Annotated in this window: 191 protein-coding genes and 1 tRNA gene (1 of these 192 running past the window's edge); 102 read left to right on the forward strand and 90 right to left on the reverse strand. The window is 41.9% G+C overall.

From position 1 onward, the window contains the following. Nucleotides 1-31 precede the first annotated feature (31 nt). The 6 genes from ACSBL2_RS00270 to ruvX form a co-directional block, all read right to left on the reverse strand. On the reverse strand, nucleotides 32-355 hold the full coding sequence (locus tag ACSBL2_RS00270) for a hypothetical protein (RefSeq protein ID WP_442589672.1): 324 nt from the start codon (nucleotides 353-355) through the stop codon (nucleotides 32-34). Continuing rightward, nucleotides 352-1101 carry a hypothetical protein gene (locus ACSBL2_RS00275; RefSeq protein ID WP_442589673.1) on the reverse strand — a complete coding sequence of 250 codons (750 nt, stop codon included), beginning with the start codon at nucleotides 1099-1101 and terminating at the stop codon, nucleotides 352-354. The genes ACSBL2_RS00270 and ACSBL2_RS00275 overlap by 4 nt, the downstream gene beginning before the upstream one ends. A 48-nt stretch (nucleotides 1102-1149) precedes the next feature. After that, on the reverse strand, nucleotides 1150-1989 hold the full coding sequence (locus ACSBL2_RS00280; RefSeq protein WP_442589674.1) for a glucosaminidase domain-containing protein: 840 nt from the start codon (nucleotides 1987-1989) through the stop codon (nucleotides 1150-1152). Continuing rightward, nucleotides 1989-2720, reverse strand: coding sequence for a glucosaminidase domain-containing protein (locus tag ACSBL2_RS00285; RefSeq protein WP_442589675.1), 732 nt, complete (start codon nucleotides 2718-2720; stop codon nucleotides 1989-1991). The genes ACSBL2_RS00280 and ACSBL2_RS00285 overlap by 1 nt, the downstream gene beginning before the upstream one ends. A gap of 83 nt (nucleotides 2721-2803) precedes the next feature. Beyond that, complete coding sequence (locus tag ACSBL2_RS00290) at nucleotides 2804-3439, reverse strand: O-methyltransferase (RefSeq protein WP_442589676.1); 636 nt, start codon at nucleotides 3437-3439, stop codon at nucleotides 2804-2806. 8 nt (nucleotides 3440-3447) lie between these two features. Then, nucleotides 3448-3864 (reverse strand): Holliday junction resolvase RuvX, encoded by a 417-nt coding sequence (gene ruvX / locus ACSBL2_RS00295; RefSeq protein ID WP_442589677.1) that lies wholly within the window; start codon nucleotides 3862-3864, stop codon nucleotides 3448-3450. A gap of 39 nt (nucleotides 3865-3903) precedes the next feature. Here ruvX and ACSBL2_RS00300 point away from each other — a divergent pair, with 39 nt between their 5' ends. From ACSBL2_RS00300 to ACSBL2_RS00310, 3 genes are read left to right on the forward strand one after another with little or no spacing between them, the layout of a single operon-like run. Further along, entirely contained in the window at nucleotides 3904-5052 is a 1149-nt protein-coding gene (locus tag ACSBL2_RS00300) for a DNA polymerase III subunit (RefSeq protein WP_442589678.1), read from the forward strand. A gap of 2 nt (nucleotides 5053-5054) precedes the next feature. Beyond that, entirely contained in the window at nucleotides 5055-6668 is a 1614-nt protein-coding gene (ricT, locus tag ACSBL2_RS00305) for a regulatory iron-sulfur-containing complex subunit RicT (protein WP_442589679.1), read from the forward strand. Continuing rightward, entirely contained in the window at nucleotides 6655-7140 is a 486-nt protein-coding gene (locus ACSBL2_RS00310) for a gliding motility lipoprotein GldH (RefSeq protein ID WP_442589680.1), read from the forward strand. Before ricT ends, ACSBL2_RS00310 begins: the two co-directional genes overlap by 14 nt. A 216-nt stretch (nucleotides 7141-7356) precedes the next feature. Here ACSBL2_RS00310 and ACSBL2_RS00315 read toward each other — a convergent pair whose 3' ends face one another. Next, the gene (locus ACSBL2_RS00315) at nucleotides 7357-8658 is read right to left on the reverse strand and encodes a UDP-N-acetylmuramoyl-tripeptide--D-alanyl-D-alanine ligase (RefSeq protein WP_442589681.1); all 1302 of its coding nucleotides are present in this window, start codon (nucleotides 8656-8658) and stop codon (nucleotides 7357-7359) included. Between the two features lie 206 nt (nucleotides 8659-8864). Between ACSBL2_RS00315 and ACSBL2_RS00320 the strand changes: the two genes are divergently transcribed. From ACSBL2_RS00320 to ACSBL2_RS00330, 3 genes are all read left to right on the forward strand, one after another. After that, nucleotides 8865-11354: a M14 metallopeptidase family protein gene (locus ACSBL2_RS00320; RefSeq protein ID WP_442589682.1), complete on the forward strand. Its 2490-nt coding sequence runs from the start codon at nucleotides 8865-8867 to the stop codon at nucleotides 11352-11354. A gap of 175 nt (nucleotides 11355-11529) precedes the next feature. Beyond that, complete coding sequence (locus ACSBL2_RS00325; protein WP_442589683.1) at nucleotides 11530-14679, forward strand: SusC/RagA family TonB-linked outer membrane protein; 3150 nt, start codon at nucleotides 11530-11532, stop codon at nucleotides 14677-14679. 17 nt (nucleotides 14680-14696) lie between these two features. After that, the gene (locus ACSBL2_RS00330) at nucleotides 14697-16301 is read left to right on the forward strand and encodes a RagB/SusD family nutrient uptake outer membrane protein (protein ID WP_442589684.1); all 1605 of its coding nucleotides are present in this window, start codon (nucleotides 14697-14699) and stop codon (nucleotides 16299-16301) included. A gap of 148 nt (nucleotides 16302-16449) precedes the next feature. Here the strand turns inward: ACSBL2_RS00330 and ACSBL2_RS00335 are convergent, their stop codons facing one another. After that, nucleotides 16450-17364, reverse strand: a complete 915-nt coding sequence (locus ACSBL2_RS00335; protein WP_442589685.1) for a S66 peptidase family protein — start codon at nucleotides 17362-17364, stop codon at nucleotides 16450-16452. Here ACSBL2_RS00335 and metG point away from each other — a divergent pair. From metG to ACSBL2_RS00350, 3 genes are all read left to right on the forward strand, one after another. Beyond that, nucleotides 17363-19513, forward strand: a complete 2151-nt coding sequence (metG, locus tag ACSBL2_RS00340) for a methionine--tRNA ligase (RefSeq protein WP_442589686.1) — start codon at nucleotides 17363-17365, stop codon at nucleotides 19511-19513. The two genes, ACSBL2_RS00335 and metG, sit on opposite strands and share 2 nt — an antisense overlap. 8 nt (nucleotides 19514-19521) lie before the next feature. Then, nucleotides 19522-19593, forward strand: a tRNA-Arg gene (locus ACSBL2_RS00345). 336 nt (nucleotides 19594-19929) lie between these two features. Then, entirely contained in the window at nucleotides 19930-20181 is a 252-nt protein-coding gene (locus tag ACSBL2_RS00350) for a hypothetical protein (protein WP_442589687.1), read from the forward strand. Nucleotides 20182-20350: 169 nt separating this feature from the next. On the opposite strand, the gene ACSBL2_RS00355 is transcribed toward ACSBL2_RS00350, so the two are convergent. From ACSBL2_RS00355 to ACSBL2_RS00370, 4 genes are read right to left on the reverse strand one after another with little or no spacing between them, the layout of a single operon-like run. Further along, nucleotides 20351-22204 carry an HsdM family class I SAM-dependent methyltransferase gene (locus ACSBL2_RS00355; protein ID WP_442589688.1) on the reverse strand — a complete coding sequence of 618 codons (1854 nt, stop codon included), beginning with the start codon at nucleotides 22202-22204 and terminating at the stop codon, nucleotides 20351-20353. 34 nt (nucleotides 22205-22238) lie between these two features. Further along, nucleotides 22239-22871, reverse strand: coding sequence for an HNH endonuclease (locus ACSBL2_RS00360; RefSeq protein WP_442589689.1), 633 nt, complete (start codon nucleotides 22869-22871; stop codon nucleotides 22239-22241). Next, entirely contained in the window at nucleotides 22858-23499 is a 642-nt protein-coding gene (locus tag ACSBL2_RS00365; protein ID WP_442589690.1) for a hypothetical protein, read from the reverse strand. Before ACSBL2_RS00365 ends, ACSBL2_RS00360 begins: the two co-directional genes overlap by 14 nt. Next, nucleotides 23492-26038, reverse strand: coding sequence for an ATP-binding protein (locus tag ACSBL2_RS00370; protein ID WP_442589691.1), 2547 nt, complete (start codon nucleotides 26036-26038; stop codon nucleotides 23492-23494). Before ACSBL2_RS00370 ends, ACSBL2_RS00365 begins: the two co-directional genes overlap by 8 nt. Nucleotides 26039-26592: 554 nt before the next feature. Here ACSBL2_RS00370 and ACSBL2_RS00375 point away from each other — a divergent pair. Together ACSBL2_RS00375 and ACSBL2_RS00380 are read left to right on the forward strand one after the other, a co-directional pair. Continuing rightward, nucleotides 26593-26850, forward strand: a complete 258-nt coding sequence (locus ACSBL2_RS00375) for a hypothetical protein (protein WP_442589692.1) — start codon at nucleotides 26593-26595, stop codon at nucleotides 26848-26850. A 583-nt stretch (nucleotides 26851-27433) separates the two neighbouring features. Beyond that, on the forward strand, nucleotides 27434-27607 hold the full coding sequence (locus ACSBL2_RS00380) for a hypothetical protein (RefSeq protein WP_442592260.1): 174 nt from the start codon (nucleotides 27434-27436) through the stop codon (nucleotides 27605-27607). Here the strand turns inward: ACSBL2_RS00380 and ACSBL2_RS00385 are convergent. After that, complete coding sequence (locus ACSBL2_RS00385; RefSeq protein ID WP_442589693.1) at nucleotides 27599-28021, reverse strand: winged helix-turn-helix transcriptional regulator; 423 nt, start codon at nucleotides 28019-28021, stop codon at nucleotides 27599-27601. The genes ACSBL2_RS00380 and ACSBL2_RS00385 overlap by 9 nt on opposite strands. 126 nt (nucleotides 28022-28147) lie before the next feature. On the opposite strand from ACSBL2_RS00385, the gene ACSBL2_RS00390 reads away from it, so the two are divergent. Next, the gene (locus tag ACSBL2_RS00390) at nucleotides 28148-28942 is read left to right on the forward strand and encodes an SDR family oxidoreductase (protein ID WP_442589694.1); all 795 of its coding nucleotides are present in this window, start codon (nucleotides 28148-28150) and stop codon (nucleotides 28940-28942) included. Nucleotides 28943-28960: 18 nt separating this feature from the next. Then, a complete protein-coding gene (locus tag ACSBL2_RS00395; protein WP_442589695.1) occupies nucleotides 28961-29284 on the forward strand; it encodes a nuclear transport factor 2 family protein in 324 nt (107 codons plus the stop codon). A gap of 247 nt (nucleotides 29285-29531) precedes the next feature. On the opposite strand, the gene ACSBL2_RS00400 is transcribed toward ACSBL2_RS00395, so the two are convergent. The 3 genes from ACSBL2_RS00400 to ACSBL2_RS00410 form a co-directional block, all read right to left on the reverse strand. Beyond that, nucleotides 29532-30173, reverse strand: a complete 642-nt coding sequence (locus tag ACSBL2_RS00400; RefSeq protein ID WP_442589696.1) for a DUF6266 family protein — start codon at nucleotides 30171-30173, stop codon at nucleotides 29532-29534. Nucleotides 30174-30878: 705 nt separating this feature from the next. Beyond that, nucleotides 30879-31118: a hypothetical protein gene (locus ACSBL2_RS00405; RefSeq protein WP_442589697.1), complete on the reverse strand. Its 240-nt coding sequence runs from the start codon at nucleotides 31116-31118 to the stop codon at nucleotides 30879-30881. A gap of 229 nt (nucleotides 31119-31347) precedes the next feature. Continuing rightward, nucleotides 31348-31719 carry a SnoaL-like domain-containing protein gene (locus ACSBL2_RS00410; protein WP_442589698.1) on the reverse strand — a complete coding sequence of 124 codons (372 nt, stop codon included), beginning with the start codon at nucleotides 31717-31719 and terminating at the stop codon, nucleotides 31348-31350. Between the two features lie 199 nt (nucleotides 31720-31918). On the opposite strand from ACSBL2_RS00410, the gene ACSBL2_RS00415 reads away from it, so the two are divergent. After that, a complete protein-coding gene (locus tag ACSBL2_RS00415; RefSeq protein WP_442589699.1) occupies nucleotides 31919-32608 on the forward strand; it encodes a hypothetical protein in 690 nt (229 codons plus the stop codon). A 354-nt stretch (nucleotides 32609-32962) separates the two neighbouring features. Here ACSBL2_RS00415 and ACSBL2_RS00420 read toward each other — a convergent pair whose 3' ends face one another. The 8 genes from ACSBL2_RS00420 to ACSBL2_RS00455 form a co-directional block, all read right to left on the reverse strand. Continuing rightward, complete coding sequence (locus ACSBL2_RS00420) at nucleotides 32963-34102, reverse strand: redoxin domain-containing protein (RefSeq protein ID WP_442589700.1); 1140 nt, start codon at nucleotides 34100-34102, stop codon at nucleotides 32963-32965. An 80-nt stretch (nucleotides 34103-34182) separates the two neighbouring features. Beyond that, nucleotides 34183-35799 (reverse strand): S41 family peptidase, encoded by a 1617-nt coding sequence (locus ACSBL2_RS00425; protein WP_442589701.1) that lies wholly within the window; start codon nucleotides 35797-35799, stop codon nucleotides 34183-34185. A 5-nt stretch (nucleotides 35800-35804) separates the two neighbouring features. Continuing rightward, nucleotides 35805-37796: a TlpA family protein disulfide reductase gene (locus tag ACSBL2_RS00430; protein WP_442589702.1), complete on the reverse strand. Its 1992-nt coding sequence runs from the start codon at nucleotides 37794-37796 to the stop codon at nucleotides 35805-35807. After that, nucleotides 37796-39148 (reverse strand): RagB/SusD family nutrient uptake outer membrane protein, encoded by a 1353-nt coding sequence (locus tag ACSBL2_RS00435; RefSeq protein ID WP_442589703.1) that lies wholly within the window; start codon nucleotides 39146-39148, stop codon nucleotides 37796-37798. Before ACSBL2_RS00435 ends, ACSBL2_RS00430 begins: the two co-directional genes overlap by 1 nt. 59 nt (nucleotides 39149-39207) lie before the next feature. Then, the gene (locus ACSBL2_RS00440) at nucleotides 39208-42774 is read right to left on the reverse strand and encodes a SusC/RagA family TonB-linked outer membrane protein (RefSeq protein WP_442589704.1); all 3567 of its coding nucleotides are present in this window, start codon (nucleotides 42772-42774) and stop codon (nucleotides 39208-39210) included. Then, nucleotides 42775-43821, reverse strand: coding sequence for a FecR family protein (locus ACSBL2_RS00445; protein ID WP_442589705.1), 1047 nt, complete (start codon nucleotides 43819-43821; stop codon nucleotides 42775-42777). 202 nt (nucleotides 43822-44023) lie between these two features. Next, nucleotides 44024-44614 carry an RNA polymerase sigma factor gene (locus ACSBL2_RS00450; RefSeq protein WP_442589706.1) on the reverse strand — a complete coding sequence of 197 codons (591 nt, stop codon included), beginning with the start codon at nucleotides 44612-44614 and terminating at the stop codon, nucleotides 44024-44026. A gap of 354 nt (nucleotides 44615-44968) precedes the next feature. Continuing rightward, a complete protein-coding gene (locus ACSBL2_RS00455) occupies nucleotides 44969-46018 on the reverse strand; it encodes a helix-turn-helix transcriptional regulator (RefSeq protein ID WP_442589707.1) in 1050 nt (349 codons plus the stop codon). Between the two features lie 102 nt (nucleotides 46019-46120). Here ACSBL2_RS00455 and ACSBL2_RS00460 point away from each other — a divergent pair, with 102 nt between their 5' ends. After that, nucleotides 46121-47575 (forward strand): RtcB family protein, encoded by a 1455-nt coding sequence (locus ACSBL2_RS00460; RefSeq protein ID WP_442589708.1) that lies wholly within the window; start codon nucleotides 46121-46123, stop codon nucleotides 47573-47575. A gap of 55 nt (nucleotides 47576-47630) precedes the next feature. Here ACSBL2_RS00460 and ACSBL2_RS00465 read toward each other — a convergent pair whose 3' ends face one another. Continuing rightward, nucleotides 47631-48173: a DUF4199 domain-containing protein gene (locus ACSBL2_RS00465; RefSeq protein ID WP_442589709.1), complete on the reverse strand. Its 543-nt coding sequence runs from the start codon at nucleotides 48171-48173 to the stop codon at nucleotides 47631-47633. 587 nt (nucleotides 48174-48760) lie between these two features. Between ACSBL2_RS00465 and ACSBL2_RS00470 the strand changes: the two genes are divergently transcribed. Next, on the forward strand, nucleotides 48761-49396 hold the full coding sequence (locus tag ACSBL2_RS00470) for an outer membrane protein (RefSeq protein ID WP_442589710.1): 636 nt from the start codon (nucleotides 48761-48763) through the stop codon (nucleotides 49394-49396). Between the two features lie 206 nt (nucleotides 49397-49602). Continuing rightward, nucleotides 49603-50796: a multiheme c-type cytochrome gene (locus ACSBL2_RS00475; protein WP_442589711.1), complete on the forward strand. Its 1194-nt coding sequence runs from the start codon at nucleotides 49603-49605 to the stop codon at nucleotides 50794-50796. 194 nt (nucleotides 50797-50990) lie between these two features. Here ACSBL2_RS00475 and ACSBL2_RS00480 read toward each other — a convergent pair whose 3' ends face one another. Both ACSBL2_RS00480 and ACSBL2_RS00485 read right to left on the reverse strand, forming a co-directional pair. Then, the gene (locus ACSBL2_RS00480) at nucleotides 50991-53591 is read right to left on the reverse strand and encodes a family 20 glycosylhydrolase (protein ID WP_442589712.1); all 2601 of its coding nucleotides are present in this window, start codon (nucleotides 53589-53591) and stop codon (nucleotides 50991-50993) included. Between the two features lie 61 nt (nucleotides 53592-53652). Continuing rightward, nucleotides 53653-57969 (reverse strand): hybrid sensor histidine kinase/response regulator transcription factor, encoded by a 4317-nt coding sequence (locus ACSBL2_RS00485; RefSeq protein ID WP_442589713.1) that lies wholly within the window; start codon nucleotides 57967-57969, stop codon nucleotides 53653-53655. 163 nt (nucleotides 57970-58132) lie between these two features. On the opposite strand from ACSBL2_RS00485, the gene ACSBL2_RS00490 reads away from it, so the two are divergent. From ACSBL2_RS00490 to cysQ, 7 genes are all read left to right on the forward strand, one after another. Next, nucleotides 58133-58933 carry a glycoside hydrolase family 16 protein gene (locus ACSBL2_RS00490; protein ID WP_442589714.1) on the forward strand — a complete coding sequence of 267 codons (801 nt, stop codon included), beginning with the start codon at nucleotides 58133-58135 and terminating at the stop codon, nucleotides 58931-58933. A gap of 32 nt (nucleotides 58934-58965) precedes the next feature. Next, nucleotides 58966-62052: a SusC/RagA family TonB-linked outer membrane protein gene (locus ACSBL2_RS00495; RefSeq protein WP_442589715.1), complete on the forward strand. Its 3087-nt coding sequence runs from the start codon at nucleotides 58966-58968 to the stop codon at nucleotides 62050-62052. A gap of 19 nt (nucleotides 62053-62071) precedes the next feature. Further along, nucleotides 62072-63631, forward strand: a complete 1560-nt coding sequence (locus ACSBL2_RS00500) for a RagB/SusD family nutrient uptake outer membrane protein (protein WP_442589716.1) — start codon at nucleotides 62072-62074, stop codon at nucleotides 63629-63631. Next, nucleotides 63631-65052 carry an aryl-sulfate sulfotransferase gene (locus ACSBL2_RS00505; RefSeq protein ID WP_442589717.1) on the forward strand — a complete coding sequence of 474 codons (1422 nt, stop codon included), beginning with the start codon at nucleotides 63631-63633 and terminating at the stop codon, nucleotides 65050-65052. Before ACSBL2_RS00500 ends, ACSBL2_RS00505 begins: the two co-directional genes overlap by 1 nt. Before the next feature lie 82 nt (nucleotides 65053-65134). Next, nucleotides 65135-66364 (forward strand): chromate efflux transporter, encoded by a 1230-nt coding sequence (gene chrA / locus ACSBL2_RS00510; protein ID WP_442589718.1) that lies wholly within the window; start codon nucleotides 65135-65137, stop codon nucleotides 66362-66364. 9 nt (nucleotides 66365-66373) lie between these two features. After that, entirely contained in the window at nucleotides 66374-67381 is a 1008-nt protein-coding gene (locus ACSBL2_RS00515) for a sulfotransferase family protein (RefSeq protein ID WP_442589719.1), read from the forward strand. Nucleotides 67382-67480: 99 nt separating this feature from the next. Next, nucleotides 67481-68245 (forward strand): 3'(2'),5'-bisphosphate nucleotidase CysQ, encoded by a 765-nt coding sequence (cysQ, locus tag ACSBL2_RS00520; protein ID WP_442589720.1) that lies wholly within the window; start codon nucleotides 67481-67483, stop codon nucleotides 68243-68245. A 27-nt stretch (nucleotides 68246-68272) separates the two neighbouring features. Here cysQ and cysC read toward each other — a convergent pair whose 3' ends face one another. The 3 genes from cysC to ACSBL2_RS00535 form a co-directional block, all read right to left on the reverse strand. After that, nucleotides 68273-68863, reverse strand: a complete 591-nt coding sequence (gene cysC / locus ACSBL2_RS00525; protein WP_442589721.1) for an adenylyl-sulfate kinase — start codon at nucleotides 68861-68863, stop codon at nucleotides 68273-68275. A 17-nt stretch (nucleotides 68864-68880) separates the two neighbouring features. Beyond that, nucleotides 68881-69666, reverse strand: coding sequence for a glycoside hydrolase family 16 protein (locus ACSBL2_RS00530; RefSeq protein WP_442589722.1), 786 nt, complete (start codon nucleotides 69664-69666; stop codon nucleotides 68881-68883). A gap of 137 nt (nucleotides 69667-69803) precedes the next feature. Continuing rightward, nucleotides 69804-70274, reverse strand: coding sequence for a hypothetical protein (locus ACSBL2_RS00535; RefSeq protein WP_442589723.1), 471 nt, complete (start codon nucleotides 70272-70274; stop codon nucleotides 69804-69806). 227 nt (nucleotides 70275-70501) lie between these two features. Between ACSBL2_RS00535 and ACSBL2_RS00540 the strand changes: the two genes are divergently transcribed. The 8 genes from ACSBL2_RS00540 (at nucleotide 70502) to ACSBL2_RS00575 (ending at nucleotide 83995) form a co-directional block, all read left to right on the forward strand. Then, nucleotides 70502-72646: a glycoside hydrolase family 97 protein gene (locus ACSBL2_RS00540; RefSeq protein WP_442589724.1), complete on the forward strand. Its 2145-nt coding sequence runs from the start codon at nucleotides 70502-70504 to the stop codon at nucleotides 72644-72646. Between the two features lie 418 nt (nucleotides 72647-73064). After that, entirely contained in the window at nucleotides 73065-74486 is a 1422-nt protein-coding gene (locus ACSBL2_RS00545; protein WP_442589725.1) for a glycoside hydrolase family 125 protein, read from the forward strand. Between the two features lie 385 nt (nucleotides 74487-74871). Then, on the forward strand, nucleotides 74872-77841 hold the full coding sequence (locus ACSBL2_RS00550; RefSeq protein ID WP_442589726.1) for a SusC/RagA family TonB-linked outer membrane protein: 2970 nt from the start codon (nucleotides 74872-74874) through the stop codon (nucleotides 77839-77841). A gap of 23 nt (nucleotides 77842-77864) precedes the next feature. After that, on the forward strand, nucleotides 77865-79499 hold the full coding sequence (locus ACSBL2_RS00555) for a RagB/SusD family nutrient uptake outer membrane protein (protein WP_442589727.1): 1635 nt from the start codon (nucleotides 77865-77867) through the stop codon (nucleotides 79497-79499). A gap of 85 nt (nucleotides 79500-79584) precedes the next feature. Then, the gene (locus tag ACSBL2_RS00560) at nucleotides 79585-80883 is read left to right on the forward strand and encodes a BNR repeat-containing protein (protein ID WP_442589728.1); all 1299 of its coding nucleotides are present in this window, start codon (nucleotides 79585-79587) and stop codon (nucleotides 80881-80883) included. An 11-nt stretch (nucleotides 80884-80894) separates the two neighbouring features. Then, nucleotides 80895-82754: a glycoside hydrolase family 2 protein gene (locus ACSBL2_RS00565; protein WP_442589729.1), complete on the forward strand. Its 1860-nt coding sequence runs from the start codon at nucleotides 80895-80897 to the stop codon at nucleotides 82752-82754. A gap of 118 nt (nucleotides 82755-82872) precedes the next feature. Then, nucleotides 82873-83436, forward strand: coding sequence for a thiamine pyrophosphokinase (locus tag ACSBL2_RS00570; RefSeq protein WP_442589730.1), 564 nt, complete (start codon nucleotides 82873-82875; stop codon nucleotides 83434-83436). A gap of 64 nt (nucleotides 83437-83500) precedes the next feature. Then, nucleotides 83501-83995, forward strand: a complete 495-nt coding sequence (locus tag ACSBL2_RS00575) for a GNAT family N-acetyltransferase (RefSeq protein WP_442589731.1) — start codon at nucleotides 83501-83503, stop codon at nucleotides 83993-83995. A gap of 30 nt (nucleotides 83996-84025) precedes the next feature. Here ACSBL2_RS00575 and ACSBL2_RS00580 read toward each other — a convergent pair whose 3' ends face one another. Continuing rightward, nucleotides 84026-85342 carry a M20/M25/M40 family metallo-hydrolase gene (locus ACSBL2_RS00580; protein WP_442589732.1) on the reverse strand — a complete coding sequence of 439 codons (1317 nt, stop codon included), beginning with the start codon at nucleotides 85340-85342 and terminating at the stop codon, nucleotides 84026-84028. Nucleotides 85343-85512: 170 nt separating this feature from the next. Beyond that, nucleotides 85513-86640: a DUF4407 domain-containing protein gene (locus ACSBL2_RS00585; protein ID WP_442589733.1), complete on the reverse strand. Its 1128-nt coding sequence runs from the start codon at nucleotides 86638-86640 to the stop codon at nucleotides 85513-85515. 191 nt (nucleotides 86641-86831) lie between these two features. Here ACSBL2_RS00585 and ACSBL2_RS00590 point away from each other — a divergent pair, with 191 nt between their 5' ends. Both ACSBL2_RS00590 and ACSBL2_RS00595 read left to right on the forward strand, forming a co-directional pair. Next, nucleotides 86832-87146 (forward strand): rhodanese-like domain-containing protein, encoded by a 315-nt coding sequence (locus ACSBL2_RS00590; protein WP_442589734.1) that lies wholly within the window; start codon nucleotides 86832-86834, stop codon nucleotides 87144-87146. 1 nt (nucleotide 87147) lies between these two features. Then, nucleotides 87148-87414 (forward strand): DUF6358 family protein, encoded by a 267-nt coding sequence (locus ACSBL2_RS00595; protein WP_442589735.1) that lies wholly within the window; start codon nucleotides 87148-87150, stop codon nucleotides 87412-87414. Nucleotides 87415-87424: 10 nt separating this feature from the next. Here the strand turns inward: ACSBL2_RS00595 and ACSBL2_RS00600 are convergent, their stop codons facing one another. After that, nucleotides 87425-88471, reverse strand: coding sequence for a dipeptide epimerase (locus tag ACSBL2_RS00600; RefSeq protein ID WP_442589736.1), 1047 nt, complete (start codon nucleotides 88469-88471; stop codon nucleotides 87425-87427). A 127-nt stretch (nucleotides 88472-88598) separates the two neighbouring features. Here ACSBL2_RS00600 and ACSBL2_RS00605 point away from each other — a divergent pair, with 127 nt between their 5' ends. Beyond that, nucleotides 88599-89567, forward strand: a complete 969-nt coding sequence (locus ACSBL2_RS00605) for a hypothetical protein (protein WP_442589737.1) — start codon at nucleotides 88599-88601, stop codon at nucleotides 89565-89567. Here ACSBL2_RS00605 and ACSBL2_RS00610 read toward each other — a convergent pair. Both ACSBL2_RS00610 and ACSBL2_RS00615 read right to left on the reverse strand, forming a co-directional pair. After that, entirely contained in the window at nucleotides 89564-90187 is a 624-nt protein-coding gene (locus ACSBL2_RS00610; RefSeq protein WP_442589738.1) for a rhomboid family intramembrane serine protease, read from the reverse strand. The two genes, ACSBL2_RS00605 and ACSBL2_RS00610, sit on opposite strands and share 4 nt — an antisense overlap. 94 nt (nucleotides 90188-90281) lie before the next feature. Then, nucleotides 90282-90992 carry a hypothetical protein gene (locus tag ACSBL2_RS00615; RefSeq protein ID WP_442589739.1) on the reverse strand — a complete coding sequence of 237 codons (711 nt, stop codon included), beginning with the start codon at nucleotides 90990-90992 and terminating at the stop codon, nucleotides 90282-90284. Nucleotides 90993-91058: 66 nt separating this feature from the next. Here ACSBL2_RS00615 and pepT point away from each other — a divergent pair, with 66 nt between their 5' ends. Next, a complete protein-coding gene (pepT, locus tag ACSBL2_RS00620) occupies nucleotides 91059-92315 on the forward strand; it encodes a peptidase T (protein ID WP_442589740.1) in 1257 nt (418 codons plus the stop codon). Between the two features lie 74 nt (nucleotides 92316-92389). Here the strand turns inward: pepT and ACSBL2_RS00625 are convergent, their stop codons facing one another. Genes ACSBL2_RS00625 through ACSBL2_RS00640 form a run of 4 tightly spaced genes read right to left on the reverse strand, consistent with a single transcriptional unit; the run spans nucleotide 92390 to nucleotide 95871 of the window. Then, nucleotides 92390-93088 (reverse strand): class I SAM-dependent methyltransferase, encoded by a 699-nt coding sequence (locus ACSBL2_RS00625; RefSeq protein WP_442589741.1) that lies wholly within the window; start codon nucleotides 93086-93088, stop codon nucleotides 92390-92392. A 25-nt stretch (nucleotides 93089-93113) separates the two neighbouring features. Beyond that, the gene (locus ACSBL2_RS00630; protein WP_442589742.1) at nucleotides 93114-94208 is read right to left on the reverse strand and encodes a mechanosensitive ion channel family protein; all 1095 of its coding nucleotides are present in this window, start codon (nucleotides 94206-94208) and stop codon (nucleotides 93114-93116) included. Further along, nucleotides 94196-95617, reverse strand: coding sequence for an MBL fold metallo-hydrolase RNA specificity domain-containing protein (locus tag ACSBL2_RS00635; RefSeq protein WP_442589743.1), 1422 nt, complete (start codon nucleotides 95615-95617; stop codon nucleotides 94196-94198). The genes ACSBL2_RS00630 and ACSBL2_RS00635 overlap by 13 nt, the downstream gene beginning before the upstream one ends. Before the next feature lie 47 nt (nucleotides 95618-95664). Next, nucleotides 95665-95871, reverse strand: a complete 207-nt coding sequence (locus tag ACSBL2_RS00640; RefSeq protein WP_442589744.1) for a YtxH domain-containing protein — start codon at nucleotides 95869-95871, stop codon at nucleotides 95665-95667. 225 nt (nucleotides 95872-96096) lie between these two features. On the opposite strand from ACSBL2_RS00640, the gene ACSBL2_RS00645 reads away from it, so the two are divergent. From ACSBL2_RS00645 to ACSBL2_RS00685, 9 genes are all read left to right on the forward strand, one after another. Next, complete coding sequence (locus ACSBL2_RS00645) at nucleotides 96097-96468, forward strand: hypothetical protein (protein WP_442589745.1); 372 nt, start codon at nucleotides 96097-96099, stop codon at nucleotides 96466-96468. Nucleotides 96469-96558: 90 nt separating this feature from the next. Continuing rightward, nucleotides 96559-97002 (forward strand): 50S ribosomal protein L13, encoded by a 444-nt coding sequence (rplM, locus tag ACSBL2_RS00650; protein ID WP_442589746.1) that lies wholly within the window; start codon nucleotides 96559-96561, stop codon nucleotides 97000-97002. Nucleotides 97003-97018: 16 nt separating this feature from the next. After that, nucleotides 97019-97405 (forward strand): 30S ribosomal protein S9, encoded by a 387-nt coding sequence (rpsI, locus tag ACSBL2_RS00655; RefSeq protein WP_442589747.1) that lies wholly within the window; start codon nucleotides 97019-97021, stop codon nucleotides 97403-97405. A 20-nt stretch (nucleotides 97406-97425) separates the two neighbouring features. Beyond that, the gene (gene rpsB, locus ACSBL2_RS00660) at nucleotides 97426-98250 is read left to right on the forward strand and encodes a 30S ribosomal protein S2 (RefSeq protein ID WP_442589748.1); all 825 of its coding nucleotides are present in this window, start codon (nucleotides 97426-97428) and stop codon (nucleotides 98248-98250) included. 103 nt (nucleotides 98251-98353) lie between these two features. Beyond that, nucleotides 98354-99190, forward strand: a complete 837-nt coding sequence (gene tsf, locus ACSBL2_RS00665; protein WP_442589749.1) for a translation elongation factor Ts — start codon at nucleotides 98354-98356, stop codon at nucleotides 99188-99190. Between the two features lie 78 nt (nucleotides 99191-99268). Beyond that, a complete protein-coding gene (gene nagA, locus ACSBL2_RS00670; RefSeq protein ID WP_442589750.1) occupies nucleotides 99269-100390 on the forward strand; it encodes an N-acetylglucosamine-6-phosphate deacetylase in 1122 nt (373 codons plus the stop codon). 23 nt (nucleotides 100391-100413) lie between these two features. Beyond that, complete coding sequence (gene pyrH / locus ACSBL2_RS00675) at nucleotides 100414-101121, forward strand: UMP kinase (protein WP_442589751.1); 708 nt, start codon at nucleotides 100414-100416, stop codon at nucleotides 101119-101121. 31 nt (nucleotides 101122-101152) lie between these two features. Continuing rightward, nucleotides 101153-101716: a ribosome recycling factor gene (frr, locus tag ACSBL2_RS00680; protein ID WP_442589752.1), complete on the forward strand. Its 564-nt coding sequence runs from the start codon at nucleotides 101153-101155 to the stop codon at nucleotides 101714-101716. A gap of 86 nt (nucleotides 101717-101802) precedes the next feature. Further along, nucleotides 101803-103542, forward strand: coding sequence for an ABC transporter ATP-binding protein (locus ACSBL2_RS00685; RefSeq protein ID WP_442589753.1), 1740 nt, complete (start codon nucleotides 101803-101805; stop codon nucleotides 103540-103542). A 41-nt stretch (nucleotides 103543-103583) separates the two neighbouring features. Here the strand turns inward: ACSBL2_RS00685 and ACSBL2_RS00690 are convergent, their stop codons facing one another. Next, nucleotides 103584-105503 (reverse strand): glycoside hydrolase family 97 catalytic domain-containing protein, encoded by a 1920-nt coding sequence (locus ACSBL2_RS00690; RefSeq protein WP_442589754.1) that lies wholly within the window; start codon nucleotides 105501-105503, stop codon nucleotides 103584-103586. Nucleotides 105504-106203: 700 nt separating this feature from the next. On the opposite strand from ACSBL2_RS00690, the gene ACSBL2_RS00695 reads away from it, so the two are divergent. From ACSBL2_RS00695 to ACSBL2_RS00725, 7 genes are all read left to right on the forward strand, one after another. Beyond that, a complete protein-coding gene (locus ACSBL2_RS00695) occupies nucleotides 106204-107688 on the forward strand; it encodes an arabinan endo-1,5-alpha-L-arabinosidase (protein ID WP_442589755.1) in 1485 nt (494 codons plus the stop codon). Between the two features lie 65 nt (nucleotides 107689-107753). After that, nucleotides 107754-110819 carry a SusC/RagA family TonB-linked outer membrane protein gene (locus ACSBL2_RS00700; protein WP_442589756.1) on the forward strand — a complete coding sequence of 1022 codons (3066 nt, stop codon included), beginning with the start codon at nucleotides 107754-107756 and terminating at the stop codon, nucleotides 110817-110819. 62 nt (nucleotides 110820-110881) lie between these two features. Further along, nucleotides 110882-112435, forward strand: coding sequence for a RagB/SusD family nutrient uptake outer membrane protein (locus tag ACSBL2_RS00705; protein WP_442589757.1), 1554 nt, complete (start codon nucleotides 110882-110884; stop codon nucleotides 112433-112435). A 66-nt stretch (nucleotides 112436-112501) separates the two neighbouring features. Next, nucleotides 112502-114046, forward strand: coding sequence for an alpha-N-arabinofuranosidase (locus ACSBL2_RS00710; RefSeq protein WP_442589758.1), 1545 nt, complete (start codon nucleotides 112502-112504; stop codon nucleotides 114044-114046). A gap of 46 nt (nucleotides 114047-114092) precedes the next feature. Next, nucleotides 114093-115082 carry a glycoside hydrolase family 43 protein gene (locus tag ACSBL2_RS00715; protein WP_442589759.1) on the forward strand — a complete coding sequence of 330 codons (990 nt, stop codon included), beginning with the start codon at nucleotides 114093-114095 and terminating at the stop codon, nucleotides 115080-115082. A 132-nt stretch (nucleotides 115083-115214) separates the two neighbouring features. After that, nucleotides 115215-117197: an alpha-L-arabinofuranosidase C-terminal domain-containing protein gene (locus ACSBL2_RS00720; protein WP_442589760.1), complete on the forward strand. Its 1983-nt coding sequence runs from the start codon at nucleotides 115215-115217 to the stop codon at nucleotides 117195-117197. 37 nt (nucleotides 117198-117234) lie between these two features. Further along, on the forward strand, nucleotides 117235-118242 hold the full coding sequence (locus tag ACSBL2_RS00725) for an arabinan endo-1,5-alpha-L-arabinosidase (RefSeq protein WP_442589761.1): 1008 nt from the start codon (nucleotides 117235-117237) through the stop codon (nucleotides 118240-118242). Between the two features lie 66 nt (nucleotides 118243-118308). Here the strand turns inward: ACSBL2_RS00725 and ACSBL2_RS00730 are convergent, their stop codons facing one another. The 5 genes from ACSBL2_RS00730 to pnuC all read right to left on the reverse strand — a co-directional run bounded on the left by ACSBL2_RS00730 (nucleotide 118309) and on the right by pnuC (nucleotide 124382). Next, entirely contained in the window at nucleotides 118309-119583 is a 1275-nt protein-coding gene (locus ACSBL2_RS00730; protein WP_442589762.1) for an MFS transporter, read from the reverse strand. A 290-nt stretch (nucleotides 119584-119873) separates the two neighbouring features. After that, entirely contained in the window at nucleotides 119874-120506 is a 633-nt protein-coding gene (locus ACSBL2_RS00735) for a thiamine phosphate synthase (RefSeq protein ID WP_442589763.1), read from the reverse strand. Between the two features lie 36 nt (nucleotides 120507-120542). Further along, entirely contained in the window at nucleotides 120543-122981 is a 2439-nt protein-coding gene (locus tag ACSBL2_RS00740; RefSeq protein ID WP_442589764.1) for a TonB-dependent receptor, read from the reverse strand. Between the two features lie 261 nt (nucleotides 122982-123242). Beyond that, complete coding sequence (locus ACSBL2_RS00745; RefSeq protein ID WP_442589765.1) at nucleotides 123243-123764, reverse strand: AAA family ATPase; 522 nt, start codon at nucleotides 123762-123764, stop codon at nucleotides 123243-123245. A 6-nt stretch (nucleotides 123765-123770) separates the two neighbouring features. Further along, a complete protein-coding gene (pnuC, locus tag ACSBL2_RS00750) occupies nucleotides 123771-124382 on the reverse strand; it encodes a nicotinamide riboside transporter PnuC (RefSeq protein ID WP_442589766.1) in 612 nt (203 codons plus the stop codon). Between the two features lie 583 nt (nucleotides 124383-124965). On the opposite strand from pnuC, the gene carB reads away from it, so the two are divergent. After that, nucleotides 124966-127782, forward strand: a complete 2817-nt coding sequence (carB, locus tag ACSBL2_RS00755) for a carbamoyl-phosphate synthase large subunit (protein ID WP_442589767.1) — start codon at nucleotides 124966-124968, stop codon at nucleotides 127780-127782. 180 nt (nucleotides 127783-127962) lie between these two features. On the opposite strand, the gene ACSBL2_RS00760 is transcribed toward carB, so the two are convergent. From ACSBL2_RS00760 to ACSBL2_RS00785, 6 genes are all read right to left on the reverse strand, one after another. Then, entirely contained in the window at nucleotides 127963-128925 is a 963-nt protein-coding gene (locus tag ACSBL2_RS00760; protein WP_442589768.1) for a DUF3137 domain-containing protein, read from the reverse strand. Continuing rightward, entirely contained in the window at nucleotides 128925-129482 is a 558-nt protein-coding gene (locus ACSBL2_RS00765) for a LemA family protein (protein WP_442589769.1), read from the reverse strand. The genes ACSBL2_RS00760 and ACSBL2_RS00765 overlap by 1 nt, the downstream gene beginning before the upstream one ends. Before the next feature lie 99 nt (nucleotides 129483-129581). Further along, nucleotides 129582-130958 carry a DNA repair protein RadA gene (radA, locus tag ACSBL2_RS00770; protein WP_442589770.1) on the reverse strand — a complete coding sequence of 459 codons (1377 nt, stop codon included), beginning with the start codon at nucleotides 130956-130958 and terminating at the stop codon, nucleotides 129582-129584. Between the two features lie 182 nt (nucleotides 130959-131140). Beyond that, nucleotides 131141-132691: an Rne/Rng family ribonuclease gene (locus ACSBL2_RS00775; RefSeq protein WP_442589771.1), complete on the reverse strand. Its 1551-nt coding sequence runs from the start codon at nucleotides 132689-132691 to the stop codon at nucleotides 131141-131143. A gap of 259 nt (nucleotides 132692-132950) precedes the next feature. After that, entirely contained in the window at nucleotides 132951-133814 is an 864-nt protein-coding gene (locus tag ACSBL2_RS00780; protein WP_442589772.1) for a tetratricopeptide repeat protein, read from the reverse strand. Nucleotides 133815-133821: 7 nt separating this feature from the next. Continuing rightward, complete coding sequence (locus tag ACSBL2_RS00785; protein ID WP_041883022.1) at nucleotides 133822-134124, reverse strand: HU family DNA-binding protein; 303 nt, start codon at nucleotides 134122-134124, stop codon at nucleotides 133822-133824. A 214-nt stretch (nucleotides 134125-134338) separates the two neighbouring features. Here ACSBL2_RS00785 and mutY point away from each other — a divergent pair, with 214 nt between their 5' ends. Further along, a complete protein-coding gene (mutY, locus tag ACSBL2_RS00790; RefSeq protein WP_442589773.1) occupies nucleotides 134339-135388 on the forward strand; it encodes an A/G-specific adenine glycosylase in 1050 nt (349 codons plus the stop codon). Nucleotides 135389-135402: 14 nt separating this feature from the next. After that, a complete protein-coding gene (locus ACSBL2_RS00795) occupies nucleotides 135403-135825 on the forward strand; it encodes a single-stranded DNA-binding protein (protein WP_442589774.1) in 423 nt (140 codons plus the stop codon). Between the two features lie 69 nt (nucleotides 135826-135894). Here ACSBL2_RS00795 and ACSBL2_RS00800 read toward each other — a convergent pair whose 3' ends face one another. Then, nucleotides 135895-137364: a DUF4270 domain-containing protein gene (locus ACSBL2_RS00800; RefSeq protein ID WP_442589775.1), complete on the reverse strand. Its 1470-nt coding sequence runs from the start codon at nucleotides 137362-137364 to the stop codon at nucleotides 135895-135897. Nucleotides 137365-137387: 23 nt separating this feature from the next. Continuing rightward, a complete protein-coding gene (locus tag ACSBL2_RS00805; protein ID WP_442592261.1) occupies nucleotides 137388-138212 on the reverse strand; it encodes a glycogen/starch synthase in 825 nt (274 codons plus the stop codon). Between the two features lie 151 nt (nucleotides 138213-138363). On the opposite strand from ACSBL2_RS00805, the gene panC reads away from it, so the two are divergent. The 3 genes from panC (at nucleotide 138364) to ACSBL2_RS00820 (ending at nucleotide 140871) form a co-directional block, all read left to right on the forward strand. Beyond that, complete coding sequence (panC, locus tag ACSBL2_RS00810; RefSeq protein WP_442589776.1) at nucleotides 138364-139203, forward strand: pantoate--beta-alanine ligase; 840 nt, start codon at nucleotides 138364-138366, stop codon at nucleotides 139201-139203. Nucleotides 139204-139247: 44 nt separating this feature from the next. Beyond that, nucleotides 139248-139598, forward strand: a complete 351-nt coding sequence (gene panD, locus ACSBL2_RS00815) for an aspartate 1-decarboxylase (protein ID WP_442589777.1) — start codon at nucleotides 139248-139250, stop codon at nucleotides 139596-139598. A gap of 133 nt (nucleotides 139599-139731) precedes the next feature. Further along, nucleotides 139732-140871 carry an acyl-CoA dehydrogenase gene (locus ACSBL2_RS00820; protein WP_442589778.1) on the forward strand — a complete coding sequence of 380 codons (1140 nt, stop codon included), beginning with the start codon at nucleotides 139732-139734 and terminating at the stop codon, nucleotides 140869-140871. 81 nt (nucleotides 140872-140952) lie between these two features. On the opposite strand, the gene ACSBL2_RS00825 is transcribed toward ACSBL2_RS00820, so the two are convergent. Continuing rightward, complete coding sequence (locus ACSBL2_RS00825) at nucleotides 140953-141297, reverse strand: phage holin family protein (protein WP_442589779.1); 345 nt, start codon at nucleotides 141295-141297, stop codon at nucleotides 140953-140955. Nucleotides 141298-141315: 18 nt separating this feature from the next. On the opposite strand from ACSBL2_RS00825, the gene ACSBL2_RS00830 reads away from it, so the two are divergent. From ACSBL2_RS00830 to infB, 4 genes are all read left to right on the forward strand, one after another. Continuing rightward, nucleotides 141316-141744, forward strand: a complete 429-nt coding sequence (locus ACSBL2_RS00830) for a hypothetical protein (protein WP_442589780.1) — start codon at nucleotides 141316-141318, stop codon at nucleotides 141742-141744. Between the two features lie 368 nt (nucleotides 141745-142112). Next, nucleotides 142113-142577, forward strand: coding sequence for a ribosome assembly cofactor RimP (rimP, locus tag ACSBL2_RS00835; protein WP_442589781.1), 465 nt, complete (start codon nucleotides 142113-142115; stop codon nucleotides 142575-142577). A gap of 2 nt (nucleotides 142578-142579) precedes the next feature. Beyond that, nucleotides 142580-143815, forward strand: coding sequence for a transcription termination factor NusA (gene nusA / locus ACSBL2_RS00840; protein ID WP_442589782.1), 1236 nt, complete (start codon nucleotides 142580-142582; stop codon nucleotides 143813-143815). A 107-nt stretch (nucleotides 143816-143922) separates the two neighbouring features. Next, on the forward strand, nucleotides 143923-147006 hold the full coding sequence (gene infB, locus ACSBL2_RS00845; protein ID WP_442589783.1) for a translation initiation factor IF-2: 3084 nt from the start codon (nucleotides 143923-143925) through the stop codon (nucleotides 147004-147006). Between the two features lie 76 nt (nucleotides 147007-147082). On the opposite strand, the gene ACSBL2_RS00850 is transcribed toward infB, so the two are convergent. Both ACSBL2_RS00850 and ACSBL2_RS00855 read right to left on the reverse strand, forming a co-directional pair. Further along, nucleotides 147083-148099: a glycosyltransferase family 2 protein gene (locus ACSBL2_RS00850; protein ID WP_442592262.1), complete on the reverse strand. Its 1017-nt coding sequence runs from the start codon at nucleotides 148097-148099 to the stop codon at nucleotides 147083-147085. Next, the gene (locus ACSBL2_RS00855) at nucleotides 148087-148944 is read right to left on the reverse strand and encodes an alpha-1,2-fucosyltransferase (protein ID WP_442589784.1); all 858 of its coding nucleotides are present in this window, start codon (nucleotides 148942-148944) and stop codon (nucleotides 148087-148089) included. Before ACSBL2_RS00855 ends, ACSBL2_RS00850 begins: the two co-directional genes overlap by 13 nt. A gap of 155 nt (nucleotides 148945-149099) precedes the next feature. On the opposite strand from ACSBL2_RS00855, the gene ACSBL2_RS00860 reads away from it, so the two are divergent. Both ACSBL2_RS00860 and ACSBL2_RS00865 read left to right on the forward strand, forming a co-directional pair. Next, entirely contained in the window at nucleotides 149100-150212 is a 1113-nt protein-coding gene (locus ACSBL2_RS00860; protein WP_442589785.1) for a glycosyltransferase family 4 protein, read from the forward strand. A 193-nt stretch (nucleotides 150213-150405) separates the two neighbouring features. After that, nucleotides 150406-151308, forward strand: coding sequence for a glycosyltransferase (locus ACSBL2_RS00865; protein WP_442589786.1), 903 nt, complete (start codon nucleotides 150406-150408; stop codon nucleotides 151306-151308). On the opposite strand, the gene ACSBL2_RS00870 is transcribed toward ACSBL2_RS00865, so the two are convergent. From ACSBL2_RS00870 to ACSBL2_RS00895, 6 genes are all read right to left on the reverse strand, one after another. Next, complete coding sequence (locus ACSBL2_RS00870) at nucleotides 151295-152224, reverse strand: glycosyltransferase (RefSeq protein ID WP_442589787.1); 930 nt, start codon at nucleotides 152222-152224, stop codon at nucleotides 151295-151297. The two genes, ACSBL2_RS00865 and ACSBL2_RS00870, sit on opposite strands and share 14 nt — an antisense overlap. After that, nucleotides 152224-153321 (reverse strand): glycosyltransferase WbsX family protein, encoded by a 1098-nt coding sequence (locus tag ACSBL2_RS00875; protein ID WP_442589788.1) that lies wholly within the window; start codon nucleotides 153319-153321, stop codon nucleotides 152224-152226. The genes ACSBL2_RS00870 and ACSBL2_RS00875 overlap by 1 nt, the downstream gene beginning before the upstream one ends. 6 nt (nucleotides 153322-153327) lie before the next feature. Further along, complete coding sequence (locus tag ACSBL2_RS00880; RefSeq protein WP_442589789.1) at nucleotides 153328-155154, reverse strand: ABC transporter ATP-binding protein; 1827 nt, start codon at nucleotides 155152-155154, stop codon at nucleotides 153328-153330. Between the two features lie 51 nt (nucleotides 155155-155205). Continuing rightward, the gene (locus ACSBL2_RS00885) at nucleotides 155206-156003 is read right to left on the reverse strand and encodes a glycosyltransferase family 2 protein (RefSeq protein ID WP_442589790.1); all 798 of its coding nucleotides are present in this window, start codon (nucleotides 156001-156003) and stop codon (nucleotides 155206-155208) included. A gap of 202 nt (nucleotides 156004-156205) precedes the next feature. Continuing rightward, entirely contained in the window at nucleotides 156206-157081 is an 876-nt protein-coding gene (locus tag ACSBL2_RS00890; protein ID WP_442589791.1) for a glycosyltransferase family 2 protein, read from the reverse strand. A 44-nt stretch (nucleotides 157082-157125) separates the two neighbouring features. Further along, on the reverse strand, nucleotides 157126-157779 hold the full coding sequence (locus ACSBL2_RS00895) for a glycosyltransferase family 32 protein (RefSeq protein WP_442589792.1): 654 nt from the start codon (nucleotides 157777-157779) through the stop codon (nucleotides 157126-157128). Between the two features lie 637 nt (nucleotides 157780-158416). Here ACSBL2_RS00895 and ACSBL2_RS00900 point away from each other — a divergent pair. The 5 genes from ACSBL2_RS00900 (at nucleotide 158417) to recG (ending at nucleotide 163475) form a co-directional block, all read left to right on the forward strand. Then, nucleotides 158417-159751 carry an OmpA family protein gene (locus ACSBL2_RS00900; protein ID WP_442589793.1) on the forward strand — a complete coding sequence of 445 codons (1335 nt, stop codon included), beginning with the start codon at nucleotides 158417-158419 and terminating at the stop codon, nucleotides 159749-159751. Nucleotides 159752-159869: 118 nt separating this feature from the next. Then, nucleotides 159870-160001: a DUF6728 family protein gene (locus ACSBL2_RS00905; RefSeq protein ID WP_442589794.1), complete on the forward strand. Its 132-nt coding sequence runs from the start codon at nucleotides 159870-159872 to the stop codon at nucleotides 159999-160001. 69 nt (nucleotides 160002-160070) lie between these two features. Continuing rightward, nucleotides 160071-160451 (forward strand): RidA family protein, encoded by a 381-nt coding sequence (locus tag ACSBL2_RS00910; RefSeq protein WP_442589795.1) that lies wholly within the window; start codon nucleotides 160071-160073, stop codon nucleotides 160449-160451. Beyond that, a complete protein-coding gene (locus ACSBL2_RS00915) occupies nucleotides 160451-161365 on the forward strand; it encodes an EamA family transporter (RefSeq protein WP_442589796.1) in 915 nt (304 codons plus the stop codon). The genes ACSBL2_RS00910 and ACSBL2_RS00915 overlap by 1 nt, the downstream gene beginning before the upstream one ends. Before the next feature lie 4 nt (nucleotides 161366-161369). Further along, complete coding sequence (gene recG, locus ACSBL2_RS00920) at nucleotides 161370-163475, forward strand: ATP-dependent DNA helicase RecG (protein WP_442589797.1); 2106 nt, start codon at nucleotides 161370-161372, stop codon at nucleotides 163473-163475. Between the two features lie 24 nt (nucleotides 163476-163499). Here recG and ACSBL2_RS00925 read toward each other — a convergent pair whose 3' ends face one another. Beyond that, the gene (locus ACSBL2_RS00925; protein ID WP_442589798.1) at nucleotides 163500-164708 is read right to left on the reverse strand and encodes a serine hydrolase domain-containing protein; all 1209 of its coding nucleotides are present in this window, start codon (nucleotides 164706-164708) and stop codon (nucleotides 163500-163502) included. Nucleotides 164709-164926: 218 nt separating this feature from the next. Here ACSBL2_RS00925 and fumC point away from each other — a divergent pair, with 218 nt between their 5' ends. From fumC to ACSBL2_RS00950, 5 genes are all read left to right on the forward strand, one after another. After that, a complete protein-coding gene (gene fumC, locus ACSBL2_RS00930) occupies nucleotides 164927-166324 on the forward strand; it encodes a class II fumarate hydratase (RefSeq protein WP_442589799.1) in 1398 nt (465 codons plus the stop codon). A gap of 1 nt (nucleotide 166325) precedes the next feature. Further along, complete coding sequence (locus tag ACSBL2_RS00935; protein ID WP_442589800.1) at nucleotides 166326-166823, forward strand: fumarate hydratase; 498 nt, start codon at nucleotides 166326-166328, stop codon at nucleotides 166821-166823. A gap of 11 nt (nucleotides 166824-166834) precedes the next feature. Then, entirely contained in the window at nucleotides 166835-167626 is a 792-nt protein-coding gene (locus ACSBL2_RS00940) for a S1/P1 nuclease (RefSeq protein WP_442589801.1), read from the forward strand. An 11-nt stretch (nucleotides 167627-167637) separates the two neighbouring features. Beyond that, nucleotides 167638-168078, forward strand: a complete 441-nt coding sequence (locus tag ACSBL2_RS00945) for a low molecular weight protein-tyrosine-phosphatase (protein ID WP_442589802.1) — start codon at nucleotides 167638-167640, stop codon at nucleotides 168076-168078. Between the two features lie 127 nt (nucleotides 168079-168205). Beyond that, nucleotides 168206-168661 carry a ferritin-like domain-containing protein gene (locus ACSBL2_RS00950; RefSeq protein WP_442589803.1) on the forward strand — a complete coding sequence of 152 codons (456 nt, stop codon included), beginning with the start codon at nucleotides 168206-168208 and terminating at the stop codon, nucleotides 168659-168661. A gap of 86 nt (nucleotides 168662-168747) precedes the next feature. Here the strand turns inward: ACSBL2_RS00950 and cphA are convergent, their stop codons facing one another. Then, on the reverse strand, nucleotides 168748-171363 hold the full coding sequence (gene cphA / locus ACSBL2_RS00955) for a cyanophycin synthetase (RefSeq protein ID WP_442589804.1): 2616 nt from the start codon (nucleotides 171361-171363) through the stop codon (nucleotides 168748-168750). Between the two features lie 669 nt (nucleotides 171364-172032). Here cphA and ACSBL2_RS00960 point away from each other — a divergent pair. The 4 genes from ACSBL2_RS00960 (at nucleotide 172033) to ACSBL2_RS00975 (ending at nucleotide 176733) form a co-directional block, all read left to right on the forward strand. Beyond that, the gene (locus ACSBL2_RS00960) at nucleotides 172033-172908 is read left to right on the forward strand and encodes a cyanophycinase (RefSeq protein WP_442589805.1); all 876 of its coding nucleotides are present in this window, start codon (nucleotides 172033-172035) and stop codon (nucleotides 172906-172908) included. Nucleotides 172909-172914: 6 nt separating this feature from the next. Then, nucleotides 172915-173757, forward strand: coding sequence for an isoaspartyl peptidase/L-asparaginase (locus ACSBL2_RS00965; RefSeq protein WP_442589806.1), 843 nt, complete (start codon nucleotides 172915-172917; stop codon nucleotides 173755-173757). A gap of 20 nt (nucleotides 173758-173777) precedes the next feature. Next, a complete protein-coding gene (locus tag ACSBL2_RS00970; protein ID WP_442589807.1) occupies nucleotides 173778-174458 on the forward strand; it encodes a hypothetical protein in 681 nt (226 codons plus the stop codon). A gap of 127 nt (nucleotides 174459-174585) precedes the next feature. Continuing rightward, nucleotides 174586-176733, forward strand: a complete 2148-nt coding sequence (locus tag ACSBL2_RS00975) for a carboxy terminal-processing peptidase (RefSeq protein WP_442589808.1) — start codon at nucleotides 174586-174588, stop codon at nucleotides 176731-176733. Between the two features lie 91 nt (nucleotides 176734-176824). On the opposite strand, the gene ACSBL2_RS00980 is transcribed toward ACSBL2_RS00975, so the two are convergent. Then, the gene (locus tag ACSBL2_RS00980) at nucleotides 176825-177748 is read right to left on the reverse strand and encodes an SPFH domain-containing protein (protein ID WP_442589809.1); all 924 of its coding nucleotides are present in this window, start codon (nucleotides 177746-177748) and stop codon (nucleotides 176825-176827) included. A gap of 636 nt (nucleotides 177749-178384) precedes the next feature. Between ACSBL2_RS00980 and ACSBL2_RS00985 the strand changes: the two genes are divergently transcribed. Continuing rightward, on the forward strand, nucleotides 178385-178570 hold the full coding sequence (locus ACSBL2_RS00985; RefSeq protein ID WP_442589810.1) for a hypothetical protein: 186 nt from the start codon (nucleotides 178385-178387) through the stop codon (nucleotides 178568-178570). On the opposite strand, the gene ACSBL2_RS00990 is transcribed toward ACSBL2_RS00985, so the two are convergent. Next, on the reverse strand, nucleotides 178567-179724 hold the full coding sequence (locus ACSBL2_RS00990) for a CapA family protein (RefSeq protein WP_442589811.1): 1158 nt from the start codon (nucleotides 179722-179724) through the stop codon (nucleotides 178567-178569). The genes ACSBL2_RS00985 and ACSBL2_RS00990 overlap by 4 nt on opposite strands. Nucleotides 179725-179781: 57 nt before the next feature. After that, a complete protein-coding gene (locus ACSBL2_RS00995) occupies nucleotides 179782-180336 on the reverse strand; it encodes a C40 family peptidase (protein ID WP_442589812.1) in 555 nt (184 codons plus the stop codon). 236 nt (nucleotides 180337-180572) lie between these two features. Here ACSBL2_RS00995 and pdhA point away from each other — a divergent pair, with 236 nt between their 5' ends. The 3 genes from pdhA (at nucleotide 180573) to hisS (ending at nucleotide 184712) form a co-directional block, all read left to right on the forward strand. Continuing rightward, nucleotides 180573-181568, forward strand: a complete 996-nt coding sequence (pdhA, locus tag ACSBL2_RS01000; protein ID WP_442589813.1) for a pyruvate dehydrogenase (acetyl-transferring) E1 component subunit alpha — start codon at nucleotides 180573-180575, stop codon at nucleotides 181566-181568. Between the two features lie 27 nt (nucleotides 181569-181595). Then, complete coding sequence (locus ACSBL2_RS01005; protein WP_442589814.1) at nucleotides 181596-183248, forward strand: pyruvate dehydrogenase complex dihydrolipoamide acetyltransferase; 1653 nt, start codon at nucleotides 181596-181598, stop codon at nucleotides 183246-183248. Between the two features lie 72 nt (nucleotides 183249-183320). Continuing rightward, a complete protein-coding gene (gene hisS / locus ACSBL2_RS01010) occupies nucleotides 183321-184712 on the forward strand; it encodes a histidine--tRNA ligase (protein WP_442589815.1) in 1392 nt (463 codons plus the stop codon). 169 nt (nucleotides 184713-184881) lie between these two features. Here hisS and ACSBL2_RS01015 read toward each other — a convergent pair whose 3' ends face one another. Beyond that, on the reverse strand, nucleotides 184882-185649 hold the full coding sequence (locus ACSBL2_RS01015; RefSeq protein WP_442589816.1) for a dienelactone hydrolase family protein: 768 nt from the start codon (nucleotides 185647-185649) through the stop codon (nucleotides 184882-184884). Nucleotides 185650-185781: 132 nt separating this feature from the next. Between ACSBL2_RS01015 and ku the strand changes: the two genes are divergently transcribed. After that, nucleotides 185782-186552, forward strand: coding sequence for a non-homologous end joining protein Ku (ku, locus tag ACSBL2_RS01020; RefSeq protein WP_442589817.1), 771 nt, complete (start codon nucleotides 185782-185784; stop codon nucleotides 186550-186552). A 12-nt stretch (nucleotides 186553-186564) separates the two neighbouring features. Here ku and ACSBL2_RS01025 read toward each other — a convergent pair whose 3' ends face one another. The 3 genes from ACSBL2_RS01025 to ACSBL2_RS01035 form a co-directional block, all read right to left on the reverse strand. Further along, nucleotides 186565-186957 carry a response regulator transcription factor gene (locus tag ACSBL2_RS01025; RefSeq protein ID WP_442589818.1) on the reverse strand — a complete coding sequence of 131 codons (393 nt, stop codon included), beginning with the start codon at nucleotides 186955-186957 and terminating at the stop codon, nucleotides 186565-186567. A 349-nt stretch (nucleotides 186958-187306) separates the two neighbouring features. Further along, entirely contained in the window at nucleotides 187307-188608 is a 1302-nt protein-coding gene (locus tag ACSBL2_RS01030; protein WP_442589819.1) for an ABC1 kinase family protein, read from the reverse strand. A 2-nt stretch (nucleotides 188609-188610) separates the two neighbouring features. Continuing rightward, entirely contained in the window at nucleotides 188611-189267 is a 657-nt protein-coding gene (locus ACSBL2_RS01035) for a TetR family transcriptional regulator C-terminal domain-containing protein (protein ID WP_442589820.1), read from the reverse strand. 125 nt (nucleotides 189268-189392) lie between these two features. Between ACSBL2_RS01035 and ACSBL2_RS01040 the strand changes: the two genes are divergently transcribed. From ACSBL2_RS01040 to ACSBL2_RS01050, 3 genes are all read left to right on the forward strand, one after another. After that, complete coding sequence (locus tag ACSBL2_RS01040) at nucleotides 189393-189761, forward strand: hypothetical protein (RefSeq protein WP_442589821.1); 369 nt, start codon at nucleotides 189393-189395, stop codon at nucleotides 189759-189761. A 207-nt stretch (nucleotides 189762-189968) separates the two neighbouring features. Then, a complete protein-coding gene (locus ACSBL2_RS01045; protein WP_442589822.1) occupies nucleotides 189969-192287 on the forward strand; it encodes a TonB-dependent receptor in 2319 nt (772 codons plus the stop codon). A gap of 284 nt (nucleotides 192288-192571) precedes the next feature. Further along, nucleotides 192572-193561 carry an alpha/beta fold hydrolase gene (locus ACSBL2_RS01050; protein ID WP_442589823.1) on the forward strand — a complete coding sequence of 330 codons (990 nt, stop codon included), beginning with the start codon at nucleotides 192572-192574 and terminating at the stop codon, nucleotides 193559-193561. Between the two features lie 123 nt (nucleotides 193562-193684). Here the strand turns inward: ACSBL2_RS01050 and ACSBL2_RS01055 are convergent, their stop codons facing one another. Beyond that, a complete protein-coding gene (locus ACSBL2_RS01055; RefSeq protein ID WP_442589824.1) occupies nucleotides 193685-194704 on the reverse strand; it encodes a Gfo/Idh/MocA family oxidoreductase in 1020 nt (339 codons plus the stop codon). Nucleotides 194705-194810: 106 nt separating this feature from the next. On the opposite strand from ACSBL2_RS01055, the gene ACSBL2_RS01060 reads away from it, so the two are divergent. Next, on the forward strand, nucleotides 194811-195167 hold the full coding sequence (locus ACSBL2_RS01060; RefSeq protein ID WP_442589825.1) for a hypothetical protein: 357 nt from the start codon (nucleotides 194811-194813) through the stop codon (nucleotides 195165-195167). 142 nt (nucleotides 195168-195309) lie between these two features. Here the strand turns inward: ACSBL2_RS01060 and ACSBL2_RS01065 are convergent, their stop codons facing one another. The 6 genes from ACSBL2_RS01065 to ACSBL2_RS01090 all read right to left on the reverse strand — a co-directional run bounded on the left by ACSBL2_RS01065 (nucleotide 195310) and on the right by ACSBL2_RS01090 (nucleotide 201843). Beyond that, nucleotides 195310-195990 (reverse strand): OmpA family protein, encoded by a 681-nt coding sequence (locus tag ACSBL2_RS01065; RefSeq protein ID WP_442589826.1) that lies wholly within the window; start codon nucleotides 195988-195990, stop codon nucleotides 195310-195312. Nucleotides 195991-196191: 201 nt separating this feature from the next. Next, complete coding sequence (locus ACSBL2_RS01070) at nucleotides 196192-196887, reverse strand: ABC transporter ATP-binding protein (RefSeq protein WP_442589827.1); 696 nt, start codon at nucleotides 196885-196887, stop codon at nucleotides 196192-196194. Next, nucleotides 196884-198365: a DUF5687 family protein gene (locus ACSBL2_RS01075; protein ID WP_442589828.1), complete on the reverse strand. Its 1482-nt coding sequence runs from the start codon at nucleotides 198363-198365 to the stop codon at nucleotides 196884-196886. Before ACSBL2_RS01075 ends, ACSBL2_RS01070 begins: the two co-directional genes overlap by 4 nt. Before the next feature lie 6 nt (nucleotides 198366-198371). Beyond that, nucleotides 198372-199652 carry a replication-associated recombination protein A gene (locus ACSBL2_RS01080; RefSeq protein WP_442589829.1) on the reverse strand — a complete coding sequence of 427 codons (1281 nt, stop codon included), beginning with the start codon at nucleotides 199650-199652 and terminating at the stop codon, nucleotides 198372-198374. Between the two features lie 93 nt (nucleotides 199653-199745). After that, nucleotides 199746-200999 (reverse strand): DEAD/DEAH box helicase, encoded by a 1254-nt coding sequence (locus tag ACSBL2_RS01085; protein ID WP_442589830.1) that lies wholly within the window; start codon nucleotides 200997-200999, stop codon nucleotides 199746-199748. A gap of 109 nt (nucleotides 201000-201108) precedes the next feature. Beyond that, nucleotides 201109-201843 carry a DUF4197 domain-containing protein gene (locus ACSBL2_RS01090; protein ID WP_442589831.1) on the reverse strand — a complete coding sequence of 245 codons (735 nt, stop codon included), beginning with the start codon at nucleotides 201841-201843 and terminating at the stop codon, nucleotides 201109-201111. Nucleotides 201844-202052: 209 nt separating this feature from the next. Here ACSBL2_RS01090 and ACSBL2_RS01095 point away from each other — a divergent pair, with 209 nt between their 5' ends. Then, nucleotides 202053-202631 carry an RNA polymerase sigma factor gene (locus tag ACSBL2_RS01095; RefSeq protein ID WP_442589832.1) on the forward strand — a complete coding sequence of 193 codons (579 nt, stop codon included), beginning with the start codon at nucleotides 202053-202055 and terminating at the stop codon, nucleotides 202629-202631. Beyond that, nucleotides 202624-203508: an energy transducer TonB gene (locus tag ACSBL2_RS01100; protein WP_442589833.1), complete on the forward strand. Its 885-nt coding sequence runs from the start codon at nucleotides 202624-202626 to the stop codon at nucleotides 203506-203508. The genes ACSBL2_RS01095 and ACSBL2_RS01100 overlap by 8 nt, the downstream gene beginning before the upstream one ends. Nucleotides 203509-203632: 124 nt before the next feature. Here the strand turns inward: ACSBL2_RS01100 and ACSBL2_RS01105 are convergent, their stop codons facing one another. The 7 genes from ACSBL2_RS01105 to ACSBL2_RS01135 form a co-directional block, all read right to left on the reverse strand. Beyond that, nucleotides 203633-204643 carry an anion permease gene (locus ACSBL2_RS01105; protein ID WP_442589834.1) on the reverse strand — a complete coding sequence of 337 codons (1011 nt, stop codon included), beginning with the start codon at nucleotides 204641-204643 and terminating at the stop codon, nucleotides 203633-203635. 11 nt (nucleotides 204644-204654) lie between these two features. Next, nucleotides 204655-205296 carry a DUF47 domain-containing protein gene (locus ACSBL2_RS01110; protein ID WP_442589835.1) on the reverse strand — a complete coding sequence of 214 codons (642 nt, stop codon included), beginning with the start codon at nucleotides 205294-205296 and terminating at the stop codon, nucleotides 204655-204657. Between the two features lie 85 nt (nucleotides 205297-205381). Continuing rightward, nucleotides 205382-206407, reverse strand: coding sequence for a sensor histidine kinase (locus tag ACSBL2_RS01115; RefSeq protein ID WP_442589836.1), 1026 nt, complete (start codon nucleotides 206405-206407; stop codon nucleotides 205382-205384). Nucleotides 206408-206570: 163 nt separating this feature from the next. Further along, nucleotides 206571-207347 (reverse strand): TIGR03915 family putative DNA repair protein, encoded by a 777-nt coding sequence (locus ACSBL2_RS01120; RefSeq protein WP_442589837.1) that lies wholly within the window; start codon nucleotides 207345-207347, stop codon nucleotides 206571-206573. 22 nt (nucleotides 207348-207369) lie between these two features. After that, nucleotides 207370-208626, reverse strand: coding sequence for a putative DNA modification/repair radical SAM protein (locus tag ACSBL2_RS01125; RefSeq protein ID WP_442589838.1), 1257 nt, complete (start codon nucleotides 208624-208626; stop codon nucleotides 207370-207372). Nucleotides 208627-208716: 90 nt separating this feature from the next. Next, nucleotides 208717-209376 (reverse strand): HD domain-containing protein, encoded by a 660-nt coding sequence (locus tag ACSBL2_RS01130; RefSeq protein ID WP_442589839.1) that lies wholly within the window; start codon nucleotides 209374-209376, stop codon nucleotides 208717-208719. 22 nt (nucleotides 209377-209398) lie between these two features. Beyond that, the gene (locus tag ACSBL2_RS01135) at nucleotides 209399-209680 is read right to left on the reverse strand and encodes a helix-turn-helix domain-containing protein (protein ID WP_442589840.1); all 282 of its coding nucleotides are present in this window, start codon (nucleotides 209678-209680) and stop codon (nucleotides 209399-209401) included. 289 nt (nucleotides 209681-209969) lie between these two features. On the opposite strand from ACSBL2_RS01135, the gene ACSBL2_RS01140 reads away from it, so the two are divergent. From ACSBL2_RS01140 to ACSBL2_RS01155, 4 genes are all read left to right on the forward strand, one after another. Next, the gene (locus ACSBL2_RS01140) at nucleotides 209970-210230 is read left to right on the forward strand and encodes a hypothetical protein (RefSeq protein WP_442589841.1); all 261 of its coding nucleotides are present in this window, start codon (nucleotides 209970-209972) and stop codon (nucleotides 210228-210230) included. Nucleotides 210231-210589: 359 nt separating this feature from the next. Beyond that, the gene (locus ACSBL2_RS01145) at nucleotides 210590-210823 is read left to right on the forward strand and encodes a hypothetical protein (RefSeq protein WP_442589842.1); all 234 of its coding nucleotides are present in this window, start codon (nucleotides 210590-210592) and stop codon (nucleotides 210821-210823) included. A 123-nt stretch (nucleotides 210824-210946) separates the two neighbouring features. Next, the gene (locus ACSBL2_RS01150; protein ID WP_442589843.1) at nucleotides 210947-212146 is read left to right on the forward strand and encodes an HlyD family secretion protein; all 1200 of its coding nucleotides are present in this window, start codon (nucleotides 210947-210949) and stop codon (nucleotides 212144-212146) included. After that, nucleotides 212143-214371: a peptidase domain-containing ABC transporter gene (locus ACSBL2_RS01155; protein WP_442589844.1), complete on the forward strand. Its 2229-nt coding sequence runs from the start codon at nucleotides 212143-212145 to the stop codon at nucleotides 214369-214371. Before ACSBL2_RS01150 ends, ACSBL2_RS01155 begins: the two co-directional genes overlap by 4 nt. 23 nt (nucleotides 214372-214394) lie before the next feature. On the opposite strand, the gene ACSBL2_RS01160 is transcribed toward ACSBL2_RS01155, so the two are convergent. After that, nucleotides 214395-215600 (reverse strand): THUMP domain-containing class I SAM-dependent RNA methyltransferase, encoded by a 1206-nt coding sequence (locus ACSBL2_RS01160; RefSeq protein ID WP_442589845.1) that lies wholly within the window; start codon nucleotides 215598-215600, stop codon nucleotides 214395-214397. A 71-nt stretch (nucleotides 215601-215671) separates the two neighbouring features. On the opposite strand from ACSBL2_RS01160, the gene ACSBL2_RS01165 reads away from it, so the two are divergent. The 4 genes from ACSBL2_RS01165 to ACSBL2_RS01180 all read left to right on the forward strand — a co-directional run bounded on the left by ACSBL2_RS01165 (nucleotide 215672) and on the right by ACSBL2_RS01180 (nucleotide 221188). Next, entirely contained in the window at nucleotides 215672-216040 is a 369-nt protein-coding gene (locus ACSBL2_RS01165; protein ID WP_442589846.1) for a DUF3127 domain-containing protein, read from the forward strand. A 237-nt stretch (nucleotides 216041-216277) separates the two neighbouring features. Continuing rightward, nucleotides 216278-218101 carry a sensor histidine kinase gene (locus ACSBL2_RS01170; RefSeq protein ID WP_442589847.1) on the forward strand — a complete coding sequence of 608 codons (1824 nt, stop codon included), beginning with the start codon at nucleotides 216278-216280 and terminating at the stop codon, nucleotides 218099-218101. Nucleotide 218102: 1 nt separating this feature from the next. Further along, complete coding sequence (locus ACSBL2_RS01175; protein ID WP_442589848.1) at nucleotides 218103-218798, forward strand: response regulator transcription factor; 696 nt, start codon at nucleotides 218103-218105, stop codon at nucleotides 218796-218798. A 131-nt stretch (nucleotides 218799-218929) separates the two neighbouring features. Beyond that, nucleotides 218930-221188 (forward strand): helix-turn-helix domain-containing protein, encoded by a 2259-nt coding sequence (locus tag ACSBL2_RS01180; RefSeq protein WP_442589849.1) that lies wholly within the window; start codon nucleotides 218930-218932, stop codon nucleotides 221186-221188. Here ACSBL2_RS01180 and dapF read toward each other — a convergent pair. Beyond that, nucleotides 221185-222000 (reverse strand): diaminopimelate epimerase, encoded by an 816-nt coding sequence (gene dapF / locus ACSBL2_RS01185; RefSeq protein ID WP_442589850.1) that lies wholly within the window; start codon nucleotides 221998-222000, stop codon nucleotides 221185-221187. The genes ACSBL2_RS01180 and dapF overlap by 4 nt on opposite strands. Before the next feature lie 150 nt (nucleotides 222001-222150). On the opposite strand from dapF, the gene ACSBL2_RS01190 reads away from it, so the two are divergent. From ACSBL2_RS01190 to ACSBL2_RS01205, 4 genes are all read left to right on the forward strand, one after another. Continuing rightward, nucleotides 222151-223683 carry a trypsin-like peptidase domain-containing protein gene (locus ACSBL2_RS01190; protein ID WP_442589851.1) on the forward strand — a complete coding sequence of 511 codons (1533 nt, stop codon included), beginning with the start codon at nucleotides 222151-222153 and terminating at the stop codon, nucleotides 223681-223683. Between the two features lie 439 nt (nucleotides 223684-224122). Next, nucleotides 224123-224752, forward strand: coding sequence for a succinate dehydrogenase cytochrome b subunit (locus ACSBL2_RS01195; RefSeq protein WP_442589852.1), 630 nt, complete (start codon nucleotides 224123-224125; stop codon nucleotides 224750-224752). A 27-nt stretch (nucleotides 224753-224779) separates the two neighbouring features. Next, the gene (locus tag ACSBL2_RS01200; RefSeq protein ID WP_442589853.1) at nucleotides 224780-226759 is read left to right on the forward strand and encodes a fumarate reductase/succinate dehydrogenase flavoprotein subunit; all 1980 of its coding nucleotides are present in this window, start codon (nucleotides 224780-224782) and stop codon (nucleotides 226757-226759) included. A 23-nt stretch (nucleotides 226760-226782) separates the two neighbouring features. Further along, the gene (locus ACSBL2_RS01205) at nucleotides 226783-227553 is read left to right on the forward strand and encodes a succinate dehydrogenase/fumarate reductase iron-sulfur subunit (RefSeq protein WP_442589854.1); all 771 of its coding nucleotides are present in this window, start codon (nucleotides 226783-226785) and stop codon (nucleotides 227551-227553) included. Between the two features lie 87 nt (nucleotides 227554-227640). Here the strand turns inward: ACSBL2_RS01205 and ACSBL2_RS01210 are convergent, their stop codons facing one another. From ACSBL2_RS01210 to ACSBL2_RS01220, 3 genes are all read right to left on the reverse strand, one after another. Beyond that, nucleotides 227641-228909 (reverse strand): M56 family metallopeptidase, encoded by a 1269-nt coding sequence (locus tag ACSBL2_RS01210; protein WP_442589855.1) that lies wholly within the window; start codon nucleotides 228907-228909, stop codon nucleotides 227641-227643. Between the two features lie 2 nt (nucleotides 228910-228911). Beyond that, on the reverse strand, nucleotides 228912-229283 hold the full coding sequence (locus ACSBL2_RS01215) for a BlaI/MecI/CopY family transcriptional regulator (protein ID WP_442589856.1): 372 nt from the start codon (nucleotides 229281-229283) through the stop codon (nucleotides 228912-228914). Nucleotides 229284-229739: 456 nt separating this feature from the next. Then, entirely contained in the window at nucleotides 229740-230021 is a 282-nt protein-coding gene (locus ACSBL2_RS01220; protein ID WP_442589857.1) for a hypothetical protein, read from the reverse strand. A 210-nt stretch (nucleotides 230022-230231) separates the two neighbouring features. On the opposite strand from ACSBL2_RS01220, the gene ACSBL2_RS01225 reads away from it, so the two are divergent. Next, nucleotides 230232-230686: the 5' end (the start) of a sensor histidine kinase gene (locus tag ACSBL2_RS01225; RefSeq protein ID WP_442589858.1), read on the forward strand. Its footprint extends 574 nt past the window's final position; the window shows 455 of its 1029 coding nt (coding positions 1-455); the start codon lies at nucleotides 230232-230234; its stop codon lies beyond the right edge, outside the window.

Raw genomic sequence — 230686 nt, forward strand, 5'->3', positions numbered from 1 at the left:
AAAATAAAAGTAAAAAGAACGCTTTGCATTTTTACACAAAATTTATCCATGAATATAGCTTTCTGTGGTCCAGATAATCGAGGTCATGGTCGTTGGAATAAGCTTCCCTCTCGAAACAGATATGACAATAGGATTCAAAATGATTTTTAAACCTTAAGCGGTTAATGAGGTAATTTAAAACGTATAGCACATAAAAAGGAATGATCAGCAATTCCAGTTGCTGATAGAAATGAATTTTCTCATGGTTGACCAGTTCCTTATTTTCTTTCAGCGAATGGTCCTTAAATAAAAGGAATGGATAGAGGGCCATTGCATTTGCCGGCAGCCAGGGGCATACGACTGCAAAGTACCTCATAACTGTTCAATCTTAATTTTCGGGAGACTTTTCAGTCTGAAAGTATTCGGGTTGCGCTGATAGGTGGCATAATTGTTTTTAAGGAACACAATAAAAGCATAATCTGAAGCGACCAGCACAAAGTCATAACTGGGGCGGTATTGCTGCATAAAATCTTCCAGCTCAAATCCTTTGATCCTTAAAGCCCTGCCGACAAAAGTGGGATTGAAGCGGAAATCAATAATCTGTTCTTTATAGTCCCTTTCCAGAATATCCTGCAGGTGTCTTGCGTTCCGGCCTTTTCTGCTGAGGAGGTTGTATATCGCGTCAATGCCCAAACCTACGCCAGAAGGCCCCAGGTTCAACAGGTCTCTTGAGCTCCCCCGTTCTGTAGCATATTTATATTCCTTCAGCGTTTTATCGTAACGCTCCCTGGGGGTCAGGGAGCTGCCAACAATAGCCACTTCCCTCAGCTGTACCGCCAGTGGCCTCAACTGAAAATAGATGGCATTATTTCCTTTGTAGACGACCGTATCCAGTCCATAACCCTGTAACATGGCAAACAGGGTATCACCAACAGAAGCAACGGTAGAAAATTCACCTTTACTATTGTTGTATAACCCCTCGTCAGAACGGGAATTGTAGATGTAAACTTTAGCCAGCCTTTGTTTTGATGTTTTGTCTATCACAAACCCTTTCACATTGACCTTCTGGGCATAAGAAAAACTACAGCACAAAAAACATAAGAATATTACAAATAATTTCATTGACCGGCAAAATTACTAATAAGCTTTTTCAGGCACGCTTTATTAACATTATTTAACTACCACAAGCGTTTGCCCAATTTTTATGCCGTTATCTGCCAGATTGTTCAGCTCTTTTAATTCGTCTACAGTCATGTTGTACCTTTTCGCAATGTTGAACAGGGTGTCTCCCTTTTGCACAACATAATTCGGAGAGGTGGTATTGATCGTCTGACGTGAAGGTGGAGTTTCTACAGGAGTAAATTTCTTTTTCTCTTTAGGGATATTGGCATTGATCTCTGTAAATACACGGTCTTCACGTTTAATTTTTTCGGGTTCTGATTCAGACTGATCATACTGGTAAAGCTGGTATTTCTCAATCGTATTGATCAGCAGGTCGGGGTAACGCGGATTTGTCGCATATCCAGCCTGTTTTAATCCTTTTGCCCAATTTTTATAATCGTTTTTATCCAGTTCAAAAAGGGCACTGTATCGTTTTCTTTTCAGGAATTCCGAGTGGTCTTTGTAAGACTCCCTTGCATCTTTATATACCCTGAAGCAATCGTTACTCTTATCATCGTCTTTGTAATAAGCTTTACCGCGGTAATCTGAGGTACATTTAATCCCAAAATGGTTGTTTGCGTACTTCGCCAGGCTGCTGTTGCCGCTACCGGACTCAATGATTCCCTGTGCCAGGGTAATACTTGCAGGGATACCATAGGCATTCATCTCTTCAATAGCCACACCCTTAAAGGCATCGATATAGGTCAGCGTGGTATAATCCTTAAAATTCGGATTTGCTTTGTTCGCTGCCCTTTCAATCTGTTGATTGTTGCGGTGGTATTGTCTGCTTTTGCAGCTGGAAAAACAAAGCGCTGCAATGAGCACTATAGGGATGAATAGTTGTCTCATTAAAGTCTGATTTTCTGTCCGGGTTGTAATGCCGATTTTTTAAGTCCGTTTTTGCGCATTAATTCTTTAGCCGTGGTACCGCGTGATTCGGCGATCCTGTTGAGGTTGTCCCCTTTCCTTACGGTATATGTTTTCTTCGATGAAGCATAACCTTTCTTTTTGGAAGAGGAGCGGTATTTACTTCCTGCACTGTAATGGCGTTTCTTTCTCCCTACAGGTGCCGGTGGTGTCGGGGCTATATAATCATCAGGGCGGTCGTCATACTGGTACAATTCATATTTCTTGATAATCGCGATCACCTGGGATGCCCAGGTTCTGCTGCTGGCATACCCATTGCGCTGTATTCCCCTGGCCCAGCCATTGTAATCGTATTGATCGTATTTATCAAAAAGCTTATTAAATGAGGAATTGTGAAGGACTTCTACAAAACTGTCATAAGAATCTTCCACGGCATCATATCCGCGGTAAGAGGAGTTGATTACTGTACTGTTATTCGGACCTTTAATCCCGAAATGGTTATTCAGGTGGCGGGCTATTTTACTTTTTCCGGCGGCTGATTCATGGATGGCAACAGCTAAGATTACACTTGCCGGCACTTCGTTTTCTCTCATCAGCTCCTGGGCATGTTCTGTATGCTCTTCCACATAGTCCTGGATGGTTTGGCCATGGGCGATAGTCGTTGTGCCCAGTAAAGTAATGCTCAGCCAAATAAGCAATAGGTTTTTCATCATTTTTTTAATTTTTAATAGGCGATAAAGCGATCAAAAGCTGTTTTATTGCTGGCATTGTGCTTTTGGTGTACTCATCATTTTATTTATTTTTTTCTGATGATAAATAAGCCGTCCCGGACGGGCAGGATCAATTTTTCCACCCTGTCGTCTGCTGCTACTTTATCATTAAATGTACTGATATTCTTCGTGTCTTTGTCTTGCTGTTGCGTCAGTACTTTTCCGCTCCATAACACATTGTCTACTATAATGATCCCTCCGGGCCTCACGCGGTCGAATACAAGGTCATAATAAGTTCCGTTATTCTTCTTATCTGCATCGATAAAAACGAGGTCAAAACACTCGTCCAGATCATTTACAGTATGTGTGGCATCGCCAAGGATGTATTTAATTTTTGAATTGAAGGGTGATTCGGAGAAATAACCCCGGACGCGGTCTTCCAGTTCCACGTTGATATCAAGGGTAAAAAGTATACCGTCATCTGCCAGTCCTTCCGCAAGGCATAAAGTGGCGTAACCGGTAAAAGTACCGATTTCAAGAATTCGTTTCGGGCTGACCATTTTGCTTAACAGACTTAATACGCGACCCTGGTAGTGACCGGACAGCATTCTTGGCATCAATACCTTTAAATGTGTTTCCCTGTCAATACGCTGTAGCAACCTGCTCTCCGGTTCGCAGAATTTAAGTAATAAATCTTGTAAGTCTTCTTTAATCAGGCTCATGTAATTCTTTATAAACGGTGTTCTTCCATAAAATATTGCAAAATGATTGTTGCCGCAATCGTATCGACCCGTTCCTTATTCCTTCGGTCTTGTTTTTTCAGTCCGCTTTGCAGAATTGCCTGATGGGCAAGTTTTGAGGTAAACCGTTCGTCTACCCAATGCAAGGGGATCTCTGGAAAGTTCTTTTTCAGTATAGTCGCGAAGCCTTTCACATGCTGGGCTGATTCCGATGGACTGCCATCCATTTGCTTTGGGTCGCCCAGGACAAAGGATTCTACCTGTTCTGTTAAAAGATATTTTTTTAAATAATCGACGATATCTTTTGGGTGTACGGTATCCATGCCTGTAGCAATAATTTGCAGGGGATCTGTGACGGCAATGCCGATACGTTTGGTGCCAAAATCAAATGCGATAATACGGGCCATAGCTGCAAAGATTGTTATAAATTTACTATTTTGCACCAAATGCAGTTTAAAGACATCATCGGACAAGAGGAAATAAAGCAGCAGCTGATACAGACAGTAGTTGAAAACAGGGTGAGTCATGCCCAGTTGTTTCTCTCTGCTGAAGGTACAGGTGCTTTGCCTTTGGCGATTGCTTATGCGCAGTATATCAATTGTTTGGATAGAAATCCCGCAGATAGTTGCGGCGTTTGTTCCTCCTGCCGGAAGTACGAACGGTACATTCATCCTGATCTTCATTTCTCGTATCCTTTTTTTGCTTCTAAAGATGTTAAAATTGCCGTGGATGTATTGGATGAGTGGCGGTTAATGCTGCTGAACGATCCTTATGTGGATCTGGATATCTGGCGTTCACGGTTAAGTGCAGACAATAAGCAGGCAAATATTAATATTGCGGAATGCCATGATATCATAAAGAAATTAAGTTATAAAGCATTTGAGGCTGAAACCAAAGTGCTGATCATGTGGCTTCCCGAATATCTGGAAAAGGAAGGGAATTCTTTGCTGAAAATCATTGAAGAACCACCGGCAAATACACTGTTCTTATTGGTTGCGAATAATCAGGAACATATTTTATCGACACTGCTGTCCAGGACACAGATTGTAAAAATCCCAAAGCTGTCTGATCAGACGATTGAGCAATACCTGATTCAACATGACCGGCTTTCTGTTGAAATAGCGTCAAATTATAGTTTTCTGGCAGATGGCAATTTAATTGAAGCAAAATCACTCTCTGCACAGGCACACAATGACAATGCAGAAATCTTTGCGGAGTGGTTGCGCCGCGGTTATGGCAACAGGGTGCCCGATCTGATCGCATTCGTGGATCAGGCTGCCGGCTGGGGCAGAGAGAACCAGAAGAATTTTCTGCGTTACGGAATTAATTTTTTACGGGAGTGCAGTTTAATCATCAGCGGTGCAGAAAGTCTGGTGAAATTGCCCGTCAGGGCACTGGAGACCGCACAAAAGCTCAGTAAACATGTACTTGACCTGAACATGGCTTCGGCAATAATTACGGAGCTGGAGCAGGCACATTACCACATCGAACGGAATGCAAACCCTAAAATTCTGTTTTTAGATGTATCTTTACAACTGGTTAAAATAATAAAGTTTAAAACGTTCCCGAAAGGGACTCAATATATATACAATTAGTTATGGGATGTGGAAGTTGTTCTACAGGAGGTGGCTGTGCCCCCTCAGGCTGCAAAAGTAATGGCTCTTGCCTTACCGGAGGCTGCCAGAAAATGGAAGTACACGATTGGCTGTCTAATTTAGATATGCCTTCCAATTATATACCTTTCCAGGTCATAGAAGTCAAATTTAAAGGTGCCAGGAAAGAATTTTATCTCAATTCAGACAATATATACCTTGAAATCGGGGAATTAATTGCTGTTGAAGGGTCTACCGGAGGTTATGATATCGGACATGTTTCCCTGACCGGGGAACTGGTACGTATGCAGATGAAACGCCGTAAAACGGCGTTGGATCAGGTTACCCGTAAAATTTACAGGAAAGCAACTGAAGCAGACGTAGATAAGTGGAAACTGGCTAAAGGCCTGGAATGGGAAACTATGCATAAAGCCAGAACATTGGCTTTGGACCTTCGCTTATCGATGAAAATCAGTGATGTAGATTACCAGGGAGATAAAACCAAAGCCACTTTCTTTTATACTGCAGAAGGCAGGGTAGATTTCAGGGAGCTGATCAAGAAGATGGCGGAAACCTTCAGGATAAGAATCGAGATGCGCCAGATTGGAATGCGCCAGGAAGCCGGGAGACTCGGGGGAATTGGTTCATGCGGACGCGAACTGTGCTGTTCTACCTGGCTGACCAATTTTAAAACAGTGTCTACCGCTGCGGCGAGGTATCAGAACCTTTCTTTAAATACGCTGAAGCTTGCCGGACAATGCGGAAAGTTAAAGTGCTGCCTGAATTACGAGCTGGATACCTATCTGGATGCTTTAAAGGATATTCCGGACAGAGTGGATAACCTGATGACAGAAATAGGTGTTGCCCGCCATCAGAAAACAGATATTTTTAAAAAAATTATGTGGTTCAGTTACCCTAATCAGGAAGACTGGATTCCTTTGAAGGTGGACAGGGTGAAAGAAATCATGTCCATGAATAAGAAAGGCCAGAAGCCGAGTAACCTGAAAGATGAGGCCATAGAACTGGCTACAACGGTAGTGATCGAAAAAGTGCACGATTATGAAAATGTGGTTGGTCAGGATAGCCTGACACGTCTGGATGAACGTCCGAAAAACAGGAATAACCGGAACAACAAGAATAAAAATGCCAACCCGAATGGTAAAACCGAGCGGACAGCACGTCCGGCCCAACAGTCTCAGAAGGCCGGTCAACCTGCTCCGAAAACAGGTGCTGCAGTGCAAAAGGTAAATCAGCCTTCACAGAAAGCGAACCAGGGGCAGCAAAAACAGCAGGCACCGAAAACTGCCCAGCAAGGGAAGCCTGTGCAGCAGGGTAAAGCTAACCAACAGGGAGAGAAAACAGAACAACCTGTACAAAAGAACAGGCAGCCTGCACAAAAAAATAACCAGGGACCAAGACCTCAACCGAATCTGTCTAATCCACAGAAACAAACTGAACCAGGGAACAATGCAGCGTTGAAAAAAACTCCTGAAGTGCTGGGCCAGGGAGAGGGAGGAGAAGCTACAGGACCATCACCGGCAAAAAATAATAGGAACAGGAATAACAATAGAAGGCGTAATAAACCTTCTTCAGATAAACCTAAAAATGAAGGTGCTTAGAAGTCTACTATTGGGGTTCAGTTTATTTGTACCGCTTCTTTTTTTGAGTGGCTGTACGACCAATAACCTTGTAGATACCAATGAGTCGATGCCCAAGCGTAACTGGAGTTATGTGAATAGGGTGAAGGCAGAAGTTGAGATAAAAGACAGCAGTAAGGCTTACACGCTTAAATTCAAGCTGCGCCATACGGCAGATTACAGATATGCTAACATTTATATATTAATGTCTGTAAGTGGCGGTGGTAAAGCTAAAGTTACACGACGTTATGGCTATAAACTTGCCGAAGCCGACGGACAGTGGCTGGGGAGAGGATCTGGGAATTTATATACGTATGTTTTGCCGCTTTTATCTGACTACCATTTTCCTGCAGGAGGGAAATATACGATAGAAATTGAACAGAATATGCGTGACAATCCATTAAAAGAGATTAGTGATGCAGGCATAATGATCACTGAGGTGGTTGCAAAATAATTTTACTTTTTGAGCATATTCGAAGGTCGAATCAGCAAGATGGTGTCCCCTCAAAAAGTGGGCCTATGACCAAGGATTAAAAAGGAGCAGAAAGCATCGTTTTCTGCTCCTTTTTTTTAAGCCGCGTACAGGCAGAGGAATGGAGTATAGCACAGCTTTTTTTATACTGGTTTTACTTCACAAATGGTCTAATCTAGAGGATACGTCAATTGTACCTTATAATAATGGCAGTAACTGTTCCAGCGCCATTCCCCTTGAGCCTTTAAGTAAAACAAGGCTATTGATTATCGGATTGTTTTTCAACCATTCTTTTGCGGCTCCCGGAGTATCAAAAAAATGACCTTTAAAAGTGTCTTTCAAAGCGTAAAAGTCTTTTCCTATAAAGATGACGCTATCCACATCCAATGTTTCGCTCAGGCTGGCAATTTCATGGTGCTGTGCGGCGGATTCATCACCCAGCTCAAACATGTCGCCAATGATCGCTACCTTGTGCGCACTTTCCAGGGTGGCAATATTTGTTAGTGCCGCAGCCATACTGCTAGGATTAGCATTATAGAAATCGCAGATCACGGTATTGGTCATTGTCTTTTTTAACTGGGACCTGTTATTTATGGGGGTATATGCTTCCAAACCCTGGTTGATCTGAGCAGGGCTTAGGGAGAAAAAGTCGCCAATAGTTATCGCAGCCAGGATATTTTCGAAATTATAGGTCCCTGTCAGTTGGGTGCCCGTATTAAAAGTCTGGTCTCCTTTAGTCCAATCCAGCTGAATCACCGGGTCTGCTGCCACAAGGGTTCCAATAACGGCATTATTTCTATCCGTTCCATAATAAATGATATTTTCTGCGCTAAGCATTGTACTCATTTCCATAAGGGCGCTACTATCTCTGTTCACAAAAGCAAGCCCGTTTTCTTTTTTCAGATAGGCATAAAGTTCTGCTTTCCCTTTTTTGACGCCTTCAAATCCACCAAAACCTTCAAGGTGGGCTTTTCCTATATTGGTAATCATTCCATGGGTTGGCTGTGCGATGGTGCAAAGAAACTCAATCTCTTTCTGGTGGTTTGCCCCCATTTCAATGACCGCAATTTCGGTATCCTCCGTAATTGATAATACAGACAAGGGAACACCGATATGGTTGTTTAAATTTCCTTTGGTGGCGAATGTGTGGTATTTCTCCCTGAGAATGGCATTGATCAGTTCTTTTGTTGTGGTTTTTCCATTACTCCCTGTCAAGCCGATTACCGGAATATGGAGCTGCTCCCGGTGGTGCCTGGCCAGCTCTTGGAGTGTCTCCAGGACGTTTTCCACGAGAATGTACTGCTCATTCAACAGGTATGCGGAATTATCAATGATGGCAATAGCTGCGCCCTGTTCCATTGCGTGCTGCGCGAAAGTATTGGCATCAAAATTATCGCCTTTCAGTGCGAAAAACAGACAGCCGGGAATAATGTTCCTGGTATCTGTACAAATGATGCGCTGTGATAAATAATGCTGATAAATCAATGGAATATTGGACATGGCTTATTATTATTCTAAGTGTATTTGGTAAAATTACATTAAGCATTACAAACAAAAAATATTCTTTAGTATTTTGCAGCATAAACAAACCACTAAGCTTTCCTCAACCAACCTTATTCTAATGAAATTATCATGAACAGATTTATCGTATCACCACCTGAACTGCAGTCCATGATGGTTTCATCCGAATTACAACAAGCACTCAAATGAAAAAAACCAGTCTTTCCTTCCTGTTCTTATTTTTTGCTGTTACGACATTGCTGGCGCAAATAAAATCGCCTGATGAATTTCTGGGATATCCCCTCGGTAGCAGGTTTACGCCACATAGCCAGATTGTAGCTTATTATAGGTACCTGGCAGGATTAAACAAGAACATCCGTCTGATTGATTATGGAAAAACCTATGAAAATAGGGAACTTATGGTGGCTGTCGTTTCTTCAGGTGAGAATATGAACAATCTGGAGCAGATCAGAAAAACGAATATTGGATTAAGTAAGGCTGAAAGACAAGAGCAGAACCTCGCCACACAACCTGCAATATTGTGGTTAAGCTATAATGTACATGGAAATGAAGCCAGTTCTTCAGAAACCTCCATGCGGACACTGTACACTTTTGCCGGGGCACCAAGTCAGGATGTTACTTCATGGCTAAAAAATACAGTAGTGATTATAGATCCTTGCCTGAATCCTGATGGAAGGGAGCGGTATGTGAATTTTTTTAATTCGGTAAGCCGGAATGTCCCGGATGCCAATCCTGCTGCGAGAGAACATATCGAGCCATGGCCAAGGGGAAGGGTAAACCATTATTATTTCGATCTGAATAGGGATTGGGCCTGGCAGTCGCAGGTAGAAACCCAACAGCGTCTTGCCTTATATCATTTATGGATGCCAGAGGTACATGTGGATTTCCATGAGCAGGGATATAATGATCCTTATTATTTTGCTCCTGCCGCAGAGCCGGTCCACCAGGACATTACTGCTTTTCAAAAAGACTTTCAGGTCATCGTGGGGAAAAATAATGCGAAATACTTTGATCAGAATGGATGGCAGTACTTTACCAAGGAACGTTTTGACCTGTTGTATCCTTCTTATGGAGATACTTATCCTTTATATAATGGTGCTATAGGAATGACGTATGAACAAGGGGGGATAAATGCAGGGCTTGCCATAAAAACAGCAAGTGGGGATACATTAACGCTGAAAGATCGGATTGATCACCATTATGCGACCAGCCTGGCTACGCTGGAGACCGTATCTAAAAATGCAGGAAAGCTGGTGTCTGAATTCAAACGCTATTTCGAGCAGTCCATCACCGTATCGCCTGGAATCTATAAATCCTATGTGGTTAAAGCCGATAATATCGCACGATTAAAAAAGTTGGCAGAATTACTGTCAAAGAACCACATCGCTTATGCATTTGGTGGTGATAAAACATTAAATGGCTTCAGTTACGAGAGCAGGAAAACAGAGAACTTTAAAATCAACAGAAATGATCTCGTAATTAACCTGAAACAGCCTGCTTCCGTATTGGCCAATGTCCTTTTTGAGCCGGATACGAAGGTGACTGATTCCAATACCTACGATATTACTGCCTGGGCATTGCCCTATGCCTATGGATTGAGTGCGTACGCGCTTAAAGAATCAGTTAATGGAGTTTATGCAGCACTGGAAGAAAAAGCGGAAGTTGCCCCCTCGCTGGTTGCCAATCCATATGCCTGGATTTTCGAATGGAATTCAGTGGAAGATGCGCGGGTGTTAATTGCGCTGCAAAAGGCGAATGTAAAAGTGAGGATTGCAGAACAGGAGTTTACCATTTCCGGGAAGGTATATAAAACTGGAGCGTTATTGGTTTACAGGGCAGAGAATGAAAAGGTAAATACGAATCTGGCAGTCAGGATTGCGGATATATCTAAATCATTTAATAAGACATTTACGGCTATTGCGAGTGGTTTTGTCGAGAAGGGTAGAGATTTTGGTTCCTATGTTTACCCATTGCTGACTGCACCAAAAGTAGCTGTTGTCGCGGGTGCTGACGTATCTTCTCAGGGGGTAGGTGAGATTTGGCATTTCTTTGAGCGTGAGCTGAATTATCCGCTGAGCGTAATAGCGGAACAGGATTTAGGGAAACTGGATCTCGCAACTATAAATGTGCTGATCCTTCCGGATGGGGATTATATGCGAAAGCATCTGGAAACGTTAGACAGCTGGATAAGTGCAGGGGGAAAGGTTATCCTTATGGAAGAAGCGATTGCCAGCGTGGAAGGAATAAGACCTTTTACGATTAAAAAGAAAGAGTATCCGGTTGTTGCTGATAAAGAAAATACCTCACGCGCCTATTCTTCTAAAGATAAAGATGATTTTGAGGAGTCCATTCCAGGAGCTATCTATAAAGTTAATCTTGATCAAAGTCATCCGCTGTCCTTAGGTCTGGGCGACCTGTATTATACCTTAAAAGTAGATGGAAGAATATTTGAACCCCTGGAAAAAGGCTGGAATGTGGGCCTTATTAAGCCAGAAGCATTTGTTTCAGGTGTAGTAGGTAAAAAGATGAGGAAAAAGCTTGATAATGGGCTCTTATTTGGAGTTCAGCCTGTTGAAAAAGGAAATATTATTTACTTTTCTGATGATGTTTTGTTCCGATCATTTTGGGAGGGCGGAAAACAATTGTTTGTGAATGCATTGTTTCTTGTGAATTAGGGTTTGCTAAATCGTTTTGTAATATTATTGTTTGTTTTTTTATATTATTCTGTGTTTTTAGGGGCTTAAATACCATTTAGAGCATTAGTAGTAAATAAATCTTCACAGAATACTAGATTTTCCATAAAAGATCTAGTATATTGGGTCATTATTAACTATTAACCTAAATTTTTTTATGAAAAAACTTTTACAAAGTTTGTTCGTAATGTTGCTGTGTGCAAACTTTGCAATGGCACAGGACCGGACAGTTACTGGGACAGTAACAAGTAAGGAAGACGGGCTCCCACTTCCTGGAGTAAGTGTAAAAATTATTGGTGCTGCTGGTGGATCTACCACAGGTAGCAATGGTAAATTTACCGTAAGTATTCCCCGCGGTGCAACCGCATTACAATTCTCTTTTATCGGTTTTACGACTCAGACAAAGCCTATTACATCTTCAGCTGTAATTAATGTTGTACTGGATGCGGACAGTAAAGGATTAAGTGAAGTTGTTGTTGTTGGGTATGGTACTCAGGTGCGTAAAGACATCACCGGGTCTGTTGGATCTGTTAAAGGTGATGCTATTAGTAATCTTGCCAGTCCAAGTTTTGACAAGCAGTTAGCCGGCCAGGTTACAGGTGTTCAGGCACAAAGTAACAGTGGGATCTTAGGTGAGCCAGCTAAAATCCGTATTCGCGGTACGAACTCGATTTCTGGTAGCGGCGATCCATTGTATGTTGTCGATGGTGTGCCTTATCTTACTGGAGATCAGGGTGCTGTTACCCAATACAATCCATTGGGAGATATTAATCCAAACGATATCGAAAGTTATGACGTACTCAAAGACGGAGCTGCCACTGCAATTTATGGATCTAGAGCTGCAGGTGGTGTGGTCTTGATTACAACAAAACGTGGTAAGGCAGGAAAAGCAAAAATGAACTACAGTTCATGGGTAGCACTGGCTACACCTTCTAAACGTTATAAGCTTTTGAATGCAGAACAGTTCATTCAGGTTCAGAATGCAAAATTTTCATATTTTGAACCGGATGGTGCACCTGTAGCCGTTGCTGAATACAATGAGGATGGAAGTCTAGTAAATACGGATTGGCAGGATCAGGTTCTTCGTACCGGTTTCCAACAAAACCATGCTTTTTCAATAAGTGGTGCTACAGATCAGACGAACTATTACCTTTCCTTAGGATTCAGTGATCTTGAAGGAACTACAGTAGGTAACGATCAGCGTAAATACAGCTTCCGTACAAAGGTTGAGCAAAAAGCTTTTAATAACCGTGTTACTTTTGGTGTGAATACTGCTGTAACTTATACTAAAAATAACGGATTGAATGATGGGGCTGGATCAAATGGCCTTTCAGGAAATGTTGCTGCTGCATTAAGAGCTTTACCAAATGTGAGGGTAAAGAACCCGGATGGCAGTTATAACCTGACTTCTGACAACGTAGCTTTAGGTGCTGGTGCAAATACGCAGTCTATTGATGATAACTTCCCGAATATTGCTTACGTTCTAGCAAATAATGTATACAGATCCCAGGCCTTGAATGTTACGGGTAATGCTTTTGTTAAAGTGAATATTCTTGATGGATTGAATGCGACTTCTCAGATTGGTATCAACTATATCAATACAGAAGATTTCATGTACTGGAATCCTGTTCATGGAGATGGAAGAGGTTACAATGGATTAGTTGATCAATTCTACCAGCCATTGTTCAGATACAACTGGCAAAATACCTTAGACTATTCTAAAACGTTTGGAGATCACAAATTAGATGCTGTTGCAGGTCTTGAATACCAAAAAGAACGTCAAAGATTCATAGAAGCAAATGGTACAAACCTTTCTATTCCATATTTTGCTGAAAATGGAAATATTATCTCTAACTCCCTTGCTAATCAATTCTATGGTGGTGGTGCTTATCACTCTGCTTTGGCTTCGGTATTCGGAAGAGTAAGTTATTCCTTCCAGGATAAATATTTGTTATCTGCTTCAATTAGAAGGGATGATATTTCAAATCTTCCTATAGGTAACCAGGGAGCTACATTACCCGGAGCTTCTGTTGGATGGAGAATCTCAAAAGAGAGCTTTTTCAGCAATTCAGATGCTTTGAAATTTATCAACGACTTGAAAATCCGTGGTGGTTACGCTAAAGTGGGTAACGTAGAAATCGGACGTTTTCCTTCTGTTGGAACATTTGGTCCGGTACAGTATGGAGACGTGAGCGGTATTCTTTATGACCGTTTGGGAAATACAGCCCTATCATTTGAAACAAGTAAAAAGATTAACGTAGGTCTTGATTTAACCATGTTTAACAACAGAATTAATTTTACGGCCGATTATTTTAAAAATGATATTGATAACCTGATCCTCAACATTCCTACACCATCATCTCTTGGTATTCCTAATAATTATTATGCAGGTAACGTAGGTGCAATGAACAATAAAGGATGGGAATTCTCGATTTCAACGACAAATATTGATACAGAAGATTTCAGATGGAATTCGAATCTGAATTTAACATTTGTTAAAAATAAAGTAACAACTCTTGCGAATAATAATGCTGATCTCATTAACACTTACAATATTACACGTATTGGAGAAGCTATTGGTACATTTTATGGATACGAATCGGCAGGTGTAAACCCGGCTAATGGTAACCAGATGTTCTATAAAGCAGACGGGACTATTGTTCAGACCAATGTGGATGATTATAACTGGTACCGTTTCAATCCAGAAAATCCAGGAGACCTTTCAGATACAGATGCTTCCTATGCAATTGGCGGATCAGATAAAAGATTACTGGGACAATCAAGTCCAACATGGTTTGGTGGTTTCAATAACACATTTACTTACAAGAAATTTGATTTAGGTATCATGCTTACTTTTGGCGGGGGTAATAAAATTTACAACGTGACCAGACAGGAAGCCCTGAACAGTATGAAATTCCATAACAATGGTGTTGAAGTATTGAATGCATGGAGCCCTACAAATACAATCACTGATGTGCCTAAATTATCTTACGCTGATGATGCATTGGTATTACAAACAGGAAATCTTAACAGCAGATTCTTAGAAGACGGCAAGTTCCTTAGAGCTCAGAATATCTCATTCGGATATACTTTTGCTCCTTCTATTTTGAGTAAACTTCAAATCTCTTCATTAAGAATCTATGCTCAGGTGCAAAATGCATTTGTGATTACAGGTTATTCTGGATTGGATCCTGAAGTTTCTACATCATATACTACAGATTCTAATAATAACAGAGCCCCTGGTGTTGATTACAATAGTAATCCAGTTCCTCGTACTTATACATTTGGAGTTAACTTAGGCTTTTAATCAAAAAAAATCAGACAATGAAAACCAAAAATATATCGAATAAAGGTTTGCAGAAAGTAATGTTGTTTTCTTTTTTAGGATTACTATTATTTACTGCCTCCTGTAAAAAATTCACGGAATTAAAACCGCAGGATAAACTTGACGAGAGTACAGCTTTCAGTACTAAAGCAACTATTGAGCTTGCTATGAATGGTGTTTATCAGCAAGCGGGTGTTGGTACTTATGACGCCGGAACTGGTGCAGGTGCAGGAAGAGGTTATCCTTTCGGTGCTGCAGCAACTGAACAAGCTGAAATGCGCGGTGAGGATATGGTAAATCTTCAACAGTTTTACGCGATTACTTATACTGCTACTTATTCAACTTCTTCAGCAAATAATGTAAATCACTGGAACAATCTATATGCCCTGATCAATCAGGCAAACATTGTGATTGCAGGTGTTAAAACTGCCGCTGCAAATGGTATCCTGACGGCTGAAGAAGCAAATTCTTACGAAGGGGAAAGCAGGTTTCTACGTGCCCTGGCACACCATGAATTGCTGCTTCATTTTGCAAAACCTTATGCAGATGCAAACGGAAGTTTACCAGGTGTACCTTATCGTTTAACTGCTGTAAATAATGCAGCAGAATTAGATAACCCAATTAGTCTTGGAAGAGGTACTGTAGCTGAAGATTATGTTAATCTTCTTGCAGATCTTGATTTCGCAGAGGCAAACCTGGGTGCAACGTCTACGAATTTCTCTAGGGCAACAAAGGGTGCAGCTATCGCGCTTAAAACCCGTATCCAATTGCATAAAGGTGACTGGGCAGCAGTCATTGCTGAAGGCACAAAATTAGGTGCAAACCTAACTGGAACTATCGCAAGTCCTATCGGTGCTTACACGCTTACTGCAAGCCCTGTTGATCCTTTCACTAACTATAGTGCAAACTCAGAGTCTATTTTCTCTATTGCGAATAGTGCGGCTTCTAATCCTGGTGTAAATGGTGGTTTGTCAAGTATGTTCCTTCCTTCCAATTTAGGCGGAAGAAGCCTTGTTGCTACAAGTCCAAACTTATACAATGCGAGTTTCTGGGTAGCTGGAGATTTAAGAAAATCCCTTCTTCAGGTTAGTAATGGAGCAGGTATTTATTTCAATAATAAATTTACCGATCCAACTACGAATGCGACCTGGACACCTATTATCAGATATGCTGAAGTGTTGTTAAATGTTGCTGAAGCTGATGCTCGTAGTGGTAACAATGCACAGGCTTTCGTTTTGCTAAATGCAGTAAGAAACAGATCTGTACCTGCTGCTGCACGTTATACTTCTGCACCAGCAGATTTACTGTTGGCTATCTTGAATGAAAGAAGAGTTGAATTTGCAGGTGAAGGTAAAAGATGGCCGGATTTACACCGCCTAGCTTTGGATGCTACATACGGAAAAGGTGGTATCCCTGCAAAACTGAATGTTGGACAGGTGAATTCTGGAACTGTTTATGATGGTGTGACACAAGTAACGCCTGCAAGGGAGGCAATTCCTTACACAAACTTCAGGTTCTTATGGCCATTCCCATTATCGGAAGTTAACTCTAACCCGACATTGGCTGCACAACAGAACCCTGGTTACGGTGGTACTGGTCAATAAAAATTAGTTAAATAATAAAATCTCAAGAGGGTGTATCAAAAGTTTCTGATACACCCTCTTTTTCATTGCTGTTACCTGTATCCAGCCTTACAGGGATATCTTCAAATATTCAGTTCTCATCCACACAATTTCAGTTGTGACAGCCTCTTTACTGGGTTGATTTCTGTTCCTGTATCAGTTTGACGAATCTATCGTTGACACATAAGGTGACTTGTTTACCCAAGATCATCGCCCTGTTGTCAGTTATATGACCAACTGGAAAATTAAAGCAGGTAGGATATGCATATTCTTTAACTATTTCCTTGATGATCTGTTCTGCTGTTTGACCGAAAGGTATATCTTCTGTTTTTATCTCGTTAAAAGCTCCTATGATTAGTCCTTTTAATCTGGAAAGTTTCCCACTCCGTTTTAAAAGACGAAGCATTCTGTCGATACTGTATTCATACTCCCCTACGTCTTCTAGAAATAGGATTTTGTCCGTATAGTCCATCTCCGATGGAGATCCTTCCATCGCAATCAATATAGAGAGATTGCCGCCAACCAGGATTCCTTCCGCTTCACCTTTCCTATTGAGCGGATGAACCGGAATAGTATAAGTTATTTCCTCACCAAAAAGTGCATTTTTTAATGCTTCCAGCGAAGCAGGAGTGGCATCTTCAAAGGTCGAAGGCATCTGCCCATGGATACTTTGTGTCTGCAAAGCACCAGTGATATGTGAAAGCAGAACTGTAATGTCACTAAAGCCAACTATCCATTTAGGATTTTTATTGAATTCCGTAAAATCGAGCAAGTCTATAATACGTATAGTGCCGTAGCCCCCACGTCCCGCTATGATCGCTTTAATTTCTGGATCATCCAGAAAAACCTGAAGATCTGCTGCGCGTAAGGCATCGTCTCCGGCAAACTGATGATAACCAGCCTCTATGGTTTTTCCCCTGATCACCTTCAGTCCCCATTCTTCCAATAAAGCGATTGCAGGTTCGATAGACTTCTTCAATTTCTTTGCGGGGCATACAATTGCAATTTTGTCGTTCTTTTTTAAGTAAGGTGGCTGTTTAATCATGGGTAAAACACTTATCTTTGACAAAATAATAAAAATAGTTTTGGATAACAGTAAAATAAAAAGATATACCGTTACGGCAGCTTTGCCTTATACGAATGGTCCTGTGCATATCGGACATTTGGCAGGAGTGTACTTACCTGCGGATACCTATGTGCGCTTCCTGCGCTCTAATAACAGGGATGTGAAGTTTATCTGTGGCTCTGATGAAAATGGGGTTCCTATCACACTGAAAGCTAAAAAGGAAGGAATTACACCTCAGGAGGTCGTAGATAAATACCACAAAATTATCGGCGATTCATTTAAAGAATTTGGGGTGTCTTTTGATATCTATCACCGCACGTCTTCTGCCATGCATCACCAGACGGCATCTGACTTTTTTGAAACGCTTTATGATAAAGGGGTGTTTACAGAAGAAGTGACCGAACAGTATTATGATGAAAAAGCACAGACCTTCCTGGCAGACCGGTACATTACCGGAACTTGTCCTAAATGTGGCAATGAGAATGCTTACGGGGATCAGTGTGAAAATTGTGGAAGTACACTGAATGCAACTGACCTGATTAATCCCAAATCAACCTTGTCTGGTGAGCCACCGGTAAGAAGGGAAACGAAGAACTGGTTTCTTCCGCTGGAGAAATATGAGGCGCAATTAAGGACTTATATTGAAGGCCACAAAGAATGGAAGCCAAATGTCTACGGACAGTGTCAAAGTTGGTTAAACGCAGGCTTACAGCCCCGCGCGATGACAAGGGACCTGGACTGGGGAGTGAAAGTTCCTGTGAAGGATGCAGAAGGGAAAGTATTGTATGTTTGGTTTGATGCGCCAATAGGATATATCTCAGCAACGAAAGAGCTGTTCGAATATGCACGACTTGATGTCTGGAATCCTAAATCGGAAGAATATTATATCAATCAGGCAGGTGTCGAGAAAGGAAACTGGGAGGATTACTGGAAAGATGATTCAACTAAACTGGTTCACTTCATCGGAAAGGATAATATTGTATTCCATTGTATTATCTTCCCGGCCATGCTGATGGCACATGGAGGATATACCCTTGCAGATAATGTACCGGCAAATGAATTCCTGAATCTGGAAGGACAAAAGATTTCTACGTCAAAAAACTGGGCAGTATGGTTAAATGAATATTTGCTGGAGTTTAAGGATAAGCAGGACGTGTTACGTTATGTGCTGACTTCAACTGCTCCGGAAACTAAAGACAATGATTTTACCTGGAAAGACTTTCAGGCAAGAAATAACAATGAGCTGGTTGCTGTTTTAGGCAATTTCATCAATAGGGTGGTGGTGCTGACCCATAAATATTTTGAGGGCAAGGTGCCCGTATTGAAGGAAGTAACCGAACAGGATCAACAAGTGATCGATGAACTGGCTTTATATCCTACTAAAATTAGTGCTTCTATAGAGAATTACCGTTTCAGGGAGGCACTTACTGAGGTGATGAATGTTGCCCGTCTGGGAAATAAATATCTTGCAGAAACGGAGCCCTGGAAGGTGATTAAAACTGATGAGGACCGTGTACGTACGATTTTAAACATCAGCTTGCAGATTGTGGCTAACCTGGAGATTCTGATTGAGCCATTCTTACCATTTACGGCAAATAAACTGATGAAGATGCTGAATTATGGCGGTCACTTATGGGAAGATGCAGGGAAAACCGATTTACTGCAGCGAGGCCATCAATTGAATGAGCCGGTACTGTTGTTTGAAAAGATTGAAGATGCAGAAGTACAGGCCCAGATTGATAAGCTGAACCAAAGTAAGGTAGATAATTCTATCGCAAATGCTGTCGTTACCCCTGCGAAAGAAAATATAGATTTTGATCAGTTTAGTGCTCTGGATATTCGTGTAGCGACCATTATAGCTGCGGAGAAGGTGGAGAAAACTAAGAAATTATTGAAGCTTACCCTGGATACAGGGCTGGACCAGCGTACGGTGGTCTCCGGGATTGCTGAATTTTTTGATCCTTCAGCTATTGTCGGACAGCAAGTTAGCCTTGTTGTGAACCTTGCCCCGAGAGAAATTAAAGGAATTTTATCACAAGGAATGATTTTAATGTCTGAAAATTCAGATGGAAAACTTACTTTTGTGGCTCCTATTCAAAATCATGCTAATGGAAGTGTGGTGAGATAGGTAGTTTGGGTCCCGTAGTTCAACGGATAGAATAGAAGTTTCCTAAACTTTAGATATGAGTTCGATTCTCGTCGGGACCACTAGACAGCTAGTCAAAATGTACAAACGGCCTTAATTATATAATTAAGGCCGTTTTTTTGTGGATATCCAAAATATACAGCATTTGACATCTTGGTATTGAGGTGTTAGGTGAGTGAACTAAAAGATAAAACTACTCGCGGAGCTCGCATTAAATTACTTACTGTAATGTAGTTATATAAGCTAATAAGGTCGAATTTGTTCTATGTGTAATCTCTAGATTATATATTTGGAACTGAGTAGGTGGCATCTCGAAGATATCAACCGGATTATTTTAAATAATGTAACCTGCAATATTTGAATAAATAGTTAATCTTTAATCATAATTTAAAATAATCATGATTAGAGACATCAATAGTGCACAGACCGAAGAGGATATCATTAGTATCATTGACCCTGCAATTTTAGCGCAAATACCTGCAGAAGATCTTAAGGTTATCGCAGCAAACATTTTGCTGGAGGAAAGATATCACAGAAATGAAGTTGTTCTTTTTCCTTTTGAGGTTGTAGCTTTAAGGATTTATTCTCTGACAAGCAACCAAATCACTCAAATTGAATATCAGGACGCAGTTTATAAGGTCACAGGGTAGCGCCAGCGCCTCATTATTTAAATATGCCTAACAGCTGAAATAGGAAGAAGAGGTCGAATGCGCTCTCCAAGAGGAAGAAGTTCAAACCCCACGAAATGGTGAAGCAAAAGATCTGATAAACTCAATGGCAAATTTAGTGTATTGAAAAACTGTGGACTGACGTTCCCGGTCAGACTTCATAAAGCGAATTTATTAGATTATCTGGTAAATCTGTTGTTAAAAGGCGTTCTTGCTGTTCGGTTGTAAGTTGAGGTATACCGAAATTCTTTAAATAATTCCTACTCATAGAAATATATCCAGAAGAATAATCCTTTGTGGTACTTTTGATGTAGTTGTAAAATAATTCAGATTCTAAAATCCGTTTTAATAATTCCAGCTCACGGCGATCGTTAGATATAACTGCTATTCCGTTGTAGAATAACAGGTCTAATTGATCACATATTACAAAGGTGGGCCGCTCACAGATATGTGGAAAAAATAGTTTGTAGGCCAGAATATCCATTGACTGACGTCTCCCAAAAGCATACCATTCTTCATAAATCCTTTTTCCCCTGTCACGTGTAGCAAGCGCTGCTTTTTTAGAAAGTAAATATCGATAAGCTTCCGGGAAGTTAGCGAGCATTTCATCTTCAGGAATGATTTCTAACCGTCCTTGAGCTGGTCGATAAGGGAAAATAATCTTTTCATTCAGTCGGGTGATATCTTCTACCACTTTGACCTTATTTGCATTCACAATATCCCTGCAAAGAATCCGCTCTACCCGAAACTCCTGATCAGGCGAAGGTAAGTAGTAATACAGTTCATCTTCATGCAAGGGACGAAATTTGTAGACATCATTCATGAGCGTTGCAATGCCATTTTTGGTTTCGTAAATAGCTTTAAAAGGTATTCCTGTCTGTTCAATATTCCTGATGAAAACATTTAGTTCCTCAGAATTCACGAGATTCCAACCATCCTGGTGATTGAGGTCATGATATAAAAAGGTTTTAAATGGAAGTTTAACTAACGAGTTTAGTGCCATTGAGTTGGTCCGAAGATATTTTATACTGGCTTCGTCCCGGGATATGATACAGATACAAGTGTAGGTGTTTCGTTCAGTAAACACTTGTTCGCCGCCGAAGTTAATGATGGTAAGGTTTAATGCTTCGTCCTCGAAATACTGGCGCAGTGCCCTGCCATTTATGCTTTTGATAAATGTATTAACAGTAATATATCCCAACCTTCCGGCAGGATTCAATGCGTTTATGCCAATCTGAAAAAACGGGATGTAGAGATCCGGATGACCGCTACAGCTTACTGGCCAGGTCAGTGCTTGTCTCAGAGTGTCTTCATCCATATTTCTGGATGCAACGTAAGGCGGATTTCCGGCCACAAGATCGAATCCACCATTTGCTTGGATCGGCGCAAAGGTTGCTACAGGATCAAAAACAAGACTATTCGCTACTAATAAATTATATGCAAAGTTCTCGTCTTCGCCAGCAAGTAATGCTTGAATAGCTAGTAGCAAACGAGCACGCTGCAAACTGTAGTCGGCGATATCTATACCGTAAACCTGTTCACTATAGATCTGCCGATATGATCTTCCTGTAAGTATTTTAATACAAGCGCTATAGGTAAGCAGAAATCCTCCACAACCACACGCCGGATCATAGAGGGTACAGGTATCGTTAGGTGCTTGGGTTTGGTCTAAAAGAGAATTAATGATAAAATCCCGAATATAGGCGGGAGTGTAAACGGCTCCATTTACAACTTTTTCCGTTGGTGATACGACATACTCGAATAGTTCGATTAGGTCTTCTACAGTATAAGCCGCTGTATGCTTGATGATGACTTTTAAAAACGTGTCTAATGCTTCGGCACGCTCATCATTCTCATCGGCTGGTATACGGTAGTTTTTGAGCAGCTCATTGTGCACAACAGTTAGGCTGTTAAAAGAAAGAAAAGATGATATGATCAGACTGTCCACAAAGTGTGGACCAAGGATAATATATGGTGAAAGGGCTTTGTATACGTTTGTGTGCATTTATTATATAAGAAAATCCAGACTAATGCATGGATTAGCGTTCATTTAAAGAATCATAGTAGGCCTTGAGTTCGCTGTCGAACTTAAAATAGGCGAGGGTGTATTCCAATAATTTCTGATAGGCAACAGTGTTATCCTGACCATCAGCTTTTAGTTGTTCAACAATTGGATCTAACGTAATAATGAGAGACTTTAGTCTTTGTAAGTTCCAAAGCAATTTGATGCCACGTTCCCGTTGATCAAATTTAAAAGCAATCTGGTACATCCATTTACCCACATCACTGTTCCACATGATCGAACCGTCGGTATTTCTATAAAAATGTGTATCGTATTCATCACTACAGGGATCAACAAAACCAATCTTCCCATCATTATAAATTGTTTCACTGTTGGTGGGCCACTTATTGTGTTTGCCGTTATTGCAAAATTTGCAGGAATAGACAAGGTTGTCATATTGGGTGTCGTTAATATTTCCAAATTGCCGAAAAAAGACTTTCGGGATAAAATGATCAACTTCGTACCAGGTATGACGGTAGCTGTCATGAGAATCGCAATAAGCGCAACAGTTGTTGAAATCTATTTTTAGATCTGGTTTGTGGTCACCCCAAGTGGTTACTGCCGTGGTGATTGGCCGCCTTCTCGGTGTCTTTTCTCTAAGCGGGATCATTCTTTTGCTTTAATAGTGACATTAATAATTTTTCTGCGTCCTCAGTGATTTCGGTTAATTCGTCTAGGTTCTTGTCAGATAGCAGATGGTTTGGGGTCTCTTTATGTTGACGTTCGTCTAATTTGTTCAGGTCAAGCTGCAAATTAAACAGTTCTTCTTTCTCAATTGGAGTCAGTTCCTCTAGCTGGCGTATCTCGATCAATTCAGCGATACGTTTTTTTCGACTATCGATATATTGATGGTAATACTGAATATTTCGTTTGAGAACCTCAATAAACCAAGGTTTACTTTTATCTAGAACCTCTTTGCTGTAGATTATATTGACGTTGTCGACCTGGGGAAAGGCATCTGTTGGCTCATTAGTGAAGATGATCATTGGGAATTTCGGTTTAATTTTTTCGAACTCCCTTACCACGGTATCCCCATTATAAACAAGTGTACCTTTGTCTTTAAGAAAATAATCCACAAGGAGCAGGTCAATATCGGATTGATAAATTCGGTTAATCAGTTCGTCTTTCGGAAGCCCCCGCTGGATGTCATAGCTAACCATTTCAAAATCATTCTCGAGTTTACGGATGATCTTTTTTACCTCTTTTTCTGCCTCGTCGACATAGCCAATTTTATACATCTGCAGTGGTTTTTCGTGTTGGAAAATTAATTTTTATCGTAAAGCCCTGGGCGCTGTCTAATATTTCGACCATACCACTGTAATCTTCAATTACGTTTTTGACCAGATACATCCCAAGGCCAGTCCCAATATCCTGACCATCTTTGTCTTTTTTGGAGGTTGTGAATGGTAAGAATACCTCTGATTTATCTACGAAAACATCCGGCAGGCCCGGCCCGTTGTCATGATAAAGAATGCTAATAGTATCCTTATTGACGCTGTGGGTAATGCCGATTTCGCGGTTGATCAGTTCGTCTGCGCTATTGAAGGAATCGATGGAATTTGTGATCAGATTGCTAAAAATTGTATTCATGTCCATCTCGAACGCCCTGAAACTATAAGTCTCGGCAGATAAATCTACGCTCATTGTGATAAAACGATCTGCTAGGGCAAGTTCCCAATCATTTTTCAGTGTTACGAAATAATCGCTAAATTTTAAATCCCTACGTTGACGTTTGTCTTTTTTGATGCTGGTCAGCGAGTAATCTACCCAGTGTTTTACTTTAGCGTTATCGGCTTTTAACAATTCAAAAATATCTTTACCATTTTTGTAGTCCTTTGTCGCTTTTGCTTGTACACTAGCTATATTTTCATAAATGATCTCAAGGTCGTCGATCTCACTTGTATTGTATTGGACATTACGTAACTCATGAGCGAAGGAAGCCATAATTAGGCCGAGACTTGCTAGATTCCGTACCTGCGCAATCTCGGCATCCTTTTCTTGTGGACGTTGGAAGAGGCGGATAGTTTCTTCGGCCATTTGTTGGTAGGAAGCTTTTTCTTCTTCTTCATTCGCAGTGCCACTACCTCGTCTGGCTTCTTCGCCCTCACTTTCTTCGATAGCCTTTTTTTCCTCAGCCACTCTCTGCTGGTATATCCTTTCAGCGAGTAACATGGCCTCGGCAGTTATCCGTTCATCTTCTTTCCGTTTCTTCTCTGCTTCATTGAACAGGTACACCGGATGGTACAAGGTACTCCTGTCAATCTCGAATTGATTTATAATCCCGATCAATATCCGTTTAAACATGGTGAAAGCATCATTTTCAACTAAAGAGCCGCGATCGGATTTATCCGCCAGCTGCTCATTGCCCACTCTTGATATGGTGATGATGCCGGCAACCTGATTAGAACCAACTCGCCAATCCCCAATGCGCTGGCCGACTCCTGCAGGGCTGCGGCCGGCGCGGCGACCTAAATCCAGCCAGTCATTATCGGGATCTCCATATGGCCTTACCCGGAATGAGTCGCGGTAGATCTTTATACCGCCGAATCTGTTAAGGGTATTTTGGCGTTCAGAGGAATTAATTTCCTTGTACGGGTATTCATCTTTTTTGCCGCCTGTCAGCTTTAGAAAATAAAATGTAAAGTCAAAATCCCCCACTGCTTTCAGCCGTTCGACGTTCTTTTCGGTTTTTTTCCATTTGATAACCTGCTGGACTGTCCGTGAAAAGTTGAATGTCTTTTTTTTTAGGGTTTTCAGATCATAGGGCGGAGCAGCATCCCCAAATACGCTCTTATATTTCTTACTCACTAAAGCCAGATCGATTTCATTGCGAGTAAGTTCAAAGTCTACAGTCAGCGTCTCCGCATGAAATTTGGCGACCATTTTGTAGTCGAAGTCATTAAAAAAAGCTGTGTCGACCTCACCGAATAATTTCGGTACCTGCCAGTATCCTTGAAAAACCCGGAAAGGGATTAATAATTCTTTAGGCGGGATTAACGCTTCCAATCCTTTGAACGTATTTTCAATTTCTTTCAAGGACCAATCATCTCGTAGGTTTTGGATCTGTATAAAAGTGCCGTGCTTGAAAGTGCCGGTCGGTATTTTATCAAAAAATGGAAAAGATCCAAATGTAGTTTTGACCACCTGCTCTAGGTCGAGCGGCTCGGCATCAATAACCGTTGCTTTGATATCTGATAAGGTCAGGCCGGGGCCCTCGAATTGTTTCCAGTCCATTTCCCAATAGATGCCAGCTTGGTTTTCATCTTTTGGCTTTGTCCATAATTTGGTTAGGGAACCTAACCTGTCCAGCGCAAAACGGCCAATGCCCTTAGCGCCAGTTTGAACACGCCCTTCGTCTGATAAATATTTCCGGTCCTTATTTCCGGTGCCGATCATCATCCACTGGTTGGCGATCACCTCGTTGTTCATGCCCGCTCCGGTATCGATGATACAGATCCTATTGTGAGTATTTAACGATTGCCTGATTATTATGAGCGATGCCTCATCAAGATTTTCCACAAGTTCATATTGATCGCCCTTTGCAACATAGTATCCCGCGTCAATCAAACTTTTGAGTTTATACGTGGTCACCATTTCTGCAGACAATATCGGTTCGATACCGCTAAACGGCACATCAAAAACCACGAGGCAATACTCTGAATCCGCGTCGTACGCATTTTTCACCAATTCAATGATAGCTCCTTCCGCATTGGTGAAGTTTTGCTGACCAATGAGTAGTGCAGTTCGGGCGGATACTGAAAAAGGTATTTGGCTCATAATTCAAACAATTATAAGCATATTTTGAGTAAACTCTTAATATTATAACTTATAAAACTCTAGATTGACGAATATCGTGTCTAATACACTTTACTGGTTTTACGCATTTTTATTTCTGGCTCTTTTTCATAATAGGAACATGAGCGACCGTCTTATCCGCAAAGGCCTCGCATCGCCTTTTTAATAGTACAAGAATCACCTAATTTTAATAAGGGAAAGAGTAAACAAAGTAAATCTTACGCGGTTATTGGTCTGATAATCTATTTGATTTTGAATGTTTTTTATTAATTTTTGGAGTAAGTTTGCCGCTTAAAAAAAGGTAGTGATTAATTCGGTGAGTATAAGAATTTTAATTTATATAAGGTGTTGATAATCAATCAAAAACCTATGGTTAGACGTTGTCGTCGGGACCACTTTGGAGATTAAACGACTCCTAAAACGGCTTTTCTGCATCAGAAAGGCCGTTTCTGTTTTTGAAATGGATGAAATAATGGGTATCCGACAACCAAACCGACAACCGGTTTTCGTAGTCGCGGTTGCAATACTTAACTAGAATGGCAGAGATTAAACTCAATCTAAGACATCCTACAGCAGACAAAGAGACTCCAATTAATGTAATTGTAAGGTACAACAATCAGAAGCTTGTGTACTCAAGCGGAAAGAAAATCCATACGAAACATGGGGAAACAGCAGATCTAAAAAAAATCCTTGATATTCGATTTGCGAGAGTTGAGGGAACAACTAGAATGAACTTCTCTGAGTTAGTCAAATGGTTTACCTACGAATATTTTCACCCAAGAAGCAGATCATGACCAACAATGAAACTAGCGTAGCGAGTATGAACACGCTTAAGACTTATAAAAAACACTGCGACTGCTTGAAACTTTTGCGAAGGAACAAGGATCTTTTGACTTCAAGGATATAAATATGAACTGGTATTTCCATTTTACAGACTGGTGTAATAGCGTGAGGAACTATAACTCAAGTACGTTGATAAGCACATCAAGGTTATTAAATCTTAGCTTAGGAAAGCGGAAGAAGAGGGGGTAAATGGGACTACATTCTATAAGAATAGGGATTTCAGAAAACCATCATATATATCAGAAACGATCTATCTAAATCAGGACGAATTACGTTTCATCCACGAGCTAGACTTATCTACTAGAGTAGAACTTGATCGGATAAGGGATCTCTTTCTAATTGGTGCATAGTCAGGCCTTCGCTTCAGCGAATTTAATAGACTAAAAGAAAGCCATATCATTGATGGGTTCATTAGAATGAGAACAAGTAGGACAAGCTCTCAGGCTGTGATCCACTCAACAGCGTTGTTAAAAGTATACTAATGCACACAATCACCCAAGCTCCAGCCTTAAACCCAGTCAACAAGATCTTTCCATTACCCGTAAACTGCTTGAAGCTGGAAAGCTACCGGACTTACTGATCCTGGATCATATCATCTTAACCAAATGTGGTGATTTCTCCTTTGGGGATGAAGGGCTTATAGCCTTTTATATTTGTAAAATATGGAACAGAGAAAATTTTAAGCAATACCCGCACGGGTTAATGTGAAAGCTTCTGTATAACTGGCAAAGCTTCGTCATATTGGTTCTCCTGCTCGTCTGATGATGCCTGTGTATGCTTTAAAATCACCCTTCTCAGCCGATCCTGATATTCATCGCCCCAAAGGCCAATGGAACTGATCAAAGGGATGAGTGTTTTACCAAAGTCGGTAAGACTATATTCAACTTTCGGGGGCAACACTGGATAAATCTTCTTAGTGACCAATTCATGATCTTCCAGTTCCTTCAATTGCACGTTCAGTACCCGTCTGGTCACGTCCGGAATCTTTCGCTGAAGTTCACTGGGCCGCAGGTTGCCTATATGGATGAACCAAAGAATTCGGATCTTCCATTTGCCATACAGCACTTCACCTACCAGGTCAAGTCCGCAATTGAGTGTCGGAGTAGTCTTTTTTATGTACATAAATACGAATATACAGTAAACCCAAATAGAGATCAATAGGGATAAATTTATCCCTATTTGATTCGTAAGCCCGTAATTGTTTGCTATCCCAGTACTATCGAAATTTGTACTACAAACAAAAAAGATATGGAACAGCAATTCAACTACAGCAACGAATTATCCGGAAAGATAGCCTTAGTAACAGGGGGCACAAAGGGTGCGGGAAAAGCAATCGCAGAACGCTTAATCGCAGCTGGGGCAACAGTAATTATTACGGCAAGGAACAAATCCGAACAGCCAGATGCAGACCTTCATTTTATTCCTGCTGACCTGAGCAAGGCAGAAGATGCGCAAAAAGTAATCAGCGAGGTGCTGTCGACCTATGGCAGGCTGGATATCCTGGTGAACAACCTTGGTGCTTCATCAACACCCGCCGGTGGTTTTTCAGCATTGAATGATGAGGATTGGATATCAACCCTCCAGGCTAATTTACTTGCTCCTGTCAGGCTTGACAGGGGATTTTTACCGCAAATGATCGATCGGAAAAGTGGAGTTATTATCCATATCGCTTCCATACAGGGCAAATTGCCGCTGTACGATTCCACTTTGCCCTACGCAGCTTCAAAAGCAGGATTAATCAATTACAGTAAAAGTTTATCCAATGAAGTTACGCCGAAAGGTGTCCGCGTGCTCACTGTTTCACCAGGATGGATCAATACAACAACATCGATAGCCTGGTTGGGCGAGATTGCAAGGAATGCAAATAGCACGGTCGAAGAAGCTCAAAAAAGTGTCATGGATGCATTGGGTGGAATACCTTACGGCAGGCCCGCAGAACCGGAAGAAGTAGCTGAATTGGTTGGCTTTTTAGTTTCTCCAAGAGCCAATTACTTAACAGGAACAAATTTCGTCATTGACGGAGGAACGGTACCGACTGTTTAAAAACTTAATCATATCATCATGGGATTACCTAAAGTAGTAGAGCGCTTCGTAGAGACGCAGAACAATTATGACAGCAAAGCTTACACAGAATGCTTTACTGAATCCGCCATCGTACATGACGAAGGCAAAGTACATACTGGCAAGGAAGAGATTCTCCAATGGATCGAACATGCGAATGAAGCTTATCAATCTTCAATGCAACCACTCAAGTACGAGGAGTCCGGATCAAATGGGGTACTGACTGCAAGGGTGTCTGGTACGTTTCCCGGAAGTCCAATAGTACTTCAGTTTCATTTGGGAATAATGAACAATTTCATCGATTCTTTAAAAGTAACCGGATAAGGCTTCGGCCCGAATGGTAAAACTTACTGTGTTTTTTAATATGCTTCTGGCGTGATGTAAATCCTATATTACACCAGAAGCCATTTTTTTAATTTCCCATTCTTTCCCATCATGGCGGCGGGTCTAGTTAAGATATCTTTAATCTGATCATCAACAATTCATGGGACTAAGGCTGCTAAAATATAGAAAAATGTATGAAGGAGGTCGATTAAGCCATAATACAACCTGCGCCCCAATGAAGCGATATCTACCAGTTAAATTTTCCGAGATGTAAACTATCGCTGATCTGGTTACGGTCGTCACTCACAAACGAAATATACACCTCAACGGTACTTCCCTTTTTGATTCCTGCGAGGTCGAGTACATCTTTTCCGGTAAGGCGATGCGCCCCTCCTGTAGTATACCTGGACTCCTTTAATTCCGGAAAATAGGCCATCAGGATTGCTTGGTCACTGATATGGGCAGGAGATGTCGCCTTTGTATCCCAGGTAAAGGACAGCCCTGTTTCGGTAACTTTCACCTCAGCAGCAGCTGTTCCCGGTAAGGATCCTTTCGTCATCAGGATTTTAGCGTAGTCTACTCCCCGATTTGGGAATTCCCCCTGGATGGAGTTTCTTCTGTTGCAGGAAACCATGGCATTGTGAGGGTTCATACCTAGTTTTTTTGCCTCCAATCCATATCCAACAGTGGTAAAACGCTTCAAGGGCTTCATGAAATTAGTGAAAATCTTGGTATCTTTCTCTACGACAAGTTGCTTTGAGCTGGGTTTTACAGTTCTTTTTTTATTTTTTGTTTTTGCATAGGTATTGCCATTGGGAAGTTGATAATAGGTGATCCCATCTACGGTACCGGAAAAGCCCACAAAGGGGCCGCTTTTAACTCGTGCCATGATTTTAAATATTTATAATTAATAAATTATGCAGCTTAAAATCGAAATCAGGCAGGGTCTTTAAAGGGCGATGTCGGAGTCGAATTTATGGCTGAATGTAGTTTTTGCTTATTCTCGTCATATTCATTCATTACAAATATAAATACGGAAGAACAGTAATTGCAAATAATTAGGCAATAATTTTTCAAAAAATTTCTAATGAATTATATTCGGTTAATTTCGAGAAAAAACCGGGGTGTTTTGTATTTGTGAATCATTTTCAGGACAGGATGAGCAGGGGTATGCCTTTGTTATACTTTGGTTCGGAGACGGTAGGTGTTAAAATTTGATTGTAGTTTAGTCTTATTTTGGTTGTGGTTTGATCATAAGTACCCCATATCTACATCATTCTTACGCCAAACATACATAGAAGTATATTTGGCGTAGATCTGTGCTAAGTTTAATCTATATATGGGGTACTTATGGTCAGGTTACAACCAAACCACAACCTGGACATAACTAAAATTCATCACGACTCGTTATCGAACCTTTGCCGGGTCGTTGCCCTACTGTGGGTGAGAAATGGGGATTTCAGGAAGATGAGGTTCCTGCCCCGACATTCACTATGTGGGGCTAAGAGATATACTATTCTTCTTGGTAAATAAAAGGGAAATAGATGTGATGAAAAGCCCTGCCAGCTCAGTAACTGACAGGGCTTTCTACTATCTAAGCTGCGGGAATGACATTGACTTCAAATGCCCGGCAGGATACCATTTCAGCATGATGCACAACAGTAAGTTTAAGCTTCATCTTCTCAATCAGCTGTTTCGCTTCAGCAATTGTTTTGTTGAGATCACTGATTCCTCTGACCTCAATTCCTTTCGCCATCAGTTTGAATTTACTTGGTTCGAACTTATCGATGAATTTTTGCAGGTCGGCACTGATCTTAGTTGCTGGTTTTTCCATGTTCTATTTCTTGTTTTCCTTAAGTATACAGCAAAACAAGGCATTTAGTTTTAAGTCAGAAGTCCGCTAATGTTAACTTTTTATTTTTGCAGTCATTCTTGACTATTATTTAACATGGGTTTAATAATGCGACCTTAGATTTGTACTATAAATATTTGGTTAGTATTTATAAGTTTAGGTTTAGTTGATAAAGAGTAGCCCATGATGGATGTCAGGGGCTATTTTAGTTTTATCCTGGAGTTGGAACACTGTAGAAAAACTCTTCCGCAACAATTTTACCATCTTTTACTTCATATATCGCAATTTCGCTCATCGCCATCCTACCGTGCTCTTTATAGGTGACATCCATATCCATTACAACAGAAAAGTGGTTTGATGAAACTATAGGGTCAGATATTGTGGCCTTATGTATTTCCTCTACACTTGATTCCCAATAAATGGTCTTGTTTTTTACGGCTGCTTTGCCTTCAGTCAGTTCCATTGGTGTGCCTTTCGGTTCCTTACTGATCACATGATCTGCGTAAAGCTCATCGACAGCTTCTGTGTTCTTGCCATCACGGCAAAGTTGAACTAATTTTTCAGCTACTTCTTGTGTTTTCATACTGGGTATAAATTATGTTTATATTCTGGGTTAATCACCATAAACGGATGAAGTGTTCAATGGGTTTTATTTTTATTGATCTTTTCTACACAAAAGGACTTGAAGCTTAAAGATTTGAGTTGTCATGTGCCTTCAGGAGCAGTCTTTCCTGGAAGAAGAATGACTACCGTCTATGGAATGGATGTGTATATTGCATCCTATGAGGAAAGTATCCGTCATGCTAAAACCTTTATTCATTTCCCTGGGCATAATGAGCACAATATGGCTCATAAACCCCTTGCCATTATTTTCCCAATCTACTCATCCAGCTGATTCACTATTTACCAAATTACAGCAGTATACCGATAGCACGATGGTACTGGAGTATACGAGCAATTGGATAGGGCCGCCAAGTCTTTACATCCTGAGTAAAAAAAACGATACCCTGAATGCCTACACTTATCGAAATATTTTTTTAGACAGGAAGATTAGAGGAGAAATGATACCAGGGATCAGGAGGGAGATGAACCCCGATGACGCGTATAAAATTATGATCACAAAGCCTGACATCAATGAATTCTTTCATTTCTATCCGATTGAAAAGAAAGCAATCCATAAATTCTGGGCAAAACTTCATAAAATAGCACCCTGGTCTTTAACTGATGATTCGGTAAATGGTTTTGGTTGTCCACCACGAAAGCCCGAAATCACAAAGGCTGGAGATACTATTTTCCGTGATGAAAACATATATGATGGCGGAGGGATGAGGCTTTATCTGATTACCAAAGAACAAATAAAAATGCTGGATTATTATGCACCTGATTTTTATATCAGAATTTGTCCTGGGAGGAAGGATAGAGAAGGTATACTTAAAATAGGCAAGATTTTTAAGGAATATATCAGGCCATAAAGTCCGGATGATCTTGTTGTCTGGCCAATGATACCGTAAGTCAATTCAAGGAGGGTGTACATAAAAGGCTGTCACAATTGAAGGGCTAAGAATGGAATAAGGGTGTGACCGTGATTTGATCTCCATAACAAACCAGGTATTCCAGATGCAAAATTCATTTTCCGATTTGGATATATCCATTTATTCGACAAACCGTATGTCTATCCAACACATTGCTGAACTTTAACAGACTTCAGCTTAAAAGCCGATTCGTGTCTTCTGTAATTACCCATAAAAATGCCCCCAAATAGTGTCTAACTTTTGGGGGCATTGTATGATGAGTCTCTTTCTTTAATGAAAGAAAAAGGAGAATGACTAATTCCCGAAGATTTCTTCCAGTTTTTTATTCAGCTCTTCGCCGCGAAGATATTTAGCGACAATCTTACCACTTGGATCAATCAGGAAGTTCATAGGGATGGCTTTAACATCGTATAACAATCCCGCTTCATTATCCCAGCCTTTGAGGTCTCCCACCTGTTTCCAGCTCAGCTTGTCATCCTGAATAGCTTTCAGCCATTTCGCCTTATCGCTGGCTTTGTCCATTGATACACCCAGGATCTCAAAACCTTTTCCTTTGTATTGTTCGTAAGCCTTTACCAGATTCGGATTTTCCCTTCTGCAGGGTGCACACCAGGATGCCCAGAAATCAATCAGCACATATTTTCCGCGGTAATCTGATAGTTTCACCATTTTCCCATCAACATCTGGCTGGGCGAAATCTGTTGCTTCTACACCTTCCTTTGTTTTCTTCACTTTCTGGATTTTGGCCTCCACTTCTTTACCCATGTACGAGGTTCTCAGCGGCTCATTCAGGCTGGCGAAAGTCTTTTCCATGACAGGAACATCAAAGTCGGGCCCAAGCAAAGAATTAAATGCCATCAGTGCCATATGTTTGTCCGGGTTTTTCCCGATGTAGGCCATTTTTGCCTCATAGATTTCTTTTTCGATCACCTTGGTGCGATCTTCTAAAGTCTGAATATAACTCTGATCCTGTTTCTTTGCTTCAGGCTGTGCTGCATATTCCTTATTCAACAGCTCATACTGTGCATAGATAGGTTTAAGAAAAGCAGTAACTTTTTCATTCTCTGCATTAAGGGCTGATCCTGAAATCACGGAATTCTTTACGGAGTCTTTTGCTACAACAGTAATACGTTCATTGCCCACGAACAAAGCCCTGATATCATAGCTATTCCGTTTAATCGGATCATCTGGCTGTCCATCATGTTTAACTCGGATGTTGGCTTCTGAAGGAGAAGATACTGTACCTTTAAATTCGAACTTACCATTGTTCATAAATACAGAATCCATTTGCTGTTTCCCATCTTTAATGACCATCAGATAGGCTTTTGCCGGCTTGTTAAGCTTACCGACCTGACCGGTGATGGTATATCCATTTTGTGCTGCCAGATACAGGGGTGCAATACCGGCCAGCATGCATAAAATTGCTTTTTTCATTTTCTATTGTTATTTAGGAGTATGTTATTAATTGGAGTGTGTTATTAACCAGCGTATCTGAAAACAGAATGACACGGGTATTATTTACTTTTCTTTTTGGCAGGGGCTTTAGCCTTAAGCAGGTTGTTATAAAGTGACTGGTCTTTTAAAATCGCAACTGCGGAGAGGAAACTCTCATTAGCCTCATTGCGTACACGTAGCTGGAATGATGTGCCACTATACAATAAGGTGGCTATCTCAGATTTGATCTCTATACCCAGGGTCTTTCTTGCTGCTGTATCCGATTTTGATGGGATTCCTTTAAAACGTGCCGAGGCCTGGTCAAATATCTGATCGAGCATAACATCTGCTGTTGTAAATGCAGAGTTGAAATCACTAAACTCAGGATACTTTTGTAGGAGTGTAGCCCGGTTCTGTTGCACATAATTAAAGCCTGCTTTAGTCACCAGTCCACTGTTCATCACAGTGCCCAGCCATACACTGTATACATTCGTATCAATAGCTACAAAACGATCGGGCATAATTCCACCGCCACCGTAAACTGTTCTTTTATTTGTCAGTGTACTGAATTTTAAAGAATCGGGAAAATTGAGGTGTGATTCTCCTTTCAATTCACCTGAGGCCATCCTGCGGTTGAAATCCTCAAAGTAATCTGCTTTTCCTTTTTCATAAGGTTTCTGTATAGAACGGCCGGATGGGGTATAGTAACGTGCCGCAGTCAGTTGTAATACTGAACCATCGGTCATCACTACCGGCTTTTGCATCACGCCCTTCCCGAAGCTCCTGCGCCCAATGATGACTGCCCTGTCCCAGTCCTGCAGTGAACCTGTTACAATCTCACTGGAAGAGGCGGTCGATTCATCTATAAGTACAGCCAGGCTGCCTTGCATAAACTGGCCGAAACCACCCGTATAATAATGATCTTTTACCCCGGAATTGGTCACGGAATAAAAAACCATTTTTTCTTTTGGCAGGAATTCATCCGCCACGCCAATTGCAGCCTCCACATATCCGCCACCATTCCCCTGCAGATCGAGAATCAGCTTTTTCATCCCTTGCTCTTTCAGCTTTTTAATTGCGGCATCCATTTCCCTGCGGGTAGAAATACTGAAAATAGACAGGGCAATATAACCGATTTCCTTATCTACCATGTAACTGGCGGTGACAGAAAGATCGGCAATCTGCTCACGCATGATTTGCATACGGATGGGCGACGACATCTGCTCCCGTGCAACATCCAGCACAACTTCCTTGCCTTTCTCTCCTCTCAGGAGCAACATGATCTGCTGGTTTTTTAATCCTTTCCCAACAATCGGATTATTGTCGATGCCCACAATACGATCTCCCTGGCGAAGACCGGCTCTTGCTGCTGGCCCGTCCGGGTTAACGCCAGTTACGAAAGTACTGTCGTTAACCATCAGGAACTGAATGCCTATTCCTGCAAAACTGCCGCTCATGGCTACATTCATCTGTTCTGCTTCTTCCCTGCTGATGTAACTGGAATGGGGATCAAGGTCGCTCACCATTGCCTTTATTGCAGCATCAACCAATCTTTCGTCCTTCACCTGATCCACATAATTTTCCTGGATCAGCTTCAGCGCTTCCTGTAGTTTGATTTTTGGATTCATCTGCGCATGGGCCGAAAAAGCGATCATCGAACCCAGGACAGACAAGGTAATTTTATATATATTCTTCATTATGCTTATTTTTCTGCTCTCAATAGTTCAATTGCTGTAGATAATTCATCCATCAGCTGGCTAGGGCTGCCTGAATAACCTTCCGAGCTGTAGCGTACGACTTCATTTTTTACAATAATCTTACGCGGGATTGCGGAAGAATTAAACAAGGGTACCAGACTTTTGAATACTTTGTCCTGCTCGCCATTATCACCTATGGCGTCATGCAGAAGATTGAAGCGGAAGCCTGTTTCCTTCACATAATTCACCGATTTAAATTTATAATCTCCGTGTTGCATAGTGCCGATCATATACACACCTACAGAAGGATCTTTCGCATACTTGTCTACCAATAACTGCATTCCCGGAAAAGCCATGATACAGGGTCTGCACCAGGTCGCCCAGAAGTCAATCACAATGATCTTGTCTTTCCAGTCGGCCGAACTCACCATCTTTCCATTTGCGTCTTCCAGCGTGAAGGGAGTCAATGGGTGATTCACCAGATTCCCTTTGACATGCTTCATCATTTCGTCGTTTTCTTTCTTCGATTTTAAAGAGGCCAGATAGCTTTCATAACCTTTATCGCTCCCATTGTGTGTACTCAGGTAGATCGATTTGAGCTTATTAAACATTACCGGCGTAACCGCATTATTTTTCATACTGGCATCAAGCAAGGGTAAAATGAGTTTTTCCTCCCCCAGTTTGTCCAATATATACAGGTGGATCTCATTCAGTTCTGCGTTGGAATATTGTCCCTTTTGAGATAGTTTAAGGAAATAGTCCTTACCATTTGCATAATCTGCCACATCTTTGGTCATCGAAATGTGCGTAAAGAGACGGTCGTCCATCTGCTGGTCTGCATTGTCCTGTGCTGCGGAATGATCAGCACCAAAATCCTCTTTATATGAACCATCATTTTTACGCTCCAGTAAATAAGGGATAATCTTCTGACTTAATCCGTATAGGATTTTTACATCCACCAACTTCATCATATAGGCTTTCATGATATTCCAGCGATAAATTTCATTTGCTGTTTTAAAGTCGATTTCTTTAAAAAGGGCCAGAAACTGATCATAATCTTTCTGATCAAAATAACCGGAACCTAGTCCGCGATAAATGGTATAATAGATAAAACTTTTATCATCCGGATTTTTCTTCCATTCTGCCATCGGATAATCTTTAAGGAATTGCACGCCCAGGGCCAGGTGCCTGGCAGGATCCTGCTCACCTGTCACATGCTGAAAAGCAATAAACTTTGCTGTAGCCCCTTTCGGGAAAGTGCCTTTTATACGGTTTTCTACTTTGAGTGCCTGTAGGCTGTCTTTCAGATCACGGTCATAATACTGGTGAATGGTCGACAGTTGCTCTTCAGTCAGATTTTTTTGTGCCAGTATCTCCTGCAGGGTTGCGGTTGCAAATTGCCTGAATGCAAGCTCTCCAAGGTTCTTTTTCTTAATCTCAAGATAGGTATTCAGGTAATTTTGTACAGAAGAGCCAGCAATCTGCGACTCTTTTTTCAATAAGGCTTCCACTTTTGCAGCATCTTTTTCAGGATTTGAATAAGTGGCAAGCATCATATTACCCGCGCCTGGTGTAGACAGAATTGCTTCTGCAAGGTAATTACCTGGTATATTTTTCTTTTTTGCAGATAAAACGGCACTATAAAAGCCTTTACCAGCATTGTTGTCAATAACGTCTGGCTGGTCTATATTGCCCTGATAAAGTTTAATGGCCACAAAGGAGGCATTTTCTGGTAAGGCGTATTTTCCTGTCCAGCTGCCATTTGTTTTTTTCAGTGTTAAGGTTTCCTGCTTCCAGTCGAAATTTCTGAAAATCACGAGCGCAGCATTCACCTCATCGCTGAACTCAAGGTCACCCCCGCTAGCATCGTAACTAAAATTGATTTCTTTTCCTGCTATCGGAGCAGTGGGTTGTAAGGTAAGCCTCGGTTTACCCTGCTGTCCGTAACTTGAAAAGGACAACAGGATAAACAAGGCGGCAAATAATTGTTTTTTCATTATCTAGGGCTTTGTTGTATTTCAGGATTAAATTCGAGTACGGCTTGTGTGATTGGATAGATAAATCTGTTGCTACCCGGATCAAGTGTATAGGTCTGGCCTTCAAAAGTGCGTACTACTGGTTTGGCAAAAGCAGCATCCAGGTTTAATCTTCTCTGGTCAAACCAGCGCAGGCCGGTACCCATCAATTCTCTTCTTCTTTCACTGATCACGGCAGACAGGAGTTCATCAGGATTATTGATGACCAGATCCTGGTAATCTGCTGCCTTGAAACGGTTCTTTCTCAGGTTATTCAATAGTTCGAGTGTTTTTACTGTATTTCCTGTACGGGCATAAACTTCAGCCCTGTTCAGTATAAGTTCCGGCACACTCAATCCGGTCTGAATGGACCCCTGATCAAAATTGGCCCTGATGTAAGCACTGCCTGGTATGCCATTAACGGAGGTAGAGGTGAATAGTTCTTTCCTTAAATCGCCCGCAGAGAATAGGTCGATCAGTTCAGGATTAAGCTGTGAGCGGAATGTTCCCGCAGATACTTTAGATAACAGGATTTCCTGATTCAGGAGTCTGAGGGGAATTGCGCCTGTATTTCCTACATAAGTTTCAAGATTGTTCAGCGTGCTGTTGATCTGTAGCGCCAGATCAGCATATGCTCCGGATTTTTCGAAATTGCGCATGTACAAATGGCAGCGGGATAACAATGCATAGGCGGATACTTTTGAAGTATGACCGTTATTGGTACCCACATTCTGTAAGGAAGGAATTGCTTCTTCCAGGTCTTTTATAATCTGGTCATATACTTGTTTGACACTTGCCCTGTTTAATTTCTGATACAAGTCCGGTGTAGTCAGCATGGGAACGCCTATTTGTGTTGCAGCTGTTGCCGGATTGTAAAATTCGCCATACTGGTTGACCAGCGATAGGAGCGCAAAAGCGCGATGGACCAATGCTTCGGCATATACCTCCCGTTTTTGTGTCTCTGAGCCATTTTTACTGGACATTACCCCATATAATATCTCATTGCACACATAAATCTGCTCGTAAAAATTATTCCATCCCACATCCATTTGCCCATCGCCGTAATAGGAAACTCCCCATATATAGGCATTTTTGACCTCGGAATTCCAGGAGGCCTGATGTGTAGCAAGAGTTGTGGCCATATCGTCGGAAGTGACCATGGGCAGAATATAACTGTTTTCAAAGGTGCTGCGGTTGTTTACCAGTAACTGATAATCCTCTGTATTGACCAGCGTTCTGGTCGAAAACTGATCTACCTCCACATATTTTCTGCAGGAAAACAAGGCTGCAGAAAATAGAAGGGACATCCATATTTTATATTTTAGTTGTTTCATTTTGAATATTTTTTTCAGTTATAAGACTATCTAAGCTTTTGATTACTGTGGTTCTTGTGTTAAAATGAAGTATTGATACTTAAAAAGAAGGACTTGGCAGGAGGAAGATTGGAATAGTTATTCGTAAAAACATAAGTTGGATCTATCCCATCTTTATTCTTACGCCATATTAAGCCAAGGTTCCTTACACTGGCATTGATGTTCGCCGATTTAAATGGAGTACCTCTAAGTAATGCTGATGGTGCCGAATAGCCCAGGGTGATCTGCTGCAGACGGATATGGCTACCGCTAATGGTAAGCAGATCTGAATTGATATACCTGTTGATACTGTTATAGGAAATATCTTTCAGGCCTGGAACATTCGTTATCGCTTCATCTCCCGGTTGTCTCCAGCGCAAAGCAAGATCGGACTGGGCACCAATTAATCCCTGGTAAGGAGCATAATCAGGATAATTTTGAGCCGAAGGACGGCGCAATACATTACCCATGGAGTAGGCTATGCGTACACCAAGATTGAAGTTTTTATACCGGAAGTTATTGTTAAAAGCCCCAAAGTACGGTGCCGTAGTTCTTCCCTGGTAAACAAGGTCATCCGCACTCAGTGTATTATTACCTGTAGCTGCACTAACGATTTCCCCATTTTTGTTGTAGATCTGGGATTGCCCCTTGGCATCAAGGCCAGCCCAACGATAGGCATACATGTAATCTAGTGGTAATCCTACTGTAGGTGTACTTCCGCTAACAAGAGTAAAAGATGTGTTTTTTATAAATCGATTATCTGTCACTTCATTGGTATTATAGGAGAAGTTGAACATACTTGTCCAGCCAAAGTTTCCCTGTTTAATGAGGTCTGCTTTCATCCCCAGTTCAAAACCATTACTTTTCATGCTCGCACTGTTGAACTGAAGGTTTGTCCAGCCATAAGTCGGATTAAATGGAAGGTAATAGAGGATATCTGATGTCCTCTTATTATACACATCAATATTAAAAGTAAGCCTGTTGTTCAGGATGGAAAAGTCGGTTCCAAAATTGAACGTTTTAACCTTTTCCCAGGAGATCTGGTTATTTGCCGGACTATCAATAGTGCCAATAGGTTCATTCGTTTGATTGTCTGTACTGGTATTCATTCTTACATAACTTCCTATCCCTGTGGGTAGGGTGCCGGTAATCCCATAAGTAAGCCTGAAATCCAATGCATTAAGCCAGTTCATGTCCTTAACAAAACTTTCCATTTTGGCATTCCATTTTATACCGGTAGACCATAATGGTTTTGCGCGTTGATTTCTTTTTGCTCCTGTTAAGGTAAAATCGTCGAAACGTACACTTCCTGACAGTACATATTTGCCATTCAATGCTGATACTGCAGCATTGGAATAATAAGACATAGCCCTGGTGATACTTTTCTTCAATACATCGCTGCTAGAAAACATAGAGGTCCAGCCTTCCACATTCTCGTAGGGAATAGTAGGATTGATGATCAGATTGGAGTAGGTATTTTCCGTAAAACCATAACGTGTTTGTTCTGAAGACTGGTACCTGGTCTGGCGGATCTCCGCACCAGCAAGGATGGTCAGATTAATCAGATTGCCTATATTTTTATCTGCATTCACCTGTGAGCGTAAGTTATATTCCCAGCCATTGTAATTCTTGAGCTGGACTACCCCACCATTTGGAACCCCATAGATAAGTCTTCCTGTATTGGTATTGACTGTCGTTCCATAATTCACCATATCCCGGACATAATAGCTTTCCGGCCGGCTGATATTTTCCGTATCTTCAATGTTGCGCTGCAAGGATCCAAGGACACTAAAGGTAACCCCGTCGGTAATTTTTGTATTGATATCTGCATTGAAGCGAAAGCGGTTATACTGCGAATTATAGTTAATTGCATCGAGTTCATCCAGAGCAGAATAGGTCCATGGCAGATAGCCCTTATCCTGAAACTCCTGATTCACTTCATCTCTGAAGCGAATAGAGCGTTGAATGTTATTTCCATTTTCATCCTGTAATAATTCATATGGTCTCAATGACAGGGAGCTGGAACCGATGGTGTTTGAGGCAGCCGGATTACTCAAGCTGGTTGAATAATTATAGTTTAATCCCATATTCAGGTTTACCCTGTCGTTGAAAAGTTTATTTGTGATCGTTGAATTGATAAAGAAACTCTCTCCCTTATTGGCCTTCATGATTGGGATATCTTTCGTATAATTGGTCGATATATAATAAGTGCTTTTATTAGACCCACCAGAGAAAGAGAGGTTGTATTGCTGAGATACTGCACGTTGGAAAAGTAGGTCCGTCATCTGATCACGGTTGTCGATTTTAGCTAAACGTGCCAGTGCTTCGTCCCGCTGTGCCGCAGTTGCTGTTCCTCTGTCTACTTTGAACATCCATTCCAGCGCCTCCCCAAGAGGACGGTTACTGTTAAATGACTGCCAGTCCTGTTTTTGATAATTATCGACCACAAAACCCAGATCTTTAAGTTCACGCTCCAGGTCAATGTATTGTGCACTGTTCATCACCTGGAGTTTTTTAATATCTGCAGGAGCAGACAAGCTGAGGTTCAGCCCAAAGTTTATGGTGGGCTCACCTATTTTTCCTTTTTTTGTTTCGATAACGATTACCCCATTGGCAGCTTTTGCTCCCCAGATAGAAGATGCAGCGGCATCTTTAAGCACGGTGATGCTTTCAATGTCTTCAGGATTATAACGGTTCAGGATAGCTCCGCCACTTGTCGTTCCGGATACCATATCTGATAAATTACCCGCCCGGTCATCCGTTTCCATTACCGGAAATCCATCCACTACAATTAAGGGAGATCTTGGGGTTGAAGAGCCAAAACTATTGTTCCCGCGGATGCGGATGGTATTTTGTTTCAGGTCTATTTGTACGCCCGGAACCTGGCCTTCCAGTTTTTCCAATATATTTACAGCAGGAACTTCCTTGATCTCTTTTGCTGTGACTTTGCCGTAGGATCCTGGAGCACGGTCCTTAGGGATCTTTGCATAACCTATAGATACAACTTCGACTTCCTTCAGCATATTGTCTTCGTCTTCCAATCTTGCATTCACGATGTTGCCTTTGTCCAGTTTTACCTTTTCTGGCACCATGCCGAGATAGGTAAATACAATTGCATCTGCTTCCTGGAGTAAACGGAGTACATATTGACCATCACTGTTGGTTATTGCTCCCTGCCTGATGGCAGATCCTTCAGGAATAACCGTTGCGCCGATTATAGGCTTGCCTTTACTGTCGGTCACCTTCCCGGTAATCGTCCGGTAATTCGGTTCAGGTATATTTCTATTGTCTTCTTCTGCCTGGGCTTCCTCAGCACGGTTGTCACGGATTACTGTAAAATAGTTTTCCTGCACATACAGGAACAATAAACGATTGGGATACAGTATTTTTTTTAATACGCCTTCTACCGGCTGTGAACGATTGAGCGGAAGTGTTAAGCTTACCTTGATGTCCCTCACAAGTTCTTCCTGGTAAGAGAATTTAGTGCCGTACACTTTCTGTATTTCAGTCAGGGCTTTCTGGAGACTCATTTTTTCCTGCGCAAGGACTGTCTGCCAGAGTCCTGTACAGCCTAGTAAAACAAATAAGATGAGTAGTTTTCTTTTCATTTAGTCGGTTTTATGGTTTATGGTTAATTGATTCTTGTTTTTAATCAGGCTCACATCGAAAATCTTTTCAATAACAAAGAGGATATCTTCTGCACTGCCCGACGGGATCGTTCCTGATAACCTTTTGTTCTCCAGGTCAGGTACGTTCATGGTGACTTTATAACCATAGGTATCTTCCAGGATATTGGCAATTTCCTTTAATGTATAGCCATCGAGATCCAGCTCTTTCCTGGTCCATGATTGTGTCGCTTTTGCTGTTCTGCGTACATCGCCTTTTTGGAGCTGAAGGCCATCATAGATAAAAATATCGCCCGGTTTCATCAGTCTGGAGAAAGCAGATGCTCCTTGTTTTTCAATTCTCAGGCTACCGGAGAGCAAGGCAATTTCTGTCTGTCCACGCCTGTTTTTTACGTTAAATTGCGTACCCAAAACAGTGAGCTGAAGGCCATTCACATGAACTTTAAAGGTGTCTGCCTGCTGGAACCTGTTTTTAATGGCCACGTGTTTCACAGAGAAGGATGCTTCACCTTCCATCCACAGTTCCCTTGGCTGATCAGAACTCCATCCTCTGACATAATGGATATGGCTATTGCCATTAAGGATGGCGACCGACTCGTCCGGAAGTTTAATGCTCCGCATCTGTCCGTATCCTGACTGGAAATCCTGTTTGCCCAGGTTCATCAGCTCCGTAAGGAAGAAAAAGATAAACAACAGTGCAGCAACAGATGCTGTCCATTTTGAGGCACGTCTGAGCGGTATATAATATTTAGTTTCCAGATGGTTGTTCCTGTTGATTTTTGACTGGATGGTATTCCATGATTTTTCACTATCCCCTGAAGGGGTATACACGGGCTGCTGACGAAGCATCAGTATCCAGTGTTTGGCTTCTTCAAATGCTTCTGTTTTTTCAGGATAACGAGCCAATACTTCAGTCCAATACACCTCACTGGCGGTGTCAGGATGTAAAATATGTTCAATAAAGCGGGCATCCTCGAAAAAATTAAGGGTTTCGTAGCTGCTGTAATCCGATAGTTCCAAATTATTCATGATTTATTACTGTTATATATACATGGGATTTGATTTTTACCCCACTCATCTTAAAGTTTTTTTATTTTTTTTCACAATCATCCTATTCCAACTCATTGAATCAGGTAAAAAGAGTAAATCACAGAAGACTGGCGAGTTTATTTGAGGTGAATTCGGCTTGTGTACGGCAAAAATGTATACAAGAAGCAATTTTGAACGTGAGCTAGATCCTGGAGATCTTCAGAAGGTATAATATGATGAGATAATCGAATCTTGGAAGATGTTTTTTGAGGGAATCGATGGCACGGTAAAGTAATTTGTAGGTATCTTTAACAGATAGCTGCAGGACTTCGGCTATTTCCTCGAATTCCATTTCTTCATAATAGCGCAGGTGGATAATTTCCCGCTGACGCGGTGTCATTTTTTCCAATGCGGCGCTGAGTTTATGCTGAATACTATGAATGCGTTCCTGGCTGATCATGCTGTGGTCGTGCCCAAGTTCGATATCAAACTGAATTTTCTCCTCCATCATTGGAAAACCCATTATTTTTGGTGCATAGTTCAGTTTTCGAATCAGTCGTCTGCGAAATGCCTTGTACAGGTAATTTTTAACGGAACTGGTCTCTTTGATGACTTCCCTGTCTGACCAAAGCTTGATAAACAGGTCCTGAATGACATCTTCAATAATATGGTCATCCGGGGTAAACTTATGTCCGTAATTAAAAAGAGGGTAATAATAAGTATTGAAGATAAGCTTTAAGGCTGTTTCATCACCATATCGAAAGTCATTCCATGCCTTTAATTCATCGCTCATACTGCAAATACCATTTTTAAGACGTTAAGATAGCCTTATCAAATATCAAAATTTGTTTGGTAAATACTCAATTTTGAAAGGAAATTACATGCTGTTTGGCTATAATTCAGCAATGATCTGCTTTTTTGTTTTGAAAGGAAAGAAAAACCTGCTGTTTCAGGATATCTGGTGAAAAATAATGGCAGAAAAATTTTAAAATAGCAGTTTCTTGTCTTTAGCAAATTTGCTGGCGCATGTTATGGCGGTCCAATAACAGAATCTGCGTGACAGATGCTGAAATTATACTTTTGATCATGGCTTAGCCTCTCTTTAGGGACACATGAAAACAGATTTAATGTACTCCACGGCAAAAAACTAATCTATATCCCATTCGTCTTCCTCTTCAGCCTTGATCACTTCATATCGATCCAGTGTTTTTTTCAGCTGTTTTCTGATCTGTTTAACCAGTATTCTTGGACCAAACACCCGGATTTTAGCGCCAAAACCCAGTAATTCACGTTCCAGCTCAAAGTTCAATATCACTTTAATGCTAAAAATCTTCCCATCCTGTGCTACGCCCAGTAACTTCTGGGTGTGATGAAGTGGTTTTGTAATCACATAAGGTGCGTTATCATTATCTATCCAGAAAATAACTTCGCAATCCCGCTGTCCCGGAGTTTTTGTTACCCCGATACAATTATCATAATAAGTAGCCAGGTCAAGGGTCGTATTTTCCCGGTAGTTTTCCTGGTGTTCCTCTACGGTTTCTATCCGGTCAAGCGCAAGGTTCATGATGTTGGAATTCCGTTTATGCTGCATCCCCAATACAAACCAGCGGTTGCGGTACTCTTTAAGAAGGTAAGCGCTGAAACAAAATGTACTCGGCTGCCTGGCTTTGAAAGACTTATAGGTAATACAAATTGTTTTCTTTGCTACGATGGCTTTGCGAATCACCTCGATCCATTCCAGTCCTTTCAGGTTGTCATTCTTTTCAAAGTCCACCACAGGATGGGCATGTGTTTTCTGGGAATAGATTTTATCTTCCAGTTTACTCACCATCTCGTTCAGGTCCGTAAAATGGTTCAGCCCTTTAAATTGTTTAAGTAGATCTGAGACTTCAGTCAATACCTGCATGTCCTGCTGATTTAACGGGCTGTTGGTAATGCTGTAATCTTTATCGCTATAGGTGTAATACTTTTTATCCACCACCACAATAGGTGCCTCATACCCCAGTTTGTTGCTCCGCATCATTTCCATATCACCCTGTATAGTCCTTCGGCTTACGCCGGTATCAATGCCCTGATATTCGTATAAGGCCTGGCTGCAGGCGTCAATGAGGTCGTCGAGCGACCATTTCCTGAACCTGTTCTGTAAACACTGGTCAATTGTACGGTAACGGATGAGGGCATTGCGGTTAACAGGCATGGGATAAAAATTATTTTGATGAATTTATAAATTATTTTTCACTGCGCAAATACGTTGCGCAGAACCGATCTTTCTTTGTGGTGTTAAATAATAAAAACGATCATGGAAAAAGAAAAGATCAGTAATAATGAATTGAAGGAACTGGGGATAAACGAACTGGAAATGCTGGTTAGTTTTAGCCGTGTGGCGAATGGCCTGCTTAAACATGGCGTAATGGCTAAGCCTGAAATACTGGCTAATCTGGAAGCATTGATTGATGATCCGATGCCTTATGCGCTTAGAAAAGGCGGAAAGTTTAAGAATCTTGCTGATGGTATCCTTGCTATGCGTAGAGAAGGCAAGTTTTTAAAACAGGAGCGCAGCAATTTTAAGTTGAAGGAGGAAATAGCAGACTTCCCGGTTTGGGGATTGGAGCATATTGAAGTGGGAGCCCTGGCACAGATGAAAACAGCGGTACAATTGCCTATCGCTGTGGAGGGAGCCCTGATGCCAGATGCCCATCAGGGTTATGGCTTGCCAATTGGAGGCGTACTGGCCACAACCGCCAATACCATTATTCCTTTTGCTGTTGGGGTAGATATTGCCTGCAGGATGTGTTTGAGTATTTTCGAGCTTCCAGCTGAAACTGTAGATACAGAAAAAGATAAGTTAAAAAATATATTGGTCGACCATACCTATTTTGGTATGGGATGTACTACCAAATCATATTTTGACAGCTCATTATTTGATAGTGCAGCATGGAATGAAACTCGGGTGATACGCGCACTGAAAAATAAAGCTTATGCACAGCTTGGAACAAGCGGAACTGGGAATCATTTTGTGGAATGGGGCGAGCTGACTATTGCTGAGGGAGCCCTGGAAAGTGTTCCTGCCGGAAAATACCTGGCATTATTGTCGCATTCCGGTTCCCGCGGGTTTGGAGGTGCTATTGCGGACCATTACAGCAGGATTGCGATGACAAAAACAAAACTGCCAGCGGAAGCGAAACACCTGGCCTGGCTTGACCTTGACAAAGATGAGGGACAGGAATATTGGATCGCGATGAATCTTGCCGGTGAGTATGCCAGTGCCAACCACCATGAGATCCATAACAAAATTGCGCGTGCCTTAGGGCTTAACCCTATGGTGCAAGTGGAAAATCACCATAATTTCGCCTGGAAGGAAAAACTTGCCAATGGAACTGATGTCATCGTACACCGGAAAGGGGCAACTCCGGCGGGGAAGGGGGTGCTCGGTATCATCCCTGGTTCTATGAGTACCCCGGGATTCCTGGTTCGTGGAAAGGGAAATGCCGCAAGTATCAATTCTGCGAGCCATGGTGCAGGCAGGTTAATGAGCCGAAGCGCCGCCTTTAAGACCCTTAATAAGGCTGATATTGCTGCTAATCTTATTGAAAAGCGGATTACCCTAATGGGAAGCGATATGGATGAAGCGCCAATGGCTTATAAAGATATCCATACAGTCATGGCGGCGCAGCATGATCTGGTAGATGTGCTGGCTAAGTTTGAGCCTAGGATTGTAAGGATGGCAGATCCGAGAGAAAAACCTGAAGATTAAATTTCAATGGTCATGAATGAAATGACAAACCAGGATGTTTTTCCTGGTTTGTCTCTCAAAGAGGCTCAGGTTTATATCCGGATTTTTTCTTTCGTTTTAACACCAGGGCTGCGATCACTGAGATGATTAGCCCCACAGGAAAGGCCTCCATATAAGTTAAAAGCACAACCATAACAGGGGTGTCGTACATTTTCCTCATCATGTTCATCTCCTTTGTTTTCGCTGCAATCTCGGCAGCACTGGCACCGCTGTTCTGTGTTTGATGAATGACATGTGCGGAATATTTATCCATGAAATCAGGGATAAACACATAATAGTCAACCACCCATACCACCGCATATATAGTTGAAGTCAGAAGTGCAGTAAATAACCCTATTTTAAAGGCCTTGCTGAAACTAATGATGCCGTCATTGTACTTGTCCCTATAATTTCTGACCGCTACAAATACCAATAAGAAAGCCAGTATGAAAATAAAATAACTCAGCAAAATATTGCCATCAAAATCCCCCCGGCTATAACAGGCAGCAATACTGTACACCTGCCAGCATGATATGATTATCCCGGAAATCAACCCATATGTAATTATATTTTTTATCATTCTTATCTCAGGTTATTGAAAAATCAAGGAAGTACGCTAATTCATCCCACTGTTCTTTCCTGAGGTAAAAATAATATAATTTATGATTTCTTTTAATAAATGAAAGGTCAATCGTTTCATTTTCAGTGTAATGTGGGATTGTGTGCCTGGTTTTATTGCAGGGAATAGCTTAATCGTTGTTAATGGCCAAACAGAACAATCATAAGGGATGTAAAATACCAGTCCGCATATTACTGCTGTTATTAAAAATTGACCAGTTAGATAAATGGGTGTATTTTGTACAGTTTTTGAAAAAATTTGTTAGTAAAGCAAATGATTGAAAAAATTTATTTTGTGAGGTTTTTCATAGGGATTAAAATGCTTTAAGTTATTAAAACTTAACCAGGAGAAGTGTTTAATTGTATTAATTTGCTGATATGTAGGGGATGTCGTGTCTTTTTAATGTAACAAGTATATTGCTTAACTACTGTTTTTATACTGTGTGTAAGTTTTATTTATGAATATAATGTTTTTTTTGAATTTTAAGTGTTAATTAAATATCATTTATTGATAGTTTTATTTATGTTTATAGCTTAATCACACAAAAAATGAAAAAAAAATTATTAATCGCTATTGCGGTCACATTATCCTTTGGTGGATATGCACAAACGAAAGGTACCAGTGCGTTAGGTCTGGGTGTTAGCCTTACAAAGACTAAAACGAACTACACTGGTGGCTCTTTAACTGGTTCTAATGAAGATAAAACGAACAGTTTTACCCTGGGTTATGGCAACTTTATTAAAGACAATGCAAAATTAGGGGTTGAGTTTTCTTACAGTAAATATGACTTTGAATCGAATAATGGAAATTATGCGGATGGAAAAAGTTATGGGGGAAATGTTAACTATCAGCAGTATTATCCTCTCCTGAAAAAACTATATGCCTATGCAGGTGGTAGGGTTGGATATTTCAATCAGAAGATCGAGAGTTTGAATCCTACTGGTCCGTATAATACTTTAAAGCAAAATGAATACAGTGTGGGTGCCTATGGTGGACTGACATGGTTCGTTTCCCAAAGGTTCGCCTTTGAAACCAATTTATTGTCTGCAAATATTATTTACAGTAAGACAGAAGAGACAAGTCCCTCAAATAATTATGAAAGTAATAGAAAAGCCACGAACTTCAACTTAACTTCTCAGGGGTTTATCAATAACCTTGGATTTAAAATATATCTCTTATTCTAGTACCCTCTATGATTTCTACGCCTGCAGGTGCTTAACTGTTAAGCACCTGCAGGCGTCTTTGTTTATTTGATCACCATTGGAGGCTCCCTTAGATCATCTGGAGATACAAATAAAAAGAAAACAGGGTAAAAACGACAAAGCTTCATTTATCAAATCATTTGATTACATTAGGAATAGATTATAGAGTTATCTAACCAAAGTATTGTATGGGCCTGCGACGTTTTTTAATCGTATTTATTATCCTGGCTGCTTTTGTCATTGTCATTGTACAATGCACTAAAGTGGAAAAAAAAGATAGCAGGGGCCCTGCCTATGCCGGAAGTTCAACCTGCGTGAAATGCCACAGGAATATCGAGGATTCTTACCTCCACAATGCCCATTTTAATGCTTCAAGGATTTTATCCCAACCCAATTCCATAGACAGTCTTTCTGTACCTGACGGTGAGTTCCTCTTTAATGAAAATACCAAAGTAGGTGTGGAAAGACGCGATAGCGGACTCTACCAGATTGCTTTAGTGAATGGACGGGATATGAAGGCAGAACATACTGATGTTGTTTTTGGAGCCGGGAAAAGTGCCTATACTTTCGCCTTCTGGTATGGAAATAAGCTGATGCAGATGCCCCTGAATTACCTGACCAAAGAACGCCAATGGGTAAACAGCCCTGGTTTTCCTACGGACCAGATTTATTTCGGAAGACCAATTATTGCACGATGTCTCGAATGTCACAGTTCTTACGTGGATAAAAAATTGGTTCAGACCGATAACTTTAACATGGAAGAGGAATTTGTAAAAGGGTCTTTGATCGCGGGTATAGACTGCGAACGCTGTCATGGCCCGGCAGCGAAACATGTAGCCTTCCATGAAGCCAATCCAAAGGAGAAGAAAGCTGTCTATATGGTGAATTACCGTTCCCTCGCCCTAAGTCGCAGGGTCGATATGTGTGGTGTCTGCCATTCCGGGACAGCATTGCAAACATTAACTTCCACCTTCTCCTTTAAACCTGGAGATACCCTTAAAACGCTGCCACAATACAATGCTTACACTGGGGAAGATGCAGATGTCCATGGTAAACAGAAGCAATTGCTTGAGGCCAGTGCCTGTTATAAAATAGGTAAAGCTGAATGTATCACCTGTCATGATGCACACAGCGGGGTGAAACTGAGTATGGAAATATATGCCCAGAAATGTATCAGTTGCCACCAGGAGGTTAAGCACGAACAATTATCAGCGAAGGATAAAGCACTGCTGACAAAAAATTGCATAGATTGCCATATGCCTGTAAAAGAGTCACAGGCCATAGGTTTTCAGAAGAGCAATAGTAAGGAAAAGATACCCTATAAACTAAGAACGCATCGTATTGCCGTATATAATGAACTGATCAGCAAAAAGCTCAATTAGTATACCGGCTCTGCATTTCTGTTTCAGCCCGGTTAAAGCTTCCCAGTTTGCTGGGATTCACATGCTGATCATTCTTTTTTATGTATTGTACGTTTCAGTTAAAGCTTCCCAATTTGCTGGCATTCACATGCTGATCATTCTTTTTTGTGTGTTGTACGTTTCAGTTAAAGCTTCCGAATTTGCTGACATTCACATTAGGGCTGATTTACGATGACGACTGTTTTACCTGAACGGCCTGTCTTTGTAAATACTTTAAAGGATAATGTGCCCCTCTCAGTAACTGGCTGACTGTAAATCTTACTATTTTCATCGGGTACAGACCCGTCCGTCGTATACCTGATGATCATCTCAGGAAACTGGACATTCGCGTGTATGGAGCCCTCTTTCAGCCATACACCCGGCTCAGGAATTCTGTAAGAATAGCCATTATGGTAATGCTCCAGCCTTGGCAGCTCCCTCTTTCCTGTGACATGGATAAATTCAGACCAGGCTTTATGATATAAAGCAGAGTTCAGCGTATGGGTTTGTTCCGATGCCCATTTCGGATGCTGTGCCCATGAACGCTCTGCGAAAGCAAGCAATTTTGGCAGGAGTAAATATTCGAAAGTCAATGTATCCGTTATTGTTTCACTCCATAATGCTGCCTGAAGCCCGGCAATGTTTTTCCTGTTGACGGCCTGAAGGGTATCTTTGTTCCTGAAGAATTCCTGTGATACAGGTTCAGCCATTTCATTCTCAGTTATACTTTTATAATAATCGAATGGAATAAAATTAAAAGGCTTATCTATGTCCACAAATCCTGCCCAGTTCATGCCATGTTCATTGAAACTCTGGTTGTAAGCCATGTCGAGATACATATTCGTGACATTGGAAAGGACCACCCTGAAGCCGTTGTTTGCAAGGCGGTAAGCCAAATCCTCAGCTCCTGTGCCGATAATGTTGTTCCATACATCAACCTGGTAATTCTTTCCCTGAAGGAGCAGGTCCGGTACCAGTTTTCTCCTCCCGGCAACCATGATATGTTTAAGGTCTACCTCTTCCCAACCATATAAATACAGTTGGTGGGCTTTCAGGATATCATTTGTTTTGTTGAAATAATAGCGCCATAAATCGTCAGCATCCTTTAATGTGGGCTCTGCCTGCTGTAAATTCTTCACCAGGGGCGAATTGATCCATACCCCTACCGGAACTTCATCCCCACCCATGTGTATGGTTTCCAACGGTGCATTTGCTTCACGGTATATTTTTACGATTTCAGTGGTCACCTTTTCCAAAAACCGGTAGGTGGATGGCATTGCTACATTGATGACATTATCATTCCAACCCTGAACAGACCGATAACTCGATTTATCGTTCAGGTCGCGTAACAAATACCGGTTTGCCTCGGCGGTATCCCCAAGAGCAATATATTTGGCATACCGTGCATCCATAGATTTTATTGCCGCCCTGGCGTGTCCCGGGGTTTCTATTTCCGGGATGACCTTAATGTGGCGGGCTGTGGCATACTGCAGAATCTCCCTGAAGTCAGCCCTGTTGTAAAAACCACTGCCAGCTGGATTGTTTACATCAGGGCCAGAGCCATAGGATGGAGGTAACATCTGGTGTGGCTGGGTGGTATATCCCCTTTTGGAGCCTATTTCAGTTAATTCCGGCAATCCCGGAATTTCAATTCTCCAACCCTCATCATCGTTTAAATGGAAGTGCAGCACATTCAATTTATACAGGGCCATTAAATCCAGTGTTTTGATGACCTCCTGCTTGGGAAGAAAATTTCTGGCTACGTCCATCAACAAGGAACGGTGCTGAAATCTTGCGGAGTCAAGTATCGCTACTCCCTGCACTTTTATTTTTTGAGATCTGTTCGTGTAATATTCCGGATCAAGGAGAGTTTTCAGCGATTGGATACCATAAAATATGCCGGAGACTTCGCCTGAACAAATCACAATGTGCTGTGCTGAAACATTCAATGTATATGCCTTTCCCAGTGCAGTGTCTTTCCGAAGAATGATGGTGTTCTTGTTTCCATTCCTCTTCAGGGCTGTTTTTTCAGTTTGCGCTTCATCGACCACCAGCTGCGCTGCCAGTAAGTTCTGAAGGTCTTTCTGTAGAAGTATGGCTTCTGCGGAGAAAGCATGATCGGGAATAATCGCTGTTTTACTGTTGATTTCAAAAGTACCTTTTACTTCCTTATAGCTTACTGGTGTTGGAAAAACCCGGACCAGCTTCTCCTCTTTTAGGTCCTGAATTTTGGTATTGTTTAAAAAACTGGTCTTTGCAATTGCGGGTTCTATGGTTCCTGGTTTTTCAGATAGATCCGTCAGTGGAAATCCTTTCTCCGGATTGTCCTTTTTTACCAGATAAAAGCCTGAAGGTAGTTCTGTATAGTTTCTGATATCAGGGATGATGAATTCCATTTCATGGGTTCCCCCCGGTGCCAATTCCCTGAAATTCTTATTGGGATAGATATAATGGAGGTCGCCGTTGATCTGTTTAATATCGTACATTAATGCGGTTGAGGGTTTAAGCTTTGGCTTTTTTACCGCATTCAGGTAAATGCCCCAGTCTGTTCCCAAAATGGATGCTCCGGTTTTGTTGATCAGCAGAAAAGTAACTTTTACTTTTCCGGCAGAATTCGTCTCCGCTGCGCTGCGCTGATCTGCAGCGTTGTCAATTTTCCACTCATAGGCCAGCGACTTTTGCTGCTGGGCGAAAGAAGTGTTCAAGGATAACAAGGCGACGATGAAAGCGACCGTCAAACGACCTGATAATGTAGAGCTATAATTCTGGATTTGCATAAAACAAAGCTATTTTTCAGGCTGTGTTTTTTATTTCCAATAGTCCCTAATCTGTGTAAACCTATTCCTGAAGGGGCGTACTGTCGTTAAATTTTTGCTGGACGCTCTTTGCCCTCAGCTTGGCCACATATTCCTTCGGACCAATTTCATAACGCTTCACAAAACTTTTGGAAAAATAAGAAGGTGTAGCAAAACCTACCTCATAGGCAATCTGGCTAATGTTAAGCTTTCCTTCCTGCAATAATTTCAGCGACTTCTTCAGCCTTATATTTTTAATGAAATCATGAACTCCCATACCTGTTAAGGCCTTAAATTTGGCATAAAGTACTGTCCGGCTCATTGCCGTGATTTCACAGAGCTTTTTGTAGTCGAGATCAGCATCATTGATATGTTGTTCAATATAACTGCTCACTTTATCGATGAACTCTTCATCCATTTTATTGTAACTGATTCCTTCAGGCAGCAATTCCTCTGCTCCTGAAAATCTCTTTTTAGCATTCTCCTGATTTTTAATCAGGTTGAGCAGGACATGGAAAAGGATCTTCTGGTTGATGGGTTTGGTGAGGAAGGCATCGGAGCCGGCTTCATAAGAGGCCAGCTGCCCCACTTCTCCGGTGTTGCTGGTCAGTAAGACCACAGGGATATGGCTGGTATTGTAATCGCTTTTGATGGTATTACAGAATTCCAGCCCATTCATTACAGGCATCATCATATCGGTGATAATCAAATCCGGCTGCGCCTCTGTAGCGATTTTTAAGCCCTCCTTACCATTGGCTGCTTCAAACAGTTCGAATGTTCCTGATAGCAATAATTTAAGGAAATTTCTGATTTCGTCATTGTCATCCACAATAAGGATCCGTTTGCCGGTGAGCAGGCCCGCCTGTTCCTGCTGAAAATTAATCTGCTCCATACCGAATTTCCCTATTTCTACTGCCTGCTGCAGTTGAGTTGTCTCTTGTGCTCCCCCGCCGTCTGGCAAAGAAATGGTAAATGCTGAACCTTTATGGGGTTCACTTTCTATATGAAGCCGGCCTTCATTGATTTCTATAAACTCCTTGATCAGCTGCAGTCCAAGTCTGGTGCCGGTTTCTCCGAAGGTTCCATAAGAAATGGACTTGTTTTCCTGGAAGAGGATCTCCTGGATTTGCGCGGCTGTCATTCCTATACCATTATCGGCAAAACAGATGTCCACCTTGCCCGATTGCTTAACCGACGTTACCGTGATATTCCCGTTCCGGTGCGTAAACTTGATGCTGTTATTGATCAGGTTACGGGCAACGGCATCCATCATGTGTTTATCGGCCCTGATGGTATGGTGGATGTCTATATCCAGGTGGCAGCTGATATTTTTCTGGGTGAGCTGAGTTTCTGCAAGGAAAACATTTCTCATGACCAGTTCATGGATATTCATATCAACAGGTTCATAGGCCAGGTTTTGTGACTGTGTCCTCGCCCAGTCCAGCAGGTTAATCACCAGTTCGTGGATCGCAGTTGACGCATTGCTGATGTCTTTGGTATGCGATTGCACTTCCTTTTCGGTAAGCTGCGGCAGTTTCTTATACAGGTGTTCAGAAATTCCGTGTAAGGCCGTAACAGGATTTTTAAGGTCGTGGGCAAGAATAGAAAAGAGTTTATCCTTGGTTTTATTGCTGCCCTGTAGCTCATTCACGGTAGTTTCCAGATTCTGTTTCTGTACCACAATGTGTTTCTGCTGATTAAGGATTTTTTCCGTTTTCCGGTTGATTTCTTTGTTGGACTCTTCTAAGTAAAAGTTCTGCACCTGTATCTTTTCATTGCTTTCCAGCAGAAAAGAGTTGGTCTCCGATAGTTCATGTGTTCTTAATGCAACCTCCTTCTCCAGTTGAATATTTCTTCTCTTGATCGCAGCAACACGCAGATAGAAGAGAGAAATGACCAGTCCGGCAGCAAATAGAATCTCAATGGAAATAAACCACCAGGTTTTCCAGAATGGAGGGGTAATGACCAGCTGAATCTCAGAGATGGTATCCGACCATTGGCCATCACTGTTCGTGCCTTTCACCTTAAGGGTATAATCTCCGGCATCGAGATTCGTGAAAGTGACACTGTTTTTATTGCCCAGGTCATGCCACTTGTCGTCAAAACCTTCCAGGAAATACTGGTATTTCTTCTTTTCTTTAGCCGCATAGTTCAGCGTAGCAAATTCAAATGAAAATACGGACTGGAAGTAGGGAATGGTAATTTTTTTACTCTGGGAGATGGTCGTCTTCAGCGGGGAATCTTCATTGCCGGCATCTGCGACGGCCACATTTTTATTGAAAATCTGAAAACTGGTAAACACGACCGGGGAGGGTAGGGTGACATCCTTCAGTTCCTCGGGTTTAAAGCGGTTAAAGCCATTTTTGCCTCCAAAATAAATATAACCGGAACGGCTAACCAGCCGTCCGTATTTAAATTCATTGTCCTGCAGTCCGTCGGCTACGGTATAATTTTTAATGGTATGGGTACGGGCCTGTAAACGGCTGATCCCTTTATTGGTGCCTATCCATATATTGCCTTTTTCATCTCCTGTAACCGATGTGATCACATCATTCGCCAGCCCATTATCCCTGAAATAGGTTGTGTTTTTATTGGTGACAGGATTGAACCTGTTCAGTCCAAAATTTGTCGCCAGCCATAAATATCCTTCTGCATCTTCATAGATCGACCCGATCCTGTCATTGCTCAGTCCGGCATTACTGTAAATTCCTGATACAAAATTCTGTTCTTTTTCATTGAACCTGTTTAAACCTCCACCATCGGTACCGATCCATAAATTCCCCTTTTTATCTTCAGCAATCGTTAAGATATAGTTGCTGCTGATACTGGAATTATCCTTTTCCTGGTGCTGAAAATGTTTGAAGGTCTGTGTTTTCTCCTGGTAGAGGTCTAATCCGCCACCATACGTACCTACCCATATCCGCTCTTTACTGTCCCTGAAAATATAAAAGGCATAATTGCTGCTCAGGCTCCCTGGGATATTGGGGTCGTGTTTGAAATGTTTATACTGATTTTTACTGTTAAACATGCTGATCCCGCTTCCCCAGGTTCCGGTCCATATATTTTTATCCCGGTCTTCAGCAATGGTCAGCACATAATTCCCGCAAATACTCCGGGGCTGGCCGGGCTCATGTTTGAAGACGCTAAAAGTACCGTCTTTTTCATTGAATTTGTTCAGTCCGCCACCATCCGTCCCAATCCATATCTGCTGGGCAGCATCTTCAAAAAAGAAATTCACAATATTGTTGCTGAGACTATTTGAACCTGCTTCATGCCGGTAGTGGGCAAACCGTCCTGCAACAGGATTTACCATACAAACCCCTGCATTGGACGTACCGAGCCACATATTGCCAGACCTATCCCTCCTGATCGCATTGATTGTATTGCTGCTAATGCTATGGTTATCCTGTTCGGAGTGCAGATAGTTCACTATTCCCAGATGGGAAAAAGCAGGGTTATCCGGAGAGTGAAAGATATAAAGTCCGCCATTTTCTGTTCCTACCCATAAATTACCGGCAGCATCTTCTTCCATACACAAGAGATAGTTCAGGGTAAGATTTGGATTTGGCAATTCATGATGGGGGTTGATCGCCAGAAAATCCTTCGTGTCTTTTCTGTAAAGGTTTAAGCCGGCGCCATAAGTCCCTACCCAGATATTGGCTTTACTGTCTTCAAACACAAATCTGATATGGTCATCTGTTAAGGAATTTTTAACAAGGGGATTGCTATGGTGCCTGCTGAATGTTTTTGTCTTTCTGTCGAAGATAAGGAGGCCGGTAGCGGAAGTTCCCACCCATATTTTTCCTTCACGGTCTTCTGAAATGCAGGTAATGTCATTGCTGCTCAGGGAATTTTTCCGGGCCGGGTCATGTGTATAATGGGCTGTTTGTTTCCCTTCCCTGCTGTAGCTGAACAGTCCGTCGGCCTTGGTCCCAATCCATATATTTCCAGCCTTGTCCTGGTAAATGCATTGTACTCCTTTTATCGATTTGAAAGTATCACTGCTGAACTGTTCCTTGTGGGTGTTTAACTGTTCAATGGTGCCTTCCCCGGTGCCCATCCATAGTATTCCCTTCTGATCTTCAATAATGGTTTGAATATCATTTGACCGGATACTGTTCCTGTTTTTAAAACTTTTCTTGTAGACCGTAAAGTTATAACCATCGTACCTGTTCAGCCCGTCTTTGGTGCCGAACCATATAAAACCGGTTTTATCCTGAAAGATAGAATGGACATTACTTTGTGATAATCCGTCTTTTGTACCTATAGATTCAAACTTTAGGTTTGTAATTTGGGAATAGGTGTATAAATTTATGAGCAGGATAAGCGAAAAAAGGGTACAGGTAAACTTTTTACTCATAAAAATGGATTAACTAAGGTTGAATATAGGGATAATTTGCGTTTTTGAAGGGTAAATATGGGTTTTTAAAGATGCAGCGGGATTATTTAGCCTGAAAACAGGACTATTGGAAAATATCCCAGGCGCATAGCTGCTAGATTTACAGTATCAACTTCTCTCATTTATGACCAAACTGATCCGTGTATGCTTCCTGCTTGCTGTTGTACAACTTTCTGTAACGGAAGTACAGGCACAGGTTTTTTTCGATGATTTTAACGGGCCTGCCCTGGACACGGCAGCGTGGACCGTTGCCAATATGAAATGGGGAGAAGATAAAGCGCAGGGGACGCATGGTGGAGTTGTTCCGGAAAATGTCTACTTGGAGAAAGGAAACCTGGTGATCAGGGCACATGGTGATCAGTACAGGGGGAAGGTGAAAGGCCATGGACAGGATACTAAGGTAGGCGGTGTTGTCTATACGAAAAAAGGCTTTGCCTCCGGTAGTTTTGAAGTGTGTGCCAAAATTTGTCCGAGACCTGGGGCACTTTCAGCCTTCTGGACTTATTACTATGAAAATGACCATTACAACCATGAGATTGACTTTGAATTTCCGGGACATAACCAGTCGCCGCTGTCGCGGGAAGATTCAGATTTAAAATGGGGACTCCTATCGAACTGGAGGGGGATAAGTGAGGCGGAACACCAAACGGCAGACAAATTTTTCGGGAACCCTGCCGATGGGAATTACCACCTCTACCGCTTCGAATGGCATACGGGAACTGATAACGAAAAGCCCAGGATAGAGTGGTACTACGACAATAAACTGATGCATGGGGCCAAGGAGCTTATCCCTATCCATGCTTCAGCATTCTGGATGGGAATCTGGTTCCCGGGCTGGATAAAAAAAGCGGACTTCCATACCGACTATATGTACATAGACTGGGTGAAGATTACTCCTTTTAATGAAACTAACGATGTAAGATAATAGCAACCAAACAACCAACAAAACCCAAAACTATGATGAATGTATACCTTAAAGCCTTGTACCACGGCCATGTTAAACGATGTTTCACGTTGCTCGCCGGCCTGTTCCTCCTGACAAGTTCTTTTGCCGCATCCCATACGATGGCCGCAACAGAAGTCAGGGGAGTTGTTGTCTCTAACGACGACAAGCAAACCATGCCAGGTGTTTTAGTCACAGAAAAAGGAACCACAAATGGCACCAGCACCGATGTCAACGGTGCATTTAAACTGAATGTGGCCGACGGAGCCACCCTTGTTTTTAAAATGATCGGTTATCTTTCTCAGGAAGTAAAAATTGACGGAAGAAGTTCCTATAACATCAGTATGGTTACCGACGTCAAGGCCCTGAATGAAGTAATGGTGATTGGTTACGGCACCAAGAGCAAAAGTACATTTGCCGGATCTGCGGTCACACTTGTTGCAGAAGACCTGAACAAATCGTCAATCTCTGTGGCCAACCAGATTCAGGGACGTGTTTCGGGTGTTCAGGTGTCACAGGGAAATGGGACGCCGGGAGCCGGATTGTCTGTAAGAATCAGGGGGACCAACTCTATCAATGCTGATAGTGAGCCCTTGTATGTAATCGATGGTTTTCCGACAAACAACGGAGTGGGATTATCGGTAAACCCTGAAGACATTGCCTCCATTTCCATTCTTAAAGATGCCTCCTCTACCGCTATTTATGGGGCAAGGGGAGCAAATGGAGTCGTGTTGATTACCACCAAAAATGGTAAAAACCAGAAGAGCACCATCAGTCTGGACAGTTACAGGGGATTTAGCAATGTGGTAGGGAGAATAGACCTTGCCGGCCCATATGACCATGCCTTACGCCTAAATAAGCTGATTGTTGGAGAAGGTGGAATTGCTCCTTATAAGGAATCGAGACTGGATTCCCTGAAAGCCGGATTATTGGGTACCGACTGGCAGGACCAGTTGTACAGAACTGCAGCGATACAAAACCATGTGGTAAGTATTACGGGTGGCAATAGCAATACCTCTGTTTATTCCAGCTTCGACTTTCTGGATCAGGAGGGTGTGGTGATAGAATCAAGATACAAAAGATTTGGAGCAAGGGTAAACGTAGATCATAAGATCACGGATAAAATTAAAATGACAGGACGGGTATTTGGAAATTACGGTATTCAGAACGATCTTCCCCTGGCTCCATCAAGTATCAATGGATTTGTAAAACAAGTGTTAAAGGCCAATCCCGCCTCTACATTCGATACGGAAAGTATAACTCTCGATGCGCAAAACCCATTGAACTTTTTAGCGGTTACTGACCGGAAGAATACAGTATTCAGAACCAATGCTTACTTCTCTGTAAGCTATGAGCCGATTAAAAACCTGATTTTTAAAGCAGATGGGGGTAGTGATATCAACATGTCGAAAATTCTGTATTTTGTACCCTCTACCGTTCCCGCAGGGATAGCTTCCAATGGATTGGGTACCATCACGGACATCAATGAAATTGAGCTGATCGTTAACCCGACGGTGAATTATACCTTTCATACCGGAGCGCATAATTTTCAGGTTCTGGGCGGATACAATAAACAGAATTATACCTACAGTGAGAATGGGAGTACCGGTACAAATTTTGCCAGTAATGAATTGGGGATTGATAACCTGGGGGTGGCCCAGCAATTTTCAGCCTATTCCGGTAAGACAAGGGTGAAGAGGGAGAGCTGGTTTGGAAGGATAGATTATGATTACAAAAATAAGTACATTTTCACCGGAACGTACCGCGTTGATGGATCATCCGTATTTGGAGCCAATAACAAGCTTGGTTATTTTCCTTCGGGAGCCGTAGCATGGAAATTCAATGAGGAAGATTTTGTGAAGAACCTGGGTGTTTTTTCTTCGGGTAAGGCCAGGGTGAGTTATGGTATAACCGGTAATGACAGGATTCCTTCAGGAATATCCCAGGCTACTTTTGGCAGTAACAATACGACAAGGTATACTTTCGACGGGGTAACCAGTGTAAGCGGTATTGCTGTGCTCAGGGTTCCTAATGCTGACCTTAAATGGGAAGAAACAGCGGCCCTGGATGTAGGTCTTGACCTGGGGTTCTTTAAAGACCGTGTAATTTTACAGGCCGATTATTACAACAAGCAAACGAATGACCTGCTGTTAGATGCTCCTATTGCTCCATCACAAGGTTTCCTTACTGCTTTTGGTAACTCAGGAAAAGTGGAAAACATAGGTTATGAATTCTCCATACAAACCACAAATATCAACAGTGCCAGCTTTAAATGGAACAGTACGGTCACCGTTTCAAAAAATAAGAACAAAGTCCTTTCACTGGGGGCAAATTCTGCACCCATATATGTAGGGAATATTAAACCTGATGGGGCTGCCAGTTTTGAAACCCCTTTCCTTCTAAAAATAGGGGAACCTATCGGTACCTTCTTTGGTTATACTTATGAAGGCATTGTTCAGCAGAATGATCCGGTATTGACCACTACACAGCCGAATTCACAACCCGGAGATCCCAAATATAGGGACACTGATGGCAACGGTATTGTGAATGCTGATGACAGGGTAATCCTGGGAAATGCAATTCCTAAAGTCTTCTTTGGCTTTACCAACAGCTTTAGCTATAAAGGCTTTAACCTGGATATTGTTACCCAGGGTCAGTTCGGGGGTAAATTGCTGAACCTGCAGAAGGAAGATTTAATGAACCCGGTCTCACAAAGTAATACCTTAAGCGCCGTGCTCACAGATGTGTGGTCCCCTGAGAACACATCGGGTACCATCCCTGCGTTCAGTTTCTACGGTACACCACACGGTGGATGGGTAAACTCCAGATTCATCGAGAGCTCTGATTATTTCAGGGTGAAAAACGTCACCCTGGGCTATAATTTTTCTGTGAACAAACTGAAGGCGATTGGCATCACGGGACTTAATGTATATGTGAATGCACAGAACCTGTTTACCATTACCAATTATACAGGACTGGATCCTGAAGTAGGCAATTTATTGGATAACCAGCAAATCAATCAGAATGCCGGTAGAGGAGTTGATTTTAATGCCTACCCGGTGAACAGAATAATTTTATTAGGCGCAAGAGTTAAATTCTAAAAGATAAAACCATAAAGAAATGAAACAGATCTATAAAATAATCGTATTCTTCATGACCATAAGCGTGGTTTTATCCTGTACAAGCGGATTGCAGGAAGAAACGTTTTCAGTATATGATATCAATAAACTGACCAATCCGGAAAACGGAGATCAGGCCGTTGTGGGCGTTTACGCGGCACTAAAGGATAACGGCGGCTACGGGTACTATGCCGGTTACTTATACTGGCTGTTTGAATACCCTGTAGATGTGGTGACGACTACCATTACCTCCAGACAGGGAATACAGCTGGATCAGTTAACCTATGATGCGTCAAACTCTGTTATCAATCAGGTGTGGGTGAGTATCTATAAACTGATTGCACGTGCCAATGAAGCGGAAGCATTGATTACCAACATAGCCTATGCTGCGAAAGGATCGACTGAAGCGGTTAAACAACAACATCTTGGGGAGGTAAAATTTCTTCGTGCATTGGCCTATTATGATGCCACTACCTTATGGGGCGCTGTTCCGCTTTTGTTAAAACCTGCTGCTGAGTTTACTGAAGCAGATAAAAATCCTGCTTTAACCAGCCAGGCTGAGGTTGAGGCGGCTATCATCGCAGATTTACAGTTCGCAGAGATGAACCTGCCCGCTTCTTATGCCAGTAGCGAAGTTGCCAGAGCGACCAGTGGTGCCGCAAAAGCATTGCTCGCCAGGTTGTATATGAGAAGAGGAGAATGGCAGAAAGCAGCGGATAAGGCCGCTGAGGTGATGGGTAAAACCTACGACCTGCGTACCAAAGCAGAGGGAGGCCTTGCCTCTATGTTTAATACGAATAACAGATCAGACAATGAGTTTATATTTGTTTTGAAATCTTCCAATGAAGCGGGGTCTTATGGAATTAACTCCAATAGTTTTGGGATCAATTCTACGCCATGGGATCTCAACCGGGGTTATGGTAACTTCCCCCTGCATTTAAATTTCTATGCCATCTTTGATAGTCAGGATGACAGAAGAAACCTGCTGACAGGTTCCTACAAAACCCTGTACGGACAAACCATGAATGTGCCTGTAGAATACGGGGGACTTGGAGGTGAGCTTCCTGATGTGGTATTGGCGAAATATGTGTACAATCTTAAATATCCGCATGTAAACAACTATAATTACGCAGGATTCAATAATATCACTATCTTGAGATATGCAGATGTCCTGATGATGCGGGCGGAAGCATTGAATGAATTACAGGGACCCAATCAGCAGAGTATGGATTTGATCAATGCAGTAAGAACCAGAAGTGCTATGCCGGAACTTACCATGGGTAACTATACCAAGGAAACACTCAGGGATGTCATCTTTGATGAAAGAAATAAAGAGTTTTTCATGGAAGGGCGACGAAGGGAAGACCTGATCAGATGGGGGAAAAGTGCCTCGAATGGCGCTAATCCATTGTTGAAATTCAAAGAAAAAGTGAAGCCGCTGCTGCGCGATCAGAATACCTGGTCGGATCAGGTAAACTATGAAGTATATCCCTATCCGATCAATGAGATTCAGACCAATACTTCATGGAACAGCAGCATAAATGCGGGAAGAGTGAAATAATGAGTAAAAAAGGAAAGATAATTTTGTTTTGGTTTACAGCAGTCTTGTTACTGGCAGGTATCTTGGGGGAGATGCCTGCAGTGCAAAGGCTGCTTTGGCCATTAACAGTAAAGGATATCAAATTTTTCCATATTCCGGAAAACCGGCTGCGGTTTAAAGTCAGCGTAACAACCAACAGGAAAAGCAAAGCTTATCTCAGGTACTGGACTGTAAATGGCAAAGATACGCTGTATACGGCCCTGTCTGCCGAGGCAAAGGTAAATACGCTGTTTATCACCAATACTGTCGCCAACACAGACTACAGATTTGAAGTGGTGGCGATGAAAGGTACGGAAGTAGCAAAAAGCAAAGAACATGGTTTTCAGACGGAATCCATTTATCAGGCAACACCCTATTTTGACCTTGCTTATGTAGATCCTGATTTTGCAGGTAAAATGAAGGGGAAATATTTTTTAACTCAAATACTGACTGAACCCGGTTCTATGGTCATCATAGACGATCGGGGAAACATTGTATGGTATCAACCCTTTAAAAAGGGGGTAAAGGTAACTCACTGGACTCCCCATCACACGGTGCTGGCTATTATTGGCGCAGAGAAAATTGTATCCTCCGGAGGTGATGAAATTATTGAGGTAGACCTCAGCGGGAAAGTCCTTAGAAATTTTAAGGTCGGAAAAGGCGATATGGATAAGCGCGTACACCATGAAGTACGGTATGATAAGGACAAAAATATCTATGCACTGACCTTCGATAAGAAAGGATTTGACCTGAGTACGGTTGGGGGCATAAAAAGAGATACGGTGCATGGAGATGGGATTGTCATGTTTAACCAGGCAGGTAAAAAACAATGGGAATGGTCGGTGCTGGATCACCTCGATCCTTTAAAGGACACACTCATCTTAAAACATAAAAAGGACTGGGTACATGCCAATTCTGTCTTCAGGGATAAAGAGGGCAACTTCCTGATCTCTTACAGGGACCTGAATCAGGTATGGAAAATAAGCTATCCCTCAGGGAAAGTGATCTGGAAATTTGGTGAGGGTGGTGATTTCCCCCTTAAAGATAATGAGTTGTTCAGCGGGCAGCATGCGGCACACTGGCTAAATGACGGAAGCCTGCTTTTCCTGGATAATGGCATGAAAAAACACCTGACCAGGGGGATTTCTTTTGTATTGGATGAGCAGCATAAAACGGCTTCAGCCAAATTTATCGTACCGCTGGGAAAGGACTATTTTACGCCTGCCAAGGGTAATGTTAGCCTGATGGATACAAATACCCTGATGTTTTGCCTTACCGACCCCAGATCCTTTTTAATTACTGATTTAAAAGGGAAGGTCCTCTGGAACATGGAGGTAGGTGGTGACCCTTACCGGCTGGAAGAGATTAAAGGTTTTCAGTTGCCGGAACCTTCATTGCAATAGAAAAAAATATAGCGCCCGGTTACAGTAGTCATCCCGGACGGCCAGTGCCCTGAATTTTTGGTGTAATAAAAAATGATGAAGTATGAGTCAGGCAATTGGTCTAAAACAAACAGAAATAGGGTTGAAATATCTTTTCTTCACCTTTCTTAAAATCGGATGTGTTTCCTTTGGCGGACACATGGCCCTGATCTCCGTGATTCAAAAGGAGATGGTCGAAAAAGACAACAGTCTCAGCCAGGAAAGTTTACTCGATGCGGTAAGTATCGCCAGTTTGCTGCCTGGTCCGCTGGCTGTAAATGTAGTCGCCTATATCGGTTATCATCTGCACAAAAAATCGGGCCTGTTCATCAGCATGGCAGGTATCCTGCTGCCCGCCTGTATCCTGATGTATATTCTTTCCTGGTGTTACTTCCATTATATCAATATTAAAGATCTATCGGGTATAATGATGTATGCTGTAGCCGCTGTCAGTGCCATCATTTTAAGTACTGGCCTGAATCTCTTTGTGAAGGAAGTATCCGGCAATTACACCAAGATGCTGTTGTGCCTGATCTCTTTGGTTCTTCTTTATCTTGTCAAAGGATACCTTATCATTGTATTGCTCTTCCTGGTTGGAGGAGTGACGGGTGTTTATTTGAATGTTGCCAATTTGCCCGGACAGTCGGGCAAGATCCTGATCTGGCAGCGCTTGAGTCTGAGTGCCAGGTCCGGTCTATCTTCCTTACTGGCTTTGTATATTTTTTTTGTCTCCGGAGCGTACCGTCATCTGGATAATATCTTTCTGAAAATAGCATCTGTTTTTTCTGGTGTTAGTTTATCCCTTTTCGGTGGCGGATATGTAATGATTCCGATTATGCAGTCGCTTTTTGTGACGGAGTTGAAATGGTTAACCACCACGGAGTTTATCGACAGCATTGCTTTCAGTCAGCTTACGCCGGGCCCAATATTGGTCAGTGCTTTTTTTACAGGGTATAAGCTGGCAGGTTTTGCCGGGGCATCGCTGGCAACGCTGGCAATTTTCCTTCCCTCGGCTATCTTAATGATCATCGTTTCCAGGATCTTTGCTGAAAATTTCAACTCGGCAGTGATGAAAAATGTGCTTGCCGGAATTAAGCCGGTAGTTGTGGGCATGATCCTGGCCTCTGCAGTGAAACTCTTTTTTTCAGTACAGGTTAGTCCTGTGACCGTGATCTTGTTTGTGGCGGCATTTGTGCTCAGCTTCAGGTTTAAAATTACTCCTGTATACCTGATTGCGATCTCGCTGCTCACCGGAGTTGCGGTACATTTTAATTCTTTATTTATAAACTTTTAATCCCAGGATATGGCAATCAGCGGAATACAAATTATAGGCACACAACGATCAGGATCAAATCTTTTAAGGGTAATGATGGATCAGTCGGATCAAATTGCATCACCACATCCTCCCCATATTCTGGTTACTTTTATTCCCTTACTGAAATATTACGGGACTTTAGACCGTGTATCTTACCGGAGACTGGTTAAGGATGTGGTCAATTATGTCAATGCCAACCCGGTACCATGGGAGGGTGTACTGCTTAATGAAGAGGAAATTTTTAACCAGTCTGAAAGGTACCATCTGCTGGAAATTAACAGGTTGATATACGAGCAGGCTGCCCTGAGCAAGAAAGCAAAATACTGGTGCTGTAAAAGTATGGCGAATGTCCACCATGCTGATGATATGGAAGAATTTGGCCTTCGCCTTAAATATGTTTACCTGTACCGGGATGGCAGGGATGTGGCCTGTTCATTCAAAAAAGCAATCGTTGGGGAAAAACATATTTATCATCTTGCAAAGCAGTGGAAATACGATCAGGAAGCCTGCCTCCGTTTAAGGGCGAGTCTGCCGGAGGACAGGTTTTATTCACTGAACTATGAAACGCTCATCACTGCCCCGGAAAATGAAGTCAACAAACTTTGTCAGTTTCTGGATATCCCTTACCATGAAGACATGCTGAAGTTCTATGACTCTAAAACCTCCAGGCTTACCGCCGCTGCAGGGGAAATGTGGAGCAATCTGGAAAAACCTATTATCCGTAACAATACCGGAAAGTTCTTAAAGGAATTTAAAGAAAACGACCTGGAAATTTTCGAACTGGTCGCCGGAGAGGTGCTGACAGCCCTGAATTACGAACTGTATGCAGAAACTAAAGAACAGACTTTACTTGATGATGTACACCTGGATCAGTATATTGCTGAAAATGAATTCCTGAAGAAAGAGTCCTTGCTAACCGCACGTAAAAGCGACCTGGAAAACAGGGCTGCACAACTGCAGATTATCAAAGATATAAAAGCCGGGATACCGGCTTAAATTCTGGATACTGGGCGATGGTGCCTGATGCGGAGCATGAACTCCTTCTTGTCTGCCTGGGAATACCTGAAAAACTGAATAAAGGTTAATTGATTTTCAATGAATAACATAGACATTAAGCTTATTACCGACATTGCCATAAAGGCGGGTGCCGCTATTCTGGAGGTGTATAACAATACTGAAGAAGAATGGAACGTGGTTTCCAAGAAAGATAACTCACCTTTAACGCTGGCCGACCGTGTTTCGCATCAGATTATTGAGGAAGGCCTGACTTCACATTATCCCCAAATCCCTATTTTATCCGAAGAAGGGGCTGAAATAGATTATGGCACGAGAAAAGAATGGAAGGAATATTGGTGTGTTGATCCATTGGACGGCACCAAAGAATTTATCAGCAGAAATGGCGAGTTTACAGTAAACATTGCTTTAATGGAGAACAATGAGCCGGTTTTGGGAGTTATTTACAGTCCGGTCCTGAATGTGGTCTATTATGGAAACCCAACTGATGGAAGCTGGAAAATGGTTCCGGGGGAGGCTCCGGAAGCTATTCATGCCGATAATGGTGCAAAGGAATGGGTGGCTATCGGCAGCCGTTCACATGCTTCCGCTGAAGAAGAGAAAGTCTTGAAACAGTTTCCGGTAATCGATAAGCTGGCTATTGGCAGTTCATTGAAATTTTGTCTTATCGCTGAGGGTAAAGCACATATTTATTACCGCAAAGGACCCACCATGGAATGGGATACTGCTGCAGGACATGCCATTGCTGTCAGCAGCGGAGCTACCATGCAAACGGCTTCCCTGGAAAAATTCCGGTATAATAAACCTTCTCTTTTAAACCCAGGCTTCTTTTGTAAAATTCCTTAAGGAATTCCCTGTTCGCAAGGGATAACCTTAGGTTTTACAAATTTCATCAGCCGACAGGATGAAGTCCTGGGACAGGATGGAGGGCTGCTGTGTTTTAAGCGCGGTATACAAATGATCACAACATTGCCGGGGAGTATGTGTTGCCGTCAGCAGGTTAAGGTGGGAATGTGCCGGCTCTTCAAAAAGAGAACTGATCCCTGTGAAATTCTTCAGGGTATGCTCATTTGCCAATTTATAAAGGCCTTTCACATCCCTCTGCTCACATACTTCCAGGGGACAGTCGACAAAGACTTCGAAATAGAAATCCTGCAGTATCTCTTTAGCAATCTCCCGGTGAATATGCAGGGGCGTAATAAAAGAGCAAATCACAATAATCCCGTTAGATGCCAGTATTTTGGCAGCTTCAGCTGCCCGGCGGATATTTTCTGCCCGGTCCTCCATACTAAAGCCAAGGTTCTTGTTCAATCCTTGTCTCATTTCATCTCCATCCAGTCTGATGGAGAAAATATCATTGTCCTCCAGCTGTTCTTTCAGGAGATTTGCTATCGTACTTTTTCCGGCTCCGGATAGCCCCAGCATCCAGATGACCATTCCTTTTTGATTGGGTAACTTCATCATCTCTAAAATAGCTTTAATTACAGAATTGGCGTGAATTTAAATGAATGTATTAAAATTTCTACAGTCGAACCATCGGCCGGTTCCTGGCCTCGGAACAACCACAGATTCATGTATACCGGCATTCTGAGCGTGCTTACTTTGTAGGCCGGAGCGCTGCATGTGGCTGTGGCAAAGAGATTGGTATCGCCGTCCTGAAACCCGTACAGGCTTTTATAACTTACGCTTGTGCTTGTCCTGCTGAACCTGTGTGTGGAATAACTGCCTTCAGACAGGTTAAATAACCTGTTGTCATGAAATGTCGGAAGATTGATCTCTGCTGGATAAATGGTATAATTCAGGTTCGGGTTTTCCTGTACGCCCCAGCGTGCAAATTCAATATCCATTTCATCGATGCCATCTGTACCAGAGTAGTTAAAGAGGCCGAACACCACCTGTTTGTCGAATGTATCTATGGGACCATCTACCTTCCATTCATAGGTGCCATAACCAAATGTTACCGTACTTTTCACCTCTGCACATCTCCATTGACGGCTGACTGGGTCTTTGCTCAGCTTCAGGTGAAGAATTCCCTTTTCATCAACCCATACATTTTTGGCATCCCAGTAATTGGGTCCCGGCCCCATTGTGCCGGTTCCGGAATTTTTTACCGTCCAGGTATACCCGCTGAAGGTGATGGTCTGGTCTCCAGGCTGTGTGGCCGCCCCTTCAGGGGCAGGATAGAGTTGTGGTGCAATGTCTTTTTCCAGCGAAGAGCTGCAGGAACTTAGGAAAAGGATCACAAGGCTGAGTAAGGCATTTCTCATGAGATACGGGGTCGTTTTAAGTGTAACCTAAGTTAAGCCCTCCCGAATGCCAAAGATTTCCTATAGTCTTGAATTCTTGTCATTGGATCCTTTTCTGGTTCTCCTGTAAGTATTGCCTGTAATTATGCGGGGCATTGTTATTTATTGCAGCCCACTTCCTCAAAAACAAACCTTCCCTTATTGTAATCTATCGGTTCATTCTTTTTGAAGTAATTTCTGCCCCAGGCGGTTTCAATTTTACCTACTCCCATCACTAGTTTCCCGTCTTTTTTAAGGAAGGCCAATGGGTTTCTGTATATGGTTTTTTGATCTCCTATGGTGGAGAGGTAGTCTACCAAAAGGGTATCTCCTTTAAATTCACCAGTAATTTCGCCACGGTGTTTGTCTTTCTGAAAATAATTGAACAGGAGCTTTCCGGTGACCTTATTGTCCGCTCTGTTCAGGCTCAGGGTGACCGTATCTTTCCCGTCTATTGCCTTATAGCAGGTGGAAGCTGATGCAGGATCAGGTTTTACGAGTTCAAGGGCTGTCTTGTTCTGGTTATTCTGGGTGCAGCTCATGATGGTTATTGCTGTTAGTGCGATGCAGAGGGAGGCTGGATTTTTCATAAGTTTACGTTTTATATAGGATGATCCTATAAGCAGGATTCCATAACTATAACCAGAAGATTAACCGGATGTTTCCATCTGTATGACAATCCCTCTCCTGTATTGATGTTTATCATTGTTTTTGAAAATTATTGTGCGTTCTTTGCTAAAAAATCCCTTTAAACACGGACGGATGGATATCCGTTGGTCAAATGGCATAAAAAAATTTTAAAGACAAATATATTCTGATGAAATACGCGTATAGCTTCTTACTTTTCTTTTTTCTCTTTCAAACGACAAGCGCAAACAATGATGGTGTCATTAAGGCCAGAATGAATAAGGTTGAACTTGAATTTAGCTTAAACGGGGAGGGACAGCCACAGTATTCGGTATCTTTCCATAACAGGATAGCCATTAAGCCCTCATTAATGGGCTTCGATTTAGTCAATAATGCTTCATTTGATCAACATTTTGAAATTCTACAGACCAGTCAGGCGACTGTGGATGAAAACTGGAATCCGGTTTGGGGAGAGGTTAAGGTCATCCGGAACCATTATCAGCAACTTACTGTTCAGCTCAGACAAAAAGAGAAGCCGAACCGGCTGATGAATATCGTATTCAGGGTTTTTGAGGATGGCCTGGGCTTCAGGTATGAATTTCCAAAACAGCAGAATTTCGATTACTTCATCATTGCGAATGAATTGACAGAGTTCAATATGCCGGCCAATCACAAGGCTTGGTGGATTCCCGCCGACTATGATACCAATGAGTATGAATACACCACTTCTAAATTAAGTGACATACATACCCGGAATGTGCAGGGTGGCGGCAGTGATATCGGGCTGAAATTTGTAGAAGACAGTACGGGTGCTGCGACACCTTTAATGCTTAAAAGCGCTGATGGATTGTATCTGAATATACATGAGGCGGCACTTCTTAATTTTCCGGCCATGCAGCTGCATGTGGATAAGGACAACTTTAAACTCTCTGCAAGACTTGTCCCGAATGCATTGGGACACAAAGCCTATCTTCAGGCTCCCTTTACAACACCATGGCGTACAATTATGGTAAGTGATAAGGCTGCTGATATTTTATCTTCGAAACTGATCCTCAACCTGAATGAGCCTTCTCTGATTAAAGATACCCAATGGATTAAACCGATGAAATTTGTTGGGGTATGGTGGGAAATGCAGATTGACAAGACCTTGTGGAGATATGCGAACAGTGCAGATGATGTGGATGCCAGCGGTCATTTGAATAACAATGGGAAGCATGGTGCCAATACGGCTAACGTAAAAAAGTACATCGACTTTGCCTCAAAGAATGGATTAGACGGGGTGCTGGTAGAGGGATGGAATACCGGATGGGAAGATTGGTTTGGTAACTGGAAAGAGAATCCTTTCGATTTTGTTACCCCTTATCCTGATTTCAATCTTCAGGAGGTAAATGATTATGCGGCCTCGAAAGGGGTAAAGATGATAATGCACAATGAAACTGCAGGTTCAGCTACGACTTATGAGCGTTTGGCGGACACGGCATTCCGGTTGATGAATAAGTTTCATTATCCGGCGGTGAAAACTGGTTATGTTGGTTTGATTATTCCGCGGGGGGAACATCATGATAGCCAGTGGATGATTAACCACTACACCCGTATTGCGCAGAAAGCGGCCGACTATAAGGTAATGGTAGACTCCCATGAATCCAACAGGCCTACAGGTCTGCACCGTACCTATCCAAACTGGATGGCTTCCGAGGCGGGAAGAGGGAATGAATACAATGCGTTTAGTAAGGGTAACCAGCCTGAACATGAAACCATAATGCCCTTTACCAGGTTTGTTGGCGGCCCCATGGATTATACACCTGGGATTTTTAAACTTAAAGGCTATGCACATGCAGATCCGGAAAGACAAGTACACACCACACTGGCTAAACAACTGGCCTTATATGTAGTTCTTTATAGCCCTTTGCAAATGGTTTCAGACCTTCCCGAAAACTATGAAGCTTATCCGGATGCTTTTCAATTCATTAAAGATGTGGCGGTAGACTGGGATGATACCCAAATTATCGCGGCTGAGCCTGGTGATTATATCACTACAGCCAGAAAAGAAAAAGGTACCGATCATTGGTTCATAGGAGCCATTACTGATGAAGAGGCACGTACCGCAACCATTCCGCTAAGCTTTTTGGACAAGGGGAAACGGTACATGGCTACGATCTACCGGGATGGTAAAAATGCAGACTGGAAAAGCAATCCTGAAAGTTATCAGATTGAACGTTTCATTGTAGACCAGAAGCTGCGGTTAAAGGTTAATCTTGCGAAAGGTGGCGGTGCTGCAATAGCAATCGTTCCCTTAGATGAAAAGTCTCATCCAGGGTTAAAAAGGTATAAATAGCCCTTCCTTTTTGTACACATTCACAAAAGGAAGGGGTGAGTGTGGAAAACGTGTTAGGTCTTGGCTTGTGCTTTTCTCTGTTTGAAATTGTATTTTGTTGATATTTATTGTGTTATGTTTGATTTTTGAATATTTTCAAGCCGTATTTAATGTTGAAATCTCTGTGGATAACGGTAGTGGAAGACTCTGTTCTACTATCTGATCTGCAAAAAACAAACTTGTTGAATGAGGGCTTTATCCACACCCCGTTTGACTTATCCACAATTTGTGAATAAGTCAAACGGGGTGTGGATCGTCTGTTCTTCTGATTTTTCCTTGATAGATTTCTGGCATAAAACATACAGATGATTATATTTAGCAAATCATAAAACCGAACCTTCCCCTGAGTGGGAGTATTTATAGTGTAATTGTATTTTCTATGAAAAGAAGAATTTTTCTACAACAAACAGGTCTCCTGGGAGCAGGATTACTGGCTTCAAAAGTTTCTTTTGCTGCTGCTCCTGCTGAATTCCCAATAGTCAGGGTTGCTGCTGCCAAACGCCATTTTAAAAGTAAATCTGTCGAGGCTGCCATTAAAACGTTTCAGTCAAAAGTTAAAAATCCTGAGCTGAGCTGGCTTTTTGAAAACTGTTTCCCTAATACGCTGGATACCACTATATATTACACCGAAGAAAATGGGAAACCGGATACCTATGTCATTACCGGAGATATTGATGCCATGTGGTTGCGTGACAGTTCTGCCCAGGTGTGGCCGTATCTGCAGTTTGTCAATGAAGACCCTGCATTGAAAAAACTGATCGCAGGTGTAATTTCCCATCAGGTGAAATGTATCCTTATCGATCCGTATGCCAATGCTTTTTATCAGGATCCTGCAAAAGTGGGTGAGTGGAAAACTGACCTTACCGATATGAAACCGGGACTGCATGAAAGGAAATGGGAGATAGATTCGCTGTGCTATCCTATCCGTCTCGCCTACCACTACTGGAAAAAAACTGGCGATAAACAGCCATTTGATGCCACATGGAAGTCCTCTATTACGCGTATTTTAGAAGTATTCAAAGAACAGCAGCGTAAAAATGGCAATGGCCCTTACCATTTTCAGCGGGAAACACCTAAACCAACAGACTCATTACCAATGGTGGGTTATGGATTCCCTGTAAACCCTGTAGGACTGATCTGCTCAGCCTTTCGTCCCAGTGATGATGCCACCATTTTCCAGTTCCTGATTCCTTCCAACTTTTTTGCCGTTGTTTCCCTTAAGCAGGCGGCAGAGATGGTGAAGGCACTGTTCAATGATGAACAGCTGGCAGCTGAATTAACTGCACTGGCCAATGAGGTGGATACTGCACTCCAACAGCATGCCGTGGTGAACCATCCCAAATACGGTAAAATCTATGCTTTTGAAGTAGATGGTTTTGGAAGTTCCTATCTGATGGATGATGCCAATGTCCCTAGTCTGCTGGGGCTACCTTATCTGGGTGCCATAGACCCCAAAGATGAGATTTATCAGAATACCCGGAAGTTTGTGCTTTCTACCGACAATCCATATTATTTTAAAGGGACTGCCGCAGAAGGAATTGGCGGGCCGCACGTTGGACAGGATATGATCTGGCCGATGAGCCTGACCATCAGGGCGCTGACATCAGACAATAAGGAAGAAATCAAATGGTGTATCCAGACCCTGCAAAAAACACATGCAGGCACAGGATTTATGCACGAATCTTTCCATAAAGATGATCCTGCCAATTTCAGCAGGGCATGGTTTGCCTGGTCAAATACACTTTTTGGTGAATTGTTATGGAAAACATACCATGAAATGCCTGAACTTTTAAAGGGATAATTGAAAATATTTACATCAATAAAGCTATTGATCAGCGGGAGATACTGTTTACAGATCTCCCTTTTTTATGCGATATTCTGCCCCTTCCAAGTGCCTATCGTTCCCCATTTGGGAAAGACTGAAAAGCCCTTCCCGAATTTTGATCAGCCGATAGGGTCAAAATTCACAATCGCAAAATAAATCTGAAAGGCGTTCTCCATCAGCGCAATCACCCCCTTCAAATTCCGGATTTACCCCCTGTATATTTTCATCAAATAGACGTATTTCGTGATGTTCATCATTGCCTTGTTATCAACAATTCCTTTGAAGAACAGCCAATTATAAACCAAATAGTTAAATACGTATGAATGTAAGATTTACTCATGTAATCTGTATGATTTTTTTCATGCAGATTCTGACAGGTGGGTTCATTAATCCCGCCCGGGCACAGCAAAACCAGGCTTTTACCATAAAGGGAAAAGTAACGGACAATACAGGGGCAACCGTCCCCGGCGCAACCATCAAGGTTTCAGGGAGCAAGCAGGGGACCGTGACGGACAATAACGGAGCCTTCAGCCTCCAGTTAAATGCACCTGCAGTACTGACCATCAGCTATATCGGCTTTGCAGCTCAAACAGTCAGGGTCGACCGCAGCAGTATGACAGTGAATGTGGTGCTTGCTGAGGGTGATGCCGATAAGAACCTCAGCGAAGTTGTTGTTGTTGGGTACGGCACACAAAAGAAATCAGATATTACCGGCTCCGTAACCTCTATCCCTAAGAGCCGTTTGTCACAATTACCGGTAACAAACGTGCTTCAGGCCATCCAGGGTGCCGCTGCGGGGGTCAATATCTCCCAGACTTCCTCCATTCCGGGCAGTCAGCCTTCTGCACTGGTGAGGGGGCAGAACTCGATCAATGCAAATTCAGGGCCTTATGTTGTGGTGGATGGAATTCCGCTCAGCAAAACCGGAGGATCATTGAATGATATTAACCCCAATGATATTGCTTCTGTGGAGATCCTGAAAGATGCATCTGCAGTAGCGATCTATGGCACAAATGGGGCCAATGGCGTCATCCTTGTGACCACCAAACGCGGAACTACAGGAAAACCTGTGATCCGCTATAATGCCTATGCCGGCGTGGAAGAAATGGGACATATCCTGAAACCACGCAATGCACAGGAATATTTGCAGAAATATGCAGATTACCTGTCGCAAACCAATCAGCAACAGACCAGTCCTGTTCCCAATAATGGGGAGCTGGAAAACTACAATGCCGGGAAAACGACCGACTGGATTGACGAAGTAACCCAAACCGGAACCATGCAGGACCATAATATCAGTATTTCCGGAGGGACAGAAGATGCGAAGTATTTCCTGTCGGGCGATTATCTCGATCAGAAAGGAGTGATTAAAGGCTTTAACTACAAGAGGGTAACCATCAGGTCAAATCTGGATGTCAACGTAACCGACTACCTGACGGTAGGGACTTCCCTCTTTTTGACAAACAACAACTATGACGGTGGCAGGACAAACCTGTTAAATGCAACGGCCATGAGTCCTTACGGGGTGGAATACAATCCCAATGGTACCTATAAAATCTACCCGATGGCTCCCGAGCAATTGTATGTTAACCCTATGCTGGGACTGGTTACAGACCGTATCAGCCGCAGTACCAACATCAATGGAAATGCTTTTGCCGAGGTAAAGTTTGGGGGAGTGTTACAGGGATTGAAGTATCGCCTGAATGCGGGTTATACCTATCTGCCTACACGAAAAGGAAGTTATGTTGGCCGTTTGGCAAACGATCCGCTGGGTACGGCAAGTACAGAGAATACAGAGACCAATAGCTATACCCTGGAGAACCTGATTACCTATACCAAAGATTTCCATAAGCATCACCTGGATTTTACCGGACTGTACAGTAACCAGGAGCGTAAATATGTCGAAAACAGAGGGGGTGCGGTAGGATTCGTCAATGATGAACTTTCCTTTAATAATCTGGGTGCCGGTGTAACGCAAACCAGTCATTCCTATGCGGACCGCTATGGACTGGTCTCTCAAATGGGCAGGATCAATTACTCCTATGACAGCAGGTATTTATTTACCCTTACCGCCAGAAGGGACGGCTCATCAGTATTTGGTTCCAATACCAGCAAATACGGGGTTTTTCCATCTGCAGCTATTGGCTGGAACATCAGTAATGAGGCCTTCATGAAAGAAGTAACCTTTGTGAATAACCTGAAATTGAGGCTCTCTCAGGGGAAGTCGGGTAACGAGGCCATTTCAGTTTACAAAACAATAACTACCGATGGGACAATACGTCAGCCTTTCGACGGACTGAGTACCATTGGTGTGACTGCAAGTAATCTCGGTAACATCGATTTATTGTGGGAAAATACGAAGGCAACCAATATCGGGCTTGATTTCTCCATTCTTAAAAGCAGGATCTCAGGAACAATTGATGCCTATAAAACCAGGACCACAAATATTCTGCTGTTGAGGAGCCTGCCGATCATTACCGGTTATCCGAATGTATTTGATAACCTGGGAGAGGTGGACAACAAGGGGCTGGAGATCACCATCAACACCAAGAACTTTGAACAGGGAGATTTCAAATGGGAAACCAGTCTCAACTTCAGCACCAATAAAAACAAGCTGATTGATCTTTATGGAGATAAGAAAAGTGACCTTGGGAACAGATGGTTTATTGGTCAGCCTATAAACGTTGTATACGATTACCGGATGGAGGGCATCTGGCAAACCGGGGAAGACCCTTCCATGCAAGATCCGGGAGCCAAACCTGGCGACCTGAAGTTTGCTGATCTGAATGGTGACGGGAAGATCACCGCGGATGACAGGGAAGTGATCGGGCAGACTGCTCCAAAGTGGACAGGTGGAATCACCAATACCTTCCATTACAAAAACTGGAACCTGAATGTCTTCATCCAGACCGCACAGGGGATCACAAAAAACAATACCGACCTGAACTATGGCGATGAAACCGGTAAGAGAAATACCCCTGCTGAGGTCGGTTACTGGACCGCTGCAAATCAAAGCAATACCCGTCCGGCTTTATCCTATAACAATACCAGGGGGTACGGATATGCATCCGATGCGAGTTTCACGAGGATTAAGGATGTCACTTTGAGTTATGTATTCAGCCAGAAGATCCTGGATAAACTTCATCTGGGGAGTCTCACTATTTATGCGAGTGGCAGAAACCTGCACACCTTTACCAACTGGATAGGCTGGGATCCGGAAAGTGTTCAAACGGGACGGGGAATTGTGGACAGCAGCAGGGGACTGGACTGGAATAACAATTATCCGGTTACGCGCACTTTTGTCTTCGGTGCCAATATATCACTTCGTTAATCACCTCATTCAACATGAAAATCATGAAAAAATACATCAGCATATATTTTATTTTAGCAGCAGTGCTGTTCACTGCATCCTGCAAAAAAAGTTACCTGGATGAAAATCCGCCTTCGGCCTATACCCCCGAAACACTAAACGATTCCCTGGGATACGAAGCTTCCCTGGTTGGCCTCTATAATCATGTCAGTACCATCTTCTCCTGGGCAGACCAGCAGGGTTGGGTGAGTGTATGGCAGGTGGGTACAGATGTAGCCAATGCCACTGCCAATCAGCAGGCCGTAGAAATTCCGTATTACAATTATAACCTGCTCACCCCGACAGATATTGCTGCTGAAAGGATGTGGAACAGGGATTATGTATTGATCAACCTGTCCAATATCATCATCTCAGGTCTTGATAACCCCTCCCTGACAACTATCGGGGCAAAAGGAAAGAGCAGTATGTCGGCAGAAGCGCGGTTCTTCCGGGCCTATGCCTATAACAACCTGGCCACCTTATATGGAGGTGTACCTATCATTACTGTGCCGCTTACCGGACCGAAGACAGACTTTGTAAGGGCGCCGCTTGATGAGGTAAATGCACTGGTCGTAGCAGACCTTACCTTTGCTGCGGCAAACCTGCCAGCGATCAACGATATGAAAACCAATTCTAAAGGCAATAAGCTTTTTGGGCGTGCAAATAAATTTATGGCGATGCAGTTACTGGCAGAAGCCTACCTGCGGATGGGAAAACCGGACCTTGCCGAGATACAGGCACAGACGATTATTAGCAGCGGACAATTTAGTTTGATCCAGAAGCGCTATGGGCTGAAAAGCAGCTTGCCGGGCGATTACTATTCGGATATGTTCCAGGCGGGCAATATCAGGAGATCACAGGGCAATACCGAAGCGATATGGGTACTGGAGCAGGAAAATCCAAGTACAGTTATTGGTGGGATCACCGGAAATCCACAGCAGAGAAGGGTCTGGGGAGCGGCATACCATAACCTTAGCGGAATGGCACTGGCAGACTCACTCGGCGGCCGTGCACTGGGCCGTTTGCGTTTAAGTAACTGGGTGATCTACGGACTTTACCAAAACAATGATATCCGTAATTCCCAGTATAACCTGAAAAGACGTTATTATTACAATGACCCCGCACAGCCTGCTCTTTTTGGTAAAATAGTACCTTATGCCGGTCCGGATACCCTGTTTAAAATATGTCCCCATATCACCAAATGGTATCAGTTCGATCCCAATGATACCTTTGGGTATTCGATGATCAAAGATTTTATGCTGATGCGTTTAGGGGAAACTTACCTGCTGCTGGCTGAAGCACAGTTTAAACAAGGGAAAATGCAGCTGGCGGCGGACAACCTGAACGTCTTGCGCCAGCGTGCCTTTGCCGATTATCCTGCAAGCGGGAAGCTGCTGGCTGCAGACATTACCCTGAACCTGATTCTCGATGAGCGGGCCAGGGAACTGATCGGGGAGGAAAACAGAAGGATGACGCTGATGCGTACAGGAACTTTGGTAGAACGCTCTTTACGGCTTAACGGAAATGATGTTACCCATCCCACCACAGGTTTAACGGTAACCCACAACCTGCTGCCAATTCCCCTGAATGAAATCCAGCTGAATAAAGATGCGGTACTTACGCAAAACCCTGGTTATTAAGGAGCCTTGTAACAATATGAATACGCGGTGCCACTATAGTTTTAAGAAATAAATGGTTAATATGCATTGCAGAAAAATTTACAGCATGAAATTTATTTTAAGTTCCTACTTCCTATTGATCCTGTTCCTGGGGCCTGCTTCAGCGCAGCAGTTGAGCACTGTCGGCAATGGCTGGGCAGGGAATTCCGTCAATGCCGTTGTTTTCCGGAAGAATGCAGTGGCGAGCTTTAAGGGCTATCAATATATTGCCTATTATGACCAGGATAAAAATGTGGTTCTTGGAAAAAGGAAGAACGGACATCCGGATTGGGTAACCCAAAAAACACAGTATACCGGAGCTGCTGAAGATGCACATCGTTCCATTAGTCTTATCGTAGATGGTGATGGCTTTCTGCACATTTCATGGGACCATCATGGCACCGCCTTAAAGTATGCCAAATCTGTGGCACCCGGTAGTCTGAAACTGAGTGATCAGCTCCGGATGACCGGACAGAAAGAGAAGAATGTTACTTATCCTGAATTTTATACCCTTGCCAATGGCGATCTGCTTTTCCTGTACCGTGACGGTTCTTCAGGTAATGGTAACCTGATGTTGAACAGGTATAGCGTGAAGACAAAAACATGGACCAATGTACAGGACGGTTTTATTGACGGGGAAGGCAAGAGAAATGCCTATCCGCAGATGGCTATTGACCAAAAGGGAGTCATCCATATCAGCTGGGTATGGCGGGAATCTGCTGATGTTTCCAGCAATCATGATATGTCTTATGCCCGTTCTGCCGATGGTGGACAAACCTGGCAGAAATCTACCGGAGAGTCCTATGTCCTTCCCATTACCCTTGCGACGGCGGAGTGCGCGGTTAAAATTCCCCAGCAAAGTGAGCTGATCAACCAGACCTCCATGTATGCGGATGCCAGTGGAAACCCCTTTATCGCCAGTTACTGGCGTGAGGCAGGAGAGCCTGTGCCGCAATACCATGTCATTTATAAAACGGGTAAAGACTGGCAGGTATTGAACCTCGGCTTCCGCAAAACTGCCTTCAGCTTAAGTGGTGTAGGTACCAAAAGCATCCCGGTCAGCCGGCCACAGATTATCGCATGGCAGCAACCTAAAGAAGGAACCGCCATCGCCCTGTTGTTCCGGGATCAGGAGCGCAATGAGAAAATAACTGTAGCAGTAAACAGGAACCTGAAAAAGAATAACTGGGTACTTAAAGACCTCAGTGAAGAAGGGGTTGGTGCCTGGGAGCCCAATTACGACACAGAGTTGTGGAAGCATAAGGGAGTATTGAGTGTATATGTACAAAAGGTGGTACAGGTAGACCTGGAAGGTAAGGCAGAAATCAAGCCCACACCTGTACAGGTATTGGAGTATAAGTTTTAAATATAAAAATCATGAAGAAGAATTATCTACTCGTGTTATGGTCCTGCTGGAGCATGGTAAGTTTTGCACAGACCAACCTGATCAGCAATACAGGAGCAAGGAATGCCTTTAGTCTGAATGGGAAATGGCAGTACATCATTGATCCTTATGAAACCGGATTTTATGATTACCGGTATAAAGAATTAAGGGAGGACCACCCGGATGCCTACTGGAATACTGATATACAGGCAAACAGGACGGAAAAGAAGGAGCATGGTTATGTAGATAAATACAGTATTGAGGTGCCGGGCGACTGGAATCATCAGCAGCCTGAATTCACCTATTATGAAGGAACGGTGTGGTATAAGAAATCATTCGACTTCAGGAAGGAATCTGGCGATAAGCGCTTTTATTTATATTTCGGTGCCGTCAACTACCGCGCAGATGTTTATCTGAACGGCAAAAAGCTGGGGATGCACAAAGGGGGCTTCACTCCTTTTAACTTTGAAATCCCTGCCGGCCTGCTGAAGGAGAAAGACAATTATTTAGTAGTCAAGGTAGATAATAAACGCCTGGCAGATGAAGTACCTACCCTAAATACCGACTGGTGGAATTATGGAGGCATTACAAGGGAGGTGAAAATACTGACTGTCCCTGATCATTTTATCCAGGACTTTGTCTTGCAGCTTAAAAAACCGAGTTCCGGAACTGCTCCCGGAAAATCGCCGGAGGTGGAAGGATGGCTAAAGCTAAATACAGCGCCGGCTGCAGGAGAAGCTGTGACAGTGGAGATACCGGAACTGAAATTTAAAAAAGTGTTCCCTGCAGCGGAACAAATTACCGCCCTCCATTTTAAACTTCCTAAAGTACAATTGTGGTCGCCCGCAAGTCCTAAACTTTACAAGGTTATCCTTTCTACGAAAAATGACCGTACAACAGATAAAATAGGGTTCAGGACTATTGAAGCAAAGGGTACTCAGGTCCTGCTGAACGGTCAGCCATTATTCATGCGTGGAATCAGTATCCATGGCGAAATTCCGCAGGAAGTAAGGCGTGCCCATAGTCAGGAAGATGCCGTACAGCTGCTGTCGCAGGCTAAAGAATTGGGTTGCAACATGGTCAGGCTGGCGCATTATCCGCATGATGAAAAAATCACCCGGCTGGCAGATTCTACCGGTATGCTGGTCTGGTCAGAGATCCCGGTGTACTGGACCATAGATTTCAGCAGTAAGGAAGTACTTGGAAAAGCGAAGGCACAACTGGAAGAAATGATCGTACGCGACCACAACAGGGCCAGTATTATCATCTGGTCGGTTGGCAATGAAACGCCGGTTACTCCGGTAAGGACAGACTTCATGCATAGCTTACTGACAAAAGCGAGGGAACTTGACGGTACACGTATGGTTTCAGCAGCACTGGAGGTCAGCTATGGTTCCGGTGAAGACAAACACACCATTGATGATCCACTGGGTGAGTTTGTGGATCTGGTCGCTTTTAATGAATATCTGGGATGGTATGGAGGTTCACCAGATAAATGCCGGACTACTACCTGGGATACCCCATACGATAAACCGTTGTTTGTCAGTGAAACCGGAGGTGATGCCAAGGGAGGATTTCATGCAGATTCACTGACGCGTTTCAGTGAAGAGTATCAGGAGTGGTATTTTAGGGAGCAGGTGGCGATGTTCAAGCGTATGCCTGCAAAATATGTTGGCGTATCTCCATGGATCCTTGCCGATTTCAGGTCGCCCAGACGCAATAATCCCCTGTATCAGGAAGGCTGGAACAGAAAGGGGCTTTATGACGACAAAGGCAATAAGAAAAAAGCCTTTTATATCCTGAAAAAGTACTACAATGAAATAGAAAAAGCAGAAGGTACTGCAAAGAAATAAGGGGTTCAAAGGAGGTTACAGGCTGAGCATGCGGTTCTATGATAGTGCTCAGCTCAGCCTGTTGTAATTTGAAATTTTATTTAGTGTGCATTCCGGGAATGATTAATATATTAGCAGGATGTCATCTCACCATATAGTTAAAGAAAAACAGGAGCCTGCGTTATATATCCATGATCTGGGATCCTTTGATGAAGAGTATTTGGGGCAGCTGCTGGAGTGGAGCCCAACACTTGTTGTAAATGGAAATATTTATGAGAAAGTTATCAGTCTCGGTTTAAAAGTTGATATCGTCCTGAACAATGCAGATGGAATGGTATTCCAGGAAAATACCAAATCTATTATTGGTCCGGGGGATGATTACAATACGGTATTAAACTATCTTGTGTCTGAGAAATATCCTGCGGTGAACATCATTGACACGGAGAAGAAGATAAGCGATCTGGAGTTTTATATGTCAAGGATCAATATCGTTTTATTTACACCGGAGTACAAATCGTATGCGGTAAAAACAGGATTCAGTGTATGGAAACCTGCTGGAACATCTGTTTTCATTGACGTGGTCTCCTATTTTGAGGCGACCAACCTGATGCAGAAGGACGAGCGTGAATTTGAAGTGGTGAAAGATGGCTTTGTAGAGTTTTCTTTTGCTGCGGAGTATTTATTTCTGTCGGAAGCGATATAGTTAAAATCTATAGCTTATTCATCCACTATATTCATTTATCAGAAAACAGCGATTTCAACACCATATGATTAGCCTAAGAATTGGAAAAGAAGAAGATCTTTCGATTGTACGTGAGATTGGAACGACTACATACGGACCTACCTATACCCATTTGCTGGGGCAGGAGCAGGTCGATTACATGCTTTCAAAATTTTATACACCTGCGGCATTGTTATCACAATTTATCGATGGGCATACTTTCCTGATTGCAGGGGATGGGACAAGGGATATGGCTTTTGCTTCTTATTCCATCACCGACCATGAAAACCGGATCGTTAAGCTGCATAAATTATATGTGCTTCCATCTGCCCACGGCAAGGGGCTGGGAAAATTCTTAATTAATGAAGTAGCGAATAAAGCCAGGGAAGAAGGTGGTAAGGCGCTGCAATTAAATGTCAACCGTTACAACAAGGCGAAGGATTTTTATGAAAAGGCGGGCTTTACCATAAAAGAAACCGTCGACATAGAAATTGGCAACGGTTTCTTTATGAATGATTATGTGATGGAACTTCCGCTATAATGATTCATTCATAGCTATTCCTGGTCAAACTTAGTTGGTCAGCTTGGGGATCCTTGTTGGGGTATCCGTTCCTTTCACAATGGTTGTTGCACTGAGTGCAAGGGCCTTGATGGTAGAGAGGATATTATCGGTATCCAATGAACTGTATTCATCTTTTACCGTATGGTATAAAGGATCGATATCAATTTTATCGGTGCTGATGGTATGTGCGGGTACACCGAGTGCAGCCAGTGTTGCATTGTCACTCCTGTAAAACAGGTTTTGCTGGAGGTATGGATCCGGATGGAAGGTGAAGGCTGTTCCTTTCAGGTTTTTCTGCAGAATCTGTCCGAAGTCAGATTTTTCATATCCTGTAATAAAGGCTGCGTTTTTACCAAACTTACTTTCCTTACCAATCATTTCTATATTGAACATCGCCACTACATCATCAGGGTTCAATTGTTCAGAAAAATACCTGGCCCCGAATCCGCCGATTTCTTCCGCCGTAAAGGCTACAAAAATAAGCGTACGTTCATTGTTGTTTAGCTTTTTATAGTATTTCGCCAGCGCGATCATAGCCGTGGTACCGGAAGCATCATCATCGGCACCATTGGCAATACTGTCCTGCCCTACCGCAGGCATAATTCCCAGGTGGTCATAATGTCCGGAGAATACCACAAGTTCTGCAGTCTTTGATTTGCCCGGGATCATACCGGCCACATTAAACAGCGGTAGTTTCTTAAGGCTGTTTTTTAAGGAAACATGAAAGGTTTTAACAGCAGTATCGGTCGTTAGCACCATGACCAAAGCAGCTGTTTGCGTACTTTTAAGGTCTTTTTCATCCAGGGTTGATCCGCCGGAAAGGTATGTTTTATACTGGCTGAAGTCACCCGCAAATTTCTCGTCTACCAAAACCAGCTGGCGTTTCTTCGCCTTTGCCAAGGCCCGGTATTGCTCTCTGAAAGTTTTTGAAGGATCTAACTTTATCCAGCCATCGCCATTGTTCTGATCAAATTCCAGCACTTCTGACTGGTTACCGGATACCAAAACCTGGGCAGCATCTATTGTCTTTCCATTCATGGAGACTTCTGTTGCTATAGGTTTAAGCTGGTATTTATAAAAGGTCTGCCGGTATCCGGTTGCACCTTTCAGGGGTTTTAAACCTATACTTTTAAATTCCGTTTCGATAAAGCTGGCGGCCTTATCTATTCCCGGACTGAATGTTGCCCTGCCCTGCATCTCATCACTGCTCAGGGTTTTTATTAAGCGGTCTACATAAGGTTTAGTGATGATCTTGTCGATCTGTTGAGCGGATGCTGTGCCCGAGGCACAGGCAATCATTAGAGGGTATAGGAAGTATTTCATCATTTTTCTTAAGCGTATGGTGTTTGGTTGGATATGGTGTTGATCATAGCAGCGCTAGTACTTCATCAGTTTACCTGCTTCTTCAAATATCCGTTTTTTTTTAACATCTGGTTCCTGTAAAAACAGGAATAATGAAACGGAGTATTACAACTTCCAATATTGGCGCCTGTATTTTAATCCTCTTCCTTATCTTCAGTATCATAGATATGCTGATCCGGAGTCCCTTTGTATTTTTTCTTTTTCCGTTCAATAGAAGAGGAAACCCGCGTATCATGCACCCCATCTATAACTTCAATCTCATAGTCCTTATCTTTTCCTGAAGAATGGATTTGACTGCTTTCCAGGTTCCCTACCGATATGTCATATGGTCCCCTCACACTCATCATTTTCACAAACACAGGCAGGCATTCAAAAAATATAAACAGGAGTCCGATAAAAGTCACGGCCATAGCTGTAGCCGTATCAGGGGTACCATTGGTGTTAAAGCTAAGCTGTCCCAATGCCCAGTTCCGGTCGGCAAACCCTGCAATATTGGACAGGCTATCCAATTCCTTGCTGGTATATAGTTTTTCTGAAAGCAGACCGTCAAACTGCTTTCTTCCATCTACGAAGTTTTCCAGCTTCCTGACATCTGAATTTAGCGTGTCCAGGTTCTGTTGTCTTTGCTTCAGTTCTTCTTCCTTTCTTTTGGCATAGGGACCGTAACCCATTACACCGGAAGTCTCGTTCGTCTTGGTTCCGAATACTTCGAAATTGAGTTTCTGGCGATCTGCTTTGATCCCATTGCTTAAGGAATCCCGTTGTGCTTTGACATCATTGAGCTTGTTCAGTTCAATGGTATATTTATTGGTAAAAGCTTTGTTTAAGGTATCTATTTTTGAACGCTGGTTGTTCAGGTAACTTACTTTGAGACGTTCCCTGATCTCCTTGTCGAAGATCTTAAGTTCCAGGGGACGGGAAATGACCATACCGATCATGATGGCCAGTAATATCCTTGGGGTAGCCTGTAACAGTTGTTTCCCTGTGGATGCATTTTTATCAATGCTGGAAACAATGTATCTATCCATATTGAAAATTGCCAGTCCCCACAACAGGCCAAAAAAGATGGAGAAGAGAACCGCTGCGGTATCTCCTTTGAAGACAAAATACATGGCATATCCACCGGATAAAGCTGCAAATAAACCGGTGAAAAATATGGTCGCCCCAATGCCTACATACTTATTGTGATCGGTGGGGTGTTTTTCCAATGTGGGCTGGTGTACACCAGAACAGAACCAGAAGAAACGGGTTAATGCATCCATTGTGAAATAAATTTAAGAAAAAACTGAGTATTAAACGCCTGTCATTCTTAGTTGTTACAGCATTGGCGGCAAAATATTAAATTTTAACCTCCTGCTGTCAATTTACTAATTCATAACCTTTATATTTGATAGCTAATATCCAGGTTGTCCAAAGGATGGCCGGTTTGAATTGATATTTAACCCATACAACGATGAAAGTAATTAGTGTTCAGGAACTGAAACAGAAAATAGACAATAAAGAAGATTTTCAATTGGTAGATGTCAGAGAGACATTTGAGTATGAAATGTCTAACCTTGACGGATTGAATATCCCATTGGGGGGACTGCTGATTGAAGTCGATAAAATTGAGAAAGACAAACCTGTGATCATGCAATGCAGAAGCGGTAAACGCAGTGCTGCAGCAGTAATGCAGCTGGAAGCACAGGGTTTCACTAATCTTTATAATTTAGAAGGTGGTATTCTTGCCTGGCAGGCAGAATTTGATCCAAGTATGCCTGTTTACTAAGATGAAGAAAAGAATTGCTTTAAATACATTTTATACCATTGGAATTGTCATTTCAGTGGTCGGTATAAAATGGGCTTATCAGAATGCCAATTACCCCATTGTTGCCTTGCTGGCAGCTGCAGCAATATTTTTCATTTACTTAAAGATCAATATTGTAAAGGAAGTAAAATCAGACCTGAAAGTTAAAGAAGAACAGTATAAAGCTTTTGCTAAAGAGGAACAGGGGAGCCTGCTGAAGGAAGACCCGAATGCGCCTGTGAAGAAATAAACAGGAATTCTTAGCTGAGGGGACTGCCCTTAAATAAATCATCCGGAAGACCTTTCAGCCCTAAACCTGGAAGGTCTTCCAGTATATAACGGCCATTTTCCAGTTGCGGTGCGCAAAAAGGATTATTTGTAGTCAGGGAAGGGCCATCCAGATCTGCCCAGTTACAGAGGGGAGCCAGTGCAATCCCCGCCTGCGTGGCAATGGAGGTTTCACTCATACAGCCAATTAGTATCTTCATCCCATACGACCGGGCTTTCAGGATCATCTGATGGGCCTCATACATTCCGCCACTCTTCATGAGCTTTACATTGATCCCATGGTAGGAACCTTTAATTTTATCAATATCTTCCAGTCTTTGGACGGCCTCGTCGGCCAGGATAGGAATTGGGCTTCGGCCGGTTAACCAGGCATTACCTTCCATGTCCATTTTATTCATGGGCTGTTCAATCAATACCACGCCCTGGTCATGTAACCAGTAAATGAGGTCGATTGTACTTTTGCGGTCGGTCCATCCCTGGTTAGCGTCGACGAATAGCGGCAGGTCACTTAACCTTCGTATGGCCTGTATGGTCTCCCTGTCTTTGTCCGTGCCCAGTTTCACCTTGATCACCCTGAAACCTTTCGCTTCAGCCAGTTTTTGTTCAAGGAGCTCAGGATCGGTGATCCCAATGGTATAAGCGGTAAGCGGCATTTTACCAGGGTCTGCACCGTATATTTCATAACAGGGCTTCCCCAGTATTTTTCCGTTGATGTCATTAAGGGCAATCTCAATGGCCGCCTTTATTGCAGTATTGCCGGTCGCTATACGATCGAGGTAGGAAATGATCTCCGGAAAATGAAATGGAGGTTCAAAGCGGCTCCAGTCCACCTGCTGCAGAAAAGCAGTTGCCGTACCCTGGTTCTCTCCCAGGTAAGGGATCATCGAAGCCTCGCCATATCCATCGATATCTCCGTAACTCAACTTCAGCAGAACCAACGGGGTGCTTGTTCTGGTGAATCCTGCAATAGTGAAGGGGTGTTTCAGTCCGAGGTTATAGGCAATAGGAATGGCTTTCATCTTGTTGAGAATTGATGGGATCAAAGGTAAAGGAAGATCTGCATATTCTCATCAAAAAGTAATGACATGGTCATGATACCGGGAGAATCCTAAAAAAACAAATGATTTGCCTAATATTGCCTTTTCTATGATCAGTACAATATACCAACCGTTTAAAAACTTCGATTTCAAGTACGAAAACTGCTTTCTTAGTGGGGATACCTTCAAGAGTCCGGTCATACAGTCCAATGTGCTGCCGGAATGGCTGTTGGCTGTGGCCAATTTTAGTGGCAATGAGCAGATCAAATTGCTGGATGAAACGATCAGGTCGTATAATGAATTAAAGATTCCTGTAAATGCGGAAGTGCTTACCCATTTTATCAATCCACTGGAAGATAAGATTGCCAGTGCTTTTGATCAGGGTTATGCCGGGGTTTCTCAACTGGAAGAGGTCGATTTGTTTAAATGGATAGGTAAATTTTTGTACAGTCTTATTTACATTGAAATGCATGCTGCGGTAGGCCAGCAGCAACTGAGCAGCGACGGGATCAATATGTCGCAGGGACTCATGCATAAATTCGGTAACCTGCAGACGATGATTCAGGGGATCTATCTGAATGTGGAGTTTGAAGATTTTACACCATGGTCTATTGTGATTGTTCCTTTGGAGCAGGCGGATACTGCTTTCAGCTTCAGGGATGAGATCAATACACTTACCTTCTCCTTAAAGCTGAAAGATTTTGGAATTATTGCCTGTTTACAGGACAATGGTACCAATAGGCGGTACCATCAGGAAATCCTGGACCAGATAGGGGACAATGCCGTTACCGAGCAGCAGTTTGAAGAGCTTTGTGCCCGGTTCTTTTATTCGGCCTATCTCTTCAACAGGCTTCCGGAATATACGATCATGCCTGTGGAAGGATCCATCTATATCGATGCCATGCCATTGCGCGGAACCATGAACAAACCCCTGTTCGACCTGTGGCAGCATAAGGTTTATGCACAGGTACTGGAAAACTTCTGGAAACCCTGGGGTAACCTGCTGATGGAAATCAGGAAAGATCCGAATGCACCGACAAGTTACTTTAATCCACCCTCTTTACCAACTGCGGGTTAACCGCCAAAACGTGCACTCAGCTGTCCGAGAAAATTTGGGATAACTCCCGGAACAAGGAGGATGGTCAATATAATTCCTGTTAAGGCACCGAATAAGTGGGCATCATGATTGATGTTATCCCTGGAACCGGAGGACATATAATAGCTGTACACGAGATATAAAACCCCGAATAATATGGCCCAGATGGGAATAGGAAGGGGGAAGATCATCAGTGTGGATAATGGAAAGAGCATGATATAGCTGAACACTACTGCCGAAATTGCTCCCGAAGCCCCAAGACTATGGTGATGGTAGCTGTTCTTTTGTTTAATGACCGTAGGGATATCACTGAGGACCAATGCCACAATATAAATGATAGCGAACCGGACGCTGCCTATTTGCTGTTCCAGGATGAAGGCAAATGCATTAAAGGTAAACATATTGAAAGCAAGGTGCATCCAGTCGGCATGAATCAGTCCGCTGGTGAATAAGGTATATACATTATGTTTCCTGTAGACACTGTAAGGATGCAGCATGAACTTTCCGAAGAGGGAAGAATCATAAAAAGCATAAATGCTGGTAACGAGCGTGAAGATGAAAATGATGGAAGCAACTGGGGTCACTTGCAGGTATTGGATCATGTTATTTCAGTTCTTGGTGAATAATTGTATGCAATCTAGCAATTGGATATTGTAAATGTGTTTTTTCGTAATAATTTGAGTGTTTATATAGCCCTTAGTATCCCCGGAAAGTTTTCCTGTATAAACCCATCTTCCCGAAATTGTATTTCAGTCCGACAGAAAAGAAAGTGTAGATATCCAGTCCCCCGCTTTCATACGTCAGTATCGAATCATCGTAACCATCCAGTCCCTCGCCCATTGTTAAGTTGGTCTGGTAATTGAAGTTCAGCACGTACCTGTAAAATCCCTGTCTGTCCGGAAAGAAGAAGTTTATACCCAGATTCAGGGGAATAAGAATATCTTTAGAGGCATTCATACCGGGATATCTCTTTTCCGGGTCATTCCTGATCTGTCTTGCGATTGCCGACATCTTATTCTGGATAACGCCTATTCCCGCACCGAAGTACAAGCCTTTGATGGAATTGTACAATGAACTGTAGTCATTTTCTAAAATCTCTCCTAAGGCCACTTTTCCGTTTACCGTCACTGCCTTGTAGGTGTTTACAAACTGCCTGTTATCGGGGTCGTTTTGAAAGTCGCCCCCGTTAACTTCTCCCATCTGGGCTTCAAATCCCAGGCTGACAAATGGAGTAAACAGATAGTCCAGCGTTCCATAACCCGCCAGTCCGAAATCATGTTTCTTGATTTCAGTAAAAGATTGGGTGGCACCCAGACCACCACCGATAGAAAGCTTATAAAAGTTGGATTGCGCAAATGAGGACAGGGAAAACAGGATGCAGACAGCAGATAGGAATATCCTTTTCATTATTTGGGTTGTAATTGTAAGTGATAAAGTATGATCTTTGGGTTGACTTTACTTTTTTTTAAAATTATGCTAAAATATCATAACACCGGTAAATCTTTGCAAAATAGATTTATGGAGTACGTAAAAATAGATACCCAGTCGGATCCGGAATCAACAACATTCCCTTCTACGGAAAAACAAAAGAACCTCGGGAAAGTACTTGTAGGACAATTACAGGAAATAGGGATCAGCGATGCGCACCTGGATGAATATGGGTATGTATACGCCACTATTCCTTCAAATACAGAAAAGAAAGTTCCGGTCATCTGTTTCTGTTCGCATATGGATACTTCTCCGGATTGCAGCGGACTGCAGGTGAAGCCGATCATTCATACCAATTACCAGGGCCAGGACCTGGTGCTGCCTGATGACCATTCGGTCGTATTGAAGATGAAGGAACATCCCGACCTGAAAAACCAACTGGGAAATGATATCATTACGGCCAGTGGTACTACACTGTTGGGTGCGGATAACAAAGCGGGACTGGCAGAAATTATGGAGGCGGCAGCATTTCTTATGCAGCACCCGGAACTTAAACACGGCACAATTAAAATATTGTTCACCCCCGATGAAGAAGTGGGCCGGGGAGTGGACCATGTAGACCTTAAAAAACTGGGTGCTGATTTTGCCTATACCATTGACGGGGAAACCTGTGGATCCATAGAAGATGAAACGTTCTCTGCAGACGGTGCTGTTCTTACCATTAATGGCGTGAGTTCCCATCCTGGTTTTGCGAAAGGCAAGATGGAAAGTGCCATTAAAATCCTGAGTGATGTGATTGCCGCACTGCCAAAAGATATGCTAAGTCCTGAGTCTACAACACATAAGGAAGGTTTCCTGCACCCCGTAACCATTCAGGGAAATGCAGAACAGGCCATTGCACATTTTATTATCCGTGATTTTGATGATGCGCTGCTTGCCGGTCATGGACGTACACTGGATGACCTGGTAAAGAAAATTATTGCGGCTTATCCGAATTCTACTTATGAACTGAAGATAAAGGAGCAATACCGGAATATGAAAAAGGTCCTGGATCAGTTTCCTCAGGTGCTGGAATATGGGGTGCTTGCCATTGAGCGTGCCGGCGTGGAACCTAAAAGACAAAGTATCAGGGGAGGAACAGACGGGTCGAGACTTTCGGTCATGGGATTACCTTGTCCGAATATTTTTGCCGGAGAGCATGCATTCCATGGCAAACAGGAATGGGCTTCTGTACAGGATATGGAAAAAGCTGTACAAACGATCATTAACCTGGCGCTGATCTGGGAAGAGAAAAGCGTGTAAGAGAAGAAACAATAAATGAATAGCGGAAGGGCTAAAGGAAATATGTCTGATGTTTCCCTTAGCCCTTCCTTGATTTATGAAGTAGCGGGGCTGACCCTCATTTCTGCAAGGTATTGGTCATTCCCGTCATCAAATAACAGATGACATTCCCAACCCAGTTCTTTAGCGATTTTCTTTAACAACTGCGGATCGATATATACCCAGTTGAACCATTCTCCTTTTTCACCTTTGTATTCATATTGGTAGGAAACTTCCCCATAATATTTATCGGCGGGCATTTCCATATCATCGTACAGGTAGCTAATATCCGAACTGTCGAACAGGAGCTGTCCGTCTTCATGCAGCAGGTTTTTGGCATGGTGGAGAAAGGTTTTGAACCCTTCAATGGTGCCTGTCACACCAATGCCGTTCATCAGGAACAGCAAAGTGTCGAACTTTTCGCCCTGGTAACTGAAAATATCCCCTTCCACCACGTTTTCGATCCCCCTCGATTTCATGATATGCACCGCTGCAGGGGAAATGTCCAGTGCAATGACATCAAATCCACGTTCCTGTAAGATCAGGGCATGACTGCCGGCACCTCCGCCAACATCAAGGACCCGGCCTTCACAGAGGTCCATGGCTTCCAGTTCAATGTCGGGCATTTCTTCGGCTGTGCGGAAAAACAGGTCCACCGGCATTTCTTCTGGTTCATCATAAGAATTGTGCAGCCAGAGTGTCTCTGCCGTATGTTGCGTAAACTGATCCTGTAATGCGTTTCCAAATACATCCATGGGCTAAAGGTACCTAAAATAATTTTTAAGGCAGGAGTGGATTGTCCTTCTTGCTGTCGTTCCCATTGAACTCCAGCCTTGTTTTCGGCAGACTGTCCGGGTAATTTTCCCGGATAAAAGCGATCATTTCCTCACGTACAAAACAGCGCAGGTCAAATGCCTGGGAAGAATTCCTTGCGCTCATCAGGAAGCGGACCTCAACATTCAGTTCTTTATTGTCGGTCAGCTGTACCACATTTACCCGTTTATCCCACAGGGGGTGATCCGTCAGCAGACTAGTTAGTTTTTCACGGAGGGGAGGGATAGGAATGGTATAATCAAGATAAAGGAAAACGGTACCCAATAACTGTGCGGAAACCCGCGTCCAGTTTTGAAAGGGTTTTTCTATGAAATAAGTAATCGGCAGGATGAGACGGCGCTGGTCCCATATATTCACCACCACATAGGTCAGTGTAATTTCCTCTACTTTACCCCATTCTCCTTCAACAATCAATACATCGTCTATACGTATCGGTTGTGTAAAGGCGATCTGGAAACCTGCCAATAGATTTCCCAGTGATTTCTGGGCGGCGAAACCGATGATGATACCTCCGATACCCACCCCGGTGAGTAAACCTGTACCAATTTTACGCATGCTCTCGAAATTAAGAAGCACAATTGCGGCCGTTAGGATCACGATAATGGAAACCAGTAACTTCCTGATAAATTGCAGTTGCGTCCTTATTTTCCGTTCTTTTAGGTTATCTTCCTTATTGAGGTCGAACTTATGGTAAATAAAATCTTCCAGCACCTTAATGGAGCGGACAAGGATCATGGCGAAGGTAATCGTCAGGGAAATTTCAAGTACTCTGCCGAATTGTGCCCTGAATACTTTTCCCAGCTCCATTCCGCTCATGCTGATGTTCAGCAGCAGGAGGGGGACAAAAATGCTGATCGGCGTATTCAGCCGGGTGATAATGGAATTGATCTGGAAGGTAGCCCAGTAACGGGAGAAGAATTTAAAGGCTTTACGGATCACGAAGGTCACCAGCAGTCCGATAAATACTGCAGTGATACCTATAATCAGGTTTTGAATAAACTGGGGGATCGGATAGCCAAAAAAATCATCTATGTACTCCATACGGGTTCTTTTTTACAGTCATATTCCTGGTGGTATTCAGGAATAGCTACATGTTTAAAGCCATGTTCTTTTAGTCGTTGTGCAAAATTCTGCTGGACATCATACTCTCCATGTACCAGAAAGAGCTGTTTGACCAGTGCGGGGTCCTGGCAGGACAGGAACTGTAACAGGTCTTCATAATCTCCGTGTGCGCTCATGGATTTTATGGCACGGATATCGGCCTTCACCTCATAAGGTGCTCCAAATAAATAAACGGATTGATCTCCCGCGATCAATTTGCCGCCAAGCGTTCCCGGAGCACAGTAACCCACCATTAAAATGGTATTTTTCTGATTGCTGATGGTATTGCGGATATGGTGCCTTACCCTCCCTCCTTCAGCCATGCCGGACGCGGAAATGATCACACAGGGTCGGGGGTCATTATTGATCGCTTTAGATTCTTCCACGCTTTCAATAAACTTCAGGCCTTTAAATGCAAAAGGATCCTCATCCACAGCCAGTACTTTCTTTACGCCGTTGTTATAGACCTCAGGGTGACTTTTCAGTACGTTTGTCGCCTGTATAGACAGAGGGCTGTCGACATAAAAGGGGACATCCGGAAGTTTTCCTTTCAACTCAAGTCCGTTGAGCGCATATAAAAGCTCCTGTGTCCTTCCTACGCTGAAGGCGGGGATAACTACTTTTCCCTTCTTTACCATACAGGTATGGCGGATGATTTCCAGCAGCATATTTTCTATGGGATCCAGGTCCTTGTGCAGGGAATCGCCATAGGTAGATTCCATAATGATATAATCGGCCTGCGGAAATGACTGTGGGCTTTTCAGTAAAAGATCGCCATATCTGCCCACATCGCCGCTAAAGGTAATCCTGGATGTTTCGCCTTCTTCAGTAAGCTGAAGGTGCACGGCAGCACTGCCGACCACATGTCCGGCATCAGTAAATAACAACTTCAGCTGCTTATTGATGGTATACTCTTCATTGTAATCGACAATCATAAACTGGCTCAGCGTTTTCACTACATCATCCTCCGTGTATAGGGGCTCATCCTGAGGGGTATTGCCCTGGGTATGTCTTTTTTCATACTCCGCATCCTGCATCTGTATTTTTGCGGAATCCATTAACAGGATTCTCGCCAGATCCATGGTTGGAGGGGTGCTGAATATCGTACCTGAAAAACCTTCGGACACCAGCCGCGGCAATAATCCACAGTGGTCAATGTGTGCATGTGAAAGGATCACATAATTGATGGTGGAAGGATCAAATCCAAAATAGCCGTTTAGCTGCTCTGTTACTTCGCCCATGCCCTGAAACATGCCGCAGTCTAATAATATGCTGGTGCCATCTTTTAAAGTAATGAGATGTTTGCTACCGGTTACGGCACGCGCTGCGCCATGAAAAGCGATTTTCATTTTTATGTGATATAAATAATGCCGGAAGGACCGGCATTATATGGGATTTATGCTCTTACTTTGGCGATCTTCTCTTTCACTGCATCGGCAGCGTCAGCAATTTTATCTTTAGAAGAGTCAAGCAGGTCACAGAACCAGTCTGTTACTTTCTCTTTCACATCGTCGTTTTTATCTGAAGCCAATATTAAAGCTACTGCGGCACCTAAGGCAGCTCCTGCCAATACTCCTGCTATGATTTTTGTCTCTTTTGTCATAATAACTGTCTTTGATTAGTGAAATAACAATATGCGCATCAAATAGTTCATAATTATTTCAATTAATCAATCGCCTAACCTGCTGCTGCCGGGGAAAGCCCGGTAATTGCACAATGGATAATGAACCCAATGTAAACTCATACCAGTAGGACACATTAACCGGTACCCGAACAAGACCTAATCCGGTATGGTCCTTGTAGCGTATTCATCTTAATTCGTTATAAAATGCTGATTACGCTGTCTTATTTCAACTTGTTATTGTCCGTTGTCTATTTTCTGTCCTACCTGCAGAATGGAGGCTCCTTGATCATTGCGGGACTTATACTGGTGATCATCTTCAACTGGTTAACCCTGCGAAGCCTGGAAAAGCAGCAACAGGGATGGTCCGCCTTAAGGTGGTTTATTGCAGTGCTAACCCTATTTTTTGGCGCTTATATAGGCTACAGTGCCATTCTTGTCCTTAAGGATTCCTTTGCGCATGACTATTATCCAGCCGAGACCATCAGGTTGATTGTTTCAGGGCTAATATTTTCCTCCAGTATCTTTTTTCAGCTGATTTTATCTTTTCATAAAAAAACAAACAAAAAAACTGAATAACTATTTGACAATTAAACATATTAATCTATCTTTGCAGTCCCTAAAACTTAGGGAAGATTAATAAATGTTTAACAAATTAAATACAAGCAAGTGAATACGTTAAGTTACAAAACTGTCTCTGCCAATGCTAAAACTGTTAACAAACAGTGGGTTGTTATTGATGCACAAGGCGAGATTTTGGGGCGCTTGTCATCGAAGATCGCAATGATCATCCGTGGTAAAAACAAGCCTGAGTACACCCCACACGTAGACTGCGGTGATAATGTAATCGTTATCAATGCAGACAAGATTAAGTTGACCGGAAACAAGATGAATGATAAGGTGTATACATCTTATACAGGCTATCCGGGTGGTCAGCGTTTCATTTCTCCTAAAGAGTTATTGGCGAAACATCCTGTACGTGTGGTAGAAAAAGCCGTTAAAGGTATGTTACCTAAAACAAAATTGGGTGCTAAATTGTACACCAATCTTTTTGTTTATGCAGGTGCTGAGCATCCTCATGCAGCACAATCACCAACAACCATTACACTTTAATTAAAGGAAGAAAGAAATGTCAGTTACGAATACTTCAGGAAGAAGAAAAACTGCTGTTGCGCGAATCTACATGAAAGAAGGCAACGGTACCATTACTGTAAACAGTAAAGATCACAAAGTATATTTCCCTACGTTACCATTACAATATATTGTTAACCAAAGTTTTGAAGTTTCAGAGCTTGCTGGTCAGTATGATGTTCAGGTAAATGTAGCAGGAGGTGGCATAAAAGGCCAGGCAGAAGCTGTTCGTTTAGCTATTGCTAAAGCTATTGTCGAATTAGATGCTGAGAAAAAACCAGCATTACGTGCTAAAGGGTTAATGACCCGTGATATGCGTATGGTTGAGCGTAAGAAACCAGGACGTAAGAAAGCGCGTAAGAAGTTCCAATTCAGTAAACGTTAATCTCAAGGAGGACAAAGACAATGGCAAGAACAACATATCAAGACTTATTGGATGCAGGTGTACACTTTGGTCACCTTACCCGCAAATGGAATCCGAAAATGGCACCATATATTTTTATGGAACGCAATGGGATTCACATTATAGATTTAAATAAAACTTTAACTAAAACTGAAGAAGCTGCTTCAGCAATCAAACAGATTGTAAAGTCAGGTCGTAAGATCTTATTTGTAGCGACTAAAAAACAAGCTAAAGAAATCGTTGCTGATCAAGCAAGAAAAGTAAACATGCCTTTCGTAACTGAGCGTTGGTTAGGTGGTATGTTAACTAACTTCCAAACTGTACGTAAGTCAATCAAAAAGATGTCTAACATCGATAAAATGACTAAAGACGGTACGTACTCTATTCTTTCTAAGAAAGAGCGTTTGATGATCCAACGTGAGCGTATCAAATTAGAAAGTTTATTGGGTGGTATTGCGGACTTAAACCGTTTACCGGCAGCTATCTTTTTAATTGACGTTAAAAAAGAGCACATCGCAGTTAGCGAAGCGTTGAAATTAAACATTCCAACTTTCGCAATGGTTGATACCAACTCTGATCCTTCAAACATCGATTTCCCTATCCCGGCGAATGATGATGCAACTAAATCTATCTCTTTAATTACTGATGTGATCATCAAAGCAATTGAAGAAGGTTTAGATGAGCGTAAACGTGAGAAAGATGATGAAGCTGAAAAAGAAGCTGTAGCTGCTAAAACTGCTGCTGATGCTCCTGAAACTGCTGCACCAGGCGCAAGAAGAGTAAAGAAAGAAAACGCTGAAACTGAAGAAGGTACAAGCGAAGCTTAATTAATATATTTCATGGGTTGTATGTTGTGCGTTGCGGGTTTTGATTCCAACATGCAACGTACAACCCATAGTTATTTAGATAAAAACTTAAAAAGAAAATAAAATGTCAGTACAAATTTCTGCAGCAGATGTAAACAAATTACGCCAACAAACCGGTGCCGGTATGATGGATTGCAAAAAAGCATTAATAGAGGCCAATGGCGATTTCGAAGCTGCCGTTGATTATTTACGTAAAAAAGGTGCTAAAGTTGCAGCGAGCCGTCAGGATCGTGATTCTAACGAGGGTGTTGTTATCGCAAAAGCTACAGCAGACGGAAAACGTGGTGTTGTTGTTGAATTAAACTGCGAAACTGATTTCGTGGCTAAAAATGCTGATTTTATTGCTTTAGCAAATAAATTCACTGATTTAGCGATTGAGAAAAATCCTGCTTCTTTAGAAGAGCTTTTATCTCTTGAAATCGATGGTCAGAAAGTTTCTGATATCATTGTGGAAAACACTGGTAAAATTGGTGAGAAAATCGGTATCTCTAAATTCGAAACTGTATCTGGTGAAAAAGTTGTTCCTTACATCCATGGTAACTACCGTTTAGGTGTTTTGGTTGCTTTAACTCAGGATGTTGCTGGTGTTGATGAGGCTGGTAAAGACGTAGCTATGCAGATTGCTGCAATGAACCCGGTAGCATTAGATAAAGATAACGTAGATACACACACAATTGAGCGTGAAATGGAAATTGCTAAAGAGCAAATCCGCGCTGAAGGTAAACCAGAAGCAATGGTTGAAAAAATCGCTGCTGGTAAACTGAACAAATTCTACAAAGACAGTACTTTGTTAAATCAGGAATTTGTTAAGGATTCTTCTAAAGATGTCCGTAAATTCCTGGATGAAACAGCTAAAGGTTTAACTGTTTCTGCATTTAAACGTGTTCAATTAGGATCATAGTTCCTTCATGATAAATTAAAAGGTCCCTTATTTTTAAGGGACTTTTTTTTTGCCTTATATTTAGCAGGATTAAAGCATATGATAGCCATTAAAAATTGTAAATTTTTTGAAGAAGGAAAGCTCAGGTCGGATGCCAGTGTACTGATAGCCGGGGGACTGATTCAGGAAATAACTACTGCCGGAATACCTGAAGGTTACCGGGTGATTGATGCGCAAGGGGCGCTCCTTAGTCCGGGTTTTGTTGATCTGCAGATTTATGGCAGTGGCGGAAAGTTATTTTCTGCTTATCCTGAAGTAGAGACTCTGCGACAGATGGACAATGATCTCCTTGGCAAAGGAACGACAGCTTTCCTTGCCTGCCTCGCCACCAATACCATCGATATTTTTAAACAGGCCATCGTTGCAGCCAAAGCTTACCGGAAGGAAGCCAGGGGTTTTATGGGACTTCATCTGGAAGGCCCCTTTCTGAACCCTAAGCGTTTGGGAGCACATCCCGAAGCATATGTGCATAAAGCGACACTGGCAGAAGTCAAAGATTTGCTGGAAGAAGCAGACGGGGTAGTGAAAATGATGACCATTGCCCATGAACTGCAGGACGAGGAAGTAATCCGTTATCTACTGGATCAGGGTATAGTCCTCTCCCTTGGACATAGTGATGCAAATTTTGAACAGGCAAATCTCGCTTTTGCAGCCGGGTTCACTACAGCCACACATTTATTTAATGCAATGCCATCGATTCATCACCGAAATCCCGGGCTGCCTTCGGCGGTATTAAATCACCCTTCTGCTATGGCCAGTATCATTGCCGATGGTGTCCATGTGGACTTTGAAATTGTTAAAATGACCTGTAAACTGATGAAAGGCAGGGTGTTTCTGATCACCGATGCGGTGACGGCATGTGATAAAGGGCCTTATCAGCACCGTCTGGAGGGTAAAAAATATGTTACTCCTGAAGGAACCATTTCAGGATCCAGCATTACCCTGCTTGATGCGGTGAGCAATTGTGTAAAGTATTGTGATGTGCCTCTGAATGAGGCGTTAAGCATGGCTTCTGCACTTCCTGCCAGTCTGTTGGGAATGGATTGGGTTACTGCTGAACTGCAGGCTGGAAAAGCGGCCAGTTTATTGTTATTATCGGACACATTGAGTTTAGAAAAAATTTTTATAAACGGAGTTGAACATTTGAGGAGTAATAATTAAAACAAATAGTTATTTTTGGAGTCATGAAGTATAAACGGATCCTACTAAAATTAAGCGGCGAATCGCTAATGGGCGATAAGCAATATGGTATTGATAATGAGCGTGTACAACAATACGCTGAAGATATTAAAGCTGTTCATGCCCAGGGCCTGGAAATTGCTATTGTGATTGGCGGTGGCAATATTTTCAGAGGTCTGAGCGCAGAGAAGTCCGGTATGGATCGTGCCCAGGCAGATTATATGGGAATGCTGGCAACAGTCATTAACAGTATGGCTTTGCAAGATGCGCTGGAGAAAGTAGGACTTAAAACAAGATTGTTAACAGCGATAAAAATGGAGCAGATCTGTGAGCCATTTATCCGTAGGAGAGCTGTAAGACACCTTGAAAAGGGCCGTGTGGTTATTTTTGGCGCCGGTACCGGAAATCCTTATTTCACAACTGATTCTGCAGCTGCCTTACGCGCTATAGAAATCAAAGCTGATGTAGTACTTAAAGGCACACGTGTTGATGGTATTTATACTGCTGATCCGGAGAAAGATCCTGCGGCTACACGTTATTCTGAAATCTCTTTCAGGGAAGTATATTCCAAAGGATTAAATGTAATGGACATGACGGCCATTACCCTTTGTGAAGAAAATCAGCTGCCAATTATAGTATTTGATATGAATAAAAAAGGCAACTTCATGAAAATTTCTCAGGGAGATGCGATAGGTACCCTTGTGAAAGGGTAATTTTAATAGATTTTGATAAATAGTAAAAGTTATGAACGACCTCATAAAGAAACAATTACAGGACGCACAGACAACAATGGACAAGGCCATTGCGCATTGTGAATCTGAGTTAACCAAAATACGCGCCGGTAAAGCTTCAGCTGGTATGCTTGATGGAATAACTGTAGATTATTATGGCAGTGCCACGCTCCTGAGCAATGTTGCCAGTATAAATACACCTGATGCCCGTACACTGCTTGTTCAGCCATGGGAAAAAAATATGCTTGTTCCTATTGAACGTGCAATTATGGAAGCTAATATTGGTATCAACCCTCAGAATGATGGGGTCGTGATCCGTTTGGTGGTACCTCCACTAACTGAAGAACGCAGAAAAGACCTGGTAAAAAAGGTGAAGGAAGAAGCGGAACGCGGCCGTATTACCGTGCGTAATATCCGTAAAGATGCCAACGAAAAAATTAAAAGACTGAAAGGCGAAAGCGTTTCTGATGATGAAATTAAAAGTGGTGAAGCAGAAGTACAGAAAATTACCGATGCCTATATCGTGAAAGTGGACAAACACGCAGAAGCCAAAGAAAAAGATGTGATGACGGTATAAGTTTAAATATAATCTTTTGGTAATTAAAAGGGAATATAGCTTTTGCTATATTCCCTTTGTCTATTTTTGTCCTCTATTTTTTTTAAATGAATCTATTAGTACAATACCTTAAAAATTACAAATGGGTGGTTTGCCTGGCACTTTTACTGGCTGCCATTAACATCGGTTTTTCTCTGCTTGACCCCTACATCACAGGAAAGATAGTGGATCAGTTTATCGAGAAGAAGGATGTACTGAGTCGTCATGAGTTTGTTTGGGGAGTGCTGGGATTGGTAGGCCTGGGTGTGGGTGCCGCGATGGTGTCCCGGATTGCGAAGAATTTCCAGGATTATTTCACCAGTATTATTGTGCAGAAGGTGGGTGCGCAGATGTATGCTGACGGACTGAAACATTCATTGGAGTTACCTTATCAGGTCTTTGAAGATCAGCGCAGCGGGGAGACCCTTGGGATCTTGCAGAAGGTAAGGCTGGATAGTGAGAAGTTTATTACCTCATTTATCAGCATCCTGTTTGTGAGCCTGATCGGGATGATCTTTGTAATTGTATATTCTGTTTCGGTAAGTTATAAGGTGACTTTAATTTATTTTCTTGCGATCCCTATTATTAGTTTCGTGAGTTGGTTCCTCAGCAGAAAAATAAAGACCATCCAGCGGAGTATCGTTGCTGAGACGACAGCGCTTGCCGGTTCAACGACGGAATCTTTAAGAAATATAGAATTGGTGAAGAGTCTCGGACTGGCGAACCAGGAAATTGAACGACTCAATAAGACTACCTATAAAATCCTGGGACTGGAGCTCAGGAAGGTAAAATATGTCAGAAGTATGAGCTTTGTACAAGGTACAACGGTGAACCTTGTAAGGAGTATTATGGTGGTTGTTTTGCTGGTTCTTATCTTCGAAAATACCATTTCTCCCGGGCAGTATTTTTCTTTCCTTTTTTATTCCTTCTTTCTTTTTGGTCCCTTGCAGGAGCTTGGAAATGTAATTTTATCATGGAGAGAGGCTGAGGTATCCTTAGGGAATTTTAAGAATATCCTGAATACCCCGGTAGACAAAAAACCACTGAACCCTAAAGTACTTGAGAAGATCCGGTCGCTCGAATTTCAGGAACTGAGCTTCAGACACCTGACGGGGAAAACAAATGCCTTGAATGAAATCGGTTTTAGAGTAAATGACGGGGAAACAATTGCCTTTGTAGGGCCATCGGGCTCCGGGAAGACAACCCTGGTTAAATTACTGGTGGGCTTGTACCAGCCGGTAGAGGGTGAAGTATTGTATAATGGGATTTCAAGTACGGAAATTGACCTCGATCAGCTAAGGGAAAAAATTGGTTTCGTTACACAGGATACACAATTGTTCTCCGGGACGATCAGGGAAAACCTGCAGTTTGTACGTCCGGGTGCTACAGATGAAGAATGTTTACAGGTGATGGAGCAGGCGGCTTGCCGCACGCTGCTGGCACGTGCAGATAAGGGATTGGATACCGTAATTGGTGAAGGTGGGGTGAAGGTCTCCGGAGGAGAGAAACAACGTCTTTCTATTGCCAGGGCTTTATTGCGCAAACCTGATATTCTTGTCTTTGATGAAGCGACTTCATCGCTGGATTCCCTTACGGAAGAGGAAATTACAGCGACAATCAGGGAAGTATCTGAGTTTACCAATCACATTACCATTTTAATTGCACACCGCTTATCTACGATCCGTCATGCAGACCGCATTTATGTATTGGAGAAGGGGCATATTATTGAACAGGGCAAACACAAAGAACTCCTGGAAGAAAAGGGATTGTATTATGCCATGTGGCGTCAGCAAGTCGGAGAGCGGTAATTTCCGCTCCCCGCTGTGTTTGCTGGTGTCATTATTGGATATTATTCCAATACCAGGACAAAACCACCATTTTCTTTAAGGGTGATTTCGAGCTTATTGTCTTTTGGCAAGGTGATATTGGTATTGCTGAAAGTAAGTGCCTGTTCTCCATCCGCGAATAATACGCCTTTTTGCTTAGCAAGAACGGAAAGGTCGAGATGTAGTTTTTTTGCTTTCAGTTCTCCGTTCATGCCGGCAACATACCATTTGTTTCCACTTTTCCTGGCCATTACCACAAGTTTTCCAGGCTCACCATCCAGGAATTTAACATCTTCCCATTGGCTTGGTAATTCAGCAAGGAATGTTTTGATATAGTCTGGCACATGTGTCATCCCTTCAGGAGATTCTGCAAAATGCTGGATACCTGATAAAAATACAACACTGGTTGCCAGTTCAAATGCACTGGTTGTTTTGCGCTTGACATGTGTTGGGATCTTATAGAGGTTCATTGGCGTGAAATCCATAGGATCAAACAGGTTACGGGTGAAAGGAAGCATCGTTGTGTGGTTGGCTTCAAAATCAGCCCCGGCCTGTTCAAAGGTGATCATCTCAAATCCCTTTACCGCCTCAGTCGTCATCAGGTGGGGATAAGTCCTGGCCCATCCTCTTGGCAAGGTGGCACCATGGAAGTTGACCAGTAAATTGAAGTCGGCCGCATCTGCAAGGATCTCTGTATAATAGGCAATCATTGATTGTCCGTCACCATTAAAGAAATCGATTTTTACCCCTTTGATTCCCATTTTATGGATTCTGGCAAACTCCGCCCTCCTGCTTTCCTTGGTCAGTAATTTATCTTTTGGATGGTAAGGGACAGTATTCCAGCTACCGGCGGAATTGTACCACAAGATCAAGCCTACATTTTTTCCGGCTCCATAGTCAGCCAGTTCAGCTATTTTATCGTAACCGATTTTGGTATCCCAGTTGACATCAATGAGGCAATATTCCCATTTCATTTGTGCGGCGAAGTCGATATATCTCTTTTGTTCCGTATAGACAATGGAATCATCCTTGCTGTTGATCCAGCTCCATGAAGATCTTCCGGGTTTGATAAAGGAATCATCTTTTAATTTAACGGCTGGCTGGGCAAGGTCGGTACCGAGGGTAGATTCCGTAACTGTTTTCAGGTTCCCCAGGGTAATGATTCTCCATGGGGAATACCATGTTCCGGTAGCTTTCGGCAGCAGGCCTTTACCGGTAAATATCTCGCGTTTATCCGGGAAGCCAATGTGATAAACAGTACTTGCAGAATCATTCTTCAGCACAGTTCCGCAATAGGTGCCATCCATGCCGGTTTCGGTAATGGCTACCCAGATATCATTTGACTTGAATAATGCAGGATAAACCCATCCTGTTTTGGAATATGCTCCAGCCTTGATATCCTGCATATAATACTCTTCATAAGAAGGGTTGGTATGTTCCCAGCCTGTTTGTGCTTCAGCCTTGGGCTGGAGCCATGTTTTTGCAGCAGCCGGGAAATGGTAGGTAGTGAATTCCTTGGTTACGGTAGAGGTTGTTTTGGCTTCATTGTGGAACTGGTAGCGAAAACCCACCCCGTCATTGGAAACCTGGAAAATTACCGATATCAGTTTACCTTCCTTATTACGGAGGGTGAAGGTTCTTTTTGTGGCTTTGTAATCAATAACTGCTTTTTTTGCATTGACCATGGTGTAATGGTCCTGAACAGTGGTTACCGGAGAAACTTTGCTGATCTGCAGATTTTGATGGAGATTGGTGTGGTCCATCTCTACACCCAATGCAGATTTGTTGATGACAACTTTGTTTTCATAAGAAACCACGTAGGAAGGGGTTCCGGAGGAAACAGAGAATTCTACTTTAATTTTTTTGTCGGGACTGCTCAGCGTTTGTGCGTGTACAATGCAGGAGGAAAGAATCAGGCAGGATGCCAGTAAAGGTTTTAACATAATTTCAAGTTTAATATTTGGAAAGGATTTGCGGAAGAAACGGTCCCATCTCCCTTATTAAATGTTAAAATAACGTTTAATTTTTTGAAAAGCAAAGCCGGCCAGACCGTATGTTATGGGAATAAGCAAAAAACATATGCTTTTTTGCCCGTATTTTGTCACAAATCAAATAAATATTCACCCATTTATTACCCATTTTTGCACATCATTTAGCTATATATTAGCAATTTATGATATGTTTTTTATTTTTAATAAGGTGTAATAAATACACTAAGATAAAAATAAACTATAATTAAAAATCTTTGTATCAGTTGTTTGTATCTCTTTGTTTTCTGTATTTATGACGAATTAATAAATGTTGGTTTAACATTTATTATCTTTTTAAATGTTAACTTGACGATTAATATTTTTTTCCTACATTAGATTTATAATTGGCGCAAACGTTTTAGCACCATAAAGAACCAAATATAAATTTTGTAAAATAAATCAGAAGGAATTATTTTCTGTATCAGATCGAAAAAAAATACCTGGATTTATAAACAACACATTTCTACTATGAGAGATTTTTACGGGATCAATATTACCACCAGGGCAGAAAGTTTAGCGTATCAGCATAGCCTAATCCACAGTTTTTCCTTTCTCTGCCTGACTGCTTATTTCAGCACAGTTTATAGTACATCCTCCGCAAATATTTAATTGTATGAAAATAGGTTTTAAACAGATCATGTACTGTGCTGCCATGACGGCTGTGATGATGGGTTCTTCTTGTAGAAAAGAGGATGGCTTTGATAAATTAGGTGATCCGGGAGCAAATGCTGCTGAGATTCCATTCGATATAAATAACATTACCGATACTTATGCAAACGTTGCCAGAGCTGGAAACAGCAGAAACTGGGGGCCTTATAATGTCCATGATCCTTCGATTTTTAAGGATGGGGAATGGTTTTACTGCTACAGTACAGATGTGGGATATGGTGTAGATGTACGTGCGGGTATACAGATCAGAAAGTCAAAAGATCTGGTGAACTGGCAGTTTGTAGGCTGGGTTTTCAATGGGCTTCCTCCGATGAGTGATGCTTACATCAAAAAAAATGGTGCTGTTTCCAATTCAGGTATCTGGGCACCTTATGTGCTGAAAGTTGGGAATGAGTATAGGTTATATTATTCATTGGCATCAACAGGTTTCAGGATTAGCTGCATAGGGTTAGCTACAGCTTCCTCGCCTGAAGGGCCGTGGGTAGAAAAGGGGATTGCCGTAAGTTCGGTGACCAACGGTCCGGGAACCAACGCGATTGATCCGACGGTAACCGTAACGCCATCCGGAGAGCATTATATGGTCTATGGTTCCGCATGGGACGGACTTTTTGAAGTGAAACTGAATCCTGCTACCGGACTGGCCGCAACTGAAGGGGACAGGGGTTCACGGATCATCAGAAGAGGTTCAACGAATGGATTATATAACGGTAACCTGGAAGGACCGGAAATTATCTATAATGCAGAAACAAAAATGTATTACCTGTTTGTGGCATATGACTGGATTGATACCAAATATAATGTGAGGGTATTTCGCTCTACCAGTCCAACAGGACCTTTCCTGGATTGGAATGGCAGAAATGCCGACTTACCTGAGGACCATGGTCCGATGATCCTGTCGCCTTATCGTTTTATGGAACACGGCGGTTGGGCGGGTGTGTCCCACCCTGCAGTGTTCCAGGATAATGGCCAGTATTTTATTGCCACCCAGGGACGTCCTGCAGTGGACAGGGCATTTATGGTATTGCATGTCCGCAAGATTTTCTGGACTCCTGAAGGCTGGCCGGTGGTTTCTCCTGAGCGTTATGCGAATGTTGGAAATGACGCAGTGACCAGGGAACAGCTTGTTGGAAACTACGAGCAGATTGTACTGGGCTATACAGTTGTGCCAGGTTATGCTACGGAACAGGCCGATCCGCAATATTCAGCGGCATTCTCTGCTACATTATCTGCAGATGGAAGTATCAATGGGAACGCAGGGAATACCTGGACCTACAATGCGCCATGGCTGGAGTTGCACTGGGGAGGGATGTATGTAGACAAACTTCATGTATCAAGGGAGCGTGACTGGGAGAAAAAAGTTCAATCGACTATTGTGATGAGTGGGTTTAATGGTGGCGGAACTGCCATATGGTTCAAGAAAGTGCAATAAGCGGCTAACAAAGAAAGTATACTACTAATACCCAAATTATATACCGAATAATAAACATGTAAATTATGAAATTTTTTCTATTCAAAAATTCCTGGAGGCACGGCTGGTTTGCAGTGCTTCTGATTACCCTGATTTCAACTGTCACAGTAAATGCACAGACTGTTCTGGTGAAGGGGAAGGTGGCTGATGAAACAGGCGCTGGTGTACCGGGAGCTACTGTAAAGATTAAAGGCAAGACCAGTGCAACGGCCACCGATATGGACGGTAATTATGCGATCCAGGCGGCACAAAATGATATATTAGTATTTAACCTTCTTGGTTATGCAGCGCAGGAAGTGCCTGTAAATGGTAAAACACAGATTTCTGTACAATTGAAGCCTGTGGCAAATGACCTGACTGAGGTTGTGGTGGTGGGATATGGATCGCAACTGAAGAAAGACCTTACCGGATCTGTAGCAGTGGTGGATACAAAAGAAATAAAAAAAACCTCAGCAAGCGATGTTGGCCAGTTGCTACAAGGGCGTACGCCAGGTATTGCGGTAACAAATGACGGCCAGCCGGGAGCTGTTCCGGTGATCCGGATCAGGGGACTGGCATCTTTCAACAATCAGGCACCACTCTATGTTGTTGATGGAATTATGCTTTCCGGAACTCCTCGTGATTTTAGTCCGAATGACATTGAATCGATGCAGGTACTGAAAGATGGTACTGCTGCTGCTATTTATGGTGCAGCTGCTGCCAATGGTGTAATCATCATCACCACTAAACAAGGGAAAAGAAATACGCCTTTGAGTATTGAATACAATGCCTATTTTGGTTTAGATAAGGTAGCACAAAGGATTCCGGTGGCGAACCGTGTAGGTTATCAGATGTTAAATAATGAGTCGCAGTTGAATACTCCGAATCAGACTATTGCTCCTGCCAATGATCCAACCAGCAGTCAGTATATCAGCAATATTGATACGGACTGGCAGAAAGAAGGTTTAAAAACGGGACAACGTATGAACCATAACCTTACCTTTAATGGTGGTGGTGAAAATTCAACTTATAATGTATCACTGGATTATTTCAACCAGGAAGGTACTTTTGTGGGTAATGGCCCCGATTATCAGCGTTATACCGGGCGTGTGAATACAACGCAGCAAAAAGGCCGTTTCAAATTTGGACAGTCACTAAGTTATACCCACTCGAAAGAAAATTCCCTGACTTTCAGGGGCGATGTACTGACTGGTGGAAGACCTCCGCTGATCAATGACCTGTTGATTGCTATTCCTACCCAATTGGTTTATGATCCGACTATGCCTAATGGTTATGGTGGCACACAATCTGACAGGGAAAGGGCGATTTCACTGAATGTCGTTGGGGTAAACTCAATGTTTACCAATTATGTTGAGGTAGATCGTATTTTTGCTGTTGCATGGGCTGAAGTGGAGTTGTTTAAGGGCCTGAAATACAAAATTAATGCAGGTTACGACAGGACCATGACGCGTGATTTCTCCTTTCAGCCGACTTTTGATTTAGGTTTCTTCTTCAAACAGACAGTGAACCGTCTGGATGATAATTCGAGGGTGATTACAAATGCATTGGTTGACCATACGTTATCTTATGATAAAAAGTTTGATAAGCATACGCTGAGTGCGGTTGCCGGTATGAGTTATAATAAAAATACGACACTAACCCGCTGGGGCCATACAGAAAATGTAGACCCGAATTACCTTATCCTTGGAAACGGATCGAACAAGTCTGTTGATGGTAATTATTTTCCCTATACTTTTTATGGGGTATTCGGACGGGTAAACTATAATTATGACGATAAATATCTGATTACTGCTAATTTCAGGAGAGATGGTTCCTCAAGGTTTGCAAGAGGAAACAAATACGGCAATTTCCCTGGGGTATCGGCTGGATGGAGAATCAGTAAGGAAGAGTTTATTCAACTGCCATCATGGGTAACGGAGCTGAAATTAAGAGGAGGTTACGGACAGTTGGGTAATGCCAATATTGGAGAGTTTCAGTATGATCCTACTATTAACCCTAATATTCCTTATAGTTTTGGTGGAGTAAGGGTTATTGGGGGAAGCCAGACAAATGTTGTGGATCCTTATATCCGTTGGGAGACTAAAACAACATCCAACGTAGGCTTTGATGCGACGTTCTTAGGAGGCATGTTTGATCTGACGGCTGAATATTACAGGAATAAAGCGACAAATGCTTTAATTGGTATGCCTATTCCCTTGAGTGTGGGCTCAAATAATACTACTCCTTTAACCAATGCCGCAAGTATAAAAAATACCGGTGTGGAGATTAATTTAGGTTACCACAATAATAAAGGAGAATTTACCTATAATATCACGGCGAATGTGAGTACAGTAAAAAATACCTTGCTTGCATTGAGTGACGGAGAAACTTCGCGTATTGTAGGAGGTTTTATTAACACAGTAGGCCAGGAAATTGGCCGTCATTATGGACGTGTGGTGGAAGGTATTTTCCAAAATACCGATGAAATTGCAAACCATGCTTTTCAGAATGCGCTCACTTCTCCAGGTGACCTGAAATTTAAGGACATCAGCGGACCAAATGGTGTGCCTGACGGTATTATTGATGATCTTGACCGTACAGATCTTGGTAGTTCACTGCCGAAAGTTTATTATGGATTAAACTTTACAGGTGCTTATAAAGGTTTCGATTTTACTTTATTTATGTCGGGTGCAGGTGGAAACCTGATCAACAGTGCGCTTTACCGCTCATTGATGCATACAACGGATTATATCAATTACCATGAAGATGCCTTGAACAGGTGGACGCCAACAAACCCAAATAATGAGTATCCTAGACTTGCAGCTAATGATCCTAACCAGAACGGTATTGATTCTGACAGAAAAGGGTGGTTGCAGAAAGGTGATTATCTACGCCTAAACACAGTTTCTGTTGGTTATACCATTCCTAAACTGGATCTGAAATGGATGCAAAGCCTTAGAGTGTATGCTACTGCACAAAATGTATATACGCTGCAATATTATAAAGGTTATAATCCTGATTTCGCTCAGACACGCCCATTTGAGCCTGGATTTGATCCGGGATCTTTCCCAACACCACGGACTTTTATGGTAGGTGTACAGGCTAGATTTTAGAATTAAAGAACTAAGGTGATGAAATTTCGATTTCATCACCCTCACATAAAAATATTACAACGATGAAAAAGATATTTTCCTATATTATTTTGGGCCTGTTGTTTACAGGTTGCTCGAAAGAACTTGATATACCTAACCCCAATTCCCAGTCCGTTACGCTTTTCTGGAAAACTTCGGCCGATGCGCAGTTAGGGGTAAATGCGATTTATAACAGCTTAATACAGGATGGTACCTATATGAGGATGTTTCCTGCGCTTACCGATGTAAGAGGCGACGACTTTACTGGAGATAGTCCATGGGGAGACCTTGTACAGGTGGGAAATTTTTCTATCCCATCCAATTCTGGTCCGGTACAATGGATCTGGGCAACACATTATCAGATGGTATGGCGTGCGAATCAGGTTCTGATCAATGTGCCGGCAATAGAAATGGATGAGGATCTGAAAACGAGGATTTTGGGTCAGGCACATTTTCTGAGGGGCCTGGCCTTATTCAATCTTGCCAATACCTATCAGAAGATCCCAGTGCCTTTGGAATTGCCTACGGATAAATCAAAGTATTTTACGCCGACCGCTAGCGATGAGCAGCTATGGGGACAAATCTATGCTGACTTTACTGCCGCTAAAGAAATGCTTCCGGTGACTTATGCAAATGTGAGTGGGCCTGATGTTGGCCAGACAGGCCGTGCGACTAAAGGGGCTGCTACAGGTATGCTGGGAAAGGCTTATTTGTATAAAAAACAGTGGAGCCAGGCTGCTGCTGAGTTTAATGAACTGATCAGTGGAGCACAAAGTGGAAAGTATGCTCTTGTTGCAGACTACAGGGACAATTTTAAAGAGATCAATAAGAACAATGTAGAATCTCTGTTTGAGGCGCAATTTGGTCAGCCGGATGTTGTTGGTGGTATTATCATGAACTACGGAGGAGAGCCAAATGCCAACTGGAAACAAGTAAGCTCTGTGGGCAGAACTTATGCTATGGACGGTTTCGGTTATTCCGACTTCTTACCTACACGATGGATCTATGATGAGTTTAAAGTTGAGAAAACGACTGAAGGCAAAAGTGATCCCCGTTTACTGGCGACTATAGCTTCATATGAAGCGGCTGATAATTCTATCACTGCCTACGGTAGACCATGGCCACATGCACAGACCGCTATTTATCCTAGGAAATATACGCATGATGGTCTGAACTGGGCAGGAAATGATGACCAGGAGAATTCAGGGATCAATTATAGAATACTGAGATATGCAGATGTATTGCTCATGTATGCTGAAGCCTTGAATGAGCTTGGACGTACCACTGAATCTTATACATTTATTCAGCAGGTGAGGACAAGGGCAAAATTACCGAATCTGGCGACAACCAAACCGGGAATGTCACAAGTACAAATGCGTGATCAGATTGCACATGAGCGTGCACTGGAGTTCTCGATTGAGTCTGTAAGAATAAATGATATCATCAGATGGGGATGGTTATATGATGCAACTAAGCTGGCAGAGTTGAAAGCCCATGATCCTGATTTTAATACCTGGAGAGCTGGTAAGGAATACCTGCCCATTCCTCTTTATGAATTGAATACAAACCCGAATATTCAGCGAAACTCAGCAAATTAATCTCTCACCTGCCGGATCATTCCGGCAGGTATTTTTGTTAAATTCCGATTCTTAATTTTATAAATAATGGTAAAAAACTCTTTCTTCAAAGCCGCTTGTCTTTCATTGACCATGTTGGGCAGCAGCACTATGCTATTCGGTCAGCAGACAACGGTAACGCTGCATGCTGATAAAAAAGCCGGAACGATCAGTAAACACATTTATGGTCATTTTGCAGAGCACCTGGGCAGATGTATCTATGATGGTTTTTATGTGGGCGATAGCTCTTCCATTCCTAATACCGCTGGGGTAAGAAATGACATTATCGCCGCCTTAAAAAATCTGAATATCCCGAACCTGAGATGGCCGGGAGGTTGTTTTGCCGACAGATACCACTGGAGAGACGGAGTGGGGCCTAAAGAAAACCGCCCATCGATAGTGAATACCATGTGGGGTGGCGTAACTGAAGACAATAGCTTTGGTACACACGATTTCCTGAATATGTGCCAGTTACTGGAAACAGAACCTTACCTGGCCGGTAATACCGGCAGTGGAACTGTTCAGGAGTTGTCTGATTGGGTACAGTATGTAAATTTTGAAGGCAAGAGCCCGATGTCTGATCTCCGTGTTCAAAACGGGCAGACAAAACCATGGAATGTAAAATTCTGGGGCGTAGGAAATGAAGCCTGGGGATGTGGTGGAAATATGACACCTGAATACTATGTAGGCGAATACCGTAAGTTCGCGACTTTCATGGAAGGTAAAGATTTGTATAAAGTGGCCTCAGGAGCGAATGTTGATGATTACCACTGGACAGAAACCCTGATGAAAGGTATTCCATTAAACTTAATGAGTGGTATTGCCCTGCACCATTATTCTTTCCCTAGCTGGGAGAAAAAAGGACCTGCAGTAGGCTTCTCTGAGCAACAGTATTTTGAAACGATGAAAACTGCCCTTCGCATGGATGAGCTGATTACCAAACATACAGCGATCATGGATAAATACGATCCGACAAAAAAGATTGGTTTGGTGGTTGACGAATGGGGAGGATGGTTCGAAGTAGAGAACGGAACGAATCCTGGCTTCCTCTATCAGCAGAATACCATGCGTGATGCCATGATTGCCGGTGCCACGTTAAATATCTTCAATAACCATAACGACCGTGTGAAGGTAGCCAACCTTGCACAATGTGTGAATGTGTTACAGGCCGTGATCCTGACAAGCAAAGAAAAAATGCTGCTTTCACCTACCTATCACGTGATGGAAATGTACAAAGTACACCAGGATGCCACACTCATCCCGGTAGATGTGAAATCGGATGATTATGTTTTTGGTAATGAAAAATTACCTGCAGTATCTGTGTCCGCGTCTGTAAATGGTGCCGGAGTAACGAATGTTTCCGTGGTCAATATCAACAGCAAAAAAAGTGAAGAAATTGAAATTGATATCGCTGGTGGAAAGTATAAATCTGTTTCAGGAAGAATTCTGACTTCCGCAAAAGTAGACGATCACAATACCTTCGAAAAGCCAGAACTGATTAAACCGGCAGTTTTTAAAGGTGCCTCGTTGAAAGGTGGTAAACTGAAAGTGAAACTTCCACCATTCTCTGTCGTGGTGTTGACATTGAAATAAGGAATAAAATATTTAATGAACTGGTTAGGAAATTTTTAAAGAAGATATGGATACACAAATGATACGACAATGGGGAAGGAACTTCAGTCTGGCACTGTTATTCCCTGTGATGTTGACGACGGGGATTAAGGCACAGACTGGCAAAATTGTTCAGGGCAATCCTATTATTACCGATAAATACACCGGGGATCCGGCAGCGATGGTCCACAACAATACGGTTTACCTGTATGCTGGGCATGATGAAGCGCCTGCCGGACAGGAACGTTATGTGATGAATGAATGGCTGGTCTATTCTTCTACAAATATGCTCGACTGGAAGGAATATCCTGTACCCCTGAAAGCTAAGGATTTCGCCTGGGCCAAAGGTGATGCCTGGGCTTCGCAGGTAATTGAAAGAGACGGAAAATTTTACTGGTATGTAGCCGTAGAGCATGGCAGCATCCATGGAAAGGCCATTGGTGTTGCGGTTTCAGATAGTCCGACCGGTCCGTTTAAAGATGCTAAAGGATCGGCAATTATTACCAATGATATGACCAAGGATACAGACATTAGCTGGGATGATATCGACCCGACGGTATATATTGATGACGATGGTCAGGCCTATATGTATTGGGGAAACCGGGTTTGTTATTACATCAAGCTGAAAAAGAATATGATTGAGCAGGACGGGCCTATTGTTAAGGTTGATCTTCCGAATTATACCGAAGCACCCTGGATCCACAAGCATAAAGACTGGTATTACCTCTCTTATGCCTATGAGTTTCCGGAGAAAATAGCCTATGCCATGAGCCGTAAAATCACGGGGCCATGGGAATTTAAAGGTATCCTGAATGAGGTTGCCGGCAATTCAAATACCAACCACCAGGCCATCATAGATTTCAAGGGCAAATCCTATTTTATCTACCATAACGGATCGATTCCCACCAATGGTGGAAGTTACAGAAGGTCAGTGTGTATTGATGAGCTGAAATACAACTCCGATGGGACGATGAAACGTATCATTATGACTACTGAGGGGTTGAAAGCAAAGAAATAATCCTATTTTGAAGACTGAATAAGTTGGTGTTGTGCAATGCCCTATGCGATAGAAAAGCTATTCCATAGGGCATTGCAACAGCCGGCATCTTTACTTTGAATGATCTAATATTTAATTAATAAATAGCTGAAAATGAATTTTAAACATTTTGCCCTTACAACCGTGGCGACATTTGGTCTGCTGAATGTAATGGCTCAGAAGAATAAAACCATTGTGGTGAATACCAGTAAGGTTACGGCACAGGTGCAGCCCGAAATGTGGGGCGTATTTTTTGAAGATATCAATATGGGCGCCGATGGCGGAATCTATGCCGAACTGATTAAGAACAGGTCTTTCGAATTCTATAAACCATTGATGGGCTGGACTACACAAGGCAGTAAGATGAAGGAAGGTGATTTCCTGGTGCTGAACAGGCAAGAGTCACACGCCAATAATCCACGTTTCCTGCGTGTAAACTCTACTGCCGCAAAACGTGGCGACCTGGGAATGGTCAATGAAGGTTTTCGTGGAATTGGTGTAAAGAAAGGGTTGAAATATGACTTTTCTGTATTATACAGACAGGCCGCTGCAGGGGTAAAACTGCATGTGGAACTGATCGATTCTACCGGACGAGTGTTGGGTAGTGGAACATTGAATCCGGAAACGGCAGGAAATCAGTGGACAAGTCAGTCGGTTAGCTTCACTGCGAATGAGACTGTAGAAAAAGCTAAATTCAACCTGTGGTTTGAAGGTGCAGGAAAGATAGACCTGGACATGATTTCTTTGTTTCCCGGTGATACCTGGAAAAACAGAAAAGGTGGATTGAGGGGTGATATGGTACAGATGCTGGCAGATATGAAGCCAGGTTTTGTACGTTTCCCGGGTGGATGTATTGTAGAAGGGCATGACCTTTCCGTACGTTACCAGTGGAAAAAAACTATAGGTCCGGTAGAGAGCCGTGAACTGATCGTTAATCGCTGGAATTCGGAATTTGCACACCGTCCGGCTCCTGATTATTACCAGACTTTCGGGTTAGGATTTTACGAATACTTCCAGTTATCTGAAGATATTGGTGCTGCCCCACTTCCTATCCTAAACTGCGGCATGGCCTGCCAGTTTAATACGGGTGAGGTTGTTCCCCTGGAAGATCTGGATCCTTATATCCAGGATGCTTTGGACCTGATAGAATTTGCTAACGGAGACAGCAATACGCCATGGGGTAAGGTAAGAACTGACATGGGCCACCCTGCGCCTTTTAACCTGACGATGTTGGGTGTAGGCAATGAAAACTGGGGTCCGCAATACCTGGAGCGTCTGGCTTTGTTTACAAAAGCGATAAAAAGTAAGTATCCGGAGATCAAGTTAGTCAACAGTTCAGGAACAGATCCTGATGGAGAACGTTTTGACCTGTTGAATACTTCCCTGAGAAAAATGAAAGCTGATATCATTGATGAACACTATTACCGTTCACCTGAGTGGTTTTTATCGAATGCCAACCGTTATGACAATTACGATAGAAATGGCTCTAAAGTGTTTGCAGGTGAATATGCAGCACAAAGTGTAGCCATTGCCAAACCTACCAATAAGAATAACTGGGAATGTGCGATTTCAGAGGCCGCATTTTTAACCGGTCTGGAAAGAAATGCAGGCGTGGTTCATATGGCTTCATATGCTCCTCTATTCGCCCAGGCAGATGGATGGCAATGGACTCCGGATATGATCTGGGTGGATAACCTGAATATTTACGGTACACCTAACTACTACGTGCAGAAGTTATATTCCCTGAATAAGGGAACAGATGTAGTGAGTATCCTCGGTGATAACAAGATTATCTCTGGTCAGGATAGTATTTATGCTTCTGCCGTGATTGACAGGAAAACAAATGAGGTGATCATTAAAGTGATCAATGCTTCATCTGTGGAGAAAAGCAGGAATGTTGTCGTTAAAGGCGCTAAGAAACTGGCTGCTAACGGAACACTGACCCTGCTGCAGAACCAAAATCTTAAGGCAGAGAATTCCTTTGAGAATGCCATTAATATCAGTCCGAAAGAACAGCCACTGGCAGTAAAAGGCAATAACGTTTCCTTGAGTTTAGCCCCTTATTCCTTCAGCGTTGTACGCATAGGGATGAAATAATATGTATAGATCAAACAAAAAATCAATTAGAATGCTTATGAAGCCGATATTCATGCTTCTCTTACTGTTCCTGGGCTTTAATTCCATAGCCCAGGAATATCAGTCAGATATTTCTGTTCATGATCCTGTAATGATTAAACAGGGGGATACCTATTATCTTTTCAGTACCGGTTGGGGAATAGATGTCTGGAGTTCTAAAAACCGTAAAGAATGGAAAAAAGAGCAGCAGGTGTTTGCTGATGCCCCAAAATGGGCTGTCGATGCTATACCTGGTTTTAAAGGTCATATCTGGGCACCTGATATTTATTTCCGTAACGGACAGTATTACCTGTATTATTCTATTTCTGCTTTCGGAAAAAATACTTCCGCCATCGGTGTGGCTACGAATAAAACATTAGATCCGGCCTCACCTGATTTTAAATGGACAGACCATGGTAAAGTCTTGCAATCGTATCCGGGTAAAACGAACTGGAATGCAATTGACCCCAATGTGATTACAGATGACAGGGACGTTTCATGGATGGTCTTTGGCTCTTTCTGGGATGGACTAAAACTGGTGAAAATGAATAAAGATCTTGTACATGTGGCAGAGAACCTGGATAAGATACCGACCATCGCCAGTCGTAAGACTGATCCTTCAGCACCCAATCCGCCTTCGGTAGATGGAAATCCTGTTGATGCCGGTGGTAACGCCATTGAGGCACCTTTCCTGTTCAGGAAAGAAAAGTATTTTTATCTTTTTGCCTCTACAGATTATTGCTGTAAGGGAGAAAAAAGTACCTATAAGATGATCGTAGGCAGGGCAAAATCCGTAAAGGGACCTTACCTGGATAAGGATGGAAAATCTATGGCAAAAGGCGGGGGTACGCTGCTATTGCAGGGGAATGCCGACTGGTATGGCGTAGGCCATAATGCCGTGGCCAGTTTTGATGGAGAAGATTTTCTTATTTTTCATGGTTATGATGCGAAGAATAAAGGAATCTCAAAACTTAGGATAGAAAAATTGAAATGGGTTGATGGCTGGCCTGTGGTTGATCTTGAATAACAATTGCCACTAAGAAAAGATAACAAAAAATGCTGTGACCATGATGAATGGCCACAGCATTTTTTGTTATACCTCTTTATTGTTGATCTCATCGAGTGAAAGGCCCAGCAGGCTCTTCGTTTTGCTGTAGGTGATCCCAGCAACAAGTATGGTCATACATCCGCCAAATACCACCGCAGGGACAGTCCTCATGAGCTTTGCGGTAAGTCCGGATTCAAAAGCCCCGATCTCATTAGAAGAACCGATAAACATACTGTTTACTGCAGATACCCTTCCCCGCATTTCATCGGGTGTAAGAAGTTGCATAATGGTAGAGCGGATAATGACACTGATGCTATCAAATGATCCTTCCAGGAAAAGGAAAACAAGGGTTAAATAGAAATTCTTTGAAAGTCCGTAACAGATAATACTGGTCCCGAAGCCCACTACTGCAATCAGCAGGTTTCTCCATGGTTTGTTCATCGGGGAATAGCGGGTCATCACCAGCATCGTTAATACCGCGCCACTGGAAGCTGCTGCACGCATGAGGCCCAGTCCTTCAGAACCTACTTTTAAGATGTCGTTTGCAAATACCGGCAGTAAAGCAACGGCTCCGCCAAAGAATACAGAGAATAAGTCCAGGCTCATTGCCCCAAGCATCATTTTGCTTTTAAATACAAACTGGATTCCCTGGGTAAGACTTTTCATGATACTCTCCTTGGGAATGTATTTGGGTGGATGCTGTTTTAAAAAGAAAATACAGACCAGGGAAACAAATATAAAAAACAGAATGATGGAATAGGTAACAGTAACACCGTAGAAGCCGTAAATTAATCCGCCAGCCGCTGGACCCAAGATAGAAGCAGCCATATAAGAAGAACTGTTCCAGGTACTGGAATTCGGATAAAGTTCTTTAGGGACAATCTGTGCCATTAATGAAAACGTGGCGGGACTAAAAAATCCGCGGGCAATACCGATACCAAATACCATGGTGTACATAATGGGGATGATGTAACTTACAGGGACATAAGCGTGCATTTGTGGGGCTGTGGAGACCAGCATGACAACTGAACAAAGAAAAACACCCAGAAAGATTTTTAGTAAAAGCCCTCTTTTCTCGGATTTATCGGCCACATATCCACCATAAAGCGCAACGCTGATGGCAGGAATGGCTTCACAAAGTCCCACGAGTCCTAAAGCAAGCGGATCTTTTGTCAGGTGATAAATATGGAAGCCTATAATAACGGCCTGCATCTGGTAAGCGAACGTAAAGAAAAAACGCATGCCGAGGTAGGATCTGAACTCCCTATATCGCAGGGCTGCATAAGGATCTTTCTTATCTATGATTTTGGGACTGTCCAATGGAATTGAGTTTAAACAAATGTAATATTTAGGAGAACATTTTTGTAATGCGAATTACCTCTATACATGGAATTCTTGTTTTTGCCGCTGCAAATTGACTTTCAGCAGGCAATTGTTGGAATAGGCGTTTCAATTTCAACAATGGGCGGCCGACATTTAACAAATGAGTATGGCTTCCCTGCAGGTAATCACCGGCCTTTAAGCTAAGCATATTGGTATATTGTGTATAAAAAAAGCTGCCCCGGAATATGGAACAGCTTGTACAAGTAAATTCAGTTCTACTGACTGGCTTAGTTCAGTTTGTTATAAAAGTCCTGGTAAGCTTCCTTCATGTTCTCAGCCTTATTGATAGCTGAGGAGGCAGCGATGCCGAAGATGCCTGTTTCCATCAGGGATTCTACATCGTTTAAGGTCACGCCACCAACAGCGAGTACAGGAAGATTAATCTCTTTCTCTTTTAATATGCCAACGATATTTTTGTATCCTTCAACGCCCAATAAAGGGGAATTGTTAGGCTTAGTGGTCGTGACACTGAATGGTCCGCAACCCGCATAATCTACGCCTTCAGCGGCAAGCCTGATTAACCCTTCTACAGTATTGGAAGAACCGCCAATGGTAATGGCTTCTCCCAGTTGTTCACGGATAGCGATAAAATCGGCATCCATGTCTTCTATATGAAAACCCTGGATATCTGCTTTCCCATTCAGGTGAATATGGTTCGTCACAATCAATGTTGCCCCCCAGTCATCACAAATCTCTGCAATGGCATTGATATCTACTAAAAGTGCATCATCATCTTTGATAAGACACCGGTATTGTATCCATTTTGCCCCTGCTTCACAGGCTAGCTGTGCCTGTTCGATATGTGTCAGTCGATCAATGTCATGTGTAATAAACTGTAGGTTTTCGATGAACTTTTTCATTTTTATAAGTTAAATATAGCGGTATCGGAATGGGTACTAAAACTTTACATTCAGTGACAACAGGAAATTAGCTCCTGCCTGAGGGAAATAAAAATTTTCCCTTGTGGTTACACCGCCGTAAATATAGCCATAGGTATATCCATTACTTTCATATTTTTTATTCAGAATGTTATTGGCCAGCAGGCCGATGTTCATATTTTTAACTCCTTTAAAGCTGAAATCATAGCCTAAGCGTGCACCATTTACCCAATAACCGTTTAACTTCCTGCTTTCATTTTGGGTGTTATCCAGGTATTGTTTGCCTACATATTTACTCTGCAGGGCAAGGGCAAAGTTCTTAACTGGCTTGTAAACCAGTTCCCCGAAAATTACTGCGCCTGGTGAAAAGGATATATCCGTATTTTTATGCTCATATTCCTCCTGTAGGTCGGTGTCAGAGTTATCTAAATATTCTGTGAAATTTTTAATCTTATTCCGGCTGATGGCTGCATTGGCATTGACCATAAAATATTTGCTGATGGTATAGGAGCCATCCACTTCAACACCAATTCTATAGCTTTTAGGAACATTCTGACGGAATGGAGAGCCAACATCACTCAGTTTACCTGTCACGACCAGCTGGTCTTTATAAAACATCCCATACACATTGATTCCTGCATTGAACCTGGAATGCTGGGTGCGGTAACCTGCTTCCACATCATACAAGCGCTCAGGATCTGGTACAGTACCCAGGTTGGCATTGACATAATCATCACGATTTCCTTCTTTATTGGCCAGGCTTAGGGAAGCGTAAATATTATTGCTGTGATCTACAGTATAGGTGGCGCCTACTTTAGGATTGAAAAAGTTAAGCTCATCGTTGATCCTGAGGTTACGCAGGTCATTGTCCGTTCCGGTGATCTCATAGGTTACCCTTCGGTATTGTAAATCGGCAAACAAGCTGAGTTTTTCTGCGGGATTATAGGTCATCTTTCCGAAGATGTTGAAGTCATTTTTATTTCCATCGCCATCATAATAGCGATCGGAATTGTTTAGGGTTGAACTAACCTGTGACCAGGTAATTTGTCCGTAATGTTCACCTCGGTATTGGTTGTATGCACCTCCAAGGGTAAAGTTCAGATTAGACTGGGGTTTGTAATTTAGGGAATACGTTACGCCATAGAAATCATTGTCCAGCCATCTCCTTCTTACCAGATTGGTTACTTCTACTTCAGCACCATTAATGACCGGATTTTCCAGGCCATAACTACTAAATTCTTCATTCTTTTTATATTCCTCATAATACCCTCTTCCACGGGTATAATGAAGTGCAGCATTCAATGAAAATACATTGCTTAACTGTTTTGCATACAATAACTGGTAATGGTCCTGCCAGTAATTGTCATTCTGATCCTTGTATAAAAAGGAATTGTACTTCCTGCTGTTAGAATTGAGCAGGTTTGCCGCATCTTCCTCATCAAGCTCATTTCTTGCAATATAATCGTTCATTCCCTTTATATCACCGCGCAGCCTGGCTTCAGGTATACCATTCCAGGATTGGTAAGTCCTCTCTGAACCGGAGAAAATATTCACCCGTAAGAGGTCAGTTTTGCCATGATAGGCACCGGAGACGAAGAACGATTTTAACAGGGAGGCACCACGGTCGATAAATCCGTCTGACTGGATCCTCGACAGGCGGCCATCAAAGCTGAATTTATTGTCTATTAATCCGGTTCCTATTTTTACGGTATTTTTGAAGGTATTAAAAGTTCCGAAAGTATTGTTCACTTCAGCATAAGGCATTAATCCCGGAGCGGAGGTCTGGATATTTAAACTTCCTCCGAAAGCGCCGGCACCATTTGTAGAAGTACCCACCCCGCGCTGAATCTGGATATTTTCAACGGAGGAAGCAAAATCGGGCATATTTACCCAGAAAGATCCCTGACTTTCCGCATCATTCAAGGGAATCCCGTTTACCGTTACATTCACCCTGGTCGCGTCGCTGCCCCTGATCCGGATCCCGGTATAACCGACTCCTCCTCCTGCTTCTGAAGTAACCACCACACCAGGTGTATTGTTCAGGATAAAAGGCAAATCCTGGCCGAAATTATTGGCCTCGATATCAGATTTACTGACGTTTTTATAGGTCGTGGCAGATTTTTCCGCAGCTCTGGTCGCCATGACAATAACTTCATCAGCCAGGAAGGCAGAATTGACAAGGCTAAAGCCTATCACCTGGTTTCCTGTGATGTCTACTGTTTTCTGTTGTGTTTCATAGCCGAGATAGCTCACCATAAGGATGTAGGTTCCTGCTTTGACATCCTTAAGCAGGTATTTTCCCTGCGTGCTGGTTTTGGTTCCTTTCCCGGTACTTTTCAATATCACAGTTGCGCCAGGCAGGAAAGTTTGATTGTTTTTTTCGGATACCGAACCCGAAATGGTGTACTGTGCTTTGAGCAGTAGCGGTGTAAGCAATGCGAAGATTGCTACAGTCATTAATTTTTTCAACGTTTGTCAATTTCTTTAGTAAAACCTGCTGTAAATAGGGGCACTTACAGTATAGTTAAACTCCATAACTCCAATCCCTCCGCCGGCATTACCCGGATCAGGTGCATATCTGTTAAGAGCACATTGTGCGTCTTCCAGATAATGGGTATGATCTCAGCCTGTCTTTGTGTTTTTTACAAAACAAGGCACCCCTTTTGATAGCGCAAATGTAAAGATTATTTTAACAATAGCAATAGGCAGCCTTACTGGCTAACTATTGGCAAGAAAATGATCAACTGCTGTGATGGCTTTTTGCAGGCGGTCTTCTATCCCGTTAATGAGCACATAATTGGCACCTAAATTCTCGAGTTCTTTGTACCATATGGCCATGAAGTGTTCGCGCATGTGTGGGAAGTCGCGTAAAGGGTCTTCCTGCCATGGCAAATCAATATCAAGAAGGAGATAAAGGTCGTATGTCCTCTCCGGTAGCGCATCCAGGACAAGCTGCGGGGTTTCGCCAAGCATTTCATCACTCCAGATCTTGACGGTTAGAAAAGTGGTATCACAGAAAATAAAATTCTTTTCTGCCATTGCCAGTACCGATTCTTCCAGGGCTACCTGTCCGTGGAACATATTGATCTCATCCTGCATGGTACAGGGCTCTGTTAATGCAGCGCAATAGTACCGGGCAAATTCTGCAACCCATAAGGTCTGGTAATGTTTTGCAAGTAATTTGGTCAGGGTTGATTTTCCGGTACTTTCGGGACCCACGATAGCTATTTTTTTAATCATAATTTTTTATGCTAATGTTTTTTTCCAACCCTTATAACCCATCCAGGCAATATAAATGTACAGGGTGTACATCATTGCTGTAGGATATAGACCTTTTGACAGGTATACACCTACATAGATGATATCGACAAAGATCCAGATCAGCCAGTTTTCCAATACTTTCCTGGCCAGGAAAACCTGTGCCACGAGACTACATGCCGTACAGAAACTATCGATATAAGGGTAGGCCGCCGCTGTATTCTGATGAAGTAGAAATCCCGGGATTACGGTCAGCAATAGAATTGCAATGATGGAAATGATGATTTCCTTTTGTTTAATGGTACTTACCGGGATCGTTTGTTCCTGTGTATTCTTCTTTTTTGTCCAGAAATACCAGCCATAAATATTCATGATTAAGAAGTACACCTGTAACCCCATATCGGAATACAGGCGGGTTTCGAAAAATATCAAAACATAGATCAGTACACTTACAATAGCAATTGGCCAGTTGTAAATGTTATTTTTTGCGGCAAGCCACACACATAATATCCCGGTGAATACACCTGCCCATTCCAGCCAGCCCGACTGAATTAAGAAATCCATCCCCTCCTTCAGGTTTGCCATCATTGTTAACATCATAAGGGCCAAATGTAATTATCCTAAACTAATTGTGAATACATTTCGGATTAAAGCGGTATAAAATCTTGACAGACACGCTATCATTCTGGATAAAACCTTCATAAAAAATCCGGCAGGGATGAACGTCCCATGCCGGATAATAAACCAAACAAACTATTTATGAAGAATAGTATCTGCCTCTAATGCATTAAGGCAGATGCTTTTAATCATTTGGAATCGTGTAGATAAATAAAAACTGTATTTCTGGCTCAGTTTAATTATTTAGCATTACGTTATCCAAACATGGTCTCAATTCATCTCTGGGAGACCATTGCAAAAAGAACGGAAATCACAGGTATATAGTACTGGATTCACTGCTGAAAAAGAGGAGATCGTGTTTCTTGACGCTATCATGACGTCTTCTCTTTTAGGGTTAATTTCATTTTTTAAAAAATATGCATTTGTATCTTCTAAAAACGTAACTTTGCATCCCGACAGAACAGTCGGGATTCTATTTCCATAGCAAAATACTTCCCGCCCGCTATCAGGTCTTAATTGACCACAATTTTTTACTTAACAATACTTTAGACTTTTTTAAAGCCTTATGCCCAAAGACACCTCCATACGTTCAGTATTGATTATCGGATCTGGACCTATTATTATTGGCCAAGCCTGTGAGTTTGATTACTCAGGATCCCAAGCTGCATTATCCCTTAAAGAAGAAGGAATTGAAGTTTCAATTATCAACTCCAATCCGGCTACGATTATGACGGATAAGGTCATTGCAGACCATGTTTACCTCAGACCGCTGACTGTAGCTTCTATTGAGCAGATTTTGACAGAGCGGAAAATTGATGCAGTATTACCTACCATGGGTGGCCAGACTGCCTTGAACCTGTGCGTTGAAGCTGAGGAGCAAGGTATCTGGGAAAAATATGGCGTCAGGATTATTGGTGTTGATGTTGCTGCAATTGAAAAAACAGAAAACAGGGAAGCTTTCCGCCAGTTAATGGTGGATATAGGTGTAGGTGTTGCCCCTTCAAAAATTGCCAATTCATTCCTGGAAGGTAAAGAAGCTGCACAGCAAATCGGTTATCCATTGGTGATTCGCCCTTCTTATACGCTGGGTGGTTCCGGCGGAGGTTTTGTGCATAAAAAAGAGGAATTTGATGCTGCATTAAAACGCGGTTTAGAAGCTTCTCCAACACACGAAGTACTGGTAGAAAAAGCAGTATTGGGCTGGAAAGAATATGAGCTGGAGTTGTTAAGGGACAGCAATGATAACGTAATTATCATCTGTTCCATCGAAAACTTCGATCCGATGGGAATCCATACAGGAGATTCTATCACGGTGGCACCAGCGATGACTTTATCTGATAGCTGTTACCAGGAAATGCGTAACCAGGCTATTAAGATGATGCGTGCCATTGGTAATTTCGCCGGAGGATGTAATGTTCAGTTCTCTGTTAATCCGGATAATGATGACATCATTGCTATCGAAATTAATCCAAGGGTTTCCCGTTCATCAGCGCTGGCAAGTAAGGCAACAGGTTATCCAATTGCTAAAATTGCTTCCAAACTGGCTATCGGTTATAACCTGGATGAAATTGAAAATCAGATTACCAAAACCACTTCGGCTTATTTCGAGCCTACGCTGGATTATGTAATTGTAAAAGTACCCCGTTGGAACTTTGACAAGTTTAAAGGTGCGAACATGCAGCTTGGCTTGCAGATGAAATCTGTAGGTGAGGTCATGGCTATTGGCCGTAACTTCATTGAAGCACTGCAGAAAGCTTGTCAGAGTCTTGAAGTCGGTCGCGCAGGTTTAGGTGCCGATGGAAGACACAACAGGAATATTGAAGATATTATGCATGGTTTAGAGCATGCAAGCTGGAACCGTTTATTCCTGATCAAGGATGCCATGAGCATGGGAGTTCCACTGGAGTCTATCCGCAAAGTCACTAAGATCGACAAATGGTTCCTTGCGCAGATCCAGGAATTGGTACATTTGGAAACAGAAGTGAAACGTTATTCACTGACCAATATGCCAAAAGATTTCTTCTTCACCCTGAAACAAAAAGGGTTCTCCGATATCCAGATTTCTTACCTGCTGGGGAATGTTACGGAAGATGAAGTATACGAACGCAGAAAAGCTTTGGGAATCAGGCGTGTGTATAAAATGGTGGATACCTGTGCAGCGGAATTCTCTGCAAAGACACCTTATTATTACTCTACATTTGAAGAAGAAAACGAATCGGTTCCAAGTGATAAAAAGAAAGTAATCGTATTGGGTTCTGGCCCTAACCGTATTGGTCAGGGAATTGAATTTGACTATTCCTGTGTACATGGTTTGCTTGCCGCTAAAGAAACAGGTTTTGAAGCCATCATGATCAACTGTAACCCTGAAACGGTTTCGACCGATTTCAATATGGCTGATAAACTTTACTTTGAGCCTGTATTCTGGGAGCATGTACGTGAGATTATTGAACTGGAAAATCCAGTTGGTGTAATTGTACAGCTGGGTGGTCAGACTGCACTTAAAATGGCAGAAAAACTTCATGAGAATGGCATCAAAATTATCGGAACTGCCTACAATGATATGGATGTGGCTGAAGATCGCGGACGTTTCTCTGACTTACTGAAAGAACTGGATATTCCTTATCCGAAATACGGGGTTGCAGAAAATGCTGAAGAGGCTATTGTTGTAGCCAACGAAGTAGGGTACCCGGTATTGGTTCGTCCGAGTTATGTATTGGGTGGACAGGGCATGAGCATTGTGATCAACGATGAAGATCTTGAAAAAGCAGTAGTGAAACTATTGGGCGATTTACCTGGAAACAGGGTGTTGATTGACCATTTCCTTGACAGGGCAGAAGAAACGGAATCTGATTCAATCAGTGACGGGGAAGATGTACATATTGTAGGGTTAATGGAGCACATTGAGCCTGCCGGTATCCACTCTGGTGATTCATTCGCGGTGTTGCCACCTTTCGGTCTTTCCGATACGGTAATCAGCAGCATGGAAGCCTATTCGAAGAAAATTGCCAAAGCTTTAAATGTCATCGGTCTGTTAAACATCCAGTTTGCGGTAAAAGATGAAAAAGTATATGTAATTGAAGCGAATCCCAGGGCTTCCAGGACTGTTCCTTTCATCGCTAAGGCTTACGATGTTCCTTATATCAATATCGCTGCTAAAGTAATGTTGGGTGTGAATAAACTGAAAGATTTCACTATTGAACGTAAACTTCAGGGCTATGCGATTAAAGAACCTGTTTTCTCTTATGATAAGTTCCCGGAAGTGCCAAAAGAGTTAGGGCCGGAGATGAAATCGACCGGAGAGTCTATCCGTTTCATTAAAGACCTGGAGGATCCTTACTTCAGACAATTGTATAAAAACAAGTCAATGTATTTATCAAAATAACTGAAATCCTGTAAAAGGATCCAGTATCTCATTTAGAAGGGTAGCTCATTAACAAGGCTACCCTTTTTTAATTTCTTGTTTTTCTTCAAAAAATAAGGATTCTGTACTATTGTTTAATTATTGGAGAGATGTTGTGAAACTTAGGTCAGGCGTTAGGTGATCAAAGTATATTTTCTGCTCTTATTCTTTCCCCCATATGCGGGTATTCAAGTCCAGTTCCTGAACTATTCCGTACATAAACCGGATTAAAGAGATGTCGCGCTCCAGGCATGATGGTTCCAGCAGGCTTTTATAAACAGGCCCCTCAAAATAATTTTCCGTCAGTGGAAAGGCAATGTGCATTTTACTGTCTATGAATGAAAGGGAAATGGTATAACGACATTTAGCGTCCAGTGCACATATTTTATCCATCATGGAGGGGGTAAGGATATAGCGGGCTTCAATCTGATCCGTAGAATGGGTAATAAAGGTCTTGGAAAATTCTATATTCTCCAGTTCTACTTCCGTACTTTTCCGGGAGAAGAAGATCGGTACTGCCTTTTTTATCCATCCCCCAATTTTGCTGCCCATGTCACTGGGTCTGACAACTGTAACCCCATGAAAATGTTTATTAAAATCCGCTGTAAAAACAATTCCTTTAAGAATCTCATGCCAGTGTTCCTGTCTTCTGCCTTTGCTGTCTTTTGTTTCTGTTTTATATTCAGCATGCACTTCGGAAAAGACGAAGCTGGTTTTGTTGGCCTTTCCACTGACCTGATCTTCACTGTGATACCTGTGTGGTGTCTGGGCGAATAATTGTGTGTCGACAAACTGTTTCTCCGACATACCTTCCAAGGGGGAAATGGTCAGGCTGCTATCTATCGTTCTTAACGCGGCACCTATCGCCTTCCTTTTAAAGGAATCCTGATAAGCCCTTTCTGCCGGGACTGAACGCCACTTCATCACGATGCCTGCAATGACTATCCCTATCCCAATAAAAAAGCCCCATGGAGGCAAGGGGAACACAAAAATACCCACTAGCAGAAATCCTATCCCTGCTCCGATAATAACAAAGGAACGTACGTTCGCCTTGGACACACGTAGGCGTTCGACTTCCAACTCCTGTAATATCCCTTGCAGGGCTGCGTCGTTTTCCAGTGCCATTAGCTATTGAATAAATCTTTGGCGCTTATATTTTTTCTTTCTTCTACCGTATTTTCAATGACGGGAAAGGGTTGATAATTTAACATCCCTGCGAAAATGCTACCCGGGAACATCATGATCCCATTATTGTAGGCAGTTACCGAGGAATTGTAATTTCTTCTTGCTGCAGCAATCTGTTCTTCACTTTCTGTCCAGGTGGTTTGCAGGTTCATGAAATTTTGGTTGGCTTTCAGGTCAGGATAATTCTCGACTGTCACCATCATGCCGTTAACAGCAGAACCCATCTGTTTATCCAGGTCAATCTTTTCCTGGTTGGTCAGTTGTCCTGCAGCCGCTTTGGTCCGCAGATCTGTAATCTGTGTCAATACCCGCTCTTCATAACCGGTATATTGTTTTATAGTCTGAACCAGGTTTGGGATCAGGTCATACCGTTTTTTCAGCATCACGTCAATAGCAGAAAAAGCATTGGCAACCTGGTTTCTTTTTGCAATCAGGCCGTTATAAAAACTGATTCCGATAATAAGAATAATGATAAGAACAATGGCAATAATGAACATATCTATAGGATTTAGGTAAATATTTCTTTGTTCTGTACTTAATGTCAGGTAAAAATATTAAAATATTACAACAATACCGAGTAGAATGTGCTGAAAATTTTACCCAAACAGTAAAGAAAAGACATCCTCTATCTTACTTACTCCGGTAATTTCAATCGTATATTTATCCGTTACCAATCCTTTTAAATTATAATTGGAGACAAATATCCGGTCGAATCCCAGTTTATCAGCTTCAGAAATGCGTTGTTCAATTCTGTTCACCGCCCTGATCTCCCCTGATAAGCCTACCTCCGCTGCAAAGCAGATTTTTGAAGAGATGGAAATATCTTCGTGTGAGGAGATGATGGCCGCTACAATAGCCAGGTCAATTGCTGGGTCTTCTACTTTGATACCTCCGGCAATATTCAGGAATACATCCCTTGTGCTGAGCCTAAAGCCGCATCTTTTCTCGAGGACAGCAAGGAGCATATTCATTCTTTTGGTATCAAAGCCGGTAGCAGACCGCTGGGGTGTTCCAAATGCTGCTGCACTCACCAATGCCTGCGTTTCGATTAACATCGGTCTTGCGCCTTCTAAGGTAGCTGAAATGGCAATTCCACTCAGCTCTTCGTCCCTTTGGGAAAGTAGGATTTCTGAAGGATTGGACACCTGCCTTAATCCACCGCTATGCATGGCATAAATCCCTAATTCAGCAGCAGCACCGAAACGGTTTTTAATAGAACGTAAAATCCGGTAAATATGATGGCGGTCGCCTTCAAATTGCAGAACGGTATCTACCATGTGTTCCAGGATTTTAGGGCCAGCAATGGCACCATCCTTAGTGATGTGGCCAATCAGGAACACAGGAACACCTGTTTCTTTGGCGAAACGTATCAATTCTGCCGTACACTCCCGCACCTGGGAAACACTTCCTGGTGTAGACTCGATATGAGACGAGTGCAGGGTCTGAATGGAATCGACTACGACGATATCAGGCTCCAGGGCCTCTATTTGTTTGAAGATATGCTGTGTAGAGGTTTCTGTCAGAATATAACAATCTGCCGTTGGGCTTTCTGTGATCCTTTCCGCACGCATTTTGATCTGCTGTTCACTTTCTTCACCAGAGATATACAATACCTTTCTGCCTGCAATGTTCAGCGCAAGCTGTAACATCAGAGTTGATTTTCCGATGCCTGGTTCCCCACCAATAAGCACTACTGAGCCTGCTACAAGTCCGCCGCCAAGCACCCTGTCCAGTTCCAGGTCGCTCGTAGACACTTTGTGCTCCGCAGTGGTTTCTATATTGTTTACTTTGTTGGGTTTATTCAGCTTTTTGGTACTGCCGGAGGACTGCCATACAGGGACATTTGCTCCTGGTTTTTCGATGATTTCTTCTACAAAGGTATTCCATGAGTTACAGGACGGGCATTTGCCCAGCCATTTAGCAGATTCATATCCGCAGCTCTGGCAGAAATATGCTGATTTAGTTTTAGCCAATTGATGATAGATTTAGATAACGAATTTAAACTTTATAAATGAAATCTGCCTAATTTTTCAATCCTGAAGAGGGCTGATTACTGCTCTTCCTGGTTACCTCAGGCATTTGGTTAGCTGGTTAAAAATGAAAAAGCCTGACTACTGTCTCAGTAATCAGGCTTTCCATTATGTTTTGAAAACGGTTACAATTTTATTTCTTCGTCTTTGGAAGAGATAAAATGAAACTCTGTTAATAAGTAAGACGGAACCGACTTTACTTTAATTCTTTGTCCGTATTTAAAGAACCATTTCCATTGTAAGGAATAGATTCCTTTTTTAATAAACGCTTCTATAAACGGATGTACACAGAGCGTAATATTTTTCTCATTTTGTTCCTGTAAAATGTAGTTCAGATTGTTTTCAATGTCATCCATTAAAACAATACTGGCTTTAATCTCACCGGTACCATGACACATCGGACAAACTTCGTTTGTAACGATATTCATTTCAGGGCGTACACGCTGACGGGTAATCTGTACGAGACCAAATTTACTTGGCGGCAGGATCGTGTGTTTCGCACGGTCGAGCTGCATGAGTTCTCTCAGATAATCGAACAGCATTTTACGGTTTACAGGTTTGTGCATGTCGATAAAGTCTATCACCACTATACCGCCCATATCACGTAACCTAAGCTGGCGTGCAATTTCTTTAGCTGCCTCCTTGTTTACCTGTAAAGCATTGTCTTCCTGATTTTCCTTGCTCGCAGTTCTGTTGCCACTGTTTACATCAATAACGTGCAGCGCTTCTGTATGTTCCACAACAAGATAAGCTCCACCGGCAAGGTTTACGGTCTTGCCAAAGCCATTCTTAATTTGTTTCTCAATACCGAAATGCTCAAAGATTGGTTCTTTGTGCTTGTATGGCTTCACAATTTTCTCCATTTCGGGAGAAATCTCGTGTACGTAAGAACGGATATCTTCGAAAAGATTAAGGTCATTTACGTACACATTGGTGAAGTCGGTACTTAAAATATCACGTATCAAAGTTGAAGTACGATCCATTTCACCCCACACACGTTTCGATGGTTCCGCTTCAGGAAGTTTTTTAATAAACTTTTCCCATTTGGAAACAGAGTCCAGCAAATCTTTCTGTAATTCTTCGACCCCTTTGCCTTCAGAAACGGTTCTGATAATGACACCAAAATTTTTAGGCTTTATACTTTCGATAATCTTTTTTAAACGATTACGTTCAGTATTGCTTTTAATTTTTTTCGAGATTGAAATTACATTAGAAAAGGGGACTAATACAATATAACGTCCTGCAATAGAAAGATCAGAGCTTAAACGCGGACCTTTAGTTGAAATAGGCTCTTTGGCTATTTGAACAGGTATAAGCATGTTTTTGGCGACTACCTCAGATATTTTGCCTGCCTTATTGATATCGGCTTCAAGCTTTAAATTATCTAATAGTGTTCCACTAACAGTGCCATTCCGCTTAATTTTTGTAAGCTTTAACAAAGATTGAACTTGCGGACCAAGATCGAAATAATGCAAAAATGCATCTTTCTCATAACCCACATCAACAAACGCAGCATTTAGTCCCGGCATGATTTTTTTTATGCGGCCTAAATAAATATCGCCAACGGCGTAATTCGTGTTGATGAGTTCTTTATGAAGTTCTACAAGTTGTTTATCTTCAATCAAAGCTATGGTTACTCCCGCGGGAGTTGAATCGATAATTAATTCCTTTACCAAAAGCTATACATTTCAAGGGGTTTAAATCCCTTATTAAACACATGGACTGAATAAATAAAAAACGTATCAACGACTAATAGATACTAAGTATTCACTCAGTATCTATCAGCCGTTAATCAATAAGAATAAAATCCTATTTTTTCTTATGTCTGTTTTTTCTTAAACGTTTTTTACGTTTGTGGGTAGCCATTTTATGTCTTTTTCTTTTTTTACCGCTTGGCATAATCTTAAAATTTTAAATATTTTTTAAATCTGTTTATTAGTTTTTGTTTTTCAGCTCGGCTACTTTCTTATCAATAAATGCAGATAAGGTTGGGTTTGCAGCTAATTTTTTACTGTTCAGGTAAGCCGCTACAGCTTCCTCATTCTGGCCTAGGTTTTCATGTGCTGTAGCCAGATAAAAATAAGCATCCGGTGAAGGCTTCATGGCAATAATATCCTTGAACCTGATAATTGCTTTATCAAATTGTCCTGATTTGATGGCAAAGGTTCCAAGACTCATGTTCGCCCTGATGTTTGCAGGATCCTTCTTCACTACTTCCAGTAACATCGCTATCCCTGACATTGGGGCACCCATGCCATTTACGATGGTAATTCCCAGTCCGGTTTTGGCCTCGAGATTTGTCGAGTCAAGTGAAACAGCATTGGTATACGCTGCATTTGCTTTTTCCAATAACGCAGGAGAGATCAAACTGTCCTGTGTCGTATCAAAAGCTTTCATGAACTTACCACCTGCCGCTAACCAGTTGTTTAGTGTCTTGTTATCGTTGGCAATAATTTCAAGGTACAATGCACTGGGTACCGATTGTTCAACATCATCCCATTTATCTGCCAGAACTTTCGCTGCATTGGTTTTCTCTTCACCGGAAGCACTGTTATATGTGTTTTCCAATGCCGTGATTTCTGCGGCTATGTTCGCATTAATGGAGTTTTTAGCAGCGGTGGACACAGCTGCTAAATTAATCGCGTTAGCGCTTGATGTAAGCTGACTCGCAGCAGGAACTCCAGTCGTTTCCTCTTTAGGCTTCACTAATCCCTTAATATCTCTTGTAAACAAAAATGCGATAAGCAGCAATACTGCGCTGATGGCTATAATTTGTTTCGACCGGATAGTATTCATCATTGTTGGATTAAGCTTCTACGCTCAGTTTTTTTGAGTTGTTTTTCACTTTGTCAACAAAAACTTTTGCTGGTTTGAAACTTGGTACAAAATGCTCCGGAATAATGATTGCTGTATTCTTTGAAATATTTCTTGCAGTTTTCTGTGCTCTTTTTTTAACAACAAAACTTCCAAAACCTCTTACATATACATTCTCGCCACCGATCATGCTGCTCTTGATCACCTTGAAGAACGCCTCAACGGTTTCTTGTACATCTACTTTCTCAATTCCTGTTTTCGTTGATATTTCTGAAATAATATCTGCCTTAGTCATATTTTCTATTATTAATTTATTGTGTGTTTAATATTATAAGTGATTTGGGGTTGCAAAAGTATTGCTTTTTAATGAGATAGGAAAATAAAAGATCAATTATTTGTCTTAATTTCTATCAGGCAATTGCAAGTTTTGTGTTGAAGGTCAATTCATAACGTTTAAATGCTGAATTTGTAACGTTGAAATTTGGGGATAAGAATGTACTTTTGAGGTTATGACATTTCAGGAAGAGATTATAAAATGGTATTCTGACCACAAAAGAGCGTTGCCATGGCGCGATACAACTGATGCGTATGTGATATGGTTATCGGAGATTATCTTGCAGCAGACGAGGGTAGAACAGGGAATGCCGTATTTTAACCGTTTTCTCGCAGCATACCCGACTGTAACCGCTTTTGCTGCAGCAACAGAAACGGAAATCCTCAAATTATGGCAGGGACTGGGTTATTATTCCAGGGGCAGGAATATGTTATTTACGGCAAGGCAAATTGTAGAATTGTATGAGGGAATATTTCCGGTAAGGTATGATGAACTCATCAGGCTGAAGGGCATAGGAGAATATACAGCGGCTGCAATTTCTTCCTTTTCTTCAGGCGAGGCACAGGCGGTACTGGATGGCAATGTCTTCCGTGTGCTGTCCCGTTACTTCGGTGTAGAATTGCCGATAAACAGCACGGAAGGAAAGAAACAATTTACGGCACTTGCAAAATCACTGCTCTATACCGATGACCCTGCTCAGTATAACCAGGCGATCATGGAGTTCGGTGCATTACAGTGCAAGCCTAAATCGCCCAACTGCCAGATTTGTCCGCTGCAGCTAGATTGTTATGCTAAAAATATGGGTTTAGTCAATATGTTGCCAGTAAAACTGAAAAAAACAAAAATCAGAATCCGTCATATTAATTATTTCGTTTGTGAGGATAGAGATAGTGTGCTCGTGAACCAAAGAACAGAGGATGATATCTGGCAGAATTTGTATGACTTTCCCCGTTTAGAGATGGATTTAGCTGTAAATATTGAGGATAAAAATTTTATTAAATTAGTTAAACAAAGATTCGGAGCTGGTGTTGTGGTTAAACCTTTGGTGCAAATGAAACATTTATTAACTCACCAAATTATATATGTCCAGTTTTTTGCTTTAGATAATTATATTATTAACTTTAATATTACAGCGGAAAAAAGGTGGGTCTCCTGGGCTGACTTTGATCAACTTCCGCAACCAAAAGTGCTAACCAAATTTATTAACTTCTATTTTAACGAATAGTAAACTCCAAATTCATGTCAGGTATTAACAAAGTAATTTTAGTAGGACATTTAGGTAAAGATCCTGAAGTTCGCCACTTAGATGGTGGTGTTACCGTTGCCAGTTTCCCTTTGGCAACGTCAGAAACCTATAACAAAGACGGCAAAAGAATTGAGCAAACGGAATGGCATAATATTGTGCTATGGAGAGGGCTTGCCGAAGTCGCGTCTAAGTATTTGCAAAAAGGAAAGCTAGTATATATTGAGGGAAAATTGCGTACACGATCATTTGAAGACCGTGAAAAGATTAAAAAATATGTCACGGAAGTTGTAGCAGAGAACTTTACGATCCTTGGCAGGCGTAGTGATTTTGAGAACACGCCTGTTGGAAGTGCAACTCCGAAAAGTGAAAATGATTACCTGGATGCTCCAGGCGTGGCGGGAGATTTGCCTTTTTAAAAAAGCATACTATATAAAAAAGGCGGCCTGACAATTCAGGCCGCCTTTTTTATATATTGTATAGTTTACTTATTGCTGAGATTTTACATAGTAAATGTTCAGTCTTATTCTTCTTGAACTGTTGATGAATGATCCGATTACTGCCCGGCTGGCTGAAGTCGCATAAGGATATAAGTTCAGCGGGTTAGTATCTGTTGTTGATATCGGCGCGATATACGTCCCGTAATCCTCTACCTTGCCATCTATGATATCCTGTACATAATTTGTGAGTGTTAATGTGTAACTTTTTTTAGTATAATCATATCCTCCACCAAAAAAACCTCCATTTTGTTGAAACACATATGTACGATAATCACCAGTGGAATTGGTAGTTGCATTATATGGATTATTGTCCTGTACCTGGATTCTCTGATTTGCTATATCATTCTTATAAAATGTAAGAACAGGTGAGATCTTAAATGGAATGGAATCTGCAGGATTATAGGTATCAACGACCAATTCTGCTTTTGTGACGATCATTTTAGCGCCTACCTTTGAGACTAGATCTTTTAGATAAGGGAAAGTTATTTTATTCCTTATACCACTCATGGCCTGTAAATACGTCTTATCATACTGTACCGTTGGATTTGCCAGTTGGTTTTCAATTTCGGTACCCGTATAATCATGTTTTATAGTTGCAGCAACTGGCGTTGCTGTTGCGGATGTAATGGGAAATCTTGATACCAGGGTGTCAATTTGTGTAGCTGTGGTAGCATTGGGCTGTTTGTAATAAATAGCTATATAGGCTCCGGTTGAATCGGTTACTGTTGCTAAAGAAAAGTCCAGAAATATCATTCCGCCCTTTCCGGAAGCAACAGAGGCATCAACTTTCAGTCCCTTGAATGCATTGTTGAATCTTGCTGCAGTGGACAACGTGGCAGAATCAAGCGCAACGATTTTTGATTGAATAAGGTCTTTATTTAGCTTTATGCGTATTTGGGGGGCTACTGTAATATTGGTATCTGCGGCACCTGTAACAATGGTTGAAATGACAGGCCTTGTTGTCGGTCTGATACTTGCCGAGAAAGTGCCTAATTGTTCATTTGAAGGGTACTCTTTATTACTTAAAAAAGAGGGGCTCTGTACAATATCGCTGCTCAGCTGACTTACAGAAATGTTGTAAGTTGCGGTGCTGTCTCCATAAAAATGGCCAGTGGCATAAGGAAGAATAAGCACAGCAGAGTCGACTGTGGCATTCACTGCATTGGTTGAATTTCTAAAATCAACTGAAGAGGGTACGCCAACGGCCATGGCAAGGCTTGCGGTGGTTTTTCCGAATACATCGTCATTCATTTCGCCTAGCGGATATCTGCTGAGGCCTGCTGTAGTGGTAGGAATATCCGCCAGTGTTTGGGATTGCACTGTAACCGTATCCAATAATGTTCCTATTGTTGCAGAACTGCCGTCAGTTTCCAGTCCGATGTTGCTGGAATCTTTACAAGACGAGAAAAGAAAAAGACTTATCAACAGGGTCAATAAGTCTAGTTTTGTAAATTTCATATTTAATTTAATAATACCTGAGTTTATGCTATTGAAACCAATTCATCATTCGAGATTTCCTCATATAAAGAATAGAAGTTCTCGAAATTTTCGGTTAAATTAAAAGCTAAAGTTGGTTTATTTGAATCTTTAACAAATTTTAACACATTGGCATCAAGGTTCTCGTCAGCTAATACTACTGCATCAGAGTAAGTTACCGCTCCGATGTGCAGGGTATTGCAGTCAGGGTTTTCAAATACTTTTGTGTCTTCTGCAGTCATGTTGTTCATCACTGCTTTCTTGTGTAAGTCTGCATTCAGGGATTCTGTAAAGCAGTTTTCATAAATGGAATAAACAACCTTTGCATTTTTAAATGTAGGGTCATTCTTGTAAGATGTTTTAATATACGCAGGAACAAGGGCGGTCATCCATCCATGGCAGTGGACAATATCCGGTGCCCAGCCTAATTTTTTAACAGTTTCGAGCGCGCCTTTACAAAAGAAGATGGTTCTTTCATCATTGTCTGCATAAAACTTGTTCTCTTTGTCTTTGAATACATACTTGCGTTGAAAGTAATCTTCATTGTCGAGGAAATAAACCTGCATGCGTGCCGCCGGTATTGAAGCCACTTTGATGATCAGCGGGTTATCATTGTCATCAATCATAATGTTCATACCAGATAAACGAATCACCTCGTGTAACCTGTTCCTTCTTTCATTGATGTTCCCGAATCTCGGCATCAGAATGCGGATTTCAAATCCTTTTTCCTGCATTGCCTGTGGTAACTGACGGGTAATGTCTGAAATTTTAGTAAGTTCGAGGAAAGGCGACATCTCGTGTGTAACAATCAGTAGCTTCGTTTTTGCCATCTCCATATTCTTGAATAAATATTTATGTTAAAGAAAAGATTATCAAGGGGCAAAGGTAAGCATTTTATTCAAATTTATCAATAACTGGCTGTTAAGTTTTGTTGGTATTATATAAATGACCAACTTTGGATTTGAAATTTTACAGCCCGGTTTGGAAGTTATAAACACGATAGCAGCATTAAAAATGTTGCTGAAGCCACGAAAATTGGCTCAACAGAAAATTGCTTTGGTGCCTACCATGGGTGCTTTGCACAAGGGACATGTCTCCCTCATTAAAATAGCTCAGCAAAATGCCGATGTGGTAGTTTGCAGTATATTCGTTAACCCCACCCAATTTACTGATCCGAAAGACCTGGAAAAATATCCAAGGCCATTACAGCATGATATTGAAATGCTGCAGGAAGCAGGTTGTGACTATGTCTTTATGCCTGCGGTCACGGAAATGTATCCTACAAAGGAAAACTGGCACATCGATTTGGGTGATGCGGAATTCCTGCTGGAAGGAGAATTCCGCAGAGGCCATTATCAGGGGGTTACACAGATCGTTAAGAAACTTTTTGATGCCGTAGAGCCGGAACTGGCTTTTTTTGGGCAAAAGGACTTTCAGCAGGTGCTGATGATTCGCCATATGGTAGCTTACTTTAAGCTTCCTATTCAGATTGTTTCCTGCCCGATTATTAGGGAAGATGACGGACTGGCAATGAGTTCCAGAAACATTCATTTATCGTCTGAGGACAGAAAGAATGCGTTGGTCTTGTCTGAAGCCCTGAAATATGTACAAGAGCGCTTTGAAGAATTTACAGTAGAAGACTTGTTAAAAGGTGCTGAAACTATCATTAATGAAGCAGAGGGAGTGGAACTGGACTATTTTACGATCGCAAATGGGGAGACGCTTTTGCCGGAGAATAATAAGGAAACGCCTAACCTTGTTGCATTGGTTGCCGCAAAGGTTGGACAAACCAGGCTGATAGACAACATGATTCTTAACTGACATCATTTACTTCATTTCAACACAATTATAGCTAACTTTGCAAGATGATTATCGAGATATTAAAATCGAAAATACACCGTGTTAGGGTAACACAGGCAGAATTGAATTATGTAGGCAGCATTACCATTGATGAAGATCTGATGGATGCTGCGCAGATCATTGCCAACGAGAAGGTTCAGATTGTCAACAATAACAATGGCGCAAGATTTGAAACTTATGTTATCAAAGGTGAAAGGGGTACAGGTACTGTATGTCTAAACGGGGCAACAGCCCGTCTGGTACAGGTTGGAGACATTCTTATTATTATGTCTTATGGCTCGCTTCCTTTGGAAGAAGCAAAGCAATATAAGCCTGTTCTGGTCTTTCCTGATGACAATAATCACCTTTTAAAATAACAGCGAAAACGTTTTAGCTGCTGGTTAAAGCCAGGTCTGAAAAGCTTTTTATCTTTTAATACTATGCTGCCATAGTAATTCCAGTTTGGAAATACTAAATTTGGTGAAATGTATTTTTTAAAATATAATTATTATGCTATTTCAACTAAGTGAAGAACAATTGATGATTCAGCAGGCTGCAAGGGATTTTGCCCTTACGGAATTAAAGCCTGGTGTGATCGAAAGGGATGAACACCAGAAATTCCCTGAAGCGCAGGTGAAGAAGCTCGGGGAGCTGGGCTTTCTGGGAATGATGGTACCTGAGGCGTATGGAGGAAGCGGACTCGATGCGGTTTCTTATGTATTGGTCATGGAGGAGCTTTCCAAAATAGATGCTTCTACTTCGGTTGTGGTTTCTGTTAATAATTCGCTGGTTTGTTTTGGTCTGGAAGCTTTTGGTTCCGACTACCAGAAAGAGAAATATCTTAAACCTTTAGCTGCTGGTCAGCAGATAGGGGCATTCTGCCTCTCTGAGCCTGAAGCAGGTTCTGATGCAACTTCGCAGCATACTTCTGCGGAAGATAAAGGCGATTACTATTTGTTAAACGGTACAAAAAACTGGATTACCAATGGAAGTACTGCTGGTATCTATCTTGTTATTGCCCAGACACACCCTGAGTTGAAGCATAAAGGAATAAATGCCTTTATTGTGGAAAAGGGGATGGAAGGTTTTACTATTGGGCCAAAAGAGAATAAGATGGGTATCCGTGGATCTGATACCCATTCGCTGATGTTCAATGATGTAAAAGTACCTAAGCAAAACAGGATTGGTGAAGATGGTTTTGGATTTAAATTTGCGATGAAAACCCTGGAGGGGGGACGGATCGGTATTGCTGCACAGGCATTGGGCATTGCTGCCGGTGCATATGAGCTGGCACTTGACTATTCCAAACAGCGGAAATCGTTTGGAAAACCCATTTATGAACATCAGGCAATTGCCTTCAAACTGGCAGATATGGCCACACAGATAGAAGCAGCACGGTTGTTGGTTTATAAAGCGGCATGGCTGAAAGATCAGGGGCTTCCCTATACCCTCGCGGGGTCAATGGCAAAGCTTTACGCATCTAAAGTAGCTATGAACGTTACTGTGGAAGCTGTGCAAGTTCATGGAGGTTATGGGTTTGTCAAAGAGTACCACGTGGAGCGACTCATGCGTGATGCCAAAATTACCCAGATATATGAAGGCACCTCAGAGATCCAGCAAATGGTGATTTCACGCGAAATCCTTAAATAAAATATTTCTTCTTTGGGAAAAACCTTATTGAAGCTCAGGTGTTGACTTTGCCTGCATTCAATAAGGTTTTGAGCAGGATATTTAGTCCTCGCTACCCAGCATTGCACCAAATATAGCTTTGATCAGTGCCACTACAATAGCGAGAAAGGCAGCAGAGAAAAAGCTGCTCACATTAAAGCCTGTCATCATGTTGTCAACCAGCAAAATCATCAGCACGGTGATAATGAATGACATCAGTCCCAGTGTAAGGAAGTTGATTGGGAAAGTGAGTAATCTGAGCATCAGGCCAATAGTCGCATTGGCAATGGCGATAAGCACGGCTGCAATAATGGCAGCTCCAAAACCATCCAGTTGGACTCCGGGAACCAGGTAGGAACCCAGCAACATGGCCAGTCCGGCTAATAAAATTTCAATTATGAGTTTCATAATGATTAGATTTATAAAATGTTTAAGCGTATTATAGGATTGCCTTTTTTTTCAGCAGCGCTATGGTGTTTATTCTCCTGTTCGTCTGCAAATAACAAGCCAGTTTTAATCCGTTTTTCTGCGGATCGTACGGCTATAGTTTTAGCAGGTGTCGATCCGGCCGGATTGCTTACTATTAAAAATACGCCAGGAATAGACACGGCTTTTTCAAGTGTGCTGACTGTTCTTGACACCCCTGCAGAAGATGATTCCTTAGGCATGGAAGTTGCCGTTCCCGGAAGGTTATTGCTGAAGGATAGTGTAATTATCTTTCAGCCAAAAGAACCATTTGTCCCTGGAAAGAATTATCTGGTTGTTTCTTATCTAAATTCCGGATCGGGGGCTTTTCTGAAACTATTAAGAGGTAAGCCAGCTGTTCAGCCCCATCAGGTGCTGCTCAGGCGTTAGTTTTAAAATTCCTGGCAGAATTGCAGCAAGCCTGGGGCTGGCCTTCGAAAGGTGAATTTGATATTTTTTGCAGCTTATCTGTTCATCTTTTAGGTTTGTTTTGCTGACATCCGAGGTCTGTTGTTACTATTCCTCAGATAGGATGAATATTTATCCAGGAAAAAGAAGTGATGCCGGTCTCCATGAAAAATTATTTTTTTCTTTTATGCTATCTCCGGATTTTTTAAATTAGAGATATAAAAGGTCAGGCCTAATTTAGCGTCTGCATTAGTTTTTATTTTTGAAATAAAATTCTTACATTTGCGCTGTAATAGAGGGGCAAGAGGGGGCAGAAGTCCCCTCTTTTCTTTTTATCCACAAATCGTTTTATGCAAGTAGAAAAGAGAGTAAAAGAATTAGTAGAGGAAAAGATTTCGGACAGACCGGAATTATTTTTAGTTGAGGTGAAAATGTTGCCTAACAACAAACTTATAATTCATGTGGATGGTGATGAAGGAATCAGCATCCAGGATTGCGCAGCGATCAGCAGACATGTGGGTTTTCATCTGGAGGAAGAAAATACCATTGAAAAGGCCTATAATTTAGAGGTTTCTTCACCTGGTGTTGGGGAGCCTTTAAGGTTGAAAAGACAATATGAAAAGAACATTGGCCGTGAGGTGAGTGTAAAGCTGGAAGGTGGTGAGGTGAAAGAAGGGGAGTTACTTGAAGTAAGTGACCAGTCGATTACCATTGAAGCGAAAGTAAAAGAAAAAGGTAAAAAGGCTCAATTGGTTGAAACCAGTCTGGACTTAAGTAAAATAATAGAAACAAAGGTTTTAATTTCATTTAAATAAAAATGAGCAATATTAATTTAATCGATTCATTTCAAGAATTTAAAGAATTCAAGAACATCGACCGTCCCACGGTGATAAGTGTGCTGGAAGAGGTATTTCGCAGTATGCTGCGCAAGAAATATGGTACTGATGAGAATTGTGATGTAATTGTTAACCCTGATAACGGGGATTTAGAGATTTGGCGCACAAGAAAAGTGATGGAAGATGGCTTTTCTGAGGATGACGATCTGGAAATTGAACTTGCAGAGGTAAAACAGTTGGATGCAGATATGGAGGTTGGTGACGACTACATTGAGCAGATTACTTTAGAGAGCTTTGGCCGCAGGGCTATTTTAGCTGCGCGCCAGACACTGGTATCTAAAGTCTTGGAATTAGAGAAAGACGAGATCTTTAAGAAATATAAGGACAGGGTTGGAGAGATTGTAACGGGAGAAGTTTATCAGGTCTGGAAAAAAGAAACACTGGTACTGGATGATGAAGGCAATGAGTTGATGATGCCTAAAACAGAACAGATACCAGCAGATTATTTCAAAAAGGGAGATACTGTACGTGCGGTGATTCTGAAAGTGGACATGATGAACAGTACGCCTAAGATTATCATTTCCAGGATAGCACCAGACTTCCTGCAGCGCTTGTTCGAGATTGAGGTTCCTGAGATTTTTGATGGTTTAATTACCATTAAAAAGATTGTCCGTGAACCCGGAGAGCGTGCTAAAGTGGCTGTAGAATCTTATGATGACAGAATTGACCCTGTCGGTGCCTGTGTAGGGATGAAAGGTTCACGTATTCACGGTATTGTGAGAGAGCTTAAGAATGAAAATATTGATGTGATCAATTTTACTAATAATATTTCATTGTATATTACCAGAGCTTTAAGTCCTGCAAAAATCACTTCAATCAAGCTTGATGATGTAACCAAACATGCCTCTGTTTATCTGAAACCAGATCAGGTTTCTCTTGCAATTGGTCGTGGGGGACACAATATCAAACTTGCCGGTAAATTAACCGGTTATGAAATTGATGTATACCGCGAAGCTGGTGAAGAGGACGAAGATGTGGATATCGAAGAATTCTCAGATGAGATTGATAGCTGGATCATTGACGAATTGAAAGCGATTGGTTGTGATACGGCGAGAAGTGTACTGGCTTTATCAGTAGATGAATTAGTAAAAAGAACTGACCTGGAAGAAGAAACTATTAAAGAAGTTATTAGTATCTTACAGTCAGAATTTGAGTAACGGTTTTCGTGTCAGCTTCATAACCCTATAAAAACATATGTTTTAGGGAGGAAAAAACAAGAATAAACGTTACTTTTGTATAAGAATTAAGAAAAAATAGGAGATCAATGTCAGACGACAAACCAATAATTTTATTCAAAGCAGTTAAGGAACTTAACGTAGGGATAGCTACGGCCGTTGAGTTTTTGGAAAAGAAAGGCTTTTCTGTTGAGAATAAACCCACTACTAAACTCTCCAGAGATATGTATAATGCATTATTGAAGGAGTTTCAGGGAGATAAAATCGTAAAGGAAGAAGCCAATCAGATTGTTATTGGTAAAATTCGTCGTGATGAGCCTGAAGTAACTGATAAAGTTGCAGATGCACCCAGAAAAAATGTGGAATTTGAAAACGAAGGAATCTTAATCAAGAACCTTCATTCCTATACTCCTCCTCCAGTTGAGAAACAGAAGGAAGAAGTGTCTGAGCCGGTAAAAGAGGCTACAGCAGAAAAGGAGCCTGAGAAGGTTGATGAGGGAACATTAAAAGGTGTTAAAATTGTGGGTAAGATAAATCTTGATGATTTAAACTCGAAAAACCGCCCTGTTAAAAAAGAAGAGATACCAGTTCCTGAAGAGGTTAAAGCTGAAGCTCCGGTAACTCCGGCTGCTCCGGTAGTTGTCCCTCCGGTAGTGGTGCAGGAAGCACCTAAAGCTGTTCAGGAAGAAGTAAAACCTGTTGAGCAGCCTATAGTAGAAAAACCGGTTGAGGTTAAACCTGTAGAGGTTAAAGCTGAGGTTGCTAAGCCTGTGGAAGAAGTTAAAATAGAAGAAAAACCTAAACCTGTGGAATCACCCGTTGTTAAAGCAGAGCCGGTTAAAGATACAGTTGCACCAAAAAATGATAAGCCTGATGAAGTAGAAGTAATCAAGGCCCGCTCGGTGAAACTTTCCGGACCAAACATTATTGGTAAAATAGTTTTGCCGACAACACCTGAGCGTAAATCATCGCCCGTAGCATCATCGGCTGACAGCAATGACGCAAAGAGAAAGCGCAAACGTAAAAAAACTCCTGGTGGTGCACCTGGTCAGCACCAGCCTTCTGGTGGTGGTAATCATAACAATGCCCCCGCTGGTCAGCAAGGACAAGGTGGTAATGTGGCTACTCCTGCAAGACCTGCCGGAGCACCCACGTTTACGAACAGGCCTGATTTCAGGAACAATACAAATAATACAGCCAATAGGCCTAATTTCAGGAACAATAAACCAGGATCTACTGGCGGACCTAAAGAAGAGCCTACGGAAAAAGAAATACAGGATCAGATCAAGGCTACGCTTGCACGTTTAAGTGGGGCTGGTAAATCTGGTAAATTTGCACAGCGTGCAAAACTTCGTCGCGGAAAACGTGATGATGTGGCCTTGTCTGCTGAAGAAGCAGCAATGGAGCAGGAATTACAATCCAAAGTATTAAAGGTTACGGAATTTGTTACGGCAAATGAACTGGCCAGTATGATGGATGTACCAGTGACAAAAATTATTGGTACCTGTATGAGCTTGGGGATGTTTGTCTCTATCAACCAGCGTTTGGATGCAGAGACATTAACGATCGTTGCAGATGAATTTGGTTACGAGATACAATTCGTAAAACCGGATGATGAAGGCGACAGTATCATTGAAGAAGAAGACGCTCCTGAAGATTTGGTATCAAGGGCACCTGTGGTAACCATTATGGGACACGTCGATCACGGTAAAACTTCCTTACTTGATTACATCAGGAAAGCGAACGTGGTAGCTGGTGAGGCAGGTGGGATCACGCAACACATTGGTGCTTACATGGTAACTACGGCTACCGGTAAAAAAGTTACGTTCCTGGATACGCCAGGTCACGAAGCCTTTACAGCGATGCGTGCGCGTGGTGCGAAAGTAGCGGATATTGCAATTATCGTTGTTGCAGCGGATGATGCGGTGATGCCACAGACTAAGGAAGCAATCAGCCATGCTCAGGCCGCTGGTGTTCCTCTGGTATTTGCCTTCACAAAAATTGATAAACCGGGTGCAAACTCAGATAAGATACGTGAGCAATTATCAATCATGAATATTCTTGTGGAAGATTGGGGTGGTAAATTCCAGTCACAGGAGATCTCTGGTAAAAGTGGATTGAACGTAGACTTATTATTAGATAAAGTATTATTAGAGGCTGAATTGTTAGAATTAACAGCTAATCCTAATAAACGTGCTACAGGTAGTGTAATTGAAGCGACTTTAGATAAAGGACGCGGTATCGTTACTACTGTACTGGTACAGGCAGGAACATTAAAAGTTGGAGACCCGATTTTAGCTGGTAGTTACAGCGGTCGCGTTAAAGCCTTATTTAACGAGCGTGGACAGAAAGTTGATAAAGCTGGGCCTTCAGTACCGGTGCAGGTATTGGGGATGCAGGGAGCGCCTACAGCAGGTGATAAATTCAATGCAGTAGAGAATGAATCTGAGGCTAGAGAGATTGCGAACAAGCGTTTACAATTGATGCGTGAGCAGGGCTTGAGAACTCAGAAACATATTACACTGGATGAGATCGGACGTCGTTTAGCGATCGGTAACTTTAAAGAACTGAACCTGATTGTTAAAGGGGATGTGGACGGATCAATTGAAGCCCTTGCGGATTCATTACTGAAACTATCTACTGAAGAGATTCAGATCAATATCATTAGTAAAGCAGTAGGTCAGATCTCTGAATCGGATGTATTGTTAGCTTCTGCTTCTGATGCGATCATTATTGGTTTCCAGGTTCGTCCATCTTCAGGTGCAAGAAAACTTGCTGAGGCGGAGCAAATCGATATTCGTTTGTATTCTATCATCTATGATGCGATCAATGAGATCAAAGCAGCAATGGAAGGTATGCTTGCTCCTGAATTCCAGGAGAAAATTACTGCAAATGTTGAAATCAGGGATACTTTCAAAATTACCAAAGTCGGTACCATTGCGGGTTGTATGGTATTGGATGGTACGATTACACGTAACAGTAAGATCCGTATTGTCAGAGACGGTGTGGTTGTTTATACGGGTGAACTGGCTTCACTGAAACGTTATAAAGATGACGTTAAGGAAGTAAGCAGAGGTTACGAATGTGGTTTGAATATCCAGAACTTTAATAATATAGAAGTAGGCGACATTGTTGAAGCTTATGAACAGGTTGAAGTGAAGAGGAAATTATAAAAATCTCTTACCCATAAGGAAAAAACGCCAGTATAGAAATATACTGGCGTTTTGTTTTTAATAAGCATTAGGGTAATTATCTGAAATACGCTTTGAGGGATTGTTTAAATGCTCTGCGTAATTGTTTGAGGCTTACCAGTGACCATTTAAACAATCCTTTTCTTAGTAGCAATGGAAGTGCTGCTTTTCCTGTATGAACGCTATTAATGATCTCATTCCATTTGTTGAATAGGAATGCCTCAAAGGCTCTTATCGGATATCTTTTGGATTTTCTGTTGGCATACTTTAGATTTATTAAAAGACTTCCATAACCTTCAAAATGATTCCTGTTATATTGATGACTAAAAAGTTCAAGATGTAATTTCAGATTTTCTTCAGTTTGAACAAGGTCAAGATCAGCCTGCATGTTGGCTATAAGCCTTAACTCATTTTTTCTTTGGATTTCTTTTCTTTGCGTAGAGGTATTTGTCGAATGTATTCTATAGCTAACCAGTATAGAATCTAAGTTCTTAATCCTACCTATGGTTGCTATTCTCATGAATAAATCAAAATCTTCTGCCGGAGCATAATCCCTATACCCTCCAACCTGTTGAGCATGGCTCTTTTTAAAGATGCTTGCAGAGTTGACAAACATACTTCCAAAGAGCATAAAAAAATCATATTCATCAGCCACAGGCTGAATGAATTTCTCACCTGTAAGCCTTCCCTCTGAATCAATAATTTGCGCGTGTCCACCGCATAATGATATTTCCGGATGTGCAGTCATATATTGATACTGCAATTCAAGGCGTTCAGGATCGGCAACATCATCACTGTCCAGCACTGCAATAAATTCTGCACGTGCCAGATCCAGTAAACGATTCCGGGTAAATACCAGACCCTGATTGTAATCATTATGGATAAGTCGAATTCTTTTATCGCTGAAGGTGTTGATTATCTCCGCTGTATGATCAGTTGAGCCATCATTTAAGATGATGAGCTCAAAATCAGTAAATGTCTGATTCAGAACACTATTGATGGCTTCTTTGATATAAGGCGCAGAATTATATGCAGCCATGCATACAGATATTTTTGGATCATTTATTGAATACATATCCAATCTTTTAATTGTATTTCATCAGCCTTAACAGAAGGATCATTAATCCATTTTGCAGGAGCTATTACTATTTTATCCGGATGTATATTTAACCATGCTGCCCACCAGCTAAAGCTGCTGTTGGCAATTATATTGTACTTACATTTGCTCATTAAGTGCATATCTGTTGCAGCCTGATTCCCGGAATTCATAGAGAAATGCATATTGGGTAAATCCAAATTTTTCTCACACCAACCGATGTCGTTTGAAAATACAAAAAAAACAGGATTTTTAACTTTTTCCAAGATCAGATCTGATGCTTTTTGATAGTATTTTTTATCGCATATTTCGCCAAAAGCTGTATTACCAAGATAGTCCCCGCGGCGTATATGTATAGATACACTTTCAGTGCCATTGATCATTTCTAATAATTTTGTATTCCTTTCATCCAGGTTTTCTTTGAACTGGAAACATTTTCTAATATCTTCAGTTATGTCCTGGAAATATTTTTGATTTTGCCAGTAACCCCAATAAATTCTGTTACCCGGATCATTAAAAATATCGCTTTCGTACTCAAACCATTTTTTCTCTTCTCTGTAGGCATTTTTTAATCCTAATATCCTTCTCACCTTCCTTACTGCCCACGAACGGTCAGAAGGGTCGAAAAGTTTTATGGTGATGGAAGAGGCTTTATGTATACTGATATTGAATATTTTTTCTAGCTCGTAACCATTGTGGAGCCTGTAATTATCAAAATGGCTAATATCTGCTTTTACATTTTTAAACTTGTTTTCCAAAGCCTTATAAAATGCAAATTGGAACATTTGATTTCCTAGACCCCCTAAAAATCTAACTATCTTCATTTACTACTGAGTATCATTAATTGCCAAATATAAAACAGATTTATTTGATGGCAATATATTTTATTATGTAAATAGTCATTTGTATCAGATATAAAATTTCTAATCCAAAAGAAGTACCTTTGTCATTTTGACCACAACAGTTCAATTCTACTTTGATGTATAAGATCTTATTTATCACACAAAATTTGGCTCGGACGGGTTCAGAAATGGTATTGTTTTATTTATTACAACACCTGGATCCAAAGAAATATGCAGTACATGTATTTTGCTTTACTAAAGGTGAATTATATGAGGCTCTGCCGGAGCATATTCAGAAAAGTGTGAAGTTCGCTAAGGACACCAGTCTTCCGGAAAAACTTCTTTTGCGAATTCTTAAAAAATTTAAAAAAGATCCATTAACGTATCAGCTGAATAATATTCAGAAGAGATTTAATGCGGATATGTGGTTCATAAACACAATTTCTGTACCTGATCTGTTCTGGTTAGCAAAGGAACACAGGGTGAGGGTAGTTACCTATGTACATGAGCTTTTATATGCTTTTACTTTTATAAACCAGCAGACTATGCATAATCTCATCGCTGGTTCAGATGTTTGTATAGGTTGCTCAGAGGAAGTATGTGAAAGGATTTCCGAGATGGGACATAAGAATATCAGATTGCAGCATAGTTTTATTGATGTCAATCTGATCAGGCCTGACTGGGCAAAGGTGAATCTGTTTAAAGAAAAATTTGGATTTTTATCAGGCGATTTTATATGGGTCATTTCGGCTAAGACAACCTATATGAAAGGGCTTGATTACATCATCCCAATTCTAGAGTACTTTAAAGATCAGCCGGTAAAAATCCTTTGGATAGGAAATGAGGAGAATACCGGACTTGAGTATTATGTAAAGGAGACCAGTAGGTTGAAGTATCCTGGTAAATTAATTTTTGCTGGTGCCCAGTCTGAAGATTACTATAATTATCTCGCCCTTGGCAACGGCTTGTTGCTGTTATCTAGGGAAGAATCATTTTCGCTTGTACTGATTGAAGCAGCCAACCTGGGAATTCCGATGGTTTCATTTGATGTAGGAATAGCTAGAAAATTTATTAGAGAAGGGGCTGGATTTGTTGTAGAAAACAGAAATCTATTGCAACTTCTTGAGGCGATGAAGAAGATTCAGCATGGGGCTGCACCTGATAAAGAACAATTATCCTTGATGTCAATGGAGTACACTGTTGAACGGCAATTACCCAAGTTCGAAAATATCTTAGATGGGCTATTATAAGCCCGGACAGTCAGTGATTTAGACTTGTCAATTAAATACAGCTTGCATATTGTCAAGGAAACATTTAGTAATTACCATTTAATTTAAAAAAAGAGTGTAGCGAAAGATGGTTTTAAGTCGTTTAAATGCATATAATACTTTTTACTAATTAATAGCAATATCAGTACTCATTTTTTGTCTTAAATACACTGCCATGATTTCAATAGTTATTTGTTCAGCAAACTCCGTATTACTTGAGAATACGATTTCTAATATCAGAACCACGATAGGTGTTCCTTACGAAGTTATAAGTTTTGAGAACAGTGATGGGAAAATGGGCATATGTGAGGTTTATAATAAAGGAGCTAAAAAGGCAAATTATGAAATCATTTGTTTCATGCATGAAGATTTGGAAATAAAAACGGCAGACTGGGGAATTATAGTGGCAGATATTTTTAAGAGTAATCGAAAGATCGGATTAATTGGGGTTGCTGGTGGAGCCTATAAAAGTCTTGTTCCTTCAGGTTGGGGGGCAGGGAAAGATATGTTTAATACCATTTCTTGCAATTACCTGCAGTCCTTCAAGAAGACAAAAAAAGAATCCGTACACTGTTATGCAAATCCCGATGATGTCAACCTTGCCAAGGTAATTTGTGTAGATGGGATGTGGTTTTGTACTTTAAAGGAAATTGTGAATAAGTATCCATTTGATGAAAAGATGTTGAAAGGATTTCATTGCTACGACATTGATTATAGCTTATCAATCCAAGAAGATTATGAGGCTGTTGTTACCTATAAGATTCTATTGGAGCATTTTTCTGAAGGTGGTTATGACCGTAATTGGTTAAAGGATACGCTGAAATTACATTCGAAATGGAGTAAGAAACTTCCTCTTAGTCTAAAAGAAGCAGATCAACATATTAGTGATACACTAGAGAAAAGAGCATTTCAATGGTTATTGGAAAGAATGATTATCATGGATTATTCTATTTTTACGCTTATCTCCTTTTTAAAGCAGCAGAGAGATTCTGGTGTCTTGACCAGAAAGTTATATTTCAAGTCTCTTTACTATGCTTGTAAATATTATATATTTCAATCTAAATTCAGGAATGCCTAGGGAGAAAACAGATTTTCCTGATAAAGTTGAAAGAGCTGAGTCCCGATTTTTTTATGGTATAAAATAGGGAATTCTGTTTGCTGACCAATAAATAGAACAAGTATTTTTTTCTTATTATTTTGTTATTTTCATCAAAACAACTCAATAGTTGATAGATATATTTACGGGATTGAATTGACAGCCTACTGTATTGCTGAATCCAAAAAATGCTTTCAGAATTAAAAAATTGACTAGAATTATTTTCTGGCTTATTGCTGAGCCTTAACAGATCAGTTTCAGAAGAAATGTGCTGTCTATATTTCACAAGGTTTTTGCGAATCAATTTTATACCTCCGCGTTCTGAGGCAATCAAGGCAATCCACCTGTCATGGAAATATTTCTCATTAAAAGGGATAAGTTCCCGTACTAATTTTTTGTTGAAAAGTAAACTATGTCCGGATACGCAGTTAAAAAACAAAAAGGGATAAGGTTGCTTACCCTCATATAAGGTGTAAATATCAGAAAGCTTACCTTCGATAGTATGGCCATTTTCATCAATAAATGATGAGTCGTGGTAAATCAATGCATGCTCGCCAATGTTATTCATCTGAATCATTATTTTATGCGGATCCCATATATCATCTTGATCACATAACGCAATATAATCCCCTTTACACCGCTGAATTACCTGCTCAAAGTTTTTAACATAACCTAGGTTATGTTCATTCTGGTAATAATTAAAAAAAGGATACTTTATCGAGTATTCTTCCAGAATCTTTAATGTCCCATCCATAGAACAATCATCCGCGGCCAGAATTTCTAGATTAGGATAGGTCTGCATAACTAAACTATCAAGTTGTTCTACAAGATATTTTTGTCCATTGTAAGTGCATATTGCAATGGATACTAGTGGATAGCTACTTAATGAGGTTGACATTATTTTCCTATTCCTTTTTTTAATGCTTCAAGATATTGGTATCCCCATTTTTCATCTGGTTCCAGATGACATCCTTCTCCCCACTCATTCCATGCATTTATAAATAGGAATTGTTCATTTTCCGGAAATCGTTCCTGCGTATATTTCGTCATAAATTTCACCCAATGGTAAAATTTATCAGGATTAGCGCCTAGATACATTGTTGCTTTTGTTTTTCTTCTGGCAGAGTTGTCCCACGAAGGAAATACACTACGGAAATATTTATATGGTTTATCAGCCTTTTGGATGAGGTTATCTACCATGGAAGAATAGTGATAGATAAAATTATGATGATGAGCAGACTCTTTAATTCCCATTTTGTGCAGTACTTTATTAAGAAGGTACTTCGCATAATTATCTTTTTCTGCTTTTCTTCCTTTCAGACCTGAATCAGGAGCGAATTCCATGGCCGCATTAAAGCCATGGAGTGCGGGATCTATATTTTTAAGATGATTTTCTACTCTGATCAGGTAAAGATCTTCAAACCCGGCTTTTTTTGCTTTTTCACGCCATAAATTTGTAGCGCTGATAATATCAGGGTGTAATTCAGATCGATACATCAGAAATACGGGTTTATTGTCTATTTTAATATATCTTTCATCTTTAAAAAAAGGAAGGAGGTAGTCTATGTGTTTTTCATCATCTTCAATAGAATAATGCTGTTCAATTAATACCTCTTTTTCCATGCCGTCCCAGGTTCTGGTCCAGTTCTCATTTGCCCAGCATAAGCAGAAAGGCATATCAGGTTTTCCTTCCCTGAGCATATTTTCGATTGGTTTCTCCAGTAGCAAGTGTCCGCTAAACCAATAATGATAGAAACAAAATCCTTCAATTCCATAATGCTTGGCTTCTTCTGCCTGAGCCTCCATCACACGGTTATCGCTTAAATCGTAATAATTTTTATGTAGTGGAATATGTGGCTGATAGTGTCCTGGAAAACTCGGGACAGCTTTTTTTACATTTGTCCACTCAGTAAATCCTTTTTGCCACCAGTCATCATTCTCAGGAATAGTATGGTATTGGGGAAGATAGATAGCGATGGGTTTAATATTTGACATAGGTAATTAATCGTTAAAAGTCTGCATTTCAATCAGCCTGTTATACAGTCCTTTTTTTCTCATCAATTCTGTATGTGTACCAGTTTCGATCACTTCCCCCTTATCAATTACAGCAATAATATCTGCATTTTGTATGGTACTTAAACGGTGTGCAATGACAATGGAAGTGCGGCTTTCCATGAGCCTGTATAAAGCGTCCTGTACCAGTTTTTCGGATTCAGTATCTAAAGCGGAAGTTGCTTCATCTAAGAGCATAATAGGTGGATTCGCCAGTATTGCCCTTGCTATGCAGATGCGCTGTTTTTGTCCCCCTGATAATTTGTTTCCCCCATCACCAATGTTGGTCTCATAACCATCTTGTGTATTCAGAATAAATCCGTCGGCATTAGCAATTTTTGCGGCTGTAATGATCTCCTCCCTTGTTGCATCCGGTTTAGAAAAGGCAATGTTATTCGCTATACTATCATTAAACAAGATGGACTGCTGGTTAACTGTACCCATTAGAACCCGTAGGCTCTCAAAATTAATATCCTTCAGGTTATGCCCGTCTATGGAAATACTTCCGCCAATAGGATCATAAAAACGCGGGATAAGGTCTACCAGGGTACTCTTTCCTCCCCCTGAAGGTCCTACTAGAGCTATTGTTTGTCCTTTTTTGATAGTTAGATTGATATTCTTCAGAATCGGCTTGTTACCATAATCAAAATCTACATTTTGAAAACTGATAGATTCTTTAAAGTCGTTTAAAACAATAGCATCAGGCGCATTTATCATGGTGCTTTTGGTATCAATTAAATCAAGTACCCTCACCCCTGCGGCAATACCGGAATGGATACCACTAAAAGAATCTGTGATTGCTTTAATGGGCTGCATTACTTGAGAGAAGGTTGCAATATAAACAAGGAATTTCGAGGAGGTTAGAGAACCCTGATTGGTCAGGATCATATTTCCACCGTATAAAATAATAAATACTACCACTAAAACACCCAATGTTTGGGAAACAGGGGAAGCTAGCTGTTGTCTTCTTGTCATCTTTCGGGTAAGATTGGAATAGAAAATATTTTCGTCATGAAACTTCTTTTTTATCCTTTCTGTAGCATTAAAGGCTTTAATGATTTTTATACCACCCAGAGATTCGTCGAGAAACCCAATCATCTTAGCAAAAGATTCATGTGCTTGGGTTGCCTGTTGTTTAAGTCGTTTTACAATTTTACTAATAATGAACCCGGATATAGGGATGACTAGTAAAGAAAATATGGTAAGTTTTACAGATATAGACAGCAGCACGCCAATATAAAATAACAATTGAACAGGTTCTTTAAAGACTACCTGTAGAGTATTGGTCACTGTAAACTGGACAACCTGAACATCCGAGGCCACTTTAGAGATGATATCTCCCTTACGTTCACTACTGAAAAATCCGATATGAAGATCCATGATATTATCAAAAACTCTCTTTCTTAATTTTAACAGGGTATGGACTCTTAGGTCTTCCATGATACGTTGTGAAAAATAGCGGAAAAGATTTGCCAGGACAACAGAAATAACAATCACCACACAAACAATTTTTAGTGTATATAATTTTCCATGTGCATCCACAGAGTGGTTGATATAAGCATTAAAATGACCTACAAAATCGAATGATGAAGCTTTATCAATCATAGTCGCAGCATGTGCTCCGTCTTTAGGAGTGAATAGTGTTTCTAAAAGAGGGCCTATCAGTGTAAAAAGGAATGTATTACAAATTACTGCTAGTATTGTTGCTATAGCATATGGGATAGCAAATTTTTCTATCGGTTTTGCAAAAGATAACAGTCTGAAGTAAGTTTTCATCTAAAAAATTAAGAATGTAAAAATAGTTTTTTTATCTTTAAATCAGCCAGATTAGGACTGCATATACCCATTTGTAGAATATGTTATTTTTTGTGAGAGCGTTTTTTTATAAATAATGTCATTAGGTCCGGTATTACTTCTGGAATGTATTTTATGATATATATGATAACCGAGAGCAGCCATTTTAAGTCTTTTTCTTTTAATTCCTGAATGTAATAGACGTGCGCCAAATTCATAATCTTCCCCCCCCCATCCATTAAAGTTATTGTCATAACCGTTAATCGCTAGATAGTCTTTTTTCCAGAAGGCAAGGTTACATCCTTTGATATGGTAGGGATTGGAAGGATCGAGTTTGAAAATACCTGACAGAAATGGTACTCTTAGTGCATTGAATCTACTGTACAGACCAGAAGAAAAAATAGAAAATTTAGTGATCTTATTTTTCAGAATCTCTTTGGTTTTTTCTTTCGTGATCATGGCACGGCTTCCCTGAACAAAGGTTCCTATTTGAGCTGCTTTCAAATGGTCCGCAATGAATTCTTTGTGAATAAGGATGTCTCCATCAATTTCAACGATGTAATCAGAGGTTATATTCTTTACTGCTTTATTTAAGATGAGGCTTTTTCTAAAACCTTTATCTTCATGCCAGATATGTTTTATAGAAAGATTCAGCCGTTGTTTCAACCGTTCGATAAGTTGTCTGGTTTCTTCTCCTGATCCATCATCGGCAATGACGATTTCATCCGGAATTCTGGTTTGTTGTGCTACAGTATTTAAAACTAATTCAAGTGCCTGTGGCCAATTGTAGGTAGAAATTAATAAAGCAACTGATATTGAGTGATTTTGCATTAAGATATTGATGTAGAATAACTAATCTGCAAATTTACATTATTTATATTGTTTAATAAATTCATAATTTTAGCAATACCGTTAAAATATGGTTTTGCTGCGTCTATTCGTATTTGCCGGTTCATAAATCAATACCAGAAGATCTGGCCAAAATTAGAAGGGGAGAAGTCTTTTCCGGCTGAAGGCTTACGGTTATAGAGGATTATTTGACAATCTTGTAGTTTTTGTATTCTCCTATCCTGATTCCTGTCATATTGTAAATCGTCTCTAATATTTTCCTGCGAAAACTTAATTTTTTCCTTGCCTTGGTAGGATCAAAGCTGAACTTCCAGTTTGCCCTGTTGATGCGTTCAATCATTACTGCAGGATGTGTACCTGTGAAATGTTTAAGAAGGTCTGCATTGCCATAGTCAAAATCAGCAGTGTCAGGAATCACTTCAACCTTTGCTTCCGGATCATAAAAAAGATTAAAATTTTGTTTTTTCTTCAGCAATCCATGTGGTGGTTTAACCCATCCGTAATGATTGATATAGGCATCAATCAATCTCACGTTTATTTTCCTGCCATTTAGTCTGAATCCTTGGGCATCTCTATAAGAATGGATATCTACATTTCTTCTCAGGATCCGGATTTCACGTCGGTACCATCTCCTGGATTCTGCAATATAGTCATAAGACCCATAAAAGTGGTTATAGTTAAACAATAGGCCTTCTACCTTCGGATCCTGCAAGTTTTCCTCCATTTCCTTCACAATCAGGGGGAGGTCTTCTTCATGGACACATTCATCTCCCTGTATATAGAAAGCCCAGTCCACATCTTTAGAAATAGCATGAAATGCCTTGTCTGTTTCTTTCGCGAAAACTATACCGCCTTCCCTGAGATTTTCGTCCCATACCGTATCAATGATCCTGATTTTTGCAGAATTGATTTCTTCAATCAGTGTTCTGGTATGGTCGTCTCCTTTACCTACGGCAACAATAAACTCATCGCATATTGGAAGAATAGAGTTGATGGCTTCAACGATAGAATAATCATTCAGTACGGCATTTCTAATAAATGTAAAGCCTGCTACTTTCATAGGGATTTGAAGATAAGATGTGTATAAAAATAGCAAAGATAGTTTTATTCTGTTCTTAATACCGGTTTTATAAGCTGTGCTTTTTTCCAGTGCTCTCCTTTTTGATACAGCAGTTTGCTCATTGGGTATTTGAATTTCAGGTGACCATTATAATCTATACCTAATATTCTGTAAGGGATATCGGGTGATTTTTTCAGACATTCCTGTATTGCTTTTGTGTAAACACTTGGGCCTGTCATCTGATGTACATCGTGTGGATAGGTGTTTTTTCTGATATTTTCACAGACTAGTTCTATTGTTCTATTCAAAAAGGGATGATTTGCTTCAAAGATCAAAGCCCATTGTACAAATACACCTGGATTTTTTTCACTGGAAATGATGGCGCTATCATTTGGCTGAATAAAATCTTTTAGTTTGCCACTAATACTACTATCAATATCAAGATAGATCCCCCCTTTTTTGAAGAGAATCAGGTACCTGAAAAAATCGGCTTTTGCAGCACCAATGTTTATTTTTCTATAGAGCTGAAGAATTTCTTCATTGTATTCATCAGCAATAAACTGCTCAATTCTTTCATCGTCATAAAATTCATAGGCATATTCAGGATTTCTTTTCCTGAACTTCGAAATATGCCAGCGTGTGATCAAAGGAAGACCTGATGTTTTAAATGTCTGATGTATAATTTTGGGTATGGACATGAAATTTTTGATTAAAGCCCTCCGGGGCTATGTCTGATATTTTAACAAAGCTTAACTCTTTTGCTAAAGATTGACAGGGATGCAAGTTAGCGATATTTCCAGCATAGTAATAACAGGAGCGTAAAAAACAAACACGCCTTTTGAGCAGAGTAGAAATTTTTCGAAGCCTCATGGATTTCAGGTGAGTTGATGCCGGAATGAGCTATTTTTAGACTTTATCTGTCTTGAAAAAAGGACTTATTGGATTGTATATGCAGAATAAGAGTGTTATCGTAAACAGATGAGTTGTATTTGTATGGAAAATGACACATGAAATATAACATGTTTTTTATACAGAATACCTTTAATAATTGTATTATATACCCTGTAAAAAGTCATTTTTTTAGCTAATTGGTTGTTTTTTAGGGGCTTCTTAAATAAAAGTAGTGTCTTATGAAAGACAGGGCACTGAGCTCTTTACCGGGAGGAAAGGTTTGACTCTTCTGCTAAAAAAAGTCAAACTTATCGAATCCTTAAAATTTGTTAAATTTGGAACGGTGTTTGTATAACTGTTGTGAGAATTAAAATTTTGTTTAATTTTGCTACACAAAAAAATTATACAATTTAAATTTGTTTAACCTTTAAAAAGAAAAAAATTATGAATTATTCTACTTTAAAGAAGGGGCTAGCAGTTTCTTTTGTTGCAGCATTGGGAGTTACATCTCTTGCATCTGCACAGGATTCTACAGCAACTTCATCTTCAGCCAAAGTATTTGGTGGAAGAAGCCAGTACAGAACCTGGACTATTGGGGTTAATGGTGGTGTTATGTCTCCATTCCTTGCAATCGGTGGATCTAATGATTTCACAAATGCTGATGTTAACTTAGGTTACGGTATTTCATTGAAAAAACAATTAGGACATGCATTCGGATTAGAAGGAAATATTTTCCGTGGAAAAGTTTCTGGAACTAACAAAGATGCGGCTAACGGATCTCAATTCGGTTACAGCAGTTTCGAAACCGAAATTGGTTATGCAGCAGATATTAGAGGTGTTGTTAACGTTGCTACTGTAGATTTCTTACGTCGTGAGAACTCTGTTAACTTCTTCGTTACTGCTGGTTACGGTTTAGTTGCTTATGCTCCAAAAACTACTTCTGCAACTGGTGTTGAATTTGACTGGAAAGATAAAGCTGGTGATAACGGTGATAAAACTTATGTTAAAGAAGCTTATATCCCAGTTGGAGCAGGTGTGAAATTTAAAGTTTCTGACCGTGTTGCTTTTAACTTAGGTTATACCATGCACTTCATTGATTCTGATAATTTTGACGGTGTTGTGGCTAAAGGAAATACTAAAGATAAATTCTCTTACGGATATGCTGGATTAGAATTCTCCTTAGGTTCTAAATCTAAACCAGATTTAAACTGGGTTAACCCATTAGCTTTAATGTATGATGAATTGAAAGATCCTTCATTGCGTCAGGAAGTTGAAGCACTTAAAAACCGTGTTTCTAACGTTGAGAAATCAATCGAAGATTTGAAAAAAGATAGCGATGGTGATGGTGTTTCTGATCAATTTGACAAATGCCCTGGAACTCCAGCAGGTACTGCAGTTGATGGTTCAGGATGTCCTCTTCCAGTAACTACAACTACTGGTACTGGTAATGTAACTGGTTTCGAAACTATCCAATTTGAATTCAACTCTTCAGTTTTAAAAACTGAATCTTATCCTACTTTAGATAAATTATCTTCTACATTACGTGAAGAAGGTGGTAAAGTGTCTGTTAAAGGTTACGCTTCAAGCGAAGGTACTGCTGCATACAACTTGAAACTATCTAAAGATAGAGCAAATTCTGTAAAAACTTACCTGGTTAACTCTGGTGTTAATGCTAGTCAAGTGGCTACAAAAGGTTATGGAGAAGCTAATCCAATCGCTTCTAACGATACTGAAGAAGGTCGTATCCAAAACCGTCGTGTTGAAACTTCAAGAAACTAATATTTCTTAAACAACATCATAAAAAAAGGGTTCCGATATCGGAACCCTTTTTTTATGATGTTGTTTTTTAATTCAGGATTATGAAGTGCTATTTGTATAATTTTATACATTTGTTCATATGTACTTCTTCAGAAAAAAAGATCCGGACAGACCGAAAAGTATTGATATCAAAATCATGCATGTGATTAATGTAATCGCCATATCAGTTTTTCTTATTGGGATCACCTTAAAACTCCTTCAACTGATTTAATTATAGTATTACTTTCTCATTCCAACTCTCTGCCCGAGCGTTGATTATCATCAAAAACAATATATTCCCATGAAAACAATCATCAATACCACTAGTGCCCCGGCTCCTATAGGCCCTTACAGTCAGGCGGTAGCCGCTAACGGATTTCTATTCGTCTCGGGACAGATTCCAATTAATCCTGTTACTGGAGAACTTAGTATCGCATCTATAAAAGACGAAACAGAACAAGTCATGCGCAACCTTCATGCTGTATTATTAGAAGCTGGCTATGAATTTTCACATATCCTGAAAACAACTATATTTTTGTCTGATATGAGTTTATTTGCTGAAGTAAATGAAGTATATGGTTCTTATTTTGAATCTGATTTTCCGGCACGTGAGACTGTAGCGGTAAAAGGTCTTCCCAAAGGAGTAAATGTTGAAATCTCGGTGACTGCCTATAAAGCATAATGGCAAAATCAAACATACGGTATTTCCTGGCAGGTATTGTCTCATTTACTATCTGGGGTTTCTTTGCGCTTCCTTTACGTAACATAAAAGCTTTCCCGGCTCAGGAAATTCTGTATTACCGTGTTTTTACTTCCCTTGTTTTTATATGGCTGACTATACTTCTTTTCAGAAGGAAACAGTTGAAAGCTGATCTGGCTTATCTTCGTACCATAAGCAAAGCTCAAAAAAATACCCTATTCATTCAGATTGCTGTATCTACTGTCTTTTTAACCCTGAATTGGTTTACCTTTATTTATGCAATCAATAACGTCAGTCTGACCTCTGCGGCCTTTGCCTATATGGTCTGTCCGTTGCTCACCGCCTTTGGCGGATTCATGATCCTTAAGGAACAACTGTCAAGGATAAAACTCATTTCACTTTTGGTGGCACTGATCAGCATTGTATTTCTGGCCACAGGATCTTTGGTAGAAGTATTGTGGTCCGCGTTTATCGCTGTATTCTATGCAGGATACCTGCTGATACAAAGAAAGATGCAGGGACTGGATAAATTGAATATACTCGCCACACAGATTGCACTTTCGGTATTGATAATGTTGCCTTTCTTTTTTCAACAGTATAATGGCCTGCCGCAAAGCGGATTTTTCTGGTTGAATATCGTTATTATAGCCATCATGTTTACCCTTGTACCCCTGTTCTTAAATCTCTACGCGCTCATCGGCTTACCCTCCTCTACATTGGGTGTTATGATTTACATCAATCCTATTATTGCATTTGTCGTTGCTGTGCTTTACTTCGGGGAAGTGATTTCTTTATACCAGCTCTATGCCTACCTATTGTTATTATTTTCTGTTTTTTTATTCAACTGGAATGTGATAAAGGATATCTTTACACCAAAGGATAAAATTAACAACTGATATTTTGTTTGCTTCTGATTTAGATACAACGATTGAGTTTCTCAAGGGCGTAGGCCCTAAGCGTGCCGAGATTCTGCAAAAGGAACTGGGTATCTATACGTATGCACATTTATTGAATTATTACCCCTTCCGCTACATTGACAGGACCCGGTTTTATAAAATCAGTGAATTGCATCCCGACCTGCCTTATGTACAGATTCTTGGCCGTATTACCGGCAAAGAAAGTATTGGTGAAAAGCATAAGAAAAGAATTGTTGCCCGCCTTACCGATGAGACAGGGAGCATTGAACTGGTGTGGTTCCAGAGTTTAAAATGGGTGGATGAAAATGTAATGCGTGGTAAAGTATACATTGCTTTCGGAAAACCGGCCGTTTTCAACGGCTCATTCAGTATTTCCCACCCTGAATTGGAAAATTATCCCCGGCCGGCTACGATAACCGGAAATATGACCCTTCAGCCTGTTTACAATTCTACCGAAAAGCTAAAGAAATTTATGCTGGACAGTAAAGGAATTCAGAAACTTCAGGCGCTGGTGATCGAAAATTGCCTCCATGAGGTTAAAGAAACGATTCCTTTCTACATCCTTGAAAAATATAAGCTTGTCAACCGTCGTGAAGCTTTGCTGAATATCCATTTTCCAAAGGATAACACAGCCTTACAACATGCACAGCGCAGGCTTAAATTTGAAGAGCTATTCTTTATTCAGCTGCAACTGTTGAGTAGTAAACAGTTCCGCGAGATGAAGTTTAAAGGGCATCTTTTCAGCGTGGTGGGAGAGAAGCTGAATACTTTTTATAAAGAAATATTACCTTTTGATCTAACAGGAGCACAAAAACGTGTGATTAAGGAGATCAGGCTGGATACGCAAAGAGGCGTGCAGATGAATCGTCTGGTTCAGGGAGATGTGGGAAGCGGAAAAACTGTTGTAGCTTTAATGAGTATGTTGCTGGCAAACGATAATGGTTACCAGGCCTGTATGATGGCGCCTACAGAAATCCTGGCCAGGCAGCACTATCATTCTATTGCATCGCTGTTAGGTGATAAGCTGGTTAAAGTAGCCATTCTTACTGGTAACAGTACCAAGAAACAACGTACAGTCTTACATGAACAACTGGAGAATGGAGAGATTGACATTCTGGTCGGTACGCATGCCCTGATCGAGGATAAGGTCGTCTTTAAGAACCTTGGGCTGGTGGTGATCGACGAGCAGCACCGCTTTGGAGTGGAACAGCGGGCGAAGTTATGGCGTAAAAACAGCATACCCCCTCATATTCTTGTCATGACCGCTACGCCGATCCCCAGGACACTCGCAATGACCCTCTATGGTGATCTGGATGTTTCTATGATCGATGAGCTCCCTGTAGGCCGGAAACCGATTGAAACGAAACACTTGTTTGAAGGACAGCGGATGAGGATGTTCGGATTTATGAAAACGGAAATTGCCAAAGGCAGGCAGGTATATGTAGTCTATCCGCTAATTAAGGAAAGTGAGAAACTTGATTTGCTGCATTTGGAAGCCGGTATAGAACAAATGCGCTATCAGTTCCCGCTACCTGAATTCCAGATCAGTATTGTGCATGGAAAAATGCGTAATGTGGATAAACAGTTTGAAATGCAGCGTTTTATCAAAGGGGAGACTCAGATTATGGTAGCAACCACAGTGATTGAGGTAGGGGTGAATGTGCCCAATGCTTCTGTGATGATCATTGAAAATGCGGAACGGTTCGGACTGTCCCAGTTACATCAGTTACGCGGAAGGGTAGGCAGGGGGGCTGAACAATCCTATTGTATCCTGATGTCAGGCAATAAGCTCAGCAAAGAAGGGCGTTTGCGTCTGGACACGATGGTAAAAACCAATAATGGTTTTGAGATTTCCGAAATAGACCTGGAGTTACGTGGTCCCGGCGACCTGTCTGGCACACAGCAAAGTGGGGTGCTGGATCTTAAGCTGGCGGACCTGGTCAAAGATCAGCAGATTTTGCACGAAGCCCGGAATACTGTTATTGAAGTATTTCTCGAGGATCCACTGCTTTCCTTACCTCAGAATGCTTTGTTAAAACGTTTCGTAGATAAAAAAAGCAGCGGAATAGCCCTCGATAAAATCTCTTAACGGTCTTGTTCCTGAGGAAGAGAGTTAATCTTCATCACTTCCCGGCATGGAGCCACTGCCTGTATAGGCTCCTTTTCTGATGACCGGAACCCCAAGGTGTTTATATAAGTCGTCGAGGTGAAGCAAGCTGCCATTGGTCAGGTTGCCCAGAAAGATGATCACAATGTTCTTATTCAGGTCACGCACATAAATGTGACGGAAACCATGCCACCAACCCGTATGATAGACCACTTTTCTGCCATTATCACCATCAAACATTCTCCAGCCATACCCATAGTTAAAGTGGCCATTTACCGCCTTGTTATGTCCGGTATAAGCAGAGTCCAGGCTCGCTTTTTTAAGTAGTCTACCTTTTTTCAGTGCATTGTCATATAGGACAAGATCATGTATGGTACTGTATATCCCCTTGTCACCTACCGGCCCGTCTAAAAAGTTCTGTACCACAGAATATCTCCAGGTACGGTCATGTCCAACCACATCTACCGGTATTTTAGGATATACTGTCGTGGAATACACATGGGTATGTTTCATGCCTGCAGGCTTAAACACATTTTCCATCATATATTCTGCATAGGTTTTTCCTGTTGCCTTTTCAATAATTGCAGCGAGCACCATAAAATTGGAATTGTTATAGTGGAACCGGGTATCCGGAGCAGCGTACCTGTTTGGTTTATGTTCCGCTATAAGGTTCATGACATCCTGGTTACTCATTGGTTTTTTCTTGTCCTTCCATATCCCATCAGTGAAATATACATAATTCATCATGCCACTGCGGTGTGTCAGCAGGAGCTTCACAGTAATACCATCATATGGAAAGTTCGGATAATATTTCTTTACATCATCAGTAAGTTTAATCTTACCCTTTTCTACCAGCTGCATGATGGCTACACCGGTAAATGTTTTCGTTACTGAAGCCAATTCAAATTCAGAATTGATTTTGAGGCTGTCACGGTGGAGGTAATCTGCCCATCCGATGGCCTTCTCATACAATATTTTACCATCTTTTGCCACCAGCATATTTCCGTTAAACCCTGATTTTTTATGCAGGTTCTGTACAAAATCTGCGATCCATTTGTCTCCCTTGGCAGGATTGTAAACCAACAGAAGACTGTCGGTTTTATCGTCATTTATCGTCCGGATTTTTGGATCAGGTACTTTATTTTCAGCATTGGAACAGGCATTAAACAGAAAAGTGGCCAGGAGAGCCACAGGTAGAAATGTACGATAGGTCATGAATATAGATGATTCTTTTTTAAAGCTTGAAAATTAAACAAATATAACCCTTTAAACGAAAAAGAGTTTTAAACATTATCAAAAACGTCACATTCGTCTATCATATAAAAGCTTATTTTTGATGCATAATATTTAGGATGAATGCTTTTAAGCGGAATGAGATATTAAGAAAGTTCAATAAACGTTAGACAACATAAGAAATAATAAATTGTAAGAAAATGAATTTTAGAACCGAACACGACACCATGGGCGAAGTGCAGGTACCTGCCGATAAATATTGGGGGGCACAAACTGAACGTTCAAGAAATAATTTTAAAATAGGACCTGAAGCTTCCATGCCAAAAGAGATTATCCATGCTTTCGGATATTTGAAAAAGGCAGCGGCGCTGGCCAATAATGAATTAGGTGTACTTGCTGCTGATAAGGCAGAATGGATTGCTAAAGCCTGTGATGAGGTCATCGCAGGGCAACTTGACGATCAGTTTCCACTGGTGATCTGGCAAACAGGTTCAGGAACACAAAGCAATATGAATGCAAATGAAGTTATTGCTTACCGTGCACATGTTTTAAATGGGGGCGATCTTTCAGATGAGAAGAAAATCCTTCATCCCAATGATGATGTGAATAAATCACAATCTTCAAATGATACTTATCCTACAGCGATGCACATTGCTGCGTATAAACAGGCAGTTGATATTACCCTTCCGGGATTAGAAAAACTGGAGAAGACCTTAAGGGCGAAAGCGGTTGAGTTTGCGGATATCGTAAAAACCGGTAGAACCCATTTCATGGATGCGACTCCTTTAACACTGGGTCAGGAGTTTTCTGGTTATGCGCAACAGCTGACCAATAGCATCAGGGCAATTCACAATGCTTTGGTGATGATTACCGAATTGGCTTTGGGTGGTACGGCAGTAGGTACGGGTCTGAATACGCCAAAAGGTTATGATGTTCTTGTGGCACAGAAGATCGCTGCCCTTACCGGTTTACCATTTGTTACTGCTCCAAATAAATTTGAAGCATTGGCAGCACATGACGCGATGGTTGAATTATCAGGTGCCTATAAACGTACTGCTGTAGCATTGATGAAAATCGCAAATGATGTAAGGATGTTAAGTTCTGGTCCCCGTTCCGGGATCGGTGAAATTATTATCCCTGACAATGAACCGGGTTCTTCGATTATGCCTGGAAAAGTAAATCCTACACAACCGGAAGCACTGACAATGGTGTGCGCACAGGTGATGGGGAATGATGTTACCGTGGGTATTGGTGGCAGTAACGGGCATTTTGAACTGAATGTTTTTAAACCTGTTATTGCGGCAAATGTGCTGCAGTCGGGCAGATTGCTGGGAGATGCATGTGTATCATTTAATGACAACTGCGCAGTAGGTATCCTGCCTAACCTGCCGGAAATTAAAAAACACCTGGAAAATTCATTGATGCTGGTTACGGCCCTTAATCCGCATATTGGTTATGAGAATGCAGCCAAGATTGCAAAAAAAGCACATAAGGAAAATAAAACACTCCGTGAGGCTGCAGTAGAACTTGGATTATTAACCAGTGAACAGTTTGATGAGTGGGTGAAACCGGGAGATATGGTGGGTAGCTTAAAATAATATGAATAGATACCATTATCTAATTATTCTATTTTGTTTGGTGGCGTTTCTCGGTTGCGAGAGACGCCCAAACGTTCAGGGTAATGGGGAAGTTTTTTTGCAGGGAATCTGGAATCAGGACAGTATCGCGAATGCTGCAACACTGATGAACTACACCCAGCATAAGCTGAAGTTTACCTGTGATTCCTTTTATGTGGACCTGACTACACATTCCAAGGTGAATTATTATGAAGATCCCTGTTACAATAACGGAGTATGGAAAGAATATGCAAAGGGCGTTTATGAAGTCCGGAAGGATAGTTTATTCCTGATTGGTACCTATACCAAATCGAACTACAAACAAAAGGTATCAGGCTGTTATACCATAGGGATATACAGGAAGAGTTTTATGATTAAATCGACCGACTCCACCCATATTGCTTTACAGAACCTCAGCGATCAGCGGGAGGTGAATCTGGTACTGAAACAACAACTCACATGTGTTCCTCAGGAACTATAAAAGAAATATTAATGAATACATTCAAAAGGATTTGCATTGCAGTCGCAATTGTAGCTTATTTACCATTTAATGCCGCCGCATGGGGCAAAACTGGCCACCGTGTGGTGGGACAAATTGCCGATTATTATTTAACGGCCAAAGCGCGCAAGGCGGTGAAAGAGATTTTAGGCAATGAAACGATGGCTATAGCGAGTAACTGGCCTGATTTCATCAAGTCTGATACTTCATTCAAGTACCTTGACAGCTGGCACTATGTGAACATCCCTGGAGGACTCAACCAGCAACAGGTATTTCAGTTTCTGGATAATGATAAAGCAGGAAATGTATACAATAAAATTCCTGAACTCATCGCTACGCTAAAGAATAAGCAAAGTACAGCGGAACAGAAATTGCTGGCGATGCGTTTATTGATCCATTTTGTAGGCGATATCCATCAGCCTATGCATACCGCAAGAAAAGAAGACCTTGGCGGGAATAAATTATATGTGACCTGGTTTGGCCAGAAGACTAACCTGCACCATGTATGGGATGAGAGCCTTATTGAATATCAGCAGTTAAGTTATACGGAATATGCTGCTGCAGTAAATCACCCGACCAAAGATCAGTTTAACCAATGGAGCAATGATTCCTTAAAACAAAGTGTTTACGAGTCGTACCAGGCCTGCAATAAAATATATGACATGACCAAAGCAGATGATAAATTAAGCTACCGCTATAATTTTGATTTTGTGGATATGCTGAACGAAAGTTTATTAAAGGGCGGCATTCGTCTGGCTAAAATTATTAACAGTATTTACATCTAATCATTACAGCTATGAAGATTCTAATGGTTTGTTTGGGGAATATCTGTCGTTCCCCGCTCGCAGAAGGAATTGTCAGGCATCTGGCGCAGGAAAAAAAACTGGATTGGGAGATTGCCTCTGCAGGTACAGGAAACTGGCATATCGGACAACCTGCAGATAAACGCAGCATCGCAATAGCAAAAACATATGGATACGATATTTCTGCACAGCGGGCACAACATTTTAATGTCCGGATGTTTGATGAATACGACCATATCCTGGTGATGGATAAGAACAATTTAAGGGATGTACTGCGGCTTGCGGCAAATGCCGAACAACGGAAAAAAGTAAGGCTATTCTTGACAGAAGAATCGGAAGTGACCGATCCTTATTTTGACGATTTGTTGTTTGATCCTGTTTTTAAAACCATAGAGTTACGGGCGAAAAAACTGATTCAGGAACTGAGTCATTAGGGTAGTACTATTGTCGTGTTTATATTTTCTTGCTGAGAAATTCAGGGGGCAGACTGTCTGTTTTTCTAAAGATTGAAAACTTTTATCTGGTTAAGATGTTCTTTTTGCACATCAAAATCTAGAAAAAATGGAAAACATTGCAGTAAACCCCGAAACACTTAATGACCTGATTCAAATCAACAATGACAGGGTTGCCGGATACGAAAAAGCTATAGAAGAATTGAAGCCGGAGGACAGTGACCTGAAAGCATTATTTGTGAAAATGATTGGTGAAAGCCACCGGCATAAACTGGCATTGGCTACTGCCATACAGGGAAGCGGAACGGACCTGGAAACAGGAACAACCACTTCAGGAAAGATTTACCGCGCATGGATGGACGTGAAAGCTGTGTTTACAGGACATGACAGGAAAACTATCCTAAACAATTGTGAGGCCGGAGAAGATGCTGCACAAAGAGCATACAAATCCGCCTTAGCGGAAGAAGGATTGTCGGCAGACACCATAAGCCTGATCCAGGAGCAAAAAGTTGAATTGAGAGCTTCTCATGACCAGATTAAAGCATTGCGGGACTTACAAGGTTAATCCCCATTTGCTGTAATAAAAAACCCGCTTTATCTGACCTATGATAAAGCGGGTTTTTTTATATCCGTTTTGTTTTTCTTTTCCGGTTAAATCCCGAATTCCTTATCAAGGTATTCAGACACCCGGTCTATCGCATTGTCTATCGTGTTGCTGAGTATCGTAATGAAAGACCCTGACTTCGCCGTAGCAATCAAAAACTGAAGCGCCTCGGCACCATTGTTATTGATAATGATTTCCATGTCGGGCTTTATTTCTTTAATGCCTGAAATCAGTAAATCAATAATTTCCTGTTGCTGACGGCCGCGCAGATATTTTTCCTGACAAATGATGATTTTATCAAACATTTGTGCAGCAATCCGTGCGGTTTCCTGGATGTCTTCATCACGCCTGTCGCCTGTGCCGGAAATTACCCCAATATGTTCTGTGGCCTCAATAGTTTTCAGATAATCCTTAACACCATTAAAGCCGTCAGGATTATGTGCAAAATCTACCAGGATCTTGAATTCTTTAAACTTAAAGATATTCATCCTTCCCGGAGTTTGTGCTGCTGATGGAATGAAAGTTTCCAGTGACATGCGGATGTCTTCAATTTTATATCCGCAAAGGAATGTAGCCAGAGTTGCAGCAAGAACATTCTGAATCATGAATTCAACACTACCGCCGAAGGTCAATGGAATATGGGTCACTTTGTCTACCCTTATTTTCCAGTCGCCTTTTTTGATGGTAATATATCCATTTTCATAAATGGCTGCGGTGCCTCCTTTTTTACAATGATCTGCAATCACCGGATTGCTTTCATCCATGCTAAAATAGGCCACTTTACAGTCCGCTTTTTCAGCGATTTTAACACAGTATTTGTTATCTGCATTGAGGACAGCCCATCCATCTCTCTTCACCGCTCCAATAACTACTGCTTTGACACGGGTTAAATCTGAAAGGTTATGGATATCAGAAATTCCGAGATGGTCTTCCTGAATATTGGTCACTACGCCGATATCGCATCTGTTAAAGCCTAATCCTGCCCTGAGGATACCGCCACGTGCCGTCTCAAGAACGGCAAACTCAACGGTAGGATCCCGGAGAATAAATTCTGTACTTACCGGACCTGTAGTGTCACCTTTCATCAGCATGGTATTCTGTACATAGATCCCATCTGAGGTAGTAAAACCAACCCTGGTTCCATTGCTCTTCACAATGTGCGCAATTAATCTTGTGGTCGTCGTTTTACCGTTTGTTCCGGTAACAGCTATAATAGGTATCCTGGCAGATTTTCCCGGAGGATACAACATATCAATTACAGGGGCGGCAACATTCCTTGGCAGTCCCTCGCTTGGTGCAAGGTGCATACGGAATCCAGGTGCTGCATTTACCTCAAGAATCACCCCTCCATTTTCCGTTAGCGGCTGTGTCAGGTTTTGTGCCATTACATCGATACCACAGATATCAAGTCCGATAATCCTGGAAATGCGCTCGCTCATAAAAATGTTCTGCGGATGAACAAGATCTGTGACATCAATGGAAGTCCCACCGGTACTGAGATTGGCGGTAGATTTCAGGTATACCAATTCTCCATTAGGAACAATGGTCTCCAGTGTGTATTCCTTTTTCTCCAGCAGGTCCAGTGTATCCCGGTCTACAAGGATTTCAGTAAGCACATTTTCGTGTCCGTATCCCCTTCTCGGGTCTTCATTCTCTTTATCAATTAATTGCTGTACCGTATTTATTCCATTACCTGTGATATGAGCCGGTACACGTAAAGCTGCGGCAACCATTTTATTGTCAATAACCAGGATACGGAAATCATATCCCGTGATAAAGCTTTCAATAATTACTCTTCTGGAATACTGTTTTGCATATTCAAAAGCCAGGTAGGCTGCTGCTTTATCCTTCACATTGATGGAAGCTCCTTTTCCATGATTTCCATCAAGGGGTTTAAAAACCAATGGGAAACCTACGGTTTTGATGGCATCATCAAGATCTGCGATGTCAGAGATTGTTACTCCTTTGGCCACAGGGATCGCAGAATCCTTTAACATGCGTTTGGTCTCGTCTTTATTTCCGGCAATGTCCACAGCGATGCTATTGGTTTTGTCGGTCATTGTAGCCCTGAAGCGCACCTGGTTTTTTCCATAACCCAGCTGAACCAGGGAACTTTTGTTCAGTCTGATCCAGGGAATATCTTTCGCAATCGCCTCGTCAACAATAGAACCCGTACTGGGGCCAAGGCGCTCCAGTTGCCGGAGTTCCCTCAGTCGCTGAATATCAGCTTCCAGGTCATATTCTTCATTGTTGATTAATGCCTCAGCAATTTTCACACTTGCCTCTGCTGCATAGACGCCTGCCTTTTCCTCAATATAGCTGAAAACTACATTATAGATGCCATCAGTTTTTGTCTGCCTTGTTCTTCCGAAACCAGTGTCCATCCCTGCAAGGGTCTGGATTTCCAGTGCAATGTGTTCAATAACATGCCCCATCCATGTGCCTTCCTGTACCCTTACAAAGAAACCACCCGGTTCTCCTTTCGAACATCTGTGTGTATACAGACTGGGGATCAATTTCTGTAGGCGGTCACCGAATCCATCAATAGTATTGCTTGGACTTTGTTCCATCTCTTCCAGATCCAGTCGCATCTGTATTAATTTCTTTCTCTTAATCGACCAGATATTTGGCCCTCTTAGCACTTGGATGCCGAGTATTTTCATATAGTGTATTGTGTTTTCGTGTTATCAAATTGATTTTATCCCGCAGGTCTGGTTTTTTATCCTATGACGGTATCCTATAAAATCTTGTTGTTTTGCCTTTTTGCGGCGATCCGCTTCGACAGCGGTTATTTATCTCAGGCTTTGCTTTTCATTATAGCAAGCAAAGCCGTTTTTTTTATGAAAATATGCAAAATATTACATCTTACAAAGAGTTACGACGCAGCTACTGCAGGAATGTATGTAATTCGAAGTTAAAGGTTAAACCATTCTTAAGGTCTAAGATAAGACGGGTGCACTTGTTTTTGTTTGGTAAAAAACAAAATATATTTTCAGTCATATGGTGTGAGAGCTGCTGCAATTTATGAAATAAATTTATAAATTTTAAATGGAAGCAAAATTTACGTTTGCAGGTTCTTTTAACAAAGGTGCAGGTGTAAATTTCTTTGGTACTGTTTAGTGGGGGGCTCTTTCCCGATAAGGGGCAGGGAGGTTATATGGTCAAGCTAAAAGGTTATAGTTTTTTAATTTATTTTAATGGTAAAAAGCTCATCATTCAAGATGGTGATCTTGTAATTTAATATTAACAATGCTTTTATTATTGACAAAACATGGTAATATTTAAGCTGAGGAACATATATTTGAAATTTTAGTACTATAAAAACAAGTAAAATGGCTCCAAAAGGTAAATTGATAATTATTGGTGGTGCAATCAATACAGGTAGTTTTACCGAAACACAATTCGGAATGCCCCAGAATATGAATTTCTTTGAGAGAGGTATCCTGAAACGTATTACCACTGAATCTATCAAGGATACGGCTTCCCGTTTCGAAATCATTACTACAGCATCTTTGGTTCCCGAAAAGGTAGGAGAAGAGTATATCAAAGCTTTTGCACAACTGGATGTGCATGATGTTGGCGTGTTGAATATCAGTAATCGCGAACAAGCGAACGACGTATTGAACTGTGAGCGTGTTAAGGCTGCAGAAGTCCTGATTTTTACCGGGGGTGATCAGCTGCGCTTGTCTTCTATATTTGGTGGAACGGCCATACATCAGATTTTGCTGGATAAATATGAAAATGAGCAGATCGTGATTGCAGGTACTTCTGCAGGCGCAGCAGCAAGTTCAAAGAATATGATCTACCAGGGAAACAGTAAAGATGCCTTGTTGAAAGGTGAAGTCAAGATTACCGGCGGACTTGGGTTTATTGACGGCGTAATTGTAGATACGCATTTTGTACAGCGTGGACGTATCGGGCGTTTATTGTATGCTGCGGCAAGTAATCCGGGAATCCTGGGAATCGGTCTTGGAGAAGATACCGGATTGTATATTTCCAACGGGAATACCATGGAAGCTATCGGATCGGGCATGGTGATCCTGGTAGATGGGAGACACATGACGGATACAAATTTAACTGATGTAGAAATGGGGCAACCCGTTTCTATTAAAAATATGGTGGTGCATGTCATGTGTGATGGTGATACGTATGATCTTAGTGCACATCAGCTGACTATTCATCATCCAAAGGTTACTTCATTAGACTAAACGGTAATGAAACTAATTATTCATGGGGGGTTCTTTAGTGAATCAACCACCAATCAGGAGATGAAAAAAGCAAAACAGGATGCGCTGGCAGAAATCGTAACACTTTCTTATGCGTATTTGCAATCTCATACGGCACTGGAAACGGTTTCATTTGCGGTCAGTTTACTGGAAGATAACCTGCTTTTTAATGCAGGCCTGGGATCCCAGATTCAAAGTGACGGAAAAGTAAGGCTCAGTGCCTCTATTATGGACGGAACTACACGGAAGTTTGCCGGTGTGATCAATATCCAGGATGTACAGCATCCGATTCAGGTGGCGTCTCTTCTGCTGAATTATGAGGATAGTGTTTTAAGTGGTGAGGGGGCAGTTCATTTTGCAAGGGAAAACGGACATGCCCATTTCAATCCTGTTACCGAACAGCGTTTGAGTGAATATGAAGCGAAGCTGAATCAGAAAAATAATTTGGGGACTGTAGGCTGTGTGGCACTTGATGCCTCAGGCAAGCTGGCGGTTGGAACATCCACAGGGGGCAAAGGCTTTGAGATTCCCTGCCGTGTGAGTGATTCTGCTACGGTAGCGGGGAATTTTGCCAATGCTGTAGCTGGAATTTCATGTACAGGTGTCGGAGAGGATATCGTGAGCGTAGCCTTATCTGCTGCAATAGTTACCAGGGTAACAGATGGTTTTACGTTAAAGGAAGCGTGTGACAAGTCTTTCGCTGAATTAAAGACAATAGATGGCTTCGCGGGAGTTATTGGTATTACCGCTACCGGAGAAGTTTACCATACAGATTCCCATCCTTATATGGTTTGGGCATCTTTTGATGGTAGCTTACAGGTCTTTAACTAAAAAAAATATATATTTGTAAAATGTATAAACTCTGTCTTGTACTTATTGGATTTGTTTTCGCTGGTCCGGCAATCGCTCAAAAAAGTGCTTATGCCCAGTATGAACCTTCCTTTGGAAGTGGTTCTATTCAAATAGCAGTTTCTACACTGGATGATGCCGACGGCGATACGTATTTTGAGGAAGCAGAGAAAAGTGAGAAAAGCGGAGAATTGGATGATGCACTGACCTTTTTTGGAAGGGCAGCTTTTGAATACAATAGTGCTGGCAATCCTTCCCGTTATGGGGCTTCTCTTTTACGACTGAGTCATATTCATTTTCTGATGGAACATTATACAGAAGCGGAACAGGTGATCTTAAATGTGGCGCTGAAAACCTATTCCCGACTGGGTAGCCGGACTGGGCAGATGGCTTCCTATAACCAGCTGGGTAAAATTTATCTCGCAGCGAATAAGCTTACACAGTCGCTCTGGTTTTATTCCCAGCAGGGAATTTTGGCAAAGCAGACAAACAATAGCTCTTCCTATATTGATTCTATGCTGGGGATTGTTCATGTCAAAATCAGAAAAAAGGAATTTTCTATGGCCAGTAAGGATATTACCAGAGCCGAACTATTTGCCAGGAATTCGAAAAACAACCAGTTTAAAGGACAAATCAGGCAGGCAAAAAATGCAATTGCTGAAAAAAGGACAGTAGTCAATTAGCTGATACACCTTAGTTTTAAACTATTTATTTATATTTGAGTAAAGATTACAGAAAAGAGACAGTATAATACTGTCTCTTTTCTGTTTATTTGGCAAATTGGTATCATATTGGTTGTTATACATAAAAATGGATTTTAAATTATTTAAAGAGATGTTGAAAAAAATATTACTGGTTACCTTCACTGCCGCTGTCCTCGCTTGTCAGGCTGCTCCAAAACCACAAAAGCTGGTTGAGGGTATTCCTAATATTAAGCCCGACGAGCAGCAAAGTTTAGTAGTGAAGGAGATCGTCGCCCTGATTGAGAATTACAACTATAAAAAATTAGCTGTAAACGACTCTATTTCCTCCCTGGTCTTAGATAAGTATATTAAAGCACTTGATCCTTACAAAAGTTATTTCCTTGCTTCAGATATCAAAGAGTTTGAGCAATTCAGAACTACGCTCGATGATGCTTTTAGGGTAGGCGACCTGAGTGCGCCATTTTATATTTTCAATGTGTATTCGAAAAGATATAATGAAACGCTTAACTATGCTATAGCACATATTAAAGATAAATATGATTTCAACCAGAATGATACTTATGTTTTTGACCGTGAAAAAATGCCTTGGATTACGTCCACAGCGGCCTTAAACGAGATATGGAAAAAAAGAGTAAAGTATGAACTGATCAATTTAAATATTGCAGGAACAGATCAGGCTAAGAATGTGGAGACTTTAACTAAAAGATACCAGAATTTGAAGACCCAGTCTGCGCAATTAAATAACCAGGATGTTTTCCAAACCATCATGGATGCATTTACGGAAACTATAGATCCGCACACGAATTATTTTAACCCGAATAAAGCACAGGCTTTTAATGAAGATATGGCCCGTTCTTTTGAAGGGATCGGTGCACGCCTGCAGCTGGAAAATGATGTGCTGAAAATTGCTGAGGTTATTCCGGGTGGACCGGCATTTAAAAGCAAGTTGCTGAATGCAGGCGATAGAATTGTCGCTGTTGCCCAGGCCTCAGGTGAGTTTGAGGATATTATTGGCTGGAGGATCGATAATTCTGTAGCTAAAATTAAAGGGCCGAAAAATACCAAGGTAAGACTGAAAATTATCCCTGTTGGCAAGGACATGTCTTCCAAACCGGTAATTATTGAACTGACCAGGGAACGTATCGTGATGGAAGACCAGTCGGCCAAGAAGACTGTTAAAACGATCACTTCGGCAGGTAAAACCTACAAAGTAGGGATTATTACCGTTCCTGGTTTTTATGCTGATTTCAAGGCGGCAAGTGCAGGAGATCCGAACTATAAAAGTACAACCCGTGACGTTAGGTTATTAATTGATACGTTGAAAAATACGGATAAGGTAGATGCCATACTGATGGATCTTCGTGCAAACGGAGGAGGCTCATTGGTGGAAGCCATTGATTTGACAGGATTGTTTATTGATAAGGGACCGGTTGTTCAGGTAAAAGACCTTAAAGGCGGTGTTGAAGTAAGTGAAGATAAAAATCCTGGTGTAGCCTGGGATGGTCCTTTCGGTGTAATGGTAGATCGTCTGAGTGCTTCTGCTTCAGAAATTTTTGCAGGTGCCATTCAGGATTATGGAAGGGGAATTATTATCGGTACCCAAACTTATGGCAAGGGAACTGTCCAGTCTTCCATCAATTTGAATAACCTGGTTAATCCGTCTATTCTTCAGCGTCTGGCGAGCCTGATCCAGAAGAATCCTGCGGTGACTGTGAATGGTGCTAAGAAAGCTGCGGAACCACAATTGGGACAGATCAATCTGACCATGGCGAAATTCTACAGGGTAAATGGCAGCAGTACACAACACAAAGGGGTTATGCCTGATATTGTATTGCCTTCGTTCTATCCTATGGATAAAATAGGTGAGGATACTGAACCTTCGGCTCTTCCATGGGATGAAGTGCAAAAATCGAACTTTATTCCTGTAGCTGACCTCTCTTCCCTTAAGCCGGAACTGGTGAAGTTACACGATGCCAGGATGGAGAAATCTGCAGATTACAAATCTTTAATAGAAGATATTGAAGAAATGAAAAAACGTGAACTGGAAACTTCTGTTACGCTGAATGAGAAAAAACTTAAAGCTGAACGTGACAGCCTTGAAGTAAAAGGGTTGGAAAAAACCAATAAGTTAAGGGCTGCGCGCGGATTACCTGCGGTTAAAAAAGGGGATAAGGTTAAAAAGGAAGAGAGTTTTGACTTTGTTGAGAATGAGAGTCTGCAGGTAATGGCCGACCTGATGAACATAAAGAAATAAGCAACACCCAATAAAGCATCATAAAAAAAGGCTTCAGGAGAAAATCCTGAAGCCTTTTTTTATGTATAGCAAAGACCTTGAAATCCTGGATTTACTGGTTTTTTTTCTGCATCTGCATGGCCATCATTTCTTTCATTGTCCTGTTCATCCCTTCGGTAGAACCATCAAGGAAAATCACATTTCCATCACTGTTTTCTGCAAATTGTTTAATAGATTCTGTCCACATGGTAAAAAGGATAACCGAAATATCCAGGTTCGCTTCTTCCATTTCCTGTGCCGCTTTTGTCATCCCATGTGCAACCTCTGCCCGGAAAAGCGCAATCCCCTGGCCGCGTAGCTGAGCTGCTTCACGTTCAGCTGCTGCTGCAATTTTTATGGCATTTCCATCTGCTTCAGCTCCCTTGGTTTTCGTAATCAGTAATGCCTGTCCTTCATTTTCTGCAGCAGCTTTCAGGTTGTTTGAAGCTACGACACGACTCATGGAACGCATAATTTCTTCATCAAAAGTAATATCATTCAGTTGGAGATCCTGCAGGTGATAACCCCAGGACTCCAATACCTTATCTATCTGTTCTTTTACATGTAATACAATTTCATTCCGTTGCGCAAGGACATTCGCCTGTTTTTGAGTAGCCACATAGGCCCTGATAGACCCTTCAATCGTGCGGATCAGGGCCTGCATCAGGTTTGTGGCATCCACAAATTTAAAAGCTACATTTTTTATGGTTTCTTCATCATGATTGAGCACGGAATAAAGAAGCATAGCCTTAAAATACACATTTGCCTGGTCCTGGGTTACCGCCTGAAAGGAGAGCTCTACCGATCGGTTCTGGATGGAAATCCTGGAATGAATGACTTCTATAAGCGGGATTTTGAAGTTTAATCCCGGACTTAACTGACGCTGGTATTTTCCGAAAATCGTGATTACAGCTATAGTGCCTTGCTTTACCGTGACTATAGAACTGAAAATAATCACCACGACAAAGAACAATAAAAGATATAGGAAATAAGACATGATTAAATAATTTAATTGAAATTTTCTCCAATATACAAAAATATGTTCTACCTGCGATAAGACTGTCAACCCATACGTATGGCGATGCACACTGTAGTAATGATCTGTTCAGCCGATAGATGACCAGCTTTCAGATCAGTTGATGAGAGCGATCATTTTTCTACCCAATAGACTTGCGTAACGCAGGCGAAAGATTGACCTACCGGATGCGGCATTATCCCTTTATGCCTGGATATATTCGGCTGGGTTACTGGATCTGTCCTTTTCCCTTTGTAACTGTTTGACAACGGTTCTGGAACAGAGGCAGGATGGTATTACTTTAGTCCGGGTCTAATCCGGGTTTCGTTCGTACCAAGTATACCCCATAATACCCCCAACTAGTCCCTAACTAGCCCCCAATTAGACCCTAATAGTATAGTTGGGCCCTAGTTGGGGGCTAGTTATAGTCTACTTGGGGTATACTTGGTACGAACAAGACCCGGTTTAGGTCAGGTTGAAGTCAAGGTAAAAGCAAAACGGTTATGGGATGGTGGTTAACGACAGTCTATCTTCTGGTGCTTCCCTCTGTCATCAAAAACATTTCAGACAGCTGTGATGGGCACAGATATTGCATAGGTTCTGGTAAATCAAAATAAAATGAATGTAAAACGCACTTTTGGAACAGTACTCACCATCCTGGGTATTTTGGGTTTAATCTATGGCGGATTAGGTTTTGTGAACCATAGTATGCAGACCCGTGAGCTGCTGGTGGTAGGAATTATCAGTATTATATTCTTTTTCTCAGGAATCGGACTGGTAAAAAATACCAAAGACGAAGCTTAATCCTCTTTTATACGTATAGTCTGATCAGCAAAAAGGAGCCTGTTGCCTGGAAAATCAGCAGCGGTCAGCGCAGTAATTTTTTTGAAGGCAGTCTCAGCAGGATCCAGGGTAAGCCGACTTATTTTGTCCTGCCGGGTAGAGATCACCTTTGCATAAAGAAAGTCGCCCCTGCCATTTAACTTAATATCAAGAATAGGAGCAGAACCGTTTGGGCCTTTTAAATTAAACATACCATACGTACAGAAATTACCAAGGCTGTAGGCGATGAACTTATTTTTATACACTTCCACGGCACGGGTAACATGCGGTCCGTGACCGAGTACCAGGTCGGCACCAGCATCTATCACGGCGTGGGAAAAGGCATACACATTCCCCCTGTTTTCCTGATAAAAGATCTCATGAGCACGGGTGACATGTTCGAATTTTGAACCTTCTGCACCACCATGAAACGATACAATCACAATATCAGCCTGTTCCTTCAGGAAGGAAACGAGCTTTACTGCACTGTCAATCTCATTTATAGACAAGGTATTGTCATTTGGTGAAAAGGCACAAAAAGCATATTTCACACTGTCTTTTTCGAAAATAGAATAGGGGTGTGCGGTTAAGCCTGCATATTTAATATCCAGGGAATCCAGTATGTCTGTCGTACGTTTTCTGCCTTTCAGTCCGAAATCACCTACATGATTATTGGCGACACTGAGCAGGTTAAATCCGGCTTCCTTATAAATTGCAGCATAACGTTGTGGCATACGGAAAGCAAAACAGCTGTTGCCCGTGGTATCCTTACATTTGGTAGATTTCCCCTGATCCAGAAAACAGCCTTCAAGATTTCCGAATACAATATCACCTTTTAGAAACTCCTTTACATTTTTAAAACTTCCTCTGGCATCATCCTTCGGCAGGTTGGATTTTGAAGGATAAGCAGAGCCCAGCATCATATCACCTACGGCAATGACCGATATTGTATCGCTGAAGAAAGTGGTATCGATTTCCGTTCCTGCGCCGGGTTGCTGAGCGACACTTTTTGTATTGCCTGCACAGCTTAACAAGACAACAATGGCTAGGATGCCCAATAGGCTAAGGCCAACAAATTCTGGATATTTTTTTTTAGTATGGAGACTCTTCATCACGGGTAAAAAAGGGTAATTCATAAAAAAGTCCTCTTAAAATACATTAAGAGGACAATATTTTGTTAAAGAGAATGATGCTTATTCCTGGATCAGGTCTTTCTTGGCTGATTCCAGAATTCTGCCCCCTTTATAAAAGAAGCGGGAGTAATAAGGCTCGTTCAGGTTACTGATAACCACGCCACGTGAAGATGAAGCATGAGCGAAACGATTGTCTCCTAAATAAATTCCTATATGCGTAATTCTTGTGCTTTTAATCTTAAAAAATACCAGGTCTCCTTCCTGTAGTTCGTCCTTTGGTAAGGGATCTACCATGCTGAAAATATCTCTGGAGTTTCTTAACAGTGTCGTGTTGAAAACTTTATCGTAAATAGCCTTGGTAAATGCGGAACAATCGATGCCTTTTTTCGTGTTCCCCCCGAAGCGGTAAGGAGTCCCAATCCATTCATAGATGAATTTGTAGAGTTTGATGTTTGAAGTCGCATCTACTGCAACACCCATAACCTGTGAAAAATATTGTGAAGCAAGGTTATCGGGATCTTCTAATTTGTTGGTTTCTTTTGACTTGGTTTGTGCGTTTAAGGCTGTCAGACTGCACAAAGCAATAAGCGTAGAAAACAAAAACTTTTTTATCATTGTTACACTGTTAAGTTTGGGTAAAAGGCACTTACACTTAAACGTACACCACCGGGGCTTATTGTCAGGTTGTCAAAACTATGTAATTTACCTATGTTATCCAAATGATATTTTGTTAAAAATTTAAGTTATTAACATTTTTTGCCAAAACATCACATGCATTTTACAGTATTTCTTCGATATATTGCAATAAAAAAGTAGATTTGCTCTCATAAATATTAAATCAATAGCCAAAAATGAGTGCAGTAGAAATTAATAAGGATACCTATCTGAAGTGGTTTGAATCTATGTTGCTGATGCGTAAATTCGAAGAGAAAACTGGTCAACTTTACGGACAGCAAAAAATTCGTGGTTTTTGCCACCTATATATTGGTCAGGAAGCTGTAATAGCCGGAGCAATTTCTGCTTTACAACCTGGCGATTCCATGATAACTACTTACCGTGACCATGCTCATGCCCTTGCATTAGGCGTTAGTGCCAACAGCATTATGGCTGAAATGTATGGTAAAGCAACTGGCTGTTCAAAAGGTAAAGGTGGTTCAATGCACATGTTTAGCAAGGAGCATAACTTTTACGGTGGACACGCAATCGTTGGAGGACAAATACCTTTGGGTGCAGGAATTGCATTTGCTGAGAAATATAAAGGTACAAGCAATTTAAACGTATGTTATATGGGTGATGGTGCAGTTCGTCAGGGTGCACTGAATGAAACCTTCAATATGGCTATGTTATGGAAACTTCCTGTAATCTTTGTTTGTGAGAACAATGGTTATGCGATGGGTACATCTGTAGAACGTACAACCAATATGCTTGAGTTGTATAAAATCGGTTTAGGTTTTGATATGCCATGCGCAGCGGTAGACGGGATGGATCCTGTTGCTGTTCACAATGCAATGGATGAGGCCGCACAACGTGCACGTAATGGTGAAGGACCAACATTCCTGGAAATGAGAACTTACCGTTACAGAGGACACTCCATGTCAGATCCTGCAAAATACCGTACCAAAGATGAGTTGGAAGAATATAAAGCCAAAGATCCTATTGAGCAGGTAAGAGAAGTCATCGTTGCTGAAAAATATGCTGATGAAGCATGGTTTGAAGAGGTGGAGGCGAAAGTAAAACAAACTGTTGATGAAGCGGTGAAATTTGCTGAAGAATCACCATGGCCTGAAGCATCAGAATTATTTACTGATGTTTACGTACAGACAGATTATCCATATCAAGAAATTTAGAACTCATTTTAATAGATATATTATAGAATGGCTGAAATAGTTAGAATGCCCAAAATGAGCGACACCATGACAGAAGGTGTAATGGCTAAGTGGCATAAAAAAGTTGGCGATAAAGTAAAAAGTGGTGATGTACTGGCAGAAGTGGAAACCGATAAGGCAACCATGGACCTGGAATCCTACTGGGATGGCACCATCCTTTTTATTGGTGTTGAAGAAGGTAAAGCTGTTCCTGTTGATGCTGTGATTGCAGTGATAGGTAAAGAAGGCGAAGATTACAAAGCTGCCCTTGAAGCTGAAGGCGCTGCTGCTGCTCCCGCAAAGGAAGAGACAGCTGCTGCAAAACCAGAAGCAGAAAAAGAAGCTCCAAAAGCTGAATCAGGTGCTGCTGCATTGACTGAAGCCGACCTGGAAAAAATGGGCGTTACTGTGATCCGTATGCCACTGTTAAGTGATACCATGACAGAAGGTGTGATTGCTGACTGGCATAAAAAAGTTGGCGATAAAGTTAAAAGTGATGATATCCTTGCTGATGTAGAGACTGATAAAGCGACTATGGAAGTAATGGGATATGCTGAAGGTACTTTATTGCATATTGGTGTGGAGAAAGGTGCTGCTGCCAAGGTAAACGGGGTGATTGCAATTGTTGGCCCGGAAGGAACTGACATTAGCGCTATCCTTAGCCAGGGTGATGCTCCTGCAAAACCTGCTGCCGATAAATCTGATACTCCTGTGAAGGAAGATGCTGCTGCAGAACCTGCAGCTCAGGCTACCACAGAAGCTGTTTCTGCTGATGGCGGACGCTTAAAAGCTTCTCCACTGGCAAAAAGAATTGCAAAGGAAAAAGGTATTGATCTTTCACAGGTTTCAGGTAGTGCTGATGGTGGAAGGATTATCAAAAAAGATATTGAGAACTTCAAACCTGCTGCTGCTCCGGCAAAAGCTGAAGCTTCAGCTCCGGCAGAAAAACAGGCCCCTGTTCTGGCAGCTTACTTAGGCGAAGAGAAATTTACAGAGAAACCTGTATCTCAAATGCGTAAAGTCATTGCGAAACGTTTATCTGAGAGCTTGTTCACTGCACCGCATTTCTATCTGACCATGAGTATTGATATGGATGCTGCAATGGCTGCACGTACCAAGATGAATGAATTCTCTCCGGTGAAACTATCATTCAATGATATGGTCATTAAAGCTGTAGCTGTTGCCTTAAAGCAACATCCAAACGTAAACTCTTCATGGAGAGGTGATGTGATCCGTTACAATGAGCATGTAAACATTGGTGTGGCTATCGCTGTTGAAGACGGGTTATTAGTTCCTGTAGTACGTTTTGCTGATGGTAAATCATTGTCACGCATCTCTGCAGAGGTTAAAGATTTCGCACAACGTGCAAAAGCTAAAAAACTTCAGCCTGCGGACTGGGAAGGTTCAACTTTCACTGTTTCCAATTTAGGTATGTTCGGTATTGACGAGTTCACTGCCATCATTAATACTCCTGATTCATGTATTCTTGCTATTGGCGGAATTTCACAGGTGCCAGTAGTTAAAAATGGTGCGGTTGTTCCTGGAAATGTAATGAAAGTTACCCTGAGCTGTGACCACCGTACCGTGGATGGTGCTACAGGTGCTGCATTCCTGCAAACATTTAAAGCATTATTAGAAGAACCAGTAAGATTATTGGTTTAATAATTCCTTAATATTTTAAAAAGCTGCTTCGGCAGCTTTTTTTATGCCTTTTACTTTTTGTACTTTTGCCCCATGTCTACAATTAAACCGTCTTTAGCAAAAGGAACACGCGATTTTTCTCCCCAGGAAATGGTGAAGCGTAATTATATTTTTGATACAATCAAAAAGGTATTCAGGAAATATGGCTATGCCGAAATACAAACTCCTGCAATGGAAAACCTGTCGACCTTAACTGGTAAATACGGTGATGAAGGGGATAAGCTGATCTTTAAGATCCTGAACTCAGGTGATTACCTGTCGAAAGCCAATCCGGGGCACCTTTCCGCACTGAACTCCAATGCACTCATTCCCTCTATCAGTGAGAAGGCTTTAAGATATGATCTTACTGTTCCTTTCGCACGTTATGTAGTGATGCACCAAAATGATATTGCCCTCCCTTTTAAACGTTTCCAGGTGCAGCCGGTATGGCGTGCAGACCGTCCGCAAAAAGGGCGTTACCGTGAATTTTATCAGTGTGATGTCGATGTTGTGGGTTCTGAAAGCCTGCTGAACGAAGCGGAATTTGTTCTGATTTATCAGGAAGCCCTGAGCAACCTGGGCATGAAGGATTTTACCATTAAGATCAATAACAGAAAAATCCTTTCCGGCATTGCTGAAATTATCGGTAAACCGGAATTGATTGTCGATATGACTGTCGCGATAGATAAACTGGATAAAATTGGTCTTGATGGGGTGACTAAGGAATTGCTGGAAAGAGGTTTCACCGAGGCTGATCTTGAGCAGCTGAGACCAGTGATCCTGCTGGAAGGCACCAATGCAGAAAAACTGGAGCGCTTGAAGCATGTTCTTGCCAGCTCCCCGGTAGGACTGAAAGGAATTGAAGAGTTGGAAAAGGTATTTGCCTATGTGAAAATACTGCTGTCGGAAGGTACATTAAGTTCCCCTGACCTGGAGCTTGATATTACCCTTGCCCGTGGTCTGAACTATTATACCGGTTGTATCTTTGAGGTGAAAACCAACGAAGCACAAATGGGAAGCATCTGTGGCGGCGGTCGCTATGATGACCTCACCGGGATGTTTGGTTTAAAAGGACTGACAGGTGTTGGGATCTCTTTTGGTGCAGACAGGATATATGACGTGTTACAGGAGCTTAACCTTTTTCCGGAATCTGCTGCTGCAGGAACGAAAGTCCTGATCAGCAATTTTGATCAGGATTCAGAATGGTATGCCCTGCCATTGCTGCAACAGTTGCGTATGTCAGGAATTGCCGCAGAACTTTATCCTTCCTCAGCAAAGCTGAAGAAGCAAATGGGGTATGCCGATGCAAAATCTATTCCTTATGTGATTTTGATTGGCAGTGATGAAATGCAAAGTGGATTACTTACGCTGAAAAATATGTCTTCAGGAGAGCAGCAGCAGCTTGATGTTTCAGCTATCGTTACCCTCTTAAAGGAAGAACTATAAAACTGAGGGCTTGAGGAGAGGGAATCCGAATCTTTTCAACCGACCCTCTGCAAACTCATCCCCCCGTCTTACGGGATTATACCTGTAAAGGCTTTCTGTATGGCTAATATACGCCTGATTGGGCAATATTTGGCCATACAGAAAGCCTTTTGAATGGATTAGAAATATCTTACTCAGCCAGTGCCTCATCAAGGAACATCAGCATATGTTTCCAGGATCTTTTGGCCGCTTTCTCATTATAAGCTACCCCAGTGGAATTGTCACTTCCTGCCCCGGCTTCCGTAAAGGCATGTACCGCATTTGCATAATAAACCATTTGCCAGTCAGCTTTAGCGGTTCGCATTTCCTGTTGAAAGGCCAATAGCTGTGGTGTGGGCTCAAAAAAATCATCTGCACCATGCAATACCAAAACTTTTGGTTGAATAGGGCTTATTGTACGCGTGCTGTCCCTGCCCAGTCCGCCGTGAAAGGAGACAATGCCTTTAACCGGAAAATTGGCTCTTGCAGCTTCTATGGCACCCGTACCACCAAAGCAATATCCGATGACTACAATTCTTGAAGCATCGGCTCCTGCCTTAATCAGTTCCTGCATGGCAAGTTTAATCCTTAGCTGATATGCAGTGATATCTTTTTTATAGGCACCCGCCCTTTCACCTGCACTTTTTGTATCGGTGGGATAGTTTCCTTCTCCATAAATATCGGCAATGAATGCATAATAGCCCAGTTCAGCTAATTCTGCGGCAACAGTCTTCGCATGGCTGTCGATACCTTTCCATGCAGGAAGGATCAGGATACCTGCTTTTTTCCGGACAGATTTAGCCGGTGCAATGGAAAATCCATTTAGCTTCTGGGCACCATCTTTATAGCTAACAGGTTTGAGTTGTCCATAGGTATTGGAAATCAGGAGTATCAGCGCGATAGTCAGTAGTTTTTTCATTTGTCTGTTTATTAAGTATAACAAAGATAGGGAAGCAATGTTTATAAAGAGCCGAATGGGACAAACAATGAAAAGATGGCTTTTGTTAGCTATAGGTTAGTCTTCAATATTATATCATTAAATCAGCTGAATATGAGATCTCTTTGGAATGGTTCAATTGGGTTTGGACTGGTAAATATACCGGTAAAATTGTTCTCTGCAGTGCAGAACAGTCACCTGGATCTGGATATGCTTGACAGTAAAGACCATTCCAGAATTAAATTTAAACGTGTAAACGAAAACAGTAAAAAGGAAGTGGCCTATGATAATATCGTAAAGGGGTATCTGCTGGATGAAAAGTATGTTGTCCTGGAAGATAAGGATTTTGAAAATGCCAGTCCGGAGAAGACGAAAATGATAGAACTGGAGAATTTTGTAGATATCCATACGATTAATCCCATCTATTATGAAACTTCCTATTATGCCCAGCCAGAGAAACAGGGGAAGAAAGCATATGCTTTACTCTTAAATGCATTGAGAAAATCCAATAAGGCTGGATTGGGAAGGTTTGTCCTGAGAAGCACTGAAAATTTATGTGTGATTCATCCTTTGGATAAAGTGCTGGTGGTGACAAAAATACGTTTTGAGGAAGAAATCCGGCCTTATGGTGACCTGGAGATTCCGGTAAAGAGTTCCGTGACTGAGAAAGAACTGAAGCTGGGATTGTCACTTATTGAACAATATACAGCTGATTTTGACATCAAAAGTTTTAAAGATGAGTACAACAGTGAGCTGATGAAAATTATAAAATCCAAAGCAAAAGGTAAGAAGTCACCTGTAAGAAAAGCAAAACCAAAACAGGAAACTGACGATGATCTGTATGGTCAGCTGATGCAAAGTTTAAACAATAAAAAGAAAAGCTAGATTGCTGAACATTTAGAAGGTCTTTCCGGCCAGGATTCCTTCAATACGGTCAAGTAAATCGTCTATATCAAAAGGCTTGGCCAAAAATCCATTCGGTTTATATTCACCATGTTGTACATTCTGTGCCGTATATCTCGCAGAAATCATCAGGACAGGGATATCTTCAGTTTGCTGGTCAGATCTTAATATTTTTAGTAAATCACGGCCATCACCATCAGGAAGCATGATGTCGAGTATAATTAAATCGGGTTTAAACTGTTCGATATGTAACAGCATATCGGCACTTTTGTTAAGACCGTTTACCTGGTAGGATTCACTTTGAAGGACTAAAGTAATCACGTCAAGAATGGCATGGTTATCTTCAATTACGAGTACATTTTTACGGGAAGCAAGGCTTTTATCCAATTTGGTAGAATTAGAATGCAAATATATTTATCTCCGCTGATTATGTTTACATCTTTTGTAACATTTATTAAACAACAGGATTTTTGTTCCTTTAGCTATCTGTAAAGAGGAGGTTTTCAGCCTTGAAATACCCCTTGCGGAGAACCGGTGTGAAGAATAGATAAAGGTGTTCTCGGATAATGATTTGAGAAGCTGAAATATTTAACAGTTTTTTTTAAACCTTTTCCGTTATTATTGGTCTTATATAGGAGTTTTAGGTTAGAGAAGGGTATAGTTGTGGCGACTATATCCTTTTTTTATTCCTCCAGACTTTCATTTCTGCTCAGCTTTTATCCGCTGATCACAGCATTTAAGCGATATGCGGTTTATAGGTACCCGTATTTACCTTTGCTTTGAGTTCATGCAGAATGGTGTATAATCCAAAATTAGTTCTGTTTACATAGATAAAGTGTTTCACTCCGCGGGCCTGCTTAAATTCCGGCATTTTTGCTATCTTCTCCCCGTAGCTGTACAGCTGCTCAAAGAATTCCGGTTTACTGAAATCAAAAGTCTCACTGGTATAGGGTTTGGCAAAAAGCGTGATCATTTCCAGGTATGCTTTATAATAAAAAGCGACCTGCTCAGCCGTGTCTGAAGGATGGATCATTTCGAGTTTCCTGAAAGCCTCAATCGTTTTCTCCCTGTTGTTCACCACATCGGAGGAAATCAGGGAGAAAAAAGGGATATAAAAATCATCCGGCATTTCCTTTATGCAGCCAAAATCTATGACACCCAGCTTTTCCTCAGGGGTGATCATGAAATTACCCGGATGAGGATCGGCATGTACAGCCCTTAGTTCATGCTGCTGGAAATTATAAAAGTCCCATAACGCTTGCCCGATTTTATCTTTGAGTGCCTGACTCGGATTGGTTTTAAGGAATTCCTTTAAGTGAAGGCCGTTTATCCAGTCCATCGTAATGATCCGTTTGCCGGAAAGCTCAGGATAATATGTAGGGAATACGACATTATCCAATACTTTACAGGCATTGGTGATTTCTATGGAGCGTCTTACTTCCAGTTCATAGTCCGTTTCCTCCAGCAGTCTTTCTTCTACTTCTTTGATATAAATATTCAGTTCTTTTTCACTCATCCCCAGCAGACGGAAAGCAAACGGTTTGACCAGTTTTAAATCTGAAGAAATACTGTCGCCCACTCCGGGATACTGAATTTTTATGGCTAGCTTTTTTCCATTTAATGAAGCTTCATGCACCTGTCCGATAGACGCGGCATGCGTGGAAACCAGGTTGAAAGAATCATAAATATCCTGGGGAGTTTTTCCGAAGTTCTTCGTAAAAGTACGTACAATCAATGGCCCTGATAAAGGTGGGGCATTGTATTGTGACTGTGTAAACTTATCAACATAAGATTTGGGAAGGATATTTTTATCCATGCTCAGCATCTGCGCAATTTTTAACGCACTTCCTTTTAGCTCACTCAGTGATTTATAAATATCGGTAGCATTGTCCTCATTCAGTTCATCTCTCCCTAAGTCAGGATTGAACAGTTTTTTTGAATAATGTTTGATATAGTTTCCACCTATCTGGATTCCTGTTTTAACAAATTTTGCAGAACGCTCGACTTTAGTTACGGGGATACTGTTTTGTTCTGCCATGTTTATGATCTCTTCATTTTCTCGTGGAACCTGCCATTCCTGCTGAGGAATTTGCCATACTCAAAAAGGTTATCTATAGGAGAGCGCTGGAACAAATCGAAAGTGACATTAATTCCTTTTTCTATAGCTTCATCGGTTTTTTCAAATCCGGCACTGTCATCATGGATCCAGAAATTGACAATAAAGGCAAATTGTATCCATAATGCGTCTTTATACCTCTTCGACAGAAACCTGCGGTCGGCCAGTTCTCCGCTTTCCAGCCCTTCATTAATCAGCTCCATGGCAAAATTCTCGAAAATAGGTTTCACTCCCGATAAGACTTCCGGTGCCGAAAATGTAGCTTTATGCTTTCTAAGGCTATATACAATAAAACTTCTTTGCCTTTTCAACAGCTCTATGTAACTGTAAAAGAAGGAGAGCATCTTATCCCTTGAGGAATACTGGCTCCATATTTCCTGTTGCTGAATGGTGTCCAATGCCTCGGCAGTAAGTTCTACCCAGATTGTTTTTTCAATACTTTCAAAGGAACCGTAAAATTCGTAAAACTCAGCTTCTGTGATTTTCAGTTTTTTGACAAAAATATAAACAGATTTGGGTTGCTCATCATGTGTCAGCACATAATCAATATAACCCGCTTTTATTTGTTGAGAAGTTGCCATGACGTTGATGTTTATAACTATACCCTATCAGTTTCTATGCCAGTGTTATGAGCCATGCGGAATTGGCTTATAAATAAGGTCATATCAAGGCAATCTTCCTGAATAACAGCAATAATTACCCGTATTTGATTACTTTTACTGCGCAATTGAAGAACAGAAGGTTACATATCAACAGAATTTGCGCAGTATTCCTGCTATGGGTGTTTGCCATTGCATTAACGCCATGGAGTGCTTTTCATCACCATGAAGAGGAAGTGTATTCCTGTGCGGAAAATGGAAGGGTATGTATGCACAAAGCACACATTGGCCATCAGTCCCACAACTGTCTGATCTGTTCCGCACATTTTGAAAAGGATTATGTGAAAAGTGGTTCCGTGTATAAAACGGAATTGAAGGGGAAGCGGGTGATTAAAAACTACGCCCTCATCAGTGCTTCCTATACAGCCTTAATCAGTCTCGCGCTCCGCGGTCCCCCACTGCTTACAGTCGCTTAATTTATTGTCTTGTTTGATGTCTGCCAGGGCAGCGTGATTGTAGATCTTCCTCCATACGGAGGGATGATGCTATTATTCTGCTGTAAACGTATAGCTGTATTGCAGGTTTCCTGCCATTCGTAAAAACAAGACATGTGATCAAATCCACCTGTTCAATCATCACCTTGAAACAGGTCAAATTATTTACTTATCATACTATACACACATATGAAGAAGCTTCATCTATTTTTAGCTGTACTGTTATCCCTATTTACAATGGCCCGGGTTTCTGCGGCAGAGCTTATTGAACTAAGAGGTAAAATCACCGATGCACAAACACAATCCCCTTTGCCGGGTGCAACCGTTTTTATTCCGGACCTGAAACAATCTGCAATCTCCAATACCGATGGGGAATTCCGTTTTAAAAACCTGCCGGCACGCGGACGTTTCCTTGTCCAGGTAAGCTATATCGGGTATAAAACCATTACTCAGGTAATTGATTTTGGAAATCCTGCAGCATTCAATTTTGCAATGGAAGCCAGCGTAATTGAAGGCCGGGAAGTGGTGATTACCGGTTCTCCGGCGAGTTCGGACAACCGTAAGAACAGTACCTCCGTGGCAACAGTTAGTAAAGCCGATTTATTGCGCCATCCATCAACCAACCTGATTGATGCACTTTCACGTGTACCCGGAGTATCGCAGGTCACTACGGGTCCCGCAATATCAAAGCCGGTTATCCGCGGATTAAGTTATAACCGTGTGGTTACGCTTAACAATGGCGTGAAACAACAGGGACAGCAATGGGGCGATGAACATGGGATTGAAATAGACCAGTACAGTGCAGACCACGTAGAGATCCTGAGAGGACCTGCAAGTTTAATGTATGGCTCGGATGCATTGGGCGGAGTCATCAATATTCTGGATGGTCCTGCAGCACCGGAAGGAACATTAAGAGGAGAGCTGATCAGCAATTATGCCACGAACAATGGATTGACCGGTAATTCCCTGATGCTTCAGGGGAATGAGAACGGGTTCGTTTATAAAGCGAGAGGATCTTATAAAAATGCCTATGCCTATAAAACCCCGGCAGGTTATGTTCCGAATTCAGGTTTTAATGAAACAAACTTTAGCGGACAGATCGGGCTGAATAAAAAATGGGGGTATGCACATCTGGATGCGTCCACCTTCAGGACCAATATCGGCTTCTATGAACCTTCAAGAAATGAAGCAGGACAGCTGACCGATGAAGAGGGGAATACCTTTAGTGATGATCAAAACAAGGACAGGACTTTAGCTTATCCCAAGCAGGATATTCGCCATGCTAAAATTGCACTGAACAGTAATATCCTTTTGGGTGATGGAAGTTTGAAAGCCACTTTAGGCTATCAGCACAATCAACGCAGGGAGCTTGAGGCAGAAGGGGAAGGGAATGCCTTGTTCCTGAACAGTTACACCTACAGCTATGACCTAAAGTATTCCTTTAAAGAACTGAATGGCTGGGCTCCAGTAATTGGGGTGTCGGGTGAATATACCCATAGCCTGAATACTTCTGGTGAAGAACAACTGGTGCCTGATTTTGATACGCAGGCTTTTGGTGGTTTTGCTTTTGTAAAGAAAACGTGGGATAGCAATACTTTTAATGCCGGGTTGAGGTTCGACTACAGAAAGATAATAGGAAAGGAATTTCAGGGAGCCTCAGATTTTGAGGCATTGACCAATAAATTTTCACATGTTACAGGAGCACTGGGGTATACCCATGAGTTTAATGAGGCATTCAGTTTTAAAGCGAATGCAGGTTCTGCATTCCGGGCACCGAATATCGCGGAATTGGCTTCAAATGGTGTTCATGAAGGGGTCTTCCGTTATGAAGTTGGAAATGCAGACCTTAAACCTGAACAGAGTTACCAGTTTGATGCTTCATTCGACTACCAGAACCAATATGTAAGCGCCAGTATTGGAGGTTTTGCCAATTATATCAATAATTATATTTACTATAGCAATAGTGGTGAGTTGAGGGAATCTGATGGTGACGAATATCCGGTATACAATTTTGTTCAGGATAATGCTTTCTTACGTGGCCTGGAAGCTTCATTAACGCTGCATCCGGTAAGCTTCATCCATTTCGAGAACGCATTCTCTTATACCAGGGCAACGAACCGTGCCACTGAACAGTCACTTCCTTTTATCCCTGCAGCAACATTGCGCAATGAACTCCGTTTTGAGCCCGCTATAAAAGGTACTTCAGGCTCTTATATTTCAGTGGGGATAGATAATTTCTTTAAACAAAGTAAAGTGGACAGCTTTGAACAGGCTTCAGCTGGTTATACTTTGCTGAATGCTTCCATAGGAACAACCCTTCAGTTGAGTAAGAAACAGGAGATCACGCTTTATGTTGCAGGTAAAAACCTATTGAACAAAGCTTATTATGATCATTTAAGCCGTTTTGCTCCAGGACGACTAAGTACCGAAGATCCTTCATTTGGTATTTACAACCAGGGGCGTAATGTTACTTTCGGCATCAGCCTTCCCTTCAGCATTAAAAAATAAGTACCTAACTGAGGGCTGTACAGGGGGCTGCTAAACTCCTGGACATATTATTCAGCTTATACATGTACGGTTTAAAGAGGGTGTATCATCATTATGATCACCCTCTTTCTAGTTGTTCTTATCCGTACCCTCCTACGGAGGCATTTTCAAATATTCAATTCTCAGCGGCTTTGTTTCGTTAATGATACAGCTTCTTTAAGTAAATAATCCTTAAGTTTATGAATTTTTAAGACCAAGCATAGATTCAGCCCTGTTGCAAATTCTATGTTAAAATTTAGATCCATATGTTCAGGAAACTCATTCTACCAGTTGCGCTGTTGTTTTGTTTGTCAGCATCTGCTGCCGCACAAAAAGCAGATACCCTTTCGATTACCCTCGAAAATGTTAAATATGCCTATCCGGTGAAATTTATGCCTATCCATACCGAAGGTCAGGATATCAGGATGGCTTATATGGATGTCGCACCCACTCAGCATGCCAATGGAAGGACGGTCATTCTTTTTCACGGGAAGAATTTTGGAGGTTATTACTGGACCAATGTGATTAAGGCTTTAACAGGCCGGGGATTCAGGGTGATCGTTCCCGATCAGATCGGATTTGGTAAATCTTCAAAACCCTTTATTCATTACAGCTTCCACCAGCTGGCCCGTTGGAATAAAGCCTTGCTGGATACTTTAGGCGTTCAGCGTACGAGTGTCTTGGGCCACTCTATGGGGGGGATGCTGGCTACACGGTTCGCCCTGATGTACCCGCAGGCAACAGAGAAATTACTGCTTGAAAATCCCATCGGACTGGAGGATTACCGCCAGTTTGTACCTTATGTCACCACAGAGGAACAATACAGGACAGAACTTAAATCTACTGCTGAAAGTATCAAAAAATATTACCAGGGTTCTTACTTTACCCTGTGGAAACCAGAATACGATGAACTGGTAAGAATTGGCGGGGGTGTTACCTTAAGCGCAGATTATCCGCGCTGGGCAAAGGTGGCGGCAATGACCTTTACCATGATTTATGAGCAGCCTGTGGTGTATGAACTGCCGAATATTACTGTGCCTACCGTGCTTTTCATTGGTAAGGAGGATAAGACCATTGTGGGGAAAGGACTATTGAGTCTCCAGGAGCAATCCCTGCATGGACAGTATAAAGTACTGGGTAAACAAACAACAGCAAAAATCCCTAAGGCGAAACTTATAGAATTTGATGGCTGCGGACATATCCCGCACCTGGAAACACCAACAGAATTTCTGATCGCCCTGCTGGGAAGCTTATAAGACCGAACGGCAATCACCCCATAAAGACTGGCAAATAAAAGGTGAAGTTTGATAAATAAAAAAGCTGGCTGATCAATAATCAGCCAGCTTTTTTATTCAAAATCAGAATGTCTCTCTAAGGACTTATCCATTGGACTCCAGGATTTCCAGTTGTGCAATAATATCGTCCTGCTGAACCGGAAAGGCCTCATCATTTACGATAGATTGATAAACCCCCTCAAATAGCGGTAAGTAACTCGCTGGTTCCGACGGAATTATTTCTACTGTTCTTTCCCCATTTTCATCGATCAGTGTCAGTTTTCCATCCATACCTTTCGCTTCTATACCAAACCCTGGTTCATTGGGTTTTATACCTTTCAGTAGCTGGTCTTCCTGCACATCGGCACGTTCTTTAATGAAACTGCCTTTGGTACCATGGATAACAAATGCAGGCTGTACATCCGTAACCATCATATTGGAATGGACAAATACGTAGACACTGTCAGGATAGCTGAGCTGGATAGAAAAATAATCGTCAACCTTGGTATTCAGCCTGTTTTTACCCAATATTTTATGGAATGACAATGGTTTGCCAAAAAGACTGATGGCCTGGTCGAGCAAATGAGGACCCAGGTCGTACTGAAGACCTGTCGCTGCCAGCAGCTCTTCTTTAAAGCTTTTCACACCAATGGCCGCTTTGTACCTGTCAAACCTGAAATGAACCTCTGTAAGTTTTCCAAGCTTTCCGCTAGCTATGATATTTTTGACCGCACTGAAATCACTATCCCATCGGCGGTTCTGATAAACAAATACTTTTTTATCCAGCTTTTCCGCCAGGGCGAAAACTTCCTTTGCCTCCGCAGAGGAAGCTGTAAATGGTTTTTCAACAAGAATATGTTTACCCGCATGTAGCGCTTGCATGGCGTAGTCGTAATGGGTAAAGTTCGGGGTATTGATGACAATCAGATCTATTTCTTTATCTGCCAGTAACTCTTCAGTACTGTTGTAACTGATGATTCCCGGATAATCTTTGTCTGCTGCTTTCTGGTTGCGTTCGGCAACGGCATGCAGATGAAAACCCGGATGTACATGCAGAAAAGGACCATGAAATACTTTACCTGACATGCCATAAGCCATCAGGCCGGTGGAGATTACTTTATTCATTTGCGCTATTGTTAAGGATCATTATATATCTGCTAAATTAACCAATCCCTGGTATTAAGCTTTAATTATATTGTCATAAAGCTCCCTATAGTACTATCTTTGTGGAATGAAACCCGCAGAAACAAACGCCAAATGGAAAATTCTTCAGCAAAAAATTGCTCAGGAATTTGACTCAGACATACCGGATTTGAAAGTGATCCTGTTTTTAATAGGGGTTCAGGAACTGGGTAAGGGACCGGGAAAATACAGTAAGCGCCAGAAGGAAGAATTGATGCATATCGCTACCTGCCGTTTACTCAGTGAGATGGGTTTTTATGAGCTTGAAGGCCTTGATCAGGATGGATGGCCCCACTGGAAGCTGACGAAAGCGGTGCCTTCCTTCGCAATGATGGAACAGGAGTTGTTATTGAAATCACTTGCCATACATTACTTTGAAGATATCTATAATACAGACAATCCCTGAGCTGATCCTGTTAACCTGTCAGGATGTCCGGGAAAATTACCTGGAATATCAATACTTCAGGATCCGGTAAAATGAGTCCAATAAAAAACCCGAAGTGAAATCACTCCGGGTTTTTGTTTATTATAGGTAGATGTAGACTCGATTAGTTGCCTTGTTCAGCAGCTTGTTTTTTCAGTTCCTCATTGGCAACGATAACAATTTCCACCCTACGGTTCGCCGCTCTGCCAGCCTCAGTGGTGTTGTCACCAATGGGTTCTGCAAAACCTTTACCGGCAGTAGTCATACGCGATGAGGGTACGCCCTGGGCAACAGCGAAAGCTTTTACCGCAGCAGCCCTTTTTTGCGAAAGGCCAAGGTTATAGGCTTCAGTTCCTTTATTGTCGGTATGGCCAATTACTTTAATATCAGTGTTTGGATATTCGTTGATAGATCCTGCTAAAGACTTGATATTGTCTTTTGCCTGAGCTTTCAGGTTTGAGCTGTCAAAGTCGAATAAAATACCACTGTCAAATTTAACAATGATACCTTCACCTTCACGTGTAACTTCCGCATTAGGAATAGCTGTTTTGATCTCTGCAGCCTGTTTATCCATTCTCTTTCCGATAAATCCACCAGCAGTACCACCCACAGCTCCACCGATAATAGCACCCACAGCAGTGTTACCAGCTTTCTTACCAATTATGGCTCCGATGACACCACCAGCAGCAGCTCCGATACCAGCACCTTTTTGTGTTTTTGTTAAGCTGTCACAACCCTGGAAAGCCATTGCACTGATGGCTAAAGCGATGCTAAATGTTGCTATTTTAAATCTTGAAGTTGTCATGTTATGTAAATATTTTGTTAATATCGGCACTAAATCAAACCTGATGCCAAAAAGTATTTTTTCCGATTTATTGCATCAACATCTTATTGAACAGGAAAAAACGGCGGAGAATTGTCACCTATGTAGGACGAAGTGCTAAATTGACTACAATTCTGTACAGCATTTGGTATGACCAGTGGGAAGACTGATTTAAAAAGAAGATTATCCTGAAAAATAAGCTTCCAGTTCAGCCAGTGTGTTTTCATTGGTCTGCAAATCTTTGATCACCTTGCCTTTTTCAAAGAGGATGATACGGCTGCATACATCTGTCACATGGTTAAGGTCATGGCTGGAAATAAGTGTCGTAATCGTCTGTGCCGATCTAAGCCGTTTTAAATGTGCCTTTAGCCTGATCTGTGTAGTAGGGTCAAGATTCGCAAAGGGTTCATCCAGTACCAGTAATTCAGGGTTTTGCATCAGGGCTGCAGCTATGCCGACCTTGTTCTGGTTGCCTTTTGAAAAATCCCTGATGTATTTTCCCCTGTCAATAATCTCCCCATTGAAGAATTCCTCATATTGCTGCAGGTATTGCATGACCTCCCCGGCATTCATTTGCTGGAGTGTACCGATAAATACAAAGTATTCTTCAGGCGTCAAATAATCAATCAGAAAACCTTCATCGAGATAAGAAGCGGTGTAGTTTTTCCATTGTTCATTCCCTGACACCGCATGCCCTTTAGACAAGATGATCCCGGAATCGGGGCGGATAAGGTCTAACAGCATTCTGAATAAGGTTGTTTTCCCTGCACCATTATTGCCAACTACCCCAATGGTTTCACCGGCATGAATAATCAACTGTTCAATGTCTACCACAGTACGTCCCGCGTATACTTTTTTTAGGTCAGTTATTTCTATCATGAGGAGTGTTCTCTAAAGCCTGAGGCAATTTCATATTTTCTTTTGTTGAATTCATTCACAAGTACGCTGAGCCAGAAACTACGGCTCAGTAGTCCCGCAATACCTGCAATCGCAAGTGCTGCCAGTCCCCAGAAAGGACTAACCAGAAAGGCGATGGGCAGATAGATCAGGTAAGGGAGCAACAGCAAGGGAAGGGACATCAGCATGGAAGACGCACTCAGTCCCTGCCAGTTAAAACTGGCACCTTTGCTCAGGTCTATTCCTTTACTATTTCTGGTCGCGAAATAAAGAACCAGTACTGTTCCTATCCCAACGTTGTATAAATAAGCGGCAATTTGTAAGGCCAGGAGTTTCCAGCTCATCAGTCCGTAAAGACTGACGACCAAAGTAAGCAAGGTGGCGGATAGGGTAAGCAGCAGAAACTTAGCTTTAAAAAATATGCGCATATCTGTCTTGCCGGACAGGATTCCATCAAACTCCGCACTTTGCCATCCAAACATAAACTGTCCATAAATGACAATCAGGTTTCCCGTCATGAATAGGGCTGCAAAAAGCATCAGGCCGAATTGATTCTGCTCAATGGCGGATTGTTTGTAAATAAGAAAGCCGTAGCACAGGAAAAGAAGTCCTTTCATCGCAGTGGAGCGAGGCCGTTTATTGCGCAGGATCAGCTTGATTTCTATTGCTGCAAGCGTTCCTGCAGCACCAAAACGGTCAAGAAAGGGATAATCCGTACCCGATTTCCTTTGTTCGCCGGATTTGAGTTCTTCAATATACAGATTGTGTTTCAGGTAGCGTGCATTCAGCATAAACATACCTACCGCCAGCACCATAAAAAAGATCCCTATAATGGGTTGTATGGCTATGGCATGAAAAACCCTATTGGATACAGAAGAGATGGAGAATACCTTTGTATATTCCAGCAGTGCCATTGCTGCCAGCAACAGGCCTCCTGCCAATACCGCCCACAGGTTAACGATGGATAATCGTTTCAGGTAAAGCGCTGCATAATTGTTGAAAATACTGAGGGATAAAATTGCCACCAGGTACATTCCACAAGCGAAATTTCCATACAGCTCAGTGATATTCATTATGGAAAAGGGGAAGAACAGCAGGATCGGGAGTATATTAAAAGCAGAGAATAAGGCCCTTAAATTCAGAAAGGTAACAATCTTCTGCCGGGAAATCTTAAGGTGCAGGTAAGGGACAATGGCAAGGGTAGGCAACTCCTGAAGTTGCAGGCGCATCAGGAATTCTATAACGAAATAATACAGGATGATCCCATTAAAAACAGCAGTCACCTCCTGTTCAGGAAAGAGTTCCCCAATGAGGTCTTCCATGCTGTAGCCCACAAGAATGGATACCCCAATGATATAAAGGACAAAAAATCCAATGATCAGCTGGGTGGCAATAGTGCCGGTTTTGCTGCGTGATCTCCAGAAAGCTGTCCACTGGTGACTTAAAAAGGTAAATAACATAGGGTGCTAATAATTGTATTTATCTTTCCAGTTCTGTTTTAACTTCTCCCGCATTTTATCTTCTGCCGGATTTTTCCCCGGATCATACAGTTTTGTTCCGCTGATCAGGTCCGGAAGATATTCCTGTGCGGCGAAATTCCCCTCATAACCATGGGAGTATTTATAGTCTTTGCCATAACCGATATTTTTCATCAGTTTGGTCGGGGCATTCCTGATGTGTAAAGGTACAGGCAGGTTGCCGGTTTGTTTAACCAGTTGTTGCGCACTGTTTATCGCTTCATAGGCTGCATTGCTCTTTGCAGAAGAGGCGAGATAGGTAACGGCCTGAGAGAGAATAATCCTTGCCTCCGGATAACCGATGACATTCACAGCCTGGAAACAGTTGTTTGCCAGGAGCAGGGCATTGGGATTTGCATTGCCGATATCTTCCGATGCAAGAATCAACAGGCGCCGCGCAATAAACAGCGGGTCTTCACCACCCTCAATCATCCTTGCCAGCCAGTATACAGCACCATTGGGGTCACTGCCCCTGATCGACTTGATAAAGGCGGAAATAATGTCATAATGCTGTTCCCCTGCCTTGTCATACAGGGCAAGGTTTTGCTGGGCATGTTCCAGCACACTTTTATTTGTCAGGATCACCTTATTGCCGCCAATGCCGTTGATGGCAATCTCCAGCACATTCAGTAATTTCCTTGCGTCTCCTCCGGAAAGGCGGATCAGGGCTTCATGTTCTTCGATGGTGATTTCCTTTTCCTTCAGGATAATGTCCTTCTGTATCGCCGTATGCAGCAGTCCCGAAAGTTCAGTCTCGTCAAGGGATTTAAGGATATACACCTGGCAACGGGAAAGTAAGGCGGAGATGACTTCAAAAGAGGGATTCTCAGTCGTTGCACCGATGAGTGTAACCAATCCCCGTTCTACAGCACCCAGGAGACTATCCTGTTGTGACTTGCTGAATCTGTGGATCTCATCAATAAATAGTATGGGCAATCCCAGAAAGCTATCTTTCAGTCCTGCCGCCTTATCAATGACCTCACGGATATCTTTCACACCAGAATTAATGGCACTGAGGTTAAAAAAAGGGCGATCCAATGCCTGGGATATAATATACGCCAGGGTAGTTTTCCCCACTCCCGGAGGTCCCCAGAAGATCATGGAAGGAAGCTGTCCGCTTTGAATGGCTTTACGCAACACCGCATCAGGGCCTACCAGATGCTGCTGACCAACATATTCATCCAGATTTTGAGGACGCATGCGTTCTGCTAATGGAGGTAGATTCTGCATAAGGTAAAGATAAAAAAAAATGGAGCAAAATATTGCTCCATGTCTAGTATGCTTAAAATGTATTCGCCTAATGAATCCCTGAAGATCCTGATTTTACTGCGCTGCCGGAGGAGTGCTGCTTCCGCTCGCCTTAGGCTTTTTCTTCCAGAACTTACGTTTTGCAGGTTTTTTGTGCTGCGGTTTGTCGGAAGATGCTGCCGGAGCAGATTCATCGGGAGCTGCGCCAAGGTGCTCAGGTAAAGGCATCCTGTCAATTTTCTTGTCAATCAGCTTTTCTATGTTGGCGAATTTACGTTTGTCCTTGTCATTGACCAGGGTAATTGCCGTACCGGTTGTTGCGGCCCTTGCCGTACGTCCAATGCGGTGGATATAATCCTCCGGATCATGGGGTACGTCAAAATTGATGACCAGGGAAATCCCTTCCACATCAATTCCTCGTGACAATACGTCGGTACCAATTAATACCGGCACACGTTTATTCTTAAATTCAGATAAGATGGCTTCTCTTTCTTTCTGTCCCAGATCGGAATGAAATGCTTCCGCTTTAAAGCCCAGGCCACGGAATACCTTTCCCAGGTTCTTCACTTTTTCCTTTGTCGAAGCAAAAATCAGGATACTTGGGAAATCCACATTCTTCATCAGCTCGGTAAGGAGCTTCACTTTTTGTGCGTCATGAACAATATAGGCCTGCTGATTAATTCCTGCGGCCGGCTTGGAAATCGCAATACTGATCTGTTCCGGATTTTTCAGCAATGAACCAGCCAGTTTCCTGATTTTAGGAGGCATGGTGGCAGAGAACAATACGGTTTGTCTGACTTCAGGAAGGAAACTTACAATGCGCATGATGTCATCGTAAAAACCCATATCCAGCATTCTGTCGGCTTCATCCAGCACCAGGTGCTGCAGTTTATCCAGCTTCAGTAAACCTGAGGAAAGATGGGAGATCAGTCGGCCAGGGGTAGCAATAATAATATCCACTCCTTCGCGCATAGATCTTTTCTGTTGTTCATAGGCAATTCCATCACCACCACCATATACGGTTAAAGAGCTGATGTTGGTAAAATAAGAGAGGGCTTCCACCTGCAAATCTATTTGCTGGGCCAGTTCACGTGTAGGCGCCAGGATCAGTGTATTGTTGTGACGGTCTTCCGTTTCACTGATCATGTTCATAATAGGCAGTAAATAAGCCCCGGTTTTACCGGTACCTGTTTGTGCACATGCTATTAAGTCCTTTTTAGCGATGATTAAAGGGATCGCTTCCTGTTGTATAGGGGTTGCATTTCTGAAACCCATGGCTAATAAACCCTCTAATAAATCAGGGTTAAAATTAAAATCTTTGAAATCCAATATACTTTTTTATTATTCGTAATGGTACTGTATAAAAGTAGCTTTTATTTATCGGTTTTTAAATTTTTTTAATCAGCTACGTCTCATAAACTGTTTGTTCACAGGGGGCTTATTTCTTTTTGTCGGCATAACCGAATACCTTCTGCAGTAAGGTTGAGGTACGTGCACCCAGATTTTCCCTGATATCAAGTTCTTCCTGTGCTACCTGGATAAACATTCCTTCTATCGCTTTCTGTGTCACGTATTCCGATAAATCTGCATTCACGGGTTTCACCAATGGCAGTTTATTGTAGCGTGTGGCTGCATCGCCCCAATATTTTGTGGCACCTACTTTACTCAGGCTGCTGGTTACAATAGGACTGAATTTTTCTGTAAGCTGTGCGGTAGTTACCCGTTTAAAATAAGTGGTTGCTGCATCTTTATTTCCCAGTAAAATGTTTGTTGCATCTGTGATGGTCATTTGTTTAATGGCGGAAAGAAAGATAGGTTTGGCTTCTTTTGCCGCATCTTCGGCAGCACGGTTTAAGCTGGTCACCACATTATCTGCCAGGGCACCCATACCAATGCTTCTCAGGGTTTTTTCTACTTTCTGTGCTTCCGGGGGGAAAAGGATTTTAACAGCCAGGTTGCCTAAAAAGCCATCTTTTGCAGAAAGCTGATCGGCCCCTTTTGAGGTGCCTATTTCCAGGGCCTGTTTTAAAGCCTGACCAATTTCTAATGAAGTAGGGTTGCCAGTGGCAGGTATTTTATTTAAGATATTTCCGAGTTTCGACTGACTTTGTACGTCGCAGCTGCTGAAGCAGGTTGTACAGATTGCAATAAGCAAAAGGGTAATTTTATTCATTTATTTGTTTTTACTTCAATAATAAGCAAATCTCTGGCCATTAAAGAGGAAGGGGCGAGAAAAATTTATCGGCCAAAGCTTGTTTATTGCACTCTTGGAGCAGCCCTGAGACCTTACTCAGCTTTCTTCAATGACCCTTTTTTAAATAATTACGCGGGAGTCAGAAAATATTTTTTATACTTGAAAAGAATTTTCCCTGAATTACTACCTTGAAGTTTATAAAAAATACCAGCAGAATTAAAGAGCAGGATGATCTGATGCTTATCGCACAGTACAAACGTACAGGCGACCTGGAGGTATTGGGGCTGCTTTATAACAGGTATATGCACCTTGTCTTCGGGGTTTGCCTCAATTATTTCAAAGAAGAAGAGCCCAGTAAAGATGCGGTCATGCAGATTTTTGAAGAACTGGTGGTCAAACTGAGGATCCATGAGGTTCAGAATTTCAAGAGCTGGCTGCATGTCCTGACCAGGAACCATTGTTTGATGGCCTTGCGCAAGGCAGCGAAGAATAATACGGTATCTCTTGAGGAAACATTTGTGGAAAATACCGATTTTGTGCATCTTGATATAGACGATACAAAAGAAAACCGGCTGGTAGTGATGGAAAAATGTATGGAAACGCTTCCTAAGGAGCAAAAGGTCAGTGTTGACCTGTTCTATTTGCAGGAAAAGTGTTACAAGGAAGTGGCCGATATCACCGGGTATGAACTGCTCAAAGTAAAGAGCTATATTCAGAACGGAAAAAGAAACCTGAAAAATTGTATAGAGAAAAACAGCAGTGAATAGCGATTGGTTAGATATAGAATTACTGGAAGATTACCTGGATGGTAAGCTTGATGCCAGGGCTATGCATAAAATTGAGAAGCAGGCACTGGAAGATCCTTTTGTTGCACAGGCCCTCGCTGGATTAAGTGAATCGCCAAAGAGATCAAAAGAATCTGTTTCCCTCTTACAAAAACAACTGTATGAGCGCATCGCGCAGCAGCAGGTGCAAAAGAAGGATACGGTGTTTACCTGGCAGCGCCTGAGTGTTGCAGCGGCAGCGGCAGTAATGTTTACTTCGGTAAGCATTCTTTTTTTTATGCGCGACAGCAATAACCGTGAACAACAGGCAAAAGGGCAGCCTAAAAAAGTGGAAGTGAATATTGCGCCCCTGAATACAGATTCTTTAAAAAATGAATCCTACGCAGCAAATGTCCCTGCAAATTCATCGGATGCGATTACAGAAATCCAGCCTGCTCCGGAAAATATCAGGAATAGAAAGTCCAGCCCCGTACAGCCCCTGGCTGCGGAAGGAGTGGTCACTGCTACGGCAGATAGCACAGCAGTAAAAAATACAGCCCCCGAAAGTGCACAACCGGTTGTGGCGGCGAGGGTGCTGACCGCACTTGCGCCGGCAGTATCTTCCCCAATAGGTGGATGGGCAAAGTTCGACAGTTACCTGAATGACAATAACAAGCTGATCCCTGAAGCAGGGAAGACGGGTAAATTTGTGGAACTGAGCTTCCAGATTGACAGTGACGGCACTCCTTCGGAATTTAAAGTCATGAAAAGCGCAGAGAAAGAGTTTGATGAGGAAGCGATACGCCTGATCAAAGAAGGTCCCAAATGGGAAGTGCCTAAACCGGCAGATAGCCGTGTCAGCTATTCCGTGGCCTTCTAGGATACGGAAAGAACCTTATAAAAAAATCCCTCTGATGTTTTACACACAGAGGGATTTTTTTATATCGGATAGTTGAGTAGTACTAAAATTCAGCCTGGGCTGAAAATCCAGGCTCCATAAAGGATTAAAAGAAAAGATCGATGATCTTGAAAATGATGATGGCCAGTACCGCTGATACAGGGATCGTTAATACCCATGCCCATAATAGGCTGACGGTAACTCCCCATCTTACTGCAGATACCCTTTTTAATAAACCAACACCTACAATAGATCCTGTAATGGTATGGGTCGTAGAAACAGGGATACCGAAGTGTTCAGTAATCCCTAAAGTTACGGCACCGGCAGTTTCTGCGGCAACCCCTTCAAAGGCATTTACTTTGGTAATTTTTGATCCCATTGTTTTAACGATTTTCCATCCCCCACTCATAGTTCCCAGTGATATGGCAGCATAACAGGTAATAGGAATCCATTCAGGCATGGTATCTCCTGTCTTTAATACGTTAGCGGCAACCATGGCTACATAGATAATTCCCATTACTTTCTGGGCATCGTTACCCCCATGGGTGAAACTCAGGGCCGCAGAAGAGATCAGCTGTAATCTTTTAAACCATTTCTCAGCCGTTGAAGGTCTTGAATTTTTAGACAGGTGCAGGAGAATGATCGAGATAATTACCGATATGACCATCCCGATTACCGGGGCAAGCACAATAAAGGCAACAACTTTCAGGATAGGGGCGATATTGATCGCAGACATCATCCCTACACCCAAAGTAGATGCCTTAGCCATACCGGCACCAGCAAAACCACCAATCAGTGTATGTGATGAACTTGAAGGTATACCATACCACCAGGTAAATAAGTTCCATGCAATTGCGGCTACAAGTCCGGCAAGAATTACTTCCAGTGTAATGAAGTTCTCTACTACCGTCTTAGCAATTGTATTTGCTACTTTATGATCTGTAAAATAAAAATAAGCGGCAAAATTAAAAAGTGCTGCCCAAAGTACAGCCTGAAAAGGTGTCAGGACTTTTGTCGACACGACGGTAGCGATTGAATTCGCAGCATCATGGAAACCATTGATATAGTCGAAACCAATAGCCAGTATAATTACAACAACCAATAAGGTAGTTACCATTTTTTGAATGTTTAAGCGTTTTTAACCAAAATAGACTCCAGCACATTGGCGGCATCTTCACATTTATCTGTAGCCATTTCCAGTGTCTGAAGAACTTCTTTTTGTTTGATCAGTTCAATCGCATTGGTTTCAAATTCAAACAAACGTGCGATAGCAATATTACAAACATAATCAGCCTGATTTTCACCACTGTTAATACGTACACAAGCATCAGCAATTACACGGATATTTTTAAAGCTTCTCAATTCTTTGATCGCCTTATCCAAATCTGTACACATTTCCACCAGTAATTCCGCAAGTTTGATCATCGCATCACCAATATTCGTGATGTTGTACAATTCAATATTACTTGCAGAAGCATGAATATAATCAGCAATATCATCTACAGCACTTGCCAGGGCATGGATATCTTCCCTGTCAAACGGTGTAATAAAGTTCTTGCTTAACTCCAGAAAGATGGAGTGGGTAATCTCATCTCCAACGTGTTCCAGACGCTCAACTTCCTTGATATATTCTTTTCTTTTTTCAAGATCCTTCGCACTTAAGGCTGAAAAAAGTGCTTCTGAAATCTTCAATACATTGCTTCCGGCTTGTTCGAATAGCGGTTGAAATTTTTTGTCTTTTGGTGTAAAGAACTTAAAGATGTTATTCATGTTAAAATAAATATGAATGCAAAAGTAGGAAAGCCAATGTTAAGTTAGTGTTAAGTATTAACATTGAAGCTATTATTACTTTAAATTATCCTAGTTTCTGAAGCGTGAAAGCAAAGGTAGTTCCTATTTGCAGGGTACTGCGGACAGAGATGATTTGTTCATGTGCCTCCAGGATATGTTTTACAATCGCTAAACCAAGTCCTGTCCCACCTACTTCACGTGATCTGTGGGAATCAATTCTGTAAAAACGTTCGAATAAACGCGCCAGGTGCTTTTCTTCAATACCAATACCATCATCTGTCACTTCTATAAGGTACTGATCATGTAATTCGAATATTTTGATAAATGTCGATCCGTTCTCTTTCCCATATTTAATGGAGTTGGTGATCAGGTTGATCATCACCTGTCTGATCTTCTCCCGGTCGGCATTTACAAATGCCGGATGCATATATTTTTCTTTGAAGAATAGCCTGATCTCTCTTTTCTTGGCTTTGTCCTCCAGCCCTTCCATCACCTCTTTAGCCAGTACAACGAAGTCGAACTTATGGTATTCAATAGGTATTTCTCCAGATTCCAGCTTCGCAATGGAGTCAAGGTCATTGATCAGGTAGCTTAGGCGTTCTACGTTTTTCTCTGCTTTTTTTAAGAATTTAACTGCCATATCAGGATCATCAACAATGCAGTCCTGCAATGTTTCTATGTATCCCTGTATCGCGAACAGTGGGGTCTTGAATTCATGTGACACATTCGAAAGAAACTCTCTCCGGAACTGTTCCTGCTTTTTTAGTACGTCTATCTCTTTCTTTTTTGCTCCTGCCCATTCCTTCACCTCATGTTCCACATCATTTATAGGGTCGGAACTGACATATTCCCCCAGTGCATCTTTTAGATCTTTACCCAGTTTAAGGTTATGGATGAGCTTATAGATCAGCTTTACCTTGGAATAGATATACTTCTCCAGCAGGTAATAAAACATGATGAAACTGGTGATAAAGGAAACGCCGAAGGAAATCAGCATAAAGTACCAGCTTTGCTGGAAATAGAAATTTACCAGTCCGATAGACAGTCCTACGGCCAGAGCGGTGATGAGTACAAGGATGCTTAGCTTCATAGCGCCAATTTACAAGATAATTTTAATATCCGGTGTTAAATTTAGCGTCGAAAACCTTTTTCCGGGCTGCTGGGAAGGCCATTGTTTGACCATACAGCTGCTCCTGTTTTCTTTAGCTGAAGCGCCTTAAAAAATTTCAAGGGTATAGGCTTATCTTTATGATCTATAATTGTTTTTCTGTGAGGTATTTCCAGTACCGTTTCGGCACGTGCTGTGTATGAAGCCGCGTATTTTTCCTTGAAGGAATGTTCGTGCTTTTGAAGTAATCTTTCCAGAGTACGGCATACAGCTCTTCCTTTGTAGACAGCACAGCCGATGAAGTAATTATTGCTTGTTTTTGTACTTTGAAGTCGATCTCGATGTTTTCTACCTTTTCCAGGTCATAGTATAGGCCGTAATGCCTCTTAATGTCATAAATGATCCATTGCTGATCGGCATATCGGTTTTTGAAATGGGTGATGATCAGGGGCAGGACATTGAAATCGGGATCTATTCCACAATAGAAAATACCATCTGCAGTATGCTGAAAACGAATGAAAGCTTTCATTCGGTGTTTTTCCCGTTCTACTTTCCTGGCGGCCTGACTCAGGTTCAGGACGTGCGTATTTCCATAGTTTTTTTCTGCCCCGGGTGGATTGGAAAAGAGGTAACAGCAGAATTCAAACAGGGAAGTATACACTTCTTCCTGCTCGGATAAATAGCTGCAATATAAGATACGGATCCATGCCGCAGCTAATCGTTTTTGTAAACCTGCCCATACCCTGGCAGATTTTCTTTCCTCACTGTGTATGACAAGGGAAGGGCTAAAGGCATCTGGCTGATAGGTGTCCGTTGTTTTAAGGATCACCTGTCCGGGTTTTCGCTCAAACCATTCAAATACGGCACATAATAATCCCTCGAAACTACCGTCAAAGACATAAATGTTCAGTTGTTTGTTCATCGCAAATACCTTAAATTAATCCTTAAAACAAGATCAGCTGATTGAGGTCGGTCTTCAGGTATTTACTCTGACTCTCTGCAAGGATGAATGATTTGATCTGTGTACCCTGAAAATCATTCAGCTGATAGGGGCTGTCTGCACAGCGGATAAAGTGTTTCGCCCTGTTATAGGCCACCCCGATTTTTTTCAGCTGATCAATACGCAGCTTGCCGAACTTCCTGGCCTGGACGATTTTTTTTGCGGAGCCTACACCAATACCGGGAATACGCAAGATGACTTTATAGGAGGCGACATTGATATCCACCGGGAAATGCTGCAGGTTGCGCAATGCCCAGCTGAGCTTTGGATCGATATCAATGTCCAGGTGGGGATTGGCATCATTTAACAGCTCATTCACATGGAAGCCATAAAAACGCATCAGCCAGTCTGTCTGGTACAGTCTGTTTTCCCTGATCAGCGGTGGCTGAGTACCCAATACGGGTAAGCGGTTGTCATTGCTGATAGGAATGTAACCGGAGTAATATACCCGCTTTAGCGAGAAGTTCCGGTAGAATGCATCTGCAGTCTGCATAATGTCCTTGTCGCTCTCGGGCGTGGCACCGATGACCATCTGTGTACTTTGTCCGGCTGGGACAAACTTAGGGACGCTCCTGATCAGCTTACGTTCTTCTTTAAATTGTACAATCTGGTTCTGTACATATCCCAGCGGTTTGATCACATCCTGGTGACTTTTATCTGGTGCAAGCAGCTTTAATCCACTTTCTGTAGGCATTTCCAGGTTGATGCTCATCCTGTCTGCATACATTCCGGCTTCCTTAATCAGCTCTTCACTTGCCCCAGGGATGGTTTTTAAATGAATATATCCGTTAAAACGCTCTTCTAACCGAAGTTTTTTGACAATCCTAAGTAACCGCTCCATCGTAAAATCTGCATTTTTGAAAATGCCTGAGCTCAAAAATAACCCTTCGATATAATTACGGCGGTAGAAGTTCATGGTCAGTTCCACCACTTCCTCAACAGTGAATGCAGCCCTTTCTATGTCATTGCTCTTCCTGGAAACGCAATAGGCGCAATCAAAAATACAATGGTTGGTCAGAAGGATCTTTAGGAGCGACACACATCTGCCATCCTCAGTATAGGTGTGGCAGATTCCTGATGCACTGCTGTCACCAAGACCCTTGTTGTCATTCTTTCTTTTGCTCCCACTGGAAGAGCAGGAGACATCATACTTTGCAGCATCGGCAAGGATGTTTAATTTTTCCCGGAGACGGTCAGACATAATACTATATTTGCTAACAAATATAGTATTAAATAACTAAAATAATTAGTTTTATGATAGTGCTTTGTTACTCTTTTTAGGAATGCAGGTTTATCTTTTACCTTTCCATTCCCCATAAAACTGATCAAGATAAGACAGCATAAACTGATGCCTGTTTTCTGCAAGCTGTTTCCCTGTTGCCGTCCGCATCAGGTCTTTCAACCGAAGGAGTTTTTCATAGAAATGATTGATCGTCGGCGCAGTTGAGTTCTTGTAGGCTTCCTTGCTCAGGTCGGGGTCTGGCGGAATCGCAGGGTCATACATGAGCCTGTTCTTATAGCCTCCATAGGTAAACGCCCTGGCAATACCAATCGCACCAATGGCATCCAGCCGGTCTGCATCCTGAACAATGTTCATTTCGTGGGAAGAGAAGGTAACGGTGCCCAGACTTGCTTTGTAGCTCATGTTGAGGATAATCTGTTGTACATGGACGATCACATCGGCAGAAATACCGATACTTTCCATGAATGCTCCCGCCATCATCGGGCCAATTTCTTCATCTCCCCCATTAAATTTGCTGTCCGCAATATCATGCAGCAAGGCGGCCAGGGAGATGATCAGCAGATCGCCTCCTTCAGCCTCGCTGATATGTCTCGCTGAGGAATAGACCCTTTCAATATGAAACCAGTCGTGCCCTGCTTCAGCTCCTTCCAGTGTCTCTTTTACAAAAGAGATGGTCTGGTCAATTGCAATTCCGAAATCTTTATCCATGGAACAAAGATATCGGAATAATTTAATTCCCCGCGTGAGATGCCGATGCCGCAGGAGGAATGCTGTGTGTGAACTCTGAGTAATCAAGACTAATCAATTGCATCACTTCAACTTCAAGTATAATGGCAATTTGAAACAATCTGTCCAATGTAAGTTTACTATAGCCTAATTCTATTTTGCTGTAAGCATTTTGAGAGATGGAAAGCTTTGCCGCAAGATAATCCTGGGTATAGTTCCTCGCCTCTCTTGTCTTTCTGATGTTCCCTGCTACAACCTTTGGTTTTAAATCACGATTGTCTTTCATATATGTTTTTTAGATGTGTTAAGTCCGTTATTAACGAAATAACAATAATGATGGATTTTTACTGGTGAAAATTGTGAATATGATACATTTACCCGAGTGGTGATAGAGGGTACAACTTTTCGGTGTATTCTCGTTGGTTGTATGATTTAGGCCGCTTTTTTAATCCTGCTACCCCCATGGCCTCGTTATAGTATTTATACAAAAACAGAAAAAAATATTTTCTGTGGAGGTGCAGGGCCAGCCGAAAACCTGTAATAGTGTAGGCATTTATAAAAACCAAATAGAGCAGATGATGAATCTACAGGAGTTGAATCAAAACGAAATGACAGCAATTAATGGTGGTGGTTTACTGGATAACCTTGGCCTTGGAAACCTTGGTCTTGGTGGATTACTGGGGAGCAATGGCGGTACCAACCAGGGTGGCTTAACAGCAAGTATCGGATTAGGCAGCCTCTTGTCTTTGTCGAATACTTCAAACGGCAGCACTACAGAACTTACATTGGGTAAAGGATTAAGCCTAAATCTGGAAAGCCTTTTCAATAGCTTCTAAGCTTTAAAAAGAGATTCTTTCCGGGAAAATAAAATCAATCCGGGCTGAACTGCAGTTTTCAGCCCGGATCTTCGAAAAAAAATATCAGGTAAAAAGTCTGGCCATTAAAAATGAATAGAATTCTTCATACTAAGGTATCGCGTGAACGCCGGGGTATTCCTTTTTGTTGTCCCTAAAGACACAACCAGGAAGCATAATATATTCTGTTCAGTTGTGCGGTATGTGGCTGTTTTTAAAACCTATATGGGTTTAGGATCGTTCATTATCCAAACAAGTATTAAAAGATTCTTTCTTTTTTTCTTGTAGAGGAGTTGCCGAAAACCTAAAATAGAGTAGGCTTTTATTAAATGATTGAAATTATGAATCTTCAAGAATTGAATCAGAATGAAATGACAGAAATTAATGGTGGTGGTTTATTTGGAAACAGTGATTCTGCTAGTCAGGGTGGCTTAACCGGATCACTGGGAATCGGGAATTTACTATCATTCTCTAATGAGACCACAGACGGGGATGAAAGTTCATCATCATCCTTCTCTCTTGGTAACGGTATCAACCTGGATTTGGGCGGTATCTTCAATAGTCTTAGAGGCTAAGGAAACGATTGTTTAATAAAAACAACCAGCAGAAAAGGGAGAAACTCAACGTTTCTCCCTTTTGCTTTAAATAGGGAGCAGGGCTTTACATGGGAGGGAGGTTCCGGTCATTAAAATCAGTTTATGAATAGCGATAAATACATTTTTCCTCAGGAAATTATAGAAAATACCGCAGAGTTCCACTTTCATTCCCATCACTCGGCGACGAAAATTATCTACCAGACGGTACTGCTGGTCCTGATTGCAGGATTTTTGAGCTTGTTCTTTATTAAGGTAGATGTGAATGTTAAAAGTACCGGACTCTTCCGGTCTGTGGAAGAAAGAAATACCATTAAACCACTGGTATCTGGCAGGATAGATTCTGTATTTATTAAAGAGAATACCCATGTGAAAGCCGGACAGGTTCTCCTGACGATAAAAAGGGAATCCCTGGAAGGTAAAAATGACCTGGTGAAATTACAGCAATCTGATGTGGAGGCACAGCTTGGTGACCTCGGACAGCTGATTACTGCTTACCGTACCAATAACTGGGACAGGAAACTTCAGCTGGAATCAGGCCTTTATAGTCAGCAATACAGCCTGTTTATGCAGCAGATTGTAGAAGCCAAATCCAGGTATAACTCTGCCCGCCGTAATTATCAGCGCTATTTGTTCCTCTACAGAAAGAAAGCCGTCTCCGCCCTCGAATATGACGAGGTGAAGTTAAAACTCGATAACATCAAAAATGAACTTTCCCTGATCGGCGAAACACAGGGCAGCAAATGGCAGTCGGAATTGAATAACCTTAAAATCCAGACCAGGGAACTGAGCTCAAAAAATGAACAATATGCGGAAGAGAAAGAGTTTTATACGCTGAGGGCTTCGGTAACCGGATCGGTGCAGCAACTGAAGGGAATACAACCCGGCAGCCTGGTCAGTACAAATGAACTGCTTGGAGAAATCTCGCCCGACTCGGGACTGATTGCGGAGACTTATGTGTTGCCAAGGGATATCGGCTTACTGAAAGTCGGTACCGCTGCGCGCTTTCAGGTGGATGCCTATAATTATAACCAGTGGGGAATGCTGGGAGGTAAAGTATTATCCATATCAAATGATATTTTCATGGACAAAGGGCAGCAGCCTTATTTTAAAGTGAAATGCCTGCTGGATGCTTACCAGCTGAAATTAAAAAATGGATATGTAGGCAAGATCAAAAAGGGGATGACACTGCAGGCACGTTTCTTCGTGACACGCCGTACCCTGTTCCAATTGTTATATGATAAAGCAGATGACTGGCTAAATCCCAATATGGCCGGTTCAGATAAATTAGATGAGACGGTATGAATTTCTTCAAAACCTTAGTGACTTCCGCTGCTGCCTATTTTTCGAACAGGAAAAAAGGGAGGCTGATCAATGTGAAACAGCATGACGCGACCGACTGTGGGGCAGCCTGTATAGCATCAATTGCTGCGCATTATGGATTAAGTTTACCCATCGCACGCATCCGCCAGTTTGCCTCTACCGATACAAAAGGTACAAATGTACTGGGGTTAATCGAAGCCTCGACGAAAATAGGCTTTACAGCCAAGGGAGTGCGGGGAACTTTCGACAATCTTTTTAATATTCCCTTACCGGTGATTGCACATGTGAACCAGAATAATATGGCGCATTATGTCGTGATCTATAAAATGACACGTACCTACCTGGAGATCATGGATCCCGCCTATGGGGAAACACAGCAGGTAAGCCCAGATGAATTCCGAAAGAAATGGACGGGTGTGCTGATTATGCTGCTTCCCGGTGATGATTTCTCTGCGGGAGAAGAGCGTATCAGTATTGAACAGCGCTTTATTTATCTGTTGAAACCACACCGGTCGGTGCTGATACAGGTACTCATCGGTTCTGTTTTTTATACTATCCTGGGCTTGTCCACCTCTATATTCCTGCAGAAGATCGTGGATAATGTACTTCCGGATGCCAATGCAAATCTGCTGAACCTGATGGGGACAGTGATGATCTTTATTATCGCTGTTCAGCTCTTTATCAATCATGCGAAGACACTGCTGACCATAAAGACCGGACAGCAAATCGATGCGAGACTGATCCTGGGTTATTATAAACACTTGCTGAAATTGCCCCAGCAATTTTTTGATACCATGAGAGTCGGGGAAATCATTTCAAGGATGAATGATGCCGTGAAGATCCGGGCATTCATCAATGATGTGTTGGTCGGCTTCGTGGTGAATGTATTTATTCTTATCTTCTCCTTCGCCCTCATGTTTACCTATTACTGGAAACTGGCGCTTATCCTGCTGACGATCGTACCACTGTATGCGGTTATCTATTATTTTTCCAACAAAGTGAACAAGTTTACACAGCGAAAGCTGATGGAAAAAACGGCCGACCTGGAAAATCAACTGGTGGAATCAGTGAATGCTGTCAGTACAATTAAGCGGTTCGGACTGGAGAATTTCACGAACCTGAAAACAGAGATCAGGTTTGTCAATTTGCTGCGCACGATTTATACTTCAGGGATCAATTCCCTATGGATCGGTAATGCAAGTAGTTTTATTTCCAGCCTCTTTTCTGTGATTTTATTGTGGACCGGGGCAACCTTCGTGATCAACAATAAGATTACCGCAGGGGAGTTGCTTTCCTTTTATGCCATCATTGGTTATTTTACCGGGCCTGTGGTGAGTTTAATCGGCATGAATAAAGTCCTGCAGGATGCAAGGATTGCGGCCGACAGGTTGTTTGAGATTATGGACCTGGAAAGGGAGTCGACAGAAAATAAGGCAGAGATGACGGCAGAGATGGTCGGGGATATTTTATTTAAAAATGTAAATTTCCGCTATGGGACGCGGGTGACCGTTTTTGAGGATTTCAGCCTGAAGGTTCCAAAGGGAAAAATAACGGCAATTGTCGGGGAAAGCGGATCAGGCAAAACCACGCTGCTGTCGCTGCTACAGGCCATCTACCCACTGCAGTCGGGCGGCATACAGATTGGCGATTATGATATCAAATATATCACGAACGACAGTTTGCGCAGGATCGTAGGCGTGGTGCCGCAGGATGTTCACCTTTTTGCTGGAAATGTCATCGATAATATTGCGATTGGCGACATGGAGCCCGATATGAAAAAGATCATCCGCATTTGCGGGGAAATAAATATTCTGGAGTTTATTGAGCAGTTGCCAAACGGATTTGATACTTACCTGGGCGAAAATGCCGGTAACCTGTCGGGTGGACAACGGCAGCGCCTGGCCATTGCGCGGGCTTTGTACCGTGAGCCTGAGATCCTGATCCTGGATGAAGCGACTTCCTCCCTCGACTCTACTGCTGAAGAGTATATTTATAAAACGATTGCTTACCTGCGGGAAAAAGGAAAGACCATTGTATTGATTGCACACCGCTTAAGTACGGTGGTGAATGCCGATAAAATTGTGGTGCTGAGTAAGGGTACCCTGATAGAGGAAGGGACACATGTGGAACTGTTGAACCGTAAAGCTGCCTATGCAGCCATGTGGCAGAAACAATTCCCTGTATTGGAACCCACCGCAGGCAATTGACCTGCGGACGGGACCTTTTATCTTTAATCCTGTGTTTGCTGTGGTTTAGGCTGTGGCCTCTCCTCATCTGCTCTCCTTGAACCGTCATACAGTTCATATTCCAGCATGCGGCAATCCAGTTTACCATTATAAAATTCAAGCTTGCGGGAAGCTTTTAATCCGATTTTTTTGGCGAGGTCGGGATTTCCGGTAAAGATGTATCCGGTATATCCTTTACATTCTTTCTTCATGAAATCACCAATACGTTTATAGGTAAGTTCCAGCTGTGAATGGACACCCAGGCGTTCCCCGTATTCCGGATTGAAGACCACGACACCTTTTCCACCTTCCGGTACAATGGTATCGGCAAAGTCGCACACCTCAAAAGTAATCAGGGTATCTACACCTGCTGTCTGTGCATTTTTGCGGCTGATGTCTACGGCATCTTCAGAGATATCTGTCGCCACGATCTGTAAGTCAATGTTTTTTACTACCTGGTCTTTCAGGATACGGCGTTCGGCAAAAAATACCTGTTCATCGTAACCTAAAATATGCATGAAGCCATAATTCATACGGAATAGTCCTGGCCTTCTGTTCGTGGCCAGTAATGCCGCCTCAATAGCCAGTGTTCCCGAACCGCACATCGGATTAATGAAAGGCGATTTCTGGTCCCATTTCGTGCTCAGTATTGTTCCTGCAGCAAGGGCTTCCAGCATTGGGGCTTTACCGGGAATTTTACGGTATCCATGTTTTGCAAGGGTTTCTCCCGAAGTATCAAGAAAAATATCTGCCTGATCGTCTTTCCAATAGAGGTGGACTACCGTTTTATGGGCATCTGCACCTGAGTTTGGACGGATCCCTTTTTTTGCCTTGATCCTGTCAACAATCGCATCCTTTACCTTCAGGTTAGTGAAAAGCGGAGTGGTAATGGTAGGGTGGTCGACATTGGAAGTCACAGAGAAATAACCCGAGAAATCGATCAGATCTTCCCATGGCATATCTACCAGCTCAAGGTATAATTCTTCCGGACTATTGACTTTAAAGCTGTTTAAACAGTATAAAATCTGACTCGCACAGCGCAGGTTCAGGTTCAGTTTGATACACTCGGTTAAAGTGATGTTTAACTCTACTCCCGTTGGGAAATCTCTTACAATTTCGTAGCCAAGCGCTTTTACCTCTTCAACCAGATATGGCGAAAGTCTTTTGTTACAGGTTATTATAACCTTACTTTTGTTGTGGAAAACTTGCATAATTATTGTGTAAAGTTATCAATAAAAATATAGAGATTTGAGGTTGATAGTAGAATAAAAGAGTATTTGTTATGGAATTAAAAGGAAAAGTGCATGAAATCGGTGCATTACAGCAGGTAAGTGAGACTTTTAAAAAACGCGATCTGATTATAGAATACGCAGAAAACCCGACGTATCCTGAATATATCAGGTTTGAAGCGTTGCAGGATAAAACTGCTTTGTTCGACAGCTTAAAAACTGGCGATGATGTAGAAGTTTCTTTCAACCTGCGCGGGCGCCCATGGACTGATAAAACAGGGAAAACTTCTTACTTTAACAGTCTGGTAGTTTGGCGTATCAACGCATTAACGAATAATGCAGGTGCTGCATCTACTCCACAATACGCTCCACCGGCAGATTTAAGCAATGCGCCAGGTGAAGAAGATGACCTGCCATTTTAAGAACTTTATAAGGAAACAATTTTACATTGGGTGCCGGAATTTATTTCCGGCATTTTTTTTACCATTCCTTTTTTCCTGGTTTTGTATTCCTTTTTTGCACTTACCGGAAGCTTGCATCCGCTTCTCTGAAGAATGCCTAATGCGCTCTGGATCAGAAGAACAATGTTTGAGTTGCACTTGTTAAAAATTGTTAAAATCGATCTTTATTCTTCCCAATGGCGTATTTTTGCCTAGCTTATGAAGAAAAAAAGTCTCTGGCTGATTACCATTCTCATGACCATAGCCTTGCTGGGAGTGTTCGTTATGCAATTATATTACATAAGGGAAGCCTATAGACTCAAATCACAGCTTTTTGAACAGGATGTTAACCAGGCTCTGGCCGGAGTAGCCAATAAGGCACAGCGGCTGAATGCCATCAATCACATCGACAAAAAAGGGATGGAGCTGCGTATTGCCTGGGAAAACCAGCGTGTCAACAAAGAACGCAAAATCCTGCAACTGGAGGAAAAGTTTAAACAGGAGGAAAAGAAAAGAAAATATAACCAGCAAAAACAGATCATCGATGAGTTGAATTATCAGGATGACATGATCAGGAAATTTTACCTCGGCCCAAGAATCATTTCTGAAGCAGAGTACCTGGCCCTGTCCGATGAGTCGACTACCCCCCTGAATGTAGATGTGAATTTGGGCTTCGATGCCAATATGAATATCGTTAGGGGAGATGTGCGAAAAACGTTCCGGATACGGTCGGTAAAGACATTTGGCCTGCAGCCGGAGAAACTTCCGGACAGTATCCGCTATCTGGTATACAGCAAATATGACGAACAGCCCCTGAAGGTTTCCCTGCCGAGTATCAATGGGGATATGCGGATCAAATTCAGGATCGAGGATGATATGGCCAACAGAAGGTATCAGGCTGCAATGAAAGCATTGAAAGAAGATACACAGGAGATCAACAGGAGCGATTTTGACATTGTTGAAGCGGCAGCCAGGGAAATGGGCGAGGTAGGCATTCCTTTAAATGAACGTATTTCTGCAGCCAGGTTGGACAGCCTGCTGCGCGCAGAACTGCAAAATAAAAATATCAACCTGAAATATGATTTCTGGTTAAAAAGCTTTTACAGTAAGTCGGTCCTGTTTTATAAGGTATCGGACGGGAATACAGAATTGCTGGAATCCAATACGTTTAAAACAAAGCTTTTCAGTAATGATATTATCAGGGATCCTGGAATGCTGTATGTGAATTTCCCGGATAAGGACAGGCTGATTTTCAGCAACCTGAGCGTTACCATGGCCTCCTCGGCTGGTTTGTTACTCGTATTGATTTCCATTTTTTCCTATACGCTGTATGCCATATTGAGGCAAAAAAAGATATCAGAAATGAAAACTGATTTCATCAATAACATGACGCATGAGTTTAAGACTCCGGTGTCGACGATCATGATCGCCAGTGAAGCGCTGAGGGATCCGGAAATCCAGGAGGACAAAACACGTATAGACAGGCTCGCCGGTATCATTTATGATGAGAATGTGCGCCTGGGGAACCATATTGAACGTGTGCTGAGCATTGCGCGGCTGGAGAAAAAAGAATTGAAACTGGATCATGAGGTGATTGATATGCATACGCTGGTGACGGCTGTGGCAGATAATATGCACTTGCAGCTCCAGAAGAAAGAGGCGGAACTGATCTTACAGCTGAATGCTGAAAAAGACCTGGTGACAGGGGACGAATTCCATCTGTCCAACGTGATTTATAACCTGATTGATAATGCCAATAAATACAGTGTTGGTCCCCCGAAAATTACCCTGCGCAGCAGGAACTCCGGGAAACATTTTATCCTTGAGGTAGAGGATGAAGGTATCGGCATGACAAAGGAACAGAGTAAACGTATTTTTGACCAGTTCTACCGGGTGCCTACAGGTAACCTGCATGATGTAAAAGGATTCGGACTGGGACTGAATTATGTCCATGATATTATAACCCAAATGGGTGGCGCGATTAAAGTGCGCAGTGAAAAAGATAAAGGTACAATATTTGAAATTTTAATACCCCTAAATTAACATGAAGAAAATTCTATTGGTGGAAGACGATCCGAATCTTGGTATGCTGTTACAGGATTATTTACAGTTAAAGGGTAAGTTCAGCATTGTCCTTTGTGTAGATGGTGAGGAAGGTTTACGTGCATTTAATAAACAGGCATTTGATCTTTGTATACTGGATGTCATGATGCCCAAAAAAGACGGCTTCGCCTTAGGCAAGGAAATCCGCAAGATCAATGAAGAGGTGCCGATTATTTTTGCGACAGCAAAAGCAATGATGGAAGACAAGGCATCGGCCTATGACCTGGGCGGGGACGATTACATCACAAAACCTTTCCGTATTGAAGAGCTGCTGCTGCGGATCAATGCCCTGCTGAAAAGAGTGTCTTCAAAAGAGACCAAGCCCGAGGGGCCGGTACAGTCGCAGTTCCAGATCGGCGAGTATTCCTTTGACTTCACTACCCAGATGATCCAGTTTAAAGGTCAGCAGCAAAAGCTGTCCACAAAAGAAGCCGAGTTGCTCCGCCTGCTTTGTTTAAAACAAAATGAAGTATTAACAAGGGAAGAAGCCTTGCTGAGTATCTGGCATGATGATAATTATTTTAATGGACGCAGTATGGATGTCTTCCTCAGTAAACTCCGTAAATATTTAAGGGAAGACCCCAAAGTGGAAATCCTGAATGTACATGGTAAAGGATACAAACTACTAGTCAACTAGAGCGCAACAAAGCTGCTTTAAGAGCCTGGTTAACGGGATTAATCTTTAGGTAATTAATTTGTTAATTAAATGTTTGCTATTCTTGTTACCTTTGGGCTCAATGATCAATTCATTAAATTTGAGCTACAAATATGTCTGAATACAACCCTGCTGAAATTGCCGCCAAATTTATAAATTATACTTCCCGCCATATTTTTCTGACGGGAAAGGCCGGTACAGGAAAGACAACTTTCCTGCGGAACCTGATTGAGCTTACCCATAAAAAAGCCGTGATTGTTGCCCCTACAGGTATCGCGGCAATCAATGCAGCCGGAGTGACGATTCATTCCTTATTCCAGCTGCCTTTTGGTACTTACCTGCCGAAACAACCCACGACAGAGCCTTTCAATCAACAGTACAATACTCCAAAGTCTATCGTTCGTCACCTGCAGATGAACACCACCAAGAGAAGGATCTTCCAGGACCTGGAGTTGCTGATTATTGATGAGGTGAGTATGCTGCGCGCCGATCTGCTGGATGCCATAGATATGGTCTTAAGGTATATCCGGAAGAATAATGCCAGCTTCGGCGGGGTACAGGTGCTGTTTATTGGGGACTTGCACCAGCTTCCCCCGGTTGTGAAATCCAATGAATGGCAGCTGCTCGCCGAGTTTTATAACAGTGTCTATTTCTTCGATGCACATGCCCTGCAACAAAGTCCCCCGATATATATTGAACTGGAGAAAATATACCGCCAGGCAGATGCCGTGTTTATCGGTTTGCTGAATAACCTGCGAAATAATGAAATTACTGCTTCCGATGTCGCCTTGTTGGACCAATATTATAAAGCGGATTTCGTCCCTTCAAAAGCAGATAAATATATTACGCTGACAACGCATAACCAGCGTGCCGACACGTTGAATAAGAAGAGCCTGGAGGAGCTTGGTGGCAAATCTTATTTTTTTAAGGCTGTGGTAGAAGGAGAATTCGCAGAGAATTCCTATCCTGCAGAACGTTCCCTGGAGTTGAAACTAGGGGCACAGATCATGTTTATTAAGAATGACCAGAGTGGGGAACGCCGTTACTTTAATGGCAAAATTGCCACAGTTGTTGTTCTTCGTGAGGATTTTGTAGAAGTGGAAACGGAAGGTGAAAGAGAACGTATCGTACTGGAAAAGTATACCTGGAAGAATATCAAATATACCAACCATAAAGTCACCAATGAGATTGAAGAAGAAGTGATCGGGAAGTTTCTTCAGTTGCCGGTAAAACTTGCCTGGGCCATCACCGTACATAAAAGTCAGGGCCTGACTTTCGATAAGGCCATTATCGATATCGGCAATGCCTTTGCACCGGGACAGATTTATGTGGCCTTGTCACGCCTGCGCTCACTCGACGGACTTGTCCTGACCTCCCAGATCTCTGGATCAGGGATCAGGCAGGATCAGAATGTAGCCCATTTTTCTAAAAATAAGCAGCTGCAGGAACAACTGGACCTGCAGATGAGGTCAGAGAGTGAAGTGTTCCTGCGGACTTACCTGATGCAGTGCTTCGACCTGAATCCGCTGGATAATTTTGTCTATGAACATGTCCATTCCTATAGTAAGGATATCAATAAATCGGCAAAACAGAAACATGTCAAATGGGCTCAGCTGTTATTGAAAGACCTAAGTGAAATTAAACAGCATGCCAATAAATTCCTGAGCCAGATTCAACGCCTCAGTCATGTGCAGACAGCCGAAGGGCTGGCTACCTTGCTGGAACGTACCAAAGCGGCAGAGAATTATTTCAATCCACTGATCCTGGATCTTTCTGCCCGTATTTTCGAGCGGATGGAGCTGGTGAAACAGGATAAGCAGGTTACTGCATTTTTAACGGAACTCCTGGAAATGGAGTCCCTGTTCTATGAGCAATTTAAAAAGATAAGGAAAGCCACAGCATTATTGCAGTCTACTATCTCTGGGAAGGACTTTACGAAAAGCGATGTCAACTCATTGCTCAATCAGGCAGACAGGGAACTGCAGATGAAGAAAGTTTTCGCAATGCCCAATCAGCTCGACTTTAATGCGAAGAAACCGAGGGCGAAAAAGGCGAAAGAACTGAAGGAACCTAAGCCTGATACCAAAGAAGCTTCCCTGGAGCTTTTCCGGAAGGGCAGGTCGATCGAGGAAATTGCGGCAGAAAGAAAGATGGTGGTCGGTACCATTGAAGGTCACCTGGCACATTATGTGGCCCTCCAGGAGATTTCTGCAAGGGATATCCTGGGGAAAAGAAAACTGGAGGATATCCTGAAAGCGATCAAAACCTTAAAAACCATGAGCCTCAATCCGATAAGGACACACCTCGGTAAAAGTTATACTTTCGGAGAGATAAAAATCGGTATTGCGGCACATCTTGCGGAAGGGGATTAACTAAATTCTATATCCCCCTCAAATACCAACTTTGCTGGGCCGCACAGGAACACCCTGCTGAAGGTGCTGCCGTCATAGTCGAACGTGATGCGCAATTTTCCACCCAGCACTTCCACTGCGGTTTCCAGGGCACCGGTCTGTTTTTTTTCTATGGCCATTGCGAGGGCAACTGCCGTAACCCCTGTGCCACAGGCAAAAGTTTCATCTTCCACGCCCCGCTCAAAGGTGCGTACAAATAAATGGTCTCCTTTGTCTTCCACAAAATTGACATTGATGCCCTGCTGTTTATAGGTTTCATTATTTCGGATGGCGGAGCCCTGTCCGAATACATCCATTGTCTCCAGTCCCGTCACCTGGTCTACATAATGGGGGGAGCCGGTATTGAGTACATAAGCATTCCCATCTCTACTAACCATTTCCACGTCAATCATCTGTAAGTCAACCCAGTCACCTGTTGCTGAAATTTTGGCATAGTGTGGTCCGTCTACTGCCAGAAAGTTGGTTTCTGTGTCAATTATTCCTAAATGTTTGGCAAATGCCACGATGCAGCGACCCCCATTGCCACACATGCTGCCCAGCTGTCCGTCAGCATTGAAGTAAAGCATTTCAAAATCATAATCCGGATGGCGCTGCAGCAACATTAATCCGTCGCCACCAATTCCAAAACGTCTGTTACACAGTTGTAAAACACGATTATTGTCCTTATATTCAAAATGATTTGTACGGTTGTCGATCAGAACAAAATCATTTCCTGCGCCCTGGTATTTATAGAAATGGGAAGTAGACTGCGGTAGTACCTGTGTATTTAACATTTTTTAACAATTATAGGATGTTCAAAGTACACAAATATCGTTCTAATGGTATTAAATTTGAATATTATGTTAAAGAAAACAGGAAAATAGTTTTTTAAGGTAACATAACAATTAACAGGAATTAATAAACCGATATCAATAAACACACACATGAAAAGAATAGCATTAATATTTTTAGCTGCATTTGTAGGTGGTGCAGCAGCAATTGGCGGTTACAAGATGTTTGAAGCTGACAATAATGGTTTATCACTTGCGGAACAGCAGAATCTTCATTTTGCCAGTAATCCAACAAATATTTCCTCTGCAGGTGCAGTAGATTTTGTGCAGGCAGCAGCAGGGGTTTCTCCGGCAGTAGTGCATATCAAAACAACTTTCGCTTCTTCCGGTAATTCCAGGGGAAGTTCTCCAATGGATATGATGGAAGAGTTTTTTGGTGGAGGCGGCAGCAGGAGACAACGTGCACCCAGGGCGGCATCAGGCTCAGGCGTGATCTTAACACCCGACGGTTACATTGTAACCAATAACCACGTAGTGGATAATGCCGAAAAGATCCAGGTGATCTTATCTGACAGACGTAAGGTGGAAGCTAAAGTCATTGGTAGAGATGCCAATACCGACCTTGCCCTGATTAAAGTTGACGCAACGAATTTACCCGTGGTAAAAATGGGTAATTCTGACAATGTTCAGGTCGGAGAATGGGTATTGGCTGTAGGATTTCCGCTGGATCTTCAGACTACAGTTACTGCAGGTATTGTCAGTGCGAAATCACGTTCTATAGGTATCCTAGGAAGGGAACAGCAACAACCTACCCAGGAAGAATATGAAGAATATCAGCGAACCGGAAAAGCACCTTCAAGAACAAATCAATCCATCGAGTCTTATATTCAGACTGATGCAGCGATTAACCCTGGAAACAGTGGTGGTGCGCTTGTGAATGCAAATGGCGAGTTGATCGGTATCAATGCAGCTATCGCCTCACAGACAGGTACAAACGAAGGTTATGGTTTTGCCATCCCGGTTAACCTGGCGAAAAAGATCCTTGATGACTTCAAGAAGTATGGCAGCGTGAAACGCGGTTATGTAGGGGTTACTTTCCAGGAGCTGAATGCTGATGTGGCAGAAAGCCTGAAAATAGAAGATATTACCGGATTGTATGTAAGTGATGTGATGCCTAATGGTGGTGCTGCAGCAGCGGGTATCCGTAAAGGTGATATCATCAAGAGAGTAGACGGTAAAGAGGTCTTTGCTTCACCTGACCTGCAGGAAAAAATCGGGCGTATGAGTCCGGGAGAGAAAGTACAGATTACTTTGTCTAGAGCAGGGAAGGAACAACAGGTGAGTGTCACCTTAAAAGGCGATGAGAGCATAGAAAAGCCTAAAACCATTTTTGCAAGTAAGGCTACAGGCACAACGATAGATAAGCTGGGGGCTTCTTTTGCTCCTGCCTCGCCGGCACTGAAAGCCAAGTATGGTGTGAAAAGCGGTGTGGTGGTGACAGGAGTAGAACCCGGACAGCAGTTTGATGATTTTAATGTGCCTAAAGGATTCGTGGTGACCACAGTGAATGGTAAGGCCGTGAATACGGTGAAAGATATGGAAGCAGCACTTCCAACTTCAAATAATGGGTTGACGACCATTACAGGTGTAGGTGCAAATGGTACTTTTACTTTTAAATTCAGATAGAGAATAGTTTATATATGCCCTGACGGGAAGTAGTGATGAACTGCTTCCCGTTTTTATTGGAATAAATTACTGGTCCGGCCGCGGTATCACCAATGTAGTATTCTAATGACAATTTCAGCAGGTATAAGGCTTTTGTACAGTGGAGATGTATGGCATTTCGGCAGCCTTCTACGTTTGTTCTGTCCCTGCTGGCCGGCTGCTTCTATTTGACTAGAAATATATCTTCCGAATAGTGACATAAATCATTTCAGGTAAAAAATGGAATGTGTATAATTATGTCTTAGAACGTTTCTAAATAGAATTTTTCCCTTTTTTGGTCATATTCGTGTAGTAAATTCAAGCATTTATTAAATACTTTTGCAGGAATAGAACACAAAATATAAATCTAATGGCTAGTTTCGGAAACGCTTTTTCCTCATCTATAGGAAAAAAACTAATAATGGGTATCACCGGCCTGTTTCTAATTTTATTTCTAATTGTACACTGCTTTATCAATTCATTGATATTTCTGAATGACGGTGGTCTAACATTCAATATTGGTGCCCACTTTATGGCAACCAACTGGTTAATCAGGGGTTCAGAGGTGATCTTGATGCTGGGTTTACTGGCACATATTGTACAGGGACTTCGTCTTACTTTTCAGAATCAGGCAGCACGCCCTGTGAAGTATGCGGTTAACAATGGAAATGCAAATAGTAAATGGTACTCCCGCTCAATGGGATTATTAGGAACCTTATTGCTGATCTTCCTGATTGTGCATTTGTCTAATTTCTGGGTAGTATCCCGTTTTACAGGTATTCCTACGGAAGATGCAAATGGCCATGAGGACTTATTTGCAGTCATGAAAGAAACCTTTCAGAATGTATGGGTAGTCGTTTTATACGTTCTTGCAATGGGATCACTTGCGTACCATTTATTACACGGTTTTGCTTCTGCTTTCCAGACTTTAGGCTGGAACCACAGAAAGTATACACCGCTGATCAAAGGTTTTGGTGTATGGTACTCTATCATCATCGCAGTGCTTTTTGCAGCGATGCCTGTATTGATTTATACAGGTATTATTAATTAAAATTTCGAACGTTAAACGCTAAATATAATGGCAGAGATGAATGCAAATATTCCGGAAGGAGAATTAACGGTAAAATGGACCAAATTAAGGTCTTCTATGCCGCTTGTCAATCCGTCGAATAAAAGAAGTATTGAAATTGTAATAGTAGGTTCAGGACTTGCAGGTGCTTCAGCAGCAGCAACCCTTGCCGAAATGGGATATAAAGTTAAATGTTTTTGCTTCCAGGATTCACCAAGAAGAGCGCACTCTATTGCCGCTCAGGGTGGTATCAATGCAGCAAAAAATTATCAGAATGATGGTGATAGTATCTATCGCTTATTTTATGATACGATTAAAGGTGGTGATTACCGTGCCCGTGAAGCCAACGTTCACCGTCTGGCAGAGGTCAGTGCCAATATCATCGACCAGTGTGTGGCTCAGGGTGTACCCCTGGCACGTGAATACGGTGGATTACTGGATAACCGCTCTTTTGGTGGTACACAGGTTCAGCGTACTTTCTATGCTGCAGGACAAACAGGTCAGCAGTTGCTTTTAGGTGCCTACAGTGCCCTGGAACGCCAGATTGGAATGGGTAAGGTGGAAATGTTTACCCGACATGAAATGCTTGAAGTGGTGGTAATTGAAGGTAAGGCACGTGGTATTATTGCACGTAACCTGATTACCGGACAACTGGAGCGCCATTTCGGTCACGCAGTAATTTTAGGAACTGGTGGTTACGGAAACGTATTTTACCTTTCTACCAATGCCATGGGAAGTAATGTGACCGGTGCATGGAAAGCCCATAAAAAAGGTGCTTTCTTTGGAAACCCTTGTTTTACACAGATTCACCCTACCTGTATCCCTGTATCAGGAGATCACCAGTCGAAACTGACCCTGATGTCTGAATCATTACGTAATGACGGACGTATCTGGGTACCAAAGAAAAAAGACGATCAGCGTAAAGCAACAGATATTCCTGAAGAGGAAAGAGATTATTACCTGGAACGCCGTTACCCTGCTTTCGGTAACCTTGTACCCCGCGACGTGGCTTCAAGGGCTGCTAAAGAGCGTTGTGATGCAGGATATGGGGTTGGCGTTTCCAAACTTGCAGTATACCTGGATTTCGCTGCCAATACAGAACGTTACGGACGTATTGAGGCAACAAAACATAATATCCATAATCCGGATCATGAAACTTGTATGCGCCTGGGTCGTGAGGTGGTGAAGGAAAAATATGGTAACCTGTTCGATATGTACGCACAGATTACCGGTGAAGACCCGTATGAACTGCCTATGCGGATCTATCCTGCCGTTCACTATACTATGGGTGGCCTGTGGGTAGATTATAACCTGATGACTACTGTCCCTGGTTTATATGCTTTGGGTGAAGCGAATTTCTCTGACCACGGAGCAAACCGCCTGGGTGCTTCTGCGTTGATGCAGGGGCTGGCAGATGGTTATTTTGTACTTCCTTATACCATTGGTTCATACCTTTCCAAAGAGCTGGCAACAAAAGCTATTCCTTTGGACCACCCTGCTTTTGTGGAGGCTGAAGCCAGTGTGAAAGCGATTCTTGATAAATTCATCTCTATTAAAGGAACGAAGTCGGTCGATTTCTTCCATAAAAAATTAGGTTTGATCATGTGGGAAAAATGTGGAATGGCACGTAATGCCCAGGGATTAACTGAAGCGATTGCTGAAATCCAGCAGCTGCGTAAGGATTTCTGGTCTGATGTACGTGTTCCGGGAGCAGTGAACGAATTTAATCCTGAACTGGAGAAAGCAGGTCGTGTAGCCGACTTTATCGAGCTTGGAGAACTGATGTGTAAAGATGCATTGGACAGAAATGAATCATGCGGAGGGCACTTCAGGGAGGAGTATCAGACTGAAGAGGGGGAAGCCCTGAGGGATGATGAGAACTATGCTTACGTGTCTGCATGGGAATATAAAGAAGGTGTTCAGTTTGAACTGCACAAAGAGCAGTTGAAATTTGAAAACATCAAAATCGCACAAAGAAGTTATAAATAATCTAGTACTAAAATCTCCATACCATGAGTACAGGAAATATGAATTTAACGCTGAAAGTTTGGCGTCAGAAGGATAACAAAGCCAAAGGTAATTTGGTGGATTATAAATTATCAGCAATTTCTCCGGATATGTCTTTCTTAGAGATGTTCGACGTTTTAAATGAGCAACTGATTAATAAAGGAGATGAGCCGATTGTATTTGACCACGATTGCAGGGAAGGTATTTGCGGAGCTTGCTCAATGTATATCAATGGAAGGCCGCACGGTCCGAAGGAAGGAGTAACAACCTGCCAGCTGCACATGCGTTCTTTCAAGGATGGTGATACCATTGTAGTAGAACCATGGAGAGCGAAAGCTTTTCCGGTAGTGAAAGATTTGGTGGTAGACCGTAGCGCATTCGACAGGATTATTGCTTCTGGAGGTTTTATCTCTGTCAATACAGGTAATGCACAGGATGCTAATGCGCTTCCTATTCCTAAACTGGCGGCAGATGCTGCTTTTGAAGCCGCGGCTTGTATCGGTTGCGGTGCCTGTGTGGCTACCTGTAAAAATGCATCAGCGATGTTGTTTACATCAGCTAAGATCTCTCAGCTGGCCTTATTACCTCAGGGACAGCCTGAACGTTACCGTCGTGCACAAAGCATGGTCGCTCAAATGGATGCAGAAGGTTTCGGTAACTGTACCAATACAGGTGCATGTGAAGCAGAATGCCCTAAAGGAATTTCATTAGAGAATATCGCACGTATGAACAGAGATTTTTATTCTTCAAAGTTTCTTTCTGAAGAAGAAGTTTAGTAAATTTAGCCTACGAGACAAGGGTACTATAACACAAAAACCCCGGGATATTTTTCCTGGGGTTTTGTGTATATAAAGGTTGCTGTTTTATGCTTTTGCAGGTGGGGCAGGAGGTTCCGGAGGTGCTGGTAGCGGAGGTGGGGGCACCTGATTTTTTTTGTCGTTTGATAAAGTGAAGGAAATAGGAATATTGTATTTCACACGGACATATTTTCCTTTACTGCTGCCCGGAATCCAATTCGGAGAAGCTTTCATTACCCTAACTGCTTCTTCATCTAATCCGCTGCCTGCTGCCCTTTCTACTTTGATATTACTCAATTTTCCATCTTTTTCTATGATGTAGGAGAGGAAAACTTTGCCTTGCACATTATTTTTGAATGCTTGTTCGGGGTATTTAACATTCTTCGCCAGGTACGCATAGAATTTTTCCATTCCGCCCGGGAAAGTTGGTTGTTTATCTATAGATACAAAATCAAAAACTTTTTCTTCTGTTTCTGCTTTACCGGGACTTACTTGTTTGGCCTTGACTTTATCCTGGCTATACCCGGCAGCGGACAGGAGCAATGTTGCCATAAATAAGGGCAGGCACAGTCCATATTTCAATAGGGCTGTCCTTCCTGATGGTTTTTTGTGTAACATCATAATTCGATTTTTTAGAAGTGATTGATTAAAAAAATTGTTGGTTAAAGCATTTTGATCCACACCAAAGGCTTTGCTTAACAGGAGCATGGCATAGGTTTCCTTGTGGTCTTCATCACCCGCTGCTACTTCATCAGCCAGGTACTCATGGACATTCCTGATTTCCTGTTTGTAGAGATAAACTATAGGATTGAACCAGTTCATGATGCTGATGCACTCAAAGAAGAGGATGTCGAGCGTGTGCAGCTGACGGATATGGATTTCTTCATGGAGATTGATCATTTCCAGGCCCGACAAGGAGCTGTCTATCACTTTCTTGTTCAGGAAAGAGAAAGCCCGGCCCTTGGTATGACCCTTTATCAGCTGGGAGACACCCTTCAGCTGCCATAAAAAACGAAATATACAGCACAATAGCCCAATTATATACACTATTCCTGCTGCATTTCCCCAACTGAGGTAACTGCTGTTCCCGGGTACAATAACGACCTCCATCAGCATGTTGATTTGGTTTACACCTTTACCTAACTGTTGACTGTTCACCTGGCCGACAAACCATTCCAGGTGTACGAAGGGGATAATTATGGAGAGCAGTCCCGCTGAAATCAGATAGATCCTGTTCAGCACGAAGTAGGTCTCTTTATCCAGAAATAACTTATAGAAAGTATAAAATATAACCAGGTATAGATTTACCTGCAGGAGATAGTGTATCCAGCTCATAACTATTTCTTTTTAAGTTGATTGATCATTTTTAATATTTCATCCAAATCATTGATGTCCATTTTTTCTTCCTTCACAAAAAAGGAAAACATGCTTTCTACAGAATTTTCAAAATAATTGCCGAGCAGCTTTTCTGTGGCGTAACGCTTGTATTCCTCTCTGGAAATCAGTGGATGGTACTGGTGCGATTTTCCATAAGCTTCATGACCAATGAACCCTTTTACCTCCAGGATCCTGATAATCGTTGAAACCGTGTTATATGCCGGCTTTGGTTCTGGCAAAAGATTCATTACATCTTTTACAAAGCCTTTTTCAATTTGCCAGACAATCTGCATAATTTGTTCTTCGGCTTTTGTCAGATCTTTAATTTCCATAATTGTGTTATTGATGTGTGTATGCTATTCAAAATTGAACTAAGAATATAGTTATAAATGTATAAACTAAAATCTTAGTTTCAAAATAAAAATAGGTTTATTTTGAAAAGGGGTGCACAAGGCGCAATAAGGAGAGTTTTTACAAGAATTTAAAAATTTGTAACCGATTTCTAAAAGGAAATGGAAAGATTTTATACCTGCTGGTTCGCCGGATCAATGGCTTTGGCAACCGAGATGGCGCAATGGGTTTAAATAGAAATAGCGGCCATCCAGCCGCTAAATACTAACTATTAACTAAAAACTAAGATTCTTTTTTGCCTTCCTGTATCCAGGGAAGGAGGAGTGTTGGAATTGTAAATTCTCCATTCACAATTCGCTTTAACAAAATGAACGAGATAATGAATAGCTCCATCAGCCAGCTCAACCAAAATTGGTTCAGCTGTGCGCCGCAAAGGATTATTTCCTTGTTGTAGCTACCGTTTTTGCCAATTCTGTCTGCGCTGATAATTTAACAGACGCATTATTTTCATTAACGTTGCTTGTGCTCAAAAATAAAGTGGCCAGCATCATTAGAAATACAGGTACCAGTACCATGATAAATGGGGATACGCTGGTTAATTTTTTCATGAAGTATGTTCCTGCAGCAGTAAGAAAAGAAAGGTTAACATTCACTTGCTCAAAGGCATGCATTACAGCAGTTGTTGGATTTTCTAATTGGTAATCTGATGAAGTTTTCATAATCGTTTCGTTTTGATGAAACAAATAGAGCAATAAAAAAAAAGCTGTTAAAATCTTTTAGACCAAGTGTAAAAAATCCTAGATAAACAGGTTTATGCTTGATTGCACGCCTATTTGCCCGTTGGTAGAAAAAAAATGGCAGTTCGTCGAAAGCGCTAGCCTAAAATCATTACTTTCCTTACTTTGGTTCATCCCGATAGCATAGAATTCATGATTACGAAAAGAGAGTTGATTGTCCACATTGCATACTGGCTGTTTATTGTTGCCATACTGGGGCTGGATATTTTCTTCGGCAGCAGCGGAGAGATTATGCCCAACCGGCTGCTGATCAGATATGGGTATTTCGGCATTATCAATGTCTCTATTTTCTATATCAATTATACCCTGCTTATTCCGCAATTGCTGAAGAGATACTGGTATTATGTGATCTCCCTGGTTGTACTCATTGCGGTAATGGCTGCTGCCAAAACGATACTGGCAGTATTGTACAGGGATATTGTACTTGCGTATACCAATTCAAAAACCGGGGCTATTGAATATTCCGATGTGAATCATTATGCAATAGGATCTGTATTCATGTCAGGTTTTTTTATCATCTCAGGTTGTCTGATCAAGTTTACACTCGACTGGTTTAGTAATATTAAAATTCAGCGTAGCCTGGAAAC

This window comes from Pedobacter sp. AW31-3R, assembly GCF_052180285.1.
Classification (GTDB): domain Bacteria; phylum Bacteroidota; class Bacteroidia; order Sphingobacteriales; family Sphingobacteriaceae; genus Pedobacter.

Coding starts and splice junctions, on each gene's coding strand:
- ACSBL2_RS00400 (WP_442589696.1), bottom strand. CDS start 30,173: ATGGCACGAGTTAAAAGCGGCCCCTTTGTGGGCTTTTCCGGTACCGTA.
- ACSBL2_RS00515 (WP_442589719.1), top strand. CDS start 66,374: ATGGCAATCAGCGGAATACAAATTATAGGCACACAACGATCAGGATCA.
- chrA (WP_442589718.1), top strand. CDS start 65,135: ATGAGTCAGGCAATTGGTCTAAAACAAACAGAAATAGGGTTGAAATAT.
- ACSBL2_RS00440 (WP_442589704.1), bottom strand. CDS start 42,774: ATGAAAAGAAAACTACTCATCTTATTTGTTTTACTAGGCTGTACAGGA.
- ACSBL2_RS00395 (WP_442589695.1), top strand. CDS start 28,961: ATGGGATTACCTAAAGTAGTAGAGCGCTTCGTAGAGACGCAGAACAAT.
- ACSBL2_RS00820 (WP_442589778.1), top strand. CDS start 139,732: ATGCTATTTCAACTAAGTGAAGAACAATTGATGATTCAGCAGGCTGCA.
- ACSBL2_RS00925 (WP_442589798.1), bottom strand. CDS start 164,708: ATGACCTATCGTACATTTCTACCTGTGGCTCTCCTGGCCACTTTTCTG.
- ACSBL2_RS00870 (WP_442589787.1), bottom strand. CDS start 152,224: ATGTCAACCTCATTAAGTAGCTATCCACTAGTATCCATTGCAATATGC.
- ACSBL2_RS01065 (WP_442589826.1), bottom strand. CDS start 195,990: ATGACAACTTCAAGATTTAAAATAGCAACATTTAGCATCGCTTTAGCC.
- ACSBL2_RS00375 (WP_442589692.1), top strand. CDS start 26,593: ATGGCAGAGATTAAACTCAATCTAAGACATCCTACAGCAGACAAAGAG.
- ACSBL2_RS00965 (WP_442589806.1), top strand. CDS start 172,915: ATGAAACTAATTATTCATGGGGGGTTCTTTAGTGAATCAACCACCAAT.
- ACSBL2_RS00550 (WP_442589726.1), top strand. CDS start 74,872: ATGCAGATTCTGACAGGTGGGTTCATTAATCCCGCCCGGGCACAGCAA.
- ACSBL2_RS00575 (WP_442589731.1), top strand. CDS start 83,501: ATGATTAGCCTAAGAATTGGAAAAGAAGAAGATCTTTCGATTGTACGT.
- ACSBL2_RS00880 (WP_442589789.1), bottom strand. CDS start 155,154: ATGAAAACTTACTTCAGACTGTTATCTTTTGCAAAACCGATAGAAAAA.
- ACSBL2_RS00910 (WP_442589795.1), top strand. CDS start 160,071: ATGAAAACAATCATCAATACCACTAGTGCCCCGGCTCCTATAGGCCCT.
- ACSBL2_RS01135 (WP_442589840.1), bottom strand. CDS start 209,680: ATGAAAGACAATCGTGATTTAAAACCAAAGGTTGTAGCAGGGAACATC.
- ACSBL2_RS00390 (WP_442589694.1), top strand. CDS start 28,148: ATGGAACAGCAATTCAACTACAGCAACGAATTATCCGGAAAGATAGCC.
- ACSBL2_RS00760 (WP_442589768.1), bottom strand. CDS start 128,925: ATGGCACTGGAAAACGACGCAGCCCTGCAAGGGATATTACAGGAGTTG.
- ACSBL2_RS01175 (WP_442589848.1), top strand. CDS start 218,103: ATGAAGAAAATTCTATTGGTGGAAGACGATCCGAATCTTGGTATGCTG.
- ACSBL2_RS00630 (WP_442589742.1), bottom strand. CDS start 94,208: ATGGAGTACATAGATGATTTTTTTGGCTATCCGATCCCCCAGTTTATT.
- ACSBL2_RS00885 (WP_442589790.1), bottom strand. CDS start 156,003: ATGCAAAATCACTCAATATCAGTTGCTTTATTAATTTCTACCTACAAT.
- ACSBL2_RS00860 (WP_442589785.1), top strand. CDS start 149,100: ATGTATAAGATCTTATTTATCACACAAAATTTGGCTCGGACGGGTTCA.
- ACSBL2_RS00945 (WP_442589802.1), top strand. CDS start 167,638: ATGAAGATTCTAATGGTTTGTTTGGGGAATATCTGTCGTTCCCCGCTC.
- ACSBL2_RS00290 (WP_442589676.1), bottom strand. CDS start 3,439: ATGAGCCTGATTAAAGAAGACTTACAAGATTTATTACTTAAATTCTGC.
- ACSBL2_RS00850 (WP_442592262.1), bottom strand. CDS start 148,099: ATGTATTCAATAAATGATCCAAAAATATCTGTATGCATGGCTGCATAT.
- nagA (WP_442589750.1), top strand. CDS start 99,269: ATGATAGCCATTAAAAATTGTAAATTTTTTGAAGAAGGAAAGCTCAGG.
- ACSBL2_RS00415 (WP_442589699.1), top strand. CDS start 31,919: ATGAGGAAAGTATCCGTCATGCTAAAACCTTTATTCATTTCCCTGGGC.
- ACSBL2_RS00640 (WP_442589744.1), bottom strand. CDS start 95,871: ATGACAAAAGAGACAAAAATCATAGCAGGAGTATTGGCAGGAGCTGCC.
- ACSBL2_RS00315 (WP_442589681.1), bottom strand. CDS start 8,658: ATGTCCAATATTCCATTGATTTATCAGCATTATTTATCACAGCGCATC.
- ACSBL2_RS01075 (WP_442589828.1), bottom strand. CDS start 198,365: ATGTTATTTACCTTTTTAAGTCACCAGTGGACAGCTTTCTGGAGATCA.
- ACSBL2_RS00805 (WP_442592261.1), bottom strand. CDS start 138,212: ATGGCAAAAACGAAGCTACTGATTGTTACACACGAGATGTCGCCTTTC.
- ACSBL2_RS00465 (WP_442589709.1), bottom strand. CDS start 48,173: ATGATAAAAAATATAATTACATATGGGTTGATTTCCGGGATAATCATA.
- ACSBL2_RS00540 (WP_442589724.1), top strand. CDS start 70,502: ATGAAATACGCGTATAGCTTCTTACTTTTCTTTTTTCTCTTTCAAACG.
- ACSBL2_RS01190 (WP_442589851.1), top strand. CDS start 222,151: ATGAAAAGAATAGCATTAATATTTTTAGCTGCATTTGTAGGTGGTGCA.
- ACSBL2_RS00590 (WP_442589734.1), top strand. CDS start 86,832: ATGAAAGTAATTAGTGTTCAGGAACTGAAACAGAAAATAGACAATAAA.
- ACSBL2_RS00745 (WP_442589765.1), bottom strand. CDS start 123,764: ATGATTAAAAAAATAGCTATCGTGGGTCCCGAAAGTACCGGAAAATCA.
- ACSBL2_RS00795 (WP_442589774.1), top strand. CDS start 135,403: ATGTCAGGTATTAACAAAGTAATTTTAGTAGGACATTTAGGTAAAGAT.
- ACSBL2_RS01170 (WP_442589847.1), top strand. CDS start 216,278: ATGAAGAAAAAAAGTCTCTGGCTGATTACCATTCTCATGACCATAGCC.
- ACSBL2_RS00535 (WP_442589723.1), bottom strand. CDS start 70,274: ATGAAAAATCCAGCCTCCCTCTGCATCGCACTAACAGCAATAACCATC.
- ACSBL2_RS00855 (WP_442589784.1), bottom strand. CDS start 148,944: ATGAAGATAGTTAGATTTTTAGGGGGTCTAGGAAATCAAATGTTCCAA.
- ACSBL2_RS01055 (WP_442589824.1), bottom strand. CDS start 194,704: ATGAATAAAGTAATCTCCACCGGCCTGATGGCTTATGGCATGTCAGGT.
- ACSBL2_RS01125 (WP_442589838.1), bottom strand. CDS start 208,626: ATGTCTGACCGTCTCCGGGAAAAATTAAACATCCTTGCCGATGCTGCA.
- ACSBL2_RS01205 (WP_442589854.1), top strand. CDS start 226,783: ATGAGTACAGGAAATATGAATTTAACGCTGAAAGTTTGGCGTCAGAAG.
- ACSBL2_RS01030 (WP_442589819.1), bottom strand. CDS start 188,608: ATGGCAGAACAAAACAGTATCCCCGTAACTAAAGTCGAGCGTTCTGCA.
- cphA (WP_442589804.1), bottom strand. CDS start 171,363: ATGAAAATACTCGGCATCCAAGTGCTAAGAGGGCCAAATATCTGGTCG.
- ACSBL2_RS00570 (WP_442589730.1), top strand. CDS start 82,873: ATGTCATCTCACCATATAGTTAAAGAAAAACAGGAGCCTGCGTTATAT.
- ACSBL2_RS00270 (WP_442589672.1), bottom strand. CDS start 355: ATGAGGTACTTTGCAGTCGTATGCCCCTGGCTGCCGGCAAATGCAATG.
- fumC (WP_442589799.1), top strand. CDS start 164,927: ATGAATTTTAGAACCGAACACGACACCATGGGCGAAGTGCAGGTACCT.
- rpsI (WP_442589747.1), top strand. CDS start 97,019: ATGTCAGTTACGAATACTTCAGGAAGAAGAAAAACTGCTGTTGCGCGA.
- ACSBL2_RS00495 (WP_442589715.1), top strand. CDS start 58,966: ATGATGAATGTATACCTTAAAGCCTTGTACCACGGCCATGTTAAACGA.
- ACSBL2_RS00310 (WP_442589680.1), top strand. CDS start 6,655: ATGAAGGTGCTTAGAAGTCTACTATTGGGGTTCAGTTTATTTGTACCG.
- cysC (WP_442589721.1), bottom strand. CDS start 68,863: ATGATGAAGTTACCCAATCAAAAAGGAATGGTCATCTGGATGCTGGGG.
- ACSBL2_RS00580 (WP_442589732.1), bottom strand. CDS start 85,342: ATGATGAAATACTTCCTATACCCTCTAATGATTGCCTGTGCCTCGGGC.
- ACSBL2_RS00610 (WP_442589738.1), bottom strand. CDS start 90,187: ATGATCCAATACCTGCAAGTGACCCCAGTTGCTTCCATCATTTTCATC.
- ACSBL2_RS00355 (WP_442589688.1), bottom strand. CDS start 22,204: ATGCACACAAACGTATACAAAGCCCTTTCACCATATATTATCCTTGGT.
- ACSBL2_RS01035 (WP_442589820.1), bottom strand. CDS start 189,267: ATGGCAACTTCTCAACAAATAAAAGCGGGTTATATTGATTATGTGCTG.
- ACSBL2_RS00410 (WP_442589698.1), bottom strand. CDS start 31,719: ATGAAAACACAAGAAGTAGCTGAAAAATTAGTTCAACTTTGCCGTGAT.
- ACSBL2_RS00450 (WP_442589706.1), bottom strand. CDS start 44,614: ATGAGCGATGAATTAAAGGCATGGAATGACTTTCGATATGGTGATGAA.
- ACSBL2_RS00605 (WP_442589737.1), top strand. CDS start 88,599: ATGATCAGTACAATATACCAACCGTTTAAAAACTTCGATTTCAAGTAC.
- ACSBL2_RS00785 (WP_041883022.1), bottom strand. CDS start 134,124: ATGACTAAGGCAGATATTATTTCAGAAATATCAACGAAAACAGGAATT.
- ACSBL2_RS01215 (WP_442589856.1), bottom strand. CDS start 229,283: ATGGAAATTAAAGATCTGACAAAAGCCGAAGAACAAATTATGCAGATT.
- ACSBL2_RS00700 (WP_442589756.1), top strand. CDS start 107,754: ATGAAATTTTTTCTATTCAAAAATTCCTGGAGGCACGGCTGGTTTGCA.
- ACSBL2_RS00690 (WP_442589754.1), bottom strand. CDS start 105,503: ATGTTAAAACCTTTACTGGCATCCTGCCTGATTCTTTCCTCCTGCATT.
- ACSBL2_RS01015 (WP_442589816.1), bottom strand. CDS start 185,649: ATGAAAAAACTACTGACTATCGCGCTGATACTCCTGATTTCCAATACC.
- hisS (WP_442589815.1), top strand. CDS start 183,321: ATGTCTACAATTAAACCGTCTTTAGCAAAAGGAACACGCGATTTTTCT.
- ACSBL2_RS00725 (WP_442589761.1), top strand. CDS start 117,235: ATGAAGCCGATATTCATGCTTCTCTTACTGTTCCTGGGCTTTAATTCC.
- ACSBL2_RS00385 (WP_442589693.1), bottom strand. CDS start 28,021: ATGTACATAAAAAAGACTACTCCGACACTCAATTGCGGACTTGACCTG.
- ACSBL2_RS00460 (WP_442589708.1), top strand. CDS start 46,121: ATGGAAAAAGAAAAGATCAGTAATAATGAATTGAAGGAACTGGGGATA.
- ACSBL2_RS00430 (WP_442589702.1), bottom strand. CDS start 37,796: ATGAAAAAACAATTATTTGCCGCCTTGTTTATCCTGTTGTCCTTTTCA.
- ACSBL2_RS01045 (WP_442589822.1), top strand. CDS start 189,969: ATGAAGAAGCTTCATCTATTTTTAGCTGTACTGTTATCCCTATTTACA.
- ACSBL2_RS01060 (WP_442589825.1), top strand. CDS start 194,811: ATGAAACCCGCAGAAACAAACGCCAAATGGAAAATTCTTCAGCAAAAA.
- ACSBL2_RS01105 (WP_442589834.1), bottom strand. CDS start 204,643: ATGGTAACTACCTTATTGGTTGTTGTAATTATACTGGCTATTGGTTTC.
- ACSBL2_RS00455 (WP_442589707.1), bottom strand. CDS start 46,018: ATGCCTGTTAACCGCAATGCCCTCATCCGTTACCGTACAATTGACCAG.
- ACSBL2_RS00915 (WP_442589796.1), top strand. CDS start 160,451: ATGGCAAAATCAAACATACGGTATTTCCTGGCAGGTATTGTCTCATTT.
- ACSBL2_RS00950 (WP_442589803.1), top strand. CDS start 168,206: ATGGAAAACATTGCAGTAAACCCCGAAACACTTAATGACCTGATTCAA.
- ACSBL2_RS00360 (WP_442589689.1), bottom strand. CDS start 22,871: ATGATCCCGCTTAGAGAAAAGACACCGAGAAGGCGGCCAATCACCACG.
- ACSBL2_RS00865 (WP_442589786.1), top strand. CDS start 150,406: ATGATTTCAATAGTTATTTGTTCAGCAAACTCCGTATTACTTGAGAAT.
- ACSBL2_RS00900 (WP_442589793.1), top strand. CDS start 158,417: ATGAATTATTCTACTTTAAAGAAGGGGCTAGCAGTTTCTTTTGTTGCA.
- ACSBL2_RS00545 (WP_442589725.1), top strand. CDS start 73,065: ATGAAAAGAAGAATTTTTCTACAACAAACAGGTCTCCTGGGAGCAGGA.
- ACSBL2_RS00685 (WP_442589753.1), top strand. CDS start 101,803: ATGAATCTATTAGTACAATACCTTAAAAATTACAAATGGGTGGTTTGC.
- ACSBL2_RS00335 (WP_442589685.1), bottom strand. CDS start 17,364: ATGATTAAACAGCCACCTTACTTAAAAAAGAACGACAAAATTGCAATT.
- ACSBL2_RS00980 (WP_442589809.1), bottom strand. CDS start 177,748: ATGTCTTATTTCCTATATCTTTTATTGTTCTTTGTCGTGGTGATTATT.
- ACSBL2_RS00800 (WP_442589775.1), bottom strand. CDS start 137,364: ATGAAATTTACAAAACTAGACTTATTGACCCTGTTGATAAGTCTTTTT.
- ACSBL2_RS00995 (WP_442589812.1), bottom strand. CDS start 180,336: ATGATAAAAAAGTTTTTGTTTTCTACGCTTATTGCTTTGTGCAGTCTG.
- ACSBL2_RS00740 (WP_442589764.1), bottom strand. CDS start 122,981: ATGACTGTAGCAATCTTCGCATTGCTTACACCGCTACTGCTCAAAGCA.
- panD (WP_442589777.1), top strand. CDS start 139,248: ATGATTATCGAGATATTAAAATCGAAAATACACCGTGTTAGGGTAACA.
- ACSBL2_RS01130 (WP_442589839.1), bottom strand. CDS start 209,376: ATGGATAAAGATTTCGGAATTGCAATTGACCAGACCATCTCTTTTGTA.
- ruvX (WP_442589677.1), bottom strand. CDS start 3,864: ATGGCCCGTATTATCGCATTTGATTTTGGCACCAAACGTATCGGCATT.
- ACSBL2_RS00735 (WP_442589763.1), bottom strand. CDS start 120,506: ATGAAAAAGTTCATCGAAAACCTACAGTTTATTACACATGACATTGAT.
- ACSBL2_RS00645 (WP_442589745.1), top strand. CDS start 96,097: ATGCTGATTACGCTGTCTTATTTCAACTTGTTATTGTCCGTTGTCTAT.
- ACSBL2_RS00530 (WP_442589722.1), bottom strand. CDS start 69,666: ATGAGAAATGCCTTACTCAGCCTTGTGATCCTTTTCCTAAGTTCCTGC.
- rimP (WP_442589781.1), top strand. CDS start 142,113: ATGCAAGTAGAAAAGAGAGTAAAAGAATTAGTAGAGGAAAAGATTTCG.
- ACSBL2_RS01090 (WP_442589831.1), bottom strand. CDS start 201,843: ATGAATAAAATTACCCTTTTGCTTATTGCAATCTGTACAACCTGCTTC.
- ACSBL2_RS01165 (WP_442589846.1), top strand. CDS start 215,672: ATGGAATTAAAAGGAAAAGTGCATGAAATCGGTGCATTACAGCAGGTA.
- ACSBL2_RS00715 (WP_442589759.1), top strand. CDS start 114,093: ATGGATACACAAATGATACGACAATGGGGAAGGAACTTCAGTCTGGCA.
- ku (WP_442589817.1), top strand. CDS start 185,782: ATGAGATCTCTTTGGAATGGTTCAATTGGGTTTGGACTGGTAAATATA.
- ACSBL2_RS00970 (WP_442589807.1), top strand. CDS start 173,778: ATGTATAAACTCTGTCTTGTACTTATTGGATTTGTTTTCGCTGGTCCG.
- ACSBL2_RS00365 (WP_442589690.1), bottom strand. CDS start 23,499: ATGTATAAAATTGGCTATGTCGACGAGGCAGAAAAAGAGGTAAAAAAG.
- ACSBL2_RS00275 (WP_442589673.1), bottom strand. CDS start 1,101: ATGAAATTATTTGTAATATTCTTATGTTTTTTGTGCTGTAGTTTTTCT.
- ACSBL2_RS00825 (WP_442589779.1), bottom strand. CDS start 141,297: ATGAAACTCATAATTGAAATTTTATTAGCCGGACTGGCCATGTTGCTG.
- ricT (WP_442589679.1), top strand. CDS start 5,055: ATGGGATGTGGAAGTTGTTCTACAGGAGGTGGCTGTGCCCCCTCAGGC.
- pepT (WP_442589740.1), top strand. CDS start 91,059: ATGCTAAAATATCATAACACCGGTAAATCTTTGCAAAATAGATTTATG.
- ACSBL2_RS00695 (WP_442589755.1), top strand. CDS start 106,204: ATGAAAATAGGTTTTAAACAGATCATGTACTGTGCTGCCATGACGGCT.
- ACSBL2_RS00895 (WP_442589792.1), bottom strand. CDS start 157,779: ATGTCCATACCCAAAATTATACATCAGACATTTAAAACATCAGGTCTT.
- carB (WP_442589767.1), top strand. CDS start 124,966: ATGCCCAAAGACACCTCCATACGTTCAGTATTGATTATCGGATCTGGA.
- ACSBL2_RS00890 (WP_442589791.1), bottom strand. CDS start 157,081: ATGAAAGTAGCAGGCTTTACATTTATTAGAAATGCCGTACTGAATGAT.
- ACSBL2_RS00280 (WP_442589674.1), bottom strand. CDS start 1,989: ATGAGACAACTATTCATCCCTATAGTGCTCATTGCAGCGCTTTGTTTT.
- infB (WP_442589783.1), top strand. CDS start 143,923: ATGTCAGACGACAAACCAATAATTTTATTCAAAGCAGTTAAGGAACTT.
- ACSBL2_RS00625 (WP_442589741.1), bottom strand. CDS start 93,088: ATGGATGTATTTGGAAACGCATTACAGGATCAGTTTACGCAACATACG.
- ACSBL2_RS00320 (WP_442589682.1), top strand. CDS start 8,865: ATGAAAAAAACCAGTCTTTCCTTCCTGTTCTTATTTTTTGCTGTTACG.
- tsf (WP_442589749.1), top strand. CDS start 98,354: ATGTCAGTACAAATTTCTGCAGCAGATGTAAACAAATTACGCCAACAA.
- ACSBL2_RS00370 (WP_442589691.1), bottom strand. CDS start 26,038: ATGAGCCAAATACCTTTTTCAGTATCCGCCCGAACTGCACTACTCATT.
- ACSBL2_RS00330 (WP_442589684.1), top strand. CDS start 14,697: ATGAAAACCAAAAATATATCGAATAAAGGTTTGCAGAAAGTAATGTTG.
- ACSBL2_RS00425 (WP_442589701.1), bottom strand. CDS start 35,799: ATGAAGAATATATATAAAATTACCTTGTCTGTCCTGGGTTCGATGATC.
- ACSBL2_RS00635 (WP_442589743.1), bottom strand. CDS start 95,617: ATGAAAATCGCTTTTCATGGCGCAGCGCGTGCCGTAACCGGTAGCAAA.
- metG (WP_442589686.1), top strand. CDS start 17,363: ATGGGTAAAACACTTATCTTTGACAAAATAATAAAAATAGTTTTGGAT.
- ACSBL2_RS00875 (WP_442589788.1), bottom strand. CDS start 153,321: ATGTCAAATATTAAACCCATCGCTATCTATCTTCCCCAATACCATACT.
- mutY (WP_442589773.1), top strand. CDS start 134,339: ATGACATTTCAGGAAGAGATTATAAAATGGTATTCTGACCACAAAAGA.
- ACSBL2_RS01155 (WP_442589844.1), top strand. CDS start 212,143: ATGAATTTCTTCAAAACCTTAGTGACTTCCGCTGCTGCCTATTTTTCG.
- ACSBL2_RS00555 (WP_442589727.1), top strand. CDS start 77,865: ATGAAAAAATACATCAGCATATATTTTATTTTAGCAGCAGTGCTGTTC.
- ACSBL2_RS00990 (WP_442589811.1), bottom strand. CDS start 179,724: ATGAATTACCCTTTTTTACCCGTGATGAAGAGTCTCCATACTAAAAAA.
- ACSBL2_RS00500 (WP_442589716.1), top strand. CDS start 62,072: ATGAAACAGATCTATAAAATAATCGTATTCTTCATGACCATAAGCGTG.
- ACSBL2_RS01210 (WP_442589855.1), bottom strand. CDS start 228,909: ATGAGCTGGATACACTATCTCCTGCAGGTAAATCTATACCTGGTTATA.
- ACSBL2_RS00565 (WP_442589729.1), top strand. CDS start 80,895: ATGAAGAAGAATTATCTACTCGTGTTATGGTCCTGCTGGAGCATGGTA.
- ACSBL2_RS01150 (WP_442589843.1), top strand. CDS start 210,947: ATGAATAGCGATAAATACATTTTTCCTCAGGAAATTATAGAAAATACC.
- ACSBL2_RS01180 (WP_442589849.1), top strand. CDS start 218,930: ATGTCTGAATACAACCCTGCTGAAATTGCCGCCAAATTTATAAATTAT.
- ACSBL2_RS00765 (WP_442589769.1), bottom strand. CDS start 129,482: ATGTTCATTATTGCCATTGTTCTTATCATTATTCTTATTATCGGAATC.
- ACSBL2_RS00470 (WP_442589710.1), top strand. CDS start 48,761: ATGAAAAAAAAATTATTAATCGCTATTGCGGTCACATTATCCTTTGGT.
- ACSBL2_RS00830 (WP_442589780.1), top strand. CDS start 141,316: ATGTTTAAGCGTATTATAGGATTGCCTTTTTTTTCAGCAGCGCTATGG.
- ACSBL2_RS01195 (WP_442589852.1), top strand. CDS start 224,123: ATGGGTATCACCGGCCTGTTTCTAATTTTATTTCTAATTGTACACTGC.
- ACSBL2_RS00300 (WP_442589678.1), top strand. CDS start 3,904: ATGCAGTTTAAAGACATCATCGGACAAGAGGAAATAAAGCAGCAGCTG.
- rpsB (WP_442589748.1), top strand. CDS start 97,426: ATGGCAAGAACAACATATCAAGACTTATTGGATGCAGGTGTACACTTT.
- ACSBL2_RS00475 (WP_442589711.1), top strand. CDS start 49,603: ATGGGCCTGCGACGTTTTTTAATCGTATTTATTATCCTGGCTGCTTTT.
- ACSBL2_RS00485 (WP_442589713.1), bottom strand. CDS start 57,969: ATGAGTAAAAAGTTTACCTGTACCCTTTTTTCGCTTATCCTGCTCATA.
- ACSBL2_RS00490 (WP_442589714.1), top strand. CDS start 58,133: ATGACCAAACTGATCCGTGTATGCTTCCTGCTTGCTGTTGTACAACTT.
- ACSBL2_RS00710 (WP_442589758.1), top strand. CDS start 112,502: ATGGTAAAAAACTCTTTCTTCAAAGCCGCTTGTCTTTCATTGACCATG.
- frr (WP_442589752.1), top strand. CDS start 101,153: ATGAACGACCTCATAAAGAAACAATTACAGGACGCACAGACAACAATG.
- ACSBL2_RS00435 (WP_442589703.1), bottom strand. CDS start 39,148: ATGAAACAACTAAAATATAAAATATGGATGTCCCTTCTATTTTCTGCA.
- ACSBL2_RS00600 (WP_442589736.1), bottom strand. CDS start 88,471: ATGAAAGCCATTCCTATTGCCTATAACCTCGGACTGAAACACCCCTTC.
- pnuC (WP_442589766.1), bottom strand. CDS start 124,382: ATGATGTTAACAATGATGGCAAACCTGAAGGAGGGGATGGATTTCTTA.
- ACSBL2_RS01160 (WP_442589845.1), bottom strand. CDS start 215,600: ATGCAAGTTTTCCACAACAAAAGTAAGGTTATAATAACCTGTAACAAA.
- ACSBL2_RS00780 (WP_442589772.1), bottom strand. CDS start 133,814: ATGATGAATACTATCCGGTCGAAACAAATTATAGCCATCAGCGCAGTA.
- ACSBL2_RS01140 (WP_442589841.1), top strand. CDS start 209,970: ATGATGAATCTACAGGAGTTGAATCAAAACGAAATGACAGCAATTAAT.
- ACSBL2_RS00505 (WP_442589717.1), top strand. CDS start 63,631: ATGAGTAAAAAAGGAAAGATAATTTTGTTTTGGTTTACAGCAGTCTTG.
- ACSBL2_RS01115 (WP_442589836.1), bottom strand. CDS start 206,407: ATGAAGCTAAGCATCCTTGTACTCATCACCGCTCTGGCCGTAGGACTG.
- ACSBL2_RS00585 (WP_442589733.1), bottom strand. CDS start 86,640: ATGGATGCATTAACCCGTTTCTTCTGGTTCTGTTCTGGTGTACACCAG.
- ACSBL2_RS00720 (WP_442589760.1), top strand. CDS start 115,215: ATGAATTTTAAACATTTTGCCCTTACAACCGTGGCGACATTTGGTCTG.
- nusA (WP_442589782.1), top strand. CDS start 142,580: ATGAGCAATATTAATTTAATCGATTCATTTCAAGAATTTAAAGAATTC.
- cysQ (WP_442589720.1), top strand. CDS start 67,481: ATGAATAACATAGACATTAAGCTTATTACCGACATTGCCATAAAGGCG.
- ACSBL2_RS01220 (WP_442589857.1), bottom strand. CDS start 230,021: ATGAAAACTTCATCAGATTACCAATTAGAAAATCCAACAACTGCTGTA.
- ACSBL2_RS00445 (WP_442589705.1), bottom strand. CDS start 43,821: ATGAATAATTTGGAACTATCGGATTACAGCAGCTACGAAACCCTTAAT.
- dapF (WP_442589850.1), bottom strand. CDS start 222,000: ATGTTAAATACACAGGTACTACCGCAGTCTACTTCCCATTTCTATAAA.
- ACSBL2_RS00975 (WP_442589808.1), top strand. CDS start 174,586: ATGGATTTTAAATTATTTAAAGAGATGTTGAAAAAAATATTACTGGTT.
- ACSBL2_RS00480 (WP_442589712.1), bottom strand. CDS start 53,591: ATGCAAATCCAGAATTATAGCTCTACATTATCAGGTCGTTTGACGGTC.
- ACSBL2_RS00285 (WP_442589675.1), bottom strand. CDS start 2,720: ATGATGAAAAACCTATTGCTTATTTGGCTGAGCATTACTTTACTGGGC.
- ACSBL2_RS00560 (WP_442589728.1), top strand. CDS start 79,585: ATGAAATTTATTTTAAGTTCCTACTTCCTATTGATCCTGTTCCTGGGG.
- ACSBL2_RS00615 (WP_442589739.1), bottom strand. CDS start 90,992: ATGAAAAGGATATTCCTATCTGCTGTCTGCATCCTGTTTTCCCTGTCC.
- ACSBL2_RS00420 (WP_442589700.1), bottom strand. CDS start 34,102: ATGAAAAAAGCAATTTTATGCATGCTGGCCGGTATTGCACCCCTGTAT.
- ACSBL2_RS00960 (WP_442589805.1), top strand. CDS start 172,033: ATGGCTCCAAAAGGTAAATTGATAATTATTGGTGGTGCAATCAATACA.
- ACSBL2_RS01200 (WP_442589853.1), top strand. CDS start 224,780: ATGGCAGAGATGAATGCAAATATTCCGGAAGGAGAATTAACGGTAAAA.
- ACSBL2_RS00405 (WP_442589697.1), bottom strand. CDS start 31,118: ATGGAAAAACCAGCAACTAAGATCAGTGCCGACCTGCAAAAATTCATC.
- ACSBL2_RS01050 (WP_442589823.1), top strand. CDS start 192,572: ATGTTCAGGAAACTCATTCTACCAGTTGCGCTGTTGTTTTGTTTGTCA.
- ACSBL2_RS00905 (WP_442589794.1), top strand. CDS start 159,870: ATGTACTTCTTCAGAAAAAAAGATCCGGACAGACCGAAAAGTATTGAT.
- ACSBL2_RS00595 (WP_442589735.1), top strand. CDS start 87,148: ATGAAGAAAAGAATTGCTTTAAATACATTTTATACCATTGGAATTGTC.
- ACSBL2_RS01145 (WP_442589842.1), top strand. CDS start 210,590: ATGAATCTTCAAGAATTGAATCAGAATGAAATGACAGAAATTAATGGT.
- ACSBL2_RS01110 (WP_442589835.1), bottom strand. CDS start 205,296: ATGAATAACATCTTTAAGTTCTTTACACCAAAAGACAAAAAATTTCAA.
- pyrH (WP_442589751.1), top strand. CDS start 100,414: ATGAAGTATAAACGGATCCTACTAAAATTAAGCGGCGAATCGCTAATG.
- ACSBL2_RS00940 (WP_442589801.1), top strand. CDS start 166,835: ATGAATACATTCAAAAGGATTTGCATTGCAGTCGCAATTGTAGCTTAT.
- ACSBL2_RS00935 (WP_442589800.1), top strand. CDS start 166,326: ATGAATAGATACCATTATCTAATTATTCTATTTTGTTTGGTGGCGTTT.
- pdhA (WP_442589813.1), top strand. CDS start 180,573: ATGAGTGCAGTAGAAATTAATAAGGATACCTATCTGAAGTGGTTTGAA.
- ACSBL2_RS01070 (WP_442589827.1), bottom strand. CDS start 196,887: ATGATAGAAATAACTGACCTAAAAAAAGTATACGCGGGACGTACTGTG.
- ACSBL2_RS00985 (WP_442589810.1), top strand. CDS start 178,385: ATGAATGTAAAACGCACTTTTGGAACAGTACTCACCATCCTGGGTATT.
- ACSBL2_RS01005 (WP_442589814.1), top strand. CDS start 181,596: ATGGCTGAAATAGTTAGAATGCCCAAAATGAGCGACACCATGACAGAA.
- ACSBL2_RS01080 (WP_442589829.1), bottom strand. CDS start 199,652: ATGCAGAATCTACCTCCATTAGCAGAACGCATGCGTCCTCAAAATCTG.
- ACSBL2_RS01120 (WP_442589837.1), bottom strand. CDS start 207,347: ATGAACAAACAACTGAACATTTATGTCTTTGACGGTAGTTTCGAGGGA.
- ACSBL2_RS00705 (WP_442589757.1), top strand. CDS start 110,882: ATGAAAAAGATATTTTCCTATATTATTTTGGGCCTGTTGTTTACAGGT.
- ACSBL2_RS00350 (WP_442589687.1), top strand. CDS start 19,930: ATGATTAGAGACATCAATAGTGCACAGACCGAAGAGGATATCATTAGT.
- ACSBL2_RS00325 (WP_442589683.1), top strand. CDS start 11,530: ATGAAAAAACTTTTACAAAGTTTGTTCGTAATGTTGCTGTGTGCAAAC.